The 230,686-nt window shown below is 62.6% G+C and carries 187 protein-coding genes, 2 tRNA genes, 1 other RNA gene and 4 pseudogenes (2 of these 194 cut by a window edge); 79 read left to right on the plus strand and 115 right to left on the minus strand.

Annotation, left to right across the window (positions count from 1 at the left end; genetic code table 11):
* The 4 genes from ssrS to O0881_RS11160 all read right to left on the minus strand — a co-directional run.
* Positions 1 to 138: non-coding RNA, 6S RNA (gene ssrS / locus O0881_RS11145), on the minus strand (it extends 40 nt beyond the left edge of the window).
* Between the two features lie 54 nt (positions 139 to 192).
* Positions 193 to 504 (minus strand): cell division protein ZapA, encoded by a 312-nt coding sequence (locus O0881_RS11150; RefSeq protein ID WP_034747344.1) that lies wholly within the window; start codon positions 502 to 504, stop codon positions 193 to 195.
* The gene (locus O0881_RS11155; protein WP_035821615.1) at positions 504 to 767 is read right to left on the minus strand and encodes a hypothetical protein; all 264 of its coding nucleotides are present in this window, start codon (positions 765 to 767) and stop codon (positions 504 to 506) included. Before O0881_RS11155 ends, O0881_RS11150 begins: the two co-directional genes overlap by 1 nt.
* A 156-nt stretch (positions 768 to 923) precedes the next feature.
* A complete protein-coding gene (locus O0881_RS11160) occupies positions 924 to 1,670 on the minus strand; it encodes a hypothetical protein (protein WP_289911282.1) in 747 nt (248 codons plus the stop codon).
* A gap of 523 nt (positions 1,671 to 2,193) precedes the next feature.
* Here O0881_RS11160 and groES point away from each other — a divergent pair.
* Entirely contained in the window at positions 2,194 to 2,484 is a 291-nt protein-coding gene (groES, locus tag O0881_RS11165; protein WP_010400979.1) for a co-chaperone GroES, read from the plus strand.
* A 50-nt stretch (positions 2,485 to 2,534) separates the two neighbouring features.
* On the plus strand, positions 2,535 to 4,184 hold the full coding sequence (gene groL, locus O0881_RS11170; protein ID WP_034786546.1) for a chaperonin GroEL: 1,650 nt from the start codon (positions 2,535 to 2,537) through the stop codon (positions 4,182 to 4,184).
* Positions 4,185 to 4,328: 144 nt separating this feature from the next.
* Here groL and O0881_RS11175 read toward each other — a convergent pair whose 3' ends face one another.
* Positions 4,329 to 5,423, minus strand: coding sequence for a hypothetical protein (locus O0881_RS11175; RefSeq protein ID WP_289911283.1), 1,095 nt, complete (start codon positions 5,421 to 5,423; stop codon positions 4,329 to 4,331).
* Positions 5,424 to 5,744: 321 nt separating this feature from the next.
* Here O0881_RS11175 and O0881_RS11180 point away from each other — a divergent pair, with 321 nt between their 5' ends.
* The 3 genes from O0881_RS11180 (at position 5,745) to O0881_RS11190 (ending at position 8,529) form a co-directional block, all read left to right on the plus strand.
* A complete protein-coding gene (locus tag O0881_RS11180) occupies positions 5,745 to 6,221 on the plus strand; it encodes a hypothetical protein (RefSeq protein ID WP_289911284.1) in 477 nt (158 codons plus the stop codon).
* Positions 6,222 to 6,314: 93 nt separating this feature from the next.
* Complete coding sequence (locus O0881_RS11185; RefSeq protein WP_289911285.1) at positions 6,315 to 6,872, plus strand: GNAT family N-acetyltransferase; 558 nt, start codon at positions 6,315 to 6,317, stop codon at positions 6,870 to 6,872.
* 118 nt (positions 6,873 to 6,990) lie between these two features.
* Entirely contained in the window at positions 6,991 to 8,529 is a 1,539-nt protein-coding gene (locus O0881_RS11190) for an oligopeptide:H+ symporter (RefSeq protein WP_289911286.1), read from the plus strand.
* A 45-nt stretch (positions 8,530 to 8,574) separates the two neighbouring features.
* Here O0881_RS11190 and O0881_RS11195 read toward each other — a convergent pair whose 3' ends face one another.
* The gene (locus tag O0881_RS11195) at positions 8,575 to 10,212 is read right to left on the minus strand and encodes an alpha-D-glucose phosphate-specific phosphoglucomutase (protein WP_289911287.1); all 1,638 of its coding nucleotides are present in this window, start codon (positions 10,210 to 10,212) and stop codon (positions 8,575 to 8,577) included.
* A gap of 168 nt (positions 10,213 to 10,380) precedes the next feature.
* Between O0881_RS11195 and O0881_RS11200 the strand changes: the two genes are divergently transcribed.
* The 10 genes from O0881_RS11200 (at position 10,381) to O0881_RS11245 (ending at position 22,046) form a co-directional block, all read left to right on the plus strand.
* Positions 10,381 to 10,866 carry a sigma-70 family RNA polymerase sigma factor gene (locus tag O0881_RS11200; protein WP_289903810.1) on the plus strand — a complete coding sequence of 162 codons (486 nt, stop codon included), beginning with the start codon at positions 10,381 to 10,383 and terminating at the stop codon, positions 10,864 to 10,866.
* 8 nt (positions 10,867 to 10,874) lie between these two features.
* Positions 10,875 to 11,966: a FecR domain-containing protein gene (locus O0881_RS11205; protein WP_289911288.1), complete on the plus strand. Its 1,092-nt coding sequence runs from the start codon at positions 10,875 to 10,877 to the stop codon at positions 11,964 to 11,966.
* A 91-nt stretch (positions 11,967 to 12,057) separates the two neighbouring features.
* Entirely contained in the window at positions 12,058 to 14,454 is a 2,397-nt protein-coding gene (locus O0881_RS11210; RefSeq protein ID WP_289911289.1) for a TonB-dependent receptor, read from the plus strand.
* A gap of 377 nt (positions 14,455 to 14,831) precedes the next feature.
* The gene (locus O0881_RS11215; RefSeq protein WP_289911290.1) at positions 14,832 to 15,578 is read left to right on the plus strand and encodes a DUF4198 domain-containing protein; all 747 of its coding nucleotides are present in this window, start codon (positions 14,832 to 14,834) and stop codon (positions 15,576 to 15,578) included.
* 2 nt (positions 15,579 to 15,580) lie between these two features.
* On the plus strand, positions 15,581 to 15,919 hold the full coding sequence (locus O0881_RS11220; protein WP_289911291.1) for a DUF3649 domain-containing protein: 339 nt from the start codon (positions 15,581 to 15,583) through the stop codon (positions 15,917 to 15,919).
* Positions 15,916 to 17,550 carry a PepSY-associated TM helix domain-containing protein gene (locus tag O0881_RS11225; protein WP_289911292.1) on the plus strand — a complete coding sequence of 545 codons (1,635 nt, stop codon included), beginning with the start codon at positions 15,916 to 15,918 and terminating at the stop codon, positions 17,548 to 17,550. The genes O0881_RS11220 and O0881_RS11225 overlap by 4 nt, the downstream gene beginning before the upstream one ends.
* Positions 17,550 to 17,903, plus strand: a complete 354-nt coding sequence (locus O0881_RS11230) for a DUF3325 domain-containing protein (RefSeq protein ID WP_289904812.1) — start codon at positions 17,550 to 17,552, stop codon at positions 17,901 to 17,903. Before O0881_RS11225 ends, O0881_RS11230 begins: the two co-directional genes overlap by 1 nt.
* Before the next feature lie 122 nt (positions 17,904 to 18,025).
* Complete coding sequence (locus O0881_RS11235) at positions 18,026 to 18,568, plus strand: sigma-70 family RNA polymerase sigma factor (RefSeq protein ID WP_289911293.1); 543 nt, start codon at positions 18,026 to 18,028, stop codon at positions 18,566 to 18,568.
* The gene (locus O0881_RS11240; RefSeq protein WP_289911294.1) at positions 18,565 to 19,518 is read left to right on the plus strand and encodes a FecR domain-containing protein; all 954 of its coding nucleotides are present in this window, start codon (positions 18,565 to 18,567) and stop codon (positions 19,516 to 19,518) included. Before O0881_RS11235 ends, O0881_RS11240 begins: the two co-directional genes overlap by 4 nt.
* A gap of 77 nt (positions 19,519 to 19,595) precedes the next feature.
* On the plus strand, positions 19,596 to 22,046 hold the full coding sequence (locus O0881_RS11245; RefSeq protein WP_289911295.1) for a TonB-dependent receptor: 2,451 nt from the start codon (positions 19,596 to 19,598) through the stop codon (positions 22,044 to 22,046).
* On the opposite strand, the gene O0881_RS11250 is transcribed toward O0881_RS11245, so the two are convergent.
* Positions 22,037 to 23,851 (minus strand): EAL domain-containing protein, encoded by a 1,815-nt coding sequence (locus O0881_RS11250; RefSeq protein ID WP_289911296.1) that lies wholly within the window; start codon positions 23,849 to 23,851, stop codon positions 22,037 to 22,039. The two genes, O0881_RS11245 and O0881_RS11250, sit on opposite strands and share 10 nt — an antisense overlap.
* A gap of 407 nt (positions 23,852 to 24,258) precedes the next feature.
* On the opposite strand from O0881_RS11250, the gene O0881_RS11255 reads away from it, so the two are divergent.
* Complete coding sequence (locus O0881_RS11255; RefSeq protein WP_289911297.1) at positions 24,259 to 26,424, plus strand: TonB-dependent siderophore receptor; 2,166 nt, start codon at positions 24,259 to 24,261, stop codon at positions 26,422 to 26,424.
* Here O0881_RS11255 and O0881_RS11260 read toward each other — a convergent pair.
* The 13 genes and pseudogenes from O0881_RS11260 to O0881_RS11320 form a co-directional block, all read right to left on the minus strand.
* Positions 26,421 to 28,046, minus strand: a complete 1,626-nt coding sequence (locus tag O0881_RS11260) for a methyl-accepting chemotaxis protein (RefSeq protein WP_251350624.1) — start codon at positions 28,044 to 28,046, stop codon at positions 26,421 to 26,423. The two genes, O0881_RS11255 and O0881_RS11260, sit on opposite strands and share 4 nt — an antisense overlap.
* Before the next feature lie 229 nt (positions 28,047 to 28,275).
* Positions 28,276 to 28,848, minus strand: a complete 573-nt coding sequence (locus tag O0881_RS11265) for a cytochrome b (protein ID WP_289911298.1) — start codon at positions 28,846 to 28,848, stop codon at positions 28,276 to 28,278.
* Positions 28,832 to 29,491 (minus strand): TetR/AcrR family transcriptional regulator, encoded by a 660-nt coding sequence (locus O0881_RS11270; protein ID WP_289911299.1) that lies wholly within the window; start codon positions 29,489 to 29,491, stop codon positions 28,832 to 28,834. The genes O0881_RS11265 and O0881_RS11270 overlap by 17 nt, the downstream gene beginning before the upstream one ends.
* 85 nt (positions 29,492 to 29,576) lie before the next feature.
* Positions 29,577 to 31,046: a xylulokinase gene (gene xylB, locus O0881_RS11275; RefSeq protein ID WP_289911300.1), complete on the minus strand. Its 1,470-nt coding sequence runs from the start codon at positions 31,044 to 31,046 to the stop codon at positions 29,577 to 29,579.
* A 17-nt stretch (positions 31,047 to 31,063) separates the two neighbouring features.
* Positions 31,064 to 31,954 carry an AraC family transcriptional regulator gene (locus O0881_RS11280; protein ID WP_289911301.1) on the minus strand — a complete coding sequence of 297 codons (891 nt, stop codon included), beginning with the start codon at positions 31,952 to 31,954 and terminating at the stop codon, positions 31,064 to 31,066.
* Between the two features lie 70 nt (positions 31,955 to 32,024).
* A pseudogene (gene ugpC / locus O0881_RS11285) lies at positions 32,025 to 33,125 on the minus strand (sn-glycerol-3-phosphate ABC transporter ATP-binding protein UgpC); the annotation flags it as partial.
* Between the two features lie 2 nt (positions 33,126 to 33,127).
* On the minus strand, positions 33,128 to 34,168 hold the full coding sequence (locus tag O0881_RS11290; RefSeq protein WP_289911302.1) for an NAD(P)-dependent alcohol dehydrogenase: 1,041 nt from the start codon (positions 34,166 to 34,168) through the stop codon (positions 33,128 to 33,130).
* A gap of 21 nt (positions 34,169 to 34,189) precedes the next feature.
* Positions 34,190 to 35,017: a carbohydrate ABC transporter permease gene (locus tag O0881_RS11295; RefSeq protein WP_289911303.1), complete on the minus strand. Its 828-nt coding sequence runs from the start codon at positions 35,015 to 35,017 to the stop codon at positions 34,190 to 34,192.
* Positions 35,005 to 35,895, minus strand: coding sequence for a sugar ABC transporter permease (locus O0881_RS11300; protein ID WP_289911304.1), 891 nt, complete (start codon positions 35,893 to 35,895; stop codon positions 35,005 to 35,007). Before O0881_RS11300 ends, O0881_RS11295 begins: the two co-directional genes overlap by 13 nt.
* Positions 35,896 to 35,976: 81 nt before the next feature.
* Positions 35,977 to 37,239, minus strand: coding sequence for a sugar ABC transporter substrate-binding protein (locus O0881_RS11305; RefSeq protein ID WP_289911485.1), 1,263 nt, complete (start codon positions 37,237 to 37,239; stop codon positions 35,977 to 35,979).
* A 145-nt stretch (positions 37,240 to 37,384) separates the two neighbouring features.
* A complete protein-coding gene (locus O0881_RS11310; protein WP_289911305.1) occupies positions 37,385 to 37,915 on the minus strand; it encodes a GNAT family N-acetyltransferase in 531 nt (176 codons plus the stop codon).
* A complete protein-coding gene (locus O0881_RS11315) occupies positions 37,912 to 38,430 on the minus strand; it encodes an N-acetyltransferase (RefSeq protein WP_099666740.1) in 519 nt (172 codons plus the stop codon). The genes O0881_RS11310 and O0881_RS11315 overlap by 4 nt, the downstream gene beginning before the upstream one ends.
* Before the next feature lie 36 nt (positions 38,431 to 38,466).
* Positions 38,467 to 39,741 (minus strand): amidohydrolase family protein, encoded by a 1,275-nt coding sequence (locus O0881_RS11320; RefSeq protein WP_289911306.1) that lies wholly within the window; start codon positions 39,739 to 39,741, stop codon positions 38,467 to 38,469.
* 390 nt (positions 39,742 to 40,131) lie between these two features.
* Between O0881_RS11320 and O0881_RS11325 the strand changes: the two genes are divergently transcribed.
* The 4 genes from O0881_RS11325 to O0881_RS11340 all read left to right on the plus strand — a co-directional run bounded on the left by O0881_RS11325 (position 40,132) and on the right by O0881_RS11340 (position 46,945).
* Complete coding sequence (locus O0881_RS11325; RefSeq protein WP_289911307.1) at positions 40,132 to 40,986, plus strand: phasin family protein; 855 nt, start codon at positions 40,132 to 40,134, stop codon at positions 40,984 to 40,986.
* A gap of 165 nt (positions 40,987 to 41,151) precedes the next feature.
* Positions 41,152 to 42,903, plus strand: a complete 1,752-nt coding sequence (locus O0881_RS11330; protein WP_289911308.1) for an ATP-binding cassette domain-containing protein — start codon at positions 41,152 to 41,154, stop codon at positions 42,901 to 42,903.
* On the plus strand, positions 42,893 to 44,701 hold the full coding sequence (locus tag O0881_RS11335) for an ABC transporter transmembrane domain-containing protein (RefSeq protein WP_289911309.1): 1,809 nt from the start codon (positions 42,893 to 42,895) through the stop codon (positions 44,699 to 44,701). Before O0881_RS11330 ends, O0881_RS11335 begins: the two co-directional genes overlap by 11 nt.
* Positions 44,702 to 44,821: 120 nt before the next feature.
* Complete coding sequence (locus tag O0881_RS11340) at positions 44,822 to 46,945, plus strand: GGDEF domain-containing protein (protein WP_289911310.1); 2,124 nt, start codon at positions 44,822 to 44,824, stop codon at positions 46,943 to 46,945.
* Between the two features lie 57 nt (positions 46,946 to 47,002).
* Here the strand turns inward: O0881_RS11340 and O0881_RS11345 are convergent, their stop codons facing one another.
* Positions 47,003 to 47,332 (minus strand): hypothetical protein, encoded by a 330-nt coding sequence (locus O0881_RS11345; RefSeq protein WP_289903778.1) that lies wholly within the window; start codon positions 47,330 to 47,332, stop codon positions 47,003 to 47,005.
* 137 nt (positions 47,333 to 47,469) lie between these two features.
* Positions 47,470 to 48,744 (minus strand): cytochrome c peroxidase, encoded by a 1,275-nt coding sequence (locus O0881_RS11350; RefSeq protein ID WP_289911486.1) that lies wholly within the window; start codon positions 48,742 to 48,744, stop codon positions 47,470 to 47,472.
* A 166-nt stretch (positions 48,745 to 48,910) separates the two neighbouring features.
* On the opposite strand from O0881_RS11350, the gene acpA reads away from it, so the two are divergent.
* Complete coding sequence (acpA, locus tag O0881_RS11355) at positions 48,911 to 51,031, plus strand: acid phosphatase (RefSeq protein ID WP_289911311.1); 2,121 nt, start codon at positions 48,911 to 48,913, stop codon at positions 51,029 to 51,031.
* Between the two features lie 65 nt (positions 51,032 to 51,096).
* Here acpA and O0881_RS11360 read toward each other — a convergent pair whose 3' ends face one another.
* On the minus strand, positions 51,097 to 52,020 hold the full coding sequence (locus O0881_RS11360; RefSeq protein ID WP_289911312.1) for a hypothetical protein: 924 nt from the start codon (positions 52,018 to 52,020) through the stop codon (positions 51,097 to 51,099).
* Positions 52,021 to 52,188: 168 nt separating this feature from the next.
* Here O0881_RS11360 and O0881_RS11365 point away from each other — a divergent pair, with 168 nt between their 5' ends.
* Entirely contained in the window at positions 52,189 to 53,064 is an 876-nt protein-coding gene (locus tag O0881_RS11365; RefSeq protein WP_289911313.1) for a hypothetical protein, read from the plus strand.
* Positions 53,061 to 54,575, plus strand: coding sequence for a hypothetical protein (locus O0881_RS11370; protein ID WP_289911314.1), 1,515 nt, complete (start codon positions 53,061 to 53,063; stop codon positions 54,573 to 54,575). Before O0881_RS11365 ends, O0881_RS11370 begins: the two co-directional genes overlap by 4 nt.
* 136 nt (positions 54,576 to 54,711) lie before the next feature.
* On the opposite strand, the gene O0881_RS11375 is transcribed toward O0881_RS11370, so the two are convergent.
* Positions 54,712 to 55,131, minus strand: coding sequence for a hypothetical protein (locus O0881_RS11375; RefSeq protein ID WP_077408133.1), 420 nt, complete (start codon positions 55,129 to 55,131; stop codon positions 54,712 to 54,714).
* 305 nt (positions 55,132 to 55,436) lie between these two features.
* Here O0881_RS11375 and O0881_RS11380 point away from each other — a divergent pair, with 305 nt between their 5' ends.
* Positions 55,437 to 56,507, plus strand: a complete 1,071-nt coding sequence (locus tag O0881_RS11380) for a hypothetical protein (protein ID WP_289911315.1) — start codon at positions 55,437 to 55,439, stop codon at positions 56,505 to 56,507.
* Here the strand turns inward: O0881_RS11380 and O0881_RS11385 are convergent.
* Positions 56,504 to 57,463 (minus strand): LysR family transcriptional regulator, encoded by a 960-nt coding sequence (locus tag O0881_RS11385; RefSeq protein ID WP_289911316.1) that lies wholly within the window; start codon positions 57,461 to 57,463, stop codon positions 56,504 to 56,506. The genes O0881_RS11380 and O0881_RS11385 overlap by 4 nt on opposite strands.
* Positions 57,464 to 57,572: 109 nt before the next feature.
* Between O0881_RS11385 and O0881_RS11390 the strand changes: the two genes are divergently transcribed.
* The 13 genes from O0881_RS11390 (at position 57,573) to O0881_RS11450 (ending at position 75,032) form a co-directional block, all read left to right on the plus strand.
* A complete protein-coding gene (locus tag O0881_RS11390; RefSeq protein WP_289911317.1) occupies positions 57,573 to 58,412 on the plus strand; it encodes a phytanoyl-CoA dioxygenase family protein in 840 nt (279 codons plus the stop codon).
* Entirely contained in the window at positions 58,412 to 59,230 is an 819-nt protein-coding gene (locus tag O0881_RS11395) for a sugar phosphate isomerase/epimerase (protein WP_289911318.1), read from the plus strand. The genes O0881_RS11390 and O0881_RS11395 overlap by 1 nt, the downstream gene beginning before the upstream one ends.
* Before the next feature lie 79 nt (positions 59,231 to 59,309).
* On the plus strand, positions 59,310 to 59,771 hold the full coding sequence (locus O0881_RS11400; protein ID WP_289911319.1) for a MarR family transcriptional regulator: 462 nt from the start codon (positions 59,310 to 59,312) through the stop codon (positions 59,769 to 59,771).
* A gap of 165 nt (positions 59,772 to 59,936) precedes the next feature.
* Positions 59,937 to 62,312 (plus strand): M1 family metallopeptidase, encoded by a 2,376-nt coding sequence (locus O0881_RS11405; protein WP_289911320.1) that lies wholly within the window; start codon positions 59,937 to 59,939, stop codon positions 62,310 to 62,312.
* Positions 62,309 to 62,797: a DUF6702 family protein gene (locus tag O0881_RS11410; RefSeq protein WP_289911321.1), complete on the plus strand. Its 489-nt coding sequence runs from the start codon at positions 62,309 to 62,311 to the stop codon at positions 62,795 to 62,797. The genes O0881_RS11405 and O0881_RS11410 overlap by 4 nt, the downstream gene beginning before the upstream one ends.
* A gap of 33 nt (positions 62,798 to 62,830) precedes the next feature.
* Complete coding sequence (locus O0881_RS11415; protein ID WP_289911322.1) at positions 62,831 to 64,867, plus strand: TonB-dependent receptor; 2,037 nt, start codon at positions 62,831 to 62,833, stop codon at positions 64,865 to 64,867.
* 103 nt (positions 64,868 to 64,970) lie between these two features.
* On the plus strand, positions 64,971 to 65,705 hold the full coding sequence (locus O0881_RS11420; protein WP_289911323.1) for a 2OG-Fe dioxygenase family protein: 735 nt from the start codon (positions 64,971 to 64,973) through the stop codon (positions 65,703 to 65,705).
* 142 nt (positions 65,706 to 65,847) lie between these two features.
* Complete coding sequence (locus tag O0881_RS11425) at positions 65,848 to 67,209, plus strand: response regulator (RefSeq protein ID WP_099666722.1); 1,362 nt, start codon at positions 65,848 to 65,850, stop codon at positions 67,207 to 67,209.
* A 264-nt stretch (positions 67,210 to 67,473) separates the two neighbouring features.
* Positions 67,474 to 68,202: a CerR family C-terminal domain-containing protein gene (locus tag O0881_RS11430; protein ID WP_289911324.1), complete on the plus strand. Its 729-nt coding sequence runs from the start codon at positions 67,474 to 67,476 to the stop codon at positions 68,200 to 68,202.
* Positions 68,199 to 69,614, plus strand: a complete 1,416-nt coding sequence (locus O0881_RS11435) for an efflux transporter outer membrane subunit (RefSeq protein ID WP_289911325.1) — start codon at positions 68,199 to 68,201, stop codon at positions 69,612 to 69,614. Before O0881_RS11430 ends, O0881_RS11435 begins: the two co-directional genes overlap by 4 nt.
* Positions 69,615 to 69,627: 13 nt before the next feature.
* A complete protein-coding gene (locus tag O0881_RS11440) occupies positions 69,628 to 70,803 on the plus strand; it encodes an efflux RND transporter periplasmic adaptor subunit (protein ID WP_289911326.1) in 1,176 nt (391 codons plus the stop codon).
* Positions 70,804 to 70,812: 9 nt separating this feature from the next.
* Positions 70,813 to 73,929, plus strand: coding sequence for an efflux RND transporter permease subunit (locus tag O0881_RS11445; protein WP_289911327.1), 3,117 nt, complete (start codon positions 70,813 to 70,815; stop codon positions 73,927 to 73,929).
* A 131-nt stretch (positions 73,930 to 74,060) separates the two neighbouring features.
* Positions 74,061 to 75,032, plus strand: a complete 972-nt coding sequence (locus O0881_RS11450; RefSeq protein WP_289911328.1) for a hypothetical protein — start codon at positions 74,061 to 74,063, stop codon at positions 75,030 to 75,032.
* A gap of 19 nt (positions 75,033 to 75,051) precedes the next feature.
* On the opposite strand, the gene O0881_RS11455 is transcribed toward O0881_RS11450, so the two are convergent.
* The 3 genes from O0881_RS11455 to O0881_RS11465 all read right to left on the minus strand — a co-directional run bounded on the left by O0881_RS11455 (position 75,052) and on the right by O0881_RS11465 (position 89,181).
* Positions 75,052 to 75,792 (minus strand): hypothetical protein, encoded by a 741-nt coding sequence (locus O0881_RS11455; protein ID WP_289911329.1) that lies wholly within the window; start codon positions 75,790 to 75,792, stop codon positions 75,052 to 75,054.
* A gap of 166 nt (positions 75,793 to 75,958) precedes the next feature.
* Positions 75,959 to 80,242 (minus strand): OmpA family protein, encoded by a 4,284-nt coding sequence (locus O0881_RS11460; protein ID WP_289911330.1) that lies wholly within the window; start codon positions 80,240 to 80,242, stop codon positions 75,959 to 75,961.
* 176 nt (positions 80,243 to 80,418) lie between these two features.
* Positions 80,419 to 89,181, minus strand: coding sequence for an SdrD B-like domain-containing protein (locus O0881_RS11465; RefSeq protein ID WP_289911331.1), 8,763 nt, complete (start codon positions 89,179 to 89,181; stop codon positions 80,419 to 80,421).
* Between O0881_RS11465 and O0881_RS11470 the strand changes: the two genes are divergently transcribed.
* Positions 89,180 to 89,392, plus strand: a complete 213-nt coding sequence (locus O0881_RS11470; protein WP_289911332.1) for a hypothetical protein — start codon at positions 89,180 to 89,182, stop codon at positions 89,390 to 89,392. The genes O0881_RS11465 and O0881_RS11470 overlap by 2 nt on opposite strands.
* Before the next feature lie 531 nt (positions 89,393 to 89,923).
* On the opposite strand, the gene O0881_RS11475 is transcribed toward O0881_RS11470, so the two are convergent.
* From O0881_RS11475 to O0881_RS11495, 5 genes are all read right to left on the minus strand, one after another.
* The gene (locus tag O0881_RS11475; RefSeq protein WP_289911333.1) at positions 89,924 to 91,333 is read right to left on the minus strand and encodes an efflux transporter outer membrane subunit; all 1,410 of its coding nucleotides are present in this window, start codon (positions 91,331 to 91,333) and stop codon (positions 89,924 to 89,926) included.
* Positions 91,330 to 92,514 carry an HlyD family secretion protein gene (locus O0881_RS11480; protein WP_289911334.1) on the minus strand — a complete coding sequence of 395 codons (1,185 nt, stop codon included), beginning with the start codon at positions 92,512 to 92,514 and terminating at the stop codon, positions 91,330 to 91,332. The genes O0881_RS11475 and O0881_RS11480 overlap by 4 nt, the downstream gene beginning before the upstream one ends.
* Positions 92,501 to 94,195: an MFS transporter gene (locus O0881_RS11485; protein ID WP_180278698.1), complete on the minus strand. Its 1,695-nt coding sequence runs from the start codon at positions 94,193 to 94,195 to the stop codon at positions 92,501 to 92,503. The genes O0881_RS11480 and O0881_RS11485 overlap by 14 nt, the downstream gene beginning before the upstream one ends.
* Before the next feature lie 197 nt (positions 94,196 to 94,392).
* Entirely contained in the window at positions 94,393 to 96,804 is a 2,412-nt protein-coding gene (locus tag O0881_RS11490) for a catalase (protein ID WP_289911335.1), read from the minus strand.
* A 246-nt stretch (positions 96,805 to 97,050) separates the two neighbouring features.
* On the minus strand, positions 97,051 to 97,404 hold the full coding sequence (locus O0881_RS11495) for a hypothetical protein (protein ID WP_289911336.1): 354 nt from the start codon (positions 97,402 to 97,404) through the stop codon (positions 97,051 to 97,053).
* 376 nt (positions 97,405 to 97,780) lie between these two features.
* On the opposite strand from O0881_RS11495, the gene O0881_RS11500 reads away from it, so the two are divergent.
* Entirely contained in the window at positions 97,781 to 99,181 is a 1,401-nt protein-coding gene (locus tag O0881_RS11500; protein WP_289911337.1) for a PLP-dependent aminotransferase family protein, read from the plus strand.
* On the opposite strand, the gene O0881_RS11505 is transcribed toward O0881_RS11500, so the two are convergent.
* The 6 genes from O0881_RS11505 to pepN form a co-directional block, all read right to left on the minus strand.
* Complete coding sequence (locus O0881_RS11505; RefSeq protein WP_354670213.1) at positions 99,178 to 99,402, minus strand: DoxX family protein; 225 nt, start codon at positions 99,400 to 99,402, stop codon at positions 99,178 to 99,180. The two genes, O0881_RS11500 and O0881_RS11505, sit on opposite strands and share 4 nt — an antisense overlap.
* A 33-nt stretch (positions 99,403 to 99,435) precedes the next feature.
* Positions 99,436 to 100,134 carry a YoaK family protein gene (locus O0881_RS11510; protein ID WP_289903741.1) on the minus strand — a complete coding sequence of 233 codons (699 nt, stop codon included), beginning with the start codon at positions 100,132 to 100,134 and terminating at the stop codon, positions 99,436 to 99,438.
* A 352-nt stretch (positions 100,135 to 100,486) separates the two neighbouring features.
* Positions 100,487 to 100,927, minus strand: a complete 441-nt coding sequence (locus O0881_RS11515) for a hypothetical protein (protein ID WP_289911338.1) — start codon at positions 100,925 to 100,927, stop codon at positions 100,487 to 100,489.
* 227 nt (positions 100,928 to 101,154) lie between these two features.
* A tRNA-Thr gene (locus tag O0881_RS11520) sits at positions 101,155 to 101,230 on the minus strand.
* A gap of 117 nt (positions 101,231 to 101,347) precedes the next feature.
* The gene (locus O0881_RS11525; RefSeq protein WP_077408194.1) at positions 101,348 to 102,349 is read right to left on the minus strand and encodes a class 1 fructose-bisphosphatase; all 1,002 of its coding nucleotides are present in this window, start codon (positions 102,347 to 102,349) and stop codon (positions 101,348 to 101,350) included.
* Between the two features lie 45 nt (positions 102,350 to 102,394).
* A complete protein-coding gene (gene pepN / locus O0881_RS11530) occupies positions 102,395 to 105,049 on the minus strand; it encodes an aminopeptidase N (RefSeq protein WP_289911339.1) in 2,655 nt (884 codons plus the stop codon).
* A gap of 198 nt (positions 105,050 to 105,247) precedes the next feature.
* Between pepN and O0881_RS11535 the strand changes: the two genes are divergently transcribed.
* Positions 105,248 to 105,877 carry a DUF4136 domain-containing protein gene (locus O0881_RS11535; protein ID WP_289903733.1) on the plus strand — a complete coding sequence of 210 codons (630 nt, stop codon included), beginning with the start codon at positions 105,248 to 105,250 and terminating at the stop codon, positions 105,875 to 105,877.
* A gap of 171 nt (positions 105,878 to 106,048) precedes the next feature.
* Here the strand turns inward: O0881_RS11535 and O0881_RS11540 are convergent, their stop codons facing one another.
* The 4 genes from O0881_RS11540 to O0881_RS11555 all read right to left on the minus strand — a co-directional run bounded on the left by O0881_RS11540 (position 106,049) and on the right by O0881_RS11555 (position 110,977).
* On the minus strand, positions 106,049 to 106,978 hold the full coding sequence (locus tag O0881_RS11540) for a quinone oxidoreductase (RefSeq protein ID WP_251350740.1): 930 nt from the start codon (positions 106,976 to 106,978) through the stop codon (positions 106,049 to 106,051).
* A gap of 92 nt (positions 106,979 to 107,070) precedes the next feature.
* Complete coding sequence (locus O0881_RS11545) at positions 107,071 to 107,460, minus strand: methylglyoxal synthase (RefSeq protein WP_034786684.1); 390 nt, start codon at positions 107,458 to 107,460, stop codon at positions 107,071 to 107,073.
* Between the two features lie 29 nt (positions 107,461 to 107,489).
* Complete coding sequence (locus O0881_RS11550) at positions 107,490 to 108,410, minus strand: DMT family transporter (protein ID WP_289911340.1); 921 nt, start codon at positions 108,408 to 108,410, stop codon at positions 107,490 to 107,492.
* An 83-nt stretch (positions 108,411 to 108,493) separates the two neighbouring features.
* Positions 108,494 to 110,977, minus strand: coding sequence for an alkaline phosphatase D family protein (locus O0881_RS11555; RefSeq protein WP_289911341.1), 2,484 nt, complete (start codon positions 110,975 to 110,977; stop codon positions 108,494 to 108,496).
* 143 nt (positions 110,978 to 111,120) lie between these two features.
* Here O0881_RS11555 and O0881_RS11560 point away from each other — a divergent pair, with 143 nt between their 5' ends.
* The 11 genes from O0881_RS11560 to O0881_RS11610 all read left to right on the plus strand — a co-directional run bounded on the left by O0881_RS11560 (position 111,121) and on the right by O0881_RS11610 (position 120,683).
* Positions 111,121 to 111,846, plus strand: a complete 726-nt coding sequence (locus tag O0881_RS11560) for a YebC/PmpR family DNA-binding transcriptional regulator (protein WP_077408206.1) — start codon at positions 111,121 to 111,123, stop codon at positions 111,844 to 111,846.
* 164 nt (positions 111,847 to 112,010) lie between these two features.
* Complete coding sequence (gene purD, locus O0881_RS11565) at positions 112,011 to 113,279, plus strand: phosphoribosylamine--glycine ligase (protein WP_289911342.1); 1,269 nt, start codon at positions 112,011 to 112,013, stop codon at positions 113,277 to 113,279.
* A gap of 125 nt (positions 113,280 to 113,404) precedes the next feature.
* A complete protein-coding gene (locus O0881_RS11570; RefSeq protein WP_289911343.1) occupies positions 113,405 to 114,199 on the plus strand; it encodes a hypothetical protein in 795 nt (264 codons plus the stop codon).
* Positions 114,200 to 114,302: 103 nt separating this feature from the next.
* On the plus strand, positions 114,303 to 115,217 hold the full coding sequence (gene hemF, locus O0881_RS11575; RefSeq protein ID WP_289911344.1) for an oxygen-dependent coproporphyrinogen oxidase: 915 nt from the start codon (positions 114,303 to 114,305) through the stop codon (positions 115,215 to 115,217).
* Between the two features lie 20 nt (positions 115,218 to 115,237).
* The gene (gene nadD, locus O0881_RS11580) at positions 115,238 to 115,885 is read left to right on the plus strand and encodes a nicotinate (nicotinamide) nucleotide adenylyltransferase (protein WP_257218867.1); all 648 of its coding nucleotides are present in this window, start codon (positions 115,238 to 115,240) and stop codon (positions 115,883 to 115,885) included.
* Positions 115,886 to 116,575, plus strand: coding sequence for a ribosome silencing factor (rsfS, locus tag O0881_RS11585; protein WP_289903725.1), 690 nt, complete (start codon positions 115,886 to 115,888; stop codon positions 116,573 to 116,575).
* Between the two features lie 6 nt (positions 116,576 to 116,581).
* On the plus strand, positions 116,582 to 117,052 hold the full coding sequence (rlmH, locus tag O0881_RS11590; protein ID WP_034747108.1) for a 23S rRNA (pseudouridine(1915)-N(3))-methyltransferase RlmH: 471 nt from the start codon (positions 116,582 to 116,584) through the stop codon (positions 117,050 to 117,052).
* Between the two features lie 8 nt (positions 117,053 to 117,060).
* On the plus strand, positions 117,061 to 117,681 hold the full coding sequence (locus O0881_RS11595) for a nucleoside triphosphate pyrophosphatase (protein ID WP_289911345.1): 621 nt from the start codon (positions 117,061 to 117,063) through the stop codon (positions 117,679 to 117,681).
* Between the two features lie 41 nt (positions 117,682 to 117,722).
* Positions 117,723 to 119,186 (plus strand): ribonuclease G, encoded by a 1,464-nt coding sequence (rng, locus tag O0881_RS11600; RefSeq protein WP_099666686.1) that lies wholly within the window; start codon positions 117,723 to 117,725, stop codon positions 119,184 to 119,186.
* A 2-nt stretch (positions 119,187 to 119,188) separates the two neighbouring features.
* Entirely contained in the window at positions 119,189 to 119,977 is a 789-nt protein-coding gene (locus O0881_RS11605) for an AraC family transcriptional regulator (protein ID WP_289911346.1), read from the plus strand.
* Between the two features lie 79 nt (positions 119,978 to 120,056).
* Entirely contained in the window at positions 120,057 to 120,683 is a 627-nt protein-coding gene (locus tag O0881_RS11610; RefSeq protein WP_289911347.1) for a LysE family translocator, read from the plus strand.
* Here the strand turns inward: O0881_RS11610 and O0881_RS11615 are convergent.
* Complete coding sequence (locus tag O0881_RS11615; protein WP_077408222.1) at positions 120,659 to 121,198, minus strand: hypothetical protein; 540 nt, start codon at positions 121,196 to 121,198, stop codon at positions 120,659 to 120,661. The two genes, O0881_RS11610 and O0881_RS11615, sit on opposite strands and share 25 nt — an antisense overlap.
* Before the next feature lie 73 nt (positions 121,199 to 121,271).
* A complete protein-coding gene (locus tag O0881_RS11620) occupies positions 121,272 to 122,297 on the minus strand; it encodes a LacI family DNA-binding transcriptional regulator (RefSeq protein ID WP_289911348.1) in 1,026 nt (341 codons plus the stop codon).
* A gap of 207 nt (positions 122,298 to 122,504) precedes the next feature.
* Between O0881_RS11620 and O0881_RS11625 the strand changes: the two are divergent.
* From O0881_RS11625 to O0881_RS11640, 4 genes and pseudogenes are all read left to right on the plus strand, one after another.
* A pseudogene (locus O0881_RS11625) lies at positions 122,505 to 123,743 on the plus strand (malic enzyme-like NAD(P)-binding protein); the annotation flags it as partial.
* 250 nt (positions 123,744 to 123,993) lie between these two features.
* Positions 123,994 to 125,205 (plus strand): O-antigen ligase family protein, encoded by a 1,212-nt coding sequence (locus O0881_RS11630; protein ID WP_289911349.1) that lies wholly within the window; start codon positions 123,994 to 123,996, stop codon positions 125,203 to 125,205.
* Positions 125,206 to 125,256: 51 nt separating this feature from the next.
* The gene (msbA, locus tag O0881_RS11635; protein ID WP_289911350.1) at positions 125,257 to 126,990 is read left to right on the plus strand and encodes a lipid A export permease/ATP-binding protein MsbA; all 1,734 of its coding nucleotides are present in this window, start codon (positions 125,257 to 125,259) and stop codon (positions 126,988 to 126,990) included.
* A gap of 35 nt (positions 126,991 to 127,025) precedes the next feature.
* Positions 127,026 to 128,126: a glycosyltransferase family 9 protein gene (locus O0881_RS11640; protein ID WP_289911351.1), complete on the plus strand. Its 1,101-nt coding sequence runs from the start codon at positions 127,026 to 127,028 to the stop codon at positions 128,124 to 128,126.
* A 15-nt stretch (positions 128,127 to 128,141) separates the two neighbouring features.
* Here the strand turns inward: O0881_RS11640 and O0881_RS11645 are convergent, their stop codons facing one another.
* The 4 genes from O0881_RS11645 to O0881_RS11660 form a co-directional block, all read right to left on the minus strand.
* Positions 128,142 to 128,753, minus strand: a complete 612-nt coding sequence (locus O0881_RS11645; protein WP_077408234.1) for a response regulator — start codon at positions 128,751 to 128,753, stop codon at positions 128,142 to 128,144.
* The gene (locus tag O0881_RS11650; RefSeq protein WP_289911352.1) at positions 128,740 to 130,335 is read right to left on the minus strand and encodes an ATP-binding protein; all 1,596 of its coding nucleotides are present in this window, start codon (positions 130,333 to 130,335) and stop codon (positions 128,740 to 128,742) included. The genes O0881_RS11645 and O0881_RS11650 overlap by 14 nt, the downstream gene beginning before the upstream one ends.
* A 118-nt stretch (positions 130,336 to 130,453) precedes the next feature.
* Complete coding sequence (locus O0881_RS11655) at positions 130,454 to 131,842, minus strand: ATP-binding protein (RefSeq protein ID WP_289911353.1); 1,389 nt, start codon at positions 131,840 to 131,842, stop codon at positions 130,454 to 130,456.
* Entirely contained in the window at positions 131,839 to 132,525 is a 687-nt protein-coding gene (locus tag O0881_RS11660; protein ID WP_289911354.1) for a response regulator, read from the minus strand. Before O0881_RS11660 ends, O0881_RS11655 begins: the two co-directional genes overlap by 4 nt.
* 157 nt (positions 132,526 to 132,682) lie before the next feature.
* Here O0881_RS11660 and O0881_RS11665 point away from each other — a divergent pair, with 157 nt between their 5' ends.
* From O0881_RS11665 to O0881_RS11680, 4 genes are all read left to right on the plus strand, one after another.
* A complete protein-coding gene (locus O0881_RS11665; protein ID WP_289911355.1) occupies positions 132,683 to 133,504 on the plus strand; it encodes a MipA/OmpV family protein in 822 nt (273 codons plus the stop codon).
* Between the two features lie 104 nt (positions 133,505 to 133,608).
* Positions 133,609 to 134,157, plus strand: a complete 549-nt coding sequence (locus O0881_RS11670; RefSeq protein WP_289911356.1) for a universal stress protein — start codon at positions 133,609 to 133,611, stop codon at positions 134,155 to 134,157.
* A 49-nt stretch (positions 134,158 to 134,206) separates the two neighbouring features.
* On the plus strand, positions 134,207 to 135,211 hold the full coding sequence (locus O0881_RS11675) for a VirK/YbjX family protein (RefSeq protein ID WP_289911357.1): 1,005 nt from the start codon (positions 134,207 to 134,209) through the stop codon (positions 135,209 to 135,211).
* Positions 135,212 to 135,393: 182 nt separating this feature from the next.
* The gene (locus O0881_RS11680) at positions 135,394 to 135,624 is read left to right on the plus strand and encodes a DUF6139 family protein (protein ID WP_289911358.1); all 231 of its coding nucleotides are present in this window, start codon (positions 135,394 to 135,396) and stop codon (positions 135,622 to 135,624) included.
* Between the two features lie 63 nt (positions 135,625 to 135,687).
* On the opposite strand, the gene dnaE is transcribed toward O0881_RS11680, so the two are convergent.
* Complete coding sequence (gene dnaE, locus O0881_RS11685; RefSeq protein ID WP_289911359.1) at positions 135,688 to 139,227, minus strand: DNA polymerase III subunit alpha; 3,540 nt, start codon at positions 139,225 to 139,227, stop codon at positions 135,688 to 135,690.
* Positions 139,228 to 139,440: 213 nt separating this feature from the next.
* On the opposite strand from dnaE, the gene O0881_RS11690 reads away from it, so the two are divergent.
* Positions 139,441 to 140,334: a sulfurtransferase gene (locus tag O0881_RS11690; protein ID WP_289911360.1), complete on the plus strand. Its 894-nt coding sequence runs from the start codon at positions 139,441 to 139,443 to the stop codon at positions 140,332 to 140,334.
* 31 nt (positions 140,335 to 140,365) lie between these two features.
* On the opposite strand, the pseudogene O0881_RS11695 reads toward O0881_RS11690, so the two are convergent.
* The 20 genes and pseudogenes from O0881_RS11695 to O0881_RS11790 form a co-directional block, all read right to left on the minus strand.
* Positions 140,366 to 140,573: pseudogene (locus tag O0881_RS11695) on the minus strand (integrase core domain-containing protein); the annotation flags it as partial.
* 511 nt (positions 140,574 to 141,084) lie between these two features.
* Complete coding sequence (locus O0881_RS11700; protein ID WP_289911361.1) at positions 141,085 to 142,341, minus strand: lipopolysaccharide biosynthesis protein; 1,257 nt, start codon at positions 142,339 to 142,341, stop codon at positions 141,085 to 141,087.
* 98 nt (positions 142,342 to 142,439) lie between these two features.
* Positions 142,440 to 144,377: a nucleoside-diphosphate sugar epimerase/dehydratase gene (locus O0881_RS11705; RefSeq protein WP_289911362.1), complete on the minus strand. Its 1,938-nt coding sequence runs from the start codon at positions 144,375 to 144,377 to the stop codon at positions 142,440 to 142,442.
* A gap of 115 nt (positions 144,378 to 144,492) precedes the next feature.
* Positions 144,493 to 145,053, minus strand: a complete 561-nt coding sequence (locus tag O0881_RS11710) for a sugar transferase (protein WP_289911363.1) — start codon at positions 145,051 to 145,053, stop codon at positions 144,493 to 144,495.
* A 10-nt stretch (positions 145,054 to 145,063) separates the two neighbouring features.
* Positions 145,064 to 146,032: an SDR family oxidoreductase gene (locus O0881_RS11715; RefSeq protein ID WP_289911364.1), complete on the minus strand. Its 969-nt coding sequence runs from the start codon at positions 146,030 to 146,032 to the stop codon at positions 145,064 to 145,066.
* On the minus strand, positions 146,032 to 147,108 hold the full coding sequence (locus tag O0881_RS11720; protein WP_289911365.1) for a DUF1972 domain-containing protein: 1,077 nt from the start codon (positions 147,106 to 147,108) through the stop codon (positions 146,032 to 146,034). Before O0881_RS11720 ends, O0881_RS11715 begins: the two co-directional genes overlap by 1 nt.
* Positions 147,109 to 147,284: 176 nt before the next feature.
* Positions 147,285 to 148,391 (minus strand): glycosyltransferase family 4 protein, encoded by a 1,107-nt coding sequence (locus tag O0881_RS11725; protein WP_289911366.1) that lies wholly within the window; start codon positions 148,389 to 148,391, stop codon positions 147,285 to 147,287.
* A 126-nt stretch (positions 148,392 to 148,517) separates the two neighbouring features.
* The gene (locus O0881_RS11730) at positions 148,518 to 149,216 is read right to left on the minus strand and encodes an acyltransferase (RefSeq protein ID WP_289911367.1); all 699 of its coding nucleotides are present in this window, start codon (positions 149,214 to 149,216) and stop codon (positions 148,518 to 148,520) included.
* 43 nt (positions 149,217 to 149,259) lie between these two features.
* Entirely contained in the window at positions 149,260 to 150,483 is a 1,224-nt protein-coding gene (locus O0881_RS11735) for a hypothetical protein (RefSeq protein ID WP_289911368.1), read from the minus strand.
* A 13-nt stretch (positions 150,484 to 150,496) separates the two neighbouring features.
* Positions 150,497 to 150,889, minus strand: a complete 393-nt coding sequence (locus O0881_RS11740) for an acyltransferase (protein ID WP_289911369.1) — start codon at positions 150,887 to 150,889, stop codon at positions 150,497 to 150,499.
* A gap of 125 nt (positions 150,890 to 151,014) precedes the next feature.
* Entirely contained in the window at positions 151,015 to 152,274 is a 1,260-nt protein-coding gene (locus O0881_RS11745) for an oligosaccharide flippase family protein (protein ID WP_289911370.1), read from the minus strand.
* A 33-nt stretch (positions 152,275 to 152,307) separates the two neighbouring features.
* Positions 152,308 to 153,660: a hypothetical protein gene (locus tag O0881_RS11750; RefSeq protein WP_289911371.1), complete on the minus strand. Its 1,353-nt coding sequence runs from the start codon at positions 153,658 to 153,660 to the stop codon at positions 152,308 to 152,310.
* A gap of 293 nt (positions 153,661 to 153,953) precedes the next feature.
* Positions 153,954 to 155,009, minus strand: a complete 1,056-nt coding sequence (gene pseI, locus O0881_RS11755) for a pseudaminic acid synthase (RefSeq protein ID WP_289911372.1) — start codon at positions 155,007 to 155,009, stop codon at positions 153,954 to 153,956.
* On the minus strand, positions 155,002 to 156,546 hold the full coding sequence (gene pseG / locus O0881_RS11760) for a UDP-2,4-diacetamido-2,4,6-trideoxy-beta-L-altropyranose hydrolase (protein WP_289911373.1): 1,545 nt from the start codon (positions 156,544 to 156,546) through the stop codon (positions 155,002 to 155,004). The genes pseI and pseG overlap by 8 nt, the downstream gene beginning before the upstream one ends.
* A complete protein-coding gene (locus O0881_RS11765; protein ID WP_289911374.1) occupies positions 156,543 to 157,832 on the minus strand; it encodes an aminotransferase class III-fold pyridoxal phosphate-dependent enzyme in 1,290 nt (429 codons plus the stop codon). The genes pseG and O0881_RS11765 overlap by 4 nt, the downstream gene beginning before the upstream one ends.
* A 1-nt stretch (position 157,833) precedes the next feature.
* A complete protein-coding gene (locus O0881_RS11770) occupies positions 157,834 to 158,613 on the minus strand; it encodes a glycosyltransferase family protein (RefSeq protein WP_289911375.1) in 780 nt (259 codons plus the stop codon).
* Complete coding sequence (locus O0881_RS11775; RefSeq protein ID WP_289911376.1) at positions 158,610 to 159,512, minus strand: aldo/keto reductase; 903 nt, start codon at positions 159,510 to 159,512, stop codon at positions 158,610 to 158,612. The genes O0881_RS11770 and O0881_RS11775 overlap by 4 nt, the downstream gene beginning before the upstream one ends.
* Entirely contained in the window at positions 159,509 to 160,666 is a 1,158-nt protein-coding gene (gene pseC / locus O0881_RS11780; protein WP_289911487.1) for a UDP-4-amino-4,6-dideoxy-N-acetyl-beta-L-altrosamine transaminase, read from the minus strand. Before pseC ends, O0881_RS11775 begins: the two co-directional genes overlap by 4 nt.
* A 9-nt stretch (positions 160,667 to 160,675) precedes the next feature.
* Entirely contained in the window at positions 160,676 to 161,686 is a 1,011-nt protein-coding gene (pseB, locus tag O0881_RS11785) for a UDP-N-acetylglucosamine 4,6-dehydratase (inverting) (RefSeq protein WP_230539901.1), read from the minus strand.
* A 1,215-nt stretch (positions 161,687 to 162,901) separates the two neighbouring features.
* On the minus strand, positions 162,902 to 164,452 hold the full coding sequence (locus tag O0881_RS11790; protein WP_289911377.1) for a DEAD/DEAH box helicase: 1,551 nt from the start codon (positions 164,450 to 164,452) through the stop codon (positions 162,902 to 162,904).
* Between the two features lie 372 nt (positions 164,453 to 164,824).
* Between O0881_RS11790 and O0881_RS11795 the strand changes: the two genes are divergently transcribed.
* Positions 164,825 to 165,043: an oxidoreductase-like domain-containing protein gene (locus O0881_RS11795; RefSeq protein ID WP_099666657.1), complete on the plus strand. Its 219-nt coding sequence runs from the start codon at positions 164,825 to 164,827 to the stop codon at positions 165,041 to 165,043.
* A gap of 12 nt (positions 165,044 to 165,055) precedes the next feature.
* On the opposite strand, the gene O0881_RS11800 is transcribed toward O0881_RS11795, so the two are convergent.
* A complete protein-coding gene (locus O0881_RS11800) occupies positions 165,056 to 166,741 on the minus strand; it encodes a methyl-accepting chemotaxis protein (RefSeq protein WP_289911378.1) in 1,686 nt (561 codons plus the stop codon).
* 550 nt (positions 166,742 to 167,291) lie between these two features.
* On the opposite strand from O0881_RS11800, the gene O0881_RS11805 reads away from it, so the two are divergent.
* Together O0881_RS11805 and O0881_RS11810 are read left to right on the plus strand one after the other, a co-directional pair.
* Positions 167,292 to 168,011, plus strand: coding sequence for a Crp/Fnr family transcriptional regulator (locus O0881_RS11805; protein ID WP_035828139.1), 720 nt, complete (start codon positions 167,292 to 167,294; stop codon positions 168,009 to 168,011).
* A gap of 68 nt (positions 168,012 to 168,079) precedes the next feature.
* On the plus strand, positions 168,080 to 168,685 hold the full coding sequence (locus O0881_RS11810) for a glutathione S-transferase (protein ID WP_289911379.1): 606 nt from the start codon (positions 168,080 to 168,082) through the stop codon (positions 168,683 to 168,685).
* An 11-nt stretch (positions 168,686 to 168,696) separates the two neighbouring features.
* On the opposite strand, the gene O0881_RS11815 is transcribed toward O0881_RS11810, so the two are convergent.
* Positions 168,697 to 169,113, minus strand: a complete 417-nt coding sequence (locus O0881_RS11815; RefSeq protein ID WP_289911380.1) for a GFA family protein — start codon at positions 169,111 to 169,113, stop codon at positions 168,697 to 168,699.
* A gap of 119 nt (positions 169,114 to 169,232) precedes the next feature.
* Here O0881_RS11815 and O0881_RS11820 point away from each other — a divergent pair, with 119 nt between their 5' ends.
* Genes O0881_RS11820 through O0881_RS11830 form a run of 3 tightly spaced genes read left to right on the plus strand, consistent with a single transcriptional unit; the run spans position 169,233 to position 170,610 of the window.
* Positions 169,233 to 169,727, plus strand: coding sequence for a DUF4265 domain-containing protein (locus O0881_RS11820; RefSeq protein ID WP_099666653.1), 495 nt, complete (start codon positions 169,233 to 169,235; stop codon positions 169,725 to 169,727).
* A gap of 32 nt (positions 169,728 to 169,759) precedes the next feature.
* Positions 169,760 to 170,221 carry a BPSL0067 family protein gene (locus O0881_RS11825; protein ID WP_251351724.1) on the plus strand — a complete coding sequence of 154 codons (462 nt, stop codon included), beginning with the start codon at positions 169,760 to 169,762 and terminating at the stop codon, positions 170,219 to 170,221.
* Complete coding sequence (locus tag O0881_RS11830; RefSeq protein WP_251351725.1) at positions 170,218 to 170,610, plus strand: STY0301 family protein; 393 nt, start codon at positions 170,218 to 170,220, stop codon at positions 170,608 to 170,610. Before O0881_RS11825 ends, O0881_RS11830 begins: the two co-directional genes overlap by 4 nt.
* A 67-nt stretch (positions 170,611 to 170,677) precedes the next feature.
* On the opposite strand, the gene O0881_RS11835 is transcribed toward O0881_RS11830, so the two are convergent.
* Together O0881_RS11835 and O0881_RS11840 are read right to left on the minus strand one after the other, a co-directional pair.
* Positions 170,678 to 171,190 carry a DUF2947 family protein gene (locus O0881_RS11835; RefSeq protein WP_289911381.1) on the minus strand — a complete coding sequence of 171 codons (513 nt, stop codon included), beginning with the start codon at positions 171,188 to 171,190 and terminating at the stop codon, positions 170,678 to 170,680.
* A gap of 5 nt (positions 171,191 to 171,195) precedes the next feature.
* Positions 171,196 to 171,921, minus strand: a complete 726-nt coding sequence (locus O0881_RS11840; protein ID WP_289911382.1) for a pyridoxine 5'-phosphate synthase — start codon at positions 171,919 to 171,921, stop codon at positions 171,196 to 171,198.
* A 131-nt stretch (positions 171,922 to 172,052) separates the two neighbouring features.
* On the opposite strand from O0881_RS11840, the gene O0881_RS11845 reads away from it, so the two are divergent.
* A complete protein-coding gene (locus tag O0881_RS11845) occupies positions 172,053 to 172,766 on the plus strand; it encodes a YjjG family noncanonical pyrimidine nucleotidase (protein ID WP_289911383.1) in 714 nt (237 codons plus the stop codon).
* Between the two features lie 97 nt (positions 172,767 to 172,863).
* Positions 172,864 to 173,340: a DUF2726 domain-containing protein gene (locus tag O0881_RS11850; RefSeq protein WP_289911384.1), complete on the plus strand. Its 477-nt coding sequence runs from the start codon at positions 172,864 to 172,866 to the stop codon at positions 173,338 to 173,340.
* 16 nt (positions 173,341 to 173,356) lie between these two features.
* On the opposite strand, the gene O0881_RS11855 is transcribed toward O0881_RS11850, so the two are convergent.
* The 10 genes and pseudogenes from O0881_RS11855 to ybiB all read right to left on the minus strand — a co-directional run bounded on the left by O0881_RS11855 (position 173,357) and on the right by ybiB (position 183,810).
* Positions 173,357 to 173,692, minus strand: a complete 336-nt coding sequence (locus O0881_RS11855; RefSeq protein ID WP_099666646.1) for an FKBP-type peptidyl-prolyl cis-trans isomerase — start codon at positions 173,690 to 173,692, stop codon at positions 173,357 to 173,359.
* A gap of 212 nt (positions 173,693 to 173,904) precedes the next feature.
* Positions 173,905 to 174,936 (minus strand): hypothetical protein, encoded by a 1,032-nt coding sequence (locus O0881_RS11860; RefSeq protein WP_289911385.1) that lies wholly within the window; start codon positions 174,934 to 174,936, stop codon positions 173,905 to 173,907.
* Positions 174,937 to 175,038: 102 nt separating this feature from the next.
* Positions 175,039 to 175,416: pseudogene (locus O0881_RS11865) on the minus strand (tyrosine-type recombinase/integrase); the annotation flags it as partial.
* Positions 175,417 to 175,681: 265 nt separating this feature from the next.
* Positions 175,682 to 175,760, minus strand: a tRNA-Ile gene (locus tag O0881_RS11870).
* Positions 175,761 to 175,870: 110 nt separating this feature from the next.
* Positions 175,871 to 178,111 carry an RNA polymerase sigma factor RpoD gene (gene rpoD, locus O0881_RS11875; protein WP_099666644.1) on the minus strand — a complete coding sequence of 747 codons (2,241 nt, stop codon included), beginning with the start codon at positions 178,109 to 178,111 and terminating at the stop codon, positions 175,871 to 175,873.
* 464 nt (positions 178,112 to 178,575) lie between these two features.
* Positions 178,576 to 180,372: a DNA primase gene (dnaG, locus tag O0881_RS11880; protein WP_099666643.1), complete on the minus strand. Its 1,797-nt coding sequence runs from the start codon at positions 180,370 to 180,372 to the stop codon at positions 178,576 to 178,578.
* Between the two features lie 130 nt (positions 180,373 to 180,502).
* The gene (locus O0881_RS11885; RefSeq protein WP_076567823.1) at positions 180,503 to 180,955 is read right to left on the minus strand and encodes a GatB/YqeY domain-containing protein; all 453 of its coding nucleotides are present in this window, start codon (positions 180,953 to 180,955) and stop codon (positions 180,503 to 180,505) included.
* 195 nt (positions 180,956 to 181,150) lie between these two features.
* Positions 181,151 to 181,363, minus strand: coding sequence for a 30S ribosomal protein S21 (gene rpsU, locus O0881_RS11890; RefSeq protein ID WP_008451879.1), 213 nt, complete (start codon positions 181,361 to 181,363; stop codon positions 181,151 to 181,153).
* A gap of 183 nt (positions 181,364 to 181,546) precedes the next feature.
* Entirely contained in the window at positions 181,547 to 182,761 is a 1,215-nt protein-coding gene (locus O0881_RS11895; RefSeq protein WP_289898840.1) for an NAD(P)/FAD-dependent oxidoreductase, read from the minus strand.
* Between the two features lie 56 nt (positions 182,762 to 182,817).
* Entirely contained in the window at positions 182,818 to 183,810 is a 993-nt protein-coding gene (ybiB, locus tag O0881_RS11900; RefSeq protein WP_289911386.1) for a DNA-binding protein YbiB, read from the minus strand.
* A 147-nt stretch (positions 183,811 to 183,957) separates the two neighbouring features.
* Between ybiB and O0881_RS11905 the strand changes: the two genes are divergently transcribed.
* Together O0881_RS11905 and O0881_RS11910 are read left to right on the plus strand one after the other, a co-directional pair.
* The gene (locus tag O0881_RS11905) at positions 183,958 to 184,635 is read left to right on the plus strand and encodes a hypothetical protein (protein WP_099666640.1); all 678 of its coding nucleotides are present in this window, start codon (positions 183,958 to 183,960) and stop codon (positions 184,633 to 184,635) included.
* Between the two features lie 150 nt (positions 184,636 to 184,785).
* Positions 184,786 to 185,847, plus strand: coding sequence for a 3-deoxy-7-phosphoheptulonate synthase (locus tag O0881_RS11910; RefSeq protein WP_070254320.1), 1,062 nt, complete (start codon positions 184,786 to 184,788; stop codon positions 185,845 to 185,847).
* Positions 185,848 to 185,975: 128 nt separating this feature from the next.
* On the opposite strand, the gene O0881_RS11915 is transcribed toward O0881_RS11910, so the two are convergent.
* Positions 185,976 to 186,383 (minus strand): nitrite reductase (NAD(P)H) small subunit, encoded by a 408-nt coding sequence (locus tag O0881_RS11915; protein ID WP_289911387.1) that lies wholly within the window; start codon positions 186,381 to 186,383, stop codon positions 185,976 to 185,978.
* Positions 186,384 to 186,592: 209 nt separating this feature from the next.
* Between O0881_RS11915 and tsaD the strand changes: the two genes are divergently transcribed.
* A complete protein-coding gene (gene tsaD, locus O0881_RS11920; protein ID WP_099666637.1) occupies positions 186,593 to 187,633 on the plus strand; it encodes a tRNA (adenosine(37)-N6)-threonylcarbamoyltransferase complex transferase subunit TsaD in 1,041 nt (346 codons plus the stop codon).
* On the opposite strand, the gene eutC is transcribed toward tsaD, so the two are convergent.
* From eutC to ybaK, 21 genes are all read right to left on the minus strand, one after another.
* On the minus strand, positions 187,634 to 188,407 hold the full coding sequence (eutC, locus tag O0881_RS11925; protein ID WP_289911388.1) for an ethanolamine ammonia-lyase subunit EutC: 774 nt from the start codon (positions 188,405 to 188,407) through the stop codon (positions 187,634 to 187,636). It lies immediately after the preceding gene.
* A 9-nt stretch (positions 188,408 to 188,416) separates the two neighbouring features.
* Positions 188,417 to 189,805 (minus strand): ethanolamine ammonia-lyase subunit EutB, encoded by a 1,389-nt coding sequence (locus O0881_RS11930; protein ID WP_289911389.1) that lies wholly within the window; start codon positions 189,803 to 189,805, stop codon positions 188,417 to 188,419.
* Between the two features lie 34 nt (positions 189,806 to 189,839).
* Complete coding sequence (locus O0881_RS11935) at positions 189,840 to 191,303, minus strand: TIGR01777 family oxidoreductase (RefSeq protein WP_289911390.1); 1,464 nt, start codon at positions 191,301 to 191,303, stop codon at positions 189,840 to 189,842.
* Positions 191,300 to 191,941 (minus strand): DUF4166 domain-containing protein, encoded by a 642-nt coding sequence (locus O0881_RS11940; protein ID WP_289911391.1) that lies wholly within the window; start codon positions 191,939 to 191,941, stop codon positions 191,300 to 191,302. The genes O0881_RS11935 and O0881_RS11940 overlap by 4 nt, the downstream gene beginning before the upstream one ends.
* Positions 191,938 to 192,498, minus strand: coding sequence for a GbsR/MarR family transcriptional regulator (locus O0881_RS11945; protein ID WP_257218865.1), 561 nt, complete (start codon positions 192,496 to 192,498; stop codon positions 191,938 to 191,940). Before O0881_RS11945 ends, O0881_RS11940 begins: the two co-directional genes overlap by 4 nt.
* 186 nt (positions 192,499 to 192,684) lie before the next feature.
* On the minus strand, positions 192,685 to 193,803 hold the full coding sequence (locus O0881_RS11950) for an acyl-CoA desaturase (protein WP_289911392.1): 1,119 nt from the start codon (positions 193,801 to 193,803) through the stop codon (positions 192,685 to 192,687).
* The gene (locus O0881_RS11955; RefSeq protein WP_289911393.1) at positions 193,800 to 194,915 is read right to left on the minus strand and encodes a sterol desaturase family protein; all 1,116 of its coding nucleotides are present in this window, start codon (positions 194,913 to 194,915) and stop codon (positions 193,800 to 193,802) included. Before O0881_RS11955 ends, O0881_RS11950 begins: the two co-directional genes overlap by 4 nt.
* Entirely contained in the window at positions 194,912 to 195,550 is a 639-nt protein-coding gene (locus O0881_RS11960; RefSeq protein WP_289911394.1) for a phosphatase PAP2 family protein, read from the minus strand. The genes O0881_RS11955 and O0881_RS11960 overlap by 4 nt, the downstream gene beginning before the upstream one ends.
* Positions 195,547 to 196,851, minus strand: a complete 1,305-nt coding sequence (locus tag O0881_RS11965; protein ID WP_289911395.1) for a F390 synthetase-related protein — start codon at positions 196,849 to 196,851, stop codon at positions 195,547 to 195,549. The genes O0881_RS11960 and O0881_RS11965 overlap by 4 nt, the downstream gene beginning before the upstream one ends.
* Positions 196,848 to 197,678, minus strand: coding sequence for an MBL fold metallo-hydrolase (locus O0881_RS11970; RefSeq protein WP_289903650.1), 831 nt, complete (start codon positions 197,676 to 197,678; stop codon positions 196,848 to 196,850). Before O0881_RS11970 ends, O0881_RS11965 begins: the two co-directional genes overlap by 4 nt.
* Positions 197,671 to 198,708 (minus strand): SDR family NAD(P)-dependent oxidoreductase, encoded by a 1,038-nt coding sequence (locus tag O0881_RS11975; RefSeq protein WP_289911396.1) that lies wholly within the window; start codon positions 198,706 to 198,708, stop codon positions 197,671 to 197,673. The genes O0881_RS11970 and O0881_RS11975 overlap by 8 nt, the downstream gene beginning before the upstream one ends.
* Positions 198,709 to 198,718: 10 nt before the next feature.
* Entirely contained in the window at positions 198,719 to 199,699 is a 981-nt protein-coding gene (locus tag O0881_RS11980) for a 3-oxoacyl-[acyl-carrier-protein] synthase III C-terminal domain-containing protein (protein ID WP_289911397.1), read from the minus strand.
* A gap of 49 nt (positions 199,700 to 199,748) precedes the next feature.
* A complete protein-coding gene (locus O0881_RS11985) occupies positions 199,749 to 200,657 on the minus strand; it encodes an ion transporter (protein WP_099666624.1) in 909 nt (302 codons plus the stop codon).
* 92 nt (positions 200,658 to 200,749) lie between these two features.
* Complete coding sequence (locus tag O0881_RS11990; RefSeq protein ID WP_099666623.1) at positions 200,750 to 202,501, minus strand: cation:proton antiporter; 1,752 nt, start codon at positions 202,499 to 202,501, stop codon at positions 200,750 to 200,752.
* Positions 202,502 to 202,606: 105 nt separating this feature from the next.
* The gene (locus tag O0881_RS11995; protein ID WP_289911398.1) at positions 202,607 to 203,851 is read right to left on the minus strand and encodes a metal-dependent hydrolase; all 1,245 of its coding nucleotides are present in this window, start codon (positions 203,849 to 203,851) and stop codon (positions 202,607 to 202,609) included.
* Between the two features lie 61 nt (positions 203,852 to 203,912).
* Positions 203,913 to 205,574 carry a GDYXXLXY domain-containing protein gene (locus tag O0881_RS12000; protein ID WP_289911399.1) on the minus strand — a complete coding sequence of 554 codons (1,662 nt, stop codon included), beginning with the start codon at positions 205,572 to 205,574 and terminating at the stop codon, positions 203,913 to 203,915.
* Complete coding sequence (locus O0881_RS12005) at positions 205,571 to 206,536, minus strand: DUF2157 domain-containing protein (protein WP_289911400.1); 966 nt, start codon at positions 206,534 to 206,536, stop codon at positions 205,571 to 205,573. Before O0881_RS12005 ends, O0881_RS12000 begins: the two co-directional genes overlap by 4 nt.
* A 35-nt stretch (positions 206,537 to 206,571) precedes the next feature.
* Positions 206,572 to 206,862: a DUF427 domain-containing protein gene (locus tag O0881_RS12010; RefSeq protein ID WP_077408361.1), complete on the minus strand. Its 291-nt coding sequence runs from the start codon at positions 206,860 to 206,862 to the stop codon at positions 206,572 to 206,574.
* A gap of 70 nt (positions 206,863 to 206,932) precedes the next feature.
* Positions 206,933 to 207,598, minus strand: a complete 666-nt coding sequence (locus O0881_RS12015) for a DsbA family oxidoreductase (protein WP_289911401.1) — start codon at positions 207,596 to 207,598, stop codon at positions 206,933 to 206,935.
* Positions 207,599 to 207,688: 90 nt separating this feature from the next.
* Entirely contained in the window at positions 207,689 to 208,333 is a 645-nt protein-coding gene (gene plsY, locus O0881_RS12020) for a glycerol-3-phosphate 1-O-acyltransferase PlsY (protein WP_230539942.1), read from the minus strand.
* A 105-nt stretch (positions 208,334 to 208,438) separates the two neighbouring features.
* Positions 208,439 to 208,930, minus strand: a complete 492-nt coding sequence (gene ybaK, locus O0881_RS12025; protein WP_251351753.1) for a Cys-tRNA(Pro) deacylase — start codon at positions 208,928 to 208,930, stop codon at positions 208,439 to 208,441.
* Positions 208,931 to 208,967: 37 nt separating this feature from the next.
* On the opposite strand from ybaK, the gene O0881_RS12030 reads away from it, so the two are divergent.
* Positions 208,968 to 209,930, plus strand: coding sequence for an endonuclease/exonuclease/phosphatase family protein (locus O0881_RS12030; protein ID WP_099666615.1), 963 nt, complete (start codon positions 208,968 to 208,970; stop codon positions 209,928 to 209,930).
* Positions 209,931 to 209,938: 8 nt separating this feature from the next.
* Here the strand turns inward: O0881_RS12030 and O0881_RS12035 are convergent, their stop codons facing one another.
* Positions 209,939 to 212,470 (minus strand): EAL domain-containing protein, encoded by a 2,532-nt coding sequence (locus tag O0881_RS12035; RefSeq protein ID WP_289911402.1) that lies wholly within the window; start codon positions 212,468 to 212,470, stop codon positions 209,939 to 209,941.
* 393 nt (positions 212,471 to 212,863) lie between these two features.
* Here O0881_RS12035 and O0881_RS12040 point away from each other — a divergent pair, with 393 nt between their 5' ends.
* The 4 genes from O0881_RS12040 (at position 212,864) to O0881_RS12055 (ending at position 218,610) form a co-directional block, all read left to right on the plus strand.
* Complete coding sequence (locus O0881_RS12040; RefSeq protein ID WP_289911403.1) at positions 212,864 to 214,096, plus strand: efflux RND transporter periplasmic adaptor subunit; 1,233 nt, start codon at positions 212,864 to 212,866, stop codon at positions 214,094 to 214,096.
* Between the two features lie 3 nt (positions 214,097 to 214,099).
* Complete coding sequence (locus O0881_RS12045) at positions 214,100 to 217,216, plus strand: efflux RND transporter permease subunit (RefSeq protein WP_289903641.1); 3,117 nt, start codon at positions 214,100 to 214,102, stop codon at positions 217,214 to 217,216.
* Between the two features lie 360 nt (positions 217,217 to 217,576).
* Positions 217,577 to 218,299: an MgtC/SapB family protein gene (locus tag O0881_RS12050; protein WP_289903640.1), complete on the plus strand. Its 723-nt coding sequence runs from the start codon at positions 217,577 to 217,579 to the stop codon at positions 218,297 to 218,299.
* Positions 218,299 to 218,610, plus strand: a complete 312-nt coding sequence (locus O0881_RS12055; RefSeq protein ID WP_289911404.1) for a hypothetical protein — start codon at positions 218,299 to 218,301, stop codon at positions 218,608 to 218,610. Before O0881_RS12050 ends, O0881_RS12055 begins: the two co-directional genes overlap by 1 nt.
* Here the strand turns inward: O0881_RS12055 and O0881_RS12060 are convergent.
* Complete coding sequence (locus O0881_RS12060) at positions 218,602 to 219,999, minus strand: ATP-binding protein (protein WP_289911405.1); 1,398 nt, start codon at positions 219,997 to 219,999, stop codon at positions 218,602 to 218,604. The two genes, O0881_RS12055 and O0881_RS12060, sit on opposite strands and share 9 nt — an antisense overlap.
* Positions 219,992 to 220,672, minus strand: a complete 681-nt coding sequence (locus tag O0881_RS12065; RefSeq protein ID WP_289911406.1) for a response regulator transcription factor — start codon at positions 220,670 to 220,672, stop codon at positions 219,992 to 219,994. The genes O0881_RS12060 and O0881_RS12065 overlap by 8 nt, the downstream gene beginning before the upstream one ends.
* A 235-nt stretch (positions 220,673 to 220,907) precedes the next feature.
* Between O0881_RS12065 and O0881_RS12070 the strand changes: the two genes are divergently transcribed.
* From O0881_RS12070 to O0881_RS12080, 3 genes are read left to right on the plus strand one after another with little or no spacing between them, the layout of a single operon-like run.
* The gene (locus tag O0881_RS12070; RefSeq protein ID WP_289911407.1) at positions 220,908 to 222,032 is read left to right on the plus strand and encodes an efflux RND transporter periplasmic adaptor subunit; all 1,125 of its coding nucleotides are present in this window, start codon (positions 220,908 to 220,910) and stop codon (positions 222,030 to 222,032) included.
* A complete protein-coding gene (locus O0881_RS12075) occupies positions 222,025 to 225,129 on the plus strand; it encodes a CusA/CzcA family heavy metal efflux RND transporter (RefSeq protein ID WP_289911408.1) in 3,105 nt (1,034 codons plus the stop codon). The genes O0881_RS12070 and O0881_RS12075 overlap by 8 nt, the downstream gene beginning before the upstream one ends.
* Entirely contained in the window at positions 225,116 to 226,393 is a 1,278-nt protein-coding gene (locus tag O0881_RS12080) for a TolC family protein (RefSeq protein WP_289911409.1), read from the plus strand. Before O0881_RS12075 ends, O0881_RS12080 begins: the two co-directional genes overlap by 14 nt.
* Before the next feature lie 67 nt (positions 226,394 to 226,460).
* Here O0881_RS12080 and O0881_RS12085 read toward each other — a convergent pair whose 3' ends face one another.
* The 6 genes from O0881_RS12085 to O0881_RS12110 all read right to left on the minus strand — a co-directional run.
* Positions 226,461 to 226,667, minus strand: a complete 207-nt coding sequence (locus O0881_RS12085) for a hypothetical protein (RefSeq protein ID WP_102296696.1) — start codon at positions 226,665 to 226,667, stop codon at positions 226,461 to 226,463.
* An 80-nt stretch (positions 226,668 to 226,747) separates the two neighbouring features.
* Entirely contained in the window at positions 226,748 to 227,665 is a 918-nt protein-coding gene (gene xerD, locus O0881_RS12090; protein WP_289911410.1) for a site-specific tyrosine recombinase XerD, read from the minus strand.
* Positions 227,662 to 228,174 (minus strand): methylated-DNA--[protein]-cysteine S-methyltransferase, encoded by a 513-nt coding sequence (locus O0881_RS12095; RefSeq protein WP_289911411.1) that lies wholly within the window; start codon positions 228,172 to 228,174, stop codon positions 227,662 to 227,664. Before O0881_RS12095 ends, xerD begins: the two co-directional genes overlap by 4 nt.
* A 426-nt stretch (positions 228,175 to 228,600) precedes the next feature.
* Complete coding sequence (locus tag O0881_RS12100; RefSeq protein WP_289911412.1) at positions 228,601 to 229,881, minus strand: TRAP transporter large permease subunit; 1,281 nt, start codon at positions 229,879 to 229,881, stop codon at positions 228,601 to 228,603.
* Positions 229,878 to 230,450 (minus strand): TRAP transporter small permease, encoded by a 573-nt coding sequence (locus tag O0881_RS12105; RefSeq protein ID WP_251351765.1) that lies wholly within the window; start codon positions 230,448 to 230,450, stop codon positions 229,878 to 229,880. The genes O0881_RS12100 and O0881_RS12105 overlap by 4 nt, the downstream gene beginning before the upstream one ends.
* A gap of 124 nt (positions 230,451 to 230,574) precedes the next feature.
* A protein-coding gene (locus O0881_RS12110; protein WP_251351784.1) for a TRAP transporter substrate-binding protein crosses the window boundary here: on the minus strand, positions 230,575 to 230,686 show its 3' portion. The gene runs 881 nt beyond the window's last position; only the last 112 of its 993 coding nucleotides appear in the window; the start codon falls outside the window, past its right edge; the stop codon is at positions 230,575 to 230,577.

Raw genomic sequence — 230,686 nt, forward strand, 5'->3', positions numbered from 1 at the left:
AACGGTTCAAGGTGGTCACGTTAGTTCAATTTCGGGTTCGTCGAACGAGCGACGCTCACTCCCATCAAACAAAATTCGCAACCGATGCGCATAAATGGTTCAAGGAATATATGGCAATCGCGAACACCGCAGGGTAGACCCAAGTTTACTCCTTTGATCGCGCATCGCAAAGACAAATCGTCGCGTGCACGCTTAAAAAAGGTTTTCCTGGGGCGTCAGAGCACTATCCAATACTGTGTGCATGGCCGAGATTTTCTGCTTCACTTCCAGTATCGTCAATTCCGACAGCGGACCTTGCGGCGACTTCACGGACAGGAATTCCGCAGCCACGCCCAGGGCGGCCAGCACGGCGATGCGGTCGTTGCCCTTGACCTTGCCCGCGTCGCGGATGGCTTTCATTTTGCTATCGAGATAGATCGCCGCTTCGCGCAGCGCGCGCTCTTCGCCGTCGCGGCACACCATGCTGTAGGACTGGCCCATGATATTGACATCGACACGCGGCATTACGCTTCCTTCTCGTTCTCGGCAATATAGGCGCCCGCTTCCGAAGCGGCTTGCTCCAGGCCAGCTTGCACCAGTTCGGGAATTTTTTCCAGCAACGCTTCCACCCGCTCCTGCGCCTCGCGCATGCGTTGCACGTACAGGGCGTTGTCGGCGGCCAGCGCGGCATTGTCCTTGCGCAATTGCGCGTTTTCACGGCGCAGCGCATGGGTCATTTCGGCCAGCAGGCCTATTTTGTCGGATAATTCATTGAATTCGGAAATCATCCCGCCACTATAGGGCGGACGCTCCATGGGCGTCAATCGAATCACGCCGCTGTCACACATATTTACATCAATGCAGGGCAGTTGGCGGACAATACACGCTTTTTCCGGCGCTTTTCGCCATCTGCACGCATTGGCCAACGCCGCGATGGCAGCGTTTTACTCGTCGACGTAATCGGGTTCGATATCCAGTCCGCCATAGCGGTTTTCGCACGAGCGGCGCGTCAGCGTCTGTTGTCCACTCTTGCCGTCAAGCACCATCGTCAAGTCGCGGCAAGTACTGCGGTAGCTGCCAGGTTTGGCGTCCGTCCCCGAGGGCGTCAGGCGCACTGCCAGCGGCACCGCATTGCCCAGGCCCTTGTTGCTCCACTGGCGCGTCTTGCCATCCTCTTCATCCTTCAAGGTGCGCACGGCAGCCGTCAGCAAGGCTTTCTGTTCCTTCGCATTCAGCTTGGCGATGGTCACGTCGGACAGGAATGGCGGATACACGACGGGCGCCCGATCCTTGCCCTGCACATCCCAGTTGCCGCTGTTCTGCGAACAGGTGCGGCGGCTCAGGTCCTGCGACTTGCCGCCTGCCGTGACGACGAATTTCAGGTCGCGGCAGACGTGCGCCTTCAGGCTGTGCTCCGTCATGCCGGAGTTGCTGAAGTTATACGTGACTTTCACCAGCACGCCGCGGTCGCCGCCGTTATCCCACACATGGGCTTCCTGGTCGTCGTCATCCTTGTTCAAGTCGTTGAACAAGTCATTGAGCAGCATGTTCTTTTCCAGCGGGGTCAGGGCCGCCACGGTGATTTCATCAACGATGGTGGGCGTTTGTGCGGCGGCATTGCCCAGGCAGGCGAGGCCGATGACGGTGACGCCCAGCAGGCGCAGGGCGGGACGAGAAAGCGGGAATGGCATGGTGTTCTTTCTGGCGCGAGCGGTGATATATGGCGATATTGATATGCAATTGCAATCATCTTATCAAATTTCATAGTCAAACTCTGTTTCCTGTGCGTACAGGAACACCCCCTCTCCGAACGACATGCTAGAGTCGCGCCTGTTGCTGACGCCCGGGAACGAGGCTTGTGCTGGCGCAAACCCTGTGTAGATGCAGGCTCTGCTCAGCATCTATCTATATGTTCCCCTTGAATAAGCCCCCTACCGTCCCTATAATTAGCACTCGTTAGTAGAGAGTGCTAACAAACTCTTTCGTAGCAATCCTCAGGACATGATGGTGCTTGCCGGACAACAGCAGGGAACGCTACGCGGCGGGCGACGCCGCGATGCACCACTGCCGGATACAGGCAAGGACAGGATGACATGGGGTTTGCTTGACCGTTGCGGGCTGCTTTCAACGGCGGTCACTGAAAGCACGTCTGGCGCTGCGCCAGGCATGTAGTCATTTAGCAACACCTATCCATTGAACTTTAAGGAGTTTTGTATGAATCTGCGCCCATTGAACGATCGCGTCATCGTCAAACGCCTCGACCAGGAAACCAAAACTGCGTCCGGCCTCATCATTCCTGATGCAGCTGCTGAAAAACCGGATCAAGGCGAAGTCCTTGCCGTAGGCAATGGCAAGATTCTCGACGACGGCAAAGTCCGTCCTCTGGATGTCAAAGTGGGCGACCGCGTCCTGTTCGGCAAGTACGCCGGCCAAACCGTCAAAGTTGACGGCGATGAGCTGCTGGTCATGCGCGAAGAAGACATCATGGCGATCGTCGTCAAGTAATTGTTTCCACGTTGTAGACAGATACATCCCGAAACTCAGGAGAATTGAACATGGCAGCTAAAGAAGTAGTATTCGGCGACGCAGCGCGCGCCAAGATGGTCGAAGGCGTCAACATCCTCGCCAACGCAGTCAAAGTAACGCTGGGCCCGAAAGGCCGCAACGTGGTCCTGGAGCGCTCGTTCGGCGCCCCTACCGTCACCAAGGATGGTGTGTCGGTAGCGAAAGAAGTTGAACTCAAAGACAAGCTCATGAACATGGGCGCGCAAATGGTCAAGGAAGTTGCTTCCCGCACCAGCGACAACGCCGGCGACGGCACCACCACCGCGACCGTGCTGGCACAAGCCATCGTGCGCGAAGGCATGAAGTTCGTTGCCGCCGGCATGAACCCGATGGACCTGAAGCGCGGTATCGACAAAGCTGTTGCAGCCACCGTCGAAGAACTGGCGAAAATCGCCCGTCCTTGCACCACGACCAAGGAAATCGCCCAAGTTGGCGCGATCTCGGCCAACTCGGACTACTCGATCGGCGAGCGTATCGCTGAAGCGATGGAAAAAGTCGGCAAAGAAGGCGTCATCACCGTAGAAGACGGCAAGTCGCTGAACGACGAGCTGGACATCGTTGAAGGCATGCAGTTCGACCGCGGCTACCTGTCGCCATACTTCATCAACAACCCAGAGAAACAAGTTGCCGTACTGGACAGCCCATTCGTCCTGCTGTGCGACAAGAAAATCTCGAACATCCGTGACCTGCTGCCGGTACTGGAACAAGTCGCAAAAGCTGGCCGTCCACTGCTGATCATCGCGGAAGACATCGAAGGCGAAGCGCTGGCGACCCTGGTTGTGAACAACATCCGCGGCATCCTGAAAACTTGCGCAGTGAAAGCCCCCGGCTTCGGCGACCGCCGCAAAGCCATGCTGGAAGACATCGCTGTCCTGACCGGCGGCCAAGTGATCGCTGAAGAAGTCGGCCTGACCCTGGAAAAAGTGACCCTGGCCGAACTGGGCCAAGCGAAACGCATCGAAGTGGGCAAGGAAAACACCATCGTTATCGATGGCGCCGGCGAAGCTGCCTCGATCGAAGCACGCGTAAAACAAGTACGCGTACAGATCGAAGAAGCGACCTCGGACTACGACCGTGAAAAACTGCAAGAGCGCGTAGCCAAACTGGCTGGCGGCGTTGCCGTGATCAAGGTTGGCGCAGCCACCGAAGTCGAAATGAAAGAGAAAAAAGCCCGCGTTGAAGATGCACTGCACGCAACCCGCGCTGCCGTGGAAGAAGGCATCGTGCCAGGCGGCGGCGTAGCCCTGCTGCGCGCACGCGCCAACATCACGGTCAAGGGCGACAATCCTGATCAAGACGCTGGTATCAAGATCGTCCTGCGCGCAATGGAAGAGCCACTGCGCATGATCGTGCAAAACGCTGGCGAAGAAGCTTCGGTCGTCGTGGCAGCCGTACTGGCTGGCTCGGGCAACTACGGCTACAACGCTGCCAATGGCACGTATGGCGACATGGTTGAAATGGGCGTCCTGGACCCAGCCAAAGTGACCCGTTCGGCGCTGCAAAACGCCGCTTCGATCGCTTCGCTGATGCTGACGACCGACTGCATGGTCTGCGAAATCGCTGACGACAAAGCAGGCGGCGGCATGGGCGGCGGCATGGGTGGTATGGGCGGCATGGGCGGCATGGACGGCATGATGTAATGTCCGGCGGCCAGTCGCGCAGGCGACGGCGCGACTGGTCGCATACGCAGGGACAGGGCTGGCAGACCAAAAGCTGCCAGCGCCTCCCGGCGGCCCCGAAAGCCACCTTCTACGGAAGGTGGCTTTTTTTCGCCTCGCGCACCCTCAGTTCTGGCCGAGGCTCTCCGGATACACGATGGACGATGCATAATCAATGCGATTCTCCGTATCATCGGGCGGCAGACTGTTCGCGGCATATTTGATACCGGCAGCCAGTAAAGTCATGCTATGCCGCCCGAATGCCCCGACATCAACGTCGGGAAAAGTCATGCGGATGTCGCGCCGGTGATCACGCGTTTGATTGAATTTGGTCGATACCTTGCGGACAAACGACAGCGCCTCGCCATCAAGATACACACGGTAGATATTCGGATCCGTCGTCACCACGCACCCGCGCCAATGCAAGAAGAACCAGCCGGTTGCCGGGCTGGGATCAAAGGCAATCGTTGCGCGCACATCGCACGCCTTGCTGCTATACGCCAGATGTTGCGCCAAGCCCCCTCCCAGCGAGTGGCCGACCAGGTCGATGGGCGCTTGCACGCCCTCGGACCTGTTCTTGGCTGCCTTGCAGACAGGCGACGATGTCGTCTTCGGCAACACCCGCACCAGCGCTTCGATCAGGCGCCCCCCTTCTATACGGGCCTCGCTAAATTGGGGATTGGCGCCTACTCCAAAATCGACGTTGCTGAAGTTGGCGATCCAGTCGCTGCGCCACTCATACTTGGTATTTTCCGTACCGCGAAAGGCCAGCACCGCCTCCAGCGGGCGGCCCGACGCGTCCAGCCTGATGTAGGTCTCATATTGCAAGCCCCTGGCGCCACGGCAAGGTTGCAGCGGGCGACCTTGTTCCCCCGCTGGCTGCATGCCCAGTTTCCTGATAAGTTGCTGGTTCAGCCGAAACCACCCATCGGGCAAGCCACTGCGCAAGGGGGGCGAGTCCGTGGCGGTAACATAATCGCAGGCGCGCTCCTGGCGCTCCGACACATCAAGATCACGCCGGTAAACTGCTTCGGCCATGTCGGCATGCTTTGATATCTGGCGCAGCATGGCAAGCGCCTCGCCGGTCGGCAGGGTCTTTTCCACGGCGCCGGCAGCAGTATGCGCCGATTCATGGAGCGTTGGAAACTGCTTGCCCGTGCTTGCGCACGCGGCCAGAAAACATGACGCAATAAGCAGCGCCGTACGTTTGATCATGTTCATCGTTTCTCCGTGGACGTTGATGTGCTGAGCCCAAACCCGGACATTCCGTGCCTCGCCAGCGCAACAGACAGCCTGCAACAGGGCGTCTGCACCAAAGTTAGCACATAAGCAATTTCATACAAGCACTAATTTATTCAATTTGGAAATTTCATGGGGCCATGTTTTTTAATAACATATCAAAGGTAAACCGAAGGCAGTAGCGTCCAGCCCTGGATGCGGCACCCGCCCCGTGAACAGCTGCTTACCTGCCCCGGCGATTGCCGGCCTGTGCGTTTTGCTTTAGCATGGCCGCCATCGTCCCTCTTTCTCACGCTCACCATCATGCCGCCACGCGCCTCCTCTTCCAAAACCACCATCATCGCCGGCATCTTGGCCGGCTTGCTGGCCGCCGGGCTCGGCGCGTTCTACCTGCACCAGCAATCCGCGCCGCAGGCAGACAATGCCCCCGCCGCGAGCAGCCAGACGGCAGCGCCGGAGCAGAACGCGCGCGCCATCGATGCCTTGATGGCTTTGCCGGAAATCAAGGCCTGGTCGGCGCATATCGAAAAGGCGTCGGGCGGGCGCGCCCATGGCGCCGTGATGGAAACGTCGCCCGAGACGCGCCTCGTCGATGGCGTCGCCTATTATCAGCTGAGCTTTTTCGAAAATACGCCCGATGCGGCGCACCGGTGGGAGAGTTTCGTCGTCTCGCCCGACGGCAAGCGCATCCTCGTCGACGACATCGTCAGCGCTGAGCTGATCAGCCTGGAACAATGGCGCAAGGACAATGCGCCCATGCAGCGCGTCGCCACCCAGTAACGCCCCTGCACCGGCTGCGGGCGCGATGGCCAGGGACGCTTGCCTTGCAGCGCAAGCTTTACTTTCTGGCATCGAAGCCCGATACTCGCCCACATGCCAGCCATCACTGTCCGCCCCCTCGCGCCAGACGACGTTGCCGCCTACCGCGCGCTGCGCCTGGCCGGCATCGCCGAACTGCCCGCCGCCTTCTGCACCACGCATGCGGCGGAAAGCGGCTTGCCGCTGACACAGATAGCCCAGCGCTTGCGCGCCACTTCCCACCAAATAATATTTGGCGCTTTCGACGAGGAACAATTGATCGCGCTGGCCGGCCTGCGCCGCGAACCGATTGCCGTCGTGCATGACAAGGCCAGCCTGTGGGGTGTGTACGTGGCACCGCAGGCGCGCGGGCGCGGCGCGGGACGGCAACTGGTGCAGGCCGCCATCGCCCATGCCTGCACCATTCCCGAACTGGGCCGCGTGCGCCTGGCCGTGGCGCAGGACAACCACGCGGCATTGACCCTGTACCTCGGTTGCGGTTTTACCCTGGAAGACTGTCCCGCATCGGATGGCATGCTGCAAATGCAGCTGTGGCTGCCCCGCCCGGCGCGCGCAAGTGCCGAAAGTAATGTCTTTATGAAAATCAATACCTTACAAATCTCTGCGAAATAGCGGACAGGCCGTTTTTTCTGTTGCAAGCAAACGCGGCAGGCCTTAGCATCGCGGCTTACAAAAAAAACTTGGGGGAGAGCCAATGTCATCGGCCGAGACACAAACCGCCACGGGCAAAATGCCGCGGCAAATACCGTACATCATCGCCAACGAAGGCTGCGAACGCTTCAGCTTCTACGGCATGCGCAACATCCTGACGCCATTCCTCATCAGCACCTTGCTGCTGATGATCCCGATCGACCAGCGCACGGGCGAAGCCAAGCACGTCTTCCACACCTTCGTCATCGGCGTGTACTTCTTCCCGCTGCTGGGCGGCTGGCTGGCCGACCGCTTCTTTGGCAAATACAACACCATCTTCTGGCTCAGCCTCGTGTATTGCGCCGGCCATGCCTGCCTGGCCCTGTTTGAAAACAGCGTCAACGGCTTCTATTTCGGCCTGTTCCTGATCGCCTTCGGTTCCGGCGGCATCAAGCCCCTGGTGGCCTCGTTTGTCGGCGACCAGTTCGACCAGACCAACAAGCACAAGGCCAAGCTGGTATTCGACCTGTTCTACTGGATCATCAACTTCGGCTCATTCTTCGCTTCGCTGCTGATGCCGATGTTCCTGCGCGACTTCGGCCCGTCGATCGCCTTCGGCATCCCCGGCCTGATGATGCTGGCCGCCACCATCGTCTTCTGGATGGGCGCCAAGAAGTACGTGCACGTGCCGCCGGCGCCGCCGAATCCCGATTCGTTCACCCGCGTGGCCCGCACGGCCCTGCTGGCCCGTGTCGATGGCGGTTCGCGTCCCGGCCTGTACGTGGCCTACGTCGGCGTGATCGGCGCCCTGTATGCGTTCTACAGCATTCCCGAATGGGGCTTCGTGATTTCCGCGTGTACCGCGCTGGTATTGCTGCTGGCCTTCGGCAGCATCGGCACGGCCATGCAGCTGGAACGCGCACGCGGCATCCACCCTGACGAAGCCGTCGAAGGCGTGCGCGCCGTGCTGCGCATCCTCGTCATCTTCGCCCTCGTCACGCCGTTCTTCTCGCTGTTCGACCAGAAGGCCTCGACGTGGATCGTGCAAGCGAACACCATGGAAAAACCAAGCTGGTTCCTGCCGGCGCAGATGCAGGCGCTGAACCCGATGCTGGTGATGCTCTTGATCCCGTTCAACAACCTGGTGCTGTACCCGATGCTGAACCGCTTCGGCCTGGAAGCGACGGCCCTGCGCCGCATGACGGCCGGTATCGGCTTTTCCTCGCTGGCGTGGATCGTCATCGGTCTGCTGCAGCTGGCGCTCGACAGCGGCAACTCCGTCTCCATCATGTGGCAGATCCTGCCGTACGCCCTGCTGACGTTCGGCGAAGTGCTGGTCTCGGCGACAGGACTCGAGTTTGCCTACAGCCAGGCGCCCGTGTCCATGAAGGGCGCCATCATGAGCTTCTGGAACCTGTCGACCACGGTGGGTAACCTGTGGGTGCTGATCGTCAACCGCAGCGTCATGAACGAAGGCGTGATCGGCAAGATCGCCGAGAGCGGCATCAGCGTGACAGCCTTCCAGATGTTCTTCTTCGCCGCCTTCGCGGCCGTGGCCATGCTGGCCTTCGGCCTGTATGCGAAGCGCTACAAGATGGTGGACAACTACCGCCAGGCAGTCATCCCGGCGAAAGCGTGATGCCGGTTTGATGTAACGCAAAAGGGCGCCCTCGGGCGCCCTTTTTTACGTCGTCACCGTCGGCCCGTCGCGCCCCGTGCGCGCGCGGATCTGCGCCACTGTTTCCGCCACGGCGATCAGCCCCGCCAGCGCTTGCTGGGTCGGCAAGTCATGCTGGGCCGGATCGGCTGCGTAGCGCTCCAGGTACAGGCGCAGGCGCAGGGTGGCGCCTTCGGTACCCGTGCCGGACAGGCGCAGCACGATGCGCGCGCCGTCCGTCATGATGATGCGGATGCCCTGCTGCGTCGCCAACGAGCCGTCGACGGGGTCCGTGTAGCTGAAATCGTCGGCCAGCGCCACCGTGTAGCCGCCCAGCGCCTGGCCCGGCAAGGCGGCCAGCTGACCGCGCACGGCGTCCATCAGCTGCGCCGCTCCGGCGCTGTCGATGTCTTCGTAATCGTGGCGCGAATAATAGTTGCGGCCATGGGTGGCCCAGTGGGCGCGCACGATCTCTTCCACCGATTGCTTTTTCTCAGCCAGCAGGTTGAGCCAGAACAGCACGGCCCACAGGCCATCCTTTTCGCGCACGTGGTTCGAACCCGTGCCGTAGCTTTCTTCGCCGCACAGGGTAGCCAGGCCCGCGTCGAGCAGGGTGCCGAAGAATTTCCAGCCCGTCGGCGTCTCGTAGCACGGTATGTCCAGCGCGCTGGCGACCCGGTCGGCCGCGCCCGACGTGGGCATGGAGCGGGCGATGCCTTTCAGCCCGGCGCGGTAGCCGGGCGCCACGGTGGCGTTGGCGGCCAGGATGGCCAGGCTGTCCGAGGGCGTCACGTCGAAGCGGCGGCCGACGATCATGTTGCGGTCGCCGTCGCCATCCGAGGCGGCGCCGAAGTCGGGCCCATCGTCGGCCGCCATGATGGCGATCAATTCCTGCGCGTTGACGGGATTCGGGTCCGGGTGGCCGCCGCCGAAATCTTCCAGGGGCACGCCGTTGATGACGCTGCCCTTGGGCGCGCCCAGCATGCCTTCCAGGATGGCCGTCGCATACGGTCCGGAAACGGCGTGCATGCCGTCAAAGCAGATGCGCAAGCCGCCCGCGAACAGGGCGCGGATGGCGTCGAAGTCGAACAGCTGCTGCATCAGTTCCGCGTAATCGAGCACCGGGTCGATCACTTCGACCGTCATCTGTTCGATGCGCACCACTCCCAGGGTATCGAGGTCGATGTCGGCAGCGTCGCTGATACGGTATTCGGTGATCGTTTGCGTGCGCGCAAACATGGCCTCGGTGACTTTTTCGGGCGCCGGGCCGCCATTGGCGATGTTGTACTTGATGCCGAAATCGCCATCGGGGCCGCCCGGGTTATGGCTGGCCGACAGGATGAGGCCGCCGCTGGCGCCATGCTTGCGGATGACGCAGCTGACGGCCGGCGTCGACAGGATGCCGCCCTGTCCCAGCAGCACGCGCGCGTAGCCATGCGCGGCCGCCATGCGCAGCACCGTCTGGATGGCCGCGCGGTTGTAATAACGGCCGTCGCCGCCCAGCACCAGGGTCTGGCCGCGGCAATCGCTCAGCGTGTCAAAAACGCTCTGCACGAAATTTTCCAGGTATTGCGGTGCGCTGAAGACAGCCACCTTCTTGCGCAAGCCCGAAGTGCCGGGCCGCTGGCCCGCTACCGGCGCCGTATTGATGATTTGTATAGCCATCTTGCCTCCTTATTAACTTCCGATGGTAACGCATGCCAGGCAAGCGGCAAAGCGTTGTACATCTGCCACGGTGCGCCAAGCCGCTTAGCACCACATCCCGGCATGACATATAATGAGAATCATTCTCATATGCGGCATTCCTGGCTGCGGACTCATATATCGGACGCCGTGGTTGCACGCTATTACCAAGAACTGTTGAACTTTTGCTGGCGCAGCTTGCGCAACCGCGAGGCCGCTGCCGACCTGGTGCAGGAAAGCTATGCGCGCGTGCTGGGTGAAGCGGCCGTGCGCGAACCGCGCGCGCTGCTGTACCGCACGGCGCGCAACTTGCTGATCGACAAGCACCGCCGCGCCGCCTTGCGCCAGCACGAGGAGCTCGACGCCCTGCCGGAGGCCGCGCATCCGGCCGCCCCCCGTCATCTGCAGCCGGAACAGGCGCTGGAAAGCAGCCAGGACTGGCAAGCCTGCGTGGCCGCCATCGACGCCTTGCCGCCCCGCTGCCGCGACGCCTTCGTGCTGCACGTGTTCGAGGAATTGCCGCACGCGCAAATCGCCGCGCGCATGGGCATTTCCGTGAGCATGGTGGAAAAACATATCGCGCGCGGCATGCTCAGTTGCCAGGCGCAGTTGCATTCTTTGCGGGAAGCCACATAATGGCGCCCATGACCGCCCACTCGCCCCGCCATGATTTCGGCCCCTCTGCCCAGGAGCAGGCGGACTTGCGCGAGTACGCCGACTTTGCCGCCACACAAGATGACGTGGCGCTGGCGGCCGCCACTTGGTTCAGCCGGCACGGCAACCTCGATGCACAGGGCCAGTCGGCGTTTGCCGCCTGGCTGGCGGCCGATCCGGCCCATGCCGAAGCCTACGCGCAACTGCAAAGCACGCACCGCGTGGCGCGCCGGATTCCCCCGCAGGTCGCCGCGCGCTGGGCAGTGCCGCCAGCCGCAACGCACGTGACACCGCAGGCGCCGCGCCGTCATTGGCTGCGCGCGCTGCCGTATGCGGCCGCCGCCATGCTGCTGCTGAGCGTGGGCGCGGGCGGCTACCGGTGGTGGCAACAGCAAGCCGTGTTCAGCCAGTCATATGCCACCGTGCGCGGCCAGCGCCTGGCCGTCGCGCTGCCCGACGGCAGCCAGCTGCAGCTCGATACGGCCACGCAGCTGCACGTCACCCTGTACCGCCAGCGGCGCGAAGTGCGCCTGGCGCACGGCGAAGCGCTGTTCCAGGTGCAATCGAAGCAGGGCCAGCCCTTCGACGTGCTCAGCGGTCCCTTGACAGTGACGGTGGTAGGCACGCAGTTTTCCGTGCGCAATACCCTCGAACACGACGGCAAGCTGCGCGTGGCCGTGCAGCATGGCCAGGTGCGCGTGGCGGGTGCACGGCAAGACCGGGTCGACCTGCGGGCCGGCCAGGGCGTCAGCAGCGATGCCGGCGGCCGCCTGTCGGCCATCGCCAGCTTGGCCCCGGGCAGCGTGGCGCCGTGGCGCGACGGCCGGATCACCTTCGACAATGTGCCGCTGGGCGCGGCGCTGGCCGAGTTCGAACGCTATGGCGACACGGGCTTCGTCGTACGCGATCCCGCCGTCGCCAGGCTGCGCATCGGCGGCAGCTTCAGCCTGACCCAGCTGGACCGTTTCGCCGCAGCCCTGCCGCAACTCTTGCCCGTGCAGATCGTGCGCAGCGGCACCGTCAGCACCATCGGCATGGCGCCGAAAGCTGCCGCGCAGGCACCGGCCATGCAACTGCAATAAATGAAAATAATTCGCATTCGCAGGTGAGGGTTTTCTCCGCTGCCGCGTCTACCAAGTTAATCGACAATAAATTAACCTGGAGAAATGCAACATGTGGTCCCCCCGCCTCAATCTGACACCCGCCCCCCTCGCCCTGGCCGCCATGCTGGCCTTGGGCAACATCCCCCTGGCACAGGCGCAAACCTTGTCCCCCGTCAAACTGGCCATCGCCGCCCAACCGCTGGGGCAAGCCCTGAATGAGCTGGCACGGCAAGCCAATCTGCAACTGCTGTTTGCGCCGGAACTGGTGGCCGGCAAGACGGCGCCCGCCGTCAGCGGCACCCTGAGCGTGGCCGACAGCCTGGAGCGCCTGCTGGCCGGCAGCGGCCTGGCCGCCAGCATCGACGGCAACAGCGTCATCATCCGCCCCGCGCCCGCCGCCACGGGCAAGGTGGCGACCCTGGCGGAAATCACCGTCAGCGCGCGCCAGGACGCGACCATCGATACCGAGCTGACGAAGTCGTATGCGGCGCAAGCGGTGAGCATCGGCAAGGGCCGGCAAAGCCTGCGCGACATTCCCCAGTCCGTCTCCGTGCTGACGCGCCAGCAGCTGAACGACCAGAATTTGCTGAGCCTGGACGACGCCATGCGCGGCGTGACGGGCATCACCGTCGAAGCGAGCAGCACGGGCGGCAACCACGGCAATTTTTACTCGCGCGGCCATGCGCTCGACGCGGTACAGGTCGATGGCGTGATGACGCCCGCCAGCACGGGCAACGACCTGTCGGCCGGCTACGGCCTGGCCATCTATGACCGCGTGGAAGTGCTGCGCGGCCCCGCCGGCCTGTTCCAGGGCGCGGGCGATCCGGGCGGCACCATCAACCTGGTGCGCAAGCGGGCGCGCGACACCTTCGCCGCCAGCGGCGTGCTCAGCGCGGGTTCCTGGGACCGCTACTATGCGGAAGCGGACGTCACCGGCCCCCTGAGCGCGGATGGCAAGGTGCGCGGCCGCCTGGTGGCCGCCTATGAACACCGGCGCTCCTTCGTCGACCACGTGTATGCGGAAAAACCGCTGCTGTACGGCACCGTCGCCATCGACCTGGCGCCGGGCACCGTGCTGACGGGCGGTGTCACCTGGCAGGAATACAAGGGCCGTCCCGCCTTCGGCCTGCCCGCCTATGAAGACGGGCGCCTGCTCGACGTGCCCCGCTCGACCTACCTGGACCCGGCCTGGAACCACATCACGGAAAAGGTCACGGAATATTTTGCCGAACTCGATCACAAGCTGGACAACGGCGGCCAATTCAAGGTGACCGCCCTGTCCCGCGAACAGGACGAACCATCGCGCCATTTCGGCTGGTCCGATTGTTCGGCAGACCCTGTCACGGGCGACAGCTGCCTGATCACCTGGAGCTACCGCAGCCACTGGAAGACGCAGGGACTCGATGCTTACCTGGCCACGCCCTTCCAGGCGTTCGGCCGCAGCCACGACCTGATCGTGGGCGCCGACTACCGCCAGGTGCACAAGAATTTCCGCTACGGCGGCGGCAAGGACACCCCGATCAACATCTTCCATCCGGATAACAATATCCCCCAGCCCAGCTACACTTTTACTGACGGCAACGACAACCGCACCAAACAGTTCGGCCTGTATGCGCGCACCCGCCTGCAGGCAACGGACCGGCTGGCCGTCAACCTGGGCGGGCGCCTGACGCACCGGAACAACCATACCGTCAGCCGCAATACGTATTTCAACCAGTTCACCGACGTCAGCAACACCATCAAGGCCAAGTTCACACCGTACGCGGGCCTGGTCTATGAACTCGACAAGCAGGTGTCGGCCTACGGCAGCTACACGCGCATCTTCTCGCCCCAGACCACCACGGACGCAGCAGGCCAAACCCTGAAGCCGCGCACGGGCCAGCAATTCGAACTGGGCTTGAAGGCGGAGCTGTTCGACAAGAACGTCAATGCGCATGCGGCCCTGTTCCGCATGGAAGACGAGAACCGCGACATGCCCGATCCGGCCAACCCGCTGTTTTCCATCGGCGCCGGCAAGATGCGCAGCCAGGGCCTGGAAGCCGAGCTGAGCGGCAGCCCCCTGCCGGGCTGGAACATCACGAGCGGCTATTCCTACACCAGCACGCGCACCCTCGAAGGCAGCGATGACCAGAAAGCGCAACTGTATTCCTTCATCGCGCCACGGCATAACTTCAACCTGTGGACCAATTACCGGCTCGCCGGCGCGCTCGACAAGATCAGCGTGGGCGGCGGCTTGCGCAGCGTCAGCAGCATGTACCGCCTGAACGGGCCCGTGAAATTCGAACAGGGCCCCGTCACCACGGTGGGCTTGCAGGCGGGCTACCGCCTCAGTCCCACGCTGGAGCTGTCGTTGACGGTGAACAACCTGTTCGACAAAAAATACTACACGCGCGTGTGGGCCGCGTATGGTTCCAACTTCTATGGCGAACCGCGCAACGCCATGCTGACCCTGCGCGGCCAGCTGTAAACTCCGCGCTCCCGCGCACGCACGGCCGCCGCGTCACTGCGGTGGCCGTGCGCGTTTACAACATCACACTCTTGCATGTCTCGCAACCTCGCACTATAATAAGAATAGTTCTCATTCACATTTGGATTCCGTTCGGAGTCTGCATCTCGCATATCCCGCCTGCCATCGACCGGCCAGGACGGCATGGCCGATGCGCAGCTGGATGACACGCTGCGCCAGCCAGGCCTCCCTGCCAAGCAAGCCTTCCCATATCGATAACGCAAAAAGGTCGTTTCATGGCGCGAGCACGTTCGCTGGCCGGCGCTGCCGCCGCCACTTTTCGGTACTTTGCACCGCTGCGACAACCACGTTTCTCACCACAAACTAAGGCATACACCATGCACCTCACTTCCATCGCGCGCCTCGGCGCCCTCGCCGCCGCCCTGCTGGGCGCGGCCCTCGTTTCCGGCACGGCCAGCGCGCACCAGATCTGGCTGCAGCAGGACAGCAAGACGGCCAGCGTGTACTTCGGCGAATTCGGCGACAACCTGCGCGAAGCCTCGCCCGGCTTGCTGGACAAGTTCAGCATCAAGAACGTGACGTGGGTGTCCGCCAAGGGCGCGCAGCCGCTGCAGGCGAGCAAGACGGCCGGCGCGTTCATCCTGAATGGCAAGGTGGGCGCCGGCGAAAGCATCATCGTCGAGGAAGACAACTACCCGTCGTGGGAAGAGAAAAAGGATGGCAAGGCCACGCGCACCGTGTGGGTCCCGGCCGCGCGCCTGGTCGCCGACGGCAAGGCGCAAGCGCCCGCGCTGACCCTGGACCTGGTGCCGACCGGCAAAGCAGGTCAGTTCCAGGTCAGCTACCAGGGCAAGCCGCTGGCGCAAGCCAAGGTCAACGCCGTGGTGCAGTCGGGCTGGGGCAAGGAAGCGTGGAGCGATGCGCAAGGCCTGGTCAGCTTCCCGCTGCCATGGAAGGGCACCTATGTGCTGGAAGTGCAGCACACGGACAAGACGGCCGGCCAGCGCGGCGCGCAAGCCTATGACAAGGCCATGTTCGTGACGACCCTGAGCCTGGTGCAGCCGCAAGGCGTGACGCCGCTGCCGGCCGGCCCGGCCTTGCCACCGAGCAAGGATCACGACTGACCATGCAAGCGCCAGCCACCACTGAAAAAATGCCGCGCCTGCGGCTCTCCGCCGGGGCCGTGTACCGCCTCGGCGTGGCTTCGCGCAGCGTGGCGGCCATCGGCGGCGGCTACGTGCTGGCCGCGCTGGTCACCATGCTGCTGTCGGTGAGCCTGCCCATGGCCCGCTCCGAAGCCGTCATGACAGCTACCCTGCTGTCGTTTGCCATCTATACCTGCGCCGTGATGTGGGTCTTCGCCACGCGCAGCGCCCTGCGCGCCTGGCTGGGCCTTCTGATTCCCGCCGCCGTCATCGCCGCCATCCTGCAGTGGATGGACGCACTATCCTGGAGTCTCGCATGAAAGAAGGTTTCCGCCAGTCGATGGCATGGCTGCACACCTGGTCCGGCCTGCTCGTCTGCTGGATCTTGCTGCTGGTGTTTTGCGCCGGCACGGCCAGCTACTACCGCAATGAAATCACCCTGTGGATGCAGCCCGAACTGCATGGCGCCGCCGCCAGCGAAGTGACGACGGAAGTGGCGGCCAAGGTCGCGCAACAGGCGATGCAGGAGCGGGCCACGGGCGCCACGCGCTGGTTCATCAGCCTGCCCGGCGAACGCAATCCCGCCACGCAGCTGGGCTGGAGCAAACCGTCGCAACCGGGCGAAAAGAAACGCGGACGGCGCGGCAATTTTCATAGCGAAAAAGCCGACCCGGCCACGGGCGAAGTGCTGTCCAAGCCGCGCGAGACGCGGGGCGGCGAATTCCTCTACCGCCTGCATTTCGACCTGCACTACATGTCCGCCATCTGGGGCCGCTGGATCGTGGGCTTCTGCGCCATGTTCATGTTCGTCTCCATCATCAGCGGCATCGTCACGCACAAGCGCATCTTCAAGGACCTGTTTACCTTCCGGCCGAAGAAGGGCCAGCGCTCGTGGCTGGACGCGCATAACGTGACGGCCGTGCTGGCCCTGCCCTACCACATGATGATCACCTACACGGGCCTCGTCACCCTGATGTTCCTATATATGCCGTCCGGCGCCACGGCCGCCTACAAGGGCGACCAGGATGCCTTCTTTGCCGAAGCCTTCCCAGGCCGCTCGGACGAGCGCAAGGCGGCCGGCGTGGCCGCGCCGCTGACGCCGTTCGCGCCCCTCGTGCGCCAGGCGGAACAGCACTGGGGCGGCGGCAAGGTCGAGCGCATCTCCGTGAATAATCCGGGCGACGCCAACGCCACCGTGACGCTGTCGCGCGCGTCCGGACGCGACATGTCGTCGAAGCAGCCGTCGCTGGAATTCGATGGCGTGTCCGGCAAGCTGCTGGCCACCGACGGCGACGCGCTGCCCGGCGCGGCGGCCACGCACGGCGTCATGTATGGCCTGCACATCGCCCGTTTCGGCGGACCGCTGCTGCGCGCCCTGTTCTTCCTCTCCGGCCTGGCCGGCTGCGCCATGGTCGCCACGGGCGCCTTGCTGTGGGCCGTCAAGACGCGCCAGAAACAGGCCAAGGCGCTGGCCGCCGGCAAGCGCGCCAGCTTCGGCCTGCGCCTGGTGGAAGCGCTCAACATCGGCGCCATCGCCGGCATCCCGATCGCCTTCGGCGCCTATTTCTGGGCCAACCGCCTGCTGTCGGTGACGATGGAGGACCGGCCGCAGGAGGAAATCGCCTGCTTCTTCGGCGCCTGGGCCCTGGCCGCCATCATCGCCCAGCTGCGTCCGTCGCGCGCCATGTGGCGCATGCAGCTGGCCGCCGGCGCCTTCCTGCTGGCGTCGCTGCCCGTGCTGAACGTCTTCACCACCGAATCGCACTTGGGCGTGACCCTGTTCCTGGGCCGCGGCCCCGTGGCGGTGGCCGCCTTCGACCTGGTGGTGCTGGTGCTGGGCCTGGGCCTCGCGTATGCGGCGTTCAAATTGAAACCGCTGCCCGCGAAGGCGGCCAAGGCACACAAGGCAACGGATGCGGTAAAACCGGCGCAAACGATGGAGGCCGCGTGATGGAACTGTTAGCCAATTTCCTCGTCTTTGCCTTGTGCTACGCAGGCCTGTCCTCGCTGTGCCTGGCGATGGACCGCCACTACGCCGACTTGCACGGGCGCGGCGCCGAACCGCCCGCGCCGCTGCGCCGCCGCCTGCAGTGGACGGGGTGGCTGGCGCTGGCGGCCGGCCTGGCCTGGGCCATGCACATCGCCGGCGGCGGCTACGGCCTCGTCTACTGGGTCGGCAGCCTGACGGGCTGCGGCTTGCTGCTGATCTGGCTGCTGCCCTACGCGCCGCACCAGGCCATGCGCCTGGCGCGCCTCATCGGCGGCGCGGCCGTGCTGGCCGCCATCGCGCTGGCCGTGTTGTAGCGGGACTGGCTGCGCCGCCACGCGACGGTCATGCGTGGCGGCGCAGCAACAGCGCATTGCGCCGCCACGCCTGCCACGCTAAAATGAGAATAATTCTTATTTGCATTAAGGTTTTCCCCACCATGCCAGGCAGTCCGTTCGCGCCCTCTCCCTTGCTGCCCACGCAGCTGGAAAACCATTACCGCGCGCACCACGGCTGGCTGGCACACTGGCTGCAGCGGCGCCTGGGCAATGCTGCCGAGGCCGCCGACCTGATGCAGGATACCTTCGCGCGCCTGCTGGCCGGCGCGCCCGCGCAGCCGCAGACGCCGGCCCTGCGCGCGCCGAAAGCCTACCTGGCGACCGTCGCCAAGCACCTGCTGATCAATCACTTGCGGCGCCAGTCGCTGGAACGCGCGTGGCTGGCAGCGCTCGCTGCCCTGCCCGAACAGCATCTGCCATCGACCGAGCAGCGCGCGCAAATCCTGCAGGCGCTGCAAGCGGTCGATGCCATGCTCGACGGCCTGAAACCGAAGGTGCGCGCCGTCTTCATCCTGGCGCAGATCGAAGGCCATGCCTATGCGGACATCGCCGCGCAACTGGGCATCGGCGAGCGCTCCGTGAAGCGCTACATGGCCGAGGCGCTGACCGAATGCGTGCTGCTGGCGCCGGACCTGCTGCCATGAGCGCGGCCGCTCCACCGTCTCCTCTGCTGTCGCGCAAGGTGGCGCGCCAGGCCGTCGAATGGTATTTGCTGGAGCAGTCGGGCCAGGCCACGCCGGACGACCTGGCCGCCAGTGCGCAGTGGCGCGCGCTCGACCCGGAACACGCGCGCGCCTGGAACAGGGTGCAGCAAGTGAGCCAGACCGCCGGTCTGCTGCCGCCGGAGCTGGCCGTGCCCGTGCTGCGCCGTCCGCAGCGCCGCGTGGCCGTGCAGCTGCTGCTGGCGCTGATGGCGGCGCCCGCCGCCTGGCTGCTGGCGCGCCACGAGATACTGGCCGATTACCGCAGCGGCGTGGGCGAGCGGCGCGACATATCCTTGCCCGATGGCGGCACCCTGGTGCTCAACACGGACAGCGCCGTCGATGTGGCGTATGGCCCCGACGAACGCCGTCTGACCCTGCGCCGCGGCGAAGTGCTGGTGCAGACGCGCCCCGACCACGCGGGCAGCCGCCCGTTCATCGTCGCCACCTGCCATGGACGCATCCGCGCACTGGGCACGCGCTTCACCGTGCGCGTCGACGACGACGGCAGCCGCGTGACGGTGCTCGAACACGCGGTGGAAATCACGCCGCGCGCCCCCTCGGCCACCGTCCGCACGCTCATGGCGAACCAGCAGGGCCGCTTCGACGCCAGCCACGCCAGCCTGCCCACGCCGGCGCCGCTGCAAGCCGACGCGTGGGCGCGCGGCATGCTGGCGGCGCAGGACATGCGCCTCGACGCCTTCGCCTTCGAACTGTCGCGCTACCGCCCCGGCCTGCTCCGCGTGGAACCGCAGGTGGCGGGCTTGCGCCTGTCGGGCGCCTTCCAGCTCGACGACACGGACGCCGTGCTGGACAGCCTGGCGCGCATGCTGCCCGTCGACGTGCTGTACCGCAGCCCGTACTGGGTCACCATCGCGGCCCGCAAAAAATAACTTACAAAATTGGCCCCTTTTTTCACCGCTGCCTGTCCTGTGAGTATTACAACGACACTCACCGGAAAGGAAAGACCATGCACCCTCCTCGTCTGACTCCCCTCGCGCGCGCCATCGGCAGCGCCGTGCTCCTGCTGTCGCTGGCGCAGGCGCCGGCCATGGCAGCCGATGCCGCCGCCGCGCCGGTTGCCGCGCAAACGGCCTTCAACGTGCCGGGCGGCGAGCTGTCCGCCGCCATCGCCAGCTTTGCCATCGAGGCGAAGGTGAGCGTGGGCGCGGCGGCCGAGCTGCTGCAAGGCGTGCGCACGCCGGGCCTGAGCGGCAGCTACACGGTGCCGCAGGCGCTGGCCCGCCTGCTGGCCGGCACGGGCCTCGAAGCACTGCCCAGCGGAGAACGCAGCTACGTGCTGCGCAAGTCGGGCGCTGCCTCGCCCGCCGCGCCGATCGCCGCCACCCTGGGCGAAGTGTCCGTCAGCTCCAGCGTCCTGCGCGACGGCACCACGGAAGGCAAGCGCGGCTACGCGGGCCTGACCAGCGCCACGCGCCTGAACCTGTCGCTGCGCGAAACGCCGCAAGCCGTCAGCGTCATCACGCGCCAGCAGATCGAGGACCAGGGCTTGAAGACCCTGCAGGACGTGCTGCTGCAGGCGCCCGGCATCACGGTGGACCATTCGTCGAGCACGCGCGAATACGACCAGGTGTTTTCCCGCGGCTTCGAAGTCACGTCGTACATGTTCGACGGCATCCCGACCAGCAAGAGCCTGGAAGCGCGCACCTACGACATGGCCATCTACGACCGCGTCGAGGTCATCCGCGGCGCGACAGGCCTGATCAGCGGCACGGGCAGCCCGTCGGCCGCCATCAACCTGGTGCGCAAGCGCCCGGGCCGCACGTTCGCCGCCACGGCCGGCGCGCAGCTGGGATCATGGGACCGTTACCGTGTCGAGGGCGATGTCTCGACGCCCTTGACGGCGGACGGCAAGGTGCGCGCGCGCCTCGTCGCCGCGCATGAAGACCAGCGCTCGTTCATCGACCGCTACCAGCAGAAAAAGGACGTGCTGTACGCCATCGTCGAAGCGGACCTGTCGCCTTCGACGGTGCTCAGCGCCGGCATCAACTACCAAAAGGAAAAGCTCAAGGGCGCGGGGCGCGAATTCCCCGTGTTCTACGCCGACGGCGCGCAAACCCATTTTCCCCGCTCGATGAACGGCACGGCCGCGTGGAGCACGTATGACCGCGAACAGAACATGCTGTTCGCCACGCTCGACCACTATTTCGACAACGACTGGATCGCCAAGGTGGCCGTCAGCCGCAGCAGCAACCAGTACGACGCCCTGCAGGGGTTTTCCGGCAACGGCTACCCGGACCGCGTGACGGGCGGCGGCATGAAGCTGTGGCTGGCCAACTGGCACAGCAAGCCGCAACAGACCTCGCTCGACGCGTACGTGAGCGGCCCGTTCCAGGCCTTCGGCCGCAAGCATGAACTGGTGCTGGGCGTGAGCGCCTCGGAACTCAAGACGAATGGCCCCATCTACCCGAACTGGCGCCTCGACGGCTACGACTACACGGTGCCGGATATCCACGCCTGGCATGGCGCTATGCCAGTACCCGACTACAGCGGCACGCGCCTGGGTTCCTCGTACGACAAGGAATGGGAAAGCAGCGTGTATTCGACCCTGCGCCTGCGCCCGACGGACGCGCTGTCGGTGATTGTCGGGGCGCGCCTGTCGTACTGGAAGCGCGACATCCGCAGCGATTATTTCAACGATACGGACCTGTACGACGCCATGCGCGAAAACGGCAAGATCACGCCGTATGCGGGCCTGGTCTACGACCTGGGCCAGCACTGGTCGGCCTACGCCAGCTACACCAGCATCTTCACGCCGCAAAGCCAGCGCGACGTCAACAGCCGCTTCCTGGCGCCGCTGGAAGGCAAGAACTACGAAGTGGGCGCCAAGGGCGAATTCTTCGGCGGCAAGCTCACCACCAGCGCGGCCCTGTTCCAGCTGAAGCAGGAAAACCTGGCCGAAGCCGATCCGGGCAACATCTGGATCATCGGCACGGGCGGCGGCTCCTACGCCTATCACACGGTGAAGGGCGCCACCACGCGCGGCCTCGAGGCGGAAGTATCGGGCCAGCTGCGCCCCGGCTGGCAGCTGACGGCCAGCTATGCGTATAGCCGCATCCGCAACGCCGCCGGCGAGCGCATCCAGACCAACCAGCCGCAGAACATGGCCAAGCTGTGGACCACGTGGCGCCTGGCGCAGGGCGTGCCTGGCCTGGTGCTGGGCGGCGGCGTGAACTGGCAGAGCGATATCTACATGGATGACCGCGGGCCGAACGGCGAACGCTTCACGCAGAAGGCGTATGCCGTGGCGGGACTGATGGCGCAGTACCAGGTCACGCCGCAGCTGATGGCGACCCTGAACGTGAACAACGTCTTCGACAAGAAGTACTACTCGACGGGCATGGGCGGCTACTACGGCGATCCGCGCAACGCCATGCTGTCGCTGCGCTATCAGTTCTGAATGGCTTCACTGCTTTTGAGCAGCACCTCGATGCCCTCGGGCGCCATGGCGCGGCCCAGGAAATAGCCAAACGCCTCGTCGCAGCCCATCTCGGCCAGCAGTTCCAGCTGCTCGCCGCTTTCCACCCCGCCGGCGATGGTGCGCAATCCCAGCGTGCGCGCCATCGCCACGATGGCGCGCACCATGGCGCCGTCGCCGCCCGTCTTGCCCACGTCGTCGACGAAGCATTTTTCGATCTTCACGGCATCCGTGGGAAAGCGTTTCAGGTAATTGAGCGAAGCGTCGCCCGTGCCGAAATCGCTGATGGCGATCGCCATGCCCAGCTGGCGGAACTGGCGCAATATCAGTTCGCAGTTCTGGTTGCGGTCGATCAGGATGCCGGCGGCGATTTCCAGCTCGATGCAATGCCCCGGCACGCCGGCCGCTTCCAGCGCGGCGGCGAAATTGCGCGCGATGTCGCGCTGGTAGAACTGGCGCGCCGACAGGCTGACGGACACCGTCAGCATCTGCCCCTGCGCGATCCACCTGCGCGCCTGTTCCACCGCCGTGGCCATCACCCACGCTCCCACCGGCAGGATCAGGGCGATTTCCTCCAGTACCGGTAAAAAATCGAGCGGCATCATCAGGCCCAGCTCCGGGTGCTTCCAGCGCAGCAGCGCCTTCACGCCCGTGATCGTGCGCGTCTTCAAATCCATGCGCGGCTGGTAGAACAGGGCGAATTCATTGCGTTCGAGCGCGTGGCGCAAGGCCGTCTCGAGGATGGTGCGCGAATACGATTGCGTCTGCATGCGCGGCGCGTAGCGCAGGCAGGTGCCGGGCGCGTGGCGCTTGGCCGCATACATGGCCAGGTCGGCCTTTTCGATCAGCGCATTGACATCGTCGTCATCGTCCGGGTACAGGGCCACGCCCACGCTGGCCGCCACCGACAGGCTGTATTCGCCGATGACGAAGGGGGCGGCGATGGCGCCGACAATTTTCTCGGCCACCCGCTCGGCATCGTGCGCCGTGCGCAATTCCGTCAGCAGGATGATGAATTCGTCGCCGCCCTGGCGCGCCACCGTGTCGACCTTGCGCACGCACTGCTGCACCCGGCGCGCGAACTCCGTCAGCACCTGGTCGCCCACGTCGTGCCCCAGGCTGTCATTGATGGATTTGAAGCGGTCGATATCGACGAACAGCACCGCCAGCAACGCCTGGTGGCGGCGCGCGTAGGCGATGCCGTGCTCGAAGCGGATCTGGAAATGCAGCCGGTTCGGCAAGCCCGTCAAGCCGTCGTGGTGGGCGATGAATTCCAGCTGCTGCTCGGCGCGCCGGCGCGCCGACACGTCGTGCAGCAGCAGCACCGCGCCGCCCTGCGCCAGCGGTGCGCAGCTGTACTGCACGTCGATGCGCTTGCCGTCGAGATGGCGCAGCAGCACGGCGCCGCGTGCCACTTCCAGCACTTCCTGCTGCGCCACGCAGTCGCGCACCTGGCGCGCCGCATCGATGGGCGTGCCGTCATGGAACAGCGGCAGCAGCTGCGTCACGGGCTGGCCCAGGCCATCGTCGCCCAGCAGCCCGCCCATGGCGCTGGCGCGGGGATTCAGGTAGCGCACCACGCCAGCGTGGTCGGTGCCGACGACGGCCGCCGGCAAGGCGTGCAGCAGCGCCAGCGCATCTGCCATGCGCTGCGCCTGCGCCGCCTGCAGCACCACGCCTGTCGCATGGCGCAGGCGCCACGTGCGCGCCGCCTGCCACTGGCAGGCCAGCAGCACGCTCAGCATCACGGCCAGGGTCAGGCACAGCGCCAGCAGCAGCGTCGTCATGCGTCACCCGGCAGGCAAGAGGTGGAAGACATGCTTTTCCTTTGCAACGCGCGCCATGCGGCCGGGCGCGGAACCATGCGGAAAGGAAATAATATAAGAATTCCGGCGCGATATTTGCCTGATCGGGCGCCGCTTGACTGGTGTCAATCACGGCGGGGCGTGATCACTGTTGCAATCCTCCCACAGACAATCTCACCAATTATTGCAACAATTGCTGCGCAACACTAAAATGAGAATGATTCTCATTCTTGGGGATCAACTCCATTCATCTGAGTCCATGCGCCCACGCCAGGACCGCAGCGGCATGGCCAGGCAAGCCAGGCGCAACACTCCCCCAGCGACGCATATTTTGAAACAGGCATCCGCCTGCTTCATCCACCACATCATCGCGACACCGGGAGTAATCAATGACAATACACAGCGCACAGCGAAAGGCCGCCGCATTGGCGCCGACCCTCATGGCCGCAGCCATTCTCGGCACCTTGGGTGCACCAGCCCATGGCCAGACGCAGCAGCAGGAACAGAATCTGCCCGAGGTGCGCGTCAACGCGCAGGCCGCCTCCGCCGCCACCGAAGGCAGCGGCTCCTACACCAGCGGCAGCATGAACGCGGCCACGCGCCTGAACCTGTCCGTGCGCGAGACGCCGCAATCGGTCAGCGTCGTCACACGCCAGCAAATGGACGACATGAATATCCGCTCGGTCGAGGACATCGCCAATATCACGCCGGGGCTGAGCCTGAACAAGGGCGCCACCGAGCGGGCCAGCTTTTATTCGCGCGGTTTCTCGATCAGCAATTTCACGGAAGACGGCCTGACCATGTCGGCCGACGGCGACACCCTGGGTTTCGCTACCCTGGCCATGTACGACCGGGTCGAAATCCTGCGCGGCGCGGCCGGCATGCTCAATGGCGTGGGCAACCCGTCGGGCACGATGAATTTCGTGCGCAAGCGCCCCACGGCGCAGAACGAGGTGTCGCTCACGGGCAGCATCGGCCGCTACAACGACTACCGCGGCGAAGTCGATGCGCGCGGCGCACTGAACCAGGCGGGCAGCCTGCGCGGGCGCGCCGTAGCCGCCTACCAGGATACCGACACGTTCATCTCGAACTACCGCCACAAGCGCGCCCTGCTCTACGCCACCGCCGATGCCGACCTGTCGCGCGACACGACCCTGAGCGTGGGCTTTCACGTCAACGACGAGCGCAATCCCGGCTCCACGTGGTACGGCTTGCCAACGGCGCTCGACGGCAGTTTCCTGCCGCTCGACCGCTCGGCCAGCAACGCGCCCGACTGGACCTTCTGGAACAAGAAAAACACGCGCCTGTTCGCCGAACTCGAACACCGGCTGGGCGACGGCTGGAAGGTCAAACTGGCGGCGCAGGCGCTGCAGGACGAACTCGACTCCGTCGTCACGGGCATCGCCCGCGTGCCGAAGACGAATCTGTTCCGTCTCAGCGCGGCCAACGCCTTTGTCTACGACCGCCAGCAGCGCATAGTCGATGCGCAGGCAGCCGGTCCTTTCAGCCTGCTGGGCCGCCGCCATGAAATCGTCTTCGGCGCCAACTACCGCACGCGCGATACCGAGGACAAGGGCTACAAGTCGGTGCCCGACTACAGCTACACCTTCAACCCCGTGCGCTGGGATACGGGAGCGCCCGTGAAACCCGCGATCGGCACGTTCTATTATGGCCAGGACAGCAAGACGAAACAGACGGGCGTCTACACGACGGCCCGCTTCAGCCTGGCCGATCCGCTGGCCCTGCTGGTGGGCGGCCGTGTCGACTGGTACGACTATCGCGCCATCAACACGTTGTCGGGCGCGCGCTCCGGCTACAAGGTGAGCCGGGAAGTCACGCCATATGCCGGCTTGGTGTACGACGTCGACGCCCACCATTCGCTGTACGGCAGCTGGACCAGCATCTTCAATCCGCAAAGCGCCGTCGACAGGAATGGCGTGCTGCTCGATCCCGTCACGGGCATCAACATGGAAGCGGGCGTGAAGGGCGAATACTTCGGCGGCGCGTTGAACGCCTCGGCGGCCGTGTTCCGCATCGTGCAAAAGAACCTGGCGACCGCGCTGCCGCTGACGCAGTGCGGTCCCGGCCTGCTGTCTTGCTCCGAGGCGGCCGGTGAAGTGCGCAGCGACGGGTTTGAACTGAGCGTGTCCGGCGCGTTGACGCCGCGCTGGCAGGTGAGCGCGGGCTTTACCTACAACACGGCCGAATATGCCAAGGCGCAAGGCAGCAATGCCGTCGGCGCGCGCTATGCGGCCGAGCGCCCCAGCCGCCTGCTGCGCCTGTCCACCAGCTATCGCCTGTCCGATGCATGGCGCGTCGGCGGCGCGCTACGGGCGCAGAACCAGATCTACAAGACCAACAGCGCCATCCGCCAGGGCGGCTACGCGGTGGCCGACCTGAACGCGGGCTGGCAAGTGAGCCGCCAGCTCGACGTGCGCCTGAGCGTGACCAACGTCTTCGACCGCAGCTACTACCAGGCCATCAGCAGCATCGACAGCGGCAATGCATTCGGCGATCCGCGCAGCGCCGTGCTGACGGCGAAGTACACGTTTTAAGCCAGCGCCAGCCTGCCCGGCTTCAGTTCCGGCGTCGACGCCAGCGCCGGCGCCGCATGCAGCTTGAAGATGCTGACGGCGTCGGCCAGGCTGGCCGCCTGCTGCTGCAGCGCGTCCGCGGCGGCGGCGGCCTGCTCCACCAGGGCCGCGTTCTGCTGCGTCACGCCATCCATCTGGCTGATGGCGATGCTGATCTGTTCGATGCCGTCGCGCTGCTCCACGCTGGCCACGGCGATCTCGCCGATGATGGCGTTGACGCGCTGCACGCTGCTCACCACGTCATCCATCGTGCGCCCCGCCTGGCCGGCCAGCACGCTGCCCTCTTCCACCGTGCGCACGGATTCGCCGATCAACTGCTTGATTTCCATGGCCGCTGCGGCCGAGCGTTGCGCCAGGTTGCGCACTTCCGTCGCCACGACGGCGAAGCCGCGTCCCTGCTCGCCCGCGCGCGCCGCTTCCACGGCCGCATTCAGGGCCAGGATATTCGTCTGAAAGGCGATGCCGTCGATGACGGCGATGATGTCGACGATGCGCTTCGACGAGGCATTGATATGGCTCATGGTCTGCACCACCTGCGCCACGGCCTCGCCGCCGCGCTGCGCCACGTCGGAAGCGCCGCCGGCCAGCTGGCGCGCCTGGTCCGCGTTGTCGTTATTCTGCCGCACGGTGGACGTCAGCTCGATCATCGAGGCGGCCGTTTCTTCCAGCGAGCTGGCTTGCTCCTCCGTGCGCGACGACAGGTCCATATTGCCGCTGGCGATTTCAGCGGACGCCGTGGCGATGGCGTCCGTGCCGGCGCGCACGCGTCCCACGATGGCGGCCAGGTTGCCGCTCATCGCTTTCAAGGCGCGCAGCAGGTCGCCGATTTCATCGCGGCTGCCGTCGGCCACCACGGCGCGCAAGTCGCCGGCCGCCACCTGCTGGGCGATGCCGACGGCCGCGCCCAGCGGCACCGTGATGCTGCGGATCAGCCACCACACCGTGATGGAGCCCACGACCAGGGTCACCAGCACGGTGGCCAGCATGGCGATGCTGGCGCTGCGGTGCGCGGCATCATCCTGCTCCTTCATCTGCGCCATCAGGGCGTGCGACTGCTTGCCGATGGCCGTGACGATGGCGTCGATCTGGCGCGTCGGTTCGCGGTCCATGCCCTTGACCAGCGCATCGACGGCCTGCGCGCTGTCGGCGCGCGCGCCGTCATACTTTTGCAGCGCCGCCAGGTAGCTCACGCCCAGCGCGTCGTGCGCCTGCAGCGCCTGCTCCACGGGTGCCGTGTCGAGTTTTAATGCGCCCATCATCGCCTGCAGGCTTTTCAATTCCTTGCGCGTCTGCGCACCGCTGGCGACAAACGCTTCGCGGTAGCGCTGGAAGGCGGCCGCATCGCCGCCGCGCAGCAGGATGTTTTTCCATTCCTGCACCTGGATCTTGAATTCCACCTGCGCGCTGCGCGCCGCGTCGACCGCTTCCGTCAGGGCCACGGAACGCTGCATGGCGTCCGCGCTGCGCGCACTGGCCGCATCGAGCGCGCTCCAGCCACGCGCACCAACGAACACCAGCGCAAGAAAGAAGAAGGCGCCCAACAGACCCAGGCGGACGGAGATTTTCAGATTCGCGAGTTGCATGTGTTTCTCCCGGCGGCAAGAACAGGATGGCAACAAAGGCGCCACCAAAACTATCCAATTCTCACCAAATAGGGAAATCATGGGGCGCGCCCCGTGAAAAACCAAGCAGCGCTTTCGTTAGAGAAACACTTTCAACATAGAAACAACAAATTACAGCGCAAGGTTGACTGGATGGTCATGATTTTCCGTCACCGTCATGGTCATCCGGGCAAGCTTGCCCGTACCCGCATCAAGGCAGCATGCGGGTCAGTACATCGTCCTTGCGCACGCGGTGATGGAACACGGCGGCCAGCACATGCAGGCCCACCACGCCCCAGGCTACCCATTTGCCCAGGAAGTGGTGCACGATATCCACCGGCGCCTCGAAGCTTTCCCAGGTCATGCCGAAAGTCGTCGCCATCGACTCGAACAACGCCGTATCGCGAAAGCTGGGCACGGTAAACAGGCCAAAGTCGGTATGCAGGCCCGTGCCCACGTAGCCGGTCAGGGGCAGCACGATCAGCAGGCCATACAAGCCCCAGTGCGCGGCATGCGCCAGCCTGTGCTCCAGCGCGGAGCCGGGCGGGTCCTGCGGCTGCACGTCGAGCAGCCGCCACGCCAGGCGCGGCAGCACCAGCGCGCCCACCAGCAAACCCAGCATCCAGTGCACGTTCAATACCGCCAGCGTACCGGGCGCCTCCTCGTCCAGAAACCAGATCACATAGTAGACAACGACATACGCGCCGATAAAGGCGCCGGCGCTGGTCCAGTGAAAGAACTTGGCGAGCGCACCAAAACGGTCGGCGTTATTTTTCCATTGCATGGGGCGGTTCCTGGGAAGTGAAAGCGGATGCGGGGTCGGCCAACAAGCCAGTGAGCAGCTTGTCGAGGGCGGCCAGCGACATGGCCAGCCGCGCGGGCGGGTCGCCATCGGCTTCGGCGATCCAGAAGGCCGCTTCGGTCACGGCGCCATACAGCATGCGGGCCGTCACGCCAGTATGCGCAGGCAGCGCCACGCCTTCATCGATCAGCCCCTGCAGCGCCGTCTGCAACGCGGCGATGCCGACGCTCTGGTGCGCCTGCGGCACGTCGCCGAACATGGCGCGCGCATCCTGCAGGATGATGCGGCGCAGTTCGGGCACCAGCGCCAGTTCCAGGTAGCCCTGGCAGCGGCGGCGAAACGCCTGCCACGAAGAGGGCGCGGCGTCCGCCATGGCTTGCAGGCGCTCGCCAACTTCGCCCTCGAGCTGATCGATCACGGCAAGCAGCAATTTTTCCTTGCTGCCGAAATGGTGGTACAGCGCGCCGCGGGTCAGGCCGGCGGCAGCCGTGAAATCATCCATCGAGGTATTCGCATAGCCCTGCTCGGCGAACGCATGGCGCGCCGCCACCAGCAGCCGGGCGCGGGTTTCCTCGATCATGCTGCTGCGGCTGCGGCGCGGGGGTGATACGGTGGAGACGGGCATGGACAGTCCTTTCACATACGTAGCGTATGTGAAAGCATATTATTGACATACGTTGCGTATGTCAATGCAAAAATACCTGCCGGCGTCAGTGCGCAGCCGCTCCCGCGAACTCCGCGCGCAGCAGCGGATACAGGCGCCGGTAGCGCGCCAGGCGGTCGTCCAGCACGGCGGACGCTTGCGGCGCCACCGTTTCCTGCACGGGCGGACGCGTGCACACCTGCGCGGGCGGCAAGCCCGTCACCGCCATCTGCGCCAGTCGCGCCGCGCCCATGGTGCCGCCGGCCACGCCATGGTCGTGGCGCAGCACGTCCAGGCCGGACGCATTCGCGCACAGCTGCGCCCAGAAGCGGCTGCGCGAACCGCCGCCCACGAATGACGCTTCCTTCAGTTGCGTGCCAGCGCTGCGCAGGGCCGCGTTGCCGTCGGCCATGGCAAAGGCCACGCCTTCCATCGCGCTGTAGGCCAGCTCGGCGCGCCCGTGTTCCGTCGACAGGCCGAAAAACACGCCGCGCGCGGAGGCGTCGTTGTGCGGCGTGCGTTCGCCGCTCAAATACGGCAGGAAGATGGGTGCCATGCGCGCCTCGACGTTTTCCGCCAGCCTTGCCAGTTCGCCGATGTCGCCCGACTGCGTCAGCCGCGCCACCCAACTGAGGCTGGAGGCGGCGCTGAGGATCACGCTCATCTGGTGCCAGCGCTCGGGCAGGCAATGGCAGAACGCATGCACGCCCTGGCCCGGATTCGGCGCAAAACCGTCACTGCCGGCGAACAGCACGCCGGACGTGCCCAGCGACAGCAGGCCGGCCCCCGGCTCCACCACGCCCAGGCCCACGGCGGCGGCCGCGTTATCGCCCGCGCCGCCGGCCAGCAGCACCGTATGTGCGATACCCCATTCCTGGCACAGCGAGGATCGCACCTGCGCGGCGGCGGCGCTGCCTTCGACGAGGCGCGGCATGTGCTCGCGCGACAAACCCGTGGCGGCCAGCATGCGCTCGGACCAGTCGCGCCTGGCCACGTCCAGCCACAGGGTGCCGGAAGCGTCTGACATGTCGGACACATACTCGCCCGTCAGGCGCAGGGCCACGTAATCCTTCGGCAGCAAGACCTTGGCCGTGGCGCGGAACAGCGAGGGTTCGTACTTTTGCAGCCACAGCAGCTTGGGCGCCGTAAAACCCGGCATGGCCTGGTTGCCCGTGATGGCGCGCGACTCGGGCACCAATGCTTCCAGTTCCACGCATTCGGCAAAGGCGCGCGTATCGTTCCACAGGATGGCCGCGCGCAGCACGTGCTGCTGCTTGTCGAGCAGGGTGGCGCCATGCATCTGGCCCGACAGGGCGATGCCGCGCAGGCCGGAAAACGCCACCGGCTGCGCAGTGCGGATGGCGGCGATGACGTCCAGGGTGGCATGCCACCAATCCTCGGGATTCTGTTCCGACCAGCCGGGATGCGGACTGGAAACGCGCAGGGTCACGCCGGCGCTGGCAAGGATGGCCTGGGCGTCATCGGTGAGGATGGCCTTGACTTCGGAAGTGCCGATATCGATACCGAGATAAGTCATTTGATTCCAAAAGAAAGTTAAGAATGGCCGTCGCCGGACGGCTCGGGCATGTTCATCAGCAGGCAGGAGCGGAATTTCGACGGCGACATCTGCTTGTGCGCCAAAAACTGGCGGTTGAAATTGGAAAGGTTGTTGAATCCAGTGCGGTAGCAGATATCGGTAACCTTCATGTCCGTGTTCATCAGCAGCTCGCAGGCCAGAGCGATGCGCTCCTGGTTCACGTATTGAATGAACGAGGTGCCCGTATGCTTGCGGAAGAAACGCGTGAATTTCAAGGTGTTCATTTCCGCCACGTCGGCCACGTCCTGCTCGCAGAAATCGAGCGTGATGTTCTGCTTGATATAGGCCAGCACCAGGTTGATGGTCGACGACATGTAGCGCCCCGCCTGCGCCAGGTAGGTGACGCTGGCCAGCGGGCGCCGCTCGCGGCAGTCGCACAGCTCGCCGAACAGGCGCGTAAACAGTTCGACGCGGCGCAAGCCCTGCGCCGTCGTCAATTCCTTCATCAGCGGCACCAGGCGCAGGCCCAGCGCATCGGGAAACTGCAAGCCCCTGCCCGCCTCGCCCAGCAGGGCTTTCAGGGGCGCCATTTCCGGAAACAGCAGCGCGCAACGTTCAATGAAGTCGCTGGAAAACTGCAGCACCAGGTCGCGCTCGGGCAGGATCACGCCTTCCGGCAGTTCGCTGACCCAGTTATGGGGCAGGTTCGGCCCTGTCAGGATCAAATTGCCCGCCCCGTAACTGCCGATATGGTCGCCGATAAAGAATTTTCCGCTCGATGTAATGATGAAGTGCAGCTCGTACTCGGGATGAAAATGCCATTTCGCCACGGTGTGCGGAAAGCCGTGCGCCCACGCGCGAAACGATTCGTGGATCGGTTTGTGGATCAGTTCCAGGTCAGGCGTCACGGCAGTTCCCTTGCGCAGTCTCGGTGCCAGCTATTCTAACCACTTACTGACCACTGAGCGCCACGGCCAGCCCGCTGTCGGCGTCGAACAGATGCATGTGCTCTTCGTCGAAGGCCAGCGCCAGGGTCTGCCCTACCTGCGCCGCGCTGTTGGCCGCATTCGCCGGCAGCAGGGCCGACAAGGTCAAGGCACCGCACTGAAAACTGATCAGCGCTTCCGCGCCCAGCAGCTCGACCAGGTCGACCACGCACGCCAGGCCATGCGTGCCGGCCGGTTCCTGCGTTTGTGCCTGCGCTTGCGCTGCCCGCAAATGGTTCGGGCGCAGGCCGAAGCCCACGCGCGAACCCGCCGCCAGCGCGGCGAAGCGTGGCGAGACCAGGGGCCAGCGGTAGCCGGCGCACACCAGCACCGTTTGCCCGCCCTCTTTTTCGACGACGCCATCGATGAAGTTCATGGCCGGCGTGCCGATGAAGCCGGCCGCAAACAGGGTGCGCGGGTGGTTGTACAGCTCCGCCGGCGTGCCGATCTGCTCGATATGCCCGCCCTTCATCAGCACCACGCGGTCGGCCAGGGTCATGGCCTCGAGCTGGTCGTGGGTGACGTACAACGTGGTGGTGCGCAAGCGGCGGTGCAAGCGCTTGATGTCGGCGCGCAGCTGCGCACGCAGCTTGGCATCGAGATTCGACAGCGGTTCATCGAACAGGAACACCTGCGGCGTCTTGATCATGGCGCGCGCGATCGCCGTGCGCTGCTGCTGGCCGCCCGACATGGCGCGAGGCTTGCGCTCGAGCAGGCTGTCCAGGCTGAGAATGGCCGCCACCTCGCGCACCCGGCGCTCGATCTCGTCGTTCGGCACCTTCAGGCGGCGCAAGCCGAAGGCGATATTGTCGTACACCGTCATGTGCGGATACAGCGCGTAGTTCTGGAATACCATCGCCACGTTGCGCGCGCGGGGCGGCAAATCGTTGACGACGGCGCCGCCGATCAACAGCTCGCCGCCGCTGATGTCTTCCAGGCCCGCGATCATGCGCAGCAGAGTCGACTTGCCGCAGCCCGATGGCCCCAGCAGGACGATGAACTCGCCGTCTTCGATTTCCAGGTCGAACGGCTGCAGCACGGCCGTTTTCTCGTCGTAAGTCTTGTGCAGCTGCCTGCAGGCGATATTTGCCATGATCAGTCTCCCGCCAGTTCGATCTGGATCTTGACGTCGCGCGGATGGCCCTTGGCCGCTTCCTCGAACGCCTGCACGCCGTCGGCAAAGCCGAAGGTGCGCGAAATGAAGGGCTTGACGTCGATCTTGCCGGAGGCCAGCAAGGCGATGGCGCGCGGGAAGATGTTCGCGTAGCGGAACACCGACTCGATGCGCACTTCCTTGGCCTGGATGGCGACGACATCCAAAGGCACCTTATCCGGCGGCATGCCGACCAGCACCAGGCAGCCGTTCGGGCACAGCAGGTCGACGATGTTGTCGTAGGCGCGCATGCTGCCGCTGGCCTCGAAGACGATGTCGGCTCCCCAGCCATCGGTGGCCTCGCGCACCGTGTCGGCCAGGCTGGCGTGGCGCACGTCGACCGTGGTCACGGCGGGATTGTCCGCGAACAGGGCCAGCTTTTCCGGCACCAGGTCGGCCAGGATCACGCGCGAGCAGCCGCCCGCCAGCGCGGCCAGCGCATTCATGGCGCCGATGGTGCCGGCGCCGATGACCACCGCCACGTCGCCCGGCTTGATGGCCGCCTTCTTCGCCGCCTGCAAGCCGATGGCCAGCGGCTCGACGATGGCGCCTTCGCCAAAGCTGACACTGTCGGGCAGCTTGAAGGTAAACGCGGCCGGATGCACGACGTACGGCGTGAGGCAACCGTGGATGGGCGGTGTGGCCCAGAAGCGCACGGCCGGATCGAGGTTGTACAGGCCGCGCATGGTGGCCGGCGAATCAAACTGCGGCACGCCCGGCTCCATGCAGACCCGGTCGCCCACCTTCAGGTGTGTGACTTCCACGCCCACTTCGTCCACCACGCCGGAGGCCTCGTGGCCGAGCACCATCGGCGCTTCGACGGCGAAGGGGCCGATCCTGCCGTGCTTGAAGTAATGCACGTCGCTGCCGCAGATGCCCACGGTATGAATCCTGATTTTCACGTCGCGCGGGCCGACGGCGAGCGGCACGTCGATGTCGCGCAAGGTGATTGAATGCGCCTGTTCCAGTACGAGTGCTTGCATGATTGTCTTCCTTGTTTATCGTTATTTATGTTTGAGCATGGAGTTGAGCAACCGGCCCAGAATGCCGACGAACAGCAGCGGCGGCAGCGCCAGCAGCACGGTGGAAGCGTTCACCACGCCCCACGGCACTTCCTGCCCCATCGAGGTAAACGCCGACGCCACCACGGGCAGGGTCATGCTTTTCGACGAGGTGAGCGCCAGCGCGATCATCAGTTCATTCCAGACCAGCACGAAGCTGAAGACGATGCCGCCCATCAGGGTCTTCGAGGCCACCGGCAGGGCCACGTGCCAGAACACCTGGTACGGGCCGTAGCCATCGAGCGCGGCCGCTTCCTCGATCTCTTTCGGGATGCGCGCAAAGGCGGGAATCGACAGCCAGATGATGGTCGACAGGGTCACCAGCAGATACGTCACCACCATCGACAGGCGCGAGTCGTACAAGCCCAGATCGATCCAGATCGAGATCAGCGGAATGGCGACGGCCACGGGCGGCAAGAAGCGCAGGGACAGCAGGAAGAACTGGATATCCTTCTTGGCCGGTATCGGGTAGCGGGCGATCGCATACGCGGCCGGCACGCCCAGCACGGCGCCCAGCAAGACGGCCACGCCGACGATGGCCACGCTGTTGCCCAGTCCCGTCAGCACTTCCGGACTGGCCAGCACCTGCTTGTAGTTGGCCAGGGTCGGGCTGAAGAAAAAGCGCGGCACGGGCGTGACGATGTCCATCAGCTCCTTGAAGGAATTGAGCACGGCCCACAGGATGGGAAACAGCGCCACCAGGACGATCACCGTGGTGATGGCAGTGGTGGTGACGGCGCCAAGGCCGCGCGTAACAGTCAGTTTTCCCATTTGGCGACCCGCTTCCAGAGTAAGGTAAAGATGACGGTGGTGGCCAGCATCATCAGCACGGCCATGCTGGACGCGTACGACACCTTGCCCATCAGGCCGATGCCTTGCGCGTACGCGTACATGTCCAGCGTTTCGGTGGAGATGCCGGGGCCGCCCTTGGTCATCACGTAAATCAGGTCGAACGAGCGCAGCGACTCGACCATCTTGATGAACACCAGGCTCATGATGGGTACCTTCAGCATCGGCAACGCAATGTACGCATACACCTGGAGCGTGCTGGCGTAGTCGAGGCGCGCCGCTTCCAGCGGTTCGGCGGGCAGGGTTTCCAGCAGCTTCAGGATGACGGCGCCGAAGAACAGGCCCCACTGCCAGATGTCGACCAGCGCCACCGCGTACAGGGCCGTGGCAGGGTCGGACAGCAAGGCCGTGCCGCCCAGGCCCACGATTTCCAGCAGCCAGTTCAAAATGCCCATCAGCGGCGAATACATGAACTTCCAGATGAAGGCGGCCGACACGCGCGGCAGCAGCACCGGCACGATCAGGAGCAGCGCGATGATGTCGCGGGTGCGGCCCTTGACCCTTTCGAACAGGAACACGGCCAGCAGCACGCCGACGATCAGCGAGCCGGCCACGGTCACCACTTCCCAGATGGCCGACACCTGCACGGCATTGATGAAGCGGCGGTCGCCGAACAGGCGGAGAAAATTGGCAAAGCCGACGTAGTCGCTGTCGCTGTAGCGCAGCACGCGGTTTTGCAGGGCCAGGTTGATGGCGGCGATGGTGGGCACCAGGCCCAGTATCAGCAGGATCAGCAGCGGCAGCGTCAGAAAGACGGCCGGCAGCCAGGTGTGGCGTTTCTTGCGGATGGTATGCGGCATAGGAGAGACTCTCGCAACGGACTGTCAAGCACAGGGAAGCTGGCCGCCGTCTTGAAGAACGGCGGCCAAACGGCATGCGGTTTACTTTCTCTTCTGCGCCCGCTGCATTACCTCCGTCGCGTACTCGTTGGCTTCATCGAGCGCGCTTTGCACGTCGCCGCGCGTGCCCGTAAACACCTCTTCCAGCACCACGCCCAGGTTGTCGCCGATGTCCGGCCATTCGGGGCTAGGCCAGATGGTGACGCGCGAGACGGGCGTGGTGTCCGTCAGGCCCGCCTGGATCTGCGGCTTGACGTGCTTGCGGAAGTAGTCGCTGTTGATGGTGCTGGCGCGGTTGTAGTCGCTGAAGACGTTGTCCTTCAGACGCGCCTGCTCCTGCTCCTTGCCCGTGGCAAAAGCGATGAACTTGCCGGCCGCCTGGCGCGTGCATTCATCCCTGGCGCCCGTGGCGGAGATGGCCAGGCCATGGCCGTACGCGGCCGACGCCAGCGGCGCGGGCGGGCGCACGTAGCCGACCTTGTCGACTACCGACGATTTTTTCGGGTCTTCCATCCAGTCGGCAAAGGGCGTCGACTCGATCATGAAGGCCACTTTGCCCGACCTGAATGCTTCGAGCGCATTGCTCCAGTCGTAGGTGGCGCCGCCCGGCGGCGAATACTTGAACAGATCGCGGTACAGGGTGGTCGCTTTCACGGCCTGCGGCGAATTGAAGGTCGGCACGCCGTCCTTTTCCCACTTGCCGCCGGCGGCCAGCATGAACGGCGACCAGCGCCAGACATTCATGCCCGAGCCGCGCTGGCCCCGCGCCGCCCAGCCGTAGACATTCGGAGGGCTGTTCATTTTCTTGACGGCGGCGACCAGTTCGTCGAGCGTCTTCGGCACGGCAATACCGGCCTTTTCCAGCAGGTCGCGGCGGTAGAACAGGAAGTCGCTGCCGCCGATCAGGGGCGCGAAATACGCCACGCCCTTGTACGAGGCGACGGCGCGGCGGCCCGGCAGGAAGTCGTCGTAGTCGGCTTCCTTGGGCAGGTATTTGAGCAGGGGGACGACCCAGCCGGCCGTGGCAAATTCGGCCACGTTGGCTTCGTCGATGTAGTAGATCTGGTAGGAGCCGGCCTTGGTGGAAGCATCGAGCCTGGCCTTGGAGCGGCGGTCGTTTTCGCCGAAATAGCTGATTTGTACCTTGGTGCCGCTTTTCTTTTCATACTCGGCGAGGGTCTTTTCCATCACCGTCAGGCCCAGGCTTTTTTGCGCCAGCACCTTGATCACGGGCACCGAGCAGCTTTGCGCCGAGGCGTCTGCAAACCCGGCGGACATGAGGGCGCCCCATGCAACAGCAGTCATGATTTTCATAACACGTCTCCATTTTTATAGTCCGGCGGTTTTCCACCGGTAGGCCAACTATAAAAACAAAGACGGCGCGCCACCACTACAAAAGGCGCGGCTTTCTAAATACTTTTTTTCACTTCGTTGATACGGATTTGCCGCCTCAATCCTGGCGAAAATCCTTGCGGTAGATATTCGTCTCCCTGCCCTCCGGCGGCAGGCGCGAGAAACGTTCGAAGCGCAACCCCAGCTTGTTGAGCAGATTGATCGACGCCTGGTTCTGCTGCGAAGTGATGCCGTACAGGGTGCGCAGGCGCAGTACCTGCTGCGCGTGCCGCACGATGGCGGCCGCCGCCTCGTAGGCAAAGCCCTGACCCCAGTGGGCTGGCCGCACGGCATAGCCGATATCGGGGCCGGGCAGGCTGTCGCGCCGCACCAGGCCAGCCATGCCCACAGGCGCGCCATCGCTGCGGCGCTTGACGATGTACAGGGAATAGCCATGCTCGCGGAACTGCGCCATCGGCCCCGTTTCCAGGGCCGCGCGGGCCGCCTCCACGGTGTGGAGATTGCGCTGACCGATGTTGGCGATCCACGACGGGTCGTTGACCAGCTCCAGGTAGAAGGCCGCATCGTCCGGCGTCACGGTGCGCAGGCGCAGGCGCGGCGTCTCGCAGATGGTGATGGCGCCGCTCATGCCGGCCACTGCATCGGGTCGCTCAGCAGCTGGTACATCACGTAGGCGTCCACATAGCCCAGTTGCGCGTGGCGGTAGGCCAGCGGCAGGGTGGCGACCACCGTGAAGCCCAGTTTTTTCCACAGGGTGACGGCGGCCAGGTTGGTGCTGACGACGAAGTTGAACTGCATCGCCAGGTAGCCCGCGCGGCGCGCTTCTTCCATGCAGTGCACGCCCAGCAGGCGGCCTACGCCCACGCCCTGCGCAGCCGGATCGACCATGAACGAGGCATTGGCCACGTGCGAGCCATGGCCCGGCTGGTTCGCCACCAGCTTGTACATGCCCAGCAACCGCTCCGTACCCATCACGGCGACGAAGCTTTGCACGCCAGGGCCGAACCAGTAGGCGTGGCACGCTTCGCGCGTGGTATCGGCGGGGAAGGTATAGGTGTCGCCGGCCGCCACCAGCGTCTGGAAGATCGGCCACATGGCGTCAAAATCGGCTTCGGTGGCCGGGCGGATGTCAATTTCTTTCAAGGCAGTGCTCCCGATAACAAGTGATGGCTGATTGTATCAGCGCCCCAGGCGGAAATTCACGCTATCGGGCCGCCCCGGCAGGTGCAGGCGCGATTGCGCGCGGGGCGATTCGCTGACGACTTTCCCGCGGCGCAGCACCAGGCGCCGCGCCGCGCGCAGGCGCAACGCTTCCACCGTCGAACTGCAATCGAGGATCAGCAAGTCCGCATGGCAGCCGGGCGCGATGCCGTAGCCGTCCAGGCCGAGGATGCGCGCCGGCGTCTCCGTCACGGCCAGGAAGCAGTCGTGCATCGCTTGCTGGCCCGTCATCTGCGCCACGTGCAGTCCCATGTGCGCCACTTCCAGCATGTCGCCCGAACCGAGGCTGTACCACGGGTCCATCACGCAGTCGTGGCCAAAGGCAACGGGAATGCCGGCGGCCAGCATCTCTGGCACGCGCGTCATGCCGCGCCGCTTCGGATACGTATCGTGGCGCGCCTGCAAGGTGATGTTGATGAGGGGGTTGGCGATGGCCGCCACGCCCGCCTCGCGGATCAGCGGCAGCAGTTTGCTCACATAGTAATTGTCCATCGAATGCATGGACGTCAGGTGCGAACCCGTCACCCGGCCCTGCATGCCAAGGCGCTGGCTGTGGAAGGCCAGGGTTTCGATGTGGCGCGACAGAGGGTCGTCCGACTCGTCGCAATGCATGTCCACCATCAGGCCCCGTTCGCAGGCAAATTGGCACAGCAGGCGCACGGATTCCGCGCCGTCCGCCATGGTGCGTTCGAAATGCGGGATGCCGCCCACCACGTCGACGCCCATGGCAATCGCGCGCTTCAGATTGTCGAAGGCGCCGGGGCTGCGCAGGATGCCATCCTGCGGGAAGGCCACCAGCTGCAAATCCAGATACGGCGCCACCTGGCGTTTCACGTCGAGCAGCGCTTCGACGGCCAGCAGGCGCGGGTCGCAGATGTCCACGTGCGAGCGGATGGCCAGCAAGCCGCGCGCCACGGCCCAGTCGCAATACTGCAAGGCGCGGTCCACCAGCGCCTGCTGCGTCAATTGCGGCTTCAGTTCGCCCCACAGGGCGATGCCTTCGAGCAAAGTACCGGAGGCATTCACGCGCGGCAGGCCGTAGCTGAGCGTGGCATCCATGTGGAAGTGGGCGTCGACAAACGGTGGCGTGACCAGGTCGCCGGCGGCGTCGATCTCTTGCGCGCCCGTCACGGGCAAGGCGGGGCCGACGGCCGCGATGCGGCCACCCTCGATGGCGATATCGATGGCGCGGCGCCCGTCGGGCAGGCTGGCATTGCGGATGACTAGGTCCATGCGGACACTCCTTCGGTTGACTGCAGTACCTGGTGCTTCCAGTGCATTGTCATCTTATTTCCTCAAGGATGCTGCAGTGCACGAATATACTCACTGGCAAAAGCGTAGCCATAGATTCCATGACAACGCTTTGCGCACGCGCAAACTTTCTGCAAATGCTGCCAGGCGCATGAATACAGCCAGCCCGTGACAAACATGCGGCGCACGCCCTTGAGAAAATATCTTTCAACTAACTCGAATCACCGCTAGAATATTCATATTGCGTTGCATCATAAAAAGTCCATGATCAGCTTTTAGCGCGCTACCCACTTTACAAAACGCGGCCAACTCTGGTTTTCGGGATTTTGCAGAGCGTTTTGCCAGCATTTTAATCCGTACAAAGGAGTAAATATGTTTCCGCTTCCTGAACAATTTTCCAGCGCCGCCAAGTCGCAACTGGAAAACCAGCTGCAAATCTTCAGCACCCTCACCAGCAAAGTCTTTGAAAGCGCCGAGAAAATCATCGCCCTGAACTTGAACGCAGGCAAGGCCGCCCTGTCGCATACGGCGGAAACGGCGCAGCACCTGCTGGAAACGCAGGACCCGCGCGACTTCTTCAGCTATAGCACCAGCCAGGCCCAGCCGAACATCGAAAGCGTGCTGGCCTACAGCCGCCAGCTGTTCGGCATCGCCTCGAGCACCCAGGCTGAATTGCTGGCCTCGGCCAAGGCCCGCCTCGATGCGGTCGCCCCTGCCATCGCTCCAGCGCCTGCCGCAGCCAAGCCAACGCTGGCCGCCGTACCTGCGCCTGCGCCTGCAGCGGCACCTGCCCCCGTTGCCGCCAAGCCTGCCGACGTGGTCAAGCCTGCCGCCAAGGCAGCGCCAGCCCCCGCACCAGTCGTCGCGCCGGCAGCCAAACCGGAAGCGGCGCCTGCCAAGGTTGCCGAAAAGATTGCCGACAAGCCTGCCGTGAAAGCGGTCGAAGCCAAGCCGGCAGCCAAGCCTGAAGCGGCCAAGCCCGCACCGGCGCCCGTCGCCGCGCCAGCGAAAGCCGCCGCGCCAGCACCGGCCAAGCCGGCCGCGAAACCATTTCCTACGAGCAAACCGGCCGCCAAGCCGGCCAGCGCCGCCGGCAAGACCGTGGCCAAGGCCGCCGTGAAGCACACCCCTGCGCCAGCCGCCAAGCCGGCAGCCAAGGTTGCGCCCAAGGGCACGCCATCGAAACAGCTCGACATGCTGGGCGGCAAAGGCAGCGGTCGCAAGTAAGCCTCGCGCACGGCACTGATGCAGCAAAACAACGGGCTACGGCCCGTTTTTTGCGTGCCCGCCCACAGCGCGCTTTTCCGCCTTGTTGTATCCTACGCGTACTTTCCGTCCGCGTGCCCGTCCTTCCGCCCCGCGACACCCCATTATTCAAAACAAAAGGTAACCATGAGTTTATCGAGGCTCATCGCCGGCTTCGTGCGTCAGCATTGGCCGGCGTATGCCGCCGCTGCCGTCATGCTGACAGGCGTGGCAACACTGACCGTCTGGATCCCGCGCCGCGTGGGCGCCATCATCGACGCCCTGGCCGCACACCGCATGACGGCGGCCGAACTGTGGCTTGAGCTGCTGACCCTGCTCGCCGTCGGCGTCGTCATCTACTTCCTGCGCGTAGGCTGGCGCATCACCCTGTTCAAGGCCGCCTACCAGCTGGGCGTGATGCTGCGCACGCGCTTCTACACGCGCATGTCGCAGCAGGGCGCGTCGTTCTACCAGAACCAGCGCACGGGCGACCTGATGGCGCTGGCGACCAACGACATCGACGCCATCGAAATGGCCGCCGGCGAAGCCATGCTGGCCGGCTTCGACGGCACCTTGACCCTGCTGATGGTGCTGGGCATCATGCTGCTGGGCGTGGACTGGCGCCTGGCCTGCATCGCCTTGCTGCCCTTCCCGCTGATGGGACTGGCCTTCTGGCGCATTTCCAGCCATATCCATACGGCGTCGACGGATTCATTGAAACGCTTTTCGGCGCTGAACGACCATGTGCAGGAATCGCTGTCGGGCGTGCGCACCCTGCGCGCGCTGGGCCTGGAAGAGCGCAGCAGCAAGCAGTTTTCCACCCTGGCCGGCCACGCGGCCAACGCCAGCCTGACGGCGCAGCGCTGGGAAGCGGCGTACGAACCGGCCGTCGGCCTGACCCTGACAGCCGCCACGGCGCTGACCCTGGGCCTGGGCGGCTACCTCGTGTGGCAAGACCAGCTGACCATCGGCGCGCTGACGAGCTTTTCCATGTACCTGGGCCAGCTGATCTGGCCCATGTTCGCCGCCGGCTGGGTGCTCTCGCTGATCGAACGGGGCCGCGCCGCCTGGCAGCGCCTGCAGCCCATGCTCGATGCGCCGCTGGCCATCGACGACCATGGCACTATTGATACGCTGACGCCCGGCCCCCTGCAATTGCAGGACATCGGCTTTGCGTACGCGGGCCAGACGGCGCCCGCGCTGTCCGGCATCTCGCTGCGCCTGCAGCCGGGCCAGACCCTGGGCCTGGTGGGCCCCACGGGCAGCGGCAAGTCGACCCTGCTGCGCGTGCTGCTGCGCCAGGTCACGCCGCAAACGGGCACGGCCACGTGGAATGGCCAGCCGCTGGACGCCTACACCCTGCATGCGCTGCGCGCGGCCATCAGCTGGGTGCCGCAGGAATCGTTCCTGTTTTCCGCCACCATCGCCGACAATATCGCCCTGGCCCGTCCCGGCGCCACGCGCGAGGAAGTGGAACGGGCGGCGCAGCTGGCCGATATCCATACGGACATTTTGCAATTCCCCGACGGCTACCAGACCCACGTGGGCGAAAAAGGCATCACCCTGTCGGGCGGCCAGCGCCAGCGCGTGGCGATTGCCCGGGCTCTCCTGGCCGACAACGGCTTGCTGCTGCTCGACGATGCGCTGTCCGCCGTCGACACGGGCACGGAAACGCGCATCCTGCAGCACCTGGAAGAATTGCGCGCGCGCCGCCCCGAGCGCAGCGCCATCATCGCCAGCCACCGCCTGAGCGCCGTCGTCAACGCCGACCTGATTTTGGTGCTGCGCGACGGCCACGTGACGGAAACGGGCAACCACGACGCGCTGATGCAGCACGACGGCTGGTATGCCAGCCAGTGGCGCTATCAACAACTGGAGGCCAGCCTCGATGCCATCTAAGACCGACCACGCCGCCACCGCCACGCAATCCGTGCGCCGCCAGGCCGCGCAAGCCATCGGCCTGCTGCGCCGCGCCGCCGCGCCCGACCTGCGCCACCTGTACTGGGCCACGTTCTGGCTGATCCTCGCCGCCGCCCTGGAAGTGACGGGGCCGATCCTGGGCAAGGCCCTGATCGACCAGCATCTGCTGCCGCGCAATCTGGACTGGACGCGCATGTCGCTGCTGCTGGGCGGCTGCCTGCTGACGGGCTGGGTCGCTTCCGGCCTGCGCTACCTGCAGCTGGTGCGCCTGTCCGGCCTGGCCATGCGCTCGGTGCAGCGCCTGCGCGAAACCGTGTACCAGCACGTGCTGCGCCTGCCGATGAGTTTTTTCGACCGCGCCATCACGGGCCAGCTGGTCAGCCGCGTCACCAACGACACGGAGGCCGTGAAATCGCTGTACGTGCAAGTGCTGTTCGTCATCCTCGACAGCTCCATCGTGCTGGTCGGCACCATGGCCGCCATGGCCTTCCTCGACTGGCGGCTGATGCTGATCGTGCTGGCCCTGCTGCCGGCCGTGCTGGTCATCGTCTTCCTGTACCAGCGCTGGAGCGCGCCGGCCGTCACGCGCGCGCGCGCCCTGCGCAGCGAAATCAACGGCCAGATCGCCGAATCGATCGGCGGCATGAGCGTGCTGCAGGCGAATAACGCGGAAAAGCGCTTCGGCGCGCGCTTCACGGGCATCAACCAGGACCATTACACGGCGCGCATGCAGGAATTGCGCGCCAACGCCTGGCTGCTGCGCCCCGCGCTCGACATGCTCAACATCGTGCTGCTGGCCGTCGTCATCTTCAGCTTCGGCCGGCGCGAGATGGGTGCCGTCGAAGTGGGAGTGCTGTATGCGTTCATCAGCTACATCGCGCGCGTGATCGAACCCTTGATCCAGATCACCATGCAATTCAGTCAATTGCAGCAATCTGTGGTGGCCACTGCGCGCGTCTCGGCCCTGCTGGACGAAGCGCAGGCGCTCGAACACGCGCAGGGAAGGGAAACACCGGCCCTGCGGCAGGCGAAAGCGGGCGTCGACCTGCCCGCCGTGGACATTTCCCGCCTGACGTTCGCCTACGTGGAAAACCAGCCCGTGCTGCACGACCTGTCGCTGACCATCCCGCAAGGCGCCTTCTTCGGCATCGTCGGCCACACGGGCAGCGGCAAGTCGACCCTGCTCTCCTTGCTTCTGCGCTTCTACCCCGTCACACAGGGCAGCATCGCCATCAATGGCGTCGCCCTCGACAGCATCGACAACGAGCATTTCCGCGCCGACGTGGGCCTGGTGCCGCAAGACCCCTTCCTGCTGGCCGCCTCGGCGCGCGAAAACATCGACATGGGCCGCGGCTACACGCAGCAGCAGATCGAGACGGCAGCGCGCGCCGCACATGCGCACGATTTCATCGCCGCGCTGGAACACGGCTACGACACACCGCTGGGCGAAGGCGGCTCGCGCCTGTCGTCGGGACAGAAACAGCTGATCGCCATCGCCCGCGCGCTGGCCGGACAGCCGCGCATCTTGCTGCTGGACGAAGCGACGTCGCGCATCGATAGCCAGACGGAGCAGATCGTGCAGCTGGCCCTCAATGAATTGCGCGGCAAGGTGACCATCATCGCCATCGCCCACCGCCTGTCGACCATCCGCGAAGCCGACCGGATCATCGTCCTGAATCACGGCCGCATCACGGAAGCGGGGCCGCACGACGCCCTGATGCAGATCGAAGGCGGCCTGTACCAGCGCCTGTACCTGCTGCAGCAGCTGGCGCAGTAAGGGGGCCTTGTCAATGCCTGCCGTGTGCACTTTCGCAAATTTCTGCGCACCGCATGATATTTCTTGATTGCAACAGAATATAATCTGTTCAAGACAGGTGGTCATTGCGGGAGCGGGACGTTGGCAGGCAGACAGAGACGGGCATCATGGCGAAAGGCGCATTGGCTGCTGGTACTGGCCTGCCTGCTGCCGCCCGCAGTCCACGCCCAGGCCGGCAACCTGGAGCAGCAGATTGCCGCCGTGCGCGAGGATGGCCGCTTCGTGCCCGCGCGCGCCCTGCAGCGCCTGCAGGAGGTGGAAACGCAGGCGCGCAACGCCCCCCTGCCCGTGCGCGCGGAATTCCTGACCCAGCTGAGCACCGTCCGCATGCGTCTGGGACAGAACGACCTCGCCATGCAGCTGGCCGAGGAGCTGATCGCCTACGCCCGCGCCAACAAGAACGACGTGGCGCTGGCGAAAGGCGTGCTCTGCAAAGCCTACATCACGTTTGCCATGAACGAACGCCGCGCCTCGCACTTGCTGGCCTTCGAGGCGGAACGCATCGCCAACCGCACGGACGACTTGCCCGTGCGCGTGCAGGCGACCATCAGCGCGGGCCAGTCGTGGGCCGAGGAAGGCAATTTCCCGTTTGCGCTGGCCAAGCTGCAGGCGGCCGTCGACCTGGCGCGCCAGAGCAACTCCCCCACCAGCCTGGCGGCCGCCCTGAATGCCCTCACCCTGCTGTACACGCAGATGCGCGAATACGACAAGGGCTTCGCGGTGCTCGACGAATTGCTGGCCGTATCCGGTACCCTGGCGTCGCCGGGCCGCATGGCGCAGGCGAAGAATACGGAATACGGGCTGGCGCTCGACGCGCAGCAGCCGCAGCGGGGCCAGCGCGCCCTGCTGGCGGCCTTGGCGCTGGAACGCCAGTTGGACGCGCGCGGCATGGTGGCCGTTACCCTCGTCAACCTGTCGGACAGCTACCTGAAGGAAGGCGACTACGTGCGCGCGCTGCGCTATGCGAATGAAGCCATCACGGCGGGGCGCCTGGTCAACAATGAACAGGTGGAAGCGACGGCGCGCCTGAACATCGGCCAGGCGCTGATCGGCCAGGGACGCCTGCAGGAAGGCAAGCAAAGCGTGGCCACGGGCCTGGCCTACTATGAACGCACAGCCAACCAGCCGGACATGCAGGCCGTGCTGCTGGAATACGGCACGGCGCTGGAAAAGGCGGGCGACCTGCGCGGCGCCGTGACGGCCTACCACCGCGAGCGGGGCATCTCGAACCAGTTGTTCGAGAAACAACGGCAAAAAGCCGTGTATGAGTTGCAAGAAAAGTATGAGGCGGAAAAGAAACAGCGCCAGATCGAGCTGCTGAGCCGCGAAAATCAGCTCAAGAGCACGGAAATCGACAACCGCCGCCTGCAGCAGCGCGTGTGGTGGCTGCTGGCGCTGGTACTGGCCATGGCGTCCGCCATCGTTGGCTTGCTGTACCGCAAGGTGCGCCACGCGAACGTGCAGCTGAAGGTGAAAAACCAGGAACTCAAGCGCCAGAGCTCGCGCGACCCGCTGACGGCCCTGTATAACCGCCGCCATTTCCAGGAATTCATGCGCAGCCATGCGGGCAAGCCGCAGCCGGCCTACGGCGGCGCCGATGTCGTGGGCGCGCTGTTCCTGCTCGATGTCGACCATTTCAAGCACATCAACGACCGTTACGGCCATGCGGCGGGCGACCTGGTGCTGACGACGATCGCCGAAACCTTGCACGACGTGTTGCGCGAAACGGACATGATCGTGCGCTGGGGCGGCGAGGAATTCCTCGCCTTCCTGCCGGCCGTCGCGCGCGACGGGCTCGACGATATTGCGCGGCGCATCCTCAACGGCATGGCGGCGCAAAGCATCCACTACCAGGGACAGGCCATCCAGGTACACGTCTCCGTGGGCTTTGCGCCCTATCCGCTGGCGCCGCTGGGACGCCCGCTCACGTGGGAACGCAGCGTCAACCTGATCGACATGGCGCTGTACCTGGCCAAGGCGCACGGGCGCAACCGGGCGTATGGCTTGCGCGGTTTTCAGCAGGTGGAAAAAACGACCCTGGAAGCGGTAGAACAAGACCTGGAACGCGCGTGGCGCGACGGCTTTGTCGATTTGAGCGTGGTGCTGGGGGGAACGGACGGGGGCGATACTGCCGCTACGGGCACGGCGACGCGGGGCAGCCAGGCTGGCGCCAGCGATGGCGTGACCGCAGCCGCCGTCACCTGACGACCGCTGCGGGGAGCGGACCGGCGGTGGCCGGCCCTGGCGATGTTATCGCGATGATTACTTGTGCGCGGCGTCCTGCATCTTTTCGCCCGCTTTTTCCACTTTCTTGCCGACGGCGTCGGCCGCTTCGCTCATTTTCTTGTCGGCGTCAGCGGCGACCTGGTCCATCTTGGCACCCGTATCGGCAGCGGCCTGGCTCACGGCAGTGTCAGCCTTGGCAGCGGCGGCCTTGATGTCGGCTTCAGCCTTGGCAGCGGCCGCATCGATCTTCTGGCCAGCCTGTTCCGCAGGGCCGGCGGCGACATCGCTCTTCTTCTGGCAGGCAGCCAGTGCCACGACCATCATCCCGGCGGCGCACACGGTCATCCAATTTTTGCTTACTTTCATGATATTCCCTTTCATTGTTATCAAAAGACACAGATCAGTTCGCAATATACACCTGCCTAAAATTTTCTAGCGTGCGCTAACGCACATAAAAACACGCTTTTGTGGCGTAGTTGTAAGCAATGGTATCTTGATATTTTTTAGCCATGTTTTCCCTGCGCAGGACGGGGCGCCTGATAGCCATCCGTCAGGGTCTGCAGGAAGGCGATCACGTCGGCGATCTCCGCCGCGTTCAGGGCGGGCGCCTGGCCCGGCTGGCGGTCGAACGGCGCTTCCACGTTCACGTTCGCTTCCATTCCCGGCGGCATATCGTTGTATTTTCGCACCTTGCCGTTCTTATCCTTTGGATACCACTTTTGCGGCGCCGTATCGCGCTGCACGTAAAAACGCAGCACCTGCTCCAGGCTGGTAAAGCTGCCGTTGTGGAAAAACACCTTGCGCAGGGCGACGTTGCGCAGGGACGGTGTCTTGAAGCTGCCGCAATATTCCTTGTGCTGCATCAAGTCGGTGCGGTCCGGGCCGCACAGTCCCAGGTCGAAGAACGCCGGGTCCGCATTGACCGGCAGCTTGCCGTTGCGCGGCACGCCGATATTGATCAAGCCGTAATCCGTAAATTGCGGGAAGGCGCCGCCGGCACTCACCTGGCTGATATGGCAGGAGGCGCAATTGCCCTTGCGTTCATCGTTGAACAGGGCCAGGCCGCGCGCTTCCTGCGGGCTCAGGACGGCCTGCTTGCGCAGCACGGCATCGTACTTGCTCGTGTAGGGATAGAAGTCGGCCGGGCTTTCCTGGAACACTTCCAGCGACATCAGCGCCCAGCGCAGCGCCTGGCCCGGCTGTTCGAAAATATCCGCGCCATACGTCTGGCGGAACTGCGCCGCCAGCGGGCCGGCCCGCAGCTTGGCGACGACGGCGGCCCCGTCGCGGTTACCCATCTCGCGCGGCGACAACAACGGCGCCAGCGCCTGCTCATGGCCGGACTGGGCACGGCCATCCCAGTTGCGCCCGCCCGTGGGGCCCGCATCGACGCTGTCGTCGCCATCGTCGTCGTGATAGTGCTCGCTGAAGGCGGGCGCCGTCTGCAGGTAGCGCAGCGAGGGCGCCGCGCGCGTGCCCGCATCCTTCAATTCCGGGCCACCCAGCTGCACCGCCAGCCCGTTCGGCGGGCCGTACGCATGCTCGGGACTGTGGCAGCTGGCGCAGGCCAGCTTGCCCGACACGGACAGGCCGGGCTCGAAAAACATGGCGCGGCCCATGGCCGTCATTGCCGCCACCGATGGCTGGCGCTTCAGGCTCGGCGCGTAGGCCGCGGCCAAATAGGCGGGCGCGGGGGCGGCCCGGGCTTCCGGCGGCGGCGCGGGATGGCAAGCGGACAGCATGCACATGGCAAGCAGCAGAGGGGGTATCGTTTTCATCATGGGCTGGCAGCGTAGCAACGGCATGTGACAACTGCGTGACAAAACCCCGCAAAACCTCATGTATCAAGTTCGTACATTACGTCATGTAACAGGCGCTGACATGTCACGCAGCTGACATATTGCCTGCCTAGCATGCGACGTTTTCCACCCACAAGGCATGAACATGAACTTGCACGCAAAACCCTCCCTGCGGCCCCTGCCGTTGTTACTGTCGCTGGGCCTGGCCGCCTGCGGCAGCGACTATGCGATCACCCCCAGCACTCAAGGCCAGGTGATCGGCAGCTACTATGAAAACGCCCAGGTGTGCCTGGAAAGCGCCACCGCCAAGCTGACGTGCGACAACGCTTCCGCCACCGTGCGCACGGCCGCCGACGGCAGCTACACGCTGGACGGCCAGGGCGCCGTGCTGGTGACGGTGGGCACGGACGCCATCCGCCATGAAGCCATCGGCGACGCCGGCAGCAAGGTGACGCAAAAACTGCTGCTGCGCGCTCCCGCCGGCCACAGCGCGTTTGTGAGCGCCCTGTCGACGGAACTGGCGCAAGTCATGGATGGCAACGGCGGCGACTTTGCGGCCGCCAGCAGCAAGCTGGCCGCGCGCCTGGGCGTGTCGGAAGCGGGCCTGGCGTCCGACTTCAACAAGGCCAGCGGCGACGAGCTGGCGAAACTGAAGGCGGAAAACGCCAGCGTGACGGCCTTGATCGCCAGCGCCAGCACGCAAGCGGCGCCCGCCGACGCGCTGGCCGCCCTGAACGGCGCCCTGGCGCTGAACAATATCCAGACCATCGTCGTCATCTACGCGGAAAACCGCGGCTTCGACAATCTGTACGGCCTGTTCCCGGGCGCGAACGGCGTGCCGGGCGTCAATCCCACGTCGACCTCCGCCTATGTGGCGCAGAAGGACATCGACGGCAGCACCCTGCCCGTGCTGCCGCCCACCTGGGGCGGCATGACAGCGGCGGGACAGAGTACCGTCATCACCCAGGCGCAATCGGCCAACCTGCCGAACAAGCCGTTCCAGATCGACGACGCCGCCAGCCCCCTGTACCTGCCGCAATCGGTGATCACGCGCGACCTCGTGCACCGCTTCTACAACAACCAGATGCAGATCAACGGCGGCGCCAACGACAAGTTTGCGGCGTATTCCGATGCGGGCGGTTTGAGCATGGGCTATTACGACGGCAGCAAGATGCAGCTGTGGGACATCGCCAGGCAATATGCGCTGGCCGACAACCTGTTCATCGGCGCCTTCGGCGGCTCCTTCCTCACGCACCAGTACCTGATCTGCGCCTGCGCGCCCACCTACCCGAACGCCGACACTTCGGTGGCCAAGGGCTCGATCGCCAAGATCGACGTCGATGCCAAGGGCAACTTCCTGCGCCTGACGCCGTCCGCCACGGCGCCGGCCACGGTACTGAACGGCGCGCCCGCCTATGCCAATGACGGCGCGCTGACGCCGGCCGACAGCACGGGCATGTTCTACGCCGTCAACACCATGCAGCCGCCGTTCCAGCCCAGCAGCAACGCCCCGGCGTCCGGCGACAGCAGCAAGCTGTATGCGGACACAGGCAAGGCCACCACCCTGCCGCAGCAGACACAGACGAATATCGGTGACTTGCTTTCAGGCAAGAACATCGACTGGGCCTGGTATGCAGGCGCCTGGAAAGACACGACGGCCCTGGCGACGGCCAGCGCGCGCGCCGGCAGCTTCCCGAATCCGCCGAACTTCCAGTTCCACCACCAGCCCTTCAATTACTTTGCGAACATGGATCCGGTGAAGGCGCCCGCCTACCGCGCCGCGCACCTGCGCGACTTCGACAGCCAGTTCCTCAGCGACGCGGGCGCCGGCAAGCTGCCGCCCGTGACCTTCTACAAGCCGCAGGGCAACTTGAACCAGCACGCGGGCTATGCCAGCGTGGCCGACGGCGACGCGCACATCGCCAGCGTCATCGCCCAGTTGAAGAAAAGTCCGCAGTGGAAGAACATGCTGGTCATCGTCACCTACGATGAAAACGGCGGCTTTTACGATCACGCGGCGCCACCGAAGGGCGACCGCTGGGGTCCCGGCACGCGCGTGCCGGCCATCCTCGTCTCGCCGTATGTAAAAAAGGGATTAGTTGATCATACGCAATACGATTCGGCGTCCATCCTGCGCGCCATCACGCACCGTTTTGCGTTACCCGTGCTCGATGGCTTGAGCACGCGCGACAAGGCGCTGGTGGCCAACGGCGGCAAGCCGATGGGCGACTTCAGCGCGGCGCTGGCGCTGGTGCCGCAAGAGTAATCGCGCTCGCCGACAGGCGCGACGCCCGCACGGCCTGGCCGCGGCGGGCGTTTTTCATGCTGGTGTTATTGGCCCGCTCCCGGGGCCGCATCGAGCAGCGAACGCTCGAGCAATTGCGACAACGCCGTGCGCAGCGTCTGCGTGCGCGCCGCCAGTTCCGGCCGTTTGTAGCGCTCGGCGGCGATCAGGCTGTTTTCCAGGCAAACCCGGTCCGACCTGGCCAGGCAGGCGTCGGCCAGGTCGAGCTGGGCGCTGGCCAGCGCCACTTTCACCTTGGCATCGAGTTCCAGGGTGTCGGGATCGTCGCCCCAGCGTTTCACGTAGGCGGCCAGGCGCGTGGCGGCCAGATCCGGCTTGCCCCCATCGAGGGCCTGGCTGACGCTGTCTTGCAGCGCCGTCCACGCCTGTGTCCGCTGCTGTTGCCTGTCGCAGGCGGCGGAGGACTTGGTGATGCTTGCCTGCAAACGTTTCAGGTGCGCGGCGGGCGCCTTGGCGCTTTTCAGCACGGCCAGCGCGCTGCGCGCCCCGTCCAGGTCGCACTGCGCCGCCAGCGCCGTGGCGGCCTCGACCTGTTCCGCCACGCTGGCCGGCTTGTCGGCGGGCTTGTTGAAGAACCAGATACCGGTCAATACCACTGCCGCCGCGAGCCACGTGCGCAAGCGCACGGGCGGGCGCGGTGGCGGCACCGAACCCTTGACGGCCGGTTTCGCGGGCGGTGCCTTGGCCGGCGCGGCAGGCGCTGGCGGGACGGGCTTGGGCGCGGGTGCGGACTGCGGCGCGGGCTGCGGCATGGGAGCAGGCGCAGGCGTGGGAGGCGCGACGGGCACGGGCGGCGGCATGCGCGGCACCGGCGGCGGCACCACGGCTTTCTCCAGGACAGGCGCTTGCGCTATCTGGCGCGCGCCGCAAAACGGGCAATGCGCCACGCGCAGCGGCAAGGTCCGGCCGCAAGCGGCGTTGATGCAAACGTCATTCACTGTTTCAAGCACATTCCAACCTTTTCCTGGAGTCATTCCACTGCGTTCTGCCGCAATATTACCTTACGCAAGCACGGCAACGGCGCAACGGCGCCGTGTTTCATGGCCTTGATACCGATCAAAAAGCATCCGCCGCAGCGGTCTAAGCTACCAGCAGCGGCCAAGGACAAGGAGAACGCCATGCCAGCCCACCTGATCATCGAAGACGGCCAGCCCTGGTGGTGGGACAGCGCCGATATCTGGGTAGTGCCGGGCAATGATCCGAATGGCCCGCCCGGCGCCCCCATCGCCGGCACCAGCAATTACCTGTGGGGCCGCGTGCACAACACGGGCAACAGCGCCTCGAACGGCGTGCGCGTGGACTTTTACTGGGCCGACCCTTCCGGCCAGATCGCCGTCGGCGCCGCCACGCAGATCGGCTCCGCGTTTGCCGACTTGCCGCCGGGCGCCACGCAGGAAGTGCTGTGCCTGGTTCCCTGGGTCCCCGTCATCGTCAATGGCGGCCACGAATGCCTGCTGGCCGTGGCCCACGGCGCGGGCGACATCAACCCGCTGCCCGATCCCCTGCCCAACGGCTTTCCCTTCCAGCCCACCTTGCACGAGCAGATTGCCCAGCGCAATGTCACCGTGGTGCTGGCGGCAAGGCGCGCACAATCGCTGGCCATCGCGGTGGCGGCCCTGCCCCGCGCAACGAAAAAAGTGGAATTGCAGATTGAGCAGGGCGGCGAGCTGCCGGAACACCTGCTGGCCACCCTGGGCCTCGAGCGCTGGCAGCCGGCCAGGGACGCCCGCCTGATAGCGGGCCTGGCGCGCACGCCCCACTGCAATGGCGATGCGCCCGGCGAGCAAAAGCTGACGCTGGAAGTGCCGCGCGGCCAGGCGCAGGCCGTGTACCTGAGCGTGCGCGCCGAAGCCTTGCCGCCACGCCAGTATGCGCTGCTGCGCGTGCTGGAGAGCCAGGAAGGCAAGGTCATGGGCGGCATCACGTATATCGTCACCGATCTCGAGAAAGAGCAAGCGCAAGACCAGCAAAGCCCCGAGGAGCAAGCATCATGAGCGATACCCCCCTGCAGGTGCTGACGCGGCCGTTCGCAATCGAGTCCGTCACCAATATCATGCTGCCCGATGGCATCTTCGACAATGCCATCTATGGCTTGCGCATCGCCGCCCACGTCACCAATATGTCCAGCAGCGCCCTGAACAATGTCACCGTGTACCTGGAAAGCGTGGGCGACCCCGGCATCGTGCCCGTGGCACGCACCTTCTTCTTTGCCAGCATCCCGGCCGGCGCGGCCATGCTGGTGATGTGGGATGCCGATTTCCAGCATGCCGCGCCCGGCAAGCGCCTGGTCAGCTTCGTCGCCAAGGCGGACGGCTACCTGCCGCACCGCTCGATCCAGCAAATCTTCGTCTCGCAGACGCGCTTCGACAGCGCCACCAACACGTACACGTGCACGGTCGAGGAAGGCACCTTGGAACTGTCCAAGCCGCAAGGCCACCTGCCGGGCAAACGCTGGGGCAGCACGGGCACGGATGGCAAAGGTGGGGCAAATGCGTGCCGCTGCCCGCCCGGCCTGGGACCGATCGTGCCTACCGGCATGACCCTCGTCTGGACGCCGAACCCCGCCTATGCGGGCACGCATGGCGAGTTGCCGTTTTCCGACCCGTGGTGGAAGATACTCGCCATCATCATCGCCATCATCGCTGCGCTGGTAGCCATCATTTCGGCCGCGCTCGGTTCCGGCAAGGCCAGCTTCAGCGTGGGCGGTCCGTTCGAGGAAACCGATCCCAGCGTCGACTGCTGCTCGCTGGAAGGGGCCGGCTCGGGCCAGCCCGAATTCACGGTGGCGGGCGTGGCCTCGGCCATCGCCTCGGGCGCCATCGCCGTCGCCTGCTCCGATATCGCGGACCCGTTCTGGCGTGGCCAGGAAGCAACACCACCGGCCGCCGGCGAACTGACACTGGCCGAGCGCGTGGTGGCGAAATGGGTGTTGCCGGAAGCGCCGAACGCAGGCCTGCCCTACACGGCCGACATCAGCTGGGAGTATCAACGTTTCACCACGGGCGCCACCTACCAGCATGCCGTGAGCGAAACGCAGGTCAACATCCACCTGGCGGGGGCCGTGGAAACGGATACGCCCGCCGTCGTGCAAGCCTACGAACCGCTGTGGCTGCGCGCCAGCTTCAAGCGCGACAATGGCAATGTGTTCCGCGGCACGGAGCTGTATGCCTTCGTGCTGTTCCAGGCGCCGCAGGGACTGTATTTCGTCGAATCGCTGACCGACGACGGCCTGGGCTTCGATCCCGGCGCCAACGATGGCGTCTACGCAGGCAGCCTGGACTTGAAGCGCGCTTACCGCACCTTGCTGCAATATGATCAAAAGGTCTACGGCACCTGGCGCGTCTTCGTTTTCGCCCAGGACGTCAACCTGACCAAGCCCGGCACGCCGCCCGAAATCGCCGCCCAGCACATCGGCGGCATGTTCGTCGCCAGCGCCATCGAAATCACCTTCGACGACACCCTGCCCTGCCCGCTCAAGGCGCAGGCGAATATCGTGGTGGTGTAGTGATAAGCGAGGTCAGGCGTAGGTCGCGCAGGTCGGATTAGCGCCAGCAGCGTCATTGGATACTCATGCGCGCAGACCAGGAGCCGAGGTAAATGCAGGGCAGGCAACAACGCCCAGGGCGTTGTATCCGCCGCTCTTAAACTTTAACGCTTTCAGGTTTCGCTATCACCGTGCGCGGAATGATATCCGTTGCCGGGCAAGTCTCCATCGCATCCGAATACGCGAGCCAGCGCTGCAGGCTTTCCATGCGGCGGATGGTGATGCCCTTGCCATTGATATAGCCGATCTGCTCGAAATTGGCGGGGCTGGTGGTCAGTTTCGACACGGTGGGCGCATTGTCGACCAGCCGGTCGTAGGCCTTGCGCGCCTTATGTTCCCACTTGGCCAGCACGGGATCGTCAAAGCGGTTGCTTTCAAAATACACGGTGATGGTACGGTCGTGGTTGGCAAAGCCGACGATGGCCGCACCCTTGCGTATGGTCAACAGGACATCTTCCTTGACGCCCGTGACGGGAACGAAGACGGCGGCGCGCCCATCCGTATCCGGCCGTTCCATGGGAATATCTTGTCCGATTATGCTCATCACTTCACACTCTTCATCATCGCCTGTTGGCTTGTTGTCCCTGCATCACTGGAAGCGAGCCGCCGTGCGCATGCGTGCGTTTGCCGCTGCGCCGGGCCACTCCCAGACTCGCTGCCATGCCCTGCAATACCATTTATCAAATAATACATTGCCGGAAAGCACTACACAAGTAATCAGGGGCGCGGCAGCCGCCTGCCCTCCGCCGGATGGGGAATGGTGTGGCCAGTGGCAATCACCTTATAATGCTGCGATTACTTCACGTCCCCCACCTCCGCACCATGACGCTTCCCGAGAATGACACCAGCCGGCTCGACGCCATCAGCGCCGCCGCCACCGAAGTGGCCGCGCAAAACGTGGCAGACCTGCTGGCCATGGCCATCTGCCACCGCCCCGATGAACCGGCCCTGATCGTCTGCGACAAGCGCAGCTGGCTCAATGTCGTGCTGACGGAAGCGTATCGCCAGGCCTTGCCGGACGCCGCCTTCATCGATTTCGACGAAGTCACGCCCGACGCCGTGCTGGCCGCGTTTGCCGAACTGCCGGCCGGCAGCCTCGTCGTGCTGATCCAGTCGACCAGCTTCCGCCTGGAAGCGTTCCGCATCCGCATCGAGCTGTTCAAGCGGGGGCTGAAGGTCATCGAACACGTGCACCTGTCGCGCATGCCCGGCGTGCAGGGCCTGCATTACATCGCCTCGCTGGCCTACGACCCCGCCTATTACCGCGGCGTGGGCCATGCGCTCAAGGCGCGCATCGACGGCGCCCGCCACGGCATGGTTGACAGCGGCGGCGAGCAGCTGGTCTTCGCTTCCCCGTTCGAATCGGCCAAGCTCAATATCGGCGACTACAGCGGCATGAACAATATCGGCGGCCAGTTCCCCCTGGGCGAAGTGTTTACGGAAGCGCAGGACCTGGAAGCGGTCAATGGCCGCGTGCGCATCTTTGTTTTCGGCGACACGCACTTCATGGTCAACCGCCCCGACACGCCGATCACCCTGATCATCGAAAAGGGGCGCGTGACGGGCACGGAAAACGCCACGCCGGAATTTACCGCCATGCTGGAGATCATCCGCGCGCACGAAGGCGAAGTATGGGTGCGCGAACTGGGCTTCGGCATGAACCGCGCCTTTTCGCGCGAGCAGCTGGTCAACGACATCGGCACGTATGAACGCATGTGCGGCATCCATCTGTCGCTGGGCGCCAAGCATGGCGTCTATACAAAACCCCAGTTCAAGCGCAAGGATGCGCGCTACCACGTCGATATCTTCGCCGTCACGCAAGCCGTTTATCTGGACGACGAGCGCGTGTACGCGGATGGCGCGTGGACGGTGGAACCGGTCGCCTTCAACTAATTAAAAAAACCGGCCGCCGCCAGCTCGCGGTCCCACGGCGGCACGGGTTGGTATTCGGCCACCAGGAAATCGATCAGCGCGCGCACCTTGGGCGACGGCTGGCGGCTGGCCGGATACAGGGCGCTCAGGTGATTCAGGGGCAGCTCCCAGCCGGACAGCACGGGCACCAGGCTGCCATCGAGCAGGTTGCGCCAGGCGAGGAACGTGGTGCTGTAGACGATGCCGAGTCCCCGCTGCGCCGCCTGGTGCAGCACCAGGCCATTGTTCGCCGTAAAACCCGCCTGCACGCGCACGCTCACCGCCTCTTGCCGGTCTCCCTCCCCGCGCTGGAAATGCCAGTTCGTGCCATCCGTCAGGTGGCTGAAATGCAGGCACTGGTGCTTCAATAGGTCTTGCGGCGTCTGCGGCACGCCCCATTGCGCCAGGTAGGCGGGACTGGCGCACAGCACTGCGCGGCACGGCGCCAGCGGACGCATGGCCAGCGCGCTGCTGTCCGGGATGCCGCCCACGCGTATCGTCAAGTCAAAACCGTGGCGTATGGGGTCGAGCAGCGCATCGTCGACAAACAATTCGGCCTGCACCTGCGGGTGCAGCAAACTGAAACGGGCGACGGCGTCGGCCAGCCACGCGCTGCCGAAACTCGATGGAGCCTGGATCCGCAGCGGCCCGGCTAGCTCCGCCCCGGCTCCCGCCTGCGCCACATGCGCCACCATGCGCGCCGCTTCCTGCGCCTGGCTGACGGTAGCCATGCACGGCGCCAGGTAAGCGCGGCCCGCGTCCGTCAGGCTCACTTCGCGCGTGGAGCGGTGCAGCAGGCGCGCATGCAGGCGTTCTTCCAGCTGCATGATGGTCTTGCTGACCATGGCGCGCGTCAGTCCCAGGCGCTGCCCGGCCACCGTAAAGCTGCGCTGGCGCGCCACTTCGACAAAGATTTCCATCGCTTTTAGTTGATCCATGTCAAAGATTGTCTTCGCTTTGGCGACAATCTGTCAACCGCAGGGCGATTGTTTGCCGCCCTCGCCCATCCTACAATGGCGCTTTCCATTGACCTCCGGAGCCGCCGCCATGCTAACGATCGAACAACAAGAACAATACCAACGCGACGGCTACCTCATCCTGCCCGGCTTCAAGGGGGCGGACGAAATCGCCGCCTTGCGCGCGCGCGCCGAACAGATTGTCAACGAATTCGATCCCAGCGTCAGCCAGTCGATCTTCACCACGCGCGACCAGGCGAAGAACACCAACGATTATTTTCTCGCTTCCGACAATACCATCCGCTGCTTCTTCGAAGAAGAAGCCTTTGGCGCGGACGGCCAGCTGAAGCAGGCCAAATCCCTGTCGATCAACAAGATCGGCCACGCCATGCATGACCTGGACCCCGTCTTCCGCAGCTTTTCGGCCGACCCGAAACTGGCCGCAGTGGCGCGCGACCTGGGCCTGGCAGATGCGCAGGTGTGGCAATCGATGTACATCTTCAAACAGCCCGGCATCGGCGGCGAAGTGCGCTGGCACCAGGACGCCACGTATTTCGAGACCACGCCGATCAGCGTGACCACGTTCTGGTTTGCGCTGGAAGACGCCACCCTGGACAACGGCTGCCTGTGGGCGGAACCGGGCGGCCACCGCGGCCCGCTGCGCGAACGCTTCATCCGTAACGGCGACGCCGTGCGCGTGGAAAAACTCGACGCCACGCCATGGCCCGACGACAGCACGGCCGTCCCGCTCGAAGTCAAGGCCGGCGCCCTCGTCTGCTTCCATGGCTTGCTGCCCCACTACAGCGCGCCGAACCGCTCGCCCGTCTCGCGCCACGCCTACACCCTGCACGCCACGGACGGCCAGACGGAATACGCGGCCCACAACTGGATACAGCGCGACGCAACGTTCCCCGTGCGGGGCTTCGTCTGATGCGCATCGACGTCTTTGCCGCCCACTGGGGCAATAACGAGCTGCCGCCCGACGTCTTCATCGACAAAGTGCTGGCGGCCGGCTTCGACGGCATCGAAATGTCGCTGCCGCTGGACGCCGCCCTGCGCGAGGAATGGACGGAGCGCATCGCCAAGGCGGGACTGCAGCTGATCGCCGCGCAGTGGGAAACCGTCTTCCACAGCGACTTCGAGCTGCACCGCGCCGCCCTGGCCGAACTGCTGGAAAACGCCTGTCTGGCGCGCCCCGTGCTGGTCAACACGCACACGGGCAAGGATTTCTATACGCCGGCGCAGAATGCGCAGCTGCTCGACCTGGCCGTCGCCATCTCGGCAAAGCACGGCGTGCCCATCGTGCACGAAATCCACCGCAGCCGCTTTTCCGGCCATCCGATGCTGCTGCTGCCGTATCTGCAGCAGTATCCCGAGCTGCCATTGACGGCCGACCTGTCGCACTGGTGCTGCGCCTGCGAATCGCTGCTGGAAGACCAGCCGCAGACCCTGGCGCAGGTGCTGCCGCTGGTGCGCCACGTGCATGCGCGCATCGGCCATGCGCAAGGGCCGCAGGTGGCCGACTTCCGCGCGCCGGAAGCGAAACCGGCACTCGACGCCCACCTGGCCTGGTGGGATGCCATCGTCGCCCTGCGCCGCGCCGCCGGCGCCGAGCGCATGACGTTCACGCCGGAATTCGGCCCCGCGCCGTACACGCAAACGCTGCCCTGGACGCAGCAGCCCGTGAGCGACGCGTGGGAACAGAACGTCGCCATGCTCGATCTGCTGCGCACGCGCTACGCCGGCTAAGCGTCCGTGTCCCAGCGCCGGATCGCCAGGTCCGGCGCCGCGCATTGCAATTAGGTAGTGCGCTATATATACTGTCCCCATGGATACCACCACCGCCCCCAATCCCTTGCACCAGGTGCCGCGCCTGGACAGCCAGCTGTGCTTTGCGCTGTACTCGACTTCGCTTGCCATGAACAAGCTGTACCGCAAGCTCCTGCGCAAGCTCGGTCTCACCTATTCGCAATACCTGGTGATGATGGTGTTGTGGGAACGCGACGGCCTGACGGTGTCGGAAGTAGGCGAGCGCCTATTCCTCGACTCGGCCACCCTGACGCCCCTGCTCAAGCGCATGGAGCAATCGGGCCTGTTGACGCGCACGCGCGCCTCCAGTGACGAGCGGCAAGTCATCATTTCCCTCACGGAACAGGGTGACCAGCTGCGCCACGAGGCGGCCCTGCTGCCCGAAGCCATCCTGACGGCCAGCCACTGCAGCGTGGAACAGGTTGTGGACATGAAACAACAGCTGAACCAGTTACGCGACAGCCTGATGAAAAGTGAGTAAAAGCGCCGCTTTTCCAAGCAAAATCAGGCAAAGTTCTCCCCTGACGGCGCCAGGCAAAAGCTGGCGTGAAATCCGCCTTTCTTTATTACAAATCGATACATGGATGGCCCCGCCCTGCGTATAGAATAGTTGCCACTATTTCCTTACAACAACATCAGGGTGAATATGCGCATACCTTTCGGCTCCGTAGCCTCGTTGGCTCTGTGTTTTACCGTGTCGGCCTTCGCGGCCGAACCATTCGACGACAAGTTCCGCCAGCTCGAAGAGGTGCTGCCCACCCCGAATACCTACCGCACCGCCTCCGGCGCGCCGGGCCACGCCTATTGGCAGCAACGCGCCGACTACACGATCCGCGCGACGCTGGACGAAGCCAAACGCGAGATCGCCGGCAGTGGCACCATCACCTATCATAACCAGTCGCCCGACACCCTCGGTTACCTGTGGGTGCAGCTGGACCAGAATATCTACAAGCCCGATTCCGACGCGCGCCGCATGACCACGGCACCCTCGCGCCAGGCGTGGGCCAAGACGACGGGCGAAGAGACCATGAAGTTCGAAGGCTTGCGCGGCATCCTCGCGCGCGGCGACTTCCAGGGCGGCTTCAATATCCGCCGCTTGACAGGCGCGGATGGCCAGCCTTTGAAATATGTAGTGAACCGCACCATGATGCGCATCGACCTGCCGCAGCCCCTGAAGCCGGGCCAGGATTTCGTCTTCCAGGTCGACTGGGATTACCGCATCAACGAACAGAAGGTGCTGGGCGGGCGCGCCGGCTATGAAGTCTTCGACGACAAGAACGCCCTGTTCGAAGTGGCGCAGTGGTTCCCCCGCATGGCGGCCTATTACGATGCGGCCGGCTGGCAGCACAAGCAGTTCCTCGGCTCCGGCGAATTCACGCTGGAGTTCGGCGACTACGACGTGCAGCTGACGGTTCCTGCCGACCATATCGTCGCCTCCACGGGAGAGCTGCAAAACCCGCAGGAAGTGCTGTCTTCCGCGCAGCGCGAGCGCCTGGAAAAGGCCCGCGGCAGCGACAAGCCCGTCGTCATCGTCACGCAGAAGGAAGCCGAGGCGGCCGAAAAAACAGTGAGCCGCGCGCAAAAGACGTGGCACTTCAAGGCGGCCAACGTGCGCGACTTCGCCTGGGCCTCGAGCCGCAAGTTCATCTGGGATGCGCAGGGATACAAGAAGGGCGGCAGCGATGTGATGGCCATGTCCTACTATCCGAAAGAGGGCAATCCCCTGTGGGAAAAGTACAGTACGCAAGCCATCGTGCACACGATTGAACAGTACAACAAGTACAGCATCGACTATCCGTATCCGACGGCCATCTCCGTCAACGGCCCCGTGGGCGGCATGGAGTATCCGATGATCTCGTTTAACGGCCCCCGGCCCGTGAAGGACAAGAAGACGGGCGAACTAACCTACTCGAAGCGCACCAAATATGGCCTGATCGGCGTGATCATCCACGAAGTGGGCCACAACTACTACCCGATGATCATCAACTCGGACGAACGCCAGTGGACGTGGATGGACGAAGGCCTCAACACCTTCGTGCAATACCTGGCGCAGCAGGCGTGGGAAGAAAACTACCCGGCCTCGCGCGGCGAACCGCGCGAGATCGTCGACTACATGCGTAGCCGCGACCAGGTGCCCATCATGACCAATTCCGAGTCCCTGCTGCAGTTCGGTAACAACGCCTACGCCAAGCCGGCGGCGGGCCTGAACATCCTGCGCGAAACCATCCTCGGGCGCGAACTGTTCGACTACGCCTTCAAGGAATATGCGCAGCGCTGGAAGTTCAAGCGCCCCACGCCCGCCGACTTTTTCCGCACCATGGAAGACGCCTCCGGCACGGACCTGGACTGGTTCTGGCGCGGCTGGTTCTATACGACCGACCCGGTCGACATCAGCATCGACGGCATCAGCGAATATGGCGTGAGCTCAAAGGATCCGGCAACGGAAAAAGCGTGGAAGAAGGCGCAAAAGGACGCCCAGCCGGAATCCGTCACGAGCCGCGCCAACAAGGGCATGCCGCGCCGGGTCGAGGCGCATCCGGAGCTGAAGGATTTCTACAACCAGCACGACGATTTCACGGTGACCAACAAGGACCGCAACGCCTACGCCGAAGCGCTGGCCGCCCTGGAACCGTGGGAAAAGGACTTGCTGAAACAGGGCAAGCACCTGTACCTGGTCGACCTGTCGAACGTGGGCGGCATGGTCATGCCGCTGATCCTCGAAATCGAACTGAAAAGCGGCAAGAAGTACGTCGAGCGCGTGCCAGCCGAAGTGTGGCGCTACTCGCCGAAGAAAATCACCAAGGTCGTCATCACGGATGAACCGATGGTGGGCCTGGTGCAGGACCCGTACTGGGAAACGGCCGATATCGACACGAGCAACAACGCTTGGCCGCGGAAAATCACGCCATCGCGCCTGGAACTGTTCAAGAGCGAGAAGTCGCCCAAGGATAACCTGATGCGCGATTTTCATACGCCGCTGAAAGACAAGAACGGCGGCTCGGCCAGGGGCGACGAGGCGTGAAGCGCTGGCGTCTGCTCGCTTGCGCCACGCTGGCCTGCGCCAGCATGGCGGCGAGCGCCCATAATTTCCACATGGGCATCGCCGATATCAGCTATAACGCGGCCAGCGGCAGCACCGAAGTGGTGCACACCTACACGGGCCACGACGTCGAGGCGCTGCTGACCAATCTGTACCAGCGCCAGTTCGACCTGGGTCAGGAGGACAGCGAAGCGGCACTGCGCCGCTATGTCGAAAAACAGTTTTACCTCGTGGCGCCGGACGGCAAGCGCCTGCGCCTGAACTGGGTCGGCATGAAGGTCAATGCCGACAACGTGGTGATCTTCCAGGAGCTCGAACGCACGCGCCTGGCGCCCGCCACGCGCATCCACAACCAGCTGCTGATCGACTTCCTGCCCAGCCAGCGCAACACCCTCAACGTGCAGGACAGCGGCGCCATCCAGACGCTGATTTTCGACCGCCAGAACACGGAACTGCCGATCCGCTAAACACCGGCAAACTGCCGCCACACCCATACACCCATGACGCCACGCTCTCTGCCCCTCCTCCTCGCCGCCCTGTTTTTACCTGCCGCCGTCCACGCCGACGACATCTTCCAGCGCGTGCTGGTCGACGGTTCGCGCCTGAACCAGCTGGGCGTAGCCGATTCGGCCAACGCGGGCAGCGTCACGCAAAAGCAGCTCGATGCGCGCACCAGCTACCGGCCCGGCGAACTGCTGGAAGCCGTGCCGGGGCTGATCGTCAGCCAGCATAGCGGCGAGGGCAAGGCCAACCAGTTCTACCTGCGCGGCTTCAACCTCGATCACGGCACGGACTTGCGCACCACCGTCGACGAGATGCCAGTCAACCAGCGCAGCCACGGCCATGGACAGGGCTGGACGGACCTGAACTTCCTGATACCCGAACTGGCCATGCGCCTCGATTACAAAAAGGGGCCATATTCGGCGACGCAAGGCGACTTTTCCTCGGCGGGGGCGGCGTCCGTCGTGTATGCGAACCGCCTGACGCAGGGCGTCGCCAGCGTGGGACTCGGACAAAACGGCTTTCGCCGCGCCCTGCTGGCCGATTCGCCCGATGCGGGCGACGGCAGCCTGCTGTACGCGCTCGAAGCGCAGCATAACGATGGCCCGTTCACACAGCCGGACCGCTACCGCAAGCTCAATGGCGTGCTGCGCTACAGCGAAGGCTATGCCAACAACGGCTTCAACGTCACGGCCATGGCGTACGACGCCAGCTGGAACGCCACCGACCAGATTCCGCTGCGCGCCGTGCAGGACGGCACGTTGGGCCGCTTCGACGCCATCGATGCCAGCGACGGCGGCAAGGCGCAGCGCTACAGCCTGTCGGGCGCCTGGCGCCAGACGACGGACGACGTATCATCCAGGGTCAGCGCGTATGTGATCGCCAACCGCCTGGCCCTGTTCTCGAATTTTACGTTTGCGATGGACGATCCCGACAACGGCGACCAGTTCGCCCAGCCCGACCGGCGCGTGACGGCCGGCCTGGATGCCAGCCACACCTGGCACCGTCACACGGACAGGGGCAGCAGCGACACCACCATCGGCCTGCAGCTCCAGAACGACAATATCCACAACGGCTTGTACAACACGCGGCAGCGGCAGATCCTGTCAACCACGCGGCAAGACCACATCGTCGAGTCGAGCATCGGCGTGTATGGCGAAAACAGCACGCGCTGGTCGCGCTGGCTGCGCACCGTGGCCGGCCTGCGCGCGGACGCCTACCGCTTCGACGTACGTAGCGACCGCGCCGCCAATTCGGGCACGGCCATCGACCATTTGTTCAGTCCCAGCCTGAGCGTGATCGCGGGACCGTGGCGCGATACGGAAGCGTATCTCAACATCGGCAATGGCTTTCACAGCAACGACGCGCGCGGCACGACGATCACGGTCGACCCGAAGACGGGCGAGGCGGCCGACAAGGTCACGCCTTTGGTGCGCTCGCGCGGGCTGGAACTGGGCTTGCGCAGCGCCGCCATCGCCGGCCTGCAAACCTCGCTGTCGCTGTACCGCCTGGACTTCGATTCCGAGCTGCTGTTCATCGGCGACGCGGGCGCCACCGAGGCGGGCCGCCCCAGCCGCCGCTACGGCGTGGAGTTTTCCAGCTACTACAAGGCGGCCAGCTGGCTGTCGCTGGACCTGGACCTGGCGTATGCGCGGGCGCGCTCGCGCGGCAGCGACCCGGCGGGCGACTTCATCCCCGGCGCCATCGAAGGCGTAGCTCAGCTGGCCATGACGGTGACGCCGCCGGGGCCGTGGTCGGGCTCTTTGCGCCTGCGCTACTTCGGCCCGCGCCCGCTGATTGAAGACAACAGCGTGCGCTCCGCGGCCAGCGTGGGCTTGAACGGGCGTATCGCCTACCAGATCGACAAGACCTTGCGCGTGGAAGTCGAAGGCTACAACCTGGCCAACCGGCGCGACTCGGCCATCGACTATTACTATGCCTCGCGCCTGCCCGGCGAAGCACAACCCGTCGACGATATCCACTTCCATCCGGTGGAATCGCGCTCGCTGCGCCTGACCCTGGTAAAGAATTTTTAACTCAACAAGAATAATTCCTGTCTCACTGCACAGGAAACGCCGCGAAGTCGTAGAATGCCAGGCTGGATAAACTGAGACAGGCCGCGTTCCGGCCCGCACCGCCATGAGCACTTCCGCACCGATCTTTACCGACCCTTCCCACGTCAAGGAAGCCTTGCGCGATGACGGCTATGCCGTCCTGCGCCCGCAGGATGTGGCCGCGCTGGCCGGCTGCCCGCTGGCCGCGCTGCGCGCGCTGGAAGGGAGCTGGAATACCCTGCCGCTGGACAATTACCTGAAGGATGGCGGCCGCTATCGCCGCCGGCGCCACTCGTGCTTCGTGCAGGATGGCGAGCGCCTGACGCAGACGGCGCACCGTCCGCACTGGCAACCGGTGGAATACAATGCCCTGCACGGCGGCATGCACCGCCTGTTCGAACCGGTCGAAGCGGCTATCGTTGCGCAACCGGCCTGGCAGCAGCTGATCCGCGCGCTGGGCAACGCCTGCTCGCAGGTCAAGGGCAGCCAGCCGTGGTTCATCGAGGCGCACCAGTTCCGCATCGATACGACCGATGGCATCGGCCGCCCCACGCCGGAAGGCGCGCACCGCGACGGCGTCGATTTCGTCGCCGTGCTGCTGATCGGGCGCGAACAGGTCAAGGGCGGCGAGACGCGCATCTTCGAGGCCGATGGCCCCAACGGCAAGCGTTTTACCCTGACCGAGCCGTGGTCGCTGCTGCTGCTCGACGATGCGTCTGTCATCCACGAATCGACGCCGATCCAGCCGATCGGCGAACATGGCCACCGCGATACGCTCGTGCTGACCTATCGCGCAGGGCAGTTCCAGGGCGAAAACTGACAAGCGGCCACAGCATTCCCCGTGGCCAAAATAGTTACTTGGAAGTTACTTTTGCAGACCTAAATCCGATATAGTCATACGATGTCGATATTGCGCGCTCACCGCGCCCAGCATCACCACACTGAAATTCTAGGAGAGGTCTGTGGACTCCAACAACCAAATCAAGCCTGACGAAATCGAGATCCTGATCGTCGAGGATAGCCCGACCCAGGCGGAGCGCTTGCGCCGCCTGATCCAGTCCCTGCACTATAACGCGCGCGTGGCGGCAAATGGCCAGCTGGCCCTGGCCGCCATCCGCGAGCGCAAGCCGCACCTGGTGCTGTCCGACATCGTCATGCCTGAAATGAATGGCTACGACCTGTGCCGCGCCATCAAGTCCGATCCGACCTTGCGCGACATCCCCGTGATCCTCGTCACCTCGCTCAACGATCCGAAGGACATCATCCGCGGCATCGAGTGCGGCGCGGACAATTTCATCCGCAAGCCCTACGCGGAAGACTACCTGCTCAACCGCATCAGTCACATGCTGATGAACCAGAAGCTGCGCAAGAACCAGAATGTGGAAATCGGCATCGCCCTGTACCTCGGCGACCAGAAGCACTTCATCAATGCGGAGCGCCAGCAAATCCTCGATTTGCTCATTTCCACGTATGAACAGGCGGTACAGGTCAACGGCGAACTGCAGGCGCGCGAACGCCAGGTGATCGAGCTGAACATGCGCCTGGCGCACCATGCGGCCGAACTGGAAACCATCAACCGCGAAATCGCCCTGAAAAACCTGGAACTGGCCGAGGCGAGCCGCATGAAGTCGGCCTTCATCGCGAACATGTCGCACGAACTGCGCACGCCGCTCAACGCCATCATCGGCTTCACGGGCGCGCTGCTGATGAAACTGCCAGGCCCCCTGACGTCCGACCAGGACAAGCAGCTAAACACCATCCGCGCCAGCGCGCGCCATCTGCTCTCGCTGATCAACGACATCCTCGACGTGGCCAAGATCGAGGCGGGCAAGCTGACCCTGTCGATCGAACCCGTGCACTGCCAGGAACTGATGGCCGACGTGGCCGACACCCTGCGCCCCCTGGCCCAGCAAAAGGGCCTGGCCCTGGAAATGGCGCTGGGAGAAGAAGGCCAGCCGCCCGCCATCATCGACACGGACCGCCGCGCATTGACGCAAATCCTCATCAACTTGCTCAACAACGCCATCAAGTTCACGGAACAGGGCACGGTGCGTATCAGCCTTGCCCAGCGCGACGAGGACGGCGTGCTGGTGACGGAAATGAGCATTGCCGACAGCGGCGCCGGCATCAAGGAAGAAGACCAGGCCAAGCTGTTCCAGGCCTTCTCGCAGCTCGATTCCACCTCCACGCGCCACGTGGAAGGCGCAGGACTGGGCCTGTACCTGTGCCAGAACTTGGCCAACGCCATCGGCGGCGCCCTGTTCTTCAACAGCGACTACGGCTCCGGCAGCACGTTTACACTGGCCCTGCGCAGCAAGGCCTGAGTTTCTGTGCGCCGCAGCATGAAATTTTGATTTCTTGCCATCCAGGACAGACCAATACAGTAGTTCTACGGTATTGCACCGCACCATTTTCAGCGCTATAGTAGAACTGTCTCCTCCAATTCGTTCTCCGAACATTGGATTACGCCCGCGAATACAACCGCGGGCTTTTTTTTGCCTGCGTTTTCCCTCATCTTCACCTTTCCTTAACTAAATCAAACGATTTAGTTATATCAATCGTTTGAGATATGTGATTAAATCTCCGGCATGATTGAAAAAAACGCCATCCCCACTTCCCACGCCGACGAAGGGCGCAAGCCCCGTTCCGACGGCGAACAGTCGCGCGAGCGCCTGCTGCATAGCGCCATCCGCCTGTTTGCCAAGCAGGGCTACGCCAAGACGTCCACGCGCGAACTGGCGCAGGCGGCCGGCACGAACGCCGCAGCCATCAGCTACTATTTTGGCGACAAGGCGGGCCTGTACCGCGCCGCCTTCGCCCAGCAGTCGGCCAACCCGCAAGACAATATCGCCCTGTACGAACAACCGCATTTCACCTTGCGCCAAAGCCTGGAAGGCTTTTATGCGCAGCTGCTCGCCCCCATGCAGCAGGGCGAGATCGCGCGCGACTGCATGCGCCTGTGGTGCCGCGAGATGCTCGAACCGACGGGCCTGTGGGCGCGCGAGATCGACCAGAACATCCGCCCCGAGCACGAAGCGCTCACGCGCGTGCTGGCACGCCACCTGGGCGCCCCCGACGACAGCGACGATATGCACCGCCTGGCGTTTTCCATCGCTTCGCTGGCCCTGCAACACATGGTGGGTGCGGAAGTGCTGCAAACCTTGCGCCCGCAGCTGCTGGAATCGCCGCAGGCCATCGACACCTGGCTGGCGCGCATGACCGACTACGCGCTGGCCATGGCCGACGTGGAGCGCCAGCGCCTGGCCATTCCTCCCTCTACCCCTACCGCTCAACGACAAGCAGAAAGACCAGCATGACGACTATTCGATGCACCGTTCAACGTGTCCTGGCCGCCAGCATCGTACTGGCGCTGGGCGGTTGCGCCCTGCAGGGGCCGCCCGCAGCGGTGGCCGCCAGCGCACCCGCGCAGTGGCAGGCGCCGCTGCCGCATAACGGCAGCCTGACGGACCTGGCTAGCTGGTGGCAACACCAGGGCGATGGTCTGCTGGTGGAATTGATCACCGACGCGCAGCAGGTCAGCCCCACCATCGCCGCCGCCCGCACGCGCATCGTGCAGGCGCGCGCGGACCGGGTAGCCAGCGGCGCAGCACTTGCGCCAGCGCTCGATGCGACGGGCAGCGTGGTGCGCACCAGCCAGCAATCGGCGCAGCTCGGCGGCACCACCTCGCAGGCCGCGCTGCAGGCATCGTGGGAAATCGACGTCTTCGGCGCCAACCGCGCTACGCGCGATGCGGCGCAGGAGCGCTACGACAGCGCGCGCGCAGGCTGGCATGAAGCCCGCGTCTCGGTCGCCGCCGAAGTGGCAAACCAGTATTACGCCTTGCGCACCTGCCAGCAACTGCAGGCAGTGTCCGAACAGGATGCCGTCTCGCGCCGCGACTCGGCACGCCTGACGGAGCTGAGCGCCGGCGCCGGCTTCCAGCCGCCCGCCAACGCCGCCCTGGCCCGCGCCAGCGCCGCCGAAGGCGCCAGCCGCGCCATCGAACAGCGCGCCGCCTGCGACGTGAATGTCAAGGCGCTGGTGGCCCTGTCGGCCATACCGGAAGCGTCGCTGCGCGAGAAGCTGGCGGCCAGCCCGGCCATCCTGCCCTCGCCCATGGCGATTGCGGAGCTGCCGGCGCAAACCCTGGGCCAGCGCCCCGACATCTACAGCGCCGAACGCGAAGTGGCGGCCGCCAGCTTCGAAGTGCGCGGCGCGCAGGCGCAGCGCTACCCGCGTCTGAGCCTGGCCGGCTCCATCGGCAAGGGCAATCTCCGCGCCGGCGGCACCAGCATCACGGCCAGCACCTGGAGCATCGGACCGCTGGCCGTCAGCCTGCCCATCTTCGACGGCGGCACCCGCCGCGCACAAGTCGATGCGGCCACGGCGCGTTACGACGAAGCCGTGGTGAAGTACCGCGCCGGCGTGCGCCAGGCCGTGCGCGAAGTGGAAGAGGCGCTGGTCAACCTGGCCAGCACGGACGCGCGCAGCGGCCACGCGAAAACGGCCCTGGAAGGCTACCGCGTGTCGTTTGTCGCCACCGAGGACCGCTACAAGAATGGCCTGGCCAGCCTGATCGAACTGGAAGACGCGCGCCGCACGCGCCTGGCCGCCGAAAACACCGTGGTCAACCTGGAGCGCGAACGCAGCGCCGCCTGGGTAGCGCTGTACCGCGCCGCCGGCGGCGGCTGGAACAGCAACAACGCCATCGCCAACAACGCCCCCTGACGGATACGACAACATGAAAAAAATGACCTTGAAACCGATGGCTCTCGCCCTTGCCGCCCTCTGCGTTGTGCTGGGTGCCGGTGTTACCCTATATTCCCCGTCCTCCACGGCGGCCGACGACGCCAAGGATAAGAACGCGGCGCAAAAACCGGCACTCACCGTCACCACGGCCAAGCCGCAGACGGCCAGCCTGCCCATCAAGCTGAAGGCCAACGGCAACGTGGCCGCCTGGCAGGAAGCCGTCATCGGAAGCGAATCGAACGGCTTGCGCCTGACGGATGTGCGCGTGAATGTCGGCGACGTGGTGCGCGCCGGCCAGGTGCTGGCCGTGTTCTCGAATGACACGGTCAATGCCGACGTGGCGCAGGCGAAGGCCGCCGTGCTGGAAGCGGAAGCGAATGCCGCGGAAGCCGCCGCCAACGCGCAGCGCGCCCGTTCGCTGCAAAGCACGGGCGCCATCAGCGCACAACAGATCAGCCAGTACCTGACAGCCGAACAGACGGCCAACGCGCGCATCGCGTCCGCCAAGGCGCAGCTGGCGGCGCAGCAGCTGCGCCTGAAATACACGCAGGTGGTGGCGCCCGACAGCGGCATCATCTCTGCGCGCTCGGCCACCGTCGGCTCCGTCGTGGGCGCCGGCACGGAACTGTTCCGCATGATCCGCCAGGGCCGCCTCGAATGGCGCGCCGAAGTGACGGCCACCGAGCTGCTGAACCTGAAAGCGGGCACCCTGGCGCAAGTCAAGGCGGCCAATGGCAGCGTTTTGACGGGCAAGGTGCGCATGATCGCCCCTACCGTCGACCCGCAGACGCGTTCGGCCCTCGTGTACGTCGACCTGCCGGCAAGCACCGGCAACAATGCGCCGTTCAAGGCCGGCATGTACGCCAGCGGCGAATTCGAACTGGGCACCTCGGGCGCGCTGACGGTGCCGCAGCAGGCGATTGCCGTGCGCGATGGCTTCAGTTATGTCTTCCGCCTGAATGCCGACCAGCGGGTCAGCCAGATCAAGGTGCAGGCCGGACGGCGCCTGAGCGACCGTATCGAGATTTTAGGCGGCATCACGGCCGACACCACCATCGTCGTCAGCGGCGCCGGCTTCCTCAATGACGGTGACCTGGTGCGGAATGTTCAAAACCCGGTGGCAACCCCGGTCGCAGCGGCTGCCAAGCCGGCCGCAGCGAAAAAATAAGGAAAAACCATGAATTTTTCCTCCCTCTCGATCAAGAATCCGATCCCGGCCATCATGCTGTTCGTGCTGCTGACCCTGGCCGGCTTGCTGGCCTACAAGGCCAATCCGGTACAGGATTTCCCCGACATCGAACTGCCCATCGTCACCGTCAGCGCGGTGCTGCCCGGCGCCGCGCCAGCCCAGTTGGAAACGGAAGTGGCGCGCAAGATCGAAGATTCCGTCGCCACCCTGCAAGGCGTGAAAAACATCTACACCAAGGTGCTCGACGGCGTCGTCACGGTGACCGTCGAATTCATCCTGGAAAAGCAGATCGCCGAAGCCGTCAACGATGTGCGCGACGCCGTCGCGCGCGTCAAGGCGGACATGCCGGCCGAGCTGCGCGACCCCACCGTCACCAAGGCGTCCACCGCAGGCAGGGTGGTGCTGACCTTTATCGCCACAGCAAAACCAGGCGTCGACAATCCGCTCGACGCGCCTGACCTGTCCTGGTTCGTCGACAACACGGTGGCCAAGCGCCTCCTGACCGTGCCCGGCGTGGGCGCCGTCACCCGCGTGGGCGGCGTCTACCGCGAGATCCAGGTGGAACTCGACGAGGCGCGCATGGCCGCCTTGAAAGTGTCGGCCCTCGACGTCTCGCGTCAGTTGCGCCTGGTGCAGCGCGAAGCGCCCGGCGGCCGGGGCGACATCAGCGGCGCCGAGCAGTCGGTGCGCACCATCGCCACCGTCAAGACGGCCGATGAATTGTCGCGCGTGGAAGTGCCGCTGCCGGACGGGCGCCACGTGCGCCTGGACCAGGTGGCCACCGTGCGCGACACGGTCGCCGAACCGCGCGCGCTGGCCGAGCAGGATGGCAAGACCGTCGTCGCCTTTGAAGTGTTCCGCACCAAGGGTGCCAGCGAAGTGGCCGTCGCCAAGGGCGCACGCGACGCCATCGCCGACCTGCAGAAGGAAAACCCGAATGTCGTGCTGCAGCAGTCGATCGACAATGCCTTCCCCGTCGAGGAAAACTTCGACGGCTCGATGGAGCTGCTGTACGAAGGCGCGCTGCTGGCCGTGCTGGTGGTGTGGTGGTTCCTGCGCGACTGGCGCGCCACCCTGGTGGCCGCCGCCGCCCTGCCCCTGTCCGTGATGCCGGCCTTCCTCGGCATCTACTGGTTCGGCTACACGCTCAACACCGTCACCCTGCTGTCGCTGGCGCTGGTGGTCGGCGTGCTGGTCGACGACGCCATCGTGGAAATCGAAAACATCGAGCGCCATCTGCGCATGGGCAAGTCGCCCATGGAAGCGGCCATGGAAGCGGCCGACGAAATCGGCATGGCGGTGATCGCCACCACCTTCGCGCTGGTGGCCGTATTCCTGCCGACGGCCTTCATGAGCGGCATTCCCGGCCTGTTCTTCAAGCAGTTCGGCTGGACGGCCGTACTGGCCGTACTGGCCTCGCTGGTAGTGGCGCGCCTGCTCACGCCGATGATGGCGGCCTACATATTGAAACCGCTGCCGCACAAGGAAGAACAGGATGGCTGGCTGATGACGCGCTACCTGCGCGTCATGCGCTGGTGCCTGAACCACCGCGGTACCACGGCCATCGCCGCTGCCCTGTTCTTTGTCGGCGCCATCGCCCTCGTGCCGCTGCTGCCGACGGGCTTCGTGCCGGCCGCCGACCGCGCGCAGACGCAGATCAACCTGGAACTGCCGCCCGGCTCCACCTTGGGCGAAACGCAAGCCGTGGCGGCCCTGGCGCGCGATGCGGCCATGCGCACGCCAGGCATCCAGGGCGTCTTCAGTTCGATTGGCGGCGGCTCCAGCGGCGACGCCTTCGCCCCCGGCGCGGCAGCCGAAGCACGCCGCGCCGTGCTGACCCTGACCACCGTGCACCGCACGGAGCGCAAGGAATCGATGGCGGGCCTGGAAACGCAGCTGCGCCACAAGCTCGATACGATACCCGGTGCGCGCTTCACAGTAGGGCCGCCCGACACGGGCGTCAAGATGCAGCTGGTGCTGCGCTCGGAAGACCCCGTGGCGCTGATGGCGGCGGCGCAAAAGGTCGAGCGCGAGCTGCGCGGCCTGAAAGGCATCGGCAACGTCAATTCCAGCGCTTCGCTGGTGCGCCCGGAAATCATCGTGCGCCCTGATTTTGCCAAGGCGGCCGACCTGGGCGTGACGGCGGCAGCCATCGGCGAGACCGTGCGCGTGGCCACGGCCGGCGACTACGATACGGACCTGACGAAGATGAACCTGCCGGAGCGGCAGGTACCGATCCGCGTCAAGCTGCCCAACAGCGTGCGCGCCGACCTGGCCGCCATCGAGCGCCTGACGGTGCCCGGCAAAAATGGTCCCGTGCGCCTGGCGAACGTGGCCACCGTGACGATGGAAAGCGGCCCGGCGCAGATCGACCGTTTGAACCGCAGCCGCAACGTCACCCTCGACGTGGAACTCGGTTCGCGCACCCTGGGCGAACTGAATGAAGAAGCGCGCGCGCTGCCGTCGATGAAGAATCTGCCGCCATCCGTGAAGATCGCCGAACTGGGCGACGCGCAGGAAATGGCCTCGCTGTTCGCCAGCTTCGGCCTGGCCATGCTGATCGGCGTGTTGTGCATCTACTGCGTGCTGGTGCTGCTGTTCAAGGACTTCATGCAGCCGGTGACCATCCTGGCGGCGCTGCCGCTGTCGATCGGCGGCGCCTTCGTGGCCCTGCTGATCACGGGCAGCGCCCTGTCGATGCCGTCGATGATCGGCCTGATCATGCTGATGGGGATCGTCACGAAAAACTCGATCCTGCTGGTCGACTATGCGATCCTGGCGCGCCAGGCTGGCATGAACCGCTTCGATGCGCTGGTCGACGCCTGCCACAAGCGCAGCCGGCCCATTTTGATGACGACGATCGCCATGGGCGCCGGCATGATGCCGCTGGCGCTGGGCTGGGGCGCCGACCCCAGCTTCCGTTCGCCGATGGCCATTACCGTCATCGGCGGCCTGATCACGTCGACTTTATTGAGCCTGCTGGTGGTGCCGGCCGTGTTCACCTACATCGACGACCTGGAGCACCTGCTCAAGCGCGGCATGGCCAGACTGCGCCGCCAGAAGGCGCCGCTGCGGCGCGATGACAAGGTGGCGCTGGAAAAATAAGCGCCGCCACCGTTTGCAAAATCGCCCCCTGCGGGCAAGGAAGCGAAGGACCGGCCGCCAGGCCGCGCTCCCTCGCTTCCATCTATCTGGCATACTGCGCCCATTCTCCATGAACGCAATCTGCCCTGCCTATGAATTACCGCACCCCGCTCGTCCTGCTACTGGTATCCGCACTGCTCGGCGCCTGCTCGGACAAGACCGCCCCCGCCAGCGCCGACCTGGCGGTTGACGTGGCAGCAGATGTCCCTGCCGCCGCAGCCGACACGGCATCGACCGAACACGTGCCGCCGCCGGCCGCCACCGCGCCCAGGACGGAAGCGATGAACACGCCGCAGGCGCGCGAGCTCGAAGTGGGCATGATGCGCGCCGTCTTCGGCAAGGACTATCGCAGCGACAGCGACGATGCGCTGGCCGACCTGTCCGATCCGGATAACCACGTCGACAAACTCAGTTACGTGGTCAGCGCCGTCAGCCACAAGCTGCTGCCCGATGGGCGCGCCATCCTGGTGGCGAATGCGGAAACGGCCAACACGGAAGGCACGGCGGAATCGGCGCATGCCTCGCCGGGGCTGTTGAACGTCTTTTTCCTGGCGCCCAAGGGCCAGCCGGAAGACGGCCAGTGGCAAGTCGTGAAACGCCTGGAAAACATCGCCACCCTGGGTTCATCGGGACAGCTGGGCGAAGTCCACTGGGTCATGCTGGGTGCGAACAAGCCGGGACTGGCGATACGCCATGGCTATACGGGCCAGGGTTACACCATCACGCAGCTGGCCCTGTTTGAAATCGGCGACGGCAAGGTAACGGCGCTCGATGGCGGCATCGACCTGTATTCGGACAATATGGGCGCCTGCGGGCCTGACACGGACGAGTGCTGGATGGTCGACGGCAAGTGGCGCTTCGCGGCAGCGCGCAATGGCGGCGCCTACGACGACCTGCTGATCGATTTCAAGGGCGCCTCCGAGAAGATCAAACCGGGCGTCACGGTCAAGCCGGACGTAGACCCGCCGCGCATCGCCACGCCCCTGAACGGCCACGCGCGCTATGGCTTCGATGGCAAGGGGTACAAACTGGTCGAGGGCAAGAATACGGTGCCTGGCGTCTGAACCAGGCACCGGCAAAAGATCAGCGGCGCGCCGCCTCCAGGCGCGCCAGCAGCGGCGCATACATGGCACGCGTATGGCTGCTCCAGCGGGCCATGGCGCTGTCGATATCAAACAGCAGGCGTTCCGACAATACTTTGTCGCCCTGCTGCAGCGCCCAGATCGCGCATTCGGCGCGGCACTCGAAGCTGTTGTAGCGCGCCAGCGCATCGTCGAATTCCGCCTTCGCCTCAGGCTGGCGTCCGCTTTGCGCCAGCGCGCGCGCCGTCAGCAGGGACACCATCTCGGGACGGAAATGGATATCCGTGCGACGGATGAACTCCAGGTGCGTCAAGGCCTCGGCGCCGCGCCCGCACTCCAGGTAGGCGCACGCCGCGCCCAGGCGAATTTCCAGATCCGAGGAAAACGCTCCCTGCAGGCAGGCTTCATACGTCGATGCAGCTTCCTGCGCATCGCCCGCTTCCAGCTGCGCGCTGGCCAGGCGCATCTGGTTCTGCGCCGTCGGCGTGTACTCGAAAGCGGCTTTCGCCTCGCGCAGTTCGCGATTCGGATCGAGCACTTGCACGGCCACCGAAGCTACCTTGCGCGCGCCTTGCGGCAGGCGCGAATTGGGCAGGTAGATGGCGAAGAAATACACCACGCTGCCCAGCAGCGGAAACATGAATAAAATGAGCAGCCAGTACAACTGCTGCCCGTTGCGCACCACGTGAATCGCAAAAAACAGCGCGATCAGGATGTGGATGCCTATGCCAAAAATCGTCATGTTACAACCTCGTTCGTGACGGGAGCCGCTGGCACCATGCCGCCGCTTTCCCTGGCTCAATATTACACCGGCCGCCGCGGCAAGCCCGCCGGGGAGACACGCGAACGGCGAAAAAAAAGCAGGACAGCCGCGAGACCGTCCTGCTTTCCTGGCGCGCCTATGGGCGTCAGAACGTGCTGATGGCGTTCAGGAACCAGCCCCGGCTGCGGTACGACAAATCCGCCAAATCGTCCGAGAAGGTCGTGAAGTTGTAGCCGATGCCGATCTTGGCGTGCTTCGCCACATGCCGGTAGACGCCGACCAGGGCGCCGGCACGCGCATCGCCCGCCTCGCGCGCCTTCAGCCTGCGTCCCTCGATCAGGGCATCCCACTCCTTGACGATATGGAAGTCGGTGCGCAGCACCAGCAATTCCGCGCGGCTGGAGAACCACTCGCCTTGCGTCTTCGACGCGCGCAACTGGCCCGTGCGCACGCCGAATTTCCCGCCCACCGACAGCCATGGCCGCACGTCATACGTCGTATCGACATTCAGGATATGGCTTTTCTGCGTATAGTCGAGCACCCCGCCCGTGACGCCGTCGACCTGGCCTGGCGATGGCAGGTTGTAAAAGTACGTGTACTTGAACAGGGTATTCCAGCGGTCGTTGTCGACCGGGCGATAGGCCGCTCCCGTCACCACTTCCGTGTAGTCGCCATCGTAGAAGGCACCCCGCGTGGAACTGCTGCGCGACAGGTTGAACTTGCCCAGCAGGCGCCAATCGCGGTCCAGCTGGTAGCTCAGCGCATTACGCGTCAGCCACACCTTGCGGTATTCGCTGTTCGCGTCCGTGGTGCAGCCGCCGTCAGCCGGCACGGTGGCGCAACTGCCATCGACCGTCCCCAGCGACGTCGTGCGGTCCGTGCGGAATTCCAGCGCGCTGGAAAATTTCAGCCGCTCGTAGGCATATGCCGCCGTCAGGCCGATGGCGTCGCGCTTCAAGTCGCCCGACAGGGGATTCGACAGCGTGCCCGTCTCGAACTTGATGCCCGTGGTCCAGCGTTCGGTAGGCGCCAGGTCAACGCCGAACGCGTGCGTCAGGCTTTGCGGCCCCGCGCCATTGCCCCAGCGGCTTTCCGCAAACAGGCCCGCCTTGTCGTTCAGGCGGTAGCGGCTGCCCGCCGTCAGCGTGGACTGGCGGCCGCTGTAGTTCACATCCGGCGTTTCCGTCTCCACGCGGTAGTTCAGGTAAACGCTGCTGCGTTCATCCATCTGCATGTTGCCGAACAGCTGGCCGCCCACGCCGCCGCTGCCGCCCGACGCTTCCGACCCCAGGCGCAGGCGTTCGCTCACCTGGTAAGTGCCACCCAGTCCCGCGCGGTCATTCAGGGCGCGGTTGCCGCTGCGCGACAAGGTATGCTGCACGAAGCCGTACATGTCCCATGGCGCGTACAGCAATCCTGCCACGCGCGCCGAGGCCACGCCGGAAGCGAGCGTGGTGTCGGGGCCGTACTGCGGACCGCCAGCCATGCCTGCCTCGCGGCCCTGCGTCACCAGCTGGCCCGTGATGCCGCCTTCCAGTCCCTGCTGCGGCACGATGTTCGACGCCGGCGTCTTTTCCAGCGCGCCATCCCGGGCTTGCTGGCCCTCCTGCAATGGGCGATAGTCGACGCGCAGCACGGCGTCGCTGCGCCCGCCATCCTGGCTCAGGATGGCGCTGGCATTGTCCCTGCCCAACGCATTGTCGCGGCGGTCGTGCCGCAGGCCTGCCGACACGCCCCACTCCGCATCGAGCTTGTGGCGCAGCGCCGCTTCCACTGCGCGCGCATCCTGGCTGGTGGCCGTGCGGTCATCCGCCTTCAGCGACACTTCCGTGCGCTCGCCCAGCGGCACGGTCGCCGCCAGGCCCGTTTGCCTCACGGCCTCGCCGTTCAGGGTCTGCATGCCCGGTCCCGCGTAACCGGCTTCGCGGTCCTGCCAGTAGGCGGCGATGCGGCCGCGCGCCGCGCCGCCCAGGTCGGCCAGGTCCAGCGCGCCGTCGAAGCGCTTCGCGTTGGCAGGGCGGCCGCCCGTCGTCGTCTGGTTGAAATCGAAGCCGCCGCTCGATGAACTGAGCACGCTGCTGGCGTCGCCGCTGGAACGGGCCGCCTCGGCCTTGATCCAGGTACCCGGCTTGTAGCGCAAGGTCAGGTCCAGCTCCTTGAGGGTCTGGTCCGAACCCTGTTCGCCCTGGTGATAATTGCTGGCCCCGATGCGCACATGGTCGTTGAACCAGTGGCTGGCGCGCACCCCCACCGAGGTGCCGGAAATGGCGCTCAGGCCCGGCACATACTCATACGTCGCCACCAGGTACACGGGATTGCCGCTCAGGCTGGCGCTTTGCACCAGCGCGCCGCCATCGGCCACGGAGGACAGCGGCGAGCGCAGGGTCAGGCGTCCCTGCAGGTAGTTGATTTCATAATCCTGCGAAGGCGTCAGCTGGATGCGCTCGATCACCAGGCCCGAATCCTTGTCGCGCACTTCCACCCACAGGCGTTCCGAACCTTGCGTCAGGTCCAGGTGGCGCAGATAGTATTGCGAACCGCCCGTGCCGCGAAATTCCTCGCGCGACTGCAAGGTGCCCGGCGAAGCGGCAAAGGCGTTGACCGTGCTGGCCTTTTCGCCATGGCTGGTGCTGGCGGCGCCATTCCACAACAGGTTGGCGCCATACAGGCCGCGGCTGTACTGGGCCAGTTCCGAGCCGCTCCAGGTGGTCTGGAAATTCCCCCACATGACGGACGAATCGCCTTTTTCCAGGCGCACGTAAAAGCGCCCCTGGGTAGGCGCATCGTCGACGGTGGTGCTGTCGTCGCCGTACACGGGATAGTATTTGTCCGGATCGATGCGGCGCAGCAGGTAGTTCGGGTCCTTGCTCTGGAAATTGTGGAACAGGTCGCGCAGGGGCTGCTCGCGCGTGTCGGCGCTGGCCGTCAGCAGGTAGTCGCCCTTGATCTTGCCCTTCAAGTAAAACGCGCCGCGGCCGTCGGCCCAGGTCTCGTTCCGGTAGTGCTGCGTGTCGCCCGTGACCAGTTCCGCCGGTCCCTTGGTGCGGTCGCGGCCAATGGTCAGGTCGGCCAGCGCCACATAGAACCAGTCGCTGTCGGCGATATTCAGGTTGCGGCGGAAGGTCATGCCGGCCCCGCTGCCATCCTTCACGGCCACTTCCACCGTATGCGGTCCAGGACGCATGATCTGGCGCATGGCGAACTTGCCGCTGACGTCGACCGGCACGACCATGCCCAGCGCCGTCACCTGCTGGCCAGGCTTGATCTTCTCGCCGCTGATGGTGACGCTGCCGCCCGATGCATCGATATTGCGCAAGATCAGGCTCGACTCGCCCCAACCGGCCAAGGCATCGCCGCCCGCCTTCTTGCCCGGCGCTTCGGGCGGCGCCGCATCGAGCAGGCGCAGTGGCTGCAAACGCGTCTCGTCGAACTTGCCGCCTGCGTCGTAGACGCGCAGCAGGTAGCCGATCTGCTCCGGCGCATCGGCCGGTGCCTGCCAGGCCGTCGCTTCGCCCATCGTCGCGGGCACAATCGCAAATGGCTGCTCCTGCGTGCTCTGTCCCTTGGCGAAGATGCGGATCTCGGCGCGCTGCTGGAAAAATGCGTAATTGGTGTACGTGCCAAAACGCACAGGCGCCTGGCGCTGCGCATAAGGCGCTGCCAGCCAGACATTCAAGGCCGGCGCCACATTCAGGGGGTCGTACTTGACCTGAATGTCGGAACGCTCCAGCGCCACGTCGACGCAGCGCTGGCGGTCCGCCTCCTGCTGCGGCGTATCGGTGTCCTGCACCACGCCGTCTATGCTGATGGAGAAGGCCGCATCGCGGTTGTCCACCTGGCTGGCGACGGCGCAATCGTCGACCTGCACCACCGTCTCGATGCGCTTCGGCGGTGCGGCGGCGACAGCCGGCAGTTCGACGGCTTCCTCGTACCAGGCACGGATTTCCGTGCGGCGGTTCTGCGCCATGCCTTGCGGCGTGGCGTTCGACGCGATCGCTTCGCTCTCGCCCTTGCCGCTGGCGGAAAAGGCCGATGCCGGCAAGTCCAGTGCACGCATCAGATAGGCCGTGACGGCCAGCGCACGCGCCTCCGACAGATGCTGGTTGGTCGGGAAAGTCGGCTTCAGCCAGGCGGCGATGCGCTGGTTGTCCGTATGCCCGATCACCTGCACGCGCACCTTCTGCTTGCCGCGCAAACGTGCGGCAAGCGCGTCAAGCCGGGCCGTGGCGGCCGGCAGCAGCACATCGCGGCCGGACTCGAAATTGGTGCCCGACAGCAGATCGTCGAAGGTCACGCTCTGCTGCGCCGGCGTGGCCGGCGGCACCGCTTCCAGGATCACGCGGCGCTCGGCGCGGCTCAGGCCAGACGGCGCCAGGCCGCTGAAAGCTGGCGACTCCTGCTCGCCGCTCGAGGGCTGCTGCGCACCCATGCTGTGGCTCCGGTCTAGCATTTTTCCCCGCAGCGCATGCTCGTTTGCCATTTGCGCATGCGCACCCAGACAGACAAAGCCTATGCTGCCGAGCAAATACACGAGCCGCTTGGGGGCCGGCCTGGCCGCCGCTTTGAAGGTGCCTTGATTGCTAACGTTCATGGTCATTTTCGGTTTCATTGTGCGCCCTCGATCTCGATGACGAGGGGATATTCGTTTTGCAGTGCCTGCCAGCGCGCCTGCATCTCGCTTTCGATCGCCTTGCTGCGGCGCTGCGCCAGCGCGGCATCGCCGCCAGCGGCATACGCGATGCGCAGTACCGATGGCTTGGCGCGCAGGCTGGCCACCAGTCCTTCGATGCGTCCGGCCCATTCCGGCTGCAAGGCCGTTTCGCCCGCGACGAATGCGGCGTCGCTCAGCTCAAGACGCACGACACGGTGGATGGTGGCGCCGAAGTTCAGCTTGACCACCTTGCCTCGGGTCAGGCGCACATCGCGCGGATTTTCCGTCGTGACGCGGTAGCCGCTCGGCAGGGTGCGGTCATCGAGCTTCATGACGAAGTTCGAGCCGCGGTCCGCATTCGGAATCGCCGGACAAGCCACGTGGAAGCGTCCTTCCGCATCCGTCGTCACCAGCAAGCCGCGCGCCGTCGCCATGCGCACGCCGGCAATCCCCGCCTCGCCGTCATCCTGGTAGCCATTCGCGTTCCGGTCGTCGAACACCTTGCCGATGATGTCGGGACAATCGAAAGTGGCATCCGGCACCACGCGCACCGTGGCGGTAGCCAGGTTGGAAATACGCGTCTCGCCCGTCGCTGCCCAGGCCTGGTTGACGTATTCGCCATCGCCAACGCCGCTGCCCACCATCAGCATCAGCTTGTAGGTCTTCTTCTCCTTCGGCGCGAAACCGCTTTCCTTCCAGCGCAAGCTGCGGCCATCGACGACAGGTTCCGCCGGCACGCCATTGCGGGTCGCGCTGCCGACGCGGTACTTGAAGCCGGCCGGTATCAGGTCGCGCACCTCCATCGCGCCCAGGGTCGCCGCCTGCGGATTGCTGGCCGTGATCGTGTACGGCACCAGGTCGCCGCGCGTGACGTTCAGCATCGGCGTCGTCTTCGTCACCATGATGCTGTCGCTGCCCAACGGGTCGAGCGGGATATGGTTGTTCAGGATCGGTGCCGAACCGCCATTCGTGATGACAAAGCTCAGGTAATACTGCGTGGTCCTGGCGCCTCCGGCGATCAGTCCCGTGCAGTTGTTCGGATCGAGTTCCATCTTCGTCGACAATGCCGGCGCCAGCTCGCTGGCCTGGATAAAGGCCGGATCCGGCACCAGGCCCACCGTCAGCGGTCCCTTGCAGGCCGGCAGGCTGCCGGACGGCGCCAGCAGGTAATTCGTCGGCGCCACCACGCTCAGCGTATACACGCCGCTGGGGAAGCCGTTCTGCAGCAGGAACTGGTACATGCCGTCGCTGCCCACGGTTTGCGTCTGCTCAGCAACACCACCGACCAGGTGCGTGGCGCTGTCAAAACCGGCAGGGCCGCTGATCGACACCACGGTGCCAGCCACCGGCTTGCGCGTCACGGAGTCGTACACCACACCGGCCGGATCGAGCGGCAGATTCTGCTCGACGACACGGTCGCCGTCGCGCAAGGTCAGGTTGGTGATGCGGCTGCCACCCGGCACCACCACGCCTTCGCCTCCCGTCGACACGGGCACATTCGGCATGTTGTTGCCATCCTTGAGGAAGGTGATCGCATAGCCGGAACCCGTCGGCAAGCCACTCGCCTCGTAGCCGGGGCAATGCAGGTTGTCGAACTGGTAGAAGCCTTTCTCGTCCGTGATGGCGCGGCAGATCAATTTGCCTTCCTGGTGCAGCTCGGCCGTCCAGCCAGCCACGCCAGCCTGGCTGCCGTCGAGCGGACGCACACGGCTGCCGTCGCGGTTCAGCCATACGTAGCCGTTGATGATGGGCGGCTTCAATTGCGGGATGCCCTTCTCGCCGAACAGATAGCCGCGCATGTCGTCGCCCGCCGCCAGCTTGATGCCGGTGATCGTATCCTTGTTGCCCACGCCGACAGGCTTGCTGGCATTGGCCGTGCCCACCGAGCCTGGCAGCACCGACGTCTTGCCGTCCACATAAGCGGCCGGCTGCGTTTCCGTCAGAGTGTAGCCGGCGGCGTCGCTGACCGGCACCGTATCGAACAGGTAGCTGCCGTCGGCGCCCGTCAGCACGCTCAGCTTGACCGGCTTGCCATCGACGGACGTGCCGCTCAGGACCACCGTCACGCCGGCAATGCCTGACTCGCCATCGTTGCGGATGCCGTCGTTATTCAGGTCGGCATATACCACGCCGCCGATCTTGCCCAGCATATGGCGTTCGCCAAACAGGTAGCCGCTCGCCTGCGTCGCCACCGGCAGCACGATGTCGCCGATCGTGTTGTGTTCCGGCGCCGCGCCGAAGCTGGCGTTGTTCACCTTGCCGCCGGCGCTGCCGGCCGTTTCGCGGCCGTCGAGATACACGGCAGGCTGGCTTTCCAGCAGGCTGTAGGTACCGGCAGGCAGGCCGTCGAAGCGGTAGCTGCCATCGCTTCCCGTCACCACCGTACGGGTCAAGCCGTTCGCGCCGCGCACAGTGATTTCAATGTCGGCAATGCCCGCTTCCCCCGCGTCCATGGCGCCGTTGTCGTTCAGGTCGCGATACACGAAACCCCGCAACGACGACACCTGTTCGCGGAAATCATAGCCGCTGCCATTGCCTTGGGGCGGCAGGACGATGCCGCTGACGACATCCACCACGCCGGCACCGACCGGTTTGCCGTTGATGCTGCCGACAAAGGTACCCGTCGCACCCGGATAATTCCCCAGGCCGGCCGGCTGCGTTTCAGTGACCGTGTAGCCGGCAGGACCCGATGGATACAGGCCAGGGAAGGTGTAGCTGCCATCGGCGTCCGTGACGACGGTGACATTGACCGGCTTGCCGTGGCTGTCGATGCCGCTCAGCGTCAGGCTCACGCCCGGCAAGCCTTCGCCCTTCTCGTAGCTGCTGCTGTCGTTCGCATCGCCGTACACGCGGCCGGAAATGCTCGCCGCCTGCAGTTCGCCGAAGTCAAAACGCGTATGGCTCTTCGCCGCATCGAATGGAATGCGCGCGATGGTATTGGCCGTGCCGATGTCGCAGGCCGGATTGGCGCAGGAGGCGGCGCCGTCGATCAAGCCCTTGCGCTGGCGTCCGTCCAGATAGGCGGCCGGCTGCGTTTCCACCAAGGTGTAGCCGGCCGCATTCGCGTGCGGCAGGTCGCGCAAGCTGTAGCTGCCGTCGGCGGCCGTGATGGCCGTGCGGTTGACCGGCGTGACGCCGTCGCGGGCGATGCCGGTCAGGGTGATGGTAACGCCGGCGATGCCCGCGGTTTCACCCGCATCGCGCACGCCATTGTCGTTCGCGTCGACGAAGACGGCGCCGCTGATGGCGCCTGTCTTCTCGCCGAAATCGTAGCCCGTCAATTGCGCGCCCGGCGCCAGCGCGATGGCGCTGACCACGTTGGCCACGCTGGCATTACCGCCGCCATTGCCGGCTGCCTGCGCCGCATCGGCGTAATTGACCGGCTGCGTCTGCGTCACGGTATAAGTACCGGCGAGCAGGCCGTCGAAATGGTAGGCGCCGTTGGCATCGGTCAGTACCGTCACGGGACCGCCTGCGCCACCCGTCAGCGTCAAGGTCACGCCAGCCAGCGGCGTGTCGCCGCTGCCGGCCGCGCCATTGCCGTCCACGTCGAGGTAGACCTTGCCGGCAATGCTGCCCGTCAGTTCACCAAAATTGTAATCGCGCGCGCTGCCGCCGTTCGGCAGCACGATGCCGCTGAACTGGTCGAAACGGGGCGCGCTGCCGCCGATGCGGCCTGTCGCGACGCCATTGACCGTGCCCACGCTTTCCGCGCCATCGAGGTAGGCGGCAGGCTGGGTTTCAGCCACGGCATAGCCGTTGCCGTCGCTTTGCGGCAGGCCCGTGAAGCTGTAGCCGCCGTCAGCCGCCGTTTGCAGCGTGCACAAGGCAGGCACGATCACGCTGCAGACGTCGAAACCGTCCGCCGTGGTACCCGACAGCGTGACCGTCACGCCGGCGATGCCCGTTTCGCCCCCATCCTTGCGGCCGTTGCGGTTCGCATCGATATACACGTAACCGGACAGCGACTGCGCCACGCCCCCAGCCGCGCCTGGCGCCTGGCCGAAATGGTAGCCCGTCGCCGTGACGCCGGGCAGCAGCACGATGGCGCCGGCAGTCCGGATAGCCGCACCCGGCACGCCCGTGCCAGGCACGCGCACGGCGCCGTCGATCAGGCCACCGAGGCTGCCGGCCTGCGCACCCGTGTGATACAGGCTGGCCGGCGGCGTGACCGTCACGGCATAGCCGGCAGCGTCGCTCGGCGCCAGGCCCGCAATCAGGTAACTGCCATCGGCGCCCGTCTGGAAGGTGCAGCTCGGCACGGCAATGCCGGGACAGACGGGATGACCGAGATGGTCGTTGCCGCTCAGGGTCAGCGTGACACCGGCCACGCCCGTGCTTTCGCCACCCTGGCGCACCGCATCGCGGTTGCTGTCCATGTAGACGCTGCCGGCAATCGACGCCAGCGCCAGTTCGCCGAAATTGCGCTCGGTGTAGCTCAGGCCCGGTTCGATGCTGCCGATGACGATGCCTTCCGGCGCCGCGCGTCCTGCGCTGTTCGCCACGACATTGCCGGCGCCGTTCTGCTCCTTGCCATCCGCATGGCCGGCAGGCTGGGCCAGTTCGGTCACCGTGTAGGATTCTCCCAGACGGCTAGGCGGGACATTCGTGAAGCTGTATTTGCCATTGGCGTCGGTGGTGGCCGTGCACGCGCTGCCCATCGCCACGCACACGTCGGCGCCCCAGAAGGTCAGTCCGGAGAGCTTCACCTGCACGCCGGCGATGCCATTTTCGCCCGCCTCGCGCAAGCCGTTGTTGTTCTTGTCGGCGTACACGTAGCCGCTGATGGCCGCATGCGCGTATTCCTGGAACAGGTAGCCCGTCGCCGCCGTATTCGGCGCCAGCACGATCTGGCCGATGGTGTTGTGCGCCGCGCTGGCGGAACAGTTGGCGCCGTTGTCGCAGCTGGCCGGCGGCGGCGTGCCACCGGCCGTGCCCGCGACTTCAAACAAGTCGGCGTAGCTGGCCGGCTGTGTCTCGACGAGGGTGTAGCCGCCGGCCGCGGAGCGCGGCAGGCGGTCGAACAGGAAGTCGCCGCTGCTGGTGCTGAGGGTCAGCGGCGCGCCCGCCGTGCCGATATCGTTGCCCCAGAAATCCTGGCCGTACAGCGAGAACGTCACGCTGCTGGTGATCTTCTCACCGGCATCCATGCCGTTGCTACGGTTCGCATCGTTATACACGGAGCCGGCGATGCTCGACTTGACGATCTGCACGTCGACGCTGGCACTGTTGTTGCCGGCGTTCGGATCGCGCGAGGTGCCCGGCGTCGGCACGATGCTGGCGGTATTCGTGATATTGCTGGCGAACGGTCCCGCATAGGCCGGGTATGGCGCCTTCACGGGGATGGTGATGCTGACCAGGTTGGCCGTGTCGGCTGCGCCCGAGGCAATCGGCAGCACGCCCAGCGTGCAGGTCACGGTGACCGGCGAACCGCTGCTGACGCAGTTGTTCAAGGTTAGCGAAGCGCCCGAGCCAAGGCGTGCCGTCGGTGCGCCCGTCAGCACGAAGCCGGCCGGCAGCACGTCGGTGACGACCGTGCTGGCCGCCAGGGCGGGACCCAGATTCCCCACCACCAGGGTGTAGGTAAAGGGTTGGTTGATGCTGAACGGCGATGCGGGCGAAACGGTTTTCGACACCAGCATCAGGTCGGTCTTCGGCAGCACGGTGGTGGTTTCTTCCACCACGTTGTTCGTCGCCAGCTTGTCGCCGGCAAACGGCGCCGCACCCGTTTCCAGCGATTCGACGCTGGCGTTGATCTTGTAGGTGATCGATCCCAGCGGCGCATTGCTGACGGGACCCGTATCGAATTTCAGGCCCAACACGCGGCTGGCGCCGCTGGACAGCGTGCTATCGCCGGGCACGCTGGCCAGGTAGCACACCAGGTTCGTGCCCGCGCCGCCCGGCTGGCTGCACGAGGCGCCGGCCGGCAAGGTGGTACCTGCGGCATTCCACAGCATGGTATACGGCACGGCCGCGCCGTTTTGCGGCGGCGGCACGGGCGTGACGACCAGTTTCAGGCCGGTGGCCAGCGACGGCCCGTTGTTTTGCACGGTGACCTTGTACACCAGCGCATCGCCGAACGGGCTCTGTTCGTAGCCCGTATCGACGGCCGACACGCTCAGGTCCAGCTCCTTGCTGATCACGGTGACGGTGGTGCTGTTGCTGTTGTTGGCCGCGTTGCTGTCGTCGGTCGTCGTGCTGATGGTGGCGCTGCTGGCATAGGCCGCGTCGAGCGCATCCGGGTACGGGAACACGGGGATGACAGAGAAGATCAGCTGGCGCGTCTCGCCATCGCCGAGTCCAAAGGTCCGGCATTCGATGCCGGCCTGTCCCGCATAGGGCGCACCGCTGAAGGCGGGCACCAGCGTGCATTGCGCGGCGCTGCCCGCGATGCTGGCCGAACCGGCCACATACGCCATGCGGGCTGGATCGATGACCTGGCGCAGCACCACATTGGCCGCGCTGCTGGGGCCATTGTTGCGGATCGAGGTGGTGAACACCAGCGGCACGCCGACGCGCACGGGGTTTGGCGCACCGGCCATCGCCGTGACGCCGACGTCGGCCTGCGGCACCACGGTGACGGTGGCGCCGGAGCTGTTATTGGCCGCATCGGTGTCGATGGCATCCGGGCTCGATACCGTGGCGGTATTGAGCAAGGCGCCGTCCTTCAAGGGGCGATTAAGCGTGATGGTGATGGTGCGCGACGCGCCATTGCCCAGGTTCAGCAGCGTGCACGTGATGGTCGACGCAAAGCTGCAGCTTTCGCCTGCGCCGCTGCCGGCCAGCACGACGCTGCCGCCCGTGGTGCCGCCGCTGCCGTTGTACCAGTGCGGCAAGGCGTCGACCACCTTGACGGTCGGTGCGCTGTCCGGGCCAGCATTGCTGACCACCAGGGTATAGCTGAAGGTATTCGAGGCGGCCGGCAAGCTGACCAGGGACGCCGTCTTGACGATGGCCAGGTCGACGTTCAACGGCGTCGACGTGACGCTGGCGGTGTCGCAATTGCCCGTGCTCGCATTGTCCGGCGGCTGGTGCGCCGACCCGGCGGCCATGCCGGTACAGGCGGTATTGCTCAAGGTGCCGGAAAATCCCGCTTGCGCGCGCGTGGTCAGAATCAGGGCAGGCAGTTTCGCGCCGCGCGCCAGGCTGCCGGAGATCGTGTAGGTGCAGGTCACCAGCTGTCCCGCCGCGCTGCACGTCCAGCCCGCGCCGCTGGCGCTCACATAGCTTTCTTGCGGCGACAAGGTATCGGTCACGGTCACGGTGCCGCTGGCGGCACTGGTGGAGGTGCTCGCATTGGTGACCGTGATGGTATTGGTGATCAGGCCATTGGCCGCGACCAGTCCTGGCGACTTGCTCTTGCTCAGGGTCAGGTGGGCGAATGGCGCGACGATGGTGTACGTGGCCGAGGCGGGATTGTTCAAGCCGTCGAGCGGGGCGCTGCGTGCCACGTCCACCACATTCGCGCCGCCCGTCGCGCCGGTGGCGACGGTCAGCGGAATCAGGAACTTGGAAGAGGTGGCGCCCAGCGCGAGCGCGCCGACATTGCAGGTGATCGTCTGGCCAGCCTTGGCGCAGCCGGCCGGCAAGGTGCCGATCGTGAAATCGCTGGACACCGTCGTCTTCACGGTGACGCCGCTGGCGTCCTGCGTGCCGCTATTGACGGCCCACAGGTTCAGGCTGACCGCCTCGCCCTGCGTCAACGAGCTCAGGCCGCTGGCGTTCGACACCAGGGTTTGCCGGGCATCGAGGTCGGTGCCCGGCTTGACCGTAACGATGACCTGGCTCGGTCCGTTGTTGCCGTCTTCCGGATCGCCCGTCTGCAAGTCGCCGGAAGCCACCGACGCGCCGTTGGTGATGGTGCCGGCGATGCTCTTGACGATGCGCCCGCCGATCGTGATGGGGGGAGCTTGCTGCCCCACGCCGATGGCCGCGCCGCTGTAGGTACAGGTCAGCACGGTGCCCGAACGGGCGCATGCCCAGCCCGTGCCGGACGCCGACGCGTAGGTAAAATCCGCGCTGGCCGGCAAGTTGTACGTGACCTTGAATTGCGATGCGCTGTCCGGACCGGCATTCGCCACGTCCACCCGGTAGCCCACCGTTGCGCCGGCCGCTGCCGTACAAGCGGCGGGACAACCGCTCAAGCCCGTCGTGCCGCTGGCGGCGACGCTCAGGTCCGCGCCCTTGATGACGGTGACCGTCTTGATCGAATCGTTGTTGAAGCTGTTGCCGTCCGTGTCCACGTTGACAAAAGACACGCTGGCCTTGGTCACCACGGCAGACGCCGCCGAGCCCGTGCCGCTGAAATTGACTGTCCAGTTCGCGGTCTTGCCCAGTCCGCTGCGCGTGCAAGTGAGCAATTGCGGACTGGCTGCCAGATTGAAGGCGCAACCGGCCGGCGCCGTGCTCGACGCAAAATTCACATTGGCGGGCAATTCCACCGCCAGGCGCACGGTGCCCGTCGCATCGACCAGGTCCTCATTGTTTGTCACCACCACCGAAAAGCTGGCCTTGCCGCCGCGCGGCACGGGGTCCGGCGCCTGCAGGTAGGCGGAAACGGACAAGTCGATTGCCGCCGCCGACGCCGTTCCCGCCGCGCCAAGGGTGCAGAAACAGGCGATCAGCCATAACAGGCGCTGCAGGAGACCGCGCGGCCCTCCCCGCTTGCAGGAGATCAGACAGGAAAAGATAGTGCGCAAAAAGGAGGACATAGGCATGGCAGTCGTCAGGGGGTTGTGCGGTGTGCTGCAACGGCACTTCCGGCCCAGAAAAAACAGCGAACGACCTGCTTTTTCACCCTACGGACATGGCAAGGCGGCACGAAAGTCAACAAATATTCAATGTGTAATTTATGACAACATTGATGATTTGCGACATTCTGGTGCATTTTTTAATGCTTTACAAGCAATAAAAATATTAAAAAATTAATCAATTGAGATTAAGCAAGGAAATGAAAAAATCACCCAAAGGCACTTGCACTCATGCCAACAAATGTGTCTATTTTGTTATTTTTTGAAATTGGTACTACCGCAGGTTTTTTGGCTTCACGCCCTTGAAATGATAGAAACTGAGGCTAAAGATGCCAATTTCGCTCAATATGCCACTATGTACTCTAGCGTACATATCAGAAAGAAAAGTGTTTCCCATGTGATACTAAAAATAATTCAAATGACAATGTTTATTGGTATCACAAGCGCAGCACGACAGAAATCGCAAAAGAATTCCATGTGGAAATTTTTTATGTACAGCAACGTGAAAATGAAGTTGTAAAAATACAACAAAAAAGATCGGCGGCGCGCCGCCGCGGACAAGGGAAACGCGGGGAGTTTTGGGAAAGGGCGGCAAGACGTTACCGGGCCGCCTGCATCCAGGCAAAAAAACCGGATGCTGCGACAGGAGGGAGCAGGCGCTTGTCCCGGCAGAGGAATCCATCCCCTGCCGGGACAGCCGGGGCAGGCGTTAAGGGCGGGCCGTTGCCGCCCAGCCGCCGCCCATGGCCCGGTACAGGTCGACCGAGGCGACGAGGATGCGTGTCTTCAGTTGCAGCAGCCCCACGTCGGCACTGTACAGGGTACGCTGGGCGTCCAGCTCTTCCAGGTACGAGGCATAGCCATTGCGGTAGCGGTTATGCGCAATGCGCAGGGTGTCCGCCGCCGTGGCGCGGCGCGCGTCGTTTTCCACGGCCTGCTGCTGCAGGCGGTAGATGGCACCCAGGCTGTTCTCCGTTTCGGCGAAAGCATTGCGCACCACGTTTTCATAGGTGTACGCGAGCTGGTCGCGCTGCGCGCCTGCCGCATCCGTCTGCGCCTGCACGCGCCCGCCGTCGAACAGGGGACCGGCCGCCAGCGCCGTCAGCCGCCACAGGGCCGTGGGCGCATGCAGGAAATCGGTGAGCGTCGTCGCTTGCCCGCCGCCGACGGCCGTCAGTTTGAACGAGGGCAGCAGCTGGTCGCGCGTGGCGGCCAGGCTGGCGTTGGCCGCCGCCAGGTTGTGTTCCGCGCGCGCGATGTCGGGCCGCCGGCGCAGCAATTCGGACGGCAGGCCGGCCGGCACGCCCGGCGCCGCCAGTTCGGCCAGCGGCAAGCCGCGCGCGATGGGGCCGGGATTGCCGCCGACGAGGACGGCCAGCGCGTTTTCCTGTTCAAAGATCTGCCGCTGCAGCTGCGGCACCTGCTCGGCCGCCGCATGGTATTCCGATTGCGCCTGCAGCCATTCCAGCCGCGAGCTGTAGCCCACCTCGAACTGCTTGCGCGCCAGCTCGCGCGACTGTTCGCGCAGCTGCAGCGTCGATTGCGTGAGCGCCAGCTGCGCGTCGAGCCCCCGCAGATTCAGGTAACTCGTCGCCACGCTGGCGGCGATCGACAGGGCCGCCGCATCGAGGCTGGCCTGCTCGGCGCGGTAACTCTCGCCCGCAGCATCGCTCAGATTGGCCAGCCGGCCCCACACGTCGATTTCATAGCTGGCCTGCAGTTCGGCCTGGAAGACATTCGTCACATACGGTTTGCCGCTGGACGCCAGGGTGCGCGTGCGCGTGGGCGAGCCGTCGAAGGCCAGGTTGGGCGCGCGGTTCGCATCGGCCTGCGCCAGGCGCGCGCGGTATTCCTGCACCCGGGCGCGGGCCACGCGCAAGTCGCCGTTGCGCGCCAGCGCCTCGCCCACCAGGTCGCTCAAGACCGGATCGCCGAATGCCTGCCACCACAACTGCTCCACCTGCGCGCCATCGGAGGTGGCAATGAGCACCGGCGCACCGTCCGCCTGCGCGCGCCAGCCGGACGGCAGCTGCAATGCCGATGGCGGCTGCAAGGGCGCGTTGGCGGCGCAGCCGGCCAGCGCCAGCGCGCCGGCCATCAGCAGGACATGGCGCTTCATGGCTTGGCCTTCTTCGGCGCTGGCGGCGGCGCCGGATTGTCCGCCGAGTCGTTCAACACGGCGGACGTGTCGACGCTGACTACCACCGACATGCCGGGCACGAGCCGGCGCGCATTCGCCTGCCCCGCGTCGATGCGGATGCGCACGGGAATGCGCTGGGCGATCTTGAGGTAATTGCCCGTCGCGTTATCGGCCGGCAGCACGGAAAACTCGGAACCGGTGGCCGGCGAGATGCGCTCCACCTGGCCCGTCAACACGGCGCCGTCGAGCGCATCGACGTGGAAGGTGGCGCTCTGCCCTTCCTGCACGCCGTTCATCTGCGTTTCCTTGAAATTGGCGATGACCCACATCTGGCGCGGCACCAGCGCCATCAGTTGCGCACCCGAATTCACGTATGCGCCCTGGCGCACCGTCACCTGGCCCAGCTGGCCGTCGGAAGGGGCCACGATGCGCGTGTTATCGAGGTCGATCTTCGCCGCCTTGACGGCTGCCTTTGCATTCGCCACGGCCGCTTCCAGGGCCTGCTTGTTGACCACCACGGAATGCACGCTTTGCTGGGCGATGTCGAGATTGGCGCGCGCCTGCGCCAGCGCGGCCGCCATCTGCGCCTGCGTGGCGCGCGACTGGTCGTGTTCGCGCTGCGACAGGGAACCGTCGGCCACCAATTGTTCCACGCGATTGAGGTCGGCGCTGGCCTTGCGCGCCTGCGCTTCCGCATTGGCCAGCGCCGCCTCGCTGACGGAAATGCCCGCCTGCGCGCTGGCCTTTTGCTGCGCCCAGTTCGACAGCGCCGCCTGTTGCGCCGCCAGCTGGGCCTGTGCCTGCTCGTAGCGCTGCTGGTAGATGCGGTCGTCGATGCGCACCAGCAGCTGGCCTTCCTTGACGTCCATGAAATCCTGCACCGTCACTTCCACCACGTAGCCGGACAGCTGCGTGCCGATGATCGTCACCTGGCCCCGCACGGTGGCGTTTTCCGTCGTCACGACGGGGCTGGTGAACGGCGGCAGCCGCCACGCGTACAGCACGATCAGCACGCCCACCAGGGCCACGGCGGCAAAGGCCAGCGCGGACAGCCACTGGTGGCGCCGGTCCGGCTGCGCCGTGGAAGGGGCGGCGGGTGCGGCTGCTGGCGCCGCCGATGCAGGTGCGGGAGGTGGCGGTGGATTGTTATTTTCTGTCATTGCTCGGTTCCGAATTGGTAATGGGGACGATGGCCATGGCCGTCTGCGCATCGCGCACGGGGCCGACCAGGCGACGCGCGCCGGTGGTGATGCGGGTCCAGGATTGGCTGACCAGCATCCAGATCAAGGTGGCGATGGCGACGCCGGCGATCATCAAAAAGACGTCGTTATAGGCCAGCACATTGGCTTCGCGCGTGGCGATGGCGCCCAGGCGCGCCACGCCCTGGGCGCTGCGCAAGGCAGGATCCGTCAGCACGCCGCCGTAGCTCGCGGCGCCGGACTGCACGCGCGCGGCCACCTGCGGGTCGAGCAGGGTGAGATGCTCGACCAGGTAGCTGGAATGGTATTTTTCGCGCGCCGTCTGGATGGTGCCGACGATGGCCGAGCCGAGCAAGCCGCCCAGGTTCTGCGTCATGGTAAACATCACGGAAAAGCTCACCAGGTTGCGCGGTTCGGCGATCACGGCGCCCATGCCGGCCACCATGGTAGGGCCGAGGAAATACGTGCCGCCAAAGGCCAGCAGGAACTGGCTGACATACATGTTGACGGGGCGCGTCTGGCTGGTGGCGTGCGCGTCGATCAGGGCGCCGGCGGCGATCAGCAGCAGCGCGAACATCAGCGAGCGGTTCAGGGTGGCCGGATTGATCGTCAGCGCGCTGACCACCAGGCCCGCCACGCTGCCCAGCAGCACCACGATGAACAGGTTCTGCATCTGGTCCGTGTTCAGTCCCAGCGCCTGCAGGAAGCCCACGGCCCCCGTCGATTCGGACAGCACGATGCGAAACAGCAGCACGGACAAGAACAGCTTGGCGATCTTGCCCGTGGTGAGCCAGCGCGTATTGAGCAGCGGGCGCGCGCGGTTATGCTCGATGGCCAGCGAGGCGGCGATCAGCACGATGGAGCCTGCCAGGCACACGCCCACCCATTCCGATTCCATCCACCACGCCGTGCGCCCCTGCGCCAGCACGGCGCACAGCAGGGCCACGCCGGGCGCGAACAGGATGAAGGTGAGGAAATCGAGCGGCTCGAACGTCTGCACCCTGTCGCCGGGCGGCAGTTTCAGGGCCAGCACGCAGCCCAGCGCCAGCAGGGCCAGTCCCAGCTCGAACAGGTACAGGCCGTGCCATTCGCCGATCTGCAGCAGTTCGGAAGTGAAGATGCGCGCCAGCGGCAGCGCCAGTTGGGCAAAACCCAGGCCCAGCACCACGCCTTTCAGGCGGTGCCGCGCAGGAAACGCCTGCAAGGTGTAGTACAGGCCCAGCACGCCCAGCGCGCCGCCCACCATGCCATGCGCGGCGCGCACGGCGATCGCCGACGGCAAGGTATTCGCATACAGGTGGGCGAACGTCACGAGCGCATACAGCACCAGGAACGCTTCCGTGAACAGGCGCAGGCCGAACTGCTGGCGGAACTTCACCAGCAGCAGATTCATGGACACGATGGTCATCACGTAGGCGGCCGGCAGCCACTGCATCTGGTAGGCATAGGCAGCCAGCGAGCCTTGCAGGTTCAGCAAATTGGCCGTCACCAGGCCGTTGCCCAGTCCCCCCGTCAGCGCGACGATCAGGCCGACGATGAAGTACGCGACACGCTTGGGCGTCGAATGTTCGGGCATCGATGGCGACCCGGGCAAGGTCGGGCGTTCGCCCGGCCCCCAGGTGCGAGGTGTGTACTTGTCCATGCGGTAATCGCGATCCGGTTTGCTGAAGCCGTTCCTTGCTGCCGTTATATAAATAGTTGCAAATGAACAGTTCTAGTCAGCAGCATATCACCGCAGGACGTTTTTATTGTTTACATTGTTGCATGGCGTTGCGCATGCCGCTCAAACAGCGTATGCAACGGGGCCGGCGGATCCGGCCCCCGTGCCGATGCCGCCACTCACACCCGCGGCGGGTCCGTCTCGCGCGCAAACGCCCGGTGCGCGGCCAGCGCCTTCTTGAAGGCCGCCACGGCTTTCACCACGTCGCCGGACGGCGCGACGATGATGGCGGGATCGGGCTTGCCATCGGGCAATGTCACCGGCACGCCCGCCTTGTCCAGCAAGTCCTTGCCCGCGCCGACAGCCAGCATGGGCTTGCAGTGGCGGTATTGCAGGCGCAGGAAGTCGAGCGCGTTGGCGTCGCCGCCCAGCTGCTGCACGGCGCCCTGGCCATCCGGCAGCACGACGGCGTCGAACAGCACGGACGGTCCTGCTTCGAGCGAGATTTCCACGTCGAGCGGCGCACCGCCGCTGGTATCGACTTTCCCCAGGTGGCTGCCCACCAGGCGCGGCACGGCGCCATCGGCCAGCAGCGAGGCATAGATATTGCGCACCTGTGCACCATCGCTGCCCGGCCCCACCAGGATGGCCACGCGCAGGGTATGGATGCCCGTCTTGCCGGGGCGGAAAAAGAGCGACAGGGCCGGCGACGGTGGATACGTGGGGATCGGCAGCATGGAGGCGCGCGGCATGACGGGCGGCAACGCCAGGCCCAGGCCATCGGCCAGGCGCTGCGCCAGGGTCTCGTCGACATTGCGCAGCATGGCGACGATGCGCTTGCGGATGGCCACCGTCTGCACCTTGCTCAGTTCAAAGCGGAACGCATGCACGATATGGTCCTGTTCCACCGGCGTCTGGCTGATCCAGAACAGGCGCGCCTGGCCGAAGTGCTCGGCGAACTTCTCGGGCTTGCCCCGCACCTTGTCGCCTTCGGTCGCGGCGGGAAAGCTGTTGAAACCCTTCGCACCCGCCTGGAAGGGACAGCCGCCCGCCAGGGAATTGGGTTCATACGCGACCCGCCCCCGGTTGATGGCCTGGCGGTGGATGCCGTCGCGCTGGTTGTTGTGCAACGGCGCCAGCGGCGAATTGATGGGGATTTCATGGAAATTGGCGCCGCCCAGGCGCGTGATCTGCGTGTCGACGTAGGAGTGGATACGCCCCTGCAGCAGCGGGTCGTTGCTGAAATCGATGCCGGGCACGATGTGCGCCGTGCAGAACGCCACCTGCTCCGTCTCGGCGAAAAAATTGTCGGGATTGCGGTTCAAGACCATCTTCCCGACGGGGACCAGCGGCACGATTTCTTCGGGAATCAGCTTGGTCGGATCGAGCACGTCGAAGGGGAACGCTTCGGCCTGCGCTTCCGTGAATATCTGGAAGGACAGCTCGTATTCGGGATACGCGCCGCACTCGATGGCTTCCCACAGGTCGCGCCGGTGGAAGTCGGAATCGGCGCCGCTCAGTTTGACGGCTTCGTCCCACACCAGTGAATACGTGCCGGCCATGGGCGACCAGTGGAATTTGCAGAAGACGGACTGGCCCTTCGCATTCACGAGGCGGAAGGTATGCACGCCGAAGCCCTGCATCATGCGGAAACTGCGCGGGATGGCGCGGTCCGACATGGCCCACATCAGCATGTGCGTGATTTCCGGCGACAGCGAGGCGAAGTCCCAGAAGGTGTCGTGCGCGCTGGCCGCCTGCGGCATGCCGTTGTGCGGCTCGGGCTTGACGGCGTGGATCAGGTCGGGGAACTTCATCGCATCCTGGATGAAGAAGACGGGGATATTATTGCCGACCAGGTCCCAGTTGCCCTCGTCCGTATAAAACTTCACGGCGAAGCCGCGCACGTCGCGCGCCGTATCGGTAGAACCGCGTTCGCCGGCCACCGTGGAAAAACGCACGAAGACGGGCGTGCGTTTGCCCGCCTTGGCGAACGGCGCGGCGCGCGTGTGCCTGCTTTGCTCCTTGTAGCATTCGAAATAGCCGTGGGCGGCCGAGCCGCGCGCATGCACGACGCGCTCGGGGATGCGCTCATGGTCGAAGTGCGTGAGCTTTTCGCGCAGGATGAAATCTTCCATCAGGGTGGGGCCGCGCAAGCCCGCCTTCAGCGAATTCTGGTTGTCGCCCACGGGCACGCCCTGATTGGTCGTCAGCACGCAGCCGCTGTCGTCGCTGCGGGAGTGATCCAGCGAATTATTCAACGCATTCTCGCCCAGCGCGGGCTGGCCATCGCCCGTCTTCGGGGAAGGTATCGTTTCGCCCGTGGTGCTGGCCGTGGCCAGCGCTTCGCCGGCTGCCACATGTACGCCTTCGGCCGGCGTGCGAGCCGCCTCGCCATACTGGCCATATTCCTTGGGATTGACGGCCATGGCGGCGGACAGTTGCTGGCCGGCGGCCGTCTTTTGCAGCAGCGCGCGGGTCAGGTCATTATCCGCACCCAGGCTGTTCGGCGTATTGCTGTCGGATGGGCCGGACATGCTGCTCAATACGGAACCAGCACCGTCCGTGGACGGCGTTTTCTTGTTGGTAGCCATTACATCTCCTGTGAGTAGTCTGCCCCGGGAGAACGCTACAACTCCCTCATTCAGCGCACGAACAGGGCAATCAAAACAATGATGGAAATAGGTACACCGATCAACCACAACAAAATGGAGCGCATCTTCACTCTCCTTTACGGCCTGCTACTAGCTACTACCTTGTGCGCGTGGGCGCTGTTTCCTCCGCCATCACGGCGAAGGGAACAGCGCCCACGACAAATACCGGCCAGGAAGGCGTAAAACTTATTTACGCGAACCCAGCAATTTCGACAGGCCATACCCGGCCGCTGCCGCAATCAGCAGGGACACGGCCGGCCGTTCGCGCACGTAATCGCGGCCCGTCTCGCCGGCGCGCTGGCAGGCGGCGCCCAATTGCTTGCCGCGCGCCATCAAGCGTTCGGAAGCCTTGCTGACGCTGTCGCTGACTTGGTCGATGCGGTCGCCCACCTGGTCCACGCCGTCGTGGGCGCGCGTGGCCATCATGTCGGCCAGGGGCTGGGCCTGACTTGCCACCTTGTCGATCGTACGGTGCAAGTCCTGGCGGGTATCCTGGGCGGTGCCGTTGATATCGGAGCTGGTTTTTTCAATCGCGTTCATGATGGTTTCCTTTAACAGTGAATAATTTCAACCATGCTCGATGCCGTGACCGAATCATGATTCTCCTCGCTTCTGGGAAAAAGAAGCGGCTAAACGCTGCCGGGCTGAGCCATATCAAACTCTGGATCAGCAGCAAGCTGTTGGCACTACCTTAACCGCGCCTGCCATACGCCACCGTGCGCTGCCACACCTTGAAGGCCAGACTTAAATGCCTGCCAGAAATAACAGTCCGCGCCGGCCTGGTGCGGCGGGCGAGGAGTAACGCTGCCTGATGCATGGTCCGCCCTGACGAGAAAGCCGGCCCCATACAAATGCATGGATTTTTATGCAGATTTTACGCATAATGTAGGCACTAAAATACATACATCAAGACAAAATGCCTCCGTCTAAATCCATACAAAAAGATGACCATGCAAGCGCATGGATCACGCCGTTCGTGCAGCACGGCGGTCCGCGCTACCTGCAGATCGCCGACATGCTCGAGCGCGCGCTGTCCGGCGGCAGCCTGCGCCCGGGGGACCGCTTGCCGCCGCAGCGCAGCCTGGCCGCCCTGTTCCAGGTCGACCTGACGACAGTGACGCGCGCCTACGACGAAGCCAAGCGCCGCAACCTGCTGGAAGGGCACGGCGCGCGCGGCACCTACGTGGCGGCGCCGAAGGTGGAATTGACGCAGATGCTGGACCTGAGCATGAACATCCCGCCGCCGCCCGTGGGCGTGGATTTCGACGACCTGCTGAAACAGGGCGTGGCGCAGGTGCTGATGCGCACGGACAGCGATCTGTTGATGAGTTATCACCTGGGCGGCGGCAGCAAGGCCGACCGCGCGGCGGGCGCCGCCTGGCTCGCGCCCATGTTCGGCAACGTCGATGGGGAACACGTCGTCGCCTGCCCCGGCGCGCAGGCGGCGCTGGCGGCGCTGATTCTGACCCTGAGCCGGCCCGGCGACGCCATCTTGACGGAGCCGGCCGTGTATCCGGGCTTGCGCTCGGCGGCGGGGCAGCTGAACCGCAAGGCCGTGGCCGTGGAAACGGATGCGGATGGCATGCTGCCCGAAGCGCTGGAAAAAGCTGGCCGCAAGCACCGCGCGCGCCTCGTGTATCTGAATCCCACCCTGCAAAACCCCACGGCGCACACCATGCCGGCCGCGCGCCGCCTGGCCATCACGCAAGTGGCCCAGCGCTGCGGCATGCACATCATCGAGGATGACCCGTACTGGCTGCTGGCGTCCGATGCGCCGCCGCCCCTGGCGCATTACGCGCCCGCCCACGTGTCCTACATCGCCACCCTGTCGAAATGCCTGGCGCCGGGCCTGCGCATGGCCTATACCTTGATCGCCGACACGCAGCTGCGCGAACGCTTCCTGGACGCCCTGCGCTCTTTCAGCCTGATGGCCACGCCCGTGACGACGGCGCTGACGACGCAATGGATACACGACGGCTCCGCGCACGCGCTGCTGGCCGGCATACGCAGCGAAGCCGATGCGCGCCAGGACGTCATCCGCACCATCCTGACGGGCGCCACTCACCCGCGCAGCGATGGCATCCACGTGTGGTTTTCGCTGCCCGGCTACTGGACCTCGCGCGAACTGGCCGCCACCGCCCGCGCCCAGGGCGTGGCCGTCACGGCGTCCGACGCCTTCTACGACAACCGCCCGCCGAACGCCATCCGCATCTCGCTGGGCAGCATCCGCGACCGCGCGCGCCTCGCCAGCGCATTGAAGAAATTATCGCTGCTGCTGGCGCACAAGCCAGCTGTGCGGCGGGAATTCGTCATTTAACGGCGCAACCGCGCATCGAGCGAATAGCGGCCCGCGCCGCTGATGGCAATCGTGCCGAAGACGATGATCAGCAGCCAGCCGAACTGGCCGTCTGCGATGCTCCAGTCCGGGTGCACGAGCAGCATCGACACGCCCAGCAGGGGCAGGCAGGCCAGGCGCGTCAGCAAGCCGGCGGCGACCAGCAGCGGGCAGAGGATTTCCGCGAACAGGGCGCAGTACAGGGTGACGGCGAGGCGCGCCGCGCAAGGCCGCGCTCAAGCCGCAGGCACGGCCGGTCGCCCGCTACGCTGCTGCACTACGATCAGGGCCCCCAGCAAAATCAGGGGCACGGCCAGCGCCACGAAACCGAAAGCCAGGTAGGCAAAGGCGGCGGCGATGGCGCCCAGGGCAAAGGCCAGCAGCGGCCAGAAGAACTTCCCGCAGCGCGCATGGGTAGCGCCATCGGCCGCGCCGCGCAGCACGTCGACGGTGTCGATGACGATCTGCGTCACGTTACCCGTCATCATGGAAGTGGGCGCCAGGTGCGCCAGCAGCAGCCGGCTGGTGGCGCTGTGCACACCCATGGCGGCCGTGCCCAGCAAACCGGCCGCCATGGCCATGGAACTGACATCCTTGCCGATCGGTTCTGCCAGGCAGCCAAACACCATGAAGCCGGCCAGCAAGGCCCACTGCAGCAACATCGCCAGGGTCAGTGACGGGCCGGCGCGGCGCTCCACGGCCAGCACCATCAGGCGCGTGACGGCGACGCCGGCGATAAAGGCGGGAAAAGCGAGAAACTTCAACAGGATGGACGCGCGCGATGCATCCGCCAAGGCGGCGCCGATCAGCACGAAGTTACCCGTGACATGGGCCGTAAACAGGCCAAACAGGGCAATGAAACCCAGGGTATCGACATACCCCGCTAAAAATCCCAGGCTGGTGCCGAACAAGCGGCTATGTGGTGGCTGATCCATCGAATGACTCCTGATACCGTGCAATGCACTAAAAAACGAAAAACGCGCCAGAGAAGCGCCCTGGCGCCAATGCCTGCATGGTAAGCTATGTGACCGGCCGCCGCCCCCGTCCTTCGGCCAGTGCGTCCGCTCCACCTGATTTTTTGGCCCGTGTTCAAGCGCTGCCCGCTACACTGGACGAGGTGACTTGCGCGCTGCGCACGCCGGCCTGTTGGCGTACGGCTCCCGTATGGCCAACGACCGCCACGGCATCGCCGACTTTGCCATCAACAGCCTGGGACGCGATGCAGAAACAAAGGGCGCCACCTTGTCGGGCATGGCGCTGGGATAAGGCACACTTTCTGAGCGGCGCTCAGTCCCAGCAGACTGACAGCACGGCATAGCCCTCTGAAGGCTCAGGAGCGTTGGCGGGCTTGCCGTATGGCCAGCCAGGAATGACGCCGTCGGCTTCCATGCCGGCGATCCAGCCTTCCACCTCGTCCTGGCGTGCGGAGGTGAAGATGTGCACGTTTTCCGCCGGCGGGAAGCATTTCGCGTCCACGTCCGCCTGGCCATAGTCGCACCAGTCCTGGTGCAAGCCGACCAGCACCTTTTCCACGTCCGGCCTGGCGGCGATCTCGCGGAACATGTCGTACAGCTGCGCAATCGGCGGGCGGCCATAGCCCCACTGGTTCGGCGCGATCGACTCTTCGTCGGCATTGCCCGCAAAGTAAAGATCGAGATCGACCACGGGTGGCGTATCGCCATCGTCCACACCGGGCGAGGTCAGGTACTGGTAGATTTTGTCGGGCATGGGCAAGGTTCCATTGATATGAAAGACAATGCCATATTGTAATCTGCAGACCGCGTATCCAGCCAAAGCACCGCGCCGGGGTTCGAGTGCGCGGCAAGGTGATGGCGACAGACGCCGTCCAGATGCAGTGCCCTCTGATCACAGCAGGCTGCATGCCATGCCGCTGAAATCGAGGACAACAAAAAACCCGCTGACTTTTGCAAGCAAGCGGGTTTTCTGATGAAACTTGGTGCCGTTGGCCGGAATCGAACTGGCGACCTTCACATTACGAATGTGCTGCTCTACCAACTGAGCTACAACGGCGAAGACCCACATTCTACAAACAATGCACAAAATTTGCTAGTGTCAACGCGAACTTTTTTGCATTTTTTTAGCGGCCCGGCTGCAGGCCGCTGAAAATCGTGGAAAAGTGCGGCTTTTTTACTCAGCGTGGTAGGCGGTGACGCGGGCCACTTCGTCTTTCGAGCCGAGGAACACGGGCACGCGCTGGTGCAGCTTGTGCGGGGCGATGTCCATGATGCGCTGCTGGCCATCGGTGGCGGCGCCGCCGGCTTGCTCCACGATGAAAGCCATCGGGTTCGCTTCGTACATCAGGCGCAGCTTGCCGGGCATCGACGTGTCGCGCAGGTCGGCCGGGTACATGAAGATGCCGCCGCGGTTCAGGATGCGGTGCACGTCGGCCACCATCGAGGCGATCCAGCGCATGTTGAAATTGGTGCCGCGCGGGCCTGTGTCGCCAGCCAGCAGTTCGTCGACATAGCGTTTCACGGGCGGATGCCAGTGGCGCGCGTTCGACATATTGATGGCAAACTCCTTCGTCGTTGGCGGAATCTGCATATTGCTTTGCGTGAGGACCCACGAACCCATTTCGCGGTCCAGGGTGAAGCAGTTCACGCCATTGCCGAAGGTCAGCACCAGCATGGTTTGCGGACCGTACACGGCGTAGCCGGCCGCCACTTGCTTGCTGCCGGCCTGCATGAAGTCCTGCTCCGTCGGCTCGCCCATGCCTTCCGGTGCCTTCAGCACCGAGAAAATGGTGCCGATGGAGACGTTGACGTCGATGTTCGACGAGCCATCCAATGGGTCGAACAGCAGCATGTATTCGCCCTTCGGATAGCGGTTCGGGATCGGGTGAATCGATTCCATCTCTTCCGACGCCATGGCCGCCAAGTGGCCGCCCCATTCATTCGCTTCCAGCAAAATCTCGTTGGAGATGATGTCAAGCTTTTTCTGCACTTCACCCTGCACGTTTTCCGTGTCGGCCGTGCCCAGCACCTCACCCAGCGCGCCCTTGCTGACGGCGTGGCTGATGGTTTTACAGGCGCGCGCGACGACTTCGATCAGCAGGCGCAGTTCGGCCGGAATGCTGTTGTTCGAGCGCTGCTCTTCAACCAGGTATTGCGTAAGACTGATGCGTTTCATGAAATCCCTCTGTTTTAATAGCTTTTTGATAAATTTTTTACGGTGTTAATTGGCCAATGCCTTGGAAACGACTTCCATCACATCATTCGACAAGCTGGCCTGGCCGGCAACTTTTTCCAGCGCGTCGCGCATGTGGCTTTGCAGCGCGGGCACGTAACGGCGCCAGCGGTCCATGGAACGCGCCAGGCGGGCTGCCACTTGCGGGTTCAGGGCGTCGAGCGCGATGACTTGCTCGGCCCAGAAAGCGTAGCCGCTGCCGTCAGCCGCATGGAACTGCGACGGATTGCCATTCGTGAAATTGAAGATCAGGCTGCGCGCGCGGTTCGGATTCTTCAGGGTGAAGGCCGGATGCGTCATCAGCTGGCGCACGGCTTGCACATCGGTCGTTGGCGCGGCCGCCTGCATGGCGAACCACTTGTCGACCACCAGCGCTTCGTTCTCGAAGTCGGCATAGAAACTGGCCAGCGCCGCCTGCGCATGCGCTGACGAACCCGAATGGATCAGGGCACCCAGCGCTGCTGCGCGGTCCGTCATGTTGCCGGCGCTGTCGAACTGCTGCTGCGCCAAGGCCAGTTCTTGCGCGTCCGGCGCGATCAGCAGATAGGACAGGGCCAGGTTTTTCAGCGCGCGCTTGCCCGCCGACAGGGCGTCGGGACTGTACTCGCCCGGCGTCTGGTTGGCGTGGTATTGCGCCAGCAGTTCAGGTTTCAAGGCGACCGCAATCGTGCGGCGCATGAACTGGCGCGCCGCGTGGATCGCTTGCGGGTCGACTTGCGCCATGCGCTCGGCGATGATGGTTTCCGACGGCAGGATCAGGGCCAACTCGCGGAAGGCAGGATCGAGCGTTTCGTCGGCAAGCAAGGCGCGTTGCGCTTCGATGAAGGTGTCGTCCAGCGCCAGGGTCTCGCCGGCGGCGACGGCGCGGGTCAGTTTCAGCAGGCGCTCCATAGCCAGGCGCTGGCCCGCTTCCCAGCGGTTGACCGGGTCGCTGTCGTGGCGGAACAGGTGCAGCAATTCCGCGTCGGTGTAATCGTATTCCAGCACCACGGGCGCGGAAAAGTCGCGCAGCAGCGACGGCACGGGCAACTCCGTCACATTCGTGAAGCGGAAAGTCTGCGACGCTTGCGTCAGTTCCAGCACAACGCTGGCAGCGCCGTTCGACACGACGCCATCGACGTGCAGCGGCAGGTCGCGGCCATCGGCGGCCAGCAAGCCGACGGTGACGGGAATGTGGAAAGGCAGTTTTTTCGGCTGGCCCGGCGTGGCGGGGCAGCTTTGCGCCAGGGTCAGCTCGAACGTCTGGCTGGCTGCATCGTAGCGCGTGGATGCCGTCACGATGGGTGTACCCGCCTGGCTGTACCAGCGCTCGAACTGGCTGAAGTCGCGGCCATTCGCGTCCGCCATGGCGGCGCGGAAGTCGTCGCACTGCACGGCCTGGCCATCGTGGCGCTCGAAATACAGGTCCATGCCCTTGCGGAAGCCGTCGCGGCCCACCAGGGTCTGGTACATGCGCACCACTTCGGCACCCTTTTCGTAGATCGTGACCGTATAAAAGTTATTGATCTCGACGAAGGAATCGGGACGCACGGGATGCGCCATCGGGCCCGCGTCTTCGGGGAACTGCGCCTGGCGCAGGGTGCGCACCTGGTCGATGCGCGTGACGGCGCGGCCCGTGTCCGTACCGATCATGTCGGCCGAGAACTCCTGGTCGCGGAACACCGTCAAGCCTTCCTTCAGCGACAGCTGGAACCAGTCGCGGCACGTCACGCGGTTGCCGGTCCAGTTATGGAAGTATTCGTGGCCCACCACCGCTTCGATGCCCGCGTAATCGACGTCCGTCGCCACGCGCGCATTGGCCAGCACATACTTGGTATTGAAGATGTTCAAACCCTTGTTTTCCATGGCACCCATGTTGAAATCGCCCACGGCGACGATCATGAAGCGGTCCAGGTCCAGTTCCAGGCCGAAACGCTCCTCGTCCCAGCGGATCGAGTTTTTCAGCGACTGCATGGCGTAGTCGGTTTTATCCAGATTGCCGTCCTCCACCCACACCTGCAGCAGCACTTCGCGGCCCGACTTCAGGGTATAGCGCTCTTCCTGGCATACCAGGCGCGCCGCCACCAGGGCGAACAGGTACGACGGCTTCTTGAACGGGTCCTCCCACTTGGCGTAATGACGGCCATCGCCGAGGTCGCCCTCTTCGATCAGGTTGCCGTTCGACAACAGCACCGGGTACTTGTCCTTGTCGGCGCGCAGCATGACCGTGTACTTGGCCATCACGTCCGGGCGGTCAGGGAAGAAGGTGATGCGGCGGAAGCCTTCCGCCTCGCACTGCGTGAAGAAATTATGGTTCGACACGTACAGGCCGGACAGCGAGGTATTGTCCTGCGGCGCCAGCACGGTTTCGATATCGAGCGTCACCTCGTCCGGGGCCTTGGGGATGGTCAGCATGCCGGCCGTCAGCTTGTACTGCGACGGCTTCAATACCTTGCCATTCAGGCGCACCAGCACCAGTTCGATGTGTTCGCCGTGCAATTCGATGCTGCGGCTGGTGCTGGCCGGGTTATGGCGCATTTGAATCCGGCTCGCCACCACTGTGCGGGCGGGATCGAGATCGAAACCAAGTTCGACGCTGTCGACCAGGAAGCTGGGCGGCGTGTAATCTTTGCGGTAAATCGTCTGAGGGCTGTCTGTGCGCATAGGGATTTGGGTGGGAGCGGAGGCAAAAGCCTATTTTACCAACACCAGCCCCCGATAGTCGCGATTCAGGCCAGGAATGTTGGATTCCCTTACACGCAGACATGTCAGGTAACATTCTGTAATAATGAATAGAAACAAATAGAACTATTCTTATAATACTAAGCGATGAATTGCGTCTACTAATCAGGAGGTCATGCAATGAAACGATATCTCACCATCATGATGGCCGCATTGACCGTGTTGCTCACCGGATGCGCCACCACCATACGCAGCGATGTGACCGTATTCCATGAGTGGCCTGCGCAATTGCAGGACAAATCGTATGCATTTGAAGCGCCGGCGGCCGAAGACGACACGCTGGAGTACCGCAGCTACCAGAACCTGGTGCGCGCGGAACTGGCCAAACACGGTTTCGGCGAAGCGTCCGGCCCTGCGGCAGCCAATTTGCGCGTGGCGATGCAGTTTTCCACCGTCGACTACCCTGAACGCGTGCTGCAAGCGTCCGACCCATTCTGGTATGGCCCCGGCTACTGGCCTGGCCGCTACGGCTACCGCTACGGCGCCTGGCCAGGCTACAGTCGCTTTGGCTATAACCCCTACTGGTATGGCCCGATGGACGTGGAAGAAAGCGTGCGCCATAAATACGAACGCGAATTGCGCGTGACGATCAATGACCGCAACGGCAAGAAACTCTATGACGTGACCGTGCAATCGACCAGCAACAAGCGCGCCACGTCGCAGGTGATGCCCGCCATGGTCGCCAGCGCCTTTGCCGACTTCCCCGGCCAGAGCGGCGTGCCCCGTAAAGTGGAAGTCAAGGTAGAGTAATTACCTGGCAACACTAAAAAAACCGGCTTGTGCAGCGATGCGCAAGCCGGTTTTTTTATGTCTACGAATAATACGCTTCGGCGGCAAAGGTCAGCGCGCCGATCAGGGCCACGGCCAATAGCAGCACGATCAACAGGCGGCCGAACTTCGGCGTGCCATCATTGCCGCCGCTCATGGCACGATGATGGTCGAACCGGTCGTCTTGCGCCCTTCCAGGTCCGTATGCGCCTGGGCGATATGGGCCAGGCCGTAGCGCTGGTTGATCTCGATCTGCACTTCGCCGCTGCTGACGACGCCGAACAGCGAGGTCGCCATCTCTTCCAGATTCGCGCGGTTCGAGGCATAGCTGAACAGGGCCGGACGCGTGATGAAGAGCGAGCCGCGCGATGCCAGTTCGCTCAAAGTGAAGGCCGGCACGGGACCGGACGCGTTGCCGAAGCTGACCATCATGCCCAGCGGCGCCAGGCAGTCGAGCGAACCCGTGAACGTATCCTTGCCGATGGAATCGTAGACGACGGAGACGCCCTTGCCGCCCGTGATCTCGCGCACGCGCTCGACGAAGTTTTCCGTGTTGTAGTTGATGACATGGGCCGCGCCGTGCGCCTTGGCCAGCGCCGCCTTTTCATCGGAACCGGCCGTGCCGATCAGGTTCACGCCCAGCACTTTCGCCCACTGGCAGGCGATCAGGCCCACGCCGCCCGCGGCCGCGTGGAACAGGATGGTATCGCCCGCCTTCAGGGCCACCGTGCGGTGGAACAGGTATTGCACCGTCAAGCCTTGCAGCATCATGGCGGCGGCCGTATCGAAGCCTATGCGCTCGGGCAACACCAGCAGCAGGGCCGCCGGCAGGTTGCGCTGCTGCGCATACGCGCCATTGATGCGCGCCGCATACGCCACCCGGTCGCCCACCTTCACTTCCGTGACACCCTCGCCCACCGCCTCGACGATGCCCGCCCCCTCGACACCAAGGCCATTGGGCAGCGGCTGCGGATACAAGCCCGTGCGGAAATACACATCGATGAAATTGAGGCCGATGGCCTCGTGCTTGACGCGCGCCTCGCCGGGACCCGGCGGCGGCAGTTCCACATCCACATATTCCATCACGTCCGGGCCGCCCACGCGCTGTACGCGGATGGCTTTGGTGGTAATCGTTGCACTCACAATATGCTCCTTGAAGAAGAATCGGGAAAACGTCAGGCGGCAGCGCTGGCCCGCGCCTGCAATTGCGACAGCACCAGGTGCGCCGACGACAGATTCGTCGCGCACGCCACGTTGTGCACGTCGCAGGCGCGCACCAGGGCGTTGATGTCCGGCTCATGCGGCTGCGGCGTCATCGGGTCGCGCAGGAAGATCACGCAATCGATCAAGCCTTCCACCAGCAGCGAGCCGATCTGCAAGTCGCCGCCAAACGGGCCGGAATGCTTGCGCTCGACCGCCAGGCCCAGCTCATTGATCAGGCGGCCGCCCGTGGTGCCCGTGGCCGACAATTCACACCCCTTCAAAAAGTCCAAGTATTCGCCCGCCAGGGTAATCATGTCATCTTTTTTCTTGTCGTGGGCAATCAGGGCGATGCGTGTTTTCATGGTGGGGACATTTTCAGTGGGTGGAGGAATTATTTCTTTTTCGACAGCAAGTAAATGCCGGCCAATACCAGACTGGTGCCAGCCAGTTGCCAGTTGGTGATCGGTTCATCGAGGATCATGGCGCCCAGGAACAGGGTCGACACGGGGCCTATCATGCCGGCCTGCGAAGCGACGGGTGCGCCGATGCGCTCGACGGCGATCATCGTCATGAAGACGGGCATCACCGTGCAAAAGATGCCATTGAGCAAAGACAAGCCGTACACGGGCATGGGCTGGATCAGCAGCTCGACGGGGCGCAGGATGAGGAATTGGGCGATGCAGGCAAAGCTGGCCACGCACATGGCATAGCTGACGAGGCGCATCGAGCCGATGCGTTTCACCAGCTCGCCCGAACCGAGCAGGTACACGGCGTAGGCACAGGCCGAGCCCAGCACCAGGGTCGAGCCCAGCGCCACATTGCTGGCGCCGCCCTGCAAGTCGTGCACGAACACCAGCACGATACCGCAGTAGGAGGTGAACAGGGCCAGCCACTGCAGGCGGCTGATGCGCTGCTTGAAGTACACGGTGGTAATCAGGAGCACGAAAGTAGGCGTAAGGAACAGGATCAGGCGCTCCAGGCCCACGGAAATGTATTGCAGGCCCAGGAAATCCAGATAGCTGGACAGGTAGTAGCCGACGAGGCCCAGCCCGACGAGGCGCCAACGGTCGCTGTTTGACAGCGGCGGCTCCGTGCGCATCTTCCAGCAAGCGATGACGGCGAACACGGGCAGCGAAAAGATCATCCTGAAGGCGATCAGGGTGACGGCGTCGATCTGGTAGCGGTACAGCAGCTTGGCGACGATGGCCTTGGTGGAAAACAGTACCGCCCCGCCTACGGCGATGGCCAGGCCACCGAGGTAGACGGAACGGGGAATCGATGCAGGGGATGCTTGCGGGGAACTGGAGCTCATGCCCAGATTGTAAGGCAAAAGCCGGGGCCAGACCCGGCGGGACTCGGCGTCCCCGTCTGGCCCCGAATAAAACCGGCGGCGGATTAAGAGACCACCACCGCCGCCGCACCTGCCGTCACCGTCGCCGTCGTCACGCGCGCAATCACGTTCGACGGCGCCGCCGTGCCGACCAGTTTATTCACCTGTTTGAACTGCGCCACCAGCTTGCCCGGCGTCAAGGTGACCACCGTGTAGCCCTGCGCATCCGTATTCAAATGCTTGATCCACGGGTTGTTGCCCAGGCCGGACAATTGCTGCGCCAGGCCCAGCAGGGTTGCACTGAAGTCAGTGCTCGCTTTCAAGCCAGCCTGCACGGCAGCGACAGTCGCGTCCAGCTGGGCTTCCGGCACACCCTTGGCAGCCAGGGCGCCGCGCAATTGCACGCGCAATTGCTCCAGCAGGCTGTCGACGGTGGGCGCCACCTTGCCCATGGTGTAATCGAGCAGGTTGATGTCGAGATTGACCGTGCCCAGGCCCGTGACGGGAATGGCCAGCGGATAGCTGACGAGGGTACCGATATCGCCCATGCTGCCGGCGGCCGACTTCAGGTAGCTGAAGAAGGAATCGGAGCTGACGCCAGCCGACACCAGGTCCACCATGACGGGCGTGCCGCCGCCGGCCGCGTCGAAATCGTCGCTGACCGTGCCCGCAAAAAACGAGTGGATATCGCCCGTGATGGCCACCACGTTGCCGATGGCATTGGTTTTCAGGTGCGCCATCAGGTTCTTGCGCTCGCTGTTGTAGCCATCCCACTGGTCGCAATTGAGCAGGAAGCGTGTGAAGAATGGCGTCAGCGCGGCTTGCTGGCCGGAAGCGGCGACAAAGCTCGATGCGGCGCCCTTGGCCTGTACGTCGGGCTTGATCCAGCCGAAGGCGATCACTTGCGCGGCGGCGGCCGGCGAGCCGCTGTTGTAGGCAGCCACCGTGATGCCGGCCTGGGCCGCGCTCAAACCGGCGCCCACGGCAGCGGCGCCCTGCGCGCCGGCGTTCGCTGCGGCGCCGGCAATCGCCATGGCGGCGGCCTGCGCCACGCTTGACGATGCGCCTGCCGTCGAAGCGGCCACGATGGCGCAGGCCAGCGGCACGCTGCCGCCCACCAATGGCAGGGTGCTGGCGATGGCTTTACCCACGTTAGCCGTGGCGCTCAGGGCCAGCAGGGTGGCGATCGCATCCGTGCCATTCAAGCCCATGCGCAGCAAGGACACTTCATTGCCCCACAGCTTCCAAGTGGACGTGGCCGCCTTCATCTTGCCCTTCCACCAGTCGCGCTGCGTGCTGCCCAGCATGCCCACTGCCGCCAGCGGATCGGCGCCGGCCTTGGTGGCGGCCGCCATTTTCTGCCCTTCCACGCTGTCGAACAGCGCTTGCGGCACCAGGTAGCGGCTGCCGATGCTGCCCAGCGGCTTGCCCGTGGCGGGATTGATGGTCGACTCGGCGATCGCATGGTCGGCACGGTACAGGCGCTCGTCCGTCATCACCAGCTGCATCAGTTTGCCGAACTGGAAATCGCGGTAAATCTGGATATTCTGGAACGTTGTCGCGGCCGCGTCGAACGTGACGTCGGCCGGCATGTATTCGAACCAGGCCTGGTTGGCGCTGCGGCGACGGGCCGGCTGGTGCAAATCGCTGCCGTCGGCCGCCACGATGCCTTCATAGGTGGACGCATCCTGCCAGGCGTCGTCCGTGAATTCGTGGTCATCCCAGATGGCGATGAAGGCAAAACGCTCGTGCACGGCTTGCAGACGCGCATCGGTGCGGTATTTCTTGTACAGGTAGCGGTAATCGGCCACGGTAGTCGCGTATTTGGCGCCGGACGTGCCGCTTTTATACGTGCCGTCAGGCAATTTTAGCTGGTCGTGGCGGCTTTCCACGGCGCCGCTCTGGAAGGCCTCGCCCACCGTTTCATAGATGTAATCGCCCAGGTGGACGATAAAATCGAGCGATTCGTTGGCGGCGATGTGCGACAGCGCCCCCCAGTGGTTGATGCTCCAGTCCTGGCACGTCAGGTAAGCAAATTGCAGCTGGGCAACGTCACTGGTCGCGGCGGGCGCCGTCTTGAAGCGGCCCACGTTCGAGCGCACGTCGCCGGCGATGAATTGGTAAAAATACACCTGACCCGGCTGCAAGCCCGTCACCTTGTGGCGCACGGTATTGTCGAAATCGGCTTTCAGCGGCAATTTCGCATCGACGATGGGCGTGCCGGCCAGGGCCGTATTGCCGCCCAGGGCGGCCGTATTGTCGCTGGCGCTGACGATCAGGCGCACGGCAACCTCTTCCTTGCCGGCCACGGCGGGCGCGACGGCGTCGAAACTGGCTGGCACGACGCGCGTCCACAGCATGGCGCTGTCGGCGCGCGGGTCGCCCGAAGCCACGCTTTGCGGGAATTTCCAGTCGCTGCCCGAGGCCAGCGGCACGCCAGGATCGCTGTAATCGGTGCTGCCGCAGGCGGCGAGGCCGACAGTGGCCACGGAGACGGTAATAAAGCCGCCCAATTTCAGAAATTGCCGCCTGTCCATTTGACTTGCCATGATGTCGCGCCCTCGATATGGTGAAAGCGCGTCACTTTAGCAACAGATTGTGTCATCCTGATGACGGGGCCGCGCCGCTTCGCAGGGGGCCGATATGCTAAAATGTCGGCCACAATTGAACACCCGTCTAAGGAAGATTCGACATGGCAGGACATAGCAAATGGGCCAATATCAAGCATAAAAAGGCTGCCACCGATGCCAAGCGCGGCAAAATCTGGACGCGCCTGATCAAGGAAATCACGGTCGCGGCCCGCATGGGCGGCGCCGACGCCATCACCAATCCGCGCCTGCGCCTGGCCGTCGACAAGGCCGCCGATGCGAACATGCCAAAAGACAACGTCCAGCGCGCGATCAACCGCGGCAGCGGCGGCGTCGATGGCGCCAACTATGAAGAAGTGCGCTACGAAGGCTACGGCGTGGGCGGCGCAGCCGTCATCGTCGAATGCATGACCGACAACAAGGTACGCACGGTGGCTGAAGTACGCAACGCCTTCAACAAGAACGGCGGCAACATGGGCAACGAAGGCTCGGTCGCCTTCATGTTCCAGCACTGCGGCCAGTTGCTGTTCGCGCCGGGCACCGATGAAGACAAGCTGATGGAAGCGGCCCTGGAAGCGGGCGCCGACGACGTCATCGCCGATGAAGAAGGCGGCTTCGAAGTGGTCACTCCCGTGCATGATTTCGCCGCCGTCAAGGAAGCGCTGGAAGCGGCCGGCTTCAAGGCCGAAGTGGCCGAAGTCATCATGAAGCCGGCGACGGAAACCGTCTACACGGGCGACGACGCCATCAAGATGCAAAAGCTGATCGATGCGCTGGAGCTGCTGGACGACGTCCAGGAAGTATTTACGAACGCCCTGATCGAAAACTAGGCACGGGGTAAAAAAGTCCATGGCGGCGTTGCATGGCCTCGCCGTACTAGCCGTACTGTCTTCGGCCATGCGCCTTGCCCTGAACATTTTTACCGCGTGCCAGGCAATATGTTAAACAAGGGCGGCACTGCCGCCCTGCAACCCACACTGAACGAACGGTTCCTATGAAAATTCTGGTAGTCGGCTCTGGCGGCCGCGAACACGCCCTGGCCTGGAAACTGGCCCAGTCCGAACGCATACAGATGGTGTATGCCGCGCCGGGCAACGGCGGCACCGCGCGCGATGCGCGCCTGGTCAATCTCGACATCAGCGACCCGCAATTGCTGGCCGACTTCGTTCAACAGGAACACATCGGCCTGACCGTCGTCGGTCCGGAAGTGCCGCTGGCGGCCGGCATCGTCAACCTGTTCCGTTCGCGCGGCCTGAAAATCTTCGGCCCCACGAAAGAAGCGGCACAGCTGGAATCGTCGAAGGACTTCGCCAAGGCCTTCATGCAGCGCCACGGCATCCCGACGGCCGCTTACCAGACCTTCTCCGACGTCGCTCCCGCGCACGCCTATGTCGACGCCATGGGCGCGCCGATCGTCATCAAGGCCGACGGCCTGGCCGCCGGCAAGGGCGTCGTCGTTGCCATGACCCTGGAAGAAGCGCACCAGGCGGTCGACATGATGTTGTCCGATAACCAGTTCGGCGACGCCGGCGCGCGCATCGTCATCGAGGAATTCCTCGCCGGCGAAGAAGCGAGCTTCATCGTCATGTGCGACGGCAAGAACATCCTGCCGCTGGCCACCAGCCAGGACCACAAACGCCTGAAAGACCATGACCAGGGCCCGAACACGGGCGGCATGGGCGCGTATTCGCCGGCACCCATCGTCACGCCGGCCATGCATGCGCGCGTCATGCGCGAAATCATCGTGCCGACCATCCAGGGCATGGCCAAGGACGGCATCACGTTCACGGGCTTCCTGTATGCGGGCCTGATGATCGACGACAAAGGCACGCCGAAGACCCTGGAATTCAACTGCCGCATGGGCGACCCGGAAACGCAGCCCATCATGGCGCGCCTGAAGACCGACCTGGTGACCGTCATGGAACACGCCGTCAACGGTACGCTCGACGCCGTGGAACTGGAATGGGACCGCCGCACGGCCGTCGGCGTGGTGATGGCCGCCGCCGGCTACCCGGACGATCCCGTCAAGGGCACGTCCATCGGCGACATCCCGGCCGAAACGCATGATTCCGTCACCTTCCATGCCGGCACCCGCATCGAGGGCGAACGCCTGGTGACCAACGGCGGCCGCGTGCTGTGCGTGGTGGGCCTGGGCGACAGCATCAAGATGGCGCAGAAACAAGCGTATGAAACCGTGGAAAAAATCCATTTCGACGGCGCGCAGTACCGCCGCGACATCGGCTGGCGCGGCCTGAAGCACTAAGCACGCCACAGGCGGCAAACGGCAGGGCCGGCGCGGAATGCATCCGCCCCGGCCCTGTTTTGATTGGCGCGCCGGGAAAACGGACCTTGCGCTAAGATTTTGCCTTTCAGACAAAGTTGCAGCCCATGACCAGCCACGTCCATCCCGCCCTCGCTCAGGTACGCCAACTCCGCCTGATCACGGACAATGAACTCGACGACGCCATCGCCGAACTGGAAATCCTCGCGCTGGACGAGGAAGACGACGTCGACATGCCACGACTGGCCGCCGGCGCAGGTCCCGCCGAGGCCCTAGCATGGCTGCTGCGCACTGACCTGCTGCCACAGGACGACTTCCTGCGGCGCGTACAGGACCTGCCGCGCCGGCATGGCAGCGAAGCCCTGCTCGAGCGCCAGCAACTGGCCGCCGACGCGCTAAAGCTGGTCAACGGCCAGGCCATCGATGCCCTGTACGACGAAGACCTGATCAACCAGTGGCAGCGCGATGCCGCCCACGCCAGCTTGCCGGAGAACCGCCTGCTCGCCTCGCCGATTGACGCACTGCGCGAGATGCTCCGGCAAGGCACCTTGACGGCGCAGCAATTCGAGCTACTGCGCACGCGCCAGCACGGCTCGGAGCTGGGCCGTATCATCGTCGATGGCGCCGCGCGCCAGGCCCGCCGGGAACGCCCCGCCTATGCGCGCCCGGGCACGTGGGTGATGGCCGCGCTGCTGGTGCTGGTACTGGCCTTTGCCGGCCGCGCCATCGTCTTCGGGCAGGCCCCCTCCCCCGCCGCAGCCCCCGTCGCCGGGCAGGGCGTCGAGCGGCCCGACTTGCAGCAGCGCGCCGTGCACGCCGTGGAAAGCGCGCGCCTGCCCGGCGCCGGCGCGGACCTGTCCATCACGGTGGTGCAGGACGACGCCACGCCACCGGCACGCTGATCCACAACACAAACGCACAGCGCAAGCGCCGCCCTATCACAAAAACGCGTAACAGGGTACAATCCGTCCTTACTTTTTTATTTCGGCCTCGTCGGCCCACGCGATGTCGTCAACTCCCTCTCCTTCGGCCGTCAAGGCCTATTTGCTCGATTTGCAAAGCCGTATCGTGCAGGCGCTCGAAGCGCAGGACGGCAAGCCCTTCCTGACCGACGCCTGGCAGCGCCCCGAGGGCGGCGGCGGCATTTCGCGGCTGATCGAGGAAGGCAATGTGTTCGAGCGTGGCGGCGTGAATTTTTCGCACGTCACCGGCGCCGCATTGCCGCCATCGGCAGCGGCCGCGCGCCCTGAACTCGGTGGCAAGGCGTGGGAAGCGATGGGCGTATCGCTGGTGCTGCATCCGCGTAATCCGTATGCGCCCACGGTGCACATGAATGTGCGTTTCTTCACCACCGTGAATGCCGATGGCGAACCCGTATGGTGGTTCGGCGGCGGCATGGACCTGACGCCGTATTATGGCGACGCGGGCGACGTGAAGCACTTTCACCAGGTATGCCATGATGCGCTGGCGCCGTTTGGCGAGGAACTGCATCCGAAGTTCAAGCAGTGGTGCGACGATTACTTCTACCTGAAGCACCGGCGCGAAGCGCGCGGCGCGGGTGGTATTTTCTTCGACGACTTCAATGCCTTGGGCTTTGACGACAGTTTCGCCATGATGCGCAGCGCCGGCGACGCCTTCATCGACGCCTATGTGCCAATCCTGGCGCGCCGCAAGGACACGCCCTACGGCGAACGCGAACGCGACTTCCAGTGCTACCGGCGCGGACGCTATGTCGAGTTCAACCTGGTGTTCGACCGCGGCACCCTGTTCGGCCTGCAGTCGGGCGGACGCACCGAAGCGATCCTGATGTCGATGCCGCCCGTGGTCAAGTGGCGCTACGACTGGCACCCGGAAGCGGGCAGTCCCGAAGCGGCGTTGTATACTGACTTCCTCGTGCATCGCGACTGGCTGAAGGCGTGAACCCAGGTAGCAGGGCATGCGTGGCGCTGCTCGGTGGCAGCTACGATCCGGTGCATATGGGGCATGTCGCGCTGGGCACGCATTTTTCCAGCCTGCTGCACGCCGATGAACTCCGCGTGATTCCGGCAGGCGCGCCCTGGCAAAAAAGCAAGCTTGGCGCCACGGGCCAGCAGCGTGCCGAAATGGCCGGCCTGGCGTTTGCCGGCCTGCCCCTGCCGGTCGTGATCGACCGCCAGGAAATCGCGCGCAGCGAACATGGCCAGGCCAGCTACACCATCGATACCTTGCGCCAGGTACGCGCCGAGCTGGGTCCGCGCGCTTCCATCGTTTTCCTGATGGGCGCCGACCAGCTGCAGCGGCTCGCGACATGGCGCGAATGGCAGCAATTATTTGAATACGCGCATATCTGCGTCGCGGCCCGCCCCGGCTTCGCGCTGAATGACACCGCAGTGCCGCAAGTGGTCGCCGAAGAATTTTCGCGCCGCCTGGGGTCACTGGAAAGCATCCGCAACACGCCGCACGGTCTGACTTATCTGGCACAGGACTTCGCGGTGGATATCTCCGCCACCGAAATACGTGCGGCATTACAACGGGGGAATCGGGCAAACCCGCTTGTTTCCCCGCTAGTGCTAGACTATATTGAACAACATAATTTATACAAAAGCTAAATGGACATCAAAAAACTGCAAACCCTCGTCGTTGACGCCCTTGAAGACGTCAAAGGCCAAGACATCGCCGTCTTCGAAACGAGTCACCTGACCAGCCTGTTCGACCGCATCGCGATCGTTTCCGGTACCTCGAACCGTCAAACCAAGGCGCTGGCCGCCTCGGTGCGCAACAAGGTCAAGGATGCCGGCGGCGACATCATCGGCATGGAAGGCGAGGACACCGGTGAATGGGTGCTGGTCGATCTGGGCGACATGATCGTCCACATCATGCAAGCGCCTATCCGCGCCTACTACCGCCTGGAAGAAATCTGGGGCGACACCCCGGTCAAGCTGGGTGCCGCCAAGCGCGCGCCGAAAAAAGCGGCCGGCGACGAACCGAAAAAGGTCAGCGGCCATCTGGCAGCAAGCAAAGCCAATGTGGAAGCAACGCCCGTGATCGAGAAAAAGGCGCCTGCCAAGAAAGCTGCGGCAACCACCGCCGCCAAGAAAGCCCCGGCGAAAAAAGCCACTGCTTCCAAAGCCGTCGGCAAGACCGTGAAAGTCGCGCCAACCAAGACCGAAGCGGCCGCAGTGAAAGCCCTGAAAGCGCTGCCGGAGAAAAAAGTGCGCGCCCCACGCGCGGCCAAGCCGGCAGCCGATGCTGCACCGGCAAAAACCGTGATCAAGCGTATCAAAAAAGTCGAAGCGTAAGCCTCGATGCAGCTCATCATCGCTGCGGTCGGCCATAAAATGCCGGCTTGGATAGAGACGGGCTTCGCGGAATACGCGAAGCGCATGCCGCCGGAATTACGCATCGTGCTGAAAGAAATCAAGCCGGTGGAGCGTTCCGGCAGCAAGACCGCCGCCACGGCGATGGCGCTGGAACGCGAACGCATCGAAGCCGTCCTGCCCAAGGGCGTGCGCATCATCGCCCTCGACGAACGTGGCAAGGACCTGACCAGCGTCGGCCTGTCGCAGCAGCTGATGGCGTGGCAGCAGGATGGCCGCGACACGGCCTTCCTGATCGGCGGCGCCGACGGCCTCGATCCGCAACTCAAGGCACGTGCCGAAGGCATGCTGCGCATTTCCAGCATGACCCTGCCGCACGGCGTGGTGCGCGTAATCCTCGCCGAGCAGCTGTACCGCGCCTGGTCGATCACGCAAAACCACCCCTACCACCGCGTCTGAACTCCCCCATGAAACCGGCCGATAACAAGATCTATCTCGCCTCCAAAAGCCCGCGCCGGCGCGAATTGCTGCGCCAGATCGGCGTCGATTTCGAATTACTGCTGCTGCGCAGCGACGGCCCGCGCGGCGCCGACGTCACCGAGGAAGTCTTCCTCGGCGAGTCGGCGCTCGACTATGTGGCCCGCGTGGCGAATGAAAAAGCCGCCTTCGCCTGGGACCTGGTGCGCCGCCGCCACCTGACGCCGCGCCCCGTGCTGGCGGCCGACACCACCGTCACCATCGACGGCGTCATCCTCGGCAAGCCGGCCGACCGGGCTGAGGCCGTGGCCATGCTGCAGCAGCTGTCAGGCCGCACGCACGAGGTGCTCACCTCGATCGCCGTGCACTACAAGGATGTCGCCGAGCAGCGTACGCAGATTTCGCAAGTGCGCTTCGGCGTGCTGTCGCCCGCCTCGATCGCCGCGTATTGCGCCACGCCGGAACCGTACGACAAGGCCGGCGGCTATGGCATCCAGGGCAGCGCCGCGCTGTTCGTCGAGCACATCGAAGGCAGCCATTCCGGCATCATGGGCCTGCCCCTGTACGAAACTGCACAGTTGCTACGACTGGCAGGTTTGCCCCTGCCCTGATCGGGTATGATGTCATTCGTTGCCTCCACTCCCGCGCCTCCATGAACGAAGACATCCTGATCAATATCACGCCGCAAGAAACGCGCGTCGCCCTCATCCTGCAGGGCGCCGTGCAGGAATTGCACATCGAGCGCACGCTCACGCGCGGCCTGGCCGGCAACGTGTATTCCGGCAAAGTGGTGCGCGTATTGCCGGGCATGCAGTCGGCCTTCATCGACATCGGCCTGGAACGGGCCGCCTTCCTGCACGTGGCCGACATCTGGGAAGCGCGCGGCCACGACGGCCAGAACGCCACGCCGGCGCCCATCGAGAAAATCCTGTTTGACGGCCAGGTACTGACGGTACAGGTAATCAAGGACCCGATCGGCACCAAGGGCGCGCGCCTGTCGACGCAGATTTCCATCGCCGGGCGCATGCTGGTGTACCTGCCGCAGGACAAGCACATCGGCATCTCGCAGAAGATCGAGAAGGAAGCGGAGCGCGAGCAGCTGCGCGTGCGCCTGCAAAGCCTGCTGCCCACCGATGAAAAGGGCGGCTACATCGTGCGCACCATGGCTGAAGACGCGTCCGACGCGGACTTGAAGGCGGACGTCGACTACCTGAGAAAAACCTGGAGCACGATCACGCACGGTGCGCGCACGCGCCCCGCCACCAGCCTGCTGCACCAGGACTTGAGCCTGGCGCAACGCGTGCTGCGCGATTTCGTCGGCGATGAAACGGCCACCATCCAGGTCGACTCGCGCGAAAACTACGTGAAATTACGCGAATTCGCGGAAATCTACACGCCCAGCGAACTGACGCGGTTGCAGCACTACACGGGCGAGCGCCCCCTGTTCGACCTGTACGGCGTGGAAGAAGAGATTCTGCGCGCCCTGGGCCGCCGGGTCGACCTGAAATCGGGTGGCTACCTGATCGTCGACCAGACGGAAGCGATGACCACCATCGACGTCAACACGGGCGGCTTCGTCGGCGGACGCAATTTTGCCGACACGATTTTCAAGACCAACCTGGAAGCGGCGCACGCCATCGCGCGCCAGCTGCGCCTGCGCAATCTGGGCGGCATCATCATCCTCGACTTCATCGACATGGACAACGCCGAGCACCGCAACGCCGTGCTGGCCGAACTGAAACGCACCCTGTCGCGCGACCGCACCAAGGTCTCGGTGAGCAATTTCTCGCCGCTGGGCCTGGTGGAAATGACGCGCAAGCGCACGCGCGAATCGCTGGCCCACATCCTGTGCGAACCATGCCCCGCCTGCGCCGGCAAGGGGCAAGTGAAAACCTCGCGCACGATCTGCTATGAAATCCTGCGCGAACTGCTGCGCGAAGCAAAGCAGTTCAACCCGCGCGAATTCCGCATCCTCGCCTCGCAGGAAGTCGTGGATTTATTCCTCGAGGAAGAATCGCAGCACCTGGCCATGCTCGGTGATTTCATCGGCAAGAAAATCTCGCTGCAGGTGGAGAATGCCTACCACCAGGAGCAGTACGACGTGATCCTGATGTAGTCATGCCGGGCACCACCGCCTTCTGGCGCGACCCGTCTCTCCCCCACGTGGAGAGCCGGCGCGCCTGCCACAGCCGGGCTTGCTACAAACCCCACAGCCATCCCACGTTTTCCATCGGCGCCGTCGACTCTGGAGGCAGCGTCTTTACCGGCAGCAAAGACGGCAAGGTCGCACTCGGCAATGGCAGCCTGGTGCTGGTGCCGGCCGGCTGCGTGCACGCCTGCAACCCCCTGCCAGACGCCCTGTGGAGCTACCAGATGCTGCATCTCGATGCGCAATGGCTGCAAGCACACGCGCCGGCGCTCGATGGCGATACGGCGGCAGTGTTGCACTGCCCACAACTGTACGCGCAGTTTTGCGCCGTGAATGCGCTGCTGTTTTCAAGGGCCAGCGCGGCGGAGAAAAATGCGGCGCTGCTGGCGTTTCTGGTCGCCTGCACCAGCGCCTGTGCGGATCTGCTGCCTTCGGAACGCAAGCCGCTGCCGCAGCAGCTGGCGCCCGTGCTCGCAACGCTGCAGGCGCTGCCCTCGGCCAGCCTGCGGCAACTGGCGGAGGCAGCAAGCCTGAGCCCGTATCAATTGATCCGCGCCTTTCGCGCCGCCACGGGCCTGACGCCGCATGCCTACCAGCTAAACATGCACGTCAACCGCGCGCGCAGCCGCTTGCAAGCCGGGACGGCGTTGGCGCAACTGGCGCATGAGCTCGGCTTTGCCGACCAGAGCCACCTGCAGCGCGTGTTCAAGGCGCATGCGGGCATCACGCCGGGGCGCTATCGCGGCCAGGACAGCTAGAACGCCTGCAATTTTCTTCAATACAGGCTGTCGCCAGGCCCGGCATACTCGCGCATCGCCATTGCCGGAGCCAAACTCCATGCAGGATTTTCTCTTCATCGCCGCCGCCCACTTTCTTTCCCTGCTGTCGCCAGGTCCCGATTTTTTCCTGATCGCGCGCACCTCGCTGGCCCACGGCTGGCGCGGCGCCGCCGGCACGTGCGTGGGCATTACCGTGGCCAATGCGGTGTTTATCGTGGCGGCGTTTGCGGGACTATCGGTGCTGCGGGCGGGCAGCACGGCATTCATGCTGGTGCGGCTGGCGGGATGCGCCTATCTGCTGTACCTGGGCTGGCTATTCCTGCGCCATGCGGGCAAGAGCAGCCTGAAAGCAAAGCCCGCCACCGGCAAGGCACGCTGGCACGGCAGTGTCGCGATGGGGTTTGTCTCCGCCATCCTGAACCCGAAGAATGCGCTGTTCTATGTCAGCCTGGCCACCGTGCTGGCCGCCAGGCAGACGAGTCCCGTTGCGATGGTGGCATATGGCGCGTGGATGGTCTTTGCCGTGCTGGTGTGGGATATGGCGGTGGCGCTGGCCATCGGCAGCGCCGCCCTGCGGCAGCGCTTTGCGCGCGCGCTGCCGTCGCTGGAACGGCTGTCGGGCGTGGTGCTGATCGTGCTGGCGCTGGTGCTGCTGGCGGATCAGGCTGGCAGCGGGTCCAGATAAAACACGGCATACACTTTCAAGGGCGTGGTTTCCGTCGCCTTTTCCGAGCGCACGACGGAGCAGTCGTCGGCGGCCAGGCTGCGCCAGTTCTGGATGCCCGCCTTGGCGAACATGGCGTGCGCGGGGGCATTCGCGGCCAGATCCAGCACCAGGCAGGCGTTGCGCGGGCCGGCGCCGTAGTTGACGGCGCGAATTTCAATGCCGAAGGTCGTCATCCACGGCTCCCACAAGCCTTTTTCCTTGCCGGCGGCCATGCGCTCCAGCATTTCGCCAAAGCTCAAGCCTTTCTTGACGGTGCTGCGCAGGGCTTCCAACGACGGCGCCAGGCGGGGATCGGGCTGCTTGTTGCCGGCGCGGATCTCGGCGATCGCCTTCAATTCCTTGATGATGGCCGCATCGCGCTCCGTGTAGTCGCGCATGCGCGCGTAAAACTCGGCATCGAGGAATGGATTGACGGTCAGCTTGGCGACGCCCTCTTCGCGGCGTTTCGGGGAAGGCGTGTTGGTTTTGGTCATGGCGATAGAGGGGCAAAATACGTTGAGGGGCGCCAGTGTACCACCTTGCGGCGGCGCGGCCCCAGGCGCGGCCTCAGCCCCGGGGAATGGCCGTCGATTCGCGCACCACCAGCTCGGGTTTCAGGCGCACGTCGAGCACGGCGGAATCGGGCGAATCGATGGTTTGCAGGATCAGCCGGGCCGCTTCCGTGCCGATGCCGTGGTGGCGGATGCGGATGGTGGTCAGGGGCGGACGGATCATGTCCATGTAGGGCATGTCGTTGTGGCCCACCACGGAAATATCTTCGGGGCAGCTCAAGCCCAGTTCGCGGATGGCGTCGTAGCAGCCGAGGGCCACGAGATCGCTGCCCGTCACCACGGCCGTCGTCCGCGGCGACTGGCGCAGCAGTTCCAGCAGGGCGGCCTTGCCGCATTCGCGCGAATAGCCGCTGCTTTCAAACACGAAGGCTTGCGAGGGATCGAGTTCGCTGGCCTGGATGGCGGCCAGGAAACCGAGGCGGCGCACGTGGCCGGTGGACAGGTTTTCCGGGCCGGCAATATGCGCGATATGCCGGTGACCCAGCGCCAACAAGTGTTCCACGGCAAGGCGCATGCCGACCACGTCGTCGCTGACGACGCAGGAAGCGACGCCCGTCTCGTCGCTGCGGTTGACGGTCACCACCGGCACATTCTGGTCGATGCACATCTTGATGACGGGATCGTCGCGCCGTGCGGTAGCCAAAATCAGGCCATCGACCTGCTGCCCCAGCAGGCGGTTGATGACGAACAGCTGCTCTTCCTCGTCGGCGCCGACATTGGCGACGATGGCCAGGTAGCCATGCTTGCGCAAGCCTTCCTCGATGCCCAGCAGAATCGGCGGAAAAACCGCGTTGGTAATGTCGGGCAAAACCACGCCGATGATGCGCGACTTGCGCGTGACGAGGGTGGAGGCGGCGCGGTTCGGCCGGTAACCGAGCCGGCCTGCTTCGGCCAGCACGCGCGCGGCCACCTCGGCGCTGACCATTTGCCGCGTTGCCGGGTTCATCACGCGTGAAACGGTGGAAAAGTGCACGCCACTGGCCCGCGCGACGTCGCTTAAGGTGGGGTTCTTGTTTGTCATGGGCTTCCCGGATCGCAATACCGTGATTTTATCGTAAAAATTCCCCATTCCGTCAAAAACCGAGCAAACGCTTGCATTGAGATAAAGCCGTTTCCCAAAGCGGTTTTGACACTCTTAAGTACAATCCAGCCTTGACAGCGTGCAAACGCTTGCATAACATGGCTCGGATTGACCACTCGGGCCCTGTATGCCCTTCCCAGAATTCCTATGTCTACTTCGCACAGCAAGCACGCCGAACAGAACGGCGAAACCTTCAACCTGAAAGAAGCCGCCCTCGCCTATCACGCCGAACCTCGCGCAGGCAAGATTTCCGTCACGCCAACCAAACCGCTGGGCGACGCCCGCGCGCTGACCCTGGCGTACTCGCCGGGCGTGGCCTTCGCCTGCGAAGCGATCGTGGAAGATCCGCGCACGGCCGGCACCTACACGTCGCGCAGCAACCTGGTGGCCGTGATCACCAACGGCACAGCCGTGCTGGGCCTGGGCGATATCGGTCCGCTGGCCAGCAAGCCGGTGATGGAAGGCAAGGCTTGCCTGTTCAAGCAATTTGCCGACGTCGACGTGTTCGACATCGAACTGGCCGAGAACGATCCCGACCTGTTCATCGACACGGTGGTGCGCATGGAGCCGACCTTCGGCGGCATCAACCTGGAAGACATCAAGGCGCCGGACTGTTTCTACATCGAACAGCAATTGCGCAAGCGCATGAACATTCCTGTCTTCCACGACGACCAGCATGGCACGGCCATCATCGTCGCGGCCGGCATCCTGAACGGCCTGGAACTGGTGGGCAAGGATATCGGCAACGTGAAAGTGGCTGTCTCGGGCGCTGGCGCGGCATCGATCGCCTGCCTGGACTTGCTCGTCTCGCTGGGCCTGAATAAATCGCTGCTGAAAGTGTGCGACAGCCAGGGCGTGATCTACCCGGGCCGCGATGCCAGCATGGAAGAGAACAAGGCGCGCTACGCGAACGACACCAGCGACCGCGACCTGGCCGACGCCATGGTTGGCGCCGACATTTTCATCGGCGTCTCGAAGGGCGGCGTGGTGAGCGCGCAGATGGTCGAATCGATGGCCGCCAAGCCGCTGATCTTTGCCCTGGCCAATCCGCATCCGGAAATTGCCCCGGAAAAAGTGCATGCCGTGCGCGACGACGCCATCGTGGCCACGGGCCGTTCGGACTACCCGAACCAGATCAATAACGTGCTGTGCTTCCCGTACATCTTCCGTGGCGCGCTCGACGTGGGCGCCACCACCATCAATGAAGAGATGAAGCTGGCCTGCGTGCGCGCCATCGCCGCGCTGGCCAAGGAACCATTGCCGGGCCATACCACCAGCGCCCTGACGCCGCTGCAACTGATTCCATCGCCGTTCGATGAGCGCCTACGCAGCTGGGTCGCGCCTGCCGTGTCGCAAGCGGCCATCGCCACCGGCGTGGCCACCCGCGTGCCAGCCACCGCCTGAAACGCGTGAGCGGCCTAGCTGCCTTGTCAAAATAACAGCAAGTTACCATTGCTTACAAAAAAACCATGGCTAAAAACCATGGTTTTTTCATTTCCCCCTTGAGATCGCCCGTGCAGTTATCAAAGAGTAAAATTCCAGGGACGTTTTTGTTGCCACCTTCGATTACAATGACGCCTACTTTATGTTGCTACAGTTGCCATAATGGCGACGATGTGCGTTACCAAGGATATTCATGCTCGGCCTGACCTCTGTTTGTGTTTTTCTCTTTTCGGCATTGGCGTTGGCGGTCAACAGCGGATATTCCCTTGGCGCCCTGGTGCTGCTGCTGGCCAGCAGCTGGCTGCTATGGAAACGCCCCCGTCTGGATCTGCAGCGCCGGGACTATCTGCTGATGGGCGTGATGCTGACCTACTTCTTTATTTTCACCGCCAATATGCTGTATCAGGGCGATCCGGCGCGAGAACTCGACATGCCCTTGCGGGTACTGCTGGCCGTGCCCGTGCTGCTGCTGCTGCTGGCATATCCGCCACGGCCATCAGCATGGTGGAGCGGCGTAGCCATCGGCGCCATGATGGGAGCGGCAATGGCATTTTGGCAATTGATCGTATTGCACCTCGAACGTCCACAAGCTGCAACCAGTAATGCCATTCACTACGGCAATGTCAGCATGCTGATGGGCATGCTGGCCCTGTGCGGGCTGGACTGGGCACGAGAGCAGCGCCATCGCATGACATGGTCCATCCTTTTGCTGGCCGGCGCTCTGGCCGGAGTCCTCGGCTCTGTCGTCAGTGGCAGTCGCGGCGGTTGGCTGGTATTACCCGTCTGTGGCTGCCTTTTTTCGTACTATTATTCGAAGGGCCGCGGCGCACGCTATCTGGCCGCTATTCTCGGTGCACTGCTGGCCGCGTGCATACTTGCCTACATACTTCCCAACTCCCGCGTGCCCCAGCGCGTGGCGGTGGCTGTCAATGACATCAAACAGTTCCAGGACAGCGATAATGTGACCACGTCCATTGGCCAGCGCATGGAAATGTGGCGCACTGCATTGACCTTATCAAGTAACCATATCTGGATCGGCATGGGCCGCAATGGTTATTTGGCTGCAAAGCAACAGCTAGCTGACGCAGGCAAAATGAATGCGGTTATTAAAAACCATACCAATGCCCACAACGACTACCTCGATGCCCTGGTCAAGCGTGGCATCGTCGGTGTAATGGCCTTGCTGGCGCTCTTCCTCGTTCCGTTGTCCCTGTTTGCCCGCGCCCTGCGCCACAGTGCCCCTGGAGCTCAGCCATATGCGCTGGCAGGCGTGGTACTGTGCACCTGCTACATGATTTTTGGTCTGACGACGAGCTCGCTCACCCTGAATATCGGCATCATCATGCTGGTCTTCCCGATAGTGATGCTATGGGCCATGCTGCGCCAGCAAGAACGCACTGCCTGAGCTCGTTTTTCGCCTGACCGTTTTTGCTGTCCCCTGCAAGGAACCATACCGATGCTCACGCCCGACCTGAAGCGCCTCACCGCACTGCACGCGCCCTACAAGAAACACCTGGCCCTGGCCCTGCTGGCGATGGTCGTCACGGCGGCCACGGAACCGCTGCTGCCGTATGCGCTCAAACTGCTGCTCGACAATGGTTTTGGCGGCAAGGTGAATTTTTCATTCTGGCTGGTGCCGCTGATCGTCATCGGCATCTTTGCCATGCGCGGCGCGTCGACGTTCGCCAGCAGCTACCTGATGAGCTATGTCTCCACGCGCATCCTCAACGAGTTGCGGCGCCGGATGTTTGCCAGCATGCTCAACTTGCCCATCGACTTCTACAATACGCACACGGTGGGCAAGGTCATCAACTCCATCATGTTTGAGGTGCAGCAGATCATCGAGATGGTGACCAAGGTGTTTACCTCGATCGTGCGCTCCTCGCTGACCGTGCTGGGCCTGCTGGCGTGGCTGCTGTACCTGAACTGGGTGCTGACCCTCGTGACCCTGGTGCTGCTGCCCCTGCTGACCATCGTCGTGCGCACCACGGGCAAGCGCTTGAAAAAACTCAACCGCGACTCGCTGGCCGTCAATGCCGAGCTGACCCAGGTCATCGAGGAAACCACGCGCGCCCAGCAGGTGATCAAGATCTTTGGCGGCCAGGACTACGAAAAAGCGCGCTTCGAAGAGCGTGCCGAGCAATTGCGCCGCTACAGCATGCGCATGACCACGACCTTTTCCGCCACCGTGCCCATCACCCAGGTGATCACGGCCGCCGCCGTGGCCCTGGTCATCGTGATGGCCCTGTTCCAGTCGGAGCAGGGCCAAATCACGGTGGGCGGCTTCGTATCCTTCATCACGGCCATGTTGATGCTGCTGACACCGTTAAAACAGCTGGCCGAGGTGAATGGTCCCCTGCAGCGCGGCATGGCCGCCGCCGAGGAAGTCTTCCAGCTGATCGACAAGACGCCGGAACGCACGGGTGGCACGCCGCTCGCCGGCCGCAGCAAAGGTCGCATCGAATTCAAGGACGTGAGCTTTGCCTACCCCGGACATCAGGAGCCGGCTCTGCGGCACATCGACCTGAGCATTGCGCCAGGACAAACGGTCGCCTTTGTCGGCATGTCCGGCGGCGGCAAATCGACCCTGGTCAGCCTGCTGCCCGGTTTTTATTCGGCCAGCAGTGGCGAGATCTTGCTCGATGGGCAGAATATCGATGCCATCGCCCTGACCAGCCTGCGCAGCCAGATCGCCATGGTCAGCCAGCAGGTGGTGCTGTTCGACGATACCCTGGCCGCCAATATCGCGTATGGCGATGCAACGCCGGACCGGCAGCGTATCGAAGCGGCCGCCGCCGCCGCCTTCCTCTCGGACGTCATCGACGGCTTGCCCGATGGCCTGGAAACGCGCCTGGGCGACAATGGCTCGCGCCTGTCCGGCGGCCAGCGCCAGCGCGTGGCCATCGCCCGCGCGATCTACAAGGATGCGCCCATCCTGATCCTAGATGAAGCCACCTCGGCACTGGATACGGAGGCGGAACGAGCCGTGCAAGCGGCACTGGAGCACCTGATGCAAGGTAAAACCACCTTAGTTATTGCTCATAGGCTATCAACAATTGAACGTGCGGACCGTATCGTGGTATTGTCACACGGGAAAATAATGGAAACCGGCAGTCACCAGCAATTATTGGAAGCCAACGGCGCGTATGCCAATCTGCATCGCCTGCAGTTTTCCCAGCAAATGGTTTGACGCCATCGAATGAATACCTGAAATCGTACTGATACATGACGCCTTTGATTCCCGCCGAACTTCTACAAAAGTCGGACAAAATTCTTTTCATCGCCCATCTGGCGCTGGGAGACTTTACCTATCTGCAAAACGGTTTCCGCGCCTTTGCCGCGGCCTATCCCCATATCCAGATCCACCTGTGGGTCGATGAAGTCCGCCGCACGTCCGACTCCAGGCAATGGGAAGGCTTGCGCACCTATTCGCTGTACGACTGGGTGGAACAATCGGGCCTGTTCGCCAAGGTGTACCGCAAGACCTACAGCCCGGCGCTGTACGAAGAGTCACTGCGCGAAGCGCAGGCGGAACACTATCCTGTCGTCGTGTCGCTGGCCCACGTGCGGCCACAGCAGTATGCGGACCTTGCCCGCGCGATCAGCCCGCACGGGCTGGTGATCGGCACGCGCAAACCGTTCAGTCCGCTGCGCCCCTGGCATTACCTGGCCTACCGCAAGATCGATGCCGTGCTGGCCTCGTATGCGGGACAGGATGCGGGCGAGCACCATATCAGCAGCGTATATGCGGACTGGTTCCGTCAATTGACGGGACTCGACATTCCCGAGGCCGAGCGCTATCCCTTCGTGCACATTCCCGAGCACGCACTGCAGCAGGCGCAGGAGCAGCTGGCCGCCTGGGGCTTTGCCCCGCGCCAGGGTCCGCTGGTGCTATTGAATCCGTTTGCCAAGTCGCACAAGCGCGGCTGGCCGCTGGAGCGCATCGCCGAACTGATCGCGCGCATGCAGGCGATGCCAAAGTGGGCAAATGCCTGTTTCCTGATCAATGCCATGCCGCAGGAACTGGCCAAGGTGAATGCCGTCGTGCAGGCGCATGGCTTGCCGCGTACGCAAGCCTTCAGCGCCGTCGACAACTTTTTCCAGCTGCCGGCCATGCTGGCGCAATGCGACCTGATTATTTCGGTGGAAACGTCGATCATGCACCTGGCGAACGCCGTGCATGTGCCCGTGGTGGCGCTGATGCGCAAGAAGAATCCGGAATGGGCGCCGTTCGACAGCGCCAACAGCACCGTCATCACGGTGGCCCGGCGCAGCGACTGGGTCAAGGCGATCTCGGTCGATCAGGTATTGCAGACCGTCGCCTAGGCAACGCGGCACCGGCTAGCCGGTGCCCAGCATGCTGATGCGCACAAGGTCGGCTACATTGTCGACACCCAGCTTGTCCATCAGGCGCGCCTTGTGCACTTCCACCGTGCGCACGGAAATGCCCAGTGCCGGGGCGATATCGCGGTTGTGCTGGCCCGTCACCACCAGATGCATCACTTCCCGCTCGCGCGGCGTCAGCGCGCGCAGCAAGGCTTGCCCCTCCACCTGGCGCAGCAATTGGCCGCGCGCATGCGCCTCGCGCGAAAACGCTTCATCGATGGCGGCCAGCAGCTTGTCGTGGTCAAACGGTTTTTCCAGGAAATCGCTGGCCTGCGCCTTGAAGGCCTGGCGTGCCAGGGTGACGTCGCCGTGTCCCGTGATAATGATGATGGGCAGCATGCATTTCAGCTCCAGCAAGCGACGCTGCAGGCTCAGACCATCCATGCCGGACATGCGGATATCGATCAGCAGGCAGCCGGCCCACTCGGGCCGCCAGCTGTGCAGGAAATCCTCGCCGCAGGAAAACAGGGCCGTGCGATAGCCGCGTATGCCCAGCAGCAAACCCAGCGCATCGCGCACGGCGGGGTCGTCATCCACGATAAACACCGTCAAATTACTTGTCACCATACTCTCCTGTAGCGGCCGCGCTGGCGCGCGCCAGGGGCAGGACAAAACGAAAAATGCCATGCCTGCCCACTTCGGCCCATAGCTGGCCGCCATGCGCTTCGACGATGCTGCGGCTGAGCACCAGCCCCAGACCCAGGCCGTTGGCCTTGGTCGAGACGAACGGTTCGAACAGGCGTGCCGCCAGGCTATTGGAAATGCCGGGGCCGCTATCCTCCACCGACAGGCGCAGCCGCCCGCCTTCGAGCCGCTCGACAGAGACCGTGATGCGGCGCCGGCCGCGCGGCTGGCCCATCACCGCATCCTGCGCATTGGCCAATAAATTACGCAATACCAGCTCGATTTGCAGGCGGTCGGCGTTGACGGCCAGCGGCGACGGCGGCGCCAGCACCAGTTCGATGCCATGTTCATGAAACAGCGGCGTGAACTGGCGCGCCATGCCCTCGATCAAGGCGCTCGCCTCCACCGCTTCGAGCTGCATCGCGCCGGTGCGGAAAAAGTCGCGCAGGCGGCGCACCACGTCCGCGGCGCGTCCGGATTCGACGATCATATGTCCCACGGCGCCCTGCAGCAGGGCGCCAGTCTCGCCCCGTTCCAGCAAGTATTCGCACGCCTTGCCATAGGTCGACAAGGCCGTCAGCGGCTGGTTCAGCTCATGCGCGAGCGCCGCCGCCATCTCGCCGGCGGCCGCCAGGCGCATCGTGTGTTTCAATTCGTCGGCCACCTGGCGCATTTCATCGACGACGATGCCGATAAAAAATCCCACCAGCGCCAGCACGGCATCGAGCAGCTGCAATTCATAAAACTGGATATCTACCGCATGCGTCCATTTCACCAGGGTAATGATGCACAGCTGCAATACAAACACGGCCAGCACGGCGCCATGCAAGCCCTGGCGCGAGGCGGCCCAGATCACGGGAAGAAACAGAAAATAGAAATGCTTGTATTCGGAACGCACGATGGAACCGAAGAGGCTCCACAGCACGAAGCTGGCGAGGGCCAGATACGCCAGGGTTTCCCAGCGCCAGACGGCGGCATGCAGGCGTTCGCGCCCCCGCTCGCTGAACAGCACCCAGATCAGCGGCATCGATACCAGCATGCCGACCATGTCGCCGATGCCGAAACGCCAGACTGCCGTCCCCCATTCGCCGGCCGGGATGCGTCCCGTCAGCGACAGCAGGGAAATGTAGCCGAGCGCATTGAGCACGGTGCCCAGCAGCACGATGGCAACCCAGGCGCTCAGGCGGCGCCGGTTGTCGAAAATGTCGCTGCTGCTGAAACTGCGGCGCAAGACTGCGCCGATACCGCCATAGCCGAGCATCAGCCACGCCGAACAGAGCAAGGTCAGGGGCAGGCCTGCCGGCATGCCGCGCACCAGCACCTCGCCGGCCACCAGGGCGATAAACCACGGCAGCGCCGCCTTGCGGCCGTGGATCAGCCAAAATACCAGGCCCAGCGCGGGATCGGGATTCCACGGGGTGATGTTCAGCCCGTACATCGGGTCGATATACGTGGCCCAGTCAAACAGCAGATACAGGCCGACAAAGGCGGGATACGGCAGGTAGCGGGACAGGAGTGGGCGCATAACGGTGTTTTTTAACTGTCCCGCATTATGCATCGCAAGCGTGCGCCACGCCATGCCATCTTGCGTTATAAGCACACAAAATAATTTTCATGCAATATCGCAACGCGCGCCGACAGAATCAGGCCTCGGCCAGCGGCAAGCGCACCTCCACCAGCAAGCCCAGGCCACCATTGCCTCTGTGCAACTGAATCGTGCCGCCATGCTGTTGCACGACGGAAGCGACGATGGACAAGCCCAGGCCGCTGCCCGGCTGCGGCTGCTGCGGCGCGCGGAAAAAGCGGTCGAACACGCGTTCATACAGCGCCGGCGCGATACCCGGCCCCTGGTCGGCCACATGCAACACGGCCTGGCCCCGCTCCGCATGCAGCGACACCGTCACGCTGCTGCCGCGCGGGCTGTACTTGATGGCGTTTTCCACCAGATTGTCAATCAGCGACACGAGGCTCTCGCGCTGACCGGGCACGCTGAGCGAAACGCTAGCTTGCAATTCGAGCTCGATCTCGCCCGCCTGGGCCAGGCCGGACAGGGCCGCCAGGCGGTCTTGCAGCAAGGTATCGAGCGCCTGGCGCCGCGGCAGCTCGCCCCCGCCGGCCTGCACTTCGCTGCGCGTCAGCTGCAGTAACTGCCCCACCAGGCGCGCGGCCCGGTTGCCGCTGTTCAAGATACCGTCCAGCAACTCTTGCTGGCGTGCATCATGCGCCTGTCCCTGCAAGGCCTCGACATTCACGCGCATGGCCGCCAGCGGCGTGCGCAGCTCATGCGTGGCGTCGGCGATGAAGCTGCGTTCGCGCGCGGCACTGGCATCGACCCGCTGCAGCAGGGCATTGATATTGTCGACCAGCGCCGCCAGTTCGCCATGCGGCGGCTTGAACGTCAGCGGACGCAGATCCTGCGGCCCGCGCGCCGCCACCTCCTGCGCCACCTTGCGCCACGGGCGCATGGCAAGGCGGATCGACAGCCAGGCCGGCACCAGCAGGAACGGCAGGCTGATCAGCAACGGCAGCAGGTAGTAGCCGCGTGAATTGATCGTGATGAAAAATTGCCAGGCGCCGCCCACTTCCAGCACCGTGACGCGGGTGGCCCCTTCGGCCAGGCTGCGGCTGCGCCAGGCCTGGCCCTTGACGTACACCACTTCCATCTGTTCCGGGCCGGCGCTGCGGATGCCGCTGGGCGCACTCGGCGACTTGTAGACCAGCTTGCCCTCGCGCCAGACCAGGATGCGCGGCGCCAGTTCCGGCACCTTCCCCATTTCAAATTCCTCGCGCAAGGCTTCGTCGATGGCGCGCAAGCTTTGCTCCTGGCGCACGGGCTGGTCGGCCAGGTTGTCGGTCACGCTGATAATAGCGTGCAAGACCCCGCGGGTCACATTGCTCGCTTCGCTCGTGCCCTCGAACAGCACATATGCCACGGCCAGGCTCCACAGCACGGTCAGCATCAGCATTTGCGCCATCATCAGGCGGCGCACCAGGGTGGGCCGGCGCAGCATGGCCCAGAAACGCCCCATCATGCGCCGGCACCCGGCGGGACGGATGTCTCGCCCTGCTGATCGATGACATAGCCGACGCCGCGCACGGTACGGATATACCCCTCGCCTATCTTGCGGCGCAAGTTGCCCATATGCACATCCAGGGTATTGCTGGCATTGGCCAGCCCACCGGGCAGGATATGCTCTTCCAGCACGCGGCGCGTGATGACCCGGTTGGCGCGCATCAACAAGGTTTTCAGCAGGGCATATTCGCTGGCGGTGAGTTCCACAGGCCGCCCATGCACGCTGACCCTGCGCGTGGGCACCTGCAACAGCAGGCCACGCAACTCGATGGTGTCGCCATCGAAACCATAGCTGCGGCGTGCCAAGGCGCGCACGCGCGACAGCAGCTCGGCCAGCACGAAGGGCTTCACCAGGTAATCGTCGGCGCCGCCGTCCAGGCCCCGCAAGCGCTGCTCCAGCGTATCGCGGGCGCTGAGGATCAGCACCGGCAGGCGCGCCGCGCGCAGCCGGGCCAGCAAATCGAGGCCATCGCCGTCGGGCAAGCCCAGGTCCAGCAGCACCAGTTCGCAACTGTCGTGCTCGATGCTGCGCGCCGCATCCTCCAGGCTGCGCACCCAGACCACTTGCATGCCCTGGTCGCGCAGGGCGATCCGCACGCCATTGCCCAGGTCCATATCGTCTTCAATCAGCAGTATCTTCATGGTGAGTATTAAACCACCGCAAGCTGAAGAATGGGTAAAGAAGCGCTCTTCATCCAATCTTAATAAAAGGCTCATTTTTCCTTCATAGCAAGGATAGATACTGTCGGCAGTCAATCGAGCCACTCCGGACTCGGTTCTCCACCTGACGGAAAATTCCATGCACGCACCCACAACCCTGCTGACCGCGCTGGCACTCGCCAGCGGCATGATCCTCAACCCGCTGGCCGCCGCCGCGGCCGAACCGGCCCCGCAAAATATCTTCACCATCGGCGGCGGCGTCGCTGCCGTGTCCAGCTATTCCGGCGCCGACAAGCTGTCGGCCTCGCCCCTGATCATCCTCGATTACGCCATGGCCAATGGCCTGTTCTTCAGCACTTCGCGCGGCATCGGCTATGGCGGCCAGGCCGGCCCCTTCAGCTACAGCGCGGCATTGGGCTACCGCGGCAACCGCGAAGACCACAAGCGCAATGGCGCCAATGGCTGGGGCGGCAGCGACTACCTGAAGGGCATGGGCGAAGTCAAGGGCAACGCCAGCGCTCTGCTCAGCGCGGGGTATTCGCCCTTGCCGGGCCTGTCGCTGAGCGTGTCGAGCGACATTCCCCTGTCAAACCGCGAAAATGGCGCGAATGTGCATTTCGGCGCGACGGGCCAGATCTACGGCCGGACCGATGCCAAGGGCGCGCAGCAGGACAGCGTGACCATCGGCGGCCAGCTGGGCTGGGGCGAGCGCAAGTACGTGCAGACCATGTATGGCGTGACGGCCACCCAGGCCGCGAACACCTCGTTCAAGCAATACACGCCCAAGGGCGGTTTCTATGAAGCACAGGCCACCATCAACTGGGAGCACCGCTTCGATGCGCGCTGGGGCATCAATACCCTGGTCGGCGTCGAGAGCCGCCTGGGCGACGCGGCCAAGAGCCCCATCGTGCAGCGCAAGACCTCCCCGGTCGGCGCCGTGTACGTCACCTACCGCTATTAAAACCGTGACGGCATAAGGGAAACCCGTACGCTGTTTCGCCAATTTACAGAGGGAAAGGGCACCGATAAGATGGCGCGGTTTCCCCCTTCCCTTGACGTCCCTCCATGCATGCTTCGCGCCTTGCTCCGCAACGCCATGACCGCGCCCCAGACAGCGCCGCGGCCACCCACGGCACCGGGAGCCAGGATACGCTGCAGCTCCTGCTGCCGGTCAAACGGGCCAGCGACATCGTCTTTGGTGCGCGCTACGCCAAGCGGCTACAGGAATGGGGGATATGCGTGAGTGTCAGCCTGCTGCATGTGACGCCAGCGCAGGCACGCCCTGCCACAGGCCTGCCGCAGCAAGGCGCAGCTGAAGACGCCGGCAGTACGCTCACGCTGGCAACCGAGCAAATCATGCACGAGGCCGGCTTGTACCTGAGCCGTTCACATATTGACTTCACCACCCACATTTTTTCCGGCGAAATCATTTTTACGATACTCGACACGGCCGAAATGCTGGGATGCCATGAAATTGTCTTACCTGCCATTAAGAAAAGTTCCTGGCGAAACCGATTCTCGGACGCCCTGGCGCGCAAGCTGGCCCGCGCCAGCCGTAGCGCCACCGTGCTGCTGGCCAATACCGATGGCATGAGCTACCCGCCGCTGCGCTAATGCACGGCCCGCAGCCACCACCGTTCCCATTCACCAAGGAAAATGCCTGATGACACAAGCAATTACTCTGCATGCTGGTCTCACCAATATGCCCCCGGGCATCGCCCGCCTGCGCGAGCTGTTCAAACTGCAATTGCGGGCACGCCTGCAGCAGCGGCAGACCCGCATCTGGCTCAAGTTGCTCAATTCCCACCCCGTCTTTGGCGACCTGTTGCAAGCCTACCCGCGCCTGGTCCACAAGGTGTACCGGCATTACCTGAGCAAAAGCCTGTCCTGCCAGCAACGAGTCTCCATGCTGGTCGACCACTATCACTTCATCCTGCAGCAAGGCTGGGGCAAGCTGATGGTACAAGCTGCACACCAACCGGTCTTTCTCGCCATGGTACCGGGAAAATCCGGTTCGCTCTACCATCTGCGCCTGTCTTCGCTGTTCCGCATGGACCGCGAAGGCGAGATGGTCTTGCAACTGATCCATGATGACGATGTGCTCTACACAGTGGTCTTTACCTTCTTCGGCTGCCGCACGCGCGCACCCAGCGATACCGGTGTGGGCATCGGCTGCATCCAGGGTCCGCAGGGCGCGGAAGGCTTGCGCCGCGTGCGCGAAGCCACGCGCGACCTGCACGGCATGCGCCCCAAGTTCCTGATGATACGCCTGGTACGTCAACTGGCATACGAGCACGGTTGCCGAACCATGCTTCTGGTAGGCAATGCCAACCGGGCCGGCCACCATTCGGCAAAGAAGAATGGCCGGCTGCTCGCTGACTACAATGCATTGTGGCAAGAACTTGGCGCCACGGCCCGCAGCGATGGCGACTTTGAGTTGCCATGCGAAACTCTTCCCGCGCTCGCCCTCGAAGAGATCGCTTCCAAAAAACGTTCGGAAGCACGCAAGCGCCACGAACTGACCTTGAACATGATCGACAGCCTGCGCAACGGCCTAGCATCGCATCGCAGCCATGTCCACGTCGCCGTGCCCGGCATCGCCATGGCCGCCAATGACACCCAGCATCCGGCCGAATTCGACGACGAGCACTTTTCCGCCGCAACCTGACCCTCTCCCTGGTATTGGCCAGGCGCCCCGCCCCCGCGCCCGCATTCATTCCGCCACGCAATACCCCAGTTCGCCTCCCGCACGTGCGCAAAAACCATGCGCCGCACATTCCTGTTACGCTAGCAAGATCGGTGTGCATTCCTGGCGCGCCGGTTCCCCCAACGCTTACTAGGAGGCAAGTCATGCGCGTAGACATCTACCGCCGGGCCGAGCACGGCGGCATTTTTTCCTACCTCGCCGTGCCGGAAGGAAAGCTCATTCCGGAAGAAGTTACCAATACCGACTGGCAGCTGGAAGTACGCGCCAGTGAAGTGGCCGACGATGCCGAGATCTTGCCCAACTACCATATCGAACAGCCGCACCAGCAGATCGCCGCCAAGGGCTATGCGATCACGGGCCTGAAAGACATGTAAACAAAAAAAGCCAAACCAGCATGTCTGCGGTTTGGCTTTGTTGCATGCGCCGGGCAGTACCGGTCAGTATTCGACCGCCACTTCTTGCGCACCCAGCATTTGCTCCAGCGCCATCTGCAATTCATCCGATGGTGCCACTTTCCATTCGTCCCCGAACTGCAGCACGCAACTGACGCCTTGCGGGCTGACCTTGGCGGCGATCGGCAATCCATCCGCAGCCCGGTGCGGCATGATCACGTCGCTGATGCGTTTCATGTCCAGCGTCGTGGGCAGAGTCAAGCCCAGCTGGCGGCCATACTGCACGCGCGCGGAGATGATGTCGAAGGCGCTCTCGGCCGTGATGCGCAAGCCGCCCGAAAAGCGGTCTTCCGACACCTTGCCCACGACGGCGAGGAATTCATCTTCCTTGAAGATTTTCCGGTTGGAATCGAACAATTCACCGTACACCGTCACTTCCACCGTGCCGCTCTTGTCGTCGAGCGTGACGATGAGGATCTTGCCGCGCTGCGTCATCTGCGTGCGCAAGCCCGTGATGACGCCCGCCATCATGCGCGGTTCGCGCGACGGCGACAGTTCCGATAGTTTCGTGCGGGCAAAACGGCGTGCCTCGGGCGCATACGAGTCGAACAGGTGGCCGGACAGGTAGAAGCCCAGCGCGATCTTTTCTTCCGTCAGGCGCTGTTTGTCCGTCCATACGGGCACCTTGACGTACTCGGGCGGCGCCACCATGTCGCTGTCGTCGCCGCCGAACAGGCTCACCTGGTTCGCCGCCTTGGCCGCCTGGTCGGCGCACTCCATGGCGAACGCCACGGACGCAAGCAGGATGGCGCGGTCGACCTTCAGGCAATCGAAGGCACCGCTGCGAATCAGGGATTCGATGGTGCGGCGGTTGATTTGCTTTTTATCAACGCGCTTGCAGAAATCGAACAGGCTGGTGAATGGCCCGCCCACCTCGCGCGCGGCGATGATGGCTTCGATGGCATTCTGGCCCGAGCCCTTCACGGCGCCCAGGCCATAGCGGATCTGCGTGACTTTCTTGCCGCTCACGGATGGCGCAGCGCCGCTCGGCATGAAGCGGTAATCGGATTCGTTGATATCCGGCGGCAACAAGGTCAGCTTGCAGATTTCCAGCGAGTCTTCCACCAGGATCTTGATCTTGTCCGTGTCGTCCATGGCCAGCGACAAGTTGGCGGCCATGAAGGCGGCCGTGTGGTGCGCCTTCAGGTAAGCCGTGTGGTATGACAGCAAGGCGTAGGCGGCGGCGTGCGATTTGTTGAAACCGTAGCCGGCGAACTTTTCCATCAAATCGAAGATCTCGTCGGCCTTTTCCGCCGTCAAGCCATCCTTCGCCGCACCGGCGCGGAAGATCTCGCGGTGCTCGGCCATCTCTTCGGCTTTCTTTTTACCCATGGCGCGGCGCAACATGTCAGCGCCGCCCAGCGAGTAGCCGCCGACGATCTGCGCCATCTGCATCACCTGCTCCTGATACACCATGATGCCGTAGGTTTCGGACAGAATCGATTCCGTACGCGGATCGGGATAATCGAAGCGTTCGCCGTGCTTGCGCTTGCAGAAATCCGGAATCAGGTCCATCGGGCCCGGACGGTACAACGCCACGAGCGCGATAATGTCTTCGAAACGGTCGGGACGCGCATCTTTCAGCATGCCCTGCATGCCGCGCGACTCCAGCTGGAACACGGCCACGGTCTTGGCCTTGGTCAGCAGGTCGTACGATGGCTTGTCGTTCAGCGGCAAGGTGGCCAGATCGAAATTGGCTTGCGCCGGATCAAGCTGCTTGATGTAGCGCACGGCGCGGTCGAGAATCGTCAGCGTGGTCAAGCCCAAAAAGTCGAACTTCACGAGGCCGACGGCTTCCACGTCGTCCTTGTCGTACTGCGACACGACGCCCGAGTCGCCACCCTGCGTGTACAGCGGGCAGAAATCCGTCAGCTTGCCGGGAGCGATCAGCACGCCCCCCGCGTGCATGCCGATATTGCGCGTGATGCCTTCGACTTGCTGCGCCAGGTCCAGCAGCTGCTTGACCTCTTCCTCGTTTTCCAGGCGTTCCTTGAGCAGCGGTTCTTCCTCGATGGCGTCGGCGATCGACACGGGTTTGCCGGGCTTGAACGGGATCAGCTTGGAGATGCCGTCGCAGAAGTTATAGCCGAAATCCATCACGCGGCCCACGTCGCGGATCGCGCCCTTGGCCGCCATGGTACCGAAGGTAGCGATCTGCGAGACGGCCTCCTTGCCATACAAATCCTTGACGTGCTGGATGACTCTGTCGCGCCCCTCCTGGCAAAAGTCAATATCGAAGTCGGGCATCGAGACGCGTTCGGGATTCAGGAAGCGCTCGAACAGCAGGTTGTATTGCAATGGATCAAGATCGGTAATCAGCAGCGAATACGCCACCAGCGAACCGGCGCCCGAACCGCGGCCCGGGCCGACGGGCACGCCGTTTTCCTTGGCCCACTGGATAAACTCGGCCACGATCAGGAAGTAGCCGGGGAACTTCATGTTGCAGATCGTGTCCGTCTCGAATTTCAGGCGCGACTCGTAGCGCGGACGCTCCTTTTCGCGCTTTTCCGGATCGGGATACAGCTGCAGCAACCGTTTTTCCAGGCCCGCCTGCGATTCGGCGACGAGGAACTGGTCGATCGTCATGCCGTCCGGCGTGGGGAAGTTCGGCAATTGCGGCTTGCCCAGGGTCAAGGTCAGATTGCAGCGCTTGGCGATTTCCACGGAATTGGCCAGCGCGGCCGGCAAGTCGGCGAACAGCTCCGCCATGTCGGCCTGCGACAGGAAGCGCTGGCTGTCATTGAAGCGCTTGACCCGCTTGGCGTTGGCCAGCATTTCGCCTTCGGCGATACAGGTGCGGGCTTCGTGGGCAATAAATTCCTCTGGGGAAATAAATTGCACGGGATGCGTGGCCACCACGGGCAAGCCCAGCTTGGCCGCCAGCGCCACCGCATGGCGTACCTGCGCTTCCTGGTTGGCCTGGCCGCCGCGCTGGATTTCCACATAGAAATGGCCGGGGAAAATCTCGGCCCAGCGCTGCGCATTGCGCTCGGCCAGGGCCAGGTTGCCATTTTCGATGGCGATACCGACGTCGCCGAAGTGCGCGCCAGACAGCACGATCAAGCCATTGGCCGCACTTTCGCCCGGATACAGCTCATAGGTATTCGTCGCCAGCGCCTGCAGCCATTCGATGCGCAGCTCGGCGCGGCCCTTGTACTGGTTCGTCAGCCAGGCCGTCGACAGCAATTCGCACAGTTGCAGATAGCCCATGCGGTTCTTCGCCAGCAGCAGCAGCCGCGACGGCTTTTCGCGGTTGTCGTCATTCGTGATCCACACGTCGACGCCGACGATGGGCTTGATGCCCTTGCCGCGCGCTTCCTTGTAGAACTTGACCATGCCAAACAGGTTCGACAGGTCGGTGACGGCCAGCGCCACCTGCTTGTCCTTCGCCGCCGCCTTGACCACGTCGTCGATGCGCACCAGGCCATCGACGATCGAGTACTCCGAGTGCACGCGCAAATGGACGAAGGCAGGACCGGGCTGCATCGCTTGCTGTGAACCTGCCGGAGCGCCGGCCTCTTGCATTACCATTTCCATCCTGTGTACCGTTTCGTGCAAAATTCAATGGGGTCTATTCTACCGCGTCGCGGCCCCGGACCGGCGGTGCGGCCCCCTATTGCAGGCAAGAAATTCCTGCCGTGCACAGCCCGCCGGCACGGCAAAACGTGGCCGGCCGGGTATCCCGCCAGGCCTGTCGGGCTTATAATATCGGCTGTTCAGTCTAACCCGATCGCCATCATGCAAGCCTTCACCCCAGCAACACCCGCCGTTTCCGCCGCCGTCAGCCCGTCCGCCACCACGTTTGTCAATATCGCCGCGTATAAATTCATTACGCTCGACGATACGGAAGCCATGCGTCCCTTGTATCAGGAGCAATGCCTGGCTCTGGAACTGAAGGGAACGATCCTGCTGACGCCGGAAGGCATCAACATGTTCCTGTCGGGCACGCGCGAGCATATCGATGCCTTCCTCGCCTGGGTCCGCAGCGACGCGCGTCTAGCCGATCTGGAGTGGAAGGAAAGCTTATCGAACGAACAATCGCACAAGCGCATGCTGGTCAAGCTGAAAAAAGAAATCATCACCATGCGCATGCCGCTGATCAAGCCGGAACTGGGCCGCGCCCCGTCCGTCGACGCGCATACGCTCAAGCGCTGGCTCGACGCCGGCGTCGACGATGCGGGCAAACCCGTGGTCATGATGGAAACGCGCAACGCCTTTGAAGTGGATGTGGGCACGTTCAACAACACACTTGATTACCGTATCGACAAGTTCACGGAATTCCCGGCCGTGGCTGCCGCGCACAAGGATGAGCTGGAAGGCAAGACCGTCGTCACCTTCTGCACGGGCGGCATCCGCTGCGAAAAGGCGGCCATCCACATGAAGGAAATCGGCTACGACAGCGTGTACCAGCTTGACGGCGGCATCCTGAAATACTTCGAAGAGGTCGGCGGCGAGCACTACACGGGCGACTGCTTCGTCTTCGACTACCGCACGGCGCTGAACCCGAAACTGGAACCGACGGAAACCGTGCAATGTTTCGTCTGCCGCGCCGTCGTCACGCCGCGCCAGCAGCTGGCGCCGGAATATGTGTATGAAGTGTCTTGCCCGCACTGCTACGTGTCCAAGTCCTAAAATAGGTTGACAGTGTTTCTTGCTGCATACACGCCTGATCCACCGCATCGGGCATTCTGTATTGCAAGATCGTGTGCGGCCGTTCCTGGTTATAGATCCGCACCGATTGCACCACCATTTTGCTCGCCTGTTTCAGGTCTGTAGGTCGATTCAGCAAGAATTCGCCTTTTCAGAATACCGCTGATCCGTTAAGCCAGCGCATTCTGATAGTAGTCGTAACCATCCGTCCTTGAGCAAGTCAACAGACGGTCTGCCAAAATGATTTTGGTCACCACCCCGTACTCGTCACTCATGACGTCGATGACTGCCTCGAACAGCGCCGACCTCTCTTTTTCTTCTTTGAATTAACGTTCCAATTCCTTGATACTTTGTTCTCGCATCCGTAGCTTGAACTGTTCATCCGTCATCGCCCCCCCCGTTTGCCTCAACCTCTTGGGCATAGCATCCTGCAGGCCATGTTTACAACACCATACCAAAACCGTCGAACGACCTTGTATTCCATGCCGCTTTTGCGCCAGCCTGTTGACATCCCTTCTCTTCATCGAAAAAGTGTCAACTTATTTCAGAACGGGTCAACGGTAAAAATAAAACTTGAGTGATAAGGCTTGAGCGCGCCTTACAAAACGTCCATGGCAACGCTGTGTTGCCTGGCTCTGAACGTTCTGTTCGGCACTCTCAAACGTCGCGCCTGAAACGCTTGTCGAGAAAGAGGCGACACGATAAGTAAAAAATCAGGCGTAACTCCCGGCCTCAGACGCTCTTTTTCCGAATGACATTCAGCCACCAGTGATAACCCAATACCAAGATCGAGGAGATCAGTAAACCAATCAGCATACTTAATATTAGCGCAGGCCCCAAACGGCTTGAACGGCGCTCGGGCAGGCTAGGACCAGCAATAAACCGGGTCTTTTCCAGATACAAATTCACTGCAGTCTGATTCCCGATACTGATTTTATTATAGACCTCCTTCACTACCTCATTGCCCATGTCTTTATTCTTGAAGACGCTGTCTTTAATACCATCCAATTCACGCAAAATCGATTCACCAGACTTGTTGGTGTCGAGCAATGCTTTTGCCTTGTCGACATACTCAAGCAACAAGAGGTTTTGTTGTTGCTCCCGTCTTAACTCGATAATATCCTCACTGGTGCTCAGAGTATCGACCTCGTTTGACATCAGGTGAGTAAGCGGTGACAGATAGCGTGAATTTTCAGGAGTAACCGATAGTACTTGATTAACCGCCTGTCTATTTGATTCAGGATATTGGGCAACGATCTGCTTCAATGTAACGCCTTTGCGCTTGTACATCTCCATTTTTTCCTTTAACTCAATCATCTTATTATCGAGTTTGGAAATTTTTGCCGTTATTTCAGTATGCTTGAAACGCAAGTCATCCGAATAGATTAAATAAATTATGCTATCCATCGCATAGCGTCCCAGAAGCCTGACCATGTTTTGCGCATCCTGAGGATTGCCAGTTTCATACTTAATACGCAAGCCAATAACGTTGTTTGCGCCATCTTTAGGCTGAGTCATCAATTCTTTGGCATCGGTCTTGGTATAGGAATACACCGGATCAAATAATGACGAAACAATTTCTTTGGACAGAAATGCTCTTCTCAAACTACCAACTGAGGCTACGTCCGTCATCTTACTCTGCTGTACAAACTCGTCAAAACGCCCGCTGGTGCTAAACAATGCAGCATAACGCTTATAATCAGCAAGTGAAATACCCGGACTGGCATCCTGATCAATCTTAATACCGGGATTGGTATCCTGATCAATCTTTTCTTTGGACATCGGAATAGCACCGCCAAACTGCAGAAAAGCCTCGCTTTTATACTGTGCAGTCGATAGTGTGTATGCCCCACCCAAAACCGCAGCCAAAGCCATGCAACCAAAAATAGGTTTGCGCGCTCGCCACAATATACTCAATATATCGCTCAAAAAAATCAGGTGAGCATTGTTATTGGCACTATCAGGCTTTAATTCATCCAAATTTTTCATAGATCTTTTTTGTCAATTATAAAACAATATACGATGCTACGCATTGTATTGCATAGCTCTATGCACTGCACTATCTCAGACACAGTTAGCTTTCATTTTCAGTACAAAGCAGGTGTTGCCGCGATTGATCGTCGCATATCGCCTTTTCTATGCGCACACCAAATTAAATCTTCAATATCACATTGGGGCGCATATTCCGAAACCACTCGCAATAACAAAACACGCACGGCCTCGTGATCGAATTTCTCACAAGCATAAGTCAATTCCGTCAGCAAACCATCCAATTGACTCCAGGGTATTTCCGCTTCTTGCGCACGCATAATCAACGGGTGCTCGGTACCTTCGACGTTTTCACCAATCAACAATTCTTCGTATAATTTCTCTCCGGGGCGCAAGCCTATGTGTTGAATCTCTATCGTACCTTCCGGCGTCAATTCGCTTCGCACCTCCAGGCCACTCAAATGCACCATACGCTTTGCCAGATCGACAATTTTCACCGGCACGCCCATGTCAAGCACAAACACATCGCCACCAGAGCCCATCGCGCCAGCCTGCAATACCAGTTGTGCAGCCTCTGGTATTGTCATAAAATAACGTGTGATTTCAGGATGGGTGACGGTGATTGGGCCGCCTGCCATAATTTGTTTACGAAACAGCGGAACAACGGAACCAGAAGACCCCAGTACATTTCCAAAGCGAACCATACAAAATCGGGTCTGATCCTGTTTACGAGCGAAGGCTTGCAAAATCAGTTCGGCGAGCCTCTTGGTCGCGCCCATTACATTCGTCGGACGTACCGCTTTATCAGTGGAGATCAAAACGAAACGTTTGACATTCGCTGCTATTGCCGCCCGCGCCATACTTAAGGTGCCAAGAGCATTATTTCGTATTCCCTCGATCGGGTTATGCTCCACTAATGGTACATGCTTGTACGCGGCAGCGTGATATACCGTTTCAACACCGAATGTACGCAAGATTTTTTCACACTTTTGCGTTTCCAGCACAGAACCGAGAAATGGTTTCAGATCAACATCACTATTGAGCGCGGTCCGTAAGCCTTGTAATTCTTGTTCGATCGAATACAAGGCAAACTCTGACATTTCCAACAAGATCATTTGGGCGGGCCGCTGACGCAATATCTGACGGCACAATTCGGAACCGATCGAACCACCGGCCCCAGTCACCATCACAGATTTTCCAGCGATATGCATCGCCATCAAATCATGATTGGGTTCAACCGCATCGCGGCCGAGCAAATCTTCAATCTCGATTTCACGCATATCTTGTAGACTCGCCGAACCACTAATTAGGTTCTTGATAGGCGGCGCCACTAGGGTTTTGATCTTGAGTGGTTCAAGCTTGTCAAGAATACGGCGCTGTTGTGCCTTAGACAAGGATGGCATTGCAACCAATATCTTGGTGATTTTCTTGCTGGCCGCCATTTCCTGTAGCGCTTCCGGAGCATATACCCGAATGCCCGCAATGGTTGCTCCCTGCAACTCCTTCTTATCGTCAACAAACATGACAGGACGATATTCTCCGGCGTGGCTCAAGGCTTGCGCAAGTTGACTTCCAGAAACACCAGCGCCATAAATGGCGACACGGACACTATCGACAACCTTACTGGCATGCGCAAAATAACCACGCGCGGCAAAGCGGCTGGCAGCGACATACATGATAGCACCGCCCCAGTAAATACCGAAGACGCCACGCGACAAACCAGCCATGCTAGTGGTGAAGACCGTCAACGCCAACAGCGCGGCAACAGAAAAAGTGACGCCGAACAGCACCATGTAGACTATTTTATAGTCGATGAAGCGGATAACCGCCCGATACAGTCCCAATTTGATAAAAATCGGAATCGAGATCAACGGGGCAATCGCGATGAGCCAGATATACGGACGGACGATCGCAACAGTGAAACCATCAAAGCGCAAAAAGATTGCCACCAAAAAAGTCAATGGCAAAAAAATTAGATCCGCCGTAACTGCAACGGTCTGCTTATGCAGGCGAGGAGAATTTAATAACAACGTCATTAATGATAACCAATAAAATAGAGATCGTGAGAAGCCAGATACGGACTGTCTTACAATTGAGCACCATTACCAATGCCGATGTAATCCATACCCTGTGCCCGAAAAATCCTGCAAGTCAATGCTTGATTCCGTCCCGCCGTAGCACTTTGACCAAAGTCATCAATACAATTTTCAAGTCGAAGAAAAATGATTGCCGATGTAGATACTCAACATCCAATTTGACCTTGTCAGGGATCGGTAACTCGTCCCGCCCATTCACCTGCGCCCAGCCAGTCAGGCCAGGCGGTATCGCATCTACGCCTTGCTGCGTGCGCAGGCTGATCAGGTCTTCCTGATTAAATAAGGCCGGCCGTGGCCCAACCACACTCATGTCTCCCGTAAAGATACTCCACAATTGCGGTAACTCATCCAGACTTGATTTACGCAAGAACGAACCGGGTGGGGTCAAGAACCGCGCTGGGTCGGTCAGCAAATGCGTCGCCACCGCAGGCGTATCAACACACATGGTCCGGAATTTCGGCATTTTGAAGATTTTATTATGCTTGCCGATCCGGTCCGACCAGTACAGTACAGGCCCTGGTGATGTTAATCGAACAAAAACTGCCACCAAAAGTAGCGGGATAAAAAATATACATAAAGAAAACAAAACAAACACCAGATCAAATAACCTTTTCATATACAACCAATCAACTATTAGATAAAAAATGATCCACCGTCTGCTGAATGGCGTCCTCGACCCTAACAGGCGGCACCCAGCCCAGTGTCGATTTCGTATGTTCGATATCTACTTGCAAGGATCCCAGCAACCGACTGGCCGCCGCTGATTTACCGAGTAAACTGGCACTGGCGGACAGCAAGCCGACGGGCAACGCAAACAATAAGGCGGACTTTCCCATAGCCCCAGATAACATGCGCAGCAGGTCAGTCATGCTCAGGTCGCAATCATCCGATACCAAAAAGACCTGTCCGGCCGCATGCGGATGACGGCAACAAGTGATAAGCAAATCAACCAAATTGTCCAGAGCAACCATGCTTCTGCGATTATGCACCGCGCCCAGAGGCAGCGGTATGCCACGCTTCAGCAATTGCATCAGTCTTAAAAAATTGGCCCGCACGCCTGGACCATATACCAGCGGCGGACGCACAATGACTAACTGTAAGCCGGTTTCCTGCGCTAACTCCAATAAAGCTTGTTCCGCTTCCAGCTTGGAAATACCGTATGGATCCAAGGGCGCTGGCGCGTCAACACTGGTGAACGGCTTGGCATACGTCTGTTCGCCATTTACCTTGATGCTGCTGACATACACAAAACGCTGGATACCGCTGCGCACCGCCTGTCTGGCCAGATTTAATGTCGCATCCACATTCACGGCACGGAAAGCCGCCAACGGATCGCTGGACTTGTCATCCATTACATGCACGCGCGCAGCCAGGTGTACCACCACATTGCATCCCTGCAAGGCTGCGCTCCAATCGGTTTGCGCCGTCATCTCGCCGGCCTGCACGCGCGATGGCAACGCGCTCCTTTTTCGCATAGCGCCGGCAAACGGCACACCCAAGGCCTCTAGGCGATCACATAATGCCGAGCCGACGAATCCGGACGCGCCGGTCACCAATATTTTATCCGACACGCCGCACCATTCCACAAAGTCCATCAAAACAGTTCCGCATATTGCTTGGCAATCCGATCCCAAGTATAAAACTCATCCGCTAGCACCTTCATTTTCAAGCCAATCGCCGCAAAGGCTACGTCGTCGGTACTGGCAAGCAGATTCATCAATTCATCCGGATTGCTGAACGAAAGACCTGCATCATGAGTAGTATAACGATTGAAATCGCAATCAAAATAAGCGATCGGCAAGCCCAGATACATAGCCTCAACCAAAGATGGATTGGTACCACCCGCGCTATGGCCATGGATGTAGACATGACAGTTGCTCCTGATTTCATTCAATGTTTCTGGATGATAAATAGGATCGAGTAGATAGACATGCGCCAGATGCTCATATTTCTTCCTTAAATTTTCCCCATAAATACTATTATTCCAATTTCCGATAATAACCAGATCGATACCCGTATACGTCTCGAAACAACTGAGAATAATATCGAGATTATTTTCCGGTTCGATCCGACACACCTTGAAGGCATAGCGTTTATCGGAAAAACTGTATTTCTCGCGTGCCGCAGCGCTCATGCTGCGCGCCACCGCATGATCTGCGCCGTAGGCGATCAACGCTCCGCTGCGGCGATACTGGGTTTCCACATATGACTGGATAGCCTGATTGTCTACCACAACCACATCCGCCGAACGCACCGCAGCAGCCTCGGATTTTTTCAGAAACCATTTGGCAAATCGCCCCCATTTTGCGCGCCGCCATTCTAGTCCATCGATGTTGACGATGATTTTCTTATTACTGATTAGTTTAATAATCGGCAGAAAAATGCATCCCGATACGCCCAGCACCACAATCACATCAGCAAACCTAATCGCCTTCAGCATGGACACCAGATCATACACAATGCTCTGGGCACCATTGGCGTCCAAGTTGATGTACTCAAGCGCCGCACCGTTGTAAGTACGCATTTTTTTCTCGTATTTTTTGGCGCTGCAAAAAACCGTGAACTCAAACTTCCCCTCCAGACGCTTCGTCAGATGATCCACCAGCGTCTCCCAGCCGCCGTAACTGGCGGGAAGTCCTACAGAGCCAACAATTGCAATTTTTTTCAACATGGCAAGACAATCAGATTTTCATTATAAATAATTTCAAAAATATGAAATCAAAAAGTAAATACAACACTTGCAGAGCCATCAATGTAAAACATCATGGTGGCGCCCCAAGACTTATTGCAACCGACTTCCTCTCAACAAGAGAGGCCCATTCTAAAGGAAGCGTTTGCCACACCAGATCAACATTGTTGAACTTCCGCCATCACCGCTTCGAGCGCGGCGGCAAATTTATCATGTCCAAAATCTTGCGCACGCAAGCGAGCGGCCTGCGATATCGCCATGCACAATTGCTCATCATCGGCAAGCGCCAGTACACGGAGACGCAGTTGCGCAGTATCGCGCGAATCAACCAAAAACCCTTGCACAGCGTCAGTGACCAACTCAGCCGGACCACCAAGCGGGGGAACAATCACCGGCACACCAAACGCAATCGCTTCAAGGATAGTAAGACCAAAGGTTTCCTGGCAGGTATCGACGCGGGAGAGGTTCAATACCACGCTGGCTGCGCCATAAAATGCGGGAGTATCCATGGTTCTCGGATACACCGTCAATTTTGGCGGGCATTTTCTATTTGAAAAATATTCATCGATATCTGCCAATTCGCCATTGACCACCAGGTCAAAATGGATATCGTCCCGTTCGGCGAGTGCATCTACCAAGGCAAGCAGTTCCGGTATGCCTTTATAATCGCGCAGCGACGCTACCATCAAGACCTTGAAAATACCCTCACGACGCGGCATATAAGGCGCGGTAGTAGCAACCCGCTGGAAACCTTGCTCTAGCGTATTATGGACACAGCGAGCTACCACTCCCCCAATAGGCAACATTTCCATATGAGTCTTGGAAACATAGATATTCAAGGATGAAGTCCACCTCACCAGGCTCGTTAAATACAAGCGCAGCGGCGCCGGACTGATCGACACTTCATGAATATGATACAACACGCGGCGCCCAGTCAGTTTTCCATACAGAGCGGCGCCAAAAGGCAACAATGTATTGGTGTAAACGATAGCTTTTTTTTCAATACTCCGATCTCGCAATAAAGCGAAAAACAAACATAACTGACTAAAAAAATAAGTGAACAGCGTCACCCAGCGATACTTCGACCGCACGTACCAATAGCGCGTAACGGGAAGATCGCAATCAGATAAAAACCCCTCGCTGCCGCTACCAACAAATATCTTTGCGCCACTGGACTGTTTTTTTAGGACAGAAATCGTTTCAGCCAATATCTTGGGACTACCAGAAAAATCGTTCAACAGATGGCAAAATATAATTTGATTCATAGATTTAAATTCAATTTTTAGAATTTAGCAGCGAAAAAATATTTTCGTTTAACTATTTTCCATGACAAACATAGATGATGCCTGTGGCGTTACAGTGGCTATCAGGACAGGTTCGATCAGCCTTCCTCAGATCGCGGGCTTATCCAGACGTGACCGGATCACTCTGGCCGGCACCCCGGCAACGATCGAATAGGGAGGAATTTCACCGCGCACCACCGCGCCGGCGGCTATCACACAACCATGGCCGACCCGGGTGCCATCGAGAAAAGTAACTTTAGCACCAACCCAGCAATCATCTCCGACCACAATTCCTTGCCGCGTGACACCCTGCAAACGGATCGGAATATCGATATTGTCAAATACATGGTTCTCTGGATGAAAACTAGTCCATTGCCCCATGATTACATTACTGCCGATGTCCACCCCCCCCGCTCCACCGATGAATGAAAATCCACCTATACCCGATTGATCGCCGATACGTATTCCTTTTCCCATATTGGTGATGATGCCGGACGCCTCGATGACCGTGTACGGGCCGATATTGACACCATTCCCAATGACCACGCCCTCGCGCGACAAACCATCGATCAGCACACATTTCCCCAGCGTTACACCGCTGCCAAACTTGATACGACTGCGATTACGTAGTTCTACCCCCGCATTCACAAATATCCATTTTTTAGGATTGAATGCAATTCCACGTAAAATGCAGCGCATTAGACACATGGCTCGGCGAAAGGCGATGCCGAACAAAGTTCCCATAGGAATATCTGGATCAAGGCTGTACGCCTTTCCTTTGATCATAGTGGCGCAGGCCGAAATCATACGCCTTGTTAGTCTTGAAAACAATCTTACTTCTCCCTTGCAATTATTTAACATCAACCTCTACAACATACTCAGTAGAAATTTTATTAGGCGAGTTTCTTTCCACCAATATATAGGTAATAACCATCAGGAAAATTGGATTCCCAAGACTAATCAGTGATGAATTCATGAATCCGGCCAGAAATATGAAAAATAGAATAGAAAAGTTTTCCCTGGAGAAATTTCTGTGCTGGCAAAAAATAAAAATAAAATAAAATACAAAAAATAATAATGGTGAACGATAGAACAACAGTAAATAATTATTATGTGGATTGGACTCAAATCCACCAGCGTCAGTACCATCTAGTTGAAGAGTCGGGACTGAAAATTCAGCGACCGAAAAATGACCAAAAATATAATCAATCCAAGTGAAATTTTGCATCACATGTTCGAGCTGCTGCTCCCATATCATCGATCTTGCATGCGTCAGGCTATATGCCAGCATACGCAAATCGATGTCGCTGCCAAATATGCTCATGCTCCCGCTCACTTCCACGGCCACCAGTATTGCAGCAAACAGTATAGAAATAGAAACCAGTATTAACGAAGAAAGATAACGCCGACTTTTATATAATGGATATAAGGAAAATACAGAAAAAACGGCAACCAATGGAGTCAAACGAAATGACGCCAGAACGCCGAATAAAGATGCAGCCAAATAAAACTTGCGATCACTCCCCCGATACATGAACAAATTTATCAGTAATACTAGTGAACTATAACTATCGATAGTGGCGGGGCTACCTTCGAGGCCATATAAAATACCGTATTGTAAAAATCCAAAATTGACACGGAATTCTTCGGTGTCCACATATTCATATAGCGTGTTGGGCACCAAGCCACTCCATATCAGCGTGGCAGCGACTAGATAGAGCAAGTAAGTCCGGTTAATGAAAAGAATAAAATCCTGGCGGTCCACGTCAAAGGTTGAAAAAAACCAGATAAACAGCATCACCTTCAAATACAAAGCCACTGTGTAGCTATTATTGTCATATACCTGCATGAGAAAAAATATGCAGAAAATAACCGCAAAAAATATGAACAGCCGATATTGCCATTCAGCCTGCAAGGCTTTTACACCTTTCTGCATGATCAGCAGAAAAATGCACATCAGGCCAAACAGCGTGGAAACATATTCACTGGTTGCCGATTCATTACTTCTGAAAAAAATGGAGAAAAAAAACGCCAAATAAACCGCATACAGAACTTCAATCGGTTTCACCTTCATATTTTCACCATTTTTAGTTAAATTTCCCCTCTGCCTTGAGACGATTGTAATGCTCAATATTACGGTTTTTGAATGGCTTGGCAGGATGTCCGCCAGCAATGGCAAATGCCGGAATACTTTTCACAACCACGCTACCTGCCTGAACAATCGCTCCTTCACCGATTGAGACCCCACCAAGAACAATTACGCGGTCCCCCAGCCAAACATTGTCGCCTATCGTGATATCCTTGAATAGATAGCTATCGTCGTAAGGAATCGCTTGACCATGGTCATAATTATGTTCTTGCGTGATCATCAGGCAATTTCTACCGCTATGAAAATTAGCGCCAATCACCACCGTCCCGCCGCCCAGTATCTCCATACCATTAAAATTAACATTTTCACCAAGCGTAGTGGTTTTACTCACCCAACTCTTGCTGTTCACTGTCAAATGTGGATGGCAACTTTGACATTGCATCCGAACTATTTTTGTATAAATTTTCCGATCTAGTGATTGCTTGAGTAGCCAGATCGATCTCAATATTTTTTTAATCATATGATTTTTTGTTTTCCAAGACGCCATGGCATCGGATATACACGGTGTGCCAACAGCCAGGTGAGCGTGAATAAAATCAACCAACTGGCTACCATCGAATACGCGGATCCCGTAATGCCAAAGATTGGAATCAGCAAATAATTTAACAACATGACTATACCGGCAGAAATCAGAGTCATCACTGAGAGAAAATAAGTCTTCTTCACATAAAAAATATAATTTGTTGCCATGAAATAAAAACCCTGCAGCAAAAATGCCAACGAAATCAGCATCGCTACACCTTGCCCTTCATGGTAATTAACCGAGATAAAGAAATGATAGACCAGCGGTAAGGCAGCAACAAAAATCAGAGATCCCGCACACATCAAAGCAATAATTTTATAGGTTTGCAACACCAATTTTTTCTTTTGGTCAAAAGATGGAGAACTGTTCAACTGGGCATATAAGTGGGGGACCCAGGCTTGATTGATCGAAGACATGACAATCATCACGGCGCTAGCAATTTGATAAGCTACGTTATAAATACCAACGGCATCCGCAGAAACCAAATTAGCCAAGAACAACCGGTCGGCCATTGCCAGCATGATTCCTGCCAATGAGTGCGGCACAAGTGGAAAACCAAATTTAATCGCTTCGTGAAAATAATATTTATCGAAGCTGATATTCAGAAGTCCTTCGCGAAACAACATCACCAACGAGATCGCGTTAAACACCACAAATGATCCCAGCATGCCCCACATCCGCCCTTCCCAGCCATTTTTCAAACAGATCACGAAATACAGAGAAAATACGATGTTCAGCAGGGTCAGGCCAATCTTGAAGACACCATACGCCATCAATTGCTGTCGTGCTTGAAATATAGTCGGCATCAGCATCGGTAGTGCCTGCAACAAGACGAAGACCGCGCTGGCGGTGACCCAGAATTCCGAAATCTTGAACAGGCCTGCGACTTTTTCGCTAAAAATAAATAATAAAGGTAAGACGACAAAAAAACCCAGTACGGGAAGCCATAGGATAGTCGTGATAAATTTGGAAAACTGCTCCTTTGTCAGTCTGGTGTACTCGATAGTCACCAGCCCCTGAAAACTGAGCAAGACAATCGGAAGGAGCAAAGCTTGTAACATTGTGACCAAAGAAAGAATACCGAATTCCTTGGGCAGAAGATACGCTGTCAACACCGGCAACAATAAAAATGGCACAGCCGCATTCACGATATTGAATGCAGAGTAGGCAAATATTTGACTGGAAAGTCTCATGCAATAACTTGGTGAATTTCTCTAAGTGGCGTGTTATGTAACTTCAAATACGTTTTTAGCGCATGGACGCCATGCGCTGGAAATCGGTTTTTTTTCTGCCAACGCTGTCAACGCAGCCCCCATCAGTTCCGTCGAGCGCCCCTCGCTGCCAGTTCCTACGCTGTGTGAGAAATACTTCGATGCGGTATAAAAATCTGTACGCTGCATGGCGCCGTCAAGGCCGTTGATCAGATCAACCGGATTGTCGGCATAAAACACTACGCCGCGACGGATAAAGCCATAATGATCCAGTATTTTTCCTTTAAACGGCATACAAATAGGTGTGGCTTTGAGCAGTGCCGCTTCCAGTAATATGTTCGAGTCGGCGGCAATGACAATGGCGGACTTGATAATCAAATCGGTCGAGCGTTCGACTTCGGGAGCGCTGTAAGTGACCCCGATCTGCAGCGATTTCTGACGCCATTCGTTGAAACGTCGAGTATCACCAGGGTGCGGCCGGACACAGACAGTGAATGCACCACCGACCTTCTCCAGGATATATTTCGCTGCGGCCATAACCGGATCGACCTCGTCCAAATCGTTTGGACAAATGGAAATACAATTGCGCACCAGCGTCAGATTACTCAATTGACGCAAGGTCTGGTCCAGTTTTGAGATTCCGGCCAAAAACACCACGCAGTCGCCCAAACCTTTTTTCTGATACTTTTCCAATGCATCCACACCATCGAGAAAAGCATAGTCAAACATCAATTTGGGGAACTTCTCGCTGACTGATGCATGCTGCACATAAGCGACAGGCACCTGCAATTCGCGGCAGGCAAGCGCGAACGTCCTACTCAGCATCGAATGGTCGTTCGAAACCACGACTAACGCCGGACGGTTCCTCGCCAACATAAAACGTAAATAGACAATATATCCGCAAGAGAACATGTATTGATCTAATGCAAAACTAAACGATTTTTTCCGATGTCCCGAAGCCATCAAATATTGAAAAAACACCCAGGGTGCATACATCAATCCCAACAGATTCGGGATCAGAAAACTGATCTTGTTCGGCTCCGCAATTTGCCCCGCTATGGTAATGCCATTCGGCACGCAGCGGCCAAGATCTTCCAAGGCTCTTTTTTCATTGATCGACGAATAAAAAAATACGACTTTGTTTTTCAGTTCGGCGTTGACGAGCTTAACCGGGCCACCACGTGGCGGGCACAAATCTTTCAAAAACCAGAAGAAGAATGAGGCCAATCTGATCGACATGCCTTTTTTCTGCAACACGGCAGATGGCAGGTTGAGCGTATTCATTTCCTCTGTAGCAAATGAATATACGGCATCATAGATATTCGGCGGGGCAAGTTTCTCAAAAAATCCGGAAAATATACTCATCATTTAATTTCATTGAACAGACTGAAAACAGGAACAGCATGTACCTGTCTGATTCATCAAGGAAGCAGAGCCTTTATTTTTTATTTTTAGCCTGGAATCACATCTGCAATGATATATGCGCTGCCCGACTTCAAGTTTCAATCGACAAGACAAGGCTGATACCGCGATTGCGTCGATTACCGGACCGCATGGACATAACAACAATCAAAGACGCTCAGGGATTGCTGCGCCTTTATTGGCTGCGGCCAGTGCGACATAAACCATCGATGATAGTAAGTCAACACGGGCCATGCATGTCATAGAATCAAATTCCAGCTCAGCGCCGTTCCGGCCTTGACGTCTTGCTTGACGGTCTGTCCAAGCACCATATCGTAGTGTTTCGGGGGCAACCCCAAACCTGGACGGATGGCGCGTAAATTTTGTGGACTCAGTACTTCGCCCGCCTTCATGTCTTGGGTGATGTACAAGGAACGACGGAACACCAACGATTTCTTTTCTTTCTCGGTCGCACCATAACTGATTTTTCCCAGCGCCTGCCAGGCCCGTTCGCTTTCGATCACCAGCGAGCGCATTTCGTCCGGCTCCATTGAGAATGACGAATCGACACCACCATCGGCGCGGCTGAGGGTGAAATGTTTTTCGATGACACTGGCGCCCAACGCGACGCTGGCCACCGATACGCCAACCCCCATCGTATGATCTGACAGCCCCACTTCACAATCAAACAAACCGCGCAGATGTGGAATCGTCAGGATGTTGGTATTTTCCGGCGTGGCTGGATAAGTGCTGGTACATTTCAGCAAAATCAAGTCCTTGCAACCAGCTTCGCGCGCGGCGCGTACAGTCTCGTCGAGTTCGGCGACACTTGCCATGCCGGTGGAAATAATCATCGGCTTGCCTGTGGCCGCGACACGGCGAATCAATGGTAGATCGGTATTTTCAAACGAAGCGATCTTGTAGCAGTCCATATCCAAGGTTTCCAGGAAATCGACCGCCGTGTCATCAAACGGGGTGCTGAACGGAATCATTCCCAGTTCGCGAGCGCGATCGAAGATCGGCTTATGCCATTCCCATGGCGTGTAGGCTTCGCCATACAGCTTGTACAAGGACGTACCAGCCCACAGGCTGTTGGGGTCGCTAATGTGAAATTCACGCTCATCCAGATCCAGGGTCATGGTATCGGGCGTATAAGTCTGAATTTTCAGCGCATGCGCCCCCGTCTTAGCTGCCGCCTCGACGATTTCCAGCGCACGTTCGAGCGACTGGTTATGGTTGCCGGACATTTCGGCAATCACGAAAGGAGGATGGTTCTTGCCGATCAGGCGGTTGCCAATTTTGATGGAATCAGTCATGTTGCAGCACCTTCTTAAAATAGCTAGTGGAGTTCCTGACATAGCCGGCAGTCAGGAACAGACGGTGAGAAGGCTGGTTATCACCGAGAACCTCCGCCCGTATTGTTGTTATATCCGCACGCATATTGCGTAACCATTGTTCTGCGCTAGCAAGCAGTTCCGCCCCCAGGCCCTGCTGCTGCGTGCCCGGCACAAGATAAATTGATACTTCCGCGCTGTCTTGCAGCAAATCAAAACGCACCACGCCAACTGGCTGGCCGTTGCGCTGCTGACCAATCATCAAAATACGCTGCGGGTCAGTCAGCAAGGCTGTCAACCAGCGCTGATGACTCTCCAACGCTATGGGCGCGCTGCTGCGCGACACGGCGCGGATCGATTCATGGTTCCGCCAGAGCATCAAGTCAGCAGAATCGTCCTCGCTGGCCTTGCGCAAGACAATCGCTCCCATGCCCAGCTTGCGCGCCACGCGCGCTGTGCCACGGCCATCGACGATGGCATGGCTCTGGCGCGACAGGCATTGCCGCAAGGCAGGATTGTCGAGCAACGCGGTGTAATGAAGCAGCAAAGCCTCTTCCAGCTCCACGCCTAGTCGAATATCCGGCGCATACACCAGGCCGCCCACCGCTGCGTCGTCAACCAGTTGCCGCTGATTGTCCGCCACACACAGCGTCAAGGTGGGCAGTCCCAAACTGCAACGTTCCCAAGTCGCCGTGCCGCCAGCACCAATCGCCAGGTCCGCCGCAGCCATCAATTCAGCCATACGCGAGGTTTGTACATGGCAAGTAAAACCATGCTGAGCACAAGCGTCTTCGATCGCCGCACGTGCTGGATGGCGCATGCCAATCACGACATCGACCTGCAGTTCCGGCCGGTTTGCACGGGCCAGCGCGGCAATAGCAGGCGCCGTGTAATTATCGGCATCGACACCACCAAAGAAAACCAGCACGCGGTGTGCCGCAGCGCTGCGCAAGCCGCACCTGGCACGCCAGGACGCAAACTCGCTCCTCAGCAAGGCGTGGCGCGGTCCCAGCAACCTCAGGCATGCAGACGGCAACAAACCGTCATAACGTTGCTGCATGTCATGGTAATAATTTTGGTCCAGCAAAACACTGCAGTCATGTGCACGATCTGCCAAGTCATCAATGACCATGATCCTTGCCGCAAACGCCTTGGCGGCCTGTTCCCAGCGCGCATCGAGTGCATAATGGTCAACGATAATCCAGTCTGCTGCCTGTCGCGGTGAAAGCAGCGCGCGCACCTCGTCCAGTTCTTGTTCCAGCGGCACGCCCAGCCATGCAAGATGCGCTGGCGAACTTGCGGCACCTTCCGCGACAGCGCAAATGGGCGCTGTCAAACTGAGTACCTCGAATTGCTGCGTACGCAGCCAGTCGACATAGTTTCCCGTCAATTCGCGGCAAACGAAGGTAACCGCCGCCCCGCGCGACCTGAGCTCTTCCGCCAAGGTTGCACAACGCATGACATGTCCGCTTCCCATTTGCAAGGAAGCATCCACGCGGATAACGACTGAACTGCTCATCGTACCTTGAACAATGGTTCCAATGGTTTGCAGCGTAGCAAACCTTCCAGTGTCCCCTCCTTCACGGCGGTAACCAGCATCGGCACCACTTCTTCATAAGCTGCGAACAACTTCTCGAGATCGCTGTCGCTATGGCTGTAATTGACGTTATGGGTACCGAAAGTCAGAATGCCGCGCGCCAACATTTCTTGCATGAACAAGGTCTTGATATGCCATTGTGTGTACGGAGCAGCATCCTTGATCAGCACGAAACTCCAGCTCGGATGGCCGGCAACGCTCATGATGTGCTGCGCCGCATTCGCCTCGATGATGGCATTGAGGCGGTCGATAATTTTCTGGCCCTGCTTCTTGATCGTCGCCACGACAGGTTCGCGCTGCAATTTTTCCATCGTCGCCAAGGCCGCCGCCAGCGACAGTGTTTCGCCACCGAAGGTGAACGAAAAGAAGATTTCTTCCATGAGCTTCATGACATCGGCGCGGCCGGCGATGGCCGATACCGGGTAGCCATTTGCCAGGCCCTTGCCGAACGTGGCAAGGTCGGGCGTAACGCCAAACAGCTCTTGCGCACCACCATTGGCGTAGCGGAAGCCCGTGATGGTTTCATCAAAGATCAGCAATGCGCCATGCTTGTGGGCCAGTGCCTTGACGCCTTCGAGGAATCCTTCCGCCGGCGCGTATACATTCATCGGTTCGAGGATCACGGCCGAGATCTGCTCGGGGAAGTCGGCAAACAGCTTTTCCAGCGATGCCAGGTCGTTGTACGCAAATGTATGCGTGAGTTCGCGCGTGGCAACGGGAACGCCGCGGTTGCGCGCGGTCGAACCGATGTACCAGTCCTGCCAGCCGTGGTATCCGCACACGGCCACATGTTCGCGGTTGGTGTAGGCACGCGCCACGCGGATGGCGCCGGAGGTTGCATCGGAACCATTCTTGCCGAAACGCACCATCTCGGCGCACGGCACGATTTCGCAGATTTTTTCCGCGACCTGCATTTCAATCTGATGCGGCAGGCTGAAGATCACGCCCTCGTCCAATTGCGCCTTGACCGCATTGCTTACGTCTTCGTCGTTATAGCCGAGCGTGATCGACGCGAGACTGCTGATGAAGTCGATGTATTCATTGCCATCCACATCCCATACATGGCTACCCTTGCCGCGCTGAATAAAGTACGGTGAAACACCCAATGGAAACTGGGTTTTGCTCTTGCTGAAAGTCTGCGAGCCGAGCGGGATCGTTTTAAGGGCGCGTTCCAATAACTCTTCAGAGCGTTGATAGCGTGTAGACATATTAGTTCTCTATGGTGGGGGGGATAGTCGGTACTGCATCGGCGTCGAGCGATTTTTGATATCCCTCGTTACGTCCATGCATGGTGTTCCAATTTACTAATTCGGGGCGCTGTTCCAGCAGGGATAGGACATCCTGCATAGAAAAACGCGTGTTTTTCCGATACAGCGCGTCGTAAATCAGGGAGACCAGCTCAAAGTCCTTCGGCTCGTCCACAGTCCAGCGCAAATGCGACAAATCCGTGGCGTTACGGTACACGCCCACCTTATAGCGCTCGGCTTGCTGGTGAATGAACGGCGTAACATGCTCGCGCTGCGACGGCAGACGCGCTTCGCGCCACGCTTCATCCAGGCAGGAGGCGCGGAAAATCTCCACATCGAGGCCATCCGGGTAGCTGGCCTCGACACAATTGCTGACGTAGTCGTAGTCGCCGGCCAGATAAAACGCGATAACCTCATCGATCAACGCCGGGTCGGTCAGCGGGCAATCAGCCGTCAAACGCACGATATGTTCGGGCGAAAACGTTTGCGCCGCCTGGTGAAAACGCTCCAGCACGTCGTTCAGATCACCCCTGAAGCAGGCGATGCCACTGGTTATGCACAATGCTTCAATGGCGTCATCCGACTCTTCACGGCTCGTTGCCACCAGCAATTGGTCGATCTGGCGCACGTCGCGCAGGCGCTCGATCTGACGCAGCAGCATCGGCTCGCCCAGCAAGGGCTTGAGCACCTTGCCTGGCAGCCGCGACGACGAAACACGAGCTTGCAATATTGCCAATATCATGTTTTACCCTTTGCATGCTGCCACAAGGCAGGATTGACGATCGCTTCGTCACTGATCGCAAACGCCTTATAGTTTTCGCGCGCGGCGCCTGCGGCCGTGTGTCCGGCCGCCGCGCATATCTCTTGCAATTGCACACTGGAATTGACGCCACATACCACCTGGTCGATCTCGTCCAGCCCGGTCACAAAGCCCAGCGCGGCTTGCAGCGGCGTCAAACCTTGTCCGGCAATAAAGCGGTGATAGGCGGCCAAATGCTCGCGCACACCATCAAAATGGGCCGGCAATTCGTGGGGAGCCATCAGCAGCAATCCTTGCAGGAAAGCGGAACGGGCATGGATCTCGACACCAGCCTGTTTCAATTTGCGCAAATGTCCGCTATGCAGCAAACGCTGGTCCAGCACGTTGACAGGCAGCTGAATCAGGTCGATCGGGAAACGTGCCAGTACGGCATCAATCTGCTGACCGGTATACACGGACACGCCAATCTTGCCGACCAGACCCCGCTGCTTCAACAACGTCATGCGCGCCATCAGCGCCTCTCCGCCGGGTAACAATAAATCGTCGACGCGGTGGATCAGCAGGCCATATACGCTGGGGCGCTGCAGCTTGCGCAGCGAGGCGTGCAGGCTGTCCTCCAGTTGCTGCGCCTCCACCTCGCTCACCATCGAACCGGTAAACTGCGGTGTCTTGGTCACGATGTCGAAAGGCGCGGCAGGCGACATCGCACGGCCAAGCACCGCCTCGCTGTCGCCATACAGTGCCGCCGTATCGATCAATGTCAATTGCAACTGGGCCGCAGCGGCCAAAATCGCCGCCACGTCCTCTTCGCTTACCTTGCCTGCCGTATTGGCGATACCATAATCAAGCCCGAACTGAACTGCGCCCAAGCCTATTTTCATTTCAGCGCTTTCCGCAAGGCCTCGATAACGCGGTCTTGCTGCTCTTCCGTGAAGGTGGCATACATGGGCAGGCTAATGGCTTGCGAATAATAATGTTCCGCTTCCGGGAAATCGCCAGGCTTGAAACCTTTTGCCTCATAGTAAGGCTGAATATGCACAGGAATATAGTGCAGATTGACGCCTATCGATTGCGCGCGCAGGGAATCGAAGACGTCGCGGTGCGTCTGCGTCAAGCGCTCGGTCTGCAGGCGGATCACATACAGGTGCAAGCCCGAATAGCCGTCGGGATGCTGCCATGGCGTGATGACAGGAAATTCTGCCAGCAAGGCATCATAGCGGCGTGCCATGACATGACGGTGCGCCACGAAGTCATCGAGCCGCGCCATCTGGCTCAGGCCAAGCGCCGCCTGCATGTCTGTCATGCGGTAGTTGTAGCCGAGCGTGACCTGCTGGTAATACCATGCGCCATCGGGCGCATGTGTCATCAGTTCAGGGTCGCGCGTAATGCCATGGCTGCGCAGTTGCTGAAGGCTGGTCGCCAGCTGTGCGTCTTGCGTGGTAGCCATGCCGCCTTCGGCACTGGTAATAATCTTCACAGGGTGAAAACTGAAGACGGTAATGTCGCTGTAACGGCAATTGCCTATAGCTTCGCCACGATACTTGCCGCCGATGGCATGCGAAGCATCTTCGATAATCTTGAAGCCGTATTCCTGGCCCAATGCATGGATGGCAAGCATGTCGCAAGGCTGCCCCGTCAAATGCACGGGGATGACCACCTTCGGCAGACGCCCTGCCAGCTTCGCCTGTGCCAGCTTGTGCGCCAACGCCTCCACGCTCAGGTTGTAGGTGCGCGCATCGATATCGACAAAGTCGACATCGGCGCCGCAATACAAGGCGCAATTAGCACTGGCAACGAAGGTATTTGGACTGGTCCAGACCAGATCCCCGGGGCCGACGCCCAACGCCAGGCATGCGATATGCAAGGCACTCGTGGCGCTATTGACTGCGATCGCGTGGGATACACCGCAATATGCCGCCAGCGCTTGCTCAAACGCCGGCACTGCCGGCCCCTGCGTCAGAAAGTCGGAGCGCAAGACATCGACGACAGCCTGAATATCGGCCTCGGAAATATCCTGTCGACCGTAAGGAATCATCGTCATGTTTTACGCGGTATGGGTAGGGTCAACGTGAGCCTGGATCAACTCGCGCAATTGTTCTTTGCTCAGGAAATCGGTATTACTGCCGCTGTCATAGCAGAAACCCGGCGGCACCAATTTGGCGCCCATCTTGTCGCAATACTCTTGCGTCGAATACTTGGCGCTCATCGGCAGGATGGCGTAATACTTGCCCATATCAACGGTATTGAAACTGTCGCTGGAAGTGATCATTTCCTCATGAATCTTTTCGCCTGGGCGCACGCCGACAACAGGGAAGCTGCATTCAGGACCAATGGCTTCAGCCACATCGGTGATGCGGTAGGAAGGAATCTTCGGCACCAGCACTTCGCCGCCCCAGGCGTTCTCAAGCGACCACAGCACCATGTCCACGCCTTCTTGCAGACTGATGTTGAAGCGAGTCATGGCCGTATCGGTGATCGGCAAGACACCCGTCGCGCGGCGCTCGAGGAAGAATGGAATCACCGACCCGCGGCTACCCATTACGTTACCGTAACGAACGACGCTGAAACGCAGATCGCGATGGCCAACGATATTATTTGCTGCAACGAACAGCTTGTCCGAGCACAGCTTGGTAGCGCCGTACAGATTGATCGGTGCGGCAGCCTTGTCGGTAGACAACGCAACCACACGCTGCACTTTGGTATCCAGACAAGCCTCGATCAGGTTTTGCGCACCCAATACGTTGGTTTTGATGCATTCGAACGGATTATATTCCGCTGCTGGCACTTGCTTCAGCGCAGCAGCATGAATCACGATATCAATACCTTCCAGCGCGCGTCGCAGGCGGGCTTCATCGCGGATATCGCCGATAAAATAACGAATACCAGCATACTTTTCATCCGAAAACTCATGCGCCATTTCAAACTGTTTCAGTTCATCGCGCGAAAATACCACGAGGCGCTTGATGGTCGGATAACGTTCCAGCACGGTTTTGACAAAGGCCTTGCCGAACGAACCCGTTCCGCCGGTAATAAGGATAGACTTATCTGATAACATTTTTATATTATTAATTAAATGAGAATAACGAATTAAATAAACGCAACATGCTCAGCAGACACCGATATCGTTAACAAATCGGCATCACATCCATCAGGGATACTCGGTAGCACATTGCACCGACCAGAAAAAGAAGGGGGTAGGTATTGCCCGAGACTCAGCCGGACATACATTTACCCTAGCCTGGTCAGCGCAACAAATTGACGTGCCTCAAAACGGGAACCGTAACAAGCTCAAAGTAATCGAGAGCCCGAGCAACACAGCCAGCCACCTTGCACTTTGACAACCAACTAATCTATGAATCATCCCACATCAAAGATGACGTGAATTCAAGGAGATCAGAATGCGCTGAATGATGTCGACACAAGATATTTCTAATTGCTTTTTTAAAAAACAGTCACACCATTTTACCATTATTGTCTTGCTAAAAATACGAAATTCTCGCCTAAAAACCACACTCCGCCATGCAGCCACAGCGTCATTTCTTCGCAACAACGATAAACATAAAGCAAATCACCGGCATGAATATGCAGCACCACACGCGGAAATATTCTCAATTAAGCAAGCAATGATGCTATGAGTGATAATGCAATTAACCGCCCGCTTCGACACTGCATACCACACGGTAGAAGTACCCCAGCAGCAACGCCTTCCACCTGCCCTGCACACCAGCGACGGCACGCCGCAGCCAACCAACACTGTTTCGACATTTCCAGATGCTGCCTTCCAAGCCTGCATGATATATGCACAGCATCCTATTTTCTAACCATCTTGTACGGTTTTACACCTTGTCACAATTACGCGCCAACATAGCCACCGCCACCGCCTATAATACTTGCCCTGCATGCCAGATTCTGCCGCACATGCTTTAAAGCAAGCCAATACTTAACAATTCCCACCTCCTGCGACCATGGCAGCAAGCCGGGTCTTCTATGCGCCCGTACCCGTGATAGAGAAATATCACGCTATCAAATCTTTAAAGACAGCCTGCAGGTTTCACGCGAAAATTTATACAAGCAATAACTCCAACAGACAACACGCCAGTCACGCCACATGCCACATTGGCACCGAGCCCACAACTGAAGAACGCCCTGCCATCCCTACGCGCACGCTCATTGGAGCGGCGCGCCATGAGGCACCAACACGCGATCAAAAAAAAAACGCTGGGGACAATGCCCCAGCGCCTGCGCCATCCAGAATACAGACCGATAAACTTTATTGCTTCAACAAGCCACCCAGCAACGCGGCCACCTTCTGCTTAGGCTTAGCCGCGGCAGGCGCCATGCTGGCGGCAGCCGGGGCTGCTGCCTTGGCGGGCTCATATGGCTTCAGGAACCAGGGATCGGCCTTTTCGCGGCGGGCGCCGGGACCAAAGGCGGGACGCGCACCGCGCTCGGCGGAGCGGCTGTCGCGACTCTCGCCGGCATGGCGGCTCTCGGGGGTACGCGCAGGACGCGCCTCGCCGCCTTCGCTGCGGCGCGGCGGACGGCGCTCGCTGTCGCTGCTGCGGGCAGGAGCCGGATTGAAGCCCGTCAATTCACCGCGCTTGATGCTTTGCTTGATGAGTTTCTCGATATCGGCCAGCAAGCGCTCGTCCTTATCCGAGTAGATCGAAATGGCGTCGCCCGAGGCGCCGGCGCGGCCCGTGCGGCCGATACGGTGCACATAGTCTTCCGCGTTGTACGGCAAGTCGAAGTTGATGACGCAAGGCAAGTCGGAAATATCCAGGCCGCGCGCCGCCACGTCGGTGGCCACCAGCACGTCGATCTCGCCCTTCTTGAACGCTTCCAGCGCCGCCATGCGTTCCTGCTGGCTCTTGTCGCCATGAATCGCCGTGGCGCTCATGCCTTCCTGTTCCAGCACGCGGGCCAGGCGCGAGGCGCCGATCTTGGTATTCGAGAATACGATGACCTGCTTCAGGTCGCGCTGGCGCAGCAGATGGGCGACCAGGGCATGCTTCTGGTCTTCCGTCACCTTGTACACCACTTGCGTGACCTTGTCGGCCGTCTGGTTGCTGCGCGCCACTTCGATCGTCAGCGGATCGTTGAGGAACGTGGCAGCCAGCTTCTTGATTTCTGGCGAGAACGTGGCCGAGAACATCAGGTTCTGGCGCTGCTTCGGCAGCAAGTTGATGATGCGTTGCAAGTCCGGCAAGAAGCCCATGTCCAGCATGCGGTCCGCTTCATCCATGACCAGCATCTGCACCTGGCTCAGGCTGATGTTCTTTTGCTCGATATGGTCGAGCAAGCGGCCCGGCGTGGCGATGACGATTTCCACGCCACCGCGCAGGATGACGGTTTGCGGCTTCATGTCCATGCCGCCGAAGACGACGGTCGAACGCAGCGGCGTATGCTTGGCGTAAGCCTTGACGTTTTCGGCCACCTGCACCGCCAGTTCACGCGTTGGCGTCAGGATCAGCGCGCGCACCGGGTGGCGCGCCGGCGACATGCTGCTGCTGGCATGCGCCATCAGCAACTGGATGATCGGCAAAGAGAAACCGGCTGTCTTGCCGGTACCCGTCTGCGCGGCACCCATCACATCGCGGCCTTGCAGCACCACGGGGATCGCTTGTTCCTGGATCGGTGTCGGATGGGTGTAACCCTGGTCGGTCAGTGCGCGCTGGATTTCAGGCGCGAGGCCAAAGTCGGCAAAAGTCAGGCTGGGAGCAGCGGATGCGGCAGGTGCTGGTGCAGGCGTAGCGGCGGCGGGCGCCGCTTCAGGGGCAATCGCCGGGCTGGGCGTAGGAGTCGATTCGGTTTCAGACATAAATTTTCTGGTGTGCCTCCGCACTGCGGAAGCCATGCTTTCTCAATAAACAACATTTCGGGGCACAGGCAGCTCCGTGCAAGCCATGGATCATTGTTCTTGCGGCACCTCCGTGCTCCGGGACATGCTGTAGGGCGTATGCGGGAGCGTCGAAGAGATGTGCTGCGATGGCGGCGGAGATCGCGCCGGCGGAACATCGCGCGCAGAAGATACAATATCAGTGCTGTAAACGATACCCTAATTCACCGCAACTGTACACGGAAACCGTGATTTTTGAGCAAAAAGCGTTCCAGCAAAGGCCCGCCGGGATGCCGTATGATGGCAACTTCGATGCCAGCTCCGATGCCTCTTCCGCCGCCCCCTGCCCTCACCATGCCCACCCCGCCTCTGCCCCACGATCCGCCACCGCAAGCGCCCAGCAAACCGGGCAATGACGAGTGCTGCCACAGCGGCTGCACCTTTTGCATTCTGGAAATGTACCAGGAAGACCTGGCCGCCTACGAAGAGGCCCTGAGGGCGTGGCAACAGCGTCAGCAAGCCGCGGCCGCACCCGCCACCCAGGGCGTCAGGAAAGCGCGCAAGCGCGCTTAATTTCTTACTTAATTAAAAGCTTTCCCACTCATCCACTGGCGCGGCACGTCGCGCCGTGCTGGCCAGTTGACGCGGCGCCGCTGCCGGTTCCACGGCTGCCGGCGCCTTGACGGCGGCGGGCGCGCGCGGCCCGGTTGCAAAGGTGCTGGCCGCGTCGAGCTTGAAGATGCTGACCACGGCGCTCAGGCTGGCGGCCTGCTCCTGCATCGATTCGGCCGCTGCCGCCGCCTCTTCCACCAGGGCCGCATTTTGCTGCGTCACCTGGTCCATCTGGGCGATGGCCTGGTTCACCTGCTCGATACCGGCGCTCTGCTCGCTGCTGGCGGCCGTGATCTCGCTCATGATGTCCGTCACGCGGGTGATGCTGGCAACGATGTCATCCATCGTGCGGCCCGCCTGGTCCACCAGTTTCGATCCCGCCTCGACTTTCTCGACCGAATCGCCGATGAGGACCTTGATATCCTTGGCCGCGGCGGCCGAGCGTTGCGCCAGGTTGCGCACTTCCGTGGCGACGACGGCAAAGCCGCGCCCCTGTTCGCCCGCGCGCGCCGCCTCGACGGCCGCATTCAGGGCCAGGATATTGGTTTGGAAAGCAATGCCGTCGATGACGGCGATGATGTCGACAATCTTGCGCGATGAAGCATTGATCGACGCCATCGTGCCCACCACTTCGCCGACCACCTTGCCGCCCTCGATGGCGATGCTCGACGAGGTCAGCGCCATGGTGTTGGCCTGGCGCGCATTGTCCGCATTCTGCTTCACGGTCGACGTCAGCTCTTCCATCGACGAGGCTGTTTCTTCCAGCGAACTGGCCTGCTCTTCCGTACGCGACGACAAATCCTGGTTGCCGGCGGCAATCTGGCTCGACGCCGTGGCGATGGTATCCGTGCCGCTGCGTACCTGGCCCACCAGCGTCTGCAGGCTGGCATTCATGTCTTTCAAGGCCTGCATCAACTGCCCCGTTTCGTCTTGCGATTGCACAACGATATGCGCCGTCAAATCGCCGGCCGCCACCTGGCGCGCCACGCCGACGGCCGCGATCAGCGGACGCGCCACGCTGCGCGCTCCCCACAGCGCCAGCAGCATGCCGATGACGACGATGCCTACCAGCAAGCCGATCAGGCTGGCGCGCGAGGCCGCATAGGTTGCGTCGGCGCTGGCGCTCGAGCGCACGCCGCCATCCGTATTGATCGACACCAGTTTATCGAGGACCGTCATCATGTCCGTCATGACCTGGGCCGACGGCCCCACGGCCAGCGCGCGCGCCTCTTCCTTTTTCATCTCGCGCGACAGGCTCAGCATGGTTGCGTGCAGGCGCATGAATTCATCGTTGAGCGCCAGGAAGCGCTCGAACACTTCCTTCTCGCCCGGTTCCGAAATCAGGCTGCGGTACTTGTCGCCGTCCACCTTCAGCTTGGCCTGCGTTTCCGTCATGCGCGTTTCATTCTGCGCCATGTCGGCATCCTGTGCGGCCAGCATGTGCGCCAGTTCCCAGCGGCGGAAATCGCTGACGTCGCTGCGCATGGACATGGCCGCCAGCACGCTGGGCATCCAATTATCAGACAGATCCGTCGACGCGGTATTGATGCGCGCCATGGAAAAGATCGCCGATACGCCCAGCACGGCCGTCAACAGCAGCACGGCGCCAAACGACAAGATCAGCTTGGTGGCAATTTTCAAATCAAAAAACCATTTCATGCGTTGCTTTCCTTCATAAACGGGTAAACGGGACAAGACCGCGGGACAAGACAGCCGCGCGCTGGCAAAGGCACGGCGCGCGCAGTGAGGGCAGGCTGCGGGAAAGGGAGCCGTGGTGGAGAGCAAGTGCAGCAACTCATACCGGCACAAACCAAATTTCCGCAGTGCAACATTTTATCACCGTCGCACCAGACGCAGAGTGGTTTGATCGCGGCATGCGGCCAAAGTTCGCGGATAGCGCGGCGTATTTTTGCCCAAGTGCGGCTGTTTCCACAGGGAAAAATGCAGGAACAGGCGTAGGAGTCGGATGACACGAGGCAATGTTCCTAGCCTACATAAGCGCGTCGGCTCATCCGATGCCCGTGCGCAGCCCCCGGTTCTATAGTGGATACAAGATTCAGCACAACGCTAGCAAGCCAGAAAAGCAGCGCCATCCAACAAAATCAGAAGACGAGGCCCTACCATGTACAAAGCTTATAGCAACCTGACACCAGCAACGAATACCCACGCCGCCGTCCAGCACAACTGGCAAGCCGCTCCCGCCACGCCCATGATCAGCATCACGGGCGCGCAACAGAACGAATTGCTGCGCGCCTTGTCGCGCGCCGATCTGGAGCGCCTGTTTTGCCAACTGGAATTGGTCGCTTTGCCTGCCGGCAAGCACCTGTTCGACTGTGGCGGCAAGATTGAATACACGTACTTCCCCACCAACGCCATCGTTTCCCTGCTGTATGTGATGGAAGACGGCGCCACCACCGAGATCGCCGTCATCGGCCGCGAAGGCGTGGCCGGCGTGGTGCTGTACGAAGCCGAGCGCGCCACCTGCACGGCCATCGTACAAACGGCCGGCTACGGTTACCGCCTGAAAACGGCCTTCCTGCGCGAAGTGTTCAATGAAGGCGGCGCGCTGGCGCAATTGCTGATGCGCTATACGAGCGCCATGTTTGCGCAAATGGCACAGAACGTGGTGGGCGGCCGTCATTGCAGCATCGAGCAAAAGCTGTGCCGCTGGCTGCTCGACCGCCTCGACCGTTCGCTGTCGAACGAGCTGAAGGTGACGCAAGACACCATGGCCAACATGCTGGGCGTGCGCCGCGAAAGCGTCACCGTCACGGCCCGCAAGCTGCAGGACGAAGGCTTGATCCAGTACCGCCGCGGCACGGTCGAAGTGCTCGACCGCGAAGGCCTGGAAGCGGCCGCCGGCAATTGCTACAAGGCAGCCCGCGCCGGTTTCGAACAATTCCGCAGCGGCATCAGCGCACACAATTAAGCACGACGCTGGCCAGCGGGCAGGCAAGCGGGTATCGTAGATACTCCTGACTACTCCGGAGACTGGCCATGAAACTGATCGGCATGCTCGACTCGCCTTATGTGCGCAGGGTCGCCATCTGTTTGCAACTGCAGGGAATTTCCTACGAGCACTTGCCGCTATCCGTGTTCCGCAACATGGATGCCGTGCGCGAGATCAACCCCGTCATCAAGGTGCCAACCCTGGTCCTGGACGACGGGCAAGTGCTGATGGATTCCACCTTGATCCTGCAATATCTGTCGCTGCTGCGTCCGGACACCGCCGTCCCCGCCCTCGCCGACAGCGTGCGCGCGCTGCGCCTGACGGGCCTGGCCCTGGCCGCCTATGAAAAAGCCGTGCAGATCGTCTACGAACGCAAGCTGCGTCCGCTCGACAAGCAACACGCGCCGTGGCTGGAACGGGTCAGCATGCAACTGCATGCCGCCTGGAACGCGCTGGAACAGGAATGCGCGCACCTGCCCCTGCCTGGCGAGACGGGCAATATCGACCAGGCGGGCGTGACCATCGCCGTCGGCTGGAGCTTCGCCCAGCTGGAAACGCCCGATATCGTCAAGCCCAGCGATTACCCGGCCATCCATGCCTACACGCGCTCGGCGGAAACCCTGCCCGCCTTCCTGGCCACGCCGCCAGTCTGACGCGCCGGAGGCTATTTGCCTGCGCCGCCCGGCCCGGGTACAGCGGCGGCCGGATAGAAGTGCCACCAGCCCGGCCTGACATCGTCAAACGCGTGATAGTCGGGCGCAAAGGCCGCCCGGGCAGGATCATCAAAACTGCCCACCAGCAAGGCCACCGTCGGCGCATCATCGATGGCGCCGACGGAACTGCCGCACGCGGCGCAAAATGCCCGGCTGGAATACTCGGAAGAACGGTATGTTGCCGGTGCACCGGCCGTACCCGTCCAGCGCACTTGATCGCGCGCAAACTCCACCCACGCCACCGTCGGCGCGCCCGTATGCTGCTGGCAATTGCGGCAGGAACAGCTGTGCGGATTGCTGCCCTCGCCTGTCACTTCAAAGCGCACCGCGCCACACAGACAGCCGCCTGTTTGCACCACATTCTCCATCGCTTCTCCTCGTTTGCACCGTTGCGTGCCCTGCCAGCAGATACGTACCCGGTACAATATTGCCATAATCCCCCCTGGCGCAGCCCAAAGTACGCGGCGCCGGCACTATGAAAGAATAAATGGAAGACATCAATTGCGAAGGCTTGCCGCACATCCGCGTACTGGCAGGCGAAAACACCAGCGGTCCCGTCTATGAAACCCTGCCGGCGCGCCAGATCGACGAGCACGTCTACGAACTGCTGGCCTCGCCCGGCCTGACCCTGAACCTGGCGCGCGGCGACATCGTCAACATCGCCGACCCGCTCGCCCCCGCCGAAGTACTGAAGCGCGGTGGCAACTTCTGCATCCATATCTACGACGCCGACGACGTGTCGCAAGAGGCAGTGGACCAGCTCGAGCGCGACGTGCAAAGCCAGCTGGGCGGCACCCTGGATGGCCAGTACAAGGGCAACCTCACCTTCAGCGTGCCGGGCCACCATGGCATCTACAACGTCAACGGTCCCTTTGACGCCTTCCGCGAAGCGACGGGCGTGGAATGGTACTTCGCCAATATCTACGTCAACCTCGATGACGACGATGATGAAACCTTGCTCAACTGGTGGGTGGATATGTAAGGTTGTCCGTGCACCAGGCGGAGCCATGACACATGTCAATGTTCTGTATTGCTCTGGCACACATCAAGCTGCTTGCCCGCGCCTTGCATACGCTCTCTCTATCGTCAACCACAGAGAGCAACGATATGCCCTACATTGCGCGCGCCGACTATGCGAAGCAAAAAGAAATCGTGGGAAATGGCGAGTGTGTCACGCTGGCAAGGCGCCTCACCGGCGCCCGTGCCTCTTCGCTTTGGCGCGAAGGTGACAAAGTGCCGGACCTGCTGGAACACGGCGGCATCGCGAAAGGCACGCTGATTGCCACCTTCGTCAATGGCCGCTATCAGAATCTGCGGCAGGGCAATCATGCGGCGCTGTTCATCCGCCAGGTACCTGGCGGCATAGAAATTTTCGACCAGTGGCGTCACCACAAGCCCAGCGCCCGCGTGATCTACTTTGGGCGTTCGGCGGCCGGGGCATCGAATCGTCCCGAACTCTATTCGGTAGTGGAATGAAGCTGCTCGCACTGTTGGCATTGACCATCGCTGCCGCGGCGATGCGGCCAGCTGCCGCAGTCCCCCTTTCTTGCCCGCAAGCACCTCCCTCAAGCTGGAACCTGCCGGCCAGCAAACTCGATGGCGTACGCGTGCTGTCCTATCCGTCGGATCAGCCGCCAGCAGCTGGCGAAGCCTTGCCTATCCTGGCCCCGGACAAGGAATGGACACGCAACGGCACCTTGCATCAACGCTGGGACATCAATTTTGATGCGCCCGAGTATCTGTTTCAGGTGGACTGCCTGTATGCGGGTACCGAACGCTACCTGCGCATGGCATTGCCAGGCGTCAAACAGTGCGTCGCAGCCATTGCACAGCGAACGAAAATGGTCAGGTTTCAGTGCAATTAGACAACGCGCCTGGCATTCAGCGCAGTCGATACCGCTACCGAATGAACGCATGAGTCTATCGTTCCGGTTAAACGGACTGCAGCTTGTCCTCGCCACCCGCCAGCGCCCCATGCGGCCGGCACCAGACGAACTTGCCGGTCACTGGCTGGTACAGCAAGGGACTTTCATCGGAAATGGCCAGCAAGCAAGGCCAGCATGCGGCAAGCGCGGCGGGTGTCAGCGCATAGGCGCGCTCCCGGCTGACCATGAACAGGACGGGGGCCGCCCCGGCAGCGTGAAAGTGGGAAGCGAGAAAGGCGGCCACGCGTCCCGATTGCGCCGGGTGCTCGCTGGAAACGGCATCAAACTCGGCCAGCCAGTCCGGCCCCGATACCGTTGGCTGCAGGCGGTGTCCATCGCGCAACTGCATCGGGTGCGTTTCATCGGGCTGGGCCGACACATGGCGCGCCCACAACTGCGCCGCGGCGTGGGGCGTCAGCGCTTGCACTTGCGCCCGCATCTGTGCGGGGATGGAGAAATCGGCATCGAAAAACGGCCAGTCCGCGTCAGGTTGCAGCGGCCGGCCAGCGTCGTCGTCCAAGACTCCTAGGATTGACATATCTCAAGGTAGCGGCGCAACACCTTGTCCATGCCCTGCTCGATGCACTCGACCACCAACGCGTGGCCGATCGACACTTCCAGGATGCCGGGAATGTCCAGGAAGCGCGCCAGGTTGTGCAGATCGAGATCATGCCCGGCATTCACACCCAGACCCAGCGCCTGCGCCCGCCGCGCCGCCTGCAGATAGGTATCGAATACGGCATCGCCATGCTCGCTGCCATGGCTTTCGGCAAACCGCTCCGTGTACAGCTCGACCCGCGCCGCGCCCACTTCACGCGCCCATTCCAGCGCCGGGTAGTCGGCATCGACAAACAGGCTGACGCGGATGCCCAGGTCATTCAATTCCGCAATGACGGGACGCAACAGCGCTGCGTGCTGTTCGATGTCCCAGCCGTGATCGGACGTCAATTGCCCCGGCATGTCCGGCACCAGCGTGCATTGGGCCGGGCGCGCACTTTTCACTATTTCCAGAAATTCCGCCGTCGGATACCCCTCCACATTCAGCTCGCGCCCCCGTTCCGTGCACAGGCGCTGCAATGGGGCAACATCGTCGTAGCGCGCATGGCGCTGGTCAGGGCGCGGGTGCAAAGTGATGCCGGCGGCGCCCAGGTCGAGAAAGCGCGCGGAAAACGCGAGCAGGTCCGGGAAGTTACGGCCGCGCGAATTGCGCAGCAAGGCGATTTTATTGACGTTGACGGAGAGCTGGGTCATGTGCGGGTATGGAATGAGGGTAACAGGTGTGGCAGCGATTGTAGCGGATCGCCCGCGCAGGGCACGACCAACCGAACTCAGCGCTACGTGCTACGATGCAAGATAGATTTCCACGCTTTCAACAACACGCCATGAAATACAAATTATTCCTGTTTGACCTGGACGATACCCTGCTCGACTTCCGGGCGTCCGAAAAACGCTCGTTCCTGCACACCATGCACGAACTGGGCTTGCGCGACGGCATCGACGGCTTGTTTTCCCAATACCAGGCGATCAACGTCGACCTGTGGAAACGTTTCGAAACGGGTGACGTGAGCAAGGATTTCCTGAAGGTGGAGCGCTTCCGCAAGACGTTTGCACTGAACGACATCGCCATCGACCCGGAACTGGCCAGCCGGCTGTATCTGGATTCCCTGCCGGACACGGTCGTGCTCATCGATGGCGCCAAACAAGTGTGCGAAACCTTGTCGCGTATCGGCGAAGTGGGCATCATCACCAACGGCGTCGAGTCCATCCAGAACCGCCGCATCGCCGCCTCCGGCCTGGGCGACTACATTTCCTTCGTCGCCACCTCCGAAGCGTGCGGCCACGCCAAGCCGGACGTGCGTTTCTTCGAATACGCGGCCAACATGGCGCGCGCCTTCAGCAAGGATACGACCATCATCATCGGCGACCGGCTGGACGCCGACATCCTGGGCGCCAACCGCTACGGCATCGACAGTTGCTGGTTCAACCCGGACAGCATGGCCAATACGTCGGCCGCCATCCCTACCTATGAAGTAGCCAGCCTGCAAGACATTGTCCCAGCGCTGGACGTGATGCAGATCAACTTGAAACAGGCTTGATCTTCAACAAAGGCTGCACCTGAAATACGCCGGCAGCGGCACGAAAACACGCCGCAGTTCGCGTACCATCAGGATTCGTCCATCCTGATGCCTGCCCATGCCTTCCTACACCGTCCTGCTCGCCATCGCGGCCTTGCTCCTGCTCTTTGCCATGCTGGCCGTGCGCGGAAACGCGAAGTCCCGTGCGCCGCTGCGGCTGCACAGAAAACCCGTCATGACGGCACGCGAGCAGAAGATGTACCACCTGCTGCAGACAGCCTTGCCGGAATGCACGGTGCTGGCGCAAGTGGCGTTTTCCGCGCTGGTGACGGCGAAGGGATGGGCGAACAGAAACCGTTTCGACCGCAAGGTGGCCGATTTTGTTCTGTGCAGCCAGCAACTGAACGTCATCGCCGTGATCGAGCTCGACGACAGCAGCCACAACGGCCGCGAGCGCCAGGACAGGGAGCGCGACGCCATGCTCAGGCTGGCCGGCTACGTCACCTTGCGCTATGCCAACTTCCCTACGCAGCAGGCGCTGCGCGCCGATGTCGAGCAACTGCTGCTGAAAAAAGCCAGCGTCGTATCGGTCTGATGACACCATCCAAACATCAATCGCGCGTCAGCACTTCCAGCAATTCAATCTCGAAGACCAAATTGGAGTTTGGCGGAATCAAGCCCACCTGCCGCTCGCCATACGCCAGCGCCGCCGGTACCCACAGCTTGCGCTTACCGCCCACCTGCATGCCATGCAAACCCAGAATCCAGCCCTGGATGACCTTGTTATTGCTCAACACGCAGCGAAAAGGCTCACCCCGCTTGTGCGACGAGTCAAACTCCGTGCCATCTTCCAGCCAGCCCCGGTAATGGGCCGTAATCAACGCACCGCGCGCCGCCGCCTTGCCATCGCCCACCACGATATCGTCCATCTTCACTTCAGCCGTCATCTCATTTCATCCTTGATAAATCGCAATGCCGCGATTGTACGACAGCACGAAAAAAGCCCCGGCAGTTACCCGCCGGGGCTTCAATCAATGCTGCAAATTCTGGTGGGCCTCGCGTGAGTCGAACACGGTATCAACGGATTATGAGACACATTCACTACCAAAATCAAGCGAACCGGATGAGTTATCCGCACGAAAAAAATTACCACTAAATACTACTTAATTTTGTCGTACAAAAAATTACTTGTTAATCCCAAAGCAACTGTAAGAATCATTGTACCAATAAATATATAATTTTTCTTTTGAAGACCCTTCAACGTCTCATCTCTATATTTTTCAGTTGCCTTAGACATGACCACGAAGGATGGACTTGGCTTAACGAGCTGAGTTCCAATATAAAAAATAATTGCCATCCCCAAACACAAACCAATAAAAATAGCTATCCCCGCAAATTGTTGAGAATTATTTTCATATGAATAGCCCAACAACACGTTCATTTTTTCGTGCAGCTCAGGCAACCCCAATTGATTGCCTTTTATCAAAACATCCATCTTCTCCTTTAGGATATCAGCATTTTTCTGCTTCCCCCAAGATCCGACACCAAGCATACAAAGCATAACAATTGGAAAAATCAGAGAATAGAGTGCGAAAACTTTAGTTCGCAACCATTTTTTTAGTCTATTTTCAGAAACCGCAATAGAATTAATTTCATCCAAAATTAGTCGAAACATATCATCCGCCCAGGTTCTCTCTGTATGTCGAATCTCTACATCAATAATCCCAGTAGACTCTTTACTTGCCACACCTATAAAACGCCCCAAATAATGTTCTATGTTAGGACTTGTTTCAAACCAAAAAACCAAATCCTGCTTCTCAGGAATAGTCTTCCCTGGAAACTGAATCAAAAGACTCATGCTAATCTTAACCGCTTTACAAATAATATTTTGAGTTTCCGCAAAATGCTCAAATGCAGCGAATGACGAAACAACCCTCTTAATCCCATTTTCATAATAAATATTAGCTTTAAAAGATAGAGGATCAGGGGAATTCTGTTGGCTAATACGTTGATTAATCAATGAGCAAAAGTGAATTAACCATGCATGATCAATTGAAAAAGCAGTTTGAAACTGGCGCTCCAATGTTTGTGGCTGCCCCAACAAACCAGAAATAAAATCCACTAATATTTTTTTGTCAACCGGCATAGTAATGGCATTATCCGCCGTTTCGATTCTTATTACGTCTGTCATAGGTATATTCTTTAAAGTAGTAAAAATTATAAAAATAATAAATACTATGGGAAAACTGAAACCAAAAAAAGGAACTCTCAGTGAGATACATCATCAATCCAATCACGCCGAGACGGCGGAACATACCGAGTTAATTTTAGCACCCCCACTAATCAGCACCGGAAAATTGGCAGCGTGAGCAGCCAAATGCTCCGCCGAAAAATGCGCATACTGTCTCACCATCTGAACCGACTGCCAACCACCTAGCTCCTGCAATACATGCAATGGCGTACCTTGCTGCACATGCCCACTGGCCCACGTATGCCGCAAGTCATGCCAACGAAAATCATCAATACCACAGCGCTTAAGCGCCTTATACCAAGCTGCCGTTGTAGCGGCAATTACAGGCTCACCATTGTATGTAAAAACGCGCACAGCGTGACGGCCATGCTGCAATGTAAGCACACGCATAGCATCATCATTGAGAGGCACCACAACGGATGGCAGGGTCAAGTCCGCCATTCAGACACAAGCTCAACCATAGCCACATTGAACAACGATAATGACCTGTAGCGTACTTAATTACAAACACAGAACGGCAGGCAAAGTGCGCAGCACCTCTTATGCGCCCCGTATCGTTATAAAGATGAAGTTGGTGGCAAATCCGGCTAGCATGCCCGAGTCACAAAACTATGAGGTGATTGTCTCGCGCATAAAAAAAGCCCCAGCAGTCACCCGCCGGGGCTCAATCTATTGCTGCAAATTCTGGTGGGCCTCCCGTGAGTCGAACACGGCACCAACGGATTATGAGTCCGCTGCTCTAACCAAGCATGAGCTAGAGGCCCGGGGGACTGCGGCGTGGCGGCGCTATTGAAAACCCGCCTCGCGCGGCCGTTTTGGAAACGGACACGCGAGGATAGGGGTATCAGGGGCGTACGTCAAGCCCTATTGGCTTCTAGTTGCCTTCCAAGAAGCTTTTCAGCTTGTCGGAGCGCGATGGGTGGCGCAGCTTGCGCAGCGCCTTGGCTTCGATCTGGCGGATGCGCTCGCGCGTCACGTCAAATTGCTTGCCCACTTCTTCCAGGGTGTGGTCGGTGGACATCTCGATGCCGAAACGCATGCGCAGCACTTTCGCTTCGCGTGGCGTCAGGGAGTCGAGCACGTCCTTGACCACGCCCCGCATGGACGCGTGCAGGGCCGCATCGGCCGGCGCCAGGGTGTTGTTGTCCTCGATGAAGTCGCCCAAGTGGGAATCGTCGTCGTCGCCGATCGGCGTTTCCATCGAGATCGGTTCCTTGGCGATTTTCATGATCTTGCGGATCTTGTCCTCGGGCATCTCCATCTTGATCGCCAGGGTAGCCGGATCGGGCTCCGCGCCCGTTTCCTGCAGGATTTGGCGGGAAATCCGGTTCATCTTGTTGATCGTCTCGATCATGTGCACGGGAATGCGGATCGTGCGCGCCTGGTCGGCGATCGAGCGCGTGATGGCCTGGCGAATCCACCAGGTCGCATACGTGGAGAACTTGTAGCCGCGGCGGTACTCGAACTTGTCGACGGCCTTCATCAGGCCGATATTGCCTTCCTGGATCAAATCGAGGAATTGCAGGCCGCGGTTCGTGTATTTCTTGGCAATCGAAATGACCAGGCGCAAGTTGGCCTCCGTCATTTCGCGCTTGGCCTTGCGCGCCTTCATTTCACCAGCCGCCATCTGGCGGTTGATATTGCGCAAGTCCGGCAGCGGCAACACGACCCGCGCCTGCAGGTCGATCAGGCGCTGCTGCAGTTCCTTGACGGTCGGAATGTTGCGGCCCAGGATGGCGCTGTACGCGTGTCCTGCATTGACTTCGCCATCGACCCAGTCGAGGTTGGTTTCATTGCCCGGGAAGACCTTGATGAAGTGGGCGCGCGGCATGCCGCAGCGGTTCACGGCCACGTCGAGGATCTGCTTCTCGATATGGCGCACTTCGTCGACCTGGCCGCGCAGGGTATCGCACAGCTTTTCCACCACCTTGGCCGTGAAGCGGATGCCCAGCAATTCTTGCGATATGGCTTCCTGCGCCTTGGCGTACGGTTTCGAGTTGTAGCCTTCTTTTTCGAAGGCGCGGCGCATCTTGTCGAATTGCTGAGAAATGACGGCGAATTTTTCCAGCGCCGTGCGTTTCAGGGTTTCCAGCTGTTCCGCGGAGAAACCGGCGGCGCCCGACGCGCTCGCTTCTTCTTCCTCTTCTTCTTCCTCTTCTTCCGCTTCGCCTTCTTCCTCGTCTTCCTCGACGGGAGCGGCGACGACAGGGGCGGCGGCGACCGGCTCGTTTTCATCGACGAGACCGTCGACGATTTCGTCGATCTTGATCTCTTCGTTGGCGATGCGGTCGGCGGCGGCGATGATTTCGGCGATCGTCACGGGACAGGCGGAAATGGCCTGGATCATGTCTTTCAAGCCATCTTCGATGCGTTTGGCGATCTCGATCTCGCCTTCGCGCGTCAGCAGCTCGACCGAGCCCATTTCGCGCATGTACATGCGCACGGGGTCGGTGGTGCGGCCGAAATCGGAGTCGACGGTCGACAATGCGGCCTCGGCCGCAGCTTCCGCCTCGTCATCGCTGGTGACGACGGCAACGTTATCGGACAGCAACAACGTTTCCGCATCGGGCGCGTGCTCGTAGACGGCGATACCCATGTCATTGAAGGTACCGATGATGCCTTCGATGGCCTCCGGATCGACTATGTTTTCGGGCAAGTGATCGTTGATTTCCGCGTACGTGAGGAAACCGCGTTCCTTGCCGAACTTGATCAGGGTCTTGAGTTTCTGGCGCCGGCGCTCGAGTTCTTCCTCGCTCGCTTCCGTATCGGACGAGAACGCGTCCTTCAGCAGCGCGCGCTCTTTCGCCTTGCGGTCCTTGGCCTTGGCCTTGTCGACGGCCTTCAGTTCGGCCCGCTCGACGGCGTTCAGGGCGGCGACTTCATCATTTTCTGGCTGGAATTCTTTTGGCTTGCGGCCGCGGCGGCCTGGCACTTTTACCGACGGCAAGACATAACCGGACGTATCGATGGCTGCCAGGGTGGCAGCGTCGGTGGTCTGGCTGACCACGGGCGCGCTGGTAACGCGCGCTTCTGGCCGGTCGAGCGCCTTTTCGGCTTTCGTGGTAACTTTAGTGGGCTTTGCAGCCGCTTTGGATTCGGGTTTCTTGATTGGCACAGGCGCTTTCGATTACACAACGACTTGCTTTACGGTGGATTAGGATAAAGTTTGCTGCCAGTTCCCTGTCTACCTGCGGGAACCACCATCTTCGAACCTGCCGACTACGCAAATTCGACACTGTTACGTTACTTACACCTCATCGGCCACGATCCGCGGGAAGCGCAGCAATTCCTGTCCACCGGCTGTTGCCAGCCGCCTCGGCAAAAATTCCTGCATCGACCGCGTTGGGAGCGAGAGCCTGGCGCGGCTTGCCAGCGTCTGCGAGCCTTGCCCGCAACGCCGAAAACGCCAGTTGGCCCTGGCTGCCGACACGATCCACCGCGCCGATCAAGAGCCTAACTTACTGAAAACAAATACTATTTACGAAACAGAACTAGCTTGCCAAAGCACACAATACTTAGCATTTAATTATAGCACGCGAAAAATGTTTTTCCAGTGCGCGCCATACCCTCAAGGCAAGGTTAGCGATTCACCAACTCGGCATCGCGCTCGCGCTCCAGCGCCCCCTGCTCCTGCATGATTTCGCGGTAGCGTACACCAATTTTCTCGGATGGCAAACCCGACGCAAACAATTGCTGCAATTCCGCCTTCAAGGCATTCAATTTGATCTCGCGTATGGTGCTCACCAGCCACGACAATTCACTGTCGTAATCGGATTCCGTACCGGCCGCGATCTCGCCGATGATCTCATCGTACTCGCTGCCCAGCTCCTTCAACTGCTGCGCCAGCGCGGCAAAACTGCCGTGCTCGCCCAGCGCCTGGCCCACGGCCACCAGTTGCCCCAGGCTGTGCGCCGCATCCGGCCCCAGGTGCTGGAAGGCGGCCAGGGCGGCCTCGTCGATGCGCATGGTCAGCGGCGGATGCGCCACCAGCATGCGCATGATCTTTAATTCCAGGCCGACAGGCACGGGGCGGCCCGATTTCGGCGGCGCGCGGTGCGCCACGGCAACGGGTTTCGCCAGCTCGAACAGGGCTTCGATCTCGGCCGGCGTGGACTGCGTCAGCTGCGCCAGTCCCCGCACGATCTGCAGGCGCAGGGACGACGGTGCCATCAGCTGCAGCAGCGGCTTGGCGTCGAACTGCACGCGGGCGCGCCCTTCCGGCTCCGACAGATCATGCTCGCCCGACACTTCTTTCAGCAAAAACTGCGACAGCGGCATGGCTTCATGCACTTGCTGCTCGAAACCTTCGGCGCCGAATTCGCGGATGTAGCTGTCCGGATCGTGTTCCGACGGCAAGAACAAGAATTTGATGGTTTTATTGTCCGACACGTGGGCCAGGCTCGCTTCCAGCGCGCGGCGCGCGGCGCGGCGGCCGGCCTTGTCGCCGTCGAAGCTGAAAATCACGTTATCCGTCTGGCGCAGCAGTTTTTGCACGTGGGTGGGCGTGCACGCCGTGCCCAGGGTGGCCACCGCTTGCGGGAAACCCATTTGCGCCAAGGCAACGACGTCCATATAGCCTTCCGTCACCAGCACATAGCCGGCGTCGCGGATGGCCTGACGCGCCTCGAACAAGCCATACAGTTCGAAACCCTTGGAAAACAAGGGGGTTTCCGGCGAGTTCAGGTATTTCGGTTCGCCATGGTCGAGCACGCGGCCGCCAAAGGCGATGACTTGCCCCTTGGTATTGCGAATCGGAAACATGATGCGTTCGCGGAAACGGTCGTAACGCTTGCGATTGTTGCCCTCTTCATCGACCTTGTCGATCACGAGACCGGCCTCGGCCAGTGCCACCACGTCGTAGTCGGGGAAGACGGAGCGCAGGTTGTCCCAGCCGCCGGGCGCGAAGCCCATGCCGAAGCGAGCGGCCACTTCGCCCGTCAAGCCCCGGTTCTTGAGGTAGGCGATGGCTTCCGGTGCGTGGCGCAATTGCCCGCGATAATAATCGCACGCCTGCGTCATGGCGTCGGACAGGGCCAGGCTCTGCGCCTGGATCTGCGCGCGCTGGGCTGGCGGAATTTTATCGTCCGCTTCCGGCACGACCATGCCAACGTTCTGCGCCAGGTCCTTGACGGCGTCGACAAAGCCCATGCCCGAGTACTCGATCAGGAAGCCGATCGAGGTGCCATGCGCACCACAGCCGAAGCAGTGATAGAACTGCTTGGTGGGGCTGACGGTAAAGCTGGGCGATTTTTCACTGTGGAACGGGCACAAGCCCATGAAATTGGCGCCACCTTTTTTCAGTTGCACATAGCGCCCCACGACATCGACGATATCGACGCGGTTGAGCAAATCGGAAATGAAGGATTGAGGTATCACTGGCTAGGGCGGGTCTTGTTATAGGTCAGACTATACTACCGCACGCGGCCTGAGGTTGAGCCAGGTCAACGTGTGGGCTGTTAACAGGCTGCCAGCGCGACGGCTGGCAGCCTTTGCTACTATTGTATGCTTACGCTGCCGGCGTCAAGGCTTTCTTGACCAGGGCGGACACCACCGTCATGTCGGCGCGGCCAGCCAGCTTCGGCTTGACGATAGCCATGACCTTGCCCATGTCTTGCGGACCGGCGGCGCCCGAGGCGGCCACGGCGGCAGCCACTTCAGCCGCCACTTCTTCTTCCGACAGGCCGGCAGGCATGTAGCCGATCAGGTGCACCAGTTCGGCTTTTTCAATGTCGGCCAGGTCGGCACGGCCACCGGCTTCGAACTGGGTGATCGAATCCTTGCGCTGCTTGATCATCTTTTCCACGATGGCCGTCACGTGGGCATCCGTCAATTCGATGCGCTCGTCGACTTCCTTGCGCTTGATTTCCGCCAGCAACAGGCGAATCGTGCCCAGCTTGCCCGCTTCCTTGGCGCGCATGGCGTTTTTCATGTCTTCGGTAATTTGTTCTTTCAAGCTCATGGCAATCCTCGTGTTGGTAAGTGGGGTTCGATGCTGATCTGTGCACTCCAAGCAGGCAGCCACAAAAGCGAAAACCCGCTGCGGCGAACCGGAGCGGGTATGCGACTCATCTGAAGTATCACTCCAGGCGAATCAAAACAAAACCCGTGGCGAACAATGCGCCGAACTACCCGGGTTGGTTCTGACTGAACAGTCTTAGAATAATTTTTTCGGCAGTTGTTGGCTGCGGATGCGTTTGTAATGACGCTTGACAGCAGCTGCCAGCTTGCGCTTGCGCTCAGCTGTTGGCTTTTCGTAGAATTCGCGTGCGCGCAATTCGGTCAGCAGACCCGTTTTTTCGATGGTGCGTTTGAAGCGACGCATTGCGACTTCGAACGGCTCGTTTTCTTTAAGGCGAATAGTGGTCATGTAAAATTCAAACCGTTGAGGTGGTGTATAGGAAGAGATAGATAGTAGCAGCTTTTATTCGGAAAGGGAAGCCCCTCCCCCACTTGCGTGCGGCATGCAGCCTGCGGTCGCTGCCGGAATGTGGCGTAAACCACGCACCGGGGTCGGCGCACCGGGCGCCAGAACCCCATCCTACAGACTTGCTTACTGCAAGGCAATACCTGCCGCCACGCCGGAAGCCCAGGCCCACTGGAAGTTGTAACCGCCCAGCCAGCCCGTCACATCGACCGATTCACCGATGAAATACAGGCCCGGCACCTTATTCGCCATCATGGTCTGCTGCGACAATTCCCGCGTGTCGATGCCGCCACGCGTCACTTCCGCCTTGCGGTAGCCTTCGGAGCCGTTCGGCACGATGGACCAGGCATTGATGGCCTGGCCCAGCTTGCGCAGCTGCGCGTCGGGCATGTCGGCGATGCGCGCATCCGGCGCCAGGCCGTTGACGGCCAACAAGCAGTCCGCCAGGCGCTGCGGCAGCCATTGCGCGACGATATTGCCCAGTTGCTTCTTCAAGGTGCCCTTGCCTTCGATCAAGGTCTGCGCCACGTCCACTTCCGGCAACAGGTTGACGACGATGGGCTCGCCCGGCAGCCAGTAGCTGGAAATCTGCAAAATCGCCGGGCCCGACAAGCCGCGATGCGTGAACAGCAAATCTTCGCGGAAACGCGCGCCCGTGGCCTTGCGGCCTTTCAGGCTGCCCGTTTCCACATCCACTTCCAGCGCGATGCCGGACAATTCCGCGAACGGCGCCCAGCTGGCCGGGTCGAACGTCAGCGGCACCAGGGCCGGACGGGGCTCGACCATCATCAAATCGAATTGCTTGGCGATGCGGTAGGCGAAATCCGTGGCGCCGATCTTCGGGATCGACAGGCCGCCCGTGGCGATGACGATGCTGGCCGTCTCGATGTCGCCGCTGTCCGTCTGCAGCACGAAGCCGCCATCTTCTTGCTGGACAACATTGTCGATCTTGCACGGCATGCGCCAATGCACGCCTCCAGCGGCGCACTCGTCCTTGAGCATGTCGATGATCTGTTCGGCCGATTCATTGCAGAATTGCTGGCCCTTGTGCTTTTCGTGGTAGCCGATCCGGTATTTTTTCACCAGCGCGAGGAAATCCTGCGGCGTGTAGCGCGACAGGGCGCTCTTGCAGAAATGTGGGTTTTCCGAGAGGAAATTTTGTGGCGTGGCGTTAATATTGGTGAAATTACACCGCCCGCCACCCGAGATGCGGATCTTTTCGGCCAGCTTGGCCGCGTGATCGATCAACACCACGCGCTTGCCTTGCTGGGCGGCAACAGCCGCACACATCATGCCGGCCGCGCCCGCGCCGATCACTGCCACATCAAATTGTTTTGCCATAAGAATTCCGGTCACCGCTGATTACAAAGACGCCATTGTAAACTGCGGCGGCGCGGCTAGCGCGGCCGTGCTGCAATCTGCCGCGATGCCATCAGGCATTGCTCCACCTGCTCGGCGATCGATGGCGGCACGGGCACCTCGCCGCGCAGCACGGCGGCGATCCAGGCAGCCGTGGTGACTGCATCGCGCTCGGCCGGCAAGTGCGGCAACTCTTCCACCAGCAACTGTTTTTCCACCAGCACCGTGCGTTCGCTCCCGTGAAACCAGTCGATCTGCTGCGCCTTGTTGGCGTTGGCCACTGTTTCGCCTTCCGTGCCGCGCATCAGGAAAGCGTCGCCGCGCGCAGGATCTGATGCAGTCAGGAAATATTCACCGAGCATTTCCAGGTATTCTGGGTGCGTGTACGACACCAGGCGCAGGGCGGGACCGGCGAACGGCTGCATGATTTTCACCAGGGTGTGCGTGGAATTGCGCACGCCCAGCACGCGCCGCAGGGACAGCATGTGTGCCAGACGCGGCGCCAACGCGGCGATGGGCAGGAAGGCGGCTTCCCCGCGCGCCATGGCGGCCTCGGCCTGCGCATGGTCGGGCGAGGCGGGCACGCCCAGCGCGGCCAGCACTTCGGCCGTCGTGATGCGGCCCGGGTCGCTCGTCACGCCATGCACGAGCACGGGCGCCCCCGCGCGCGCCAGCAGCAGCGCCAGCAGGGCCGTCAGGTTGGCCATCTTGCGGGCGCCGTTGTAGCTGGGAATGATGATGGGCGCGAATTCGCCGGCCGGCGCGGCCAGCGGGACGAATGACGCTTCGGCCGCGTCGAGGAAGCCGGCGATCTCGTCCACGGATTCGCCTTTGATGCGCATCGACAACAAAATGCCGCCCAATTCCAGGTCCGACACGCGGCCCTCGAGCATGGCGCGGTACAGGGCGCGGGCGTCATCGCGCGTCATGCTGCGCGCGCCGTTCTTGCCGCGTCCTATTTCCTTGATGAAACGTGCTGCGGGGAATGGCTCGCCGGCCACATCGGTATGGGGGATGGAAACAGTCGTCATGGCGCCAGTTTACACGGATTCTCCCCCTTGCAGACGGGCTGGAAGCCGCCATGGACGCCAATGCAACAGTCTTTCAAGCTATTTCTTGGATGGAACTGCATCCAAACGCACCACCGCTGCGTATAAGACTGCACAGGAGGACTCATCATGGAACACGCAAGCAAACAGGAAACGGCCTTCGTCGGCATCGAAACGAGCAAGCTGCTGCTGAAAGCCGTGCTGCTCTCGGGCGGCGAAGTGCTGTGCAAGGTGCTGGAAAACGACGTGGCCGGCTACCGCTGGCTGCGCAGCTGGCTGCAAAGGAACGACGTGTCCGTCATGGGCTTGCGCGTCTGCATGCGCGTGAACGAGCCGCACAGCGAAGCGGCCGCCAGCGCGCTGGCCGGCATGGGCATGCTGGTCTGCGATGCCGAGCCCGGCCGGCTGGAAGCGTATGCGCGCGGCTGCGGCTTGCCCGGCGGCGCGGTGCGCGGCGCCGTGGTGCTGGCCAAGTATTGCGCGGCGGCACGCCCTGTCCCCTGGACGCCGCCTTCGCCCGCCTACGTGGAGCTGCGCCAGTGGCTGCGCCGCCTGCAAGCCGTGCGGCAGCTGCGCCAGCAGGAAATGGCGCGCCTGGAAACCCATTTCCATGCGGGCCAGATTGCGCTGCATCAATTGCTGCGCCAGCAGATCGCCTGCCTCGATACGCAGATACGCCAGCACGAAAGCGCCATTCTTGCGCATGTGCGGCGCCATCCCGGCCTGTCCCGGCCGCCCGAGCTGGCCGGCAATTACCCGCGCATCGCCCGCTACAGCGTTGGCGCCAGCCTGGCCGGCGGCCATTAAGCGCCCAGAAGCAAGGGGCCGGCGGCGTGCCGGCCCTGCCATAAAAACAACTCAGCCATTCCAGTTTTGGCCCCATCCCCGCCGCCAGGCCGCATTTCCGCTACACTATTGCCTCTTAAAGAACGCAATAGCGAAAGCCGAGCCAGAATCATGAATACGCCAGACATCGAAAATATCAACGTCACCTCCTTCGCGCCCATGCCGACACCGGCCGAACTGCACGCCAAGCTGCCCCTGTCGGAAAGCGCCTTCGACACCGTCAGCCGCGGCCGCGAAGCGCTGCGCAACATCATCGACCGCAAGGACCAGCGCCTGTTCGTCGTCGTCGGTCCGTGCTCGATCCACGACCCCGTCGCCGGCCTCGATTACGCGCGCCGCCTGAAAGCGCTGCAAGAGGAAGTCAAGGACACGATGCTACTGGTGATGCGCGTGTATTTCGAAAAACCGCGTACCACCACGGGCTGGAAGGGCTATATCAACGATCCGTACATGGACGACTCGTTCAAGGTCAACGAAGGCATGGAAAAGGCGCGCCAGTTCCTGCTCGACGTGTGCGAACTGGGCCTGCCCACCGCCACCGAAGCGCTGGACCCCATCTCGCCGCAATACCTGGGCGACCTGATCGCCTGGACGGCCATCGGCGCGCGCACCACGGAATCGCAGACGCACCGCGAAATGTCGTCCGGCCTGTCGACGCCCGTCGGCTTCAAGAACGGCACCGATGGCGACATCAGCATCGCCGTCAACGCCATCCTGTCGTCGGCGCACCCGCACTCCTTCCTGGGCATTAACGGCGAAGGCAATGTGGCCATCGTGCGCACGCGCGGCAACGCGTACGGCCACGTCGTGCTGCGCGGCGGCGACGGCCGCCCGAACTACGATTCCGTGTCGATCGCCATTGCCGAACAGGCACTGGCCAAGGCCAAGCTGCCCGCCAACCTGGTGGTCGACTGCTCGCACGCGAACAGCTACAAGAAGCCGGAACTGCAGCCGCTGGTGATGGCCGACGTGGTCAACCAGATCCGCCAGGGCAACCGCTCGCTGGTGGGCGTGATGATCGAATCGAACATCGTCGGCGGCAACCAGAAGATCCCGCAAGACCTGTCGCAACTGACCTACGGCTGCTCCGTCACCGACGGCTGCATCGACTGGGACACGACGGCGACCATGCTGCGCGACGCGCATGCGCACCTCGTCAATCGCCCGGCGTAACAAATATTACGGCCAACAATGTTGTCGGATTACGGCCCTGTGGGCCTGATCCGACCTACCCGACGGGCGCGTCAATGCGTAGGTCGGCTTAGCGCGCAGCGCGTAAGCCGACACCACCAAGAGGCATATCAAGCCATCTGCACATGCGGCAGCACGGCGAACGATCCCGCCAGCGCCTGTTCCGCCTTGCTGGCCGGGATATTGAGTTCATTGACATCCAGGTAGATGCGCCCGTCCATGATACGCACGGCGTACAGGCGCGCCATGCCCTGCACGGGCGCCACCAGGCGGCCCGAATCGAGTTCGATGATCCAGCTGTTTTTCGGTCCCATCAGGTTTTTCTCCATCAGCACCCCATGCGCCAGCGGGCCTCCCAGGCAAGGCACCGTGTCGAGCAAGGCATACACCGTATCGTCAGCCGCGCGGAACAGCGCCACGCCCGGCAAATCCTGCCAGGCCAGGCCCCGTTGCACCATGCGCGCGCCCGCCGGCGGCATGTCCTTCAGGCGGCAAATCATTTTCCATTGTTCCGACATCGCTAGCTCCCTTGAGAAAGGCACATGCACCTCTAAGCAAGAGCGGTGCCAGTGCCGCACAGGCGAAGAATGGCCAAAAACCGGGGGAAAACCGGCCCGCGGCGCACTGCGCAAGTGCACACTGCCGCCGAAATGGTGCGCCGGCCGCACGGTGGACTGCCCGGCTTTCCTTTACAATGGCGGATTACTCCTCCCTATTTAGCACCTTCATGATTGTTCTTGGCGTCGAATCCTCCTGTGACGAAACCGGCCTGGCCTTGTACGACACGCAACGCGGCCTGCTGTCGCACGCCCTCTACTCGCAAGTAGCCATGCACGAGCAATATGGCGGCGTGGTGCCGGAACTGGCCTCACGCGACCATATCCGCCGCGCCATCCCGCTGCTCGAAGAAACCCTGGCCAAGGCCGGCATCACCCTGCCCGAGATCGACGCCATCGCCTATACGCAGGGGCCCGGCCTGGCCGGCGCGCTGCTGGTCGGGTCGTCCGTCGCCTGCAGCCTGGGCCTGGCCATCAACAAGCCGGTGCTGGGCATCCACCACCTGGAAGGCCATCTGCTCTCCCCCTTGCTGGCATCGGAACCGCCGGAATTCCCCTTCATCGCCCTGCTGGTATCGGGCGGCCACACGCAGCTGATGCGCGTCGATGGCGTAGGCCAGTACACGATGCTGGGCGAAACGCTCGATGACGCGGCCGGCGAAGCGTTCGACAAGTCGGCCAAGCTGCTGGGACTGGGCTATCCGGGCGGCCCCGCCATTTCGCGCCTGGCCGAATTCGGCGACCCGCTGGCCTACAAGCTGCCGCGCCCGATGCTGCACTCGAAGGATTTCAATTTCAGTTTCTCCGGTTTGAAGACGGCCGTGCTGACCGTGGTCAAGAACCATGAAGAAAAAGTCATCGCGAATATCTGCGAACAGGACAAGGCGAATATCGCGCGCGGCTTCGTCGACGCCATCGTCGACGTGCTGACGGCCAAATGCGTGGCGGCCCTCAAGCACACAGGCTTGAAACGCCTGGTGATCGCCGGCGGCGTGGGCGCCAACGCACAATTGCGCGCCTCGCTCAACGCGGCCGCCGCCAAGAAGCGCTTCAAAGTGTATTACCCGGAGCTGGAATTCTGTACCGATAACGGCGCCATGATCGCCTTTGCCGGCGCCATGCGCCTGCAAATCAACCCGCAGGCGGCCAAGCACGATTACTCGTTCAACGTGCGCCCGCGCTGGCCGCTGGACGAAATCCGCGAAGTCTGATCACTCCAGCAGGAAATTGCGCGCGCCCGCCAGGGCCGCGCCTTCCGCCACCGTTTCATCCTTCAAACCCACGCCCGACAGCTGCCGGCTGAACGCCTGCGACAGCAGATAATGCAGCCGGTACGCGGCCTGCGCATACGCCAGCCCTTCCGGGCGCACGTTCGAGATGCAGTTGCGGCGCTCGTCCCGCAAGCCTGTTTTTGGCGCCCACGTCAGGTACAGGCCCAGGCTGTCCGGGGAACTGAGGCCCGGCCGCTCGCCGATCAGCACCAGTACGGCGCGCGCCTTCAGCAACTCCCCTATTTCGTCGCCGATGGCCACCCGTCCCTGCGCCACGATGTGCAGCGGCGACAGCGTCCACGCTTCCAGCGCCAGCCGTTCGCGCAAGGCGGCCAGGAAGGGCGCCGCGTGGCGCTGCACGGCCAGCGCCGACAGGCCATCGGCCGCCACCAGCGCCAGATCCACGCCTTGCGGCAAGGCCGCCAGGCGCGCGCGTGAAACGTCGTCGAGCCGGCGGCCCAGGTCGGGGCGCTGCAGATAGTCGGCACGCGTGGCGGCGGCACTGTGCAGCTGCACGCAGGCTTGCCCCTGTTCTGTCAGCGTCTGCGCCAGGGCGTCGCCATCGAGCGCCAGGTGCACGGCATCGCGCGCCTGCGCGTGGGCCAGCTGGAACGCCAGCTGCGCGCTGGTCGGCACGCTGACGCCGCGGCGCCCCAGCGCGATGCGCGCCGCCGTATGCGCGCGCAACGCCTGCCACGGGCTTTTCTCGTCCATGTATCCTCCCTAGTCGCCCAGGCGCAGCAGGGCCGCCTGGAAGGCGGGCGCCAGCGCCGTGTTCAGACTACCCTGCGCATCCGTGATCCGCATGCGCGCCAGCCAGGCCGCGAATTCGGGCGCGGGACGCAGGCCCAGCACGCGGCGCGCATACAGGGCGTCGTGGAACGAGGTGCTCTGGTAGCCGAGCATGATGTCGTCCGCGCCCGGCACACCCATGATGAAATTGCAGCCGGCCACGCCCAGCATGGTCAGCAAGGCATCCATGTCGTCCTGGTCCGCTTCCGCGTGGTTGGTGTAGCACACGTCGCAGCCCATGGGCAGCCCAAGCAGCTTGGCGCAGAAATGGTCTTCCAGTCCCGCGCGCAGGATCTGCTTGCCGTCGTACAGGTATTCCGGGCCGATGAAGCCCACCACGGAATTGACCAGCAGCGGCTGGAAGGCGCGCGCCACCGCATACGCGCGCGCTTCGCACGTTTGCTGGTCCATGCCGTGGTGGGCGCCGGCCGACAGGGCGCTGCCCTGCCCCGTCTCGAAATACATGACGTTGTTGCCCACCGTGCCGCGCCCCAGCGACAGGGCCGCCGCCTGGCCCTCGGCCAGCAGGGACAGGTCGATGCCGAAGCTGCGGTTAGCCGTCTGCGTGCCCGCCACCGACTGGAATACCAGGTCGACGGGCGCGCCGCGACGTATCGCCTCGAGCGTATTGGTGATGTGGGTGAGCACGCACGACTGCGTGGGAATCTGATATTGATCAATGACGGCATCGAGCAAGTGCAGCAGCGCGACCACCTGCGCCACATTGTCGGTGGCCGGATTGATGCCGATCACGGCGTCGCCGCTGCCCAGCAGCAGGCCATCGAGGATGGAGGCGGCAATCCCCGTGGCGTCATCCGTCGGATGATTCGGCTGCAGCCGCGTGGACAGGCGGCCTTCCAGGCCCAGGGTATTGCGAAAGGCCGTGACGACCTTGCACTTGCGGGCCACCAGCACCAGGTCCTGCAGGCGCATGATTTTTGAGACGGCGGCCGCCATTTCCGGCGTGATGCCGGCGGCGACCTGGGACAGCGTTGGCGTATCCGTCGCGTCGTCCAGCAGCCAGTCGCGCAAATCGCCCACGCACAGATGGGAAATCGGCGCCAGGGCGGCGCGCTCGTGGGTGTCGATGATCAGGCGCGTGACTTCATCGTCTTCGTACGGCACCAGCGCCTCATTGAGAAAGGTCAACAAGGGCACGTCCGCCAGCGCCAGCTGCGCCGCCACCCGTTCACGCGCGCTGGCTGCCGCCACGCCGGCCAGCACATCGCCCGAACGGGGCGGCGTGGCCTTCGCCAGCAGCTCCTTCAGGCTGGCGAAGGCATAGGTATGGCTGTCTATCGTATGGCTGAAACGGGGCATGGTTCGGTTCCTCCCATCCCCATCTTACGCCAACTTATAAACTGCGCAGCGCCCCTTCCAGCTGTGGGTAGCGGAAGGCAAATCCTTCGCCCAGCAGCCGGCGCGGCGCGACCCGCTGGCCTTCCACCAGCAAGTCGGCCTGCTCGCCCAGCATGGCGCGCATGACGAAGGCCGGCGTGGGCAGGAAGCTGGGGCGGTGCAGCACGGCGCCCGCCACTTGGGCGAAGCGGCGCTGTTCAATCGCTTCCGGCGCGCAGAAGTTGTAGGCGCCGCTGACGGTGGCATCTTCGCTGCGGCGCGCCAGGTGGGCGATGCCGCGGATCACGTCGCGCACGTGCACCCACGTAACCCACTGCTTGCCGCTGCCCAGCGGGCCGCCCACGCCAAAGCGGATCGGCAGCAGCATCTGCGGCAGCGAACCCTGGTGGCCGAAGACGAGGCCAAAGCGCATGCAGCCCACCTGCACGCCAAATGCCTCCGCCTGGCGCGCGGCCGCTTCCCATTCCTGGCACAGCTGCGACATGAAGATGGCTTGCGGCGCGCTCTCCTCCGTCAACTCCGTCGCGTCGCCCTGCGGCTGCACGCCGTAATAGCCGACGGCCGATGCCGACAGCAGTACGCGCGGCTTGTGCTGCGCGCGGGCGATCCACGCCACCAGTTCCTGCGTCAGCGCCACCCGGCTGCGGCGCAGCGCCGCCTTGCGCGCCTCCGTCCAGCGCCGCCCGACGATGCGCGCGCCGGCCAGGTTGACCACCATGTCGATGCGCTGCGCATCCGCCAATGCGTCCAGCGAATCGATGCAGCGCACCTGGCCATCGAAGGTCCACGCGGCCTGTTTCGGCTGGCGCGTCAGCACCGTCACCGCATGCCCATCGGCCAGCAAGGCGCTGACCAGTTGCTGGCCGATGAAACCCGTGGCGCCCGTCACCAGCACGGACTGCGGCGCGGCGGCAAAGCGCAGGTGCTCTTCCTGCTCTTGCTTTTCCTGCACCTTGCGCCGGCCCAGCTGCCACACGGCATACGCGTCGCGCAAGCCGGACAAGCCCACGCCCACGCCGCACAGGGCGAGGAAGACGCTGAGCCAGCCATACGGCTGCCACACGAGGGCCGTCGGCAACGTCGCCCACTCGCTGCTGTTCAGGGCCAGCAAGGCGATGAAGGCGCCCGCGTTAATCGCCAGTACCGTGTGCGTGACCCGCTCCGTGGCGGGCAAGAGGCGGGTCTGGTCTTCCACGACGAAATCCCACAGGGTCAGCACGATTTCCACGCCAAACACAATGACCAGCACCCAGGCCCAGGCGCCATGCCACTCCCAGGCGGCCAGGCCCACGAACAGCAAGCTGTAGATCAAGGCGCGCGTCGCATGGATGGTCAATTCCAGCCGTGCGGACGCCTTTTGCGGCAGCGCCTCCGTGATTTCATGGTGGTAGATGGTGTCGAAGGCGCCCAGGCAGCCTTGCGCCGCCATCAGTTGCAGGGCCAGCAGATGCGTATTCATGGTGTTTCCTTCATTTCTGGTGCGGCGGACTCGCGGAACACGCCCGCCTGGGTAAACGTGGTGCCGAACAGCGCGTGGCGTATCTCGATGCGGATGTTGAACTGCTGCGGCGTCTCGTTGCGGTGGCACAGATAGGTCTTGCCGGGCGTGAGCACGCCGGGCAGCGGCATGCGCCAGCCGAAGATATCGAGGAAATAGCCGTCGCTGGTGAAGTGCAAATTGCCCTCTTCCACGTGCAGCAGCAGCTTCATGCCCAGCCCCATGCCCACGTATTCGAGCACTTCGCCCTTCGCGCTTTCGGCCATATAGGAGGTGAAGCGGATCGGCGCGCGCCCGTGCAGGCGGTAGGTGCGCTGCTTGAAGATGAAGGGGCAGCCGGGGCGCGAATAGACTTCGATATCCACGGGGAAGTCGTGGTCGTCATGCGGAATCAGCGCGCCATCGATGAAGGGGCGCGTCAGCCAGCCGAGGAATTTCCCCAGGCGCGAGCTGGTGAGTTCACTGAGTTCACCGCGGTAGTACAGGGGCTGGCCCGGCGCGGGATTTTTCTCGAAGCGGCGGCGGATGTCCGGGTGCAGGGTCAGCCACTGCTCGCCCATCACCTTCTTGAACAATTCTCCTTCCGAGGGGCCGTTCATGATTCCCCGCGCTTGCCCGGTTTGTCTTCCGGGCTGAGGAACTTGGCCACCTTGCCGCCCATCGACAGCATGCGCTGCAGGGTCGCCGGTGGCAGGTTCTTATAGTCGCTGTAGGTGCTGCTGAGCATTTCCAAAAACGCCAGCACTTCGCCCATGCGCTCCAGCGTCGCCGGTGGAATGGCCGCATCGTGCTCGCCCTCGATCGCGCATTCGCGCAGCACCGTCAGGGTGGGGTCGATCTCGCGCCGCTTGCGCTCTTCCATGATGACGCGGAAGATTTCCCACACATCCTGCAGGGCGACGAAATGGTCGCGCCGGTCCCCCATCACGTGCGTGATGCGCGCCAGGCCCCAGCTTTGCAATTCCTTCAGGCTGTTGCTGACGTTGGACCTGGCCACGTTCAGGCTGGCCGCGATGTCTTCCGCCGTCAAGGGTTCGTTGGCCAGGAACAGCAGCGCATGGATTTGCGCCACCGTGCGGTTGACGCCCCAGCGGGTGCCCATCTCGCCCCAGTGCAAAATGTATTTTTGCGTGGTCGGACTCAGAACGCCTACCATAATCTACTCCGCGTCGCGCTTTGCGGTCTGCGATGCTCACTGTGCTCAAGCACAGCTGCGCTTCTCGGCCACAAATCACTGCCGCTCGCTACGGTTCTGTTAGGTGTTCTTGATTTCATGATTTTCTCTTATTTCTGTCGTTACAGAAATGTAAGACGGAACAGAAACCGAGTCAAGTACGATTCGTCAGGACTTTGCGGGCGGCTGGCCCATGGCGTGCAGGAATTGCTGCTGCGAGGCATGCAGCTGGCCGTAACCGAGTTCGCGGTACACGAGACCGTGGCGCGGCGCCAGTTCCGCCAGGATGCGCGCCAGCGCCGGGTAGTGGCGATGGTTCCAGGTGGGGAACAAGTGGTGCGTCAGGTGCAGATTCAAGCCGCCGAGCCAGTAACCGAGCCAGCGCAGGCGGCGCGGCTGCGGCGTCCAGTCGCAAGCCGTGTAAAACGTGTGCTGGTACCAGTCGTGCGGCAGCGTACCGTCCGCGCCCGGCTGGAAAAATTCGACTTCGGCCCAGTGCGTGCCCAGGATCAGCGCCACCAGCGCGCACGAGGCGATCATCTGGCCCACGAAATACGCGCCCAGCACCACGCCCCAGCCGATGCCTTGCTGCTGCAGCACCCACATGGGCAGCGCCAGCACCAGCGCCACATGGCCCAGCTTCCAGCCCAGGAACGACAGCCAGCCGCGCCAGCCCTGCAGCCGGCTGTGCGCCGCCACCGGCGTCTTGCCGAAGCGGTCCAGCCAGTCGCCATACCAGTTCAAATAGGGCAGCGACAGGGCCGCCACCACGGGCCAGTACAGGTATTGATAGCGGTACTGCGGCGACCAGCGTTGGAACGGCGTCTGGCGCAAAAACGGATTCGGTTCCGTGTCGAGGTCATAGCCTTCCACGTTGGCATACGTGTGATGGAAATGCACGTGGCGGATGGTCCAGAAATCCGTGTCCACGCCCACGGGCAAGCCCACCAGGCGGATCAGCACGCGGTTCCAGGCTCCCTGGCGGAAGATGGCGCTATGGGCCGCATCGTGCAAGGTATTCATGGCCAAGGTCATGGCCGCGACCAGGCAAGCCACGTAGCTGGCGACAAACGGCCAGGTGCTTTCGGAGCGCAGCGCCAGCGCATACAGCCCCACCGTCAGCGCGGCCAGGAACACGGTTTTCGCATGCAGGCGCGCGTCGCCGAAGCGGTGTTTTCCTTCGTCCGCCAGGTAGGCGTCGGCGCGCGCGCGCAATTCGCGGCGGAAGGCGGAATCGCGTGCGGGCTGGAAGCGCAGCGGCGGCAGCGAAGGTACAGGCTGCGTCACGCGCGCGTCCCCGCCGCTGCCGGCCACCACAGGCGGCGCGCGCCGTCGAGGCCATGCGCCAGCAGCGCGGCCAGGAAAACCACGCCCCACGCATCGCGCGCGCCATACCAGCCCAGATACAGGGCCGGCATGGCCAGCGCGATGGCGACCCAGGCGATGGCGCCCCAGCGTCTCGCATCCGACAGGCCGCCCAGCGCCAGGGTGCCGCCGAAGATCAGCGCGAACAGGATGGCTTGCTGCGCGCCCGCCAGCAGCGCTTCATGGTTGACGTAATAGATCACCAGGCCAAACAGGATCACGCCGCCGGTGCCGATGAACAGCTCGGGCACGTGGAAAGTGCCGCGCGACTGCCAGTGGGGGAAACGCGCGCGCAGCCATTTGAACAGTTTGCCATTGCTGGCCAACAGCGGGTTATGCGTTGGTGTCATGCCCTTCACGCCATAGCGCATTTCCACGCCCTCGAGTTCGGGCTGGAAGCTGCCGAACAGTTTGTCCCAGATCAACAGCGTGCCGCCGAAATTGCGGTTGATGTAGCGTTTATCGGTGCCATGGTGCACGCGGTGGTGCGACGGCGTGACCATGAAGCTATCCAGGATGCCGGACTTGTTCACCAGCGCATTGTGGTTGTAGAACTGCACCGTGTAATGCAGTGACGAGACGACGAGGAAGATTTCCAGCGGCACGCCCAGCACGGCCAGGATGGCGATGAAGGGGAAATTCGTCAGCGACGAATACCAGGAATTGCGCACGCCCAGCGACAGGTTGAAATGCTCGCCCTGGTGGTGCACCACGTGCACGGCCCACAGCAAGGGGATTTTATGGTGCAGCCGGTGCATCCAGTAAAAGCACAGGTCCCAGGCAAAGAAGGCGAACACCCATTGCGCCGCCACGGGCCACTGGTCGACGATATGCAGGTTCGCATGGCGCAGCAGCATGGCGAACGCCGCCACTTCCACCCCGCGGAACACCCACATCAGGATATGGCCGGAATTGAGGTTGAAGATCACGTCCTTCCACGGCACGGGGGTCTTGCGCACCCATTTGAGGATCAGCAGTTCGGCCAGCACGAAGGCCAGCATGATCAAAAACGACAGGGCAAAGGGATTCATCATGATGCGGTTTTTATGGAAACGGCGCGGCGGGCAGCCAAGGATACCTGCATTTTCGCCAGGATGCCGCCAGCGATGCCAACGGCCAGGCCGGCGGCCAGGTCGATGCTCACGTGCCGGCGCAGGGCGATGATGGCATAGCAGATGGCCACGCCCAGCACCACGGCCAGCGCGGAACGCAGCAGGTGGCGCCTGCAGCACAAGGCCCACACGCACAGCAATGTCAGGGCGCCGTGCAGCGACGGCAGGCAGTTTTGCGTGGAGTCGGCCGCCTGCAGCAGGCGCAGCGCCTGCGTGCTCCAGGCGCTGCCCTCGCCCACGGGCGGATACGCGAGCGTGGTCGGGTACAGCAGGAAGACCACGCCGCAAGCCAGCGCGGAAAGCGCCATGGCGCGCGCCAGCCAGCGCACCTTCGCCGCATCGGCCGCCAGGTAGGCGTAGGGGATCAGGATGAAGAAGGACAGGTACAGCCAGATGGCGGCATCCGTGTAGGGGATGGCGCGATCGATGGCCGTTTCCGGCAGCAACACGCCCTGCCCTTGCAGCAGGTCGCTGGAAAAATACACGAGGCCGACGCTGCCCCAGCCGGCCAGCAGGTGCAGCAGGCGGCCGCGTACGGTCATGGAAGAAGGATTCATGCGCTTGCGAGGCGCCGGATGCGGCGCCGTTTCATGGTGGGGTCAAAGGGAGGCAGTTCGCCGCTCACCGTCCAGGCGAGGCCGTCGACGGCCACGCCCAAGCCGCGCAGCACCGCTGCCAGGTGCGCGCGCAAGGCGGCCAGGCCGGCAGCATCCAGGGCCGCGTGCAGCTGCAGGGCAGATTCGCCTTGCTGCACCAGGCGGTAATCGGCGTCCGGCGGCAAGGCTTGCGCAAACGCGCGCGTCAATACGTCGGCAAACACGGCGACGGGGGCGCCGCCGTTCGCCGACGGCAAGGATGGCAAGAACAGCATGTCGTCGCAGCGCCCTTCGATGCCGTCGATGGCGCGCGTGGCGCGGCCGCACGGGCATGGCGTGGTGCGCGCGAGCAGGATGTCGTCCAGGCGGTAGCGCACGATGGGCTGCGTGATGCGCGTGAAGTCCGTAATCACGGGCACGAAGCGCCTCTGTTCAGCGTCCAGCCACTGCGGCTCGATGTGCACGTACTCTTCGTTCAAGTGCAGCACGCCATGCTCGCAGCTGCTGGCGAGGAAACCCTCGGTGGCCTGGTAGATTTCATGCACGGCGCCAAACGCCTGCACGATCAGCGCGCGGTCCTGCGCTTCGAGCACCTCGGCCACCGAAATGACTTTTTTCGGCGCCAGCGCCAGGCTGCCGTCGATGACGCACAAGGCCAGCTGGCGCAGCACCTGGGCCGGCGCGACGATGACGGAAGGTTGATATTGCGCAAGCCGCGCGCACAGGCTGTCGAACGGTTCGAACAAATCGTAGAAGGCAAAGGTCAGCCACGGCGAGCGCACGGCCGTGTACAGATTGCTGTTTGCGCGCAGGAACAGCGCCACCCGCTCGCCGGAAAACAGGCCGTCGGGCAGCGCCTTGGCCAGCATCACGCCCGCCCATTGCGCCTTTTCGCGGGGGCTGACGGTAAACACGGCGCGCCGCGACGAGGTGCCCGACGACAGGCCCACCGTGATGTCGCCCACGGCGGGGGTAAAATCGCGGCTCTGTTCGGCCGCCATGGCCGCGTCCATCGCCTGCGCCAACGTGATGCCTTGCGTGTTCATGGCGTCGAAATGCTCAAGCATCAGCGCCTTGTTCATCGTCGGCCACTGCGCCAGGGGCAGATCGCGGTACGGGGCGAAATACGCGCTGCGCGCGCACAGCACCTCGGTGAAGCGCGCCAGTTGCTTGTTCTGGTAGGCGCCCAGCTGCGCGCGGCTTGTGAACCGCAGGCGGCGCGTGCGCCAGTACGACAATAACAGCCAGAAAAGACGCTTCACGGGCGGCCCGCCACAGGAACATAGTCCGCCGTGTCTTCATGCGTGATGCGGATGTGCGCATTGCCCGACTGGTGCAGCTGGTGCAGCCGGTTCAGGGTGGCGTAGTACGGCGCGCGCTTGTGCTGGATGAGGAACGACAGTTCGGACGGTCCGCGCAGCTGCTGAAAGCTTTCCGGTACCCAGGCCGCGTCCGACGCCAGCAAGGTCCAGCCACTATCCTGCAGCACGAAGGCGCCCAGATGGCCGATGGCGTGGCCAGGCAGGTCGACGATGTAGATTTCGCCCGTGCCGCTGACGTCGCGCCCATGCGTGAATGGCAGCAAGGCCGCCGGCAAGGCCGTCTCGGGCACGCTTTCCACGAAATCCAGGCGGTCGGCTATGTCATTCGGCAGCAGTTCGGGCACGAAGGCCTGGCGCACGGCGGCCACGCCGGACAGTCCCCGCACGGCGTCCCAGCCCGTTTGGGAGGCCATCAGCCGCGCGCCGGGAAAGTCGCGCAGCCCCGCGATATGGTCGGCGTGGAAGTGCGACAGCAGCAAGGTGTGGATATCGCCGGGCGCCACGCCATGCGCGCGCAACTGGCCCTGCAACGATTCACTCTCATCGAAGGAAATCGGCGTCACCCACGCATACATGCGGTACACGCCCTTCGACGTGGCGGCGCGGAAGTGCTCGGCGTAGCCCGTGTCCCACAGGTACAGGCCCGCGCGCGTTTCGATCAGGTAGGCGCGCGAGGGAAAGCAGCGGCTGGCCAGCCCGCTGCCTTTCAAGACCATGCACGAAGGATGGGTGCAGTGGCCGACGCGAAACGCGGTGATGCTAGCCATTGCGCTCCTTGCCCACCTTGTGCGCCGCCGCTTCCTGGCGCATCCACTGCGCCGTCAGGGCGATGCCTTCCTGCAGGCTGACGATGGGACGGTAGCCCAGCACCTTGCGCGCCTTGGCATTATCGAGCGTCATGTCGAAACTGAGCGCGCCGATGCTGTAGGGCGTCAGCGACGGTTCGCGGCGGGTAAAGCGCGAGGCGAACTGCATCAGGCGCGCGACCAGCGCCAGCACGCGGTAAGGCACGCTGACGATCTCGAACGGCTGCTGCAGATGATCGCAGAACAGGGTGCGCAAGATGTCGCACAGGCGCGCCGGTTCGCCATTCGTGATGTTGAAGGCGGCGCCGGAAGCGATGGTCTTGTGTACGGTGGCCAGCCACATCGCGTGCACGACATTGTCGACATAGGTGATGTCGATGGTGGCCGCGCCGCCGTTGGGCAGGGGCAGCTTGCCGCCGTGCTCCTGCAGCACCCGCGCCAGGCGCGGGATCAGGACCTGGTCGTGCGGGCCGAAGATGGCGCGCGGGCGCAGGATCACACACGTCATGCCGCGGTGGCGGTCGACGCAATCCTGCACCAGTTTTTCCGCCATCGCCTTGCTGCGTGCATACGCGTTGACGAAGGCATCGGGGCGGAAGGTTTCCGGCACGTCGAGGTGGTTGCGGTAGTCGAAATAGATGGCCGGGGTGGAGATGTGCACGAAGCGCGCCACGTGCAGGCTGGCCGCCGCGCGCAGCAATTGGCCCGTGGCCGTGACGTTGGCGGCGATGAAGTCGCGTTCCGGCCCCCACGGCGACGACAGCGCGGCGCAGTGCCAGACGGTGTCCATGCCGCGCACCAGTTCATCGACCTGGCGTGGCGATGCCTGTGCCAGGTCGAGCGCGACGAATTGCGCGCCCATGCGTTCCAGTTCGCGGCCGACGGCGGCGTTGCGGCCCGTGGCGCGCACTTCCACGCCCTGCGCCAGCAGGGTGCGCACGGCATTGCGCCCCAAGCCGCCCGTCGCTCCCGTGACCAGTATCCGCCTCATCGCACCACCTTCACAGGTCAAGAATCATGCCGCCGATGGTCAAACCCGCGGCCGTGCCCATCATCAGCAAACGCTGGCCTGCCACGGCCCGCCCCGTCATCACCGCCTCGTGCAGGGCGGTGGGCAAGGACGCGGCCACCTGGTTGCCATGCGTTTCAAAGATCTTGATGATTTTAGCATCGGGAACGTCGAGGATGCGCGCCGCATGTGCGAGCCCCAGCGGGCTGGCCTGGTGCGGCACGACCACGTCGACTTTTTCCAGTCCCGCGCCCGATTCCAGCATTAATTCCGCCAGGAAATCCGGCATCACCTTGACGGCCAGGCGGAACACGGCCTTGCCATCCATGCGGAACAGGTAGTCGCCCGGTTCGCAGCCGTTGCGCGGGTTGCGCTCGGTGCCGCCGCCGCGGATTTCGCAGTAGCGCCGCCCTTCCGGATACGTGCCCATCTTGTAGGCGCGGATGCCGGCGCTGCCATCGCCGCGCTCGACGATGACGGCGGCGGCGCCGTCGCCAAAGATCATCGACGCTTCCGGCTCGCTCCAGTCGACGCCGCGCGAGGCCAGGTCGGACGAAACGATGGCGATGCGCCGGTAGGCGCTGCCCGCCAGCATGGACGCGGCCACGCGGAAGGCGGCCATGAAGCTGAGGCAGCTGGCGTTGACGTCGAAGCTTTGCGTGCCTGGCGGCAATCCCGCATGTTCGGCCACGAAGCAAGCCGTATTCGGCAACGCTTGCTCGGGCACGCCGTTGGCGCAGATCAACAAGTCGATGTCGGCCGGACGCAGGCTGGCATTCTTCAGCGCGTCGAGCAGGGCGGCGGCGCCCAGCTGGCTTTGCGATTCATCGGGCGCGGCGACAAAGCGCGACAGCACGCCGCTCTTGCGCAGGGTATAGCCAGCCGGATGGCCCAATGTCTGGTCCAGGCTGGCGGAAGTCACACTCTGCGACGGCACGGCCTTGCCCGTCGCGATCAGGCGAACTGGAATCATGTTGGCCTTAACAAAATAAAATAAATACGGTTGATGAAGGGTCTATGCGCTAATCGCGTGCCAATGGCGGCAATGCAACACCGCAGTTCTTGCAGAAACTGGCATCGTCATCGAGCCCTTCCTTCAGGCACGTGGGGCAGGTACGCGTGGTGACCAGCTTGGAACTGCGCTGTACCGTCATTTCCGCGCTGATAATGCCGGTAGGCACTGCCAGGATGCCCCAGCCGAGCAACATCATCAGGGAAGCGATGGTGCGCCCGATGTCGGTCCTCGGCGTGATATCGCCGAAACCCACGGTGGTCATGGTGCTGATGGCCCAGTAAATCGACGTGGGGATACTGCTGTAACCGTTCTCCGGTCCTTCCACCACGTACATCACAGTACCTAACAGAAAGACCACCATCATGACAAAAGACAAGAAAATGAGGATTTTTCGCCGGCTGGCCAGCAAGGCCCGCCCCAGCACCGTGTATTCATGCACATACGACGTGAGCTTGAGGATACGGAACATGCGCAGCAGGCGCAAAATGCGCACGTCGATCAGCACATGCGCGCCCGGCAGCAGCAAGCCGATGTAGGTCGGCACGATGGCCAGCAAATCGATAATGCCGAAAAAACTCTTGGCATAGCGCACCGGATGCTGCAGGCAAGACAGGCGGGCGAAATATTCGATGGTAAATAAAATGGTGAAAAACCATTCCAGCGCCGTCAGCCAGGTGCCGTAGCGCTCGGCCACGGAGGCGACACTGCTGAGCACGACCACCGTCACGCTGATCAGGATGGCGGCGATCAGCAGCAAATCGAAGGCGCGGCCCGTGCGCGTTTCCGCCTCGAAAATGACGGTGTACACCTGCTCGCGCCAGCCCCGCTCGGGCTTGCCATATTTCTGCTGCGTTTCCTGCGCCGCCAGTTGCTGCGGCGTCAAGGGCGCCGCTCCGCTCTTCGTCGCGGCTTTCATGTGGGTAATGTGCTCATATACTATTATTGTATAGATAATTGACAAAGCACGGCGACACGCACGGTTGCGCTACAGGTTTCACTACAACAACACTACGACAGCTTTTTCGCCAGCAGCACGGCATTGCGCCGGTCGCGCTCGGCTTGCACGATGTCCGCCGTGCGCGCTTCCGACAGGCCCACCGTGTGCAGCACGGTGGCCGTCAGCTGCAGCGCCGATTCCAGCGCCTCGGGCACGACCAGGGTGGCGCCCGCCTGTATCAGGGCCACGGCATGCGCCTCGTCGCGCGCCCGCGCATACACGGGCAGCTGCGGATATTCGCGGCGGATCGATTTCACGGCATGCAGCACGGACGCCGCATGGTCCATCGTCAGCACCACGGCGGCGGCCCGGTCCGCATTGACCTTTTGCAACAATTCCGCGCGCGACGCATCGCCGAAATACACGGGGAAGCCGCGCGGATGCAGGGTCGTCACCAGGCGCGCATCATTTTCAATCGCCACATACGCGATATCCTGCTCCGTCAGCACCTTGGCCAGCAACTGCCCCACCCGGCCGAAACCGGCGATGATGACGGTGCTGCCCTGGGGCGGCGGCGCGCCGTGCGCCAGGTCGGCCAGTTGATGGTGGTGGCGCTGCTCCCACCAGTTGCCGAAGGCGCGCGCCGCCTTGGCCAGCGCCGGCGTGGCAAACAGGCTCAGGCCCACCACGAGCATGACGAACTGTGCCACCTGCGGGCCGATCAGCTTGGTACCCAGCGCATACGCGACGACGATGAAGGCGAATTCGCCGCCCTGCCCCAGCAGCACGCCCGTTTCCACGGCGCGCCCCCAGTGAAAGCCGCCGATGCGGAAAATCACGCTGATGACCAGGGTTTTCAGCGCGAACAGGCTCAACACGGCCAACGGTATCAACACCGGCGACTTGAGGATTTCGCGCACGTCGATCTGCATGCCCACGGACATGAAGAACAAGCCCATCAGCAAGCCCTTGAAGGGCTCGATCGTCACTTCCACTTCGTGGCGGAATTCCGTTTCCGCCAGCAGCAGGCCGGCCAGCAAGGCGCCCAGCGCCATCGACAAGCCCGCCAGGTAGGTCAAGCCCGCGATGCCCAGGGTGCTGAGCAGGGTCAAGGCCATGAATACGTCGGGCTGGCGTTTCTTGACGAAAAACTGGAACAGGGGACGAATCACGCGACGTCCCAGCAGATAGATGAGCAGGATGGCGCCCGCCGATTTCACGGCCGCAAAGCTGAGCAGATACGCGAGGTCGTCGCTGCGCCCGCTGGCGAACACGTCGATCAGGATGAACAGCGGCACCACCATCAAATCCTGGAACATCAAAATGGAAAAGCCCGCCTGGCCGGCCGGGGTCTGCAAGGAACGTTGATCAGTGAGCAACTGCATCACGACGGCCGTGGACGACAGCGACAGTACCAGGCCCAGCACGATGGACGCTTCCAGCGACAAACCAAAGTAATACGCGACGCCGCCGATCAGGCAGGCGCTGACGGCCACCTGCCCCACGCCCGCGCCGAATACCCAGCGCCGCAGCGCCCACAGCCGTTCCGTCGACAGTTCCAGGCCGATCATGAACATCAGAAACATCACGCCCAGCTCGGCCAGGCCGCTGACCTGCTCGGCACGCACGAACGAGAAATACGTCAGCCACGTGAAGTCGCCCGCCCACAGGCCGAAGCCGAACGGGCCGAACAGGGCGCCCACGGCCAGGAAACCGAGGACCTGGTTGACCTTCAGGCGTTGCAATAACGGAATAAAAATCCCGGCCAGGGCGAGAAACAGCAGGGTTTCCCGCAAATACGGTAAGGCGTGTTGCTCTTCCAAAATAATCCTAACTAAATATCATTCATGCTGAATTGGTCGTGTCGCATGCGCGGCCATGGCGAAGTAAGTGCACACACGATATTTTGCCACAAGGCAACAAATTCCCTACGGACGCACCGCTTGCGGCGGCGCCAGCATGTCCGCGCGGGGGCGGCCCCAGCCCGGCACGTAGGCGGGACACGGCCGGTTGCGGAACTGCTGCAGTTCGACGGTCGTGAAATTAGGCAACATGCCGGGGTTGAAGCGCACGTCCGTCAGCTTGTCCGCATTCAACCTGGGCATGCGGGCAAAGCGGAACCAGGCGTCGACATAGCAATTGTCTTCCTGCAGCGCGCGCAAGGCGGCCAGGCTGCCCTCCGCCTTGGCCGAGACGGCGATGCCGGGCGCCAGTTGCTGGCCTTGCTTACCCGTTTCCACCAGGCCGGCCGGGCAGGCGGCGGGCGCCAGCGCATCCGGCAGCAGGCTCAGGGTGCCGCGCCGCAAGGTGTACACGTCCGTCTTGCTGTCGAGCGAGACATAGATCCAGCACAGCGGATTGCTGGGGAAGGCCGTCATCGCCACGTCCCACACGCGCGTGCCGGGATCGAGGCGCTGCACGGCCGCCTCGATGCGCGCACGGCCAAGGGCCGACGCCACGCCCTGCGTGCCGATGAACGTGGCGGCCAGCGCGAAGGCCAGCAGCAGCGGTCCGCGCCCCCGCTCGTCGGCCCGCCCCTGCAGCACGGCCAGGATCGCGCCCAGCCCCAGCAGGATGAGCAGCGAAGCGGGCGCCAGATAGGTTTTATAGGTGAAGAAACACAGGGCCGCCGTCAACCCCGCCAGCAGCACGCTTTTGACGATGCCGTAGTGCAAGGACATGATCACGGGCACGCCCAGCAGCACCCAGAACATGGGCTCGACAATGAAGACCATGTCGCCATACAGCCAGCGGCTGTCAAACGGATAGAACGGGTGCAAGCCATAGGAATTGAGGAAATCCATGCCCATGTGCAAGCAAAAGCCCAGCAGCAGGCAAGCGGCCAGGCCGATGCGGGCGGGCACGCTGCTTTTCAGCAGCCGGCGCGCGCCGGGCCACAGCAGCCACAGCAAAGCCAGCAACAGCAGCGCCTGCGGCAAGGCCAGCAGCAAGGTATGCGTATGGCCGCGGTGGTGCAACATGTAGCCGAACGGGCGCGGCAACAGCTTGGTCAGCACCAGGTCCAGGTCGGGCGCGTTGCTGGCAAACCATGCCGAAAATAAAAACAGCGCGCGCCGGGTGCGCTGTGCGGGGGCCTGCGGCTCGGGCGGCAGGCTGCGGTGTACCAGTTCGCCGACCCCGAGGCCGATGACCGAATGCGTAATATTATCCATAGGGCAATTTTACAGGATGCCCGCCCTGGCGTGCTCTTGCACGACTGCCTGCGCGACAAAACTACAGCTTCTCCAGCTCCGGGCCACGCATGCCCACCAGCAAGGCGCGGCCGTCGGGCAGCACGCGGAACTCGCCATAGCGGGCCTTTTCCCAGCGCGCCGCCTCGCCTTCCTTGAAGAACCAGGCATCGCTGACGAGCACCCAGTTCCCATCCTTCGGCGTCAGTTCGAGCAGGAATTCGCCGGGCGCCAGCGCCTCTTGGGTGTACGGGCGCAGCAGTTCCGCCACGCCGCGCGCATCGCGCATCGCCACCACAAGGGGCCGGCCAGGCGCCCGGTCCACGCTGGCCAGGGTGGACAGGACGCCCAGGTTGACGAAATTGAGGCGCATGTAGTCGCCCTGCATCAGCGAGCGGGGATCGACGGGTTCCAGCGCCACGAAGATCGCTTGCCCTTTGGCAATTAGCTGCTCTTTTTGCCAAATGCCGCCATTGGCGACCAGCAACACCAGCAGCAAGCCCCCCAGCACGCCCAGGCGCGCGGCGCGGTGCTCAAGCACCACGCCCGCCGGCTTGCTTTCCACCAGGTGCAGCACGGCGCCCCGCGTGGCCAGCCACGACAGGGCGCACAGCAGCGCGCCGGCCATGGCCAGCAACGCCGCCTTGCTGGCCAGCGGCCAGGCCAGCTGATAATAAAAGCTGCCGAGTATCCACGCCGCCGCCAGCGCGGCCGCCACGGCCACGCGCGAACGCCCGCTCGTCAAACAATACGCGAGGATCAGCAGCACGGGCCCCAGCGCCGGCATGAACCACGCCAGCACGATCAGCACCAGCGCCACGCCGATGGCGGGCAACTGGCGCAGCGCCGGCCAGCGCCATCCCGTCCAGGCGGCCGCCGCCGTGGCCAGCACGAGCGACACCCCATTCAACACTTGCGCATACCAGGCAACGGCCTGGTGCCGGGTCGCTTCGCGCGCCACGTCGCCGACAATACCGCCGCCCAGCGCGCCGCCCAGCATGAAGGTCATGCCGGACCAGAAGACCAGCCCCAGCAAGATTGCCAGGACCCACCCCGTCGACAGCGATTCCAGGAAGGCGGCGATGGACGCGCCGCGGCCATCGTTGAAGGCCTGCTTTTGCAGCCAGTGGGCGCCCAGCCAGAGTGCCAGGGCCAGCATCCAGGCGCTGTACAGCTGCGTGGGGTCGTTCTCGAAAATCCAGTCGCGCGTGCTATCGATGATGCCCAGCCCCAGCAAGCCGCAGGCGACCAGTCCCAGCAGCACGCGCAGCCAGTCGCGCGGCAGGGCGGCGGCCGTCAGCAGGCACGCCAGGCACATCAGCAGCGACGCCGTCTGCGTGGCATAGTCGCGGAACAGGGCATAGCCGAGCAGGCTGCCGCCCACCAGCAGGCATGGCACGGCCAGTTGTTCGACAAACAATGCCACGCCGCGCGTGCGGATCAGCAGCAAGGCCACCACCAGCACGATGGCGGCCACGACATACGCGCCGGGGCCGTGGCGCACGACGCTTTCCAGGCCGGCGCCCAGCGCCAGGACCAGGGGGATGGCGGCCAGCCAGGCGCCGAGGGCCGTCATCATTACCAGCGGCCACGGCCGCACATCCTGCACGGGACGGGCGGCGCCGGACGGCAACAGGCCGGCGCGCGTGGCGTCGTCGATCAGGGTGGCGAGCGCATCGGCTCGCTGACTATTGATATGGCTCATGCCGCCTCCCGGCGCGTGCGCCACAAAATGCCTTGCACGGTGAGCGCCAGCAGCACGGCCGCGAACAAGCCCAGCATCACCAGCCTGCCGATGCCATCGCCATTGCCGCCGCCATGGAACAGCACGTGCCCCAGCCCCCACACCAGCAAGGTGTTCAGGCCCAGCGCGACGGCGCTCAAGCCGAACACGTCAAAGAACTGGCGCGTGGCCAGCAGGACGCCAGCGACGGCCAGCAAGCCGAGACCGGCCCAGTACGGCGATTCGATCTCGCTGCCGAACAGGGCGCTGACGGCCGTGCCCGTGATGAGGAAGGTGGCCAGCACCAGGCCCAGACGCAAGGCCCAGCTGCCCGCCCCCGTCCAGCGCGCCAGCAGGGGCGAGACGAACGCACAGCCAGCCAGCACGGCCAGCCAGCCGCCGATGAAAATGGGCAGATCGGCCGAATCGACGCGCCAGCTGTTGTGCGCATGCGCCTGCATCCACAGGGTGGCGGCCGTCGATAGTATCAGCATCCACGGCGTCCACAGCACGTCGCTGCGGGCCACCAGGCACAGCGGCAAGGCCAGCGCGGCCCACAGGGCGAACAGCTGCCACGGATCGGCGCCCGTCTGGTACGTCTGGCCGAAATACGCGAACAGGCCGCCGATGGCCAGCAAGGCCAGCAGCAGCAAGGGCACGCGCGCTTTCGGCACGGCAAACGCGCCCACGCAGGCGGCCGCCAGCACGCCTTGCAGCAGGGCAAAGCGGCCCATGCGGCCCAGGTCTTCCCAGTTGGCGGCCACCCAGCAGATCAAGCCCATGCCCAGCAGCACGGCGCCCAGCACGGCCACGCCACGCGGCAGCCAGTAGGCCAGGCGCGCCGGTTCGCGCTGGAAGCCGGCCACTTCCTGCAGCTGCCGGGTTTGTTGGGCATCGAGCGCATAGTCCGAGGCGAGTTGGTACACGGCGAGGCGTAAATCCATCGTCTGCTTTCAGGTTGATTGGTCGTAAGAAAGCGTCAGCGCTCGACGCTGACGCCGCGCCAGAAGGCGACGTGGCCGGCAATTTGCTTGGCGGCATCCTTGGGCTGGGGGTAATACCAGGCCGCGTTGGCATTCGTCTGGCCATCGACGACGAGGTCGTAATAGCTGGCCGTGCCCTTCCACGGGCAGATGCTCGTGTGGCTGCTGGGACGCAGGTATTCCTGCGTCACGGTAGCTAAAGGAAAATATACATTGTTTTCAACGACTTGCACCTGCGCATCGGTGGCTTGCGCGATGACGGCGCCATTCCAGCTGGCTGTTGGCATTTGACTATCCTCCTTCTGCGCCGAGTGTAGCGCAAAAAGTCCGCCATGGCGCGCGCCATTGGCGCCCCGCTCAAGCGCCGGCGATGATCTGGCGCAAGGCTTGTTCGAACACTTCGGGAGGTTGGCCGCCGGAAATCAGGTGACGCTCGTTGATGATGACGGCGGGCACCGAATTGATGCCGTTCTGCTGGTAGAACTGTTCCTGCGCGCGCACCTCGTCCGCATACGCGCCGGAGGCCAGCACCTCGGCCGCTTTCACGCCATCGAGCCCCACCTTGCCGGCCACGGCCAGCAGCACCGCGTGCGAGGACGGATCCTGTCCCTGCGTGAAATACGCATCGAACAGCGCCATTTTCAATGCCTTCTGGCGCCCTTCCAGTCCGGCCCAGTGCAGCAGACGGTGCGCGTCAAACGTGTTGTAGATGCGGCCGCGCTTGTCCATGGCAAAGGTAAAGCCCAGCTGTTCGCCGCGCGCGCGAATGGCTTCGCGCGATTGCGCCATCTGTTCCGGGGTGGAGCCGTATTTGCGGGCGATGTGTTCGCCGACATCCTCGCCTTCGGGCGGCATGTTGGCGTTCAGCTCGAAGGGCTGGAAGTGGATGTCGGCCTGGACGGTGCCTTGCAGCTTGTCCAGCGCCTGTTCCAGCGATTTCAGGCCGACCACGCACCAGGGGCAGGAAACGTCGGAAACGAAATCGATACGGATGGGGGGAGGTGTGGCGGGAGTGGAACTCATGGTGGGCAGCCTTTGCGCGAGTCGGTGGCGGCCGCACCGCGCGGCGCCGCAAGCACAGCATATGCGTGCGGCCCGCGGGAAATCAAGCGCTTACTTTTTCTTGGCGGGCGCCTTGGCCCCATCCTTCTTGCCGCCGATCTTGCTTTCCTTGCCAGAAAGCAAGTTCGCGATGTTCTGGCTGTGGCGGTAAGCGAGCAGCACGCTCATGACGATGACGGCCAGCAAGATGGGATCGACGCCGAACAGCAAGCCATAGTAAAACGGCGCAAACAGGGCCGCCACCAGGGCTGCCAGCGAGGAATAGCGGAAGGCATAGGCGATGATCAGCCAGGTGGCCAGGGTCGCCAGGCCCAGCCAGGGATTGATGCCCAGCAACACGCCGAGGGCCGTGGCCACGCCCTTGCCGCCGACGAAGCGGAAGAACACGGGCCACAAATGGCCGAGGAAGACGGCGATGGCGACCAGGGCCACGGCCGTGTCGCCCACGCCCAGCGCGCTGGCAAAATGGTCGGCCAGGAACACGGCCAGCCAGCCCTTGGCGCCATCGCCCAGCAGGGTCATGATGGCGGCGCCCTTGTTGCCGCTACGCAGCACGTTGGTGGCGCCCGGATTTTTCGAGCCATAGGTGCGCGGATCGGCAATGCCGTAGACCTTGCTCATCACCACGGCAAACGATATCGAGCCGAGCAAGTAAGCGGCCACTGTCATTGCCACGGTTGTGATTACTGGATTCATTTCTTCCCTTTATTGTGTTTATTGCACCAGCATCGAGGCTGGCGCAGCAGAATATACACCAGCGCCCCGTCCAGGGACAGGGCGGAGCCCCGCTTTCTTGCTCTCTTAATCCTGCAAGGCGCACTGCACCGGTTTGGCTTGCAACAAATCAACGAGCACCTGCGGCGCCAGCGAGACGAGGAAACCGCGCCGCCCGCCATTGATATAGATGCGTTCGAGCGCCAGGATCGATTGCTCCACGTACACGGGCATGGCCTTCTTCGTGCCGAACGGCGAGGTGCCGCCGATCATGTAGCCGGAATGGCGCTGCGCCACTTCGGGCTTGCACGGCTCGACGGACTTGCAGCCGATGCCACGCGCCAGATTCTTGGTCGACACCTTGCAATCGCCATGCATGAGCACGATCATCGGCTTGGCCGCCTCGTCCTGCATCACCAGGGTCTTGATCACCGCATGTTCGGGCACGTTCAATTCGCGCGCCGAGACGCTGGTGCCGCCGTGCTCCTCGTAGGGATACGGATGTTCTTCGAAGGAAACTTGATGCTTGCGCAGCAACTGCGTCGCCTGGGTTTCGGAAATATGCTCTTTTTTAGCCATGCGTGATACGCTGATCGTTCAGTGAGGAGTGCTAATTATGCAGGAAGAAATCCGCTTTGCCACATTCAATGTCTGCAACCTTGCCCCCGCCGGGGCGAAATTGTATGACAACCTGGAACCGTTGAGCCCGGCGCAATACGAAGCCAAGGCGGAATGGACGGCGCGGCAAATCGACCTGCTCGACGCCGACGTGATCGGTTTCCAGGAAATTTTCTCGCAAGCGGCCCTGCGCGACGTGCTGTCGCGCACGCGCCATTACCGCGCAGCCACCCTGGCCGGCTACGATGCCATCGATGCCGCCGGACGCATGCTGCCCACGGTGGCGCTCGTGTCGCGGCTGCCGCTGGCCGGCGCCGGTGTTGCCTGGGCGAATTTCCCCGCCGGCGTGAGCGTGCCTGCCGAAGACGATGCTGGCCGCTTCGCCCGCGCGCCGCTGCATGTCCAGGTCATCTTGCCTGGCGGACAACTCACGGACGTGGTCGTGGTGCATTTGAAATCGCGCCGCCCCGACTACCGCCATGGCGACGGCAACGATGCCACCGCCTACGCGCTGGCCAACCTGCGCTCGCTGCAGCGGCGCGGCGCGGAAGCCGTGGCCCTGCGCGTGCTGGCAAGCGAACTGGGCCACAGCGGCCGTCCCCGCATCGTGCTGGGCGACTTCAACGACATTGCCAATGCCGTCACCACGGCCATCGTCATGGGCGCGGGCGCGCCGTGCGAAGCGGGTGCCGAGATGCGCGAACGCCTGTACGACGCCAACGCCATCCAGCAGCGCCAGGACGCCCTGCGCCACGTGGGCTACACGAATATCCACGACAGCGCCTACATGACGATCGACCACATCCTCGTGTCCGAACATTTTCATCCCGCCTCGCCGCGCGCCATCGGCGTGCTGCAGGAAGTGACTTATCTCAACGACCATCTGCTGCTGGGCTTGCGGCACGCCTCCGACCATGGCCAGGTGCTGGCACGCATCAAGCTGCTGGGAAATATTGACTAACTCAGCTGCTAATTAAGCAACTTCGCCAGCGCGCTGCCCTCCACTTGCGCGCTGGCATAGCGCCCCTGGTATTGCTGACAGCCCTGCCCCCGCAGATACGCCAGTTGCTGCGCCGTTTCCACGCCTTCGGCGATCACCGTCAATTGCAGCTCGCGCGCCATGGCGATGATGGTGGCGGCCACGGCCGTGTCGGACTCGGTTGCCGCGCCGTCCGCCGCGGCGGGCAGGAACGAGGGGTCGATCTTGAGCTTATCCACCGGGTAATGGCGCAGATTGGCCAGGCGCGAATAGCCGGTGCCGAAGTCGTCGATGGCCAGCCTGGCGCCCAACGCGCGCAGTTGCGCCAGCACGCCGGCCAGGCGCGCGCCGCCCTTCATCAGCAAGGACTCCGTCACTTCCAGTTCCAGGCAGCCGGCAGGCAAGCCCGATACGGCCAGCGCCTCTTGCACGCTTAGCAACAAGTTATTGTGCAGGCATTGCGCCGGCGACAGATTCACGGCCACGCGCCAGGCATGGCCCGCGTCGTGCCAGGCGCGCGCGCGCAGGCAGGCGTGGCGCAGCACCCAGTTGCCTATCGACACCATCAAGCCGCATTCCTCGGCCACGGCGATGAAGCGCTCGGGCGGCAGCACGCCCAGTTGCGGGTGGCGCCAGCGCAACAGCGCTTCGGCGCCGACGATCTGTCCGCTGGCGACATCGAGCGCAGGCTGGAATTCCAGCACAAACTCCTCACGACCCAGCGCCTCGCGCAAGCCTTGCTCCAGGCTGGCCCGCTCGACGATCTGCGCATTCATCTCGGCATTGAAAAACTGGAAATTGTTACGCCCGCTTTCCTTGGCGTGGTACATGGCGATGTCGGCGTTATGCACGAGGGTATCGATGCTGTCGCCATCGCTGGGAAAGATGGCCACGCCGATCGAGGTGGACACATGCAATTCGTATTCGCCCAGCTGATAGGGCTGCGTGACGGCATGCAGCAGGCTGGACGCCACGTGGGCCACCTGGTCGATGCCGCCCACCTCGGCCAGGATGATGACGAACTCGTCGCCGCCATGCCGGCTGACCGTATCGACGCCGCGCACGCAGCGCACCAGGCGCCGCGCCACTTCCTTGAGCAGCAAGTCGCCCACGTGGTGGCCCATGCTGTCGTTGATGTGCTTGAAGTGGTCGAGGTCCAGGTACAAAATGGCCAGCATGCTCAGCTTGCGCCGCGCGGCCGCCAGCGCCAGCGACAGCCGGTCCAGCAACAGCACCCGGTTCGGCAAGTCGGTGAGGAAATCGTGCTCGGCCAGGTGGCGCGTGTGCTCCTCGTTTTTCTTGCGCTCGCTGATATCGCTGAGGATGGCCAGGTAATTGCTCAATTGCCCCTGCGAATCGCGAATGGCCGTCAGCGACAGCCAGGCCGGGTAGCGCCCGCCCGCCTTGCGCTGGCCCACGATGTCGCCTTGCCAATATCCGTTATCTCCGACTTCGTCCCACACGTGGTCGAAAAACGCCGGCGCGTCCGGTTCCGCGCCGTGCAGGACGAAGGGCTTGCCCAGCATGTCGTCCAGGCTGTAGCCGCTGATCTCGCTGTACGCGGGATTCATGCTGACCACGCGCTGCTGCGGATCGAGCACGACGATGGCTTCGCGCGCATGCTCGACCACCTGCGCCGACAGGTACAGGGCGCGCTCGGCAAGTTTGCGCGAGGAAATATCCCGGATCACGGCGTAAAACAGATAGGTGTGGTCGAGCGTGACGGAAGTGAGCAGCACTTCGCCCCAGAACAGCTCGCCCGCGCACGTCTGGTAGCGCCAGTCATAGCGGCAATTGCCGTCCGCGTGGGCCTGCGCCGCCAGTTGCGTGCCGCGCAACGCTGACAATTCGCCATCGGGCTGACGCAAGGGCGAAAAATCGCTGAGGCGGCGCCCCAGCAGCCGTGGCTGGCCCTCGCATTGAAACAGGACGATGGCGGCGGGATTGGCGTCGGCGATATGTTCGTCACGCAGCAGCAGGATGGCATCGGCGGATTTCTCGTACAACTGGCGGAAATTGTCGCCCATCAGCAACAAGGCGCCCTGCGCGGCGCCATCCTGGCCGCTGGCCGTGATGTCCACGTCGATGCAGACCACTTGCCGCACTCGCCCGGACTGGATGACAGGAAACACGGTGGAACAGATGCAGCGCGGCGCGGCCCCATCGGCGCCGAGCTTCCACAGGCGCGCACTGCGCGCCTTGCCGCTGTCCCACACAGCCGCCAGTTCGCCGGCAAGCTCCTCGGCCAGGGTGGCATCCGGCAGCGAGGCGGCCACCCTGGCCCACGGCTGGCCCAGCGCCAGCTCGGCCGTCACGCCATACAGGCGCGCCGCACCCAAGCTCCAGTAGCGCACGATGCCATCGCGGTCGATGCCGCGCACGGCCAAACCCGGTGCCTGCTCGACGGCGGCAACGATGATGGACAGCAGATCGAGCGCCTTGCCGGCCGCTCCCGCCTGCGGTTCGGCAGCGGCCAGCAAACGGCCCGGCGACGGGGCGGCTCCGGCAATCCGTTCAGACATCAGCCCCCCGTGGCGCGGCCGCACGGCAACCGGCGGGCGAATGGCCTGTCCGGTGGCGCAACCATCCCACCCATTCTTGCGCGCCGGCGAATCGGCTTCTTGAGGATGCGCAAGCATCGTGACGCGCACGGCGTCGATGCCGGCAGTGTCTTTGGTCGCCGTTTTTTGCATTCCAGCCCCGATTTTGTGCAATCTGTCGCACGGCGATGGCGGCCGGGCTGGATTCTTCCTAAAGTGGCAACATGCGCATCGCCGTGAACGGCTGCAGCGGCAGGCGTGTTGTCTGCGGCCGCCACGGTGATGCGCTACCCGAATTCCCCCGGCCAGCGACAGGCCGGGTCCGCACCGAGACCTGGCGCCGAACCCCTGCGCCGCTCCTGACCAAAAATACCTATGAAAAACGAGACCCTGCCCCCCGCCTCTCCCCTTGCAGCCACGCGCCGCCGGCGCTGGCGCACCCCCGTGCTGATCCTGGTCGTGCTGGGCCTGGCCGGCGGCGGCTGGACGGTGATGCAATCGAAGCAACAAGCCGCCAAGGCGGCCGAACTGCAAGCGAGCAAGAAGAAGGAGCAGGCCAAGACGCCCGTGCATGAACTGGCGCAGGGCGACGTGGCCGCCATCGCGGCGCGCGCGCTCAGCATCAGCTTGCCCCTGTCCGGCTCGCTGGCGCCCGTGACCCAGGCCACCATCAAGGCCAAGGTTTCCGGCGTGATCCAGGAAACGACCTTGCAGGAAGGCCAGCAAGTGGCGAATGGGCAAATCCTCGTGCGCCTGGACGCGGCCGACCTGCGCGCCCGCCTGACGCAGCAGCAAGCCATGCTCGACGAAGCGCAGGCGCGCTTGTCGATGGCCAGCAAGAATGAAGCGAACAGCCAGGCCCTGCTCAAGCAAAAATACATTTCGCAGACGGCGTACGACACGACGCAAAACTCGGTCGACCTGGCGCGCGCCAACGTCAAGTCCGCCGCCGCCATGGTCGATATCGCCCGCATCGCGCTGGCCGATGCGGTGATCCGCGCGCCGATGGCCGGCATCGTCAGCAAGCGCCACCTGCAGGCCGGGGAAAAAGTCTCGCCCGACATGCCCGTCTACACCATCGTCAACCTGGCCCAGCTGACCCTGGAAGCGCCCGTGCCCAGCGCGGAAATCCCCCGCATCAAGCTGGGCCAGGACGTGCACTTCAAGGTCGACGGCTTCGGCGCGCGCGACTTCGCCGGCAAGGTCACGCGCATCAACCCCACCACCGAGAGCGGTTCGCGCGCCATGCTGGTCTACATCGCCGTCGACAATGGCGATGGCGCGCTGCGCGGCGGCATGTTCGCCAAGGGCAGCATCGTCACCGAACGGTCAAACGTGGCGCCGCTGGTGCCCCTGACGGCCGTGCGCAACGAAAAGCAGGGCCCCGTCGTGTACGCGCTGGTGAACAACAAGGTGGTCGCCCAGCCCGTCACCCTGGGGCTGCGCAACGAGGATGAAGGCTATGCGGAAGTCAAATCCGGCCTGGTGCCGGGCGCGAAAGTCATCATCGCCAGGCTCGATGGCGTCAAGCCGGGCCATGGCGTGACCTTCGCCGCACCGGCCGCCGCCCCTGCCGCGCCGGCAGCCGTGCTGGCACGGAAGGATTAAGCCATGTGGATGACCAAAGTCAGTATCCAGAACCCCGTCTTCGCCACCATGGTCATGGTGGCGCTGGTGGTACTGGGCATCTTCTCCTACCGGGGCCTGGGCGTGGAAAGCATGCCCAGCGTGCAGTTCCCGTTCGCCGCCATTGAAGTGAACTATCCGGGCGCCTCGCCCGAAGCCGTGGAAAACGACATCACGCGCCCCATCGAGGACGCCGTCAACACCGTCAGCGGCATCAAGACCATCCGCGCCAACTCGTGGGAAGGACGCGCCGGCGTCTACCTGGAATTCGAGCTATCGACGAACATGGACAAGGCCATGCAGGACTTGCGCGACAAGGTGGCCCTGGTGCGTCCCCGCTTCCCGAAGGAAGCCAAGGACCCGTTCATCGCGCGAGCAGAAGGCGACAACGAGCGCCCCATCGCCACCATCGTGCTGACGTCCACCGGGCATGACCTGCGTTCGCTGTCGACCATGACGGAACAGATCATCAGCAAGCGCTTCCAGGGCGTGGCCGGCGTGGGGCAAGTCAAGCTGCGCGGCCTGCGCGCGCGCCAGATCCTCATCAGCATGAAGCCGATCGAACTCAATGCCCAGGGCATCGGCGTCGATGAAGTGATCCGCGCCATCCAGGCGACGAATACCAATTTGCCGGCCGGCTCCATCAGCCATGGCGCGGCCGAACAGCTGGTGCGCGTGGAAGGCAAGATCAAGGATGCGCGCGAATTCGGCAAGATCATCGTCGCGCGCCGCGCCGTCGGCCCCGTCTACCTGGACCAGGTGGCCACCGTCGTCGACGGCGAGCAGGAAGAACTGTCGATCTCGCGCATGAACGGCCAGCAGGCGGTGACGATGGAAATCACCAAGGTGCAGGACGCCAACGTGGTCGAAGTGGGCACCGGCATCCTGAAAGTGGCGGCGGACCTGCAAAAAACGCTGCCGCCCGATATCACCCTGCGCGTGCTGGACGACGAATCGGAGCGCGTGCAAAGCCAGCTCGATAACGTCAAGCGCACCATCATCGAAGGCGCCGTGCTGACCATGGTGATCGTCTTCCTGTTCCTGCATTCGTGGCGCTCGACCATCATCACGGGCTTGACCCTGCCGATCTCCGTGCTGGCCAGTTTCATCGCCATGAAGGCCTTCGGCTTCACCCTGAACTTCCTCACCTTGATGGCGCTGTCGCTGTGCATCGGCCTGTTGATCGATGACGCCATCGTCGTGCGCGAAAACATCGTGCGCCACCTGGGCATGGGCAAGAACCACTACAAGGCGGCCAACGACGGCACCAATGAAATCGGCCTAGCCGTGATGGCCACCACCTTCGCCATCGTCGCCGTATTCGTCCCCGTCGCCTTCATGGACGGCATCATCGGCCGCTTCTTCCTGCAGTTCGGCATCACCGTAGCCGTCGCCGTTCTCGTCTCCCTGTTCGTCAGCTTCACGCTCGACCCCATGCTGTCGTCCGTCTGGCGCGACCCCGTCAAGGACCGCTTCAAGTACGCGCCGTGGCTGGGCCGCTTCATGGCCTGGATCGAGACGGGCATCGACCGCCTGCATGTATGGTATGGCAAGGTGCTGGCTGTCGCTTTGCGCTGGCGCAAGACGACCCTGGCCACGGCCGTCGCCCTGTTCGCGGGCAGCCTGATGCTCGTGCCGATGATCGGCGGCGAGATGTTCCCGGAAACGGACCAGGGCTGGGTCAACCTGCGCTTCAAGACGCCCGTCGGCTCCAGCCTCGAATACACGGATACCAAGGTGCGCCAGATCGAAACGGCCCTGAAGGAATTCCCAGAAATCGACAGCCTGGTGGCCAATGTCGGCACGCAGGACGGGCGCAACACGGCCGAGGTGAACCTGAAGCTGACGGACATCAAGAAGCACAAGCGCCGCTCGCAGCAGGAGCTGGAAAAGCTGATCCGCGAACGCCTGGCGCCGATCGCCGGCATCACCCTGTCCGTCGGACAGCGTCCCATCTTCATCGCCATTTTGGGCACGGACGAAGGCAAGCTCGATGCGGTGGCGCACACCCTGATGGACAAGATGCGCGGCATCAAGGGCCTGGCCGACATGGAATACAGCCAGGAAGGCGCCAATCCGTCGACCACCGTGAAGATCAATAACGAACTGGCCAGCGACCTGGGATTGTCGGTGCAGCAGATCGGCAACGCCCTGCGCCCGTTCGTGGCGGGCGACACGGTCAGCCACTGGTTAGCCAGCGACGGGCAAAACTACGACGTCAACGTGCAGCTGCCCAAGTCGGGCCGGCAAAAGGTGGCCGACCTGGCCGACCTGTCGCTGGCCTCCAGCAAGCTTGACGCGAACGGCAAGCCCGTCATGATCCCGCTGCGCCAGGTGGTCGACTTCGTGCCGTCATCGAGCCCGCAGGTGCTGAAGCGCCAGGCCTTGCAGCGCCGGGTCGCCATCTATGCAGGCACGCAGGGCCGCCCTGCCGGCGACGTCGACGCCGACGTGCAGAAAGCCATCAAGTCCATCGACCTGCCGCCCGGCGTGCGCTTCGACGTGGCCGGCAATGCGCAGCAGATGGCCGAAACCATGGGCGGCGCGATGATGGCGCTGGGGATCGCCGTGATCTTCATCTACCTGGTGCTGGCGTCGCAATTCGGCAGCTTTTTGCAGCCGATCGCCATCATGGTGTCCCTGCCCCTGTCGCTGATCGGCGTGCTGGCCGCCCTGCTCATTACGGGCAGCACCCTGAACATCTTCTCCGTGATCGGCTTCATCATGCTGATGGGCTTAGTCACCAAAAATGCGATTCTGCTGGTGGACTTCACCAACCAGCGCCAGCGCGAAGGCCTGGGGCAGTTCGAGGCGCTGATGGAAGCGGGGCAAGTGCGCTTGCGCCCCATCCTGATGACGACACTGGCCATGGTCTTCGGCATGCTGCCGATGGCCATCGGCATGGGCGACGGCGGCGAATCGCAGGCGCCGATGGGCCGCGCCGTCATCGGCGGCGTGATCACCTCGACCCTGTTGACCTTGGTGGTGGTGCCCGTCGCCTACACCTACCTCGATAGCCTGGGCAAGCGCGCCGCGCGCTTTTTCGGCGGCAGCGGCGAGCACGCCGACTCCGCCGACGACGGCAAAGCACACGCCCACTGATTGACCGGTCGCCTTCACCGTCCCCGCATTGGCGGGGACGACGCGGCGGCTTCCTGAAGAGAGCTTCAGTTGACCAAAGCAGCCCCACTGGCTAGACTGTCCCCGTTATCAATGATATGGAGTGACTCGTGGGTGCTTGTTCCAGTGACAGTAGTCGATTGACCATCGGCGATCGGCCTTAGGCAAGACGCGCGCATTCCGCCCGCCCTGCCCATGGCAAGGTGCGGTTTTATCAGCGGCAGTATTCTCTCGCCGCCACTTCCCTCCTCATCGTTCCACCGTTATCGTCTGCTGCCCCCTTTCGGGGCGAATTGTCTTCGCCCCTGCACTCGCCTGTTCCTCCCCAGCCGGGAGAAACTGATGGTGGTATTTGACTTTGCGCTGCGCGTTGCCGCGGCATTGACCCTGGGCGCCATGATCGGCGCCGAACGCCAGCTGCGCCAGCGCATGGCGGGCCTGCGCACGAACGCGCTGGTCTCCGTCGGCGCCTCGCTGTTCGTGATGGTTTCCGTGCTCGAAGGCGATAGCGCCGGCCATATGCGCATTGCCGCGCAGGTGGTGTCCGGCATCGGCTTCCTGGGCGCCGGCGTCATCATGCGCGAAGGCATGACGGTGCGCGGCTTGAACACGGCCGCCACCCTGTGGTGCTCGGCCGCCATCGGCATCCTGTGCGGCTTGGGCTTCGCGCTGGAAGCGGCCATCGGCACGGGATTTGTCCTGGTGGCCAACCTCGTGCTGCGCCACCTGGCACAACGCATCAACGCGCACGGCAGCGAAGCGGGCATCGAGACGGAAAGCATCTACCGCGTGACGGCCGTGTGCGAGGCGGAGCAGGAAATCCTCGTGCGCAACCTGATGCTGCGCATGATCAGCGGCATGCCGGCCCTGATGCTGCAATCCTTGCACAGCGAGGATGCAGCGCACGCCGGACGCATCGAAGTGCGGGCCGACTTGCTCACGCCCCTGTCCAGCCTGGGATTGCTGGAGCAGATCGTCAGCCAGGTCAGCCTGGAAGGCAGCGTCTCGGCCGTGCGCTGGGCGCTGGTGAACAACGCGGAATTTGTCGCCGAACGGGGAGTGTGATGATGAAAAAATGGATGCTGTGGTTTGTCAAACGTGGTCCGACTGTCGCCACCTACCGCCTGACCGTCACCTGCCCCGCGGCGCAGGCCGACCACGTCGTGCGTCTGCTGCTGGCCGAACTCAAGGGAGCAGGCCTGGCGCCGTCGCAGATGCTGCGCAGCTGGGACGAAGCCCGGCAAGTGGTGCAGCTGATCGCCACGGTGCTGTGCCAGGCCATGCAGCGCGCCGTGCTGGTGCGCTTCGTCAACCGCGCGGGCGCCTGGCCGCAAGTGCGGCAAGTGCGCTGGGAAGGCGTCGCGCCTTCAGCTTGAGGCGGGCAGGCGCATGAGGAACAGCGCGCCGCCTTGCGGGCGGTTCTGCGCCTCGATACTGCCGCCATACGCATGCACGATGGCTTGCGACAGGGCCAGGCCCAGGCCGAAACCGGGCGCCTCGCCCGCGCGCGCCTGGGCGCCCCGGTAAAACCGCTCGAACAGGTGCGGCAAGTCTTCCACGCCGATACCCGGTCCCGCATCGGCCACGCCGACGATCGCATGCGCGCCATCGCGCGCCACGTGCACGCTGATGACGCTGTCGGGCGGCGAGAACTTCACGGCGTTATCCAGCAAATTGGCCAGCACCAGGTCGACCGGGCCGGCCGCCACCCTGGCCTGCACGTCTGCACTTGCATCGAAGACGATGCGGATGCCGCGCTGCGCTGCCGCCTTTTCCAGGCGCTGCGCCGCCGCCCGCACGAGCGGATTGAGTGCAATGGTTTCCACCGCGTTGCGCTCCTGGCCCACGTCCAGGCGCGTGAGCATCAAGAGCTCTTCCACCAGGGTCGTCAGGCGCTGCACTTCATCGAGGCACGATGCCAGCGCATCGACATATTCGGGCGACTCGCGCGGGCGGCGCAGGGTGATTTCGATTTCCGTGCGCAGGCGCGACAGGGGCGAGCGCAATTCGTGCGAAGCGTCGGCCGTGAAGCGGCGCTGCGCGTCGTAGCCGTGTTCCAGGCGGTCCAGCATGGCATTCAGGGTATCGACCAGGCGGCCGATCTCGTCTTGCGTACCGGGATGGGGCAGGCGCTGGTGCAAACTGGCTTCGCCGATCGAATGCGCCTGGTCCACCACGTCGTCGATGGCGCCCAGCACGCGGCGCGTGAGCATTTCGCCGGCCAGGCCCACGGCCGCGAGCAGCGCCAGCGCCATGGCGCCAAACAGTACGGTGGCCGCGGCCAGCACGTGATTGGTATCGTCGAGCGAACCGGCCACCTGTACCGCCAGGCGCGCGCCGGACGAAGGCACGGGAATCGAGACCATGCGCAGCGGCTCTTCGCCGAACTTGGGCAGGGTCTCGAAAATGGTTTCGCCGGCCGCCAGGCGCGCCAGCAAGGCGGGAGGGGCCGGCAATTGCGCCGCCTCCAGGTTGCGGCTGCGCGCCAGCACGCGGCCTTCGCCATCAATGATCTGCACCAGGCGGTCGAGCCGCGTCAATGACGGCGGCGCCTGGCCCGGCGCCACCTCGTGCACTTGCACGGGCTGGCGCGGCGCGGCCGGCAGCATGGCCATTTCCGTCTCGGCCAGCGCCAGCAGGGCCGCATCGAGCTGGCCATGCACGGCGCGCGACAGCCCCCAGTAACCGGCCAGCGCCGTACAGGCGACGATGGCGAGGATGACGGCCAGGTGCACCAGCAGCAGGCGCTTGCGAAAGCTAGCCACCGTTGTTTTCCGCCAGGCGGAAGCCGCGTCCGCGCACCGTGTGGATCAAGGCCGGCAAGCCCGGCGCATCCACTTTCCCCCGCAGGTTGCGCACGTGGACATCGATCAGGTTGTCGATGCCGATCAGGTCCGCCTGCCAGATCTGCTCGGCCAGGCGCGCGCGGCTAACCACTTCGCCCGCCTGGCGCAGCAGGATCAGCAGGATGGCGTACTCCTTGGGCGTGAGCACCAGCGGCGTGCCAGCCCGCGTCGCCTGGTGGCTGACGGGATCGAGCGTCAGGTCCGCCAGCGCCAGCACCAGCGGGCGGCTGATATCGGAGCGGCGAAGCAGGGCGCGGATGCGCGCCAGCAGCTCCTCGAATTCGAACGGCTTGGTCAGGTAATCGTCGGCGCCCGTGTTCAGGCCCGTCACCCGGTCGGCCGTGGCGTCGCGCGCCGTGAGCATCAGCACGGGCGTCTGGATGCCGCGCGCGCGCAAGTCGCGGCAAAAATCGATGCCCTGCTTGCCAGGCAACATCCAGTCCAGCACGATTGCGTCGTAGTCGACGGCGTAGCTTTCGTCCTCGCCCTCTTCCGCGCTGTGCGCCACGTCGACGACAAAGCCTTCTTCCTGCAAGCCGCGCGCCAGCAGGCGCGCCGCCTTGCGGTCGTCTTCCACCAGGAGGATTCTCATGCCTGCCTTTCGCATTGCGCCGTGTTTTCCATAATGGCATTTTACCGCGCCACACCGTGCGCGCACGGAACCTGAAGAATGATTCAGGCGTTCTTGGGCGCTTCTTCAGGACCACATTGCTATGCTTTCCCGGCGCTGTTGTGACGCAGCCTGCGCCACCTGCGCCCCTCTCATTGCCCGCCTGGGCACGGCATCCTCGCATGCCCCCTCACCATCAATAACAAGGAAACACGGGATGAACACGACCACCCGCAACGCCCTGGGCGCCAGCTGCGCCCTCGCTCTCGCCTGCTCGGCCCTGGCCGGCTGCGCCAAGCCGACGGCGGCAGCCACGCCGCCCGTCCAAGCGATGCATCTGGACGACGGCAGCATCGCCGTCGACAAGATGTCGCCGCTGCGCCAGCGCCTGCAGATCGCCGCCGTGCTGGAACAGGACATCGCTACGCAGACGGAAGCGCCGGGCAGCATCGAAGCCATGCCGGAGAAGCTGGTGAAGATCACGCCGCCCCTGGCCGGGCGCATCACGCGCTTGCAACGCGCCCTGGGCGACAGCGTGAAGGCGGGCGACCCGCTGTTCACCCTGGACTCGGCGGAACTGAGCGCCGCCTACGCGGACGACAGCAAAGCGAAATCCGCCCTGCTGCAGGCGCGCCAGGAACTGGAACGCCAGAAAACCCTGTTCGAGGCGGAAATCACCGCGCGCAAGGAGTACGAGGCGGCGCAGGCCACTTTTGCGCAGGCCGGCAGCGACGCCCAGACCAGTGCCGACAAGCTGGCGCAGTACGGCGCCGGCGCGCGTGGGTCGCGCCGCGACTACGTGCTGCGTTCGCCGATCGCCGGCACCGTGATCGCCATGGAAGGCGCCCAGGGCGGCTACTGGAACGATATCAACGCGCCCGTCATGACGGTGGCCGACCTGTCCACCGTGTGGCTGTCGGCCAACGTGGCCGAGAGGGACCTGGCGCACGTGGCCGTGGGACAAAAGACCAGCATCACCGTCGACGCCTGGCCCGGCAAGGCTTTCGAAGGCAAGGTCGCGTATGTGGGCGCCGTGCTCGACCCCGAGACGCGCACGGTGAAGGTGCGTGTGGCCATCGACAACCGCAGCGGCGCCTTCAAGCCCGGCATGTTCGCCCACGCGGGGTTCGCCGGCGCCAGCCGCCGCGCCCTCCTCGTGCCCGCGTCCGCCCTGCTGCAAAGCGGGCCCTCGACGCGCGTGATGGTGGAACGCAGCGCGCTGGTGTTCTCGCCGCGCGCGGTGGAAGTGGGTGCCAGCCATGGCGACCAGGTGGAAATCGTCTCCGGCCTGAAGGCGGGCGAACGCATCGTCGTCAAGGAAGGAGTGCTGCTCAATGATTGACCGTTTCATCGCCACCTGCTGCCAGCGGCGCGGCATCGTCTGGCTGGTACTGCTGTTCGTCGCCGCCTACGGCGTCTACTGCTGGAAGCAGCTGCCCATCGAGGCGTATCCCGACATCGCCGACGTCACCTCGCAAATCGTCACGCAGGTGCCGGGCCTGGGCGCCGAGGAAATCGAGCAGCAGATCACCATTCCGCTCGAACGCGCCCTGCTCGGCACGCCCGGCATGCACGTGCTGCGCACGCGCAGCCTGTTCGCCCTGTCGCTGATCACGGTGGTGTTCGAGGATGGCAGCGACGGCTATTTCACGCGCGAGCGGCTGCAGGAGCGCCTCGCCAGCGTCAACCTGCCGTATGAGGCCAAGCCGGGACTCGATCCCTATACCTCGCCGACGGGCGAGATCTACCGCTACACCTTGGAATCGAAGTCGCGCAGCTTGCGCGAACTGTCCGAGCTGCAGTTCTGGACGGTGATACCGCGCCTGCAGCAGGTGCGCGGCGTGGCCGATGTGAGCAATTTCGGCGGACTCACGACGCAGTTCATGCTGGAACTCGACCCCGCAAAACTCGACAGCTACGGCTTCTCGCTGGCGCAGGTCAAGGACGCCATCAACGCCAACAACATCAGCGGCGGCGGCAGCGTCATCGACCGCGGCCAGCAATCGTACGTGGTGCGCGGCGTGGGCTTGCTGCATTCGCTCGATGACATGGGCAACGTCGTCGTCAGCAGCAAGAATGGCGTGCCCGTGCTGGTGAAGGACCTGGGCAAGCTCGCTTACGGCAACGTGGAGCGGCGCGGCATCCTCGGCAAGGACGACAATCCCGACACCATCGAAGGCATCACCCTGCTGCTGAAGGACTTCAATCCGTCCGAAGCGCTGGCCGGCATCCATGCGGCAGTGGACGACCTGAATGCCAATGTGCTGCCGAAGGATGTGAAAGTGGTGCCCTACCTGGACCGCAGCTCGCTGATCGACGCCACCCTGCACACGGTCAGTTACACTCTGGGCGAAGGCATGCTGCTCGTCGCCCTCGTGCTGCTGCTGTATCTGGGCAGCCCGCGCGCGGCCGCCATCGTCGCGCTGACGATTCCGCTGGCCCTGCTGATCGCCTTCATCTTCATGCACCATTTTAAAATTCCCGCCAACCTGCTGTCGCTGGGCGCCATCGACTTCGGCATCCTCGTCGACGGTTCCGTGGTGGTGCTGGAAAACATGCTGCGCCGCCGCGAACGGGAACAGGAACGGCCCCTCACCCTGCAGGACGCCATCGATGCGACCCTGCAGGTGGCGCGTCCCATCATGTTCGGCATGGCCGTCATCATCGCCGCTTATTTACCCCTGTTCGCCTTCCAGCGCATCGAATACAAGCTGTTCTCGCCGATGGCGTATGCGGTGGGCGCGGCGCTGGTGGGCGCGCTGGTGGTGGCGCTGGTGCTGATCCCGGGCCTGGCCTGGCTGGCCTTGCGCAAGCCGCGCCGCACCTTCCATAACCGCGCGCTGGACAAGCTGGCGGGCGCGTACGGGCGTTTCCTCGAACGCATGGTGGGCAAGAAGCGCTGGGTGGCGATGGTGTGCGCCGCCTCGCTGGCGTGCCTGGCGCTGCTGGGCGGCAGCATCGGGCGCGATTTCCTGCCCTACCTCGATGAAGGCTCCTTGTGGTTGCAGGTACAGATGCCGCCCGGGATCACCCTGGACAAGGCCTCCGAGATGGCCAGCGAACTGCGGCGCGCCGCGCTGGAGTTTCCCGAAGTGTCGACCATCGTCACGCAGACGGGGCGCAACGACGACGGCACCGATTACTGGACGCCGTCGCACATCGAGGCGAGCGTGGGCCTGCATCCGTACATGAGCTGGAAGTCGGGCATGAGCAAGCAGCAGTTGATCGCCAAAATGAACGCGCGCTTCGCCAGCATGCCCGGTGTCACCGTGGCTTTCATGCAGCCGATGATCGACGGCGTGCAGGATAAATTGTCGGGCGCGCACAGCGACCTGACGGTGAAAATCTTCGGCAATGACCTCGACGAAGTACGCGGCATCGCCGGCAAGGTGGCAAATGTCCTGAAGACTATCCCTGGCGCCTCCGACGTGGCGGTGGACGTGGAGCCGCCGCTGCCCAACCTGAAGGTGGAACTGGACAGGGCAAAGGCGGCCCGCTACGGCATCAACGCGGCGGACGTGGCCGACCTGATCGCCACCGGCATCGGCGGCGCGCCCATCGGCCAGGTGTACGTGGGCGAGAAAAGCTACGACATCGCCGTGCGCTTCCCGCCGGCCACGCGTTCCAGCCCGGACGCCATCGCCAACTTGAAGCTCAACGCCGCCAACGGCGCGAGGATTCCGCTGGCGCAGGTGGCCACCATCAGCACCACCTCGGGCGAAAGCGTTATCGTGCGCGAAATGGGACGGCGCCACATCATCGTGCGCCTGAATGCCCGCGGGCGCGACCTGGCGAGCTTCCTGGCCGAAGCGCGCCCGCTGGTGGCGCAAGCCGTAGCCGACGAGCACCAGCGCATCAGCGTCGAATGGGGCGGCCAGTTCGAAAACCTGCAGCGCGCGCAAAGCCGTCTGGCGCTGATCCTGCCGATGACCCTGGGCGCCATGTTCCTGCTGCTGTTTGGCCAGTTCCGCAACCTGCGCCAGCCCGCGCTGGTCTTGCTGGCCGTGCCGCTGGCCATGCTCGGTGGCCTGGCCGCGCTGCACCTGCGCGGCATGACCTTGAACGTGTCGAGCGCCGTCGGCTTCATCGCCCTATTCGGCGTAGCCGTCCTGAATGCCGTCCTGATGCTGGCGCAGATCAACCGCTTGCGCAGCGACGAGGGGAAAAGCTTGCACGACGCCGTGCTGGAAGGCGCGCGCGACCGCATGCGTCCCGTGCTGATGACGGCCACGGTGGCCGCCCTGGGGCTGACGCCGGCCATGCTGGCGACGGGCCTGGGCAGCGACGTGCAACGCCCGCTGGCTACCGTCGTGGTGGGCGGCCTGGTGACGGCGACCGCACTGACCTTGCTGCTGTTGCCGGCCCTGTATTACCTGATCGAGGCGCACCTGCAACAACGTCGGATCGACACCGAAGGAGAGACCCATGACACGTTTTAATGTACTGCTGGCGGCCTGGCTAATTGCTCCATGCGCCGTTGCCACACCCTTGAGCTTTGAAACCTATTTGTCCGCCGTGGAAAGCCACAGCCTGGAATTGCAGGCGCAGCAGGAAGGCATCACCTCGGCCAAGGCCGGCATCGGCATCGCCGGCCTGCGTCCCGATCCCGAGTTTACCCTGGGCGCCACGCGCGAAACGGTGCGCAGCGTCGAACACCGTCCCGTCACGTGGAATCCGGCCATCAGCATGGCCATCGAGACGGGCGGCAAGCGCGCCGCGCGCTTGAAGGCGGCGCACAGCAATGTCGCGCTGGCCGAGGAAACGGTGGCCGGTTTCAGGAGCGAGCTATATGGCACGGCCGCCGCCGCGTTCACGGAAGCATGCCGCACGCGCGAGGTCCTCGCGCGCAAGGAGCAGACCATGGCGGCCCTGTCGAAGGTAGTCGAGGCGAATACCGTGCGGCGCAAGGCGGGCGACGTGGGCGGCATCGAGCTGCTGCAGTCGCGCGTGGAACGCGACCAGTTCCAGGCCGACCTGGCGCAGGCGCGCAGCGAGGCCGATAGCGCCATGCTGGCCCTGTCGCCGCCGCTGGGGCGCCAGTTCGATGGTCTGTTTCCGCAAGCGCAGCTGGCGTGCGACTTCGCCGCGTACGAGGGCGGCGACGCCGGCGTGCTGGTGCCGCAGGCGCTCGAGGCCCGCAACGACGTGCGCATCGCCCGCGCCACGCTGGACAACCTGCGCGACGGTGCGGCGCTGGTGCGCGCCAACCGCGCCGTCGACCCGACCGTGACCGTAGGCCTGGCCGCCGCGCGCGGCTACCATGACGGCATCGACGCCAGCGGCAATCCCGTCGATGGCGCGCCCCGCTCCCGTGCGCTGTCCATCTCGCTGGCCATCCCGATTCCCCTGTCGCGGCGTGACAAGGGTGACGTGGTGCAAGCCGAAGCGGGGGTCACGCAAGCGATGCTGGCCCTGCGCCAGGCCGAATTACAGGCGGAGACGCAAGTGCGCACGGCGCAGCGGCAGCTGCATGCGGCGCAGGACAGGCTGGCGCGCTACCGAGACGGCGTGCTGGTCGATGCGCAAAAGGTGGTCGACGGCATGCGCCTGTCTTACTTCAGCGGCAATGCCTCGCTGCTGGAATGGCTGGCGGCGCAGCGCTCGGCCGATGACGCGTATCAGGGCTATGTGCAGGCGCGCGCCGATGCGGCCATGGCCAGCACGCAGCTGCAACTGGCGCTTGGCCAGCGGCCACGCTTGTAGCGGGGGAAGGGAGAACGAGGGGATACCGGCGCGGCGATATGCCGCACCGGTCGTCAGGAACGGGGAGTTACTGGGGCTGGGCGGGTGCGTCGCCTTCGGCGGCCGGATCTGCGTCGACGTCGGCGTCGTCCGCTTCCGGCTCATCGCCTTCGCTTCCATCGGCCGGTTTCGGATTGTTCTTCGCTTCCAGCTTGCGTCTGGCTTTTTCCTCGGCTTTCTTCTTCTTTTCCAGCTCTTTTTGCCGTTTTTCGTATTGGAAATTTGTCTTGGCCATTTACTACCTCTTTAGTTTTTTATTGTTACAGATAAGCACATAGGGCACATTATGACGCAGTTGGAGCAAATACAAAATTTTTAGCCGCGCGGATGATGCTGCGCATGCAGCAGTTTCAGCCGTTCGCGGGCCACATGCGTGTAAATCTGCGTGGTGGAAATATCGGAGTGCCCCAGTAACAATTGCACAACACGCAAGTCCGCGCCATGGTTGAGCAAATGCGTGGCGAACGCATGGCGCAAGGTGTGCGGCGACAGCGGCACCGTGATGCCAGCGCTCAGCGCGTGTTTCTTGATGATGACCCAGAACATTTGCCGCGTCATGGCGCCGCCGCGCCGCGTGACGAACAGCGCATCGTCCATCTGCCCATCGAGGATGACGCCGCGCGCTTCCTTCAGGTAGCGCTCGATCCACAGCCGCGCCTGCTCGCCGAACGGCACCAGGCGCGTCTTGCTGCCCTTGCCCGTGATGCGCAGCACGCCATCGTTCAGGCTCAATTCCACCGATTTCAAATCCACCAGTTCCGACACGCGCAAGCCGCTCGCATACATGAGCTCCAGCATCGTGCGTTCGCGCAGGCCCAGCGGCGTGCTCACGTCGGGCGCCGCCAGCAAGGCTTCCACCTGCGCTTCGCTCAAGGTGTGCACGAAGCGCGCCGGCTGCTTGGCCGAGACCATCTTCAGGCACGGATCGGCCGCGATATGCTTGTGCCGCAAGGCCAGCTGGTAAAAGCGCTTGAGCACGGACAAGCGCCGGTTCGACGAGGTCGCCTTGCTCTCGTCGTGGCGGGCCGCGAAATACGCGTCGATATCGGCCGTGGATACCTCGTACAGGCCCTCGCGCCCGGGCCGGTTCACTTCCAGCCAGCGCGCGAACAGGCGCATGTCGCGCCGGTAGGCGTCCAGCGAGTTCTTCGACAGGCCGTCTTCCAGCCACAGGCTGTCGCAGAATTCATCGATCAGGGTAGTGTTGTCGGGCGCCAGCAGGCTGTTCATCATCGTTTGGACCACCCCATGCCCTCGACGCCTTCATGCGCCAGCAGCCAGCGCTTGACACCCAGGTGGAAGCCCGTCGCATCGTCGTGGTGGGCAAAGCCGCCCAGGCCGCCAGCGGCCGTGACCCGGTGGCACGGTATGACCACGGGAAACCAGTTGGCGCCGCAGGCCTGGCCCACGGCGCGCGGCGCCGAGCCGATCAGGCGCGCCACGTCGCCATACGTGCGCACCTGGCCACGCGGAATGCTGGCAATCGCTGCCCATACGCGTTGCTGGTAGGCGCTGCCCGCGTCTGCCAGTGGCAGGTCAAAGACATAATCGGGATCAAGGAAATAGCGCGCCAGTTGCTGGCACGCCCGCTCGGAGACGGCATCCTGCGCGTCTTTTTCCGCAAAGTGCGGCGGCAGGTAGACCAGTTCGCGCAGCTGGCCATCCTGCGTGCGCACGCCCATGGCGCCGAACGGCGCGGCCACGATGGCGCTGAACAGTTCACTGCCCTGTTGTTTTTTCATCTGCTGATCAAATTTCAAGTGTGGCATATATACAACCTGCCGGCGCATCTGGCTGCGCCCCGGTGATTATGCACCGACTTTGGGCGTGCCGGCGGACGTTTCCCCCCGCACGAAAAAAAAGCGCACCAGTCGGTGCGCTTCAAATATTGCTTCACGTTCCCGGTCGTTTGGGTCCGCCGGTGCCGGCTTGTGGCCGCAGACAGCTATGACTCAACAACTTCTGTGAAACGTGTGTCTCCTCAATATATCCCCGGTATCAATACCGTTTTTATAGACCACTCCCCCACTAACCTTGTTACCAATTCTGTATTTCAGCCTTGCTACCAGGGCGCATATGCATATACGTGTTTCCCCTTAAGGCTGCTCATCATAGCGCATTTATTCGGCCGGATCGACTTTTTTTGCACCATGACGGGGACAACTGTTTTAGTTGTAAATTAAATTTGGCAACCACAGCGAGATTTGTGGTACGTAGGTAATCAGCACGAGGAAGCCCAGCATCGTCAGCAGCCACGGCATCACGGCCACGGTCAGCTCCGAGATGCCCATCTTGGTGATGCCGGACGCCACGTACAGGTTCAGGCCCACGGGCGGATGGCACATGCCGACCTCCATATTGACCACGATCAAGATGCCGAAGTGCACAGGGTCGATGCCCAGCTTCATAGCCACGGGGAACAGAATCGGTGCCATGATCAGCACGATGGACGACGGTTCCATGACGTTACCAGCCAACAACAGCAGCACGTTGACCACCAACAAGAAGCTGATCACGCCCAGGCCCTTGCCTGTGATCCATTCGGCCATCGCTTGCGGAATGTTTTCGCTGGTCATCAGGAACGAGAACAGCACGGCATTCGTGATGATGTACAACAGCATCGCCGACATGGCGGCCGAATCGAGCAAGACCTTGCCCACTTGCTTGATCTTCAAGTCCTTGTAGACGAAGACAGCGATGATGAAGGCGTACACGGCGGCCATGGCGGCCGCTTCCGTCGGCGTGAAGGCGCCCGAATAGATGCCGCCCATGACGATGACGATCAGCAGCAAGCCCCAGGCGCTCTTCTTGAACGTCACGAAGCGCTCGCTCCAGCTGGCCTTTTTCATGCGTGGATAATTGTGCTTGCGCGCCAAGAACCACGTGGTCAGGCCCAGCAGCATGGCCAGCATCATGCCGGGAATCACGCCCGCCATGAACAGTTTGCCGACGGACGTGTTGGTGCTGACGGAATACATCACCATCACGATCGATGGCGGTATCAAAATGCCCAGGGCGCCCGAGGTGGTGATGACGCCGGCGCCGAAACCGCGCGGGTAGCCCTGCTTGACCATGGCCGGCAGGATGATGGAGCCGATCGCCACCACCGTGGCGGGGCTGGAACCGGAGACGGCGGCAAACAGCGCGCACGCCATCACGCCGGCCAGCGCCAGGCCGCCATGCCAGTGTCCCACCATGGAGCTGGCGAAGTTGATCATGCGCCGCGCCACCCCGCCATGCGTGAGGAAGTTGCCCGCCAAAATGAAGAACGGGATGGCCATGATTTCGAATTTTTCGATGCCCGTGAAAATCTTCAGGGCCACCGATTCGATGGGCACGCTGGTCATGGTGAACAGGAAGGTGAGTACCGTCAGGCCCAGCGAAATGGAAATCGGCATGCCGGTCAGCATCAGCACCAGCAGCAATACAAAGATGATCAGCGCGTTCATGCCTTGGCTCCTTTTTCTTCCGCCGTCAATTCGTCTTCCAGCCCCTCGACATGCGAGTGGTCGTGTTTCGGCAAGGCGCCCGTCTTGATGAAATGCACCATCACCTGCAGGAAGCGGAAGCACATCAGGTAGGAACCGAGCGGCACGGCCAGGTAGACCAGCCACATCGGCACTTCCATGTCGGCCGACGTCTGGTCCGTGTGGCCGATCGACCACACGAAGCTGGCGCCCAGCGTGCCCACGATGCCCGTAAACAGGGCGCCGGCCCCCAGGCCGAAGACGATGAAACGGTCGCGCCAGCGGGGATTCATGCGGTTGATCAAGACGTCGACGCCCACGTGGATGCCCGTGCGCACGCCGTACGCGGCGCCGAACTTGGCCATCCAGACGAACATGTAGATGCACAGTTCCTGGGCCCAGCTGGTATTGATTTGAATCAGGAAGTCTTGCACGACGGGGATCGGCAAGCCGGCCAGATAGCGGTGCACGACCGCGACGAAGATGATGAAGGTGGCGGCGCCCATCAGGGTCGCGATCAGCCACTCTTCCAGGTGATCCAGAAATTTCATGGTGGACTTTCAAAGAATGCGGGTACACGCACTCCCGCGCAGGACGCGCAGGAGTCGTTCAAACGAACTGGCAGGGATGGCCTGCCTGCCGCGCCAGGCGGCGCGGCGCGCTACAGCCAGCGGCTTACTTCGCGCTTTCCTTGTTGATGGCCGAGATCAGATCCTTGCCGATGCGCGCTTCCATGGCCTTCTGCACGGGCGCCAGAGCCTTGCGCCATTCGGCCTGCTCCTGCACC

It is taken from the genome of Janthinobacterium sp. SUN100, assembly GCF_030397705.1.
Taxonomy (GTDB): Bacteria; Pseudomonadota; Gammaproteobacteria; order Burkholderiales; family Burkholderiaceae_D; genus Janthinobacterium; species Janthinobacterium kumbetense.

What these genes read in the sequence shown, in the direction of transcription:
- O0881_RS11910 (WP_070254320.1), top strand. Translation starts at nt 184,786, where the DNA reads ATGAATACGCCAGACATCGAAAATATCAACGTCACCTCCTTCGCGCCC.
- O0881_RS11845 (WP_289911383.1), top strand. Translation starts at nt 172,053, where the DNA reads ATGAAATACAAATTATTCCTGTTTGACCTGGACGATACCCTGCTCGAC.
- O0881_RS11175 (WP_289911283.1), bottom strand. Translation starts at nt 5,423, where the DNA reads ATGAACATGATCAAACGTACGGCGCTGCTTATTGCGTCATGTTTTCTG.
- O0881_RS11745 (WP_289911370.1), bottom strand. Translation starts at nt 152,274, where the DNA reads ATGAGACTTTCCAGTCAAATATTTGCCTACTCTGCATTCAATATCGTG.
- O0881_RS11390 (WP_289911317.1), top strand. Translation starts at nt 57,573, where the DNA reads ATGCTAACGATCGAACAACAAGAACAATACCAACGCGACGGCTACCTC.
- O0881_RS11980 (WP_289911397.1), bottom strand. Translation starts at nt 199,699, where the DNA reads ATGATTCCAGTTCGCCTGATCGCGACGGGCAAGGCCGTGCCGTCGCAG.
- O0881_RS11815 (WP_289911380.1), bottom strand. Translation starts at nt 169,113, where the DNA reads ATGGAGAATGTGGTGCAAACAGGCGGCTGTCTGTGTGGCGCGGTGCGC.
- O0881_RS11550 (WP_289911340.1), bottom strand. Translation starts at nt 108,410, where the DNA reads ATGAGCTCCAGTTCCCCGCAAGCATCCCCTGCATCGATTCCCCGTTCC.
- O0881_RS11435 (WP_289911325.1), top strand. Translation starts at nt 68,199, where the DNA reads ATGACGACTATTCGATGCACCGTTCAACGTGTCCTGGCCGCCAGCATC.
- acpA (WP_289911311.1), top strand. Translation starts at nt 48,911, where the DNA reads ATGAACTTGCACGCAAAACCCTCCCTGCGGCCCCTGCCGTTGTTACTG.
- O0881_RS11235 (WP_289911293.1), top strand. Translation starts at nt 18,026, where the DNA reads ATGCCAGGCAGTCCGTTCGCGCCCTCTCCCTTGCTGCCCACGCAGCTG.
- O0881_RS11365 (WP_289911313.1), top strand. Translation starts at nt 52,189, where the DNA reads ATGCCAGCCCACCTGATCATCGAAGACGGCCAGCCCTGGTGGTGGGAC.
- O0881_RS11150 (WP_034747344.1), bottom strand. Translation starts at nt 504, where the DNA reads ATGCCGCGTGTCGATGTCAATATCATGGGCCAGTCCTACAGCATGGTG.
- O0881_RS11260 (WP_251350624.1), bottom strand. Translation starts at nt 28,046, where the DNA reads ATGCAACTCGCGAATCTGAAAATCTCCGTCCGCCTGGGTCTGTTGGGC.
- rpsU (WP_008451879.1), bottom strand. Translation starts at nt 181,363, where the DNA reads ATGACCACTATTCGCCTTAAAGAAAACGAGCCGTTCGAAGTCGCAATG.
- O0881_RS11545 (WP_034786684.1), bottom strand. Translation starts at nt 107,460, where the DNA reads ATGAAAACACGCATCGCCCTGATTGCCCACGACAAGAAAAAAGATGAC.
- O0881_RS12015 (WP_289911401.1), bottom strand. Translation starts at nt 207,598, where the DNA reads ATGAGTTCCACTCCCGCCACACCTCCCCCCATCCGTATCGATTTCGTT.
- O0881_RS12095 (WP_289911411.1), bottom strand. Translation starts at nt 228,174, where the DNA reads ATGAAAAAACAACAGGGCAGTGAACTGTTCAGCGCCATCGTGGCCGCG.
- O0881_RS11395 (WP_289911318.1), top strand. Translation starts at nt 58,412, where the DNA reads ATGCGCATCGACGTCTTTGCCGCCCACTGGGGCAATAACGAGCTGCCG.
- O0881_RS12010 (WP_077408361.1), bottom strand. Translation starts at nt 206,862, where the DNA reads ATGCCAACAGCCAGCTGGAATGGCGCCGTCATCGCGCAAGCCACCGAT.
- O0881_RS12030 (WP_099666615.1), top strand. Translation starts at nt 208,968, where the DNA reads ATGCAGGAAGAAATCCGCTTTGCCACATTCAATGTCTGCAACCTTGCC.
- groL (WP_034786546.1), top strand. Translation starts at nt 2,535, where the DNA reads ATGGCAGCTAAAGAAGTAGTATTCGGCGACGCAGCGCGCGCCAAGATG.
- O0881_RS11915 (WP_289911387.1), bottom strand. Translation starts at nt 186,383, where the DNA reads ATGTCGGAACAATGGAAAATGATTTGCCGCCTGAAGGACATGCCGCCG.
- O0881_RS11155 (WP_035821615.1), bottom strand. Translation starts at nt 767, where the DNA reads ATGATTTCCGAATTCAATGAATTATCCGACAAAATAGGCCTGCTGGCC.
- O0881_RS12105 (WP_251351765.1), bottom strand. Translation starts at nt 230,450, where the DNA reads ATGAAATTTCTGGATCACCTGGAAGAGTGGCTGATCGCGACCCTGATG.
- O0881_RS11765 (WP_289911374.1), bottom strand. Translation starts at nt 157,832, where the DNA reads ATGTCTACACGCTATCAACGCTCTGAAGAGTTATTGGAACGCGCCCTT.
- O0881_RS11335 (WP_289911309.1), top strand. Translation starts at nt 42,893, where the DNA reads ATGCCATCTAAGACCGACCACGCCGCCACCGCCACGCAATCCGTGCGC.
- O0881_RS11540 (WP_251350740.1), bottom strand. Translation starts at nt 106,978, where the DNA reads ATGGAATATGTGGATGTGGAACTGCCGCCGCCGGGTCCCGGCGAGGCG.
- O0881_RS11690 (WP_289911360.1), top strand. Translation starts at nt 139,441, where the DNA reads ATGCAAGCCTTCACCCCAGCAACACCCGCCGTTTCCGCCGCCGTCAGC.
- O0881_RS11820 (WP_099666653.1), top strand. Translation starts at nt 169,233, where the DNA reads ATGGAAGACATCAATTGCGAAGGCTTGCCGCACATCCGCGTACTGGCA.
- O0881_RS11210 (WP_289911289.1), top strand. Translation starts at nt 12,058, where the DNA reads ATGTGGTCCCCCCGCCTCAATCTGACACCCGCCCCCCTCGCCCTGGCC.
- O0881_RS11705 (WP_289911362.1), bottom strand. Translation starts at nt 144,377, where the DNA reads ATGACGTTGTTATTAAATTCTCCTCGCCTGCATAAGCAGACCGTTGCA.
- O0881_RS11305 (WP_289911485.1), bottom strand. Translation starts at nt 37,239, where the DNA reads ATGACTGCTGTTGCATGGGGCGCCCTCATGTCCGCCGGGTTTGCAGAC.
- O0881_RS11215 (WP_289911290.1), top strand. Translation starts at nt 14,832, where the DNA reads ATGCACCTCACTTCCATCGCGCGCCTCGGCGCCCTCGCCGCCGCCCTG.
- O0881_RS12100 (WP_289911412.1), bottom strand. Translation starts at nt 229,881, where the DNA reads ATGAACGCGCTGATCATCTTTGTATTGCTGCTGGTGCTGATGCTGACC.
- O0881_RS11850 (WP_289911384.1), top strand. Translation starts at nt 172,864, where the DNA reads ATGCCTTCCTACACCGTCCTGCTCGCCATCGCGGCCTTGCTCCTGCTC.
- O0881_RS11320 (WP_289911306.1), bottom strand. Translation starts at nt 39,741, where the DNA reads ATGGACCTAGTCATCCGCAATGCCAGCCTGCCCGACGGGCGCCGCGCC.
- O0881_RS11940 (WP_289911391.1), bottom strand. Translation starts at nt 191,941, where the DNA reads ATGAACGGCCCCTCGGAAGGAGAATTGTTCAAGAAGGTGATGGGCGAG.
- msbA (WP_289911350.1), top strand. Translation starts at nt 125,257, where the DNA reads ATGCTCACGCCCGACCTGAAGCGCCTCACCGCACTGCACGCGCCCTAC.
- O0881_RS11655 (WP_289911353.1), bottom strand. Translation starts at nt 131,842, where the DNA reads ATGATGGGGCGTTTCTGGGCCATGCTGCGCCGGCCCACCCTGGTGCGC.
- O0881_RS11330 (WP_289911308.1), top strand. Translation starts at nt 41,152, where the DNA reads ATGAGTTTATCGAGGCTCATCGCCGGCTTCGTGCGTCAGCATTGGCCG.
- O0881_RS11325 (WP_289911307.1), top strand. Translation starts at nt 40,132, where the DNA reads ATGTTTCCGCTTCCTGAACAATTTTCCAGCGCCGCCAAGTCGCAACTG.
- O0881_RS11985 (WP_099666624.1), bottom strand. Translation starts at nt 200,657, where the DNA reads ATGAAAGCCGCGACGAAGAGCGGAGCGGCGCCCTTGACGCCGCAGCAA.
- O0881_RS11885 (WP_076567823.1), bottom strand. Translation starts at nt 180,955, where the DNA reads ATGAGCTTGAAAGAACAAATTACCGAAGACATGAAAAACGCCATGCGC.
- O0881_RS12050 (WP_289903640.1), top strand. Translation starts at nt 217,577, where the DNA reads ATGGTGGTATTTGACTTTGCGCTGCGCGTTGCCGCGGCATTGACCCTG.
- O0881_RS11345 (WP_289903778.1), bottom strand. Translation starts at nt 47,332, where the DNA reads ATGAAAGTAAGCAAAAATTGGATGACCGTGTGCGCCGCCGGGATGATG.
- O0881_RS11630 (WP_289911349.1), top strand. Translation starts at nt 123,994, where the DNA reads ATGCTCGGCCTGACCTCTGTTTGTGTTTTTCTCTTTTCGGCATTGGCG.
- O0881_RS11440 (WP_289911326.1), top strand. Translation starts at nt 69,628, where the DNA reads ATGAAAAAAATGACCTTGAAACCGATGGCTCTCGCCCTTGCCGCCCTC.
- O0881_RS11640 (WP_289911351.1), top strand. Translation starts at nt 127,026, where the DNA reads ATGACGCCTTTGATTCCCGCCGAACTTCTACAAAAGTCGGACAAAATT.
- O0881_RS11255 (WP_289911297.1), top strand. Translation starts at nt 24,259, where the DNA reads ATGACAATACACAGCGCACAGCGAAAGGCCGCCGCATTGGCGCCGACC.
- O0881_RS11250 (WP_289911296.1), bottom strand. Translation starts at nt 23,851, where the DNA reads ATGACGACGCTGCTGCTGGCGCTGTGCCTGACCCTGGCCGTGATGCTG.
- O0881_RS11480 (WP_289911334.1), bottom strand. Translation starts at nt 92,514, where the DNA reads ATGACAGAAAATAACAATCCACCGCCACCTCCCGCACCTGCATCGGCG.
- O0881_RS12070 (WP_289911407.1), top strand. Translation starts at nt 220,908, where the DNA reads ATGAACACGACCACCCGCAACGCCCTGGGCGCCAGCTGCGCCCTCGCT.
- O0881_RS11570 (WP_289911343.1), top strand. Translation starts at nt 113,405, where the DNA reads ATGACCAGCCACGTCCATCCCGCCCTCGCTCAGGTACGCCAACTCCGC.
- O0881_RS11375 (WP_077408133.1), bottom strand. Translation starts at nt 55,131, where the DNA reads ATGGAACGGCCGGATACGGATGGGCGCGCCGCCGTCTTCGTTCCCGTC.
- O0881_RS11615 (WP_077408222.1), bottom strand. Translation starts at nt 121,198, where the DNA reads ATGACCAAAACCAACACGCCTTCCCCGAAACGCCGCGAAGAGGGCGTC.
- O0881_RS11400 (WP_289911319.1), top strand. Translation starts at nt 59,310, where the DNA reads ATGGATACCACCACCGCCCCCAATCCCTTGCACCAGGTGCCGCGCCTG.
- O0881_RS11555 (WP_289911341.1), bottom strand. Translation starts at nt 110,977, where the DNA reads ATGGCAAGTCAAATGGACAGGCGGCAATTTCTGAAATTGGGCGGCTTT.
- O0881_RS11535 (WP_289903733.1), top strand. Translation starts at nt 105,248, where the DNA reads ATGAAACGATATCTCACCATCATGATGGCCGCATTGACCGTGTTGCTC.
- pepN (WP_289911339.1), bottom strand. Translation starts at nt 105,049, where the DNA reads ATGCGCACAGACAGCCCTCAGACGATTTACCGCAAAGATTACACGCCG.
- O0881_RS12045 (WP_289903641.1), top strand. Translation starts at nt 214,100, where the DNA reads ATGTGGATGACCAAAGTCAGTATCCAGAACCCCGTCTTCGCCACCATG.
- O0881_RS12035 (WP_289911402.1), bottom strand. Translation starts at nt 212,470, where the DNA reads ATGTCTGAACGGATTGCCGGAGCCGCCCCGTCGCCGGGCCGTTTGCTG.
- O0881_RS11180 (WP_289911284.1), top strand. Translation starts at nt 5,745, where the DNA reads ATGCCGCCACGCGCCTCCTCTTCCAAAACCACCATCATCGCCGGCATC.
- O0881_RS11730 (WP_289911367.1), bottom strand. Translation starts at nt 149,216, where the DNA reads ATGATTTCGGCCTGCGCCACTATGATCAAAGGAAAGGCGTACAGCCTT.
- O0881_RS11430 (WP_289911324.1), top strand. Translation starts at nt 67,474, where the DNA reads ATGATTGAAAAAAACGCCATCCCCACTTCCCACGCCGACGAAGGGCGC.
- O0881_RS11840 (WP_289911382.1), bottom strand. Translation starts at nt 171,921, where the DNA reads ATGACCCAGCTCTCCGTCAACGTCAATAAAATCGCCTTGCTGCGCAAT.
- O0881_RS11805 (WP_035828139.1), top strand. Translation starts at nt 167,292, where the DNA reads ATGATCAGCATCACGGGCGCGCAACAGAACGAATTGCTGCGCGCCTTG.
- O0881_RS11220 (WP_289911291.1), top strand. Translation starts at nt 15,581, where the DNA reads ATGCAAGCGCCAGCCACCACTGAAAAAATGCCGCGCCTGCGGCTCTCC.
- pseI (WP_289911372.1), bottom strand. Translation starts at nt 155,009, where the DNA reads ATGACTGATTCCATCAAAATTGGCAACCGCCTGATCGGCAAGAACCAT.
- O0881_RS11945 (WP_257218865.1), bottom strand. Translation starts at nt 192,498, where the DNA reads ATGGTAGGCGTTCTGAGTCCGACCACGCAAAAATACATTTTGCACTGG.
- O0881_RS11610 (WP_289911347.1), top strand. Translation starts at nt 120,057, where the DNA reads ATGCAGGATTTTCTCTTCATCGCCGCCGCCCACTTTCTTTCCCTGCTG.
- O0881_RS11970 (WP_289903650.1), bottom strand. Translation starts at nt 197,678, where the DNA reads ATGGCTAGCATCACCGCGTTTCGCGTCGGCCACTGCACCCATCCTTCG.
- tsaD (WP_099666637.1), top strand. Translation starts at nt 186,593, where the DNA reads ATGATTGTTCTTGGCGTCGAATCCTCCTGTGACGAAACCGGCCTGGCC.
- plsY (WP_230539942.1), bottom strand. Translation starts at nt 208,333, where the DNA reads ATGAATCCAGTAATCACAACCGTGGCAATGACAGTGGCCGCTTACTTG.
- O0881_RS11205 (WP_289911288.1), top strand. Translation starts at nt 10,875, where the DNA reads ATGACCGCCCACTCGCCCCGCCATGATTTCGGCCCCTCTGCCCAGGAG.
- O0881_RS11515 (WP_289911338.1), bottom strand. Translation starts at nt 100,927, where the DNA reads ATGCCCGACAAAATCTACCAGTACCTGACCTCGCCCGGTGTGGACGAT.
- dnaE (WP_289911359.1), bottom strand. Translation starts at nt 139,227, where the DNA reads ATGCAAGAGGCCGGCGCTCCGGCAGGTTCACAGCAAGCGATGCAGCCC.
- O0881_RS11665 (WP_289911355.1), top strand. Translation starts at nt 132,683, where the DNA reads ATGCACGCACCCACAACCCTGCTGACCGCGCTGGCACTCGCCAGCGGC.
- O0881_RS11735 (WP_289911368.1), bottom strand. Translation starts at nt 150,483, where the DNA reads ATGAAGGTGAAACCGATTGAAGTTCTGTATGCGGTTTATTTGGCGTTT.
- O0881_RS11700 (WP_289911361.1), bottom strand. Translation starts at nt 142,341, where the DNA reads ATGAAAAATTTGGATGAATTAAAGCCTGATAGTGCCAATAACAATGCT.
- rlmH (WP_034747108.1), top strand. Translation starts at nt 116,582, where the DNA reads ATGCAGCTCATCATCGCTGCGGTCGGCCATAAAATGCCGGCTTGGATA.
- xylB (WP_289911300.1), bottom strand. Translation starts at nt 31,046, where the DNA reads ATGACTTATCTCGGTATCGATATCGGCACTTCCGAAGTCAAGGCCATC.
- O0881_RS11415 (WP_289911322.1), top strand. Translation starts at nt 62,831, where the DNA reads ATGACGCCACGCTCTCTGCCCCTCCTCCTCGCCGCCCTGTTTTTACCT.
- O0881_RS11445 (WP_289911327.1), top strand. Translation starts at nt 70,813, where the DNA reads ATGAATTTTTCCTCCCTCTCGATCAAGAATCCGATCCCGGCCATCATG.
- O0881_RS11465 (WP_289911331.1), bottom strand. Translation starts at nt 89,181, where the DNA reads ATGCCTATGTCCTCCTTTTTGCGCACTATCTTTTCCTGTCTGATCTCC.
- O0881_RS11720 (WP_289911365.1), bottom strand. Translation starts at nt 147,108, where the DNA reads ATGTTGAAAAAAATTGCAATTGTTGGCTCTGTAGGACTTCCCGCCAGT.
- ybiB (WP_289911386.1), bottom strand. Translation starts at nt 183,810, where the DNA reads ATGACGACTGTTTCCATCCCCCATACCGATGTGGCCGGCGAGCCATTC.
- xerD (WP_289911410.1), bottom strand. Translation starts at nt 227,665, where the DNA reads ATGATGAACAGCCTGCTGGCGCCCGACAACACTACCCTGATCGATGAA.
- O0881_RS11405 (WP_289911320.1), top strand. Translation starts at nt 59,937, where the DNA reads ATGCGCATACCTTTCGGCTCCGTAGCCTCGTTGGCTCTGTGTTTTACC.
- O0881_RS11460 (WP_289911330.1), bottom strand. Translation starts at nt 80,242, where the DNA reads ATGGGTGCGCAGCAGCCCTCGAGCGGCGAGCAGGAGTCGCCAGCTTTC.
- O0881_RS11310 (WP_289911305.1), bottom strand. Translation starts at nt 37,915, where the DNA reads ATGAGCGGCGCCATCACCATCTGCGAGACGCCGCGCCTGCGCCTGCGC.
- O0881_RS11265 (WP_289911298.1), bottom strand. Translation starts at nt 28,848, where the DNA reads ATGCAATGGAAAAATAACGCCGACCGTTTTGGTGCGCTCGCCAAGTTC.
- O0881_RS11160 (WP_289911282.1), bottom strand. Translation starts at nt 1,670, where the DNA reads ATGCCATTCCCGCTTTCTCGTCCCGCCCTGCGCCTGCTGGGCGTCACC.
- O0881_RS12040 (WP_289911403.1), top strand. Translation starts at nt 212,864, where the DNA reads ATGAAAAACGAGACCCTGCCCCCCGCCTCTCCCCTTGCAGCCACGCGC.
- O0881_RS11525 (WP_077408194.1), bottom strand. Translation starts at nt 102,349, where the DNA reads ATGAAACGCATCAGTCTTACGCAATACCTGGTTGAAGAGCAGCGCTCG.
- O0881_RS11710 (WP_289911363.1), bottom strand. Translation starts at nt 145,053, where the DNA reads ATGAAAAGGTTATTTGATCTGGTGTTTGTTTTGTTTTCTTTATGTATA.
- O0881_RS11470 (WP_289911332.1), top strand. Translation starts at nt 89,180, where the DNA reads ATGGCAGTCGTCAGGGGGTTGTGCGGTGTGCTGCAACGGCACTTCCGG.
- O0881_RS11905 (WP_099666640.1), top strand. Translation starts at nt 183,958, where the DNA reads ATGGAACACGCAAGCAAACAGGAAACGGCCTTCGTCGGCATCGAAACG.
- O0881_RS11670 (WP_289911356.1), top strand. Translation starts at nt 133,609, where the DNA reads ATGCATGCTTCGCGCCTTGCTCCGCAACGCCATGACCGCGCCCCAGAC.
- O0881_RS12075 (WP_289911408.1), top strand. Translation starts at nt 222,025, where the DNA reads ATGATTGACCGTTTCATCGCCACCTGCTGCCAGCGGCGCGGCATCGTC.
- O0881_RS11295 (WP_289911303.1), bottom strand. Translation starts at nt 35,017, where the DNA reads ATGGGAAAACTGACTGTTACGCGCGGCCTTGGCGCCGTCACCACCACT.
- O0881_RS11300 (WP_289911304.1), bottom strand. Translation starts at nt 35,895, where the DNA reads ATGCCGCATACCATCCGCAAGAAACGCCACACCTGGCTGCCGGCCGTC.
- O0881_RS11185 (WP_289911285.1), top strand. Translation starts at nt 6,315, where the DNA reads ATGCCAGCCATCACTGTCCGCCCCCTCGCGCCAGACGACGTTGCCGCC.
- O0881_RS11860 (WP_289911385.1), bottom strand. Translation starts at nt 174,936, where the DNA reads ATGACAGACGTAATAAGAATCGAAACGGCGGATAATGCCATTACTATG.
- O0881_RS11995 (WP_289911398.1), bottom strand. Translation starts at nt 203,851, where the DNA reads ATGGATAATATTACGCATTCGGTCATCGGCCTCGGGGTCGGCGAACTG.
- O0881_RS11960 (WP_289911394.1), bottom strand. Translation starts at nt 195,550, where the DNA reads ATGAATCCTTCTTCCATGACCGTACGCGGCCGCCTGCTGCACCTGCTG.
- pseB (WP_230539901.1), bottom strand. Translation starts at nt 161,686, where the DNA reads ATGTTATCAGATAAGTCTATCCTTATTACCGGCGGAACGGGTTCGTTC.
- rsfS (WP_289903725.1), top strand. Translation starts at nt 115,886, where the DNA reads ATGGACATCAAAAAACTGCAAACCCTCGTCGTTGACGCCCTTGAAGAC.
- O0881_RS11385 (WP_289911316.1), bottom strand. Translation starts at nt 57,463, where the DNA reads ATGGATCAACTAAAAGCGATGGAAATCTTTGTCGAAGTGGCGCGCCAG.
- O0881_RS11825 (WP_251351724.1), top strand. Translation starts at nt 169,760, where the DNA reads ATGTCAATGTTCTGTATTGCTCTGGCACACATCAAGCTGCTTGCCCGC.
- O0881_RS11290 (WP_289911302.1), bottom strand. Translation starts at nt 34,168, where the DNA reads ATGCAAGCACTCGTACTGGAACAGGCGCATTCAATCACCTTGCGCGAC.
- rng (WP_099666686.1), top strand. Translation starts at nt 117,723, where the DNA reads ATGAACGAAGACATCCTGATCAATATCACGCCGCAAGAAACGCGCGTC.
- O0881_RS11270 (WP_289911299.1), bottom strand. Translation starts at nt 29,491, where the DNA reads ATGCCCGTCTCCACCGTATCACCCCCGCGCCGCAGCCGCAGCAGCATG.
- O0881_RS11775 (WP_289911376.1), bottom strand. Translation starts at nt 159,512, where the DNA reads ATGAAAATAGGCTTGGGCGCAGTTCAGTTCGGGCTTGATTATGGTATC.
- O0881_RS11935 (WP_289911390.1), bottom strand. Translation starts at nt 191,303, where the DNA reads ATGAATACGCATCTGCTGGCCCTGCAACTGATGGCGGCGCAAGGCTGC.
- O0881_RS11240 (WP_289911294.1), top strand. Translation starts at nt 18,565, where the DNA reads ATGAGCGCGGCCGCTCCACCGTCTCCTCTGCTGTCGCGCAAGGTGGCG.
- O0881_RS11800 (WP_289911378.1), bottom strand. Translation starts at nt 166,741, where the DNA reads ATGAAATGGTTTTTTGATTTGAAAATTGCCACCAAGCTGATCTTGTCG.
- O0881_RS11790 (WP_289911377.1), bottom strand. Translation starts at nt 164,452, where the DNA reads ATGTCTGAAACCGAATCGACTCCTACGCCCAGCCCGGCGATTGCCCCT.
- O0881_RS11930 (WP_289911389.1), bottom strand. Translation starts at nt 189,805, where the DNA reads ATGCCCCGTTTCAGCCATACGATAGACAGCCATACCTATGCCTTCGCC.
- O0881_RS11475 (WP_289911333.1), bottom strand. Translation starts at nt 91,333, where the DNA reads ATGAAGCGCCATGTCCTGCTGATGGCCGGCGCGCTGGCGCTGGCCGGC.
- O0881_RS11350 (WP_289911486.1), bottom strand. Translation starts at nt 48,744, where the DNA reads ATGAAAACGATACCCCCTCTGCTGCTTGCCATGTGCATGCTGTCCGCT.
- O0881_RS11230 (WP_289904812.1), top strand. Translation starts at nt 17,550, where the DNA reads ATGGAACTGTTAGCCAATTTCCTCGTCTTTGCCTTGTGCTACGCAGGC.
- O0881_RS11795 (WP_099666657.1), top strand. Translation starts at nt 164,825, where the DNA reads ATGCCCACCCCGCCTCTGCCCCACGATCCGCCACCGCAAGCGCCCAGC.
- O0881_RS11485 (WP_180278698.1), bottom strand. Translation starts at nt 94,195, where the DNA reads ATGGACAAGTACACACCTCGCACCTGGGGGCCGGGCGAACGCCCGACC.
- O0881_RS11660 (WP_289911354.1), bottom strand. Translation starts at nt 132,525, where the DNA reads ATGAAGATACTGCTGATTGAAGACGATATGGACCTGGGCAATGGCGTG.
- O0881_RS12065 (WP_289911406.1), bottom strand. Translation starts at nt 220,672, where the DNA reads ATGAGAATCCTCCTGGTGGAAGACGACCGCAAGGCGGCGCGCCTGCTG.
- ybaK (WP_251351753.1), bottom strand. Translation starts at nt 208,930, where the DNA reads ATGGCTAAAAAAGAGCATATTTCCGAAACCCAGGCGACGCAGTTGCTG.
- O0881_RS11500 (WP_289911337.1), top strand. Translation starts at nt 97,781, where the DNA reads ATGCCTCCGTCTAAATCCATACAAAAAGATGACCATGCAAGCGCATGG.
- O0881_RS11750 (WP_289911371.1), bottom strand. Translation starts at nt 153,660, where the DNA reads ATGATGAGTATATTTTCCGGATTTTTTGAGAAACTTGCCCCGCCGAAT.
- O0881_RS11490 (WP_289911335.1), bottom strand. Translation starts at nt 96,804, where the DNA reads ATGGCTACCAACAAGAAAACGCCGTCCACGGACGGTGCTGGTTCCGTA.
- O0881_RS11725 (WP_289911366.1), bottom strand. Translation starts at nt 148,391, where the DNA reads ATGAATCAAATTATATTTTGCCATCTGTTGAACGATTTTTCTGGTAGT.
- O0881_RS11675 (WP_289911357.1), top strand. Translation starts at nt 134,207, where the DNA reads ATGACACAAGCAATTACTCTGCATGCTGGTCTCACCAATATGCCCCCG.
- O0881_RS11620 (WP_289911348.1), bottom strand. Translation starts at nt 122,297, where the DNA reads ATGACAAACAAGAACCCCACCTTAAGCGACGTCGCGCGGGCCAGTGGC.
- O0881_RS11195 (WP_289911287.1), bottom strand. Translation starts at nt 10,212, where the DNA reads ATGGCTATACAAATCATCAATACGGCGCCGGTAGCGGGCCAGCGGCCC.
- O0881_RS11715 (WP_289911364.1), bottom strand. Translation starts at nt 146,032, where the DNA reads ATGGACTTTGTGGAATGGTGCGGCGTGTCGGATAAAATATTGGTGACC.
- groES (WP_010400979.1), top strand. Translation starts at nt 2,194, where the DNA reads ATGAATCTGCGCCCATTGAACGATCGCGTCATCGTCAAACGCCTCGAC.
- O0881_RS11975 (WP_289911396.1), bottom strand. Translation starts at nt 198,708, where the DNA reads ATGAGGCGGATACTGGTCACGGGAGCGACGGGCGGCTTGGGGCGCAAT.
- O0881_RS12080 (WP_289911409.1), top strand. Translation starts at nt 225,116, where the DNA reads ATGACACGTTTTAATGTACTGCTGGCGGCCTGGCTAATTGCTCCATGC.
- O0881_RS11225 (WP_289911292.1), top strand. Translation starts at nt 15,916, where the DNA reads ATGAAAGAAGGTTTCCGCCAGTCGATGGCATGGCTGCACACCTGGTCC.
- O0881_RS12000 (WP_289911399.1), bottom strand. Translation starts at nt 205,574, where the DNA reads ATGAGCCATATCAATAGTCAGCGAGCCGATGCGCTCGCCACCCTGATC.
- O0881_RS11245 (WP_289911295.1), top strand. Translation starts at nt 19,596, where the DNA reads ATGCACCCTCCTCGTCTGACTCCCCTCGCGCGCGCCATCGGCAGCGCC.
- O0881_RS11680 (WP_289911358.1), top strand. Translation starts at nt 135,394, where the DNA reads ATGCGCGTAGACATCTACCGCCGGGCCGAGCACGGCGGCATTTTTTCC.
- O0881_RS11420 (WP_289911323.1), top strand. Translation starts at nt 64,971, where the DNA reads ATGAGCACTTCCGCACCGATCTTTACCGACCCTTCCCACGTCAAGGAA.
- O0881_RS12005 (WP_289911400.1), bottom strand. Translation starts at nt 206,536, where the DNA reads ATGGATTTACGCCTCGCCGTGTACCAACTCGCCTCGGACTATGCGCTC.
- O0881_RS12055 (WP_289911404.1), top strand. Translation starts at nt 218,299, where the DNA reads ATGATGAAAAAATGGATGCTGTGGTTTGTCAAACGTGGTCCGACTGTC.
- O0881_RS11450 (WP_289911328.1), top strand. Translation starts at nt 74,061, where the DNA reads ATGAATTACCGCACCCCGCTCGTCCTGCTACTGGTATCCGCACTGCTC.
- O0881_RS11455 (WP_289911329.1), bottom strand. Translation starts at nt 75,792, where the DNA reads ATGACGATTTTTGGCATAGGCATCCACATCCTGATCGCGCTGTTTTTT.
- O0881_RS11190 (WP_289911286.1), top strand. Translation starts at nt 6,991, where the DNA reads ATGCCGCGGCAAATACCGTACATCATCGCCAACGAAGGCTGCGAACGC.
- O0881_RS11650 (WP_289911352.1), bottom strand. Translation starts at nt 130,335, where the DNA reads ATGCGCCCACTCCTGTCCCGCTACCTGCCGTATCCCGCCTTTGTCGGC.
- O0881_RS11370 (WP_289911314.1), top strand. Translation starts at nt 53,061, where the DNA reads ATGAGCGATACCCCCCTGCAGGTGCTGACGCGGCCGTTCGCAATCGAG.
- purD (WP_289911342.1), top strand. Translation starts at nt 112,011, where the DNA reads ATGAAAATTCTGGTAGTCGGCTCTGGCGGCCGCGAACACGCCCTGGCC.
- O0881_RS11855 (WP_099666646.1), bottom strand. Translation starts at nt 173,692, where the DNA reads ATGACGGCTGAAGTGAAGATGGACGATATCGTGGTGGGCGATGGCAAG.
- O0881_RS11645 (WP_077408234.1), bottom strand. Translation starts at nt 128,753, where the DNA reads ATGGTGACAAGTAATTTGACGGTGTTTATCGTGGATGACGACCCCGCC.
- pseG (WP_289911373.1), bottom strand. Translation starts at nt 156,546, where the DNA reads ATGAGCAGTTCAGTCGTTATCCGCGTGGATGCTTCCTTGCAAATGGGA.
- O0881_RS11955 (WP_289911393.1), bottom strand. Translation starts at nt 194,915, where the DNA reads ATGATGAATCCCTTTGCCCTGTCGTTTTTGATCATGCTGGCCTTCGTG.
- O0881_RS11605 (WP_289911346.1), top strand. Translation starts at nt 119,189, where the DNA reads ATGCCGGGCACCACCGCCTTCTGGCGCGACCCGTCTCTCCCCCACGTG.
- O0881_RS12085 (WP_102296696.1), bottom strand. Translation starts at nt 226,667, where the DNA reads ATGGCCAAGACAAATTTCCAATACGAAAAACGGCAAAAAGAGCTGGAA.
- pseC (WP_289911487.1), bottom strand. Translation starts at nt 160,666, where the DNA reads ATGATTCCTTACGGTCGACAGGATATTTCCGAGGCCGATATTCAGGCT.
- hemF (WP_289911344.1), top strand. Translation starts at nt 114,303, where the DNA reads ATGTCGTCAACTCCCTCTCCTTCGGCCGTCAAGGCCTATTTGCTCGAT.
- O0881_RS11595 (WP_289911345.1), top strand. Translation starts at nt 117,061, where the DNA reads ATGAAACCGGCCGATAACAAGATCTATCTCGCCTCCAAAAGCCCGCGC.
- O0881_RS11495 (WP_289911336.1), bottom strand. Translation starts at nt 97,404, where the DNA reads ATGAACGCGATTGAAAAAACCAGCTCCGATATCAACGGCACCGCCCAG.
- O0881_RS11380 (WP_289911315.1), top strand. Translation starts at nt 55,437, where the DNA reads ATGACGCTTCCCGAGAATGACACCAGCCGGCTCGACGCCATCAGCGCC.
- O0881_RS11770 (WP_289911375.1), bottom strand. Translation starts at nt 158,613, where the DNA reads ATGATATTGGCAATATTGCAAGCTCGTGTTTCGTCGTCGCGGCTGCCA.
- O0881_RS11560 (WP_077408206.1), top strand. Translation starts at nt 111,121, where the DNA reads ATGGCAGGACATAGCAAATGGGCCAATATCAAGCATAAAAAGGCTGCC.
- eutC (WP_289911388.1), bottom strand. Translation starts at nt 188,407, where the DNA reads ATGGACGAGAAAAGCCCGTGGCAGGCGTTGCGCGCGCATACGGCGGCG.
- O0881_RS11830 (WP_251351725.1), top strand. Translation starts at nt 170,218, where the DNA reads ATGAAGCTGCTCGCACTGTTGGCATTGACCATCGCTGCCGCGGCGATG.
- O0881_RS11810 (WP_289911379.1), top strand. Translation starts at nt 168,080, where the DNA reads ATGAAACTGATCGGCATGCTCGACTCGCCTTATGTGCGCAGGGTCGCC.
- O0881_RS11895 (WP_289898840.1), bottom strand. Translation starts at nt 182,761, where the DNA reads ATGGCAAAACAATTTGATGTGGCAGTGATCGGCGCGGGCGCGGCCGGC.
- O0881_RS11510 (WP_289903741.1), bottom strand. Translation starts at nt 100,134, where the DNA reads ATGGATCAGCCACCACATAGCCGCTTGTTCGGCACCAGCCTGGGATTT.